The sequence below is a fragment of the Microbacterium sp. oral taxon 186 str. F0373 genome (genome assembly GCF_000411455.1).
In the GTDB taxonomy this organism is placed as follows: domain Bacteria; phylum Actinomycetota; class Actinomycetes; order Actinomycetales; family Microbacteriaceae; genus Microbacterium.
The window spans coordinates 442,093-665,697 of sequence record NZ_KE150458.1; the positions used below are offsets into that span (position 1 = coordinate 442,093).

The 223,605-nt window shown below is 68.6% G+C and carries 218 protein-coding genes, 8 tRNA genes, 1 other RNA gene and 3 pseudogenes (2 of these 230 cut by a window edge); 127 read left to right on the top strand and 103 right to left on the bottom strand.

Features of this window, described 5'->3' with window-relative positions:
• Positions 1–908, top strand: partial view of a signal recognition particle protein gene (gene ffh / locus HMPREF1529_RS12155; RefSeq protein ID WP_005050231.1) — the 3' portion only. It extends 643 nt beyond the left edge of the window; the window shows 908 of its 1,551 coding nt (coding positions 644–1,551); its start codon lies off the left edge, out of view; it ends in the stop codon at positions 906–908.
• A gap of 4 nt (positions 909–912) precedes the next feature.
• Here the strand turns inward: ffh and HMPREF1529_RS12160 are convergent, their stop codons facing one another.
• Complete coding sequence (locus HMPREF1529_RS12160; protein ID WP_016465035.1) at positions 913–1,623, bottom strand: SGNH/GDSL hydrolase family protein; 711 nt, start codon at positions 1,621–1,623, stop codon at positions 913–915.
• A gap of 122 nt (positions 1,624–1,745) precedes the next feature.
• The gene (locus HMPREF1529_RS12165) at positions 1,746–2,909 is read right to left on the bottom strand and encodes a glutamate--cysteine ligase (protein WP_016465036.1); all 1,164 of its coding nucleotides are present in this window, start codon (positions 2,907–2,909) and stop codon (positions 1,746–1,748) included.
• A 183-nt stretch (positions 2,910–3,092) separates the two neighbouring features.
• On the opposite strand from HMPREF1529_RS12165, the gene rpsP reads away from it, so the two are divergent.
• Genes rpsP through trmD form a run of 4 tightly spaced genes read left to right on the top strand, consistent with a single transcriptional unit; the run spans position 3,093 to position 5,085 of the window.
• A complete protein-coding gene (gene rpsP, locus HMPREF1529_RS12170; protein WP_005050234.1) occupies positions 3,093–3,521 on the top strand; it encodes a 30S ribosomal protein S16 in 429 nt (142 codons plus the stop codon).
• A 5-nt stretch (positions 3,522–3,526) separates the two neighbouring features.
• Entirely contained in the window at positions 3,527–3,757 is a 231-nt protein-coding gene (locus HMPREF1529_RS12175; RefSeq protein WP_036283489.1) for an RNA-binding protein, read from the top strand.
• Position 3,758: 1 nt separating this feature from the next.
• Positions 3,759–4,391 (top strand): ribosome maturation factor RimM, encoded by a 633-nt coding sequence (gene rimM / locus HMPREF1529_RS12180; protein ID WP_005050236.1) that lies wholly within the window; start codon positions 3,759–3,761, stop codon positions 4,389–4,391.
• A gap of 1 nt (position 4,392) precedes the next feature.
• Complete coding sequence (gene trmD / locus HMPREF1529_RS12185; protein ID WP_005050237.1) at positions 4,393–5,085, top strand: tRNA (guanosine(37)-N1)-methyltransferase TrmD; 693 nt, start codon at positions 4,393–4,395, stop codon at positions 5,083–5,085.
• A gap of 38 nt (positions 5,086–5,123) precedes the next feature.
• Here trmD and map read toward each other — a convergent pair whose 3' ends face one another.
• Entirely contained in the window at positions 5,124–5,906 is a 783-nt protein-coding gene (map, locus tag HMPREF1529_RS12190) for a type I methionyl aminopeptidase (RefSeq protein ID WP_005050238.1), read from the bottom strand.
• Between the two features lie 52 nt (positions 5,907–5,958).
• Here map and HMPREF1529_RS12195 point away from each other — a divergent pair, with 52 nt between their 5' ends.
• From HMPREF1529_RS12195 to HMPREF1529_RS12235, 9 genes are all read left to right on the top strand, one after another.
• Entirely contained in the window at positions 5,959–6,453 is a 495-nt protein-coding gene (locus tag HMPREF1529_RS12195) for a hypothetical protein (RefSeq protein WP_005050239.1), read from the top strand.
• Between the two features lie 168 nt (positions 6,454–6,621).
• On the top strand, positions 6,622–6,969 hold the full coding sequence (gene rplS / locus HMPREF1529_RS12200; protein WP_005050240.1) for a 50S ribosomal protein L19: 348 nt from the start codon (positions 6,622–6,624) through the stop codon (positions 6,967–6,969).
• 157 nt (positions 6,970–7,126) lie between these two features.
• A complete protein-coding gene (lepB, locus tag HMPREF1529_RS12205; RefSeq protein ID WP_016465037.1) occupies positions 7,127–7,879 on the top strand; it encodes a signal peptidase I in 753 nt (250 codons plus the stop codon).
• Positions 7,876–8,535: a ribonuclease HII gene (locus HMPREF1529_RS12210; protein ID WP_005050242.1), complete on the top strand. Its 660-nt coding sequence runs from the start codon at positions 7,876–7,878 to the stop codon at positions 8,533–8,535. The genes lepB and HMPREF1529_RS12210 overlap by 4 nt, the downstream gene beginning before the upstream one ends.
• Before the next feature lie 53 nt (positions 8,536–8,588).
• Positions 8,589–8,912 (top strand): DUF2469 family protein, encoded by a 324-nt coding sequence (locus HMPREF1529_RS12215; protein ID WP_005050243.1) that lies wholly within the window; start codon positions 8,589–8,591, stop codon positions 8,910–8,912.
• A 112-nt stretch (positions 8,913–9,024) separates the two neighbouring features.
• The gene (locus HMPREF1529_RS12220) at positions 9,025–9,387 is read left to right on the top strand and encodes a YraN family protein (protein ID WP_005050244.1); all 363 of its coding nucleotides are present in this window, start codon (positions 9,025–9,027) and stop codon (positions 9,385–9,387) included.
• On the top strand, positions 9,384–10,916 hold the full coding sequence (locus tag HMPREF1529_RS12225) for a YifB family Mg chelatase-like AAA ATPase (protein ID WP_005050245.1): 1,533 nt from the start codon (positions 9,384–9,386) through the stop codon (positions 10,914–10,916). The genes HMPREF1529_RS12220 and HMPREF1529_RS12225 overlap by 4 nt, the downstream gene beginning before the upstream one ends.
• Positions 10,913–12,124, top strand: coding sequence for a DNA-processing protein DprA (gene dprA / locus HMPREF1529_RS12230; protein WP_005050246.1), 1,212 nt, complete (start codon positions 10,913–10,915; stop codon positions 12,122–12,124). Before HMPREF1529_RS12225 ends, dprA begins: the two co-directional genes overlap by 4 nt.
• Before the next feature lie 87 nt (positions 12,125–12,211).
• On the top strand, positions 12,212–13,108 hold the full coding sequence (locus HMPREF1529_RS12235) for a tyrosine recombinase XerC (RefSeq protein ID WP_016465038.1): 897 nt from the start codon (positions 12,212–12,214) through the stop codon (positions 13,106–13,108).
• A gap of 116 nt (positions 13,109–13,224) precedes the next feature.
• Here the strand turns inward: HMPREF1529_RS12235 and HMPREF1529_RS12240 are convergent, their stop codons facing one another.
• On the bottom strand, positions 13,225–13,809 hold the full coding sequence (locus HMPREF1529_RS12240) for a murein hydrolase activator EnvC family protein (RefSeq protein ID WP_232212128.1): 585 nt from the start codon (positions 13,807–13,809) through the stop codon (positions 13,225–13,227).
• 287 nt (positions 13,810–14,096) lie between these two features.
• Between HMPREF1529_RS12240 and rpsB the strand changes: the two genes are divergently transcribed.
• The 9 genes from rpsB to HMPREF1529_RS12285 all read left to right on the top strand — a co-directional run bounded on the left by rpsB (position 14,097) and on the right by HMPREF1529_RS12285 (position 20,682).
• Complete coding sequence (gene rpsB, locus HMPREF1529_RS12245) at positions 14,097–14,966, top strand: 30S ribosomal protein S2 (RefSeq protein WP_005050249.1); 870 nt, start codon at positions 14,097–14,099, stop codon at positions 14,964–14,966.
• 89 nt (positions 14,967–15,055) lie between these two features.
• Positions 15,056–15,883, top strand: a complete 828-nt coding sequence (gene tsf, locus HMPREF1529_RS12250) for a translation elongation factor Ts (protein ID WP_005050250.1) — start codon at positions 15,056–15,058, stop codon at positions 15,881–15,883.
• A 90-nt stretch (positions 15,884–15,973) separates the two neighbouring features.
• The gene (gene pyrH, locus HMPREF1529_RS12255) at positions 15,974–16,693 is read left to right on the top strand and encodes a UMP kinase (protein WP_016465040.1); all 720 of its coding nucleotides are present in this window, start codon (positions 15,974–15,976) and stop codon (positions 16,691–16,693) included.
• A 57-nt stretch (positions 16,694–16,750) separates the two neighbouring features.
• The gene (frr, locus tag HMPREF1529_RS12260) at positions 16,751–17,305 is read left to right on the top strand and encodes a ribosome recycling factor (protein ID WP_005050254.1); all 555 of its coding nucleotides are present in this window, start codon (positions 16,751–16,753) and stop codon (positions 17,303–17,305) included.
• Between the two features lie 4 nt (positions 17,306–17,309).
• On the top strand, positions 17,310–18,332 hold the full coding sequence (locus HMPREF1529_RS12265; RefSeq protein WP_016465041.1) for a phosphatidate cytidylyltransferase: 1,023 nt from the start codon (positions 17,310–17,312) through the stop codon (positions 18,330–18,332).
• Positions 18,329–18,895 carry a DivIVA domain-containing protein gene (locus tag HMPREF1529_RS12270; protein ID WP_016465042.1) on the top strand — a complete coding sequence of 189 codons (567 nt, stop codon included), beginning with the start codon at positions 18,329–18,331 and terminating at the stop codon, positions 18,893–18,895. The genes HMPREF1529_RS12265 and HMPREF1529_RS12270 overlap by 4 nt, the downstream gene beginning before the upstream one ends.
• Positions 18,896–19,078: 183 nt before the next feature.
• The gene (locus HMPREF1529_RS12275) at positions 19,079–19,681 is read left to right on the top strand and encodes a hypothetical protein (protein WP_016465043.1); all 603 of its coding nucleotides are present in this window, start codon (positions 19,079–19,081) and stop codon (positions 19,679–19,681) included.
• Positions 19,682–19,685: 4 nt separating this feature from the next.
• Positions 19,686–19,967, top strand: coding sequence for a hypothetical protein (locus HMPREF1529_RS16350; protein ID WP_016465044.1), 282 nt, complete (start codon positions 19,686–19,688; stop codon positions 19,965–19,967).
• 1 nt (position 19,968) lies between these two features.
• Positions 19,969–20,682: an alpha/beta hydrolase gene (locus HMPREF1529_RS12285; RefSeq protein ID WP_016465045.1), complete on the top strand. Its 714-nt coding sequence runs from the start codon at positions 19,969–19,971 to the stop codon at positions 20,680–20,682.
• Positions 20,683–20,685: 3 nt separating this feature from the next.
• Here HMPREF1529_RS12285 and HMPREF1529_RS12290 read toward each other — a convergent pair whose 3' ends face one another.
• Positions 20,686–21,765 carry an AI-2E family transporter gene (locus HMPREF1529_RS12290; RefSeq protein WP_036283736.1) on the bottom strand — a complete coding sequence of 360 codons (1,080 nt, stop codon included), beginning with the start codon at positions 21,763–21,765 and terminating at the stop codon, positions 20,686–20,688.
• Between the two features lie 167 nt (positions 21,766–21,932).
• On the opposite strand from HMPREF1529_RS12290, the gene HMPREF1529_RS12295 reads away from it, so the two are divergent.
• A complete protein-coding gene (locus HMPREF1529_RS12295; RefSeq protein ID WP_016465047.1) occupies positions 21,933–23,690 on the top strand; it encodes a hypothetical protein in 1,758 nt (585 codons plus the stop codon).
• Complete coding sequence (locus HMPREF1529_RS12300) at positions 23,691–24,620, top strand: tetratricopeptide repeat protein (RefSeq protein ID WP_016465048.1); 930 nt, start codon at positions 23,691–23,693, stop codon at positions 24,618–24,620.
• 31 nt (positions 24,621–24,651) lie between these two features.
• Here HMPREF1529_RS12300 and glgB read toward each other — a convergent pair whose 3' ends face one another.
• The 3 genes from glgB to glgX all read right to left on the bottom strand — a co-directional run bounded on the left by glgB (position 24,652) and on the right by glgX (position 31,042).
• Entirely contained in the window at positions 24,652–26,790 is a 2,139-nt protein-coding gene (glgB, locus tag HMPREF1529_RS12305; protein ID WP_005050266.1) for a 1,4-alpha-glucan branching protein GlgB, read from the bottom strand.
• Positions 26,787–28,754, bottom strand: a complete 1,968-nt coding sequence (locus tag HMPREF1529_RS12310; RefSeq protein WP_016465049.1) for an alpha-1,4-glucan--maltose-1-phosphate maltosyltransferase — start codon at positions 28,752–28,754, stop codon at positions 26,787–26,789. The genes glgB and HMPREF1529_RS12310 overlap by 4 nt, the downstream gene beginning before the upstream one ends.
• A 188-nt stretch (positions 28,755–28,942) precedes the next feature.
• Positions 28,943–31,042, bottom strand: coding sequence for a glycogen debranching protein GlgX (gene glgX, locus HMPREF1529_RS12315; protein WP_016465050.1), 2,100 nt, complete (start codon positions 31,040–31,042; stop codon positions 28,943–28,945).
• Positions 31,043–31,096: 54 nt separating this feature from the next.
• Here glgX and HMPREF1529_RS12320 point away from each other — a divergent pair, with 54 nt between their 5' ends.
• The 3 genes from HMPREF1529_RS12320 (at position 31,097) to ligA (ending at position 35,836) form a co-directional block, all read left to right on the top strand.
• Positions 31,097–32,305 carry a cysteine desulfurase family protein gene (locus HMPREF1529_RS12320; RefSeq protein WP_005050271.1) on the top strand — a complete coding sequence of 403 codons (1,209 nt, stop codon included), beginning with the start codon at positions 31,097–31,099 and terminating at the stop codon, positions 32,303–32,305.
• Between the two features lie 9 nt (positions 32,306–32,314).
• Positions 32,315–33,412 carry a tRNA 2-thiouridine(34) synthase MnmA gene (gene mnmA / locus HMPREF1529_RS12325; protein ID WP_005050272.1) on the top strand — a complete coding sequence of 366 codons (1,098 nt, stop codon included), beginning with the start codon at positions 32,315–32,317 and terminating at the stop codon, positions 33,410–33,412.
• 96 nt (positions 33,413–33,508) lie between these two features.
• Positions 33,509–35,836: an NAD-dependent DNA ligase LigA gene (gene ligA / locus HMPREF1529_RS12330; protein ID WP_005050273.1), complete on the top strand. Its 2,328-nt coding sequence runs from the start codon at positions 33,509–33,511 to the stop codon at positions 35,834–35,836.
• Positions 35,837–35,842: 6 nt separating this feature from the next.
• Here ligA and HMPREF1529_RS12335 read toward each other — a convergent pair whose 3' ends face one another.
• Positions 35,843–37,561 (bottom strand): long-chain-fatty-acid--CoA ligase, encoded by a 1,719-nt coding sequence (locus HMPREF1529_RS12335; protein ID WP_016465051.1) that lies wholly within the window; start codon positions 37,559–37,561, stop codon positions 35,843–35,845.
• Positions 37,562–37,619: 58 nt separating this feature from the next.
• Here HMPREF1529_RS12335 and gatC point away from each other — a divergent pair, with 58 nt between their 5' ends.
• The 6 genes from gatC (at position 37,620) to HMPREF1529_RS12365 (ending at position 43,164) form a co-directional block, all read left to right on the top strand.
• Positions 37,620–37,919 carry an Asp-tRNA(Asn)/Glu-tRNA(Gln) amidotransferase subunit GatC gene (gene gatC, locus HMPREF1529_RS12340; protein ID WP_005050276.1) on the top strand — a complete coding sequence of 100 codons (300 nt, stop codon included), beginning with the start codon at positions 37,620–37,622 and terminating at the stop codon, positions 37,917–37,919.
• Positions 37,916–39,427, top strand: coding sequence for an Asp-tRNA(Asn)/Glu-tRNA(Gln) amidotransferase subunit GatA (gatA, locus tag HMPREF1529_RS12345; protein WP_016465053.1), 1,512 nt, complete (start codon positions 37,916–37,918; stop codon positions 39,425–39,427). Before gatC ends, gatA begins: the two co-directional genes overlap by 4 nt.
• Entirely contained in the window at positions 39,427–40,941 is a 1,515-nt protein-coding gene (gene gatB, locus HMPREF1529_RS12350; RefSeq protein WP_016465054.1) for an Asp-tRNA(Asn)/Glu-tRNA(Gln) amidotransferase subunit GatB, read from the top strand. Before gatA ends, gatB begins: the two co-directional genes overlap by 1 nt.
• Positions 40,942–41,002: 61 nt before the next feature.
• Positions 41,003–42,262: a DNA polymerase IV gene (gene dinB / locus HMPREF1529_RS12355; RefSeq protein ID WP_005050280.1), complete on the top strand. Its 1,260-nt coding sequence runs from the start codon at positions 41,003–41,005 to the stop codon at positions 42,260–42,262.
• A gap of 22 nt (positions 42,263–42,284) precedes the next feature.
• A complete protein-coding gene (locus HMPREF1529_RS12360) occupies positions 42,285–42,605 on the top strand; it encodes a hypothetical protein (protein ID WP_005050282.1) in 321 nt (106 codons plus the stop codon).
• The gene (locus HMPREF1529_RS12365) at positions 42,589–43,164 is read left to right on the top strand and encodes a hypothetical protein (RefSeq protein WP_016465055.1); all 576 of its coding nucleotides are present in this window, start codon (positions 42,589–42,591) and stop codon (positions 43,162–43,164) included. Before HMPREF1529_RS12360 ends, HMPREF1529_RS12365 begins: the two co-directional genes overlap by 17 nt.
• Before the next feature lie 12 nt (positions 43,165–43,176).
• Here the strand turns inward: HMPREF1529_RS12365 and HMPREF1529_RS12370 are convergent, their stop codons facing one another.
• Genes HMPREF1529_RS12370 through HMPREF1529_RS12380 form a run of 3 tightly spaced genes read right to left on the bottom strand, consistent with a single transcriptional unit; the run spans position 43,177 to position 44,290 of the window.
• Entirely contained in the window at positions 43,177–43,662 is a 486-nt protein-coding gene (locus tag HMPREF1529_RS12370) for a DUF2017 family protein (protein ID WP_016465056.1), read from the bottom strand.
• Complete coding sequence (clpS, locus tag HMPREF1529_RS12375; protein ID WP_005050286.1) at positions 43,659–43,943, bottom strand: ATP-dependent Clp protease adapter ClpS; 285 nt, start codon at positions 43,941–43,943, stop codon at positions 43,659–43,661. Before clpS ends, HMPREF1529_RS12370 begins: the two co-directional genes overlap by 4 nt.
• A complete protein-coding gene (locus tag HMPREF1529_RS12380; RefSeq protein WP_005050288.1) occupies positions 43,940–44,290 on the bottom strand; it encodes a metallopeptidase family protein in 351 nt (116 codons plus the stop codon). The genes clpS and HMPREF1529_RS12380 overlap by 4 nt, the downstream gene beginning before the upstream one ends.
• A 159-nt stretch (positions 44,291–44,449) precedes the next feature.
• Between HMPREF1529_RS12380 and HMPREF1529_RS12385 the strand changes: the two genes are divergently transcribed.
• The 3 genes from HMPREF1529_RS12385 (at position 44,450) to HMPREF1529_RS12400 (ending at position 46,357) form a co-directional block, all read left to right on the top strand.
• Complete coding sequence (locus HMPREF1529_RS12385; RefSeq protein ID WP_232212129.1) at positions 44,450–44,779, top strand: hypothetical protein; 330 nt, start codon at positions 44,450–44,452, stop codon at positions 44,777–44,779.
• A 76-nt stretch (positions 44,780–44,855) separates the two neighbouring features.
• Positions 44,856–45,059: a hypothetical protein gene (locus HMPREF1529_RS12390; RefSeq protein WP_036283747.1), complete on the top strand. Its 204-nt coding sequence runs from the start codon at positions 44,856–44,858 to the stop codon at positions 45,057–45,059.
• A gap of 51 nt (positions 45,060–45,110) precedes the next feature.
• A protein-coding gene (locus HMPREF1529_RS12400) for an IS3 family transposase (protein ID WP_157533942.1) occupies positions 45,111–46,357 on the top strand; the annotation gives its coding sequence in 2 pieces (ribosomal slippage) (positions 45,111–45,423 and positions 45,423–46,357; 1,248 coding nt in all).
• 771 nt (positions 46,358–47,128) lie between these two features.
• Here the strand turns inward: HMPREF1529_RS12400 and HMPREF1529_RS12405 are convergent.
• The 3 genes from HMPREF1529_RS12405 to HMPREF1529_RS12415 all read right to left on the bottom strand — a co-directional run bounded on the left by HMPREF1529_RS12405 (position 47,129) and on the right by HMPREF1529_RS12415 (position 50,576).
• Positions 47,129–48,307, bottom strand: a complete 1,179-nt coding sequence (locus HMPREF1529_RS12405) for a sensor histidine kinase (protein ID WP_051120860.1) — start codon at positions 48,305–48,307, stop codon at positions 47,129–47,131.
• Between the two features lie 245 nt (positions 48,308–48,552).
• Complete coding sequence (locus HMPREF1529_RS12410; protein ID WP_016465061.1) at positions 48,553–49,245, bottom strand: response regulator transcription factor; 693 nt, start codon at positions 49,243–49,245, stop codon at positions 48,553–48,555.
• 78 nt (positions 49,246–49,323) lie between these two features.
• Positions 49,324–50,576 (bottom strand): IS3 family transposase gene (locus HMPREF1529_RS12415; RefSeq protein ID WP_157533856.1). Its coding sequence is split into 2 segments (ribosomal slippage): positions 49,324–50,294 and positions 50,294–50,576, totalling 1,254 coding nucleotides; the frame shifts between segments, so codons are not numbered across the junction.
• A 298-nt stretch (positions 50,577–50,874) separates the two neighbouring features.
• Between HMPREF1529_RS12415 and HMPREF1529_RS12425 the strand changes: the two genes are divergently transcribed.
• The 3 genes from HMPREF1529_RS12425 to HMPREF1529_RS12435 all read left to right on the top strand — a co-directional run bounded on the left by HMPREF1529_RS12425 (position 50,875) and on the right by HMPREF1529_RS12435 (position 55,058).
• Positions 50,875–52,134, top strand: coding sequence for an alpha/beta hydrolase (locus HMPREF1529_RS12425; RefSeq protein ID WP_051120868.1), 1,260 nt, complete (start codon positions 50,875–50,877; stop codon positions 52,132–52,134).
• Positions 52,131–54,644 (top strand): bifunctional lysylphosphatidylglycerol flippase/synthetase MprF, encoded by a 2,514-nt coding sequence (locus HMPREF1529_RS12430; protein WP_016465063.1) that lies wholly within the window; start codon positions 52,131–52,133, stop codon positions 54,642–54,644. The genes HMPREF1529_RS12425 and HMPREF1529_RS12430 overlap by 4 nt, the downstream gene beginning before the upstream one ends.
• 129 nt (positions 54,645–54,773) lie before the next feature.
• Positions 54,774–55,058, top strand: a complete 285-nt coding sequence (locus HMPREF1529_RS12435; RefSeq protein ID WP_016465064.1) for a hypothetical protein — start codon at positions 54,774–54,776, stop codon at positions 55,056–55,058.
• A gap of 111 nt (positions 55,059–55,169) precedes the next feature.
• Here HMPREF1529_RS12435 and HMPREF1529_RS12440 read toward each other — a convergent pair whose 3' ends face one another.
• The 6 genes from HMPREF1529_RS12440 to HMPREF1529_RS12465 form a co-directional block, all read right to left on the bottom strand.
• Entirely contained in the window at positions 55,170–56,120 is a 951-nt protein-coding gene (locus HMPREF1529_RS12440; protein ID WP_016465065.1) for a sensor histidine kinase, read from the bottom strand.
• 1 nt (position 56,121) lies between these two features.
• On the bottom strand, positions 56,122–56,817 hold the full coding sequence (locus HMPREF1529_RS12445; protein ID WP_016465066.1) for a response regulator transcription factor: 696 nt from the start codon (positions 56,815–56,817) through the stop codon (positions 56,122–56,124).
• A 106-nt stretch (positions 56,818–56,923) separates the two neighbouring features.
• The gene (locus HMPREF1529_RS12450; protein ID WP_016465067.1) at positions 56,924–57,508 is read right to left on the bottom strand and encodes a hypothetical protein; all 585 of its coding nucleotides are present in this window, start codon (positions 57,506–57,508) and stop codon (positions 56,924–56,926) included.
• On the bottom strand, positions 57,505–58,476 hold the full coding sequence (locus tag HMPREF1529_RS12455; protein ID WP_016465068.1) for an ABC transporter permease: 972 nt from the start codon (positions 58,474–58,476) through the stop codon (positions 57,505–57,507). Before HMPREF1529_RS12455 ends, HMPREF1529_RS12450 begins: the two co-directional genes overlap by 4 nt.
• Positions 58,469–59,371, bottom strand: coding sequence for an ABC transporter permease (locus tag HMPREF1529_RS12460; RefSeq protein WP_016465069.1), 903 nt, complete (start codon positions 59,369–59,371; stop codon positions 58,469–58,471). The genes HMPREF1529_RS12455 and HMPREF1529_RS12460 overlap by 8 nt, the downstream gene beginning before the upstream one ends.
• Positions 59,368–60,105, bottom strand: coding sequence for an ABC transporter ATP-binding protein (locus HMPREF1529_RS12465; protein WP_016465070.1), 738 nt, complete (start codon positions 60,103–60,105; stop codon positions 59,368–59,370). The genes HMPREF1529_RS12460 and HMPREF1529_RS12465 overlap by 4 nt, the downstream gene beginning before the upstream one ends.
• Before the next feature lie 516 nt (positions 60,106–60,621).
• On the opposite strand from HMPREF1529_RS12465, the pseudogene HMPREF1529_RS15440 reads away from it, so the two are divergent.
• The 3 genes and pseudogenes from HMPREF1529_RS15440 to HMPREF1529_RS12490 form a co-directional block, all read left to right on the top strand.
• Positions 60,622–60,816 (top strand): annotated as a pseudogene (locus tag HMPREF1529_RS15440) (IS3 family transposase); the annotation flags it as partial.
• Between the two features lie 149 nt (positions 60,817–60,965).
• A complete protein-coding gene (locus HMPREF1529_RS16360; protein WP_016465072.1) occupies positions 60,966–62,030 on the top strand; it encodes a hypothetical protein in 1,065 nt (354 codons plus the stop codon).
• A gap of 537 nt (positions 62,031–62,567) precedes the next feature.
• Positions 62,568–63,998, top strand: a complete 1,431-nt coding sequence (locus tag HMPREF1529_RS12490; RefSeq protein ID WP_016465073.1) for a sensor histidine kinase — start codon at positions 62,568–62,570, stop codon at positions 63,996–63,998.
• Positions 63,999–64,038: 40 nt separating this feature from the next.
• Here HMPREF1529_RS12490 and HMPREF1529_RS12495 read toward each other — a convergent pair whose 3' ends face one another.
• The 3 genes from HMPREF1529_RS12495 to HMPREF1529_RS12505 form a co-directional block, all read right to left on the bottom strand.
• A complete protein-coding gene (locus HMPREF1529_RS12495; RefSeq protein WP_033107200.1) occupies positions 64,039–64,713 on the bottom strand; it encodes a response regulator transcription factor in 675 nt (224 codons plus the stop codon).
• Positions 64,714–64,753: 40 nt separating this feature from the next.
• Positions 64,754–65,386, bottom strand: coding sequence for a VTT domain-containing protein (locus HMPREF1529_RS12500; protein WP_016465075.1), 633 nt, complete (start codon positions 65,384–65,386; stop codon positions 64,754–64,756).
• Positions 65,387–65,471: 85 nt separating this feature from the next.
• Entirely contained in the window at positions 65,472–65,990 is a 519-nt protein-coding gene (locus HMPREF1529_RS12505) for a PepSY domain-containing protein (RefSeq protein WP_016465076.1), read from the bottom strand.
• Between the two features lie 197 nt (positions 65,991–66,187).
• On the opposite strand from HMPREF1529_RS12505, the gene HMPREF1529_RS12510 reads away from it, so the two are divergent.
• The gene (locus HMPREF1529_RS12510) at positions 66,188–67,009 is read left to right on the top strand and encodes a phosphatase PAP2 family protein (protein WP_016465077.1); all 822 of its coding nucleotides are present in this window, start codon (positions 66,188–66,190) and stop codon (positions 67,007–67,009) included.
• Positions 67,010–67,403: 394 nt separating this feature from the next.
• Here HMPREF1529_RS12510 and HMPREF1529_RS12515 read toward each other — a convergent pair whose 3' ends face one another.
• From HMPREF1529_RS12515 to HMPREF1529_RS12525, 3 genes are read right to left on the bottom strand one after another with little or no spacing between them, the layout of a single operon-like run.
• Positions 67,404–68,864 (bottom strand): multicopper oxidase family protein, encoded by a 1,461-nt coding sequence (locus tag HMPREF1529_RS12515; RefSeq protein ID WP_016465078.1) that lies wholly within the window; start codon positions 68,862–68,864, stop codon positions 67,404–67,406.
• Complete coding sequence (locus HMPREF1529_RS12520; RefSeq protein WP_232212130.1) at positions 68,864–69,148, bottom strand: SHOCT domain-containing protein; 285 nt, start codon at positions 69,146–69,148, stop codon at positions 68,864–68,866. The genes HMPREF1529_RS12515 and HMPREF1529_RS12520 overlap by 1 nt, the downstream gene beginning before the upstream one ends.
• Before the next feature lie 49 nt (positions 69,149–69,197).
• Positions 69,198–69,599: a DUF302 domain-containing protein gene (locus HMPREF1529_RS12525; protein ID WP_016465080.1), complete on the bottom strand. Its 402-nt coding sequence runs from the start codon at positions 69,597–69,599 to the stop codon at positions 69,198–69,200.
• A gap of 156 nt (positions 69,600–69,755) precedes the next feature.
• On the opposite strand from HMPREF1529_RS12525, the gene HMPREF1529_RS16500 reads away from it, so the two are divergent.
• Together HMPREF1529_RS16500 and HMPREF1529_RS16210 are read left to right on the top strand one after the other, a co-directional pair.
• Complete coding sequence (locus HMPREF1529_RS16500; protein ID WP_359917869.1) at positions 69,756–70,373, top strand: cytochrome c oxidase assembly protein; 618 nt, start codon at positions 69,756–69,758, stop codon at positions 70,371–70,373.
• Between the two features lie 76 nt (positions 70,374–70,449).
• Complete coding sequence (locus HMPREF1529_RS16210) at positions 70,450–70,677, top strand: hypothetical protein (RefSeq protein ID WP_016465081.1); 228 nt, start codon at positions 70,450–70,452, stop codon at positions 70,675–70,677.
• A gap of 194 nt (positions 70,678–70,871) precedes the next feature.
• Here HMPREF1529_RS16210 and HMPREF1529_RS15730 read toward each other — a convergent pair whose 3' ends face one another.
• The 5 genes from HMPREF1529_RS15730 to HMPREF1529_RS12560 all read right to left on the bottom strand — a co-directional run bounded on the left by HMPREF1529_RS15730 (position 70,872) and on the right by HMPREF1529_RS12560 (position 73,399).
• Positions 70,872–71,831, bottom strand: coding sequence for an IS481 family transposase (locus HMPREF1529_RS15730; RefSeq protein WP_084675221.1), 960 nt, complete (start codon positions 71,829–71,831; stop codon positions 70,872–70,874).
• A 101-nt stretch (positions 71,832–71,932) separates the two neighbouring features.
• The gene (locus tag HMPREF1529_RS12545) at positions 71,933–72,214 is read right to left on the bottom strand and encodes a YgaP-like transmembrane domain (RefSeq protein WP_016465082.1); all 282 of its coding nucleotides are present in this window, start codon (positions 72,212–72,214) and stop codon (positions 71,933–71,935) included.
• Positions 72,211–72,588, bottom strand: coding sequence for a thioredoxin family protein (locus tag HMPREF1529_RS12550; RefSeq protein ID WP_016465083.1), 378 nt, complete (start codon positions 72,586–72,588; stop codon positions 72,211–72,213). Before HMPREF1529_RS12550 ends, HMPREF1529_RS12545 begins: the two co-directional genes overlap by 4 nt.
• 45 nt (positions 72,589–72,633) lie before the next feature.
• Entirely contained in the window at positions 72,634–72,999 is a 366-nt protein-coding gene (locus tag HMPREF1529_RS12555) for a rhodanese-like domain-containing protein (RefSeq protein WP_016465084.1), read from the bottom strand.
• A 25-nt stretch (positions 73,000–73,024) separates the two neighbouring features.
• Complete coding sequence (locus HMPREF1529_RS12560; protein ID WP_016465085.1) at positions 73,025–73,399, bottom strand: sulfite exporter TauE/SafE family protein; 375 nt, start codon at positions 73,397–73,399, stop codon at positions 73,025–73,027.
• Positions 73,400–73,564: 165 nt separating this feature from the next.
• Here HMPREF1529_RS12560 and HMPREF1529_RS12565 point away from each other — a divergent pair, with 165 nt between their 5' ends.
• Complete coding sequence (locus tag HMPREF1529_RS12565) at positions 73,565–74,794, top strand: IS110 family transposase (protein ID WP_036282655.1); 1,230 nt, start codon at positions 73,565–73,567, stop codon at positions 74,792–74,794.
• Here HMPREF1529_RS12565 and HMPREF1529_RS12570 read toward each other — a convergent pair.
• From HMPREF1529_RS12570 to HMPREF1529_RS12580, 3 genes are all read right to left on the bottom strand, one after another.
• A complete protein-coding gene (locus tag HMPREF1529_RS12570; RefSeq protein WP_016465086.1) occupies positions 74,769–75,278 on the bottom strand; it encodes a sulfite exporter TauE/SafE family protein in 510 nt (169 codons plus the stop codon). The two genes, HMPREF1529_RS12565 and HMPREF1529_RS12570, sit on opposite strands and share 26 nt — an antisense overlap.
• Positions 75,279–75,300: 22 nt before the next feature.
• A complete protein-coding gene (locus HMPREF1529_RS12575; protein WP_016465087.1) occupies positions 75,301–76,713 on the bottom strand; it encodes an MBL fold metallo-hydrolase in 1,413 nt (470 codons plus the stop codon).
• 175 nt (positions 76,714–76,888) lie between these two features.
• On the bottom strand, positions 76,889–77,074 hold the full coding sequence (locus HMPREF1529_RS12580) for a hypothetical protein (RefSeq protein WP_016465088.1): 186 nt from the start codon (positions 77,072–77,074) through the stop codon (positions 76,889–76,891).
• A gap of 98 nt (positions 77,075–77,172) precedes the next feature.
• Here HMPREF1529_RS12580 and HMPREF1529_RS12585 point away from each other — a divergent pair, with 98 nt between their 5' ends.
• Positions 77,173–77,457, top strand: coding sequence for a metal-sensitive transcriptional regulator (locus tag HMPREF1529_RS12585; RefSeq protein ID WP_016465089.1), 285 nt, complete (start codon positions 77,173–77,175; stop codon positions 77,455–77,457).
• Positions 77,458–77,619: 162 nt separating this feature from the next.
• On the opposite strand, the gene HMPREF1529_RS12590 is transcribed toward HMPREF1529_RS12585, so the two are convergent.
• Both HMPREF1529_RS12590 and orn read right to left on the bottom strand, forming a co-directional pair.
• A tRNA-His gene (locus tag HMPREF1529_RS12590) sits at positions 77,620–77,692 on the bottom strand.
• Positions 77,693–77,726: 34 nt separating this feature from the next.
• Positions 77,727–78,350: an oligoribonuclease gene (gene orn / locus HMPREF1529_RS12595; protein WP_005050289.1), complete on the bottom strand. Its 624-nt coding sequence runs from the start codon at positions 78,348–78,350 to the stop codon at positions 77,727–77,729.
• 86 nt (positions 78,351–78,436) lie between these two features.
• Here orn and HMPREF1529_RS12600 point away from each other — a divergent pair.
• Positions 78,437–78,508 (top strand) — tRNA-Arg (locus tag HMPREF1529_RS12600).
• 17 nt (positions 78,509–78,525) lie between these two features.
• Here the strand turns inward: HMPREF1529_RS12600 and HMPREF1529_RS12605 are convergent.
• Positions 78,526–79,587 carry a methionine synthase gene (locus HMPREF1529_RS12605; protein WP_005050290.1) on the bottom strand — a complete coding sequence of 354 codons (1,062 nt, stop codon included), beginning with the start codon at positions 79,585–79,587 and terminating at the stop codon, positions 78,526–78,528.
• Positions 79,584–80,576 carry a putative oxygenase MesX gene (locus HMPREF1529_RS12610; RefSeq protein WP_005050292.1) on the bottom strand — a complete coding sequence of 331 codons (993 nt, stop codon included), beginning with the start codon at positions 80,574–80,576 and terminating at the stop codon, positions 79,584–79,586. The genes HMPREF1529_RS12605 and HMPREF1529_RS12610 overlap by 4 nt, the downstream gene beginning before the upstream one ends.
• A gap of 120 nt (positions 80,577–80,696) precedes the next feature.
• On the opposite strand from HMPREF1529_RS12610, the gene HMPREF1529_RS12615 reads away from it, so the two are divergent.
• Both HMPREF1529_RS12615 and HMPREF1529_RS12620 read left to right on the top strand, forming a co-directional pair.
• A complete protein-coding gene (locus HMPREF1529_RS12615; protein WP_005050293.1) occupies positions 80,697–81,638 on the top strand; it encodes a LysR family transcriptional regulator in 942 nt (313 codons plus the stop codon).
• A gap of 68 nt (positions 81,639–81,706) precedes the next feature.
• Positions 81,707–81,916, top strand: a complete 210-nt coding sequence (locus HMPREF1529_RS12620) for a hypothetical protein (RefSeq protein WP_005050294.1) — start codon at positions 81,707–81,709, stop codon at positions 81,914–81,916.
• A 38-nt stretch (positions 81,917–81,954) separates the two neighbouring features.
• Here HMPREF1529_RS12620 and yczE read toward each other — a convergent pair whose 3' ends face one another.
• Positions 81,955–82,602 (bottom strand): membrane protein YczE, encoded by a 648-nt coding sequence (gene yczE / locus HMPREF1529_RS12625; RefSeq protein ID WP_005050296.1) that lies wholly within the window; start codon positions 82,600–82,602, stop codon positions 81,955–81,957.
• Positions 82,603–82,664: 62 nt separating this feature from the next.
• On the opposite strand from yczE, the gene yczR reads away from it, so the two are divergent.
• The gene (yczR, locus tag HMPREF1529_RS12630; protein ID WP_005050298.1) at positions 82,665–84,080 is read left to right on the top strand and encodes a MocR-like transcription factor YczR; all 1,416 of its coding nucleotides are present in this window, start codon (positions 82,665–82,667) and stop codon (positions 84,078–84,080) included.
• 17 nt (positions 84,081–84,097) lie between these two features.
• Here the strand turns inward: yczR and HMPREF1529_RS12635 are convergent, their stop codons facing one another.
• Positions 84,098–84,265, bottom strand: coding sequence for a hypothetical protein (locus tag HMPREF1529_RS12635; protein WP_232212131.1), 168 nt, complete (start codon positions 84,263–84,265; stop codon positions 84,098–84,100).
• Positions 84,266–84,595: 330 nt separating this feature from the next.
• On the opposite strand from HMPREF1529_RS12635, the gene HMPREF1529_RS12640 reads away from it, so the two are divergent.
• From HMPREF1529_RS12640 to HMPREF1529_RS12655, 4 genes are all read left to right on the top strand, one after another.
• Complete coding sequence (locus tag HMPREF1529_RS12640) at positions 84,596–85,120, top strand: single-stranded DNA-binding protein (protein ID WP_005050301.1); 525 nt, start codon at positions 84,596–84,598, stop codon at positions 85,118–85,120.
• A 19-nt stretch (positions 85,121–85,139) separates the two neighbouring features.
• The gene (locus HMPREF1529_RS12645) at positions 85,140–85,631 is read left to right on the top strand and encodes a DUF6993 domain-containing protein (protein ID WP_016465090.1); all 492 of its coding nucleotides are present in this window, start codon (positions 85,140–85,142) and stop codon (positions 85,629–85,631) included.
• Positions 85,632–85,723: 92 nt separating this feature from the next.
• Entirely contained in the window at positions 85,724–87,403 is a 1,680-nt protein-coding gene (gene ettA, locus HMPREF1529_RS12650) for an energy-dependent translational throttle protein EttA (RefSeq protein WP_016465091.1), read from the top strand.
• The gene (locus tag HMPREF1529_RS12655; protein ID WP_016465092.1) at positions 87,396–87,869 is read left to right on the top strand and encodes an acyl-CoA thioesterase; all 474 of its coding nucleotides are present in this window, start codon (positions 87,396–87,398) and stop codon (positions 87,867–87,869) included. The genes ettA and HMPREF1529_RS12655 overlap by 8 nt, the downstream gene beginning before the upstream one ends.
• Positions 87,870–87,891: 22 nt before the next feature.
• Here HMPREF1529_RS12655 and HMPREF1529_RS12660 read toward each other — a convergent pair whose 3' ends face one another.
• Positions 87,892–88,758 carry an acyl-CoA thioesterase gene (locus tag HMPREF1529_RS12660; RefSeq protein ID WP_016465093.1) on the bottom strand — a complete coding sequence of 289 codons (867 nt, stop codon included), beginning with the start codon at positions 88,756–88,758 and terminating at the stop codon, positions 87,892–87,894.
• A 56-nt stretch (positions 88,759–88,814) separates the two neighbouring features.
• Between HMPREF1529_RS12660 and HMPREF1529_RS12665 the strand changes: the two genes are divergently transcribed.
• Positions 88,815–89,483: a hypothetical protein gene (locus tag HMPREF1529_RS12665; RefSeq protein ID WP_016465094.1), complete on the top strand. Its 669-nt coding sequence runs from the start codon at positions 88,815–88,817 to the stop codon at positions 89,481–89,483.
• Positions 89,484–89,517: 34 nt separating this feature from the next.
• Here HMPREF1529_RS12665 and HMPREF1529_RS12670 read toward each other — a convergent pair whose 3' ends face one another.
• The 11 genes from HMPREF1529_RS12670 to HMPREF1529_RS12715 form a co-directional block, all read right to left on the bottom strand.
• Complete coding sequence (locus HMPREF1529_RS12670; RefSeq protein WP_016465095.1) at positions 89,518–91,179, bottom strand: FAD-binding dehydrogenase; 1,662 nt, start codon at positions 91,177–91,179, stop codon at positions 89,518–89,520.
• A 41-nt stretch (positions 91,180–91,220) separates the two neighbouring features.
• Entirely contained in the window at positions 91,221–91,679 is a 459-nt protein-coding gene (locus HMPREF1529_RS12675) for a globin (RefSeq protein WP_005050311.1), read from the bottom strand.
• On the bottom strand, positions 91,676–92,821 hold the full coding sequence (locus HMPREF1529_RS12680) for a mechanosensitive ion channel family protein (RefSeq protein ID WP_005050312.1): 1,146 nt from the start codon (positions 92,819–92,821) through the stop codon (positions 91,676–91,678). The genes HMPREF1529_RS12675 and HMPREF1529_RS12680 overlap by 4 nt, the downstream gene beginning before the upstream one ends.
• A gap of 10 nt (positions 92,822–92,831) precedes the next feature.
• Entirely contained in the window at positions 92,832–93,554 is a 723-nt protein-coding gene (locus HMPREF1529_RS12685) for a response regulator (RefSeq protein WP_016465096.1), read from the bottom strand.
• Positions 93,551–93,889 carry a sensor histidine kinase gene (locus HMPREF1529_RS16465; protein WP_332248134.1) on the bottom strand — a complete coding sequence of 113 codons (339 nt, stop codon included), beginning with the start codon at positions 93,887–93,889 and terminating at the stop codon, positions 93,551–93,553. The genes HMPREF1529_RS12685 and HMPREF1529_RS16465 overlap by 4 nt, the downstream gene beginning before the upstream one ends.
• On the bottom strand, positions 93,802–94,728 hold the full coding sequence (locus HMPREF1529_RS12690; protein WP_051120864.1) for a histidine kinase dimerization/phosphoacceptor domain-containing protein: 927 nt from the start codon (positions 94,726–94,728) through the stop codon (positions 93,802–93,804). The genes HMPREF1529_RS16465 and HMPREF1529_RS12690 overlap by 88 nt, the downstream gene beginning before the upstream one ends.
• A gap of 162 nt (positions 94,729–94,890) precedes the next feature.
• Complete coding sequence (locus tag HMPREF1529_RS12695) at positions 94,891–95,592, bottom strand: ABC transporter permease subunit (RefSeq protein ID WP_016465098.1); 702 nt, start codon at positions 95,590–95,592, stop codon at positions 94,891–94,893.
• On the bottom strand, positions 95,589–96,500 hold the full coding sequence (locus HMPREF1529_RS12700; protein WP_016465099.1) for an ABC transporter ATP-binding protein: 912 nt from the start codon (positions 96,498–96,500) through the stop codon (positions 95,589–95,591). Before HMPREF1529_RS12700 ends, HMPREF1529_RS12695 begins: the two co-directional genes overlap by 4 nt.
• A gap of 110 nt (positions 96,501–96,610) precedes the next feature.
• Entirely contained in the window at positions 96,611–99,157 is a 2,547-nt protein-coding gene (gene pepN, locus HMPREF1529_RS12705; protein WP_016465100.1) for an aminopeptidase N, read from the bottom strand.
• A 74-nt stretch (positions 99,158–99,231) separates the two neighbouring features.
• The gene (locus tag HMPREF1529_RS12710; protein ID WP_016465101.1) at positions 99,232–100,878 is read right to left on the bottom strand and encodes a SulP family inorganic anion transporter; all 1,647 of its coding nucleotides are present in this window, start codon (positions 100,876–100,878) and stop codon (positions 99,232–99,234) included.
• Entirely contained in the window at positions 100,875–101,243 is a 369-nt protein-coding gene (locus HMPREF1529_RS12715; protein ID WP_016465102.1) for an ArsR/SmtB family transcription factor, read from the bottom strand. Before HMPREF1529_RS12715 ends, HMPREF1529_RS12710 begins: the two co-directional genes overlap by 4 nt.
• A gap of 68 nt (positions 101,244–101,311) precedes the next feature.
• Between HMPREF1529_RS12715 and HMPREF1529_RS12720 the strand changes: the two genes are divergently transcribed.
• The 4 genes from HMPREF1529_RS12720 to HMPREF1529_RS12735 are packed head-to-tail and all read left to right on the top strand — an operon-like array spanning position 101,312 to position 105,072.
• Positions 101,312–101,854, top strand: a complete 543-nt coding sequence (locus tag HMPREF1529_RS12720) for a ribose-5-phosphate isomerase (protein WP_016465103.1) — start codon at positions 101,312–101,314, stop codon at positions 101,852–101,854.
• Complete coding sequence (locus HMPREF1529_RS12725) at positions 101,854–102,852, top strand: Fpg/Nei family DNA glycosylase (protein WP_016465104.1); 999 nt, start codon at positions 101,854–101,856, stop codon at positions 102,850–102,852. The genes HMPREF1529_RS12720 and HMPREF1529_RS12725 overlap by 1 nt, the downstream gene beginning before the upstream one ends.
• Positions 102,853–102,859: 7 nt before the next feature.
• Positions 102,860–103,570, top strand: a complete 711-nt coding sequence (locus tag HMPREF1529_RS12730; RefSeq protein WP_016465105.1) for an FMN-binding negative transcriptional regulator — start codon at positions 102,860–102,862, stop codon at positions 103,568–103,570.
• Between the two features lie 5 nt (positions 103,571–103,575).
• Positions 103,576–105,072: an amidohydrolase gene (locus tag HMPREF1529_RS12735; RefSeq protein WP_036283771.1), complete on the top strand. Its 1,497-nt coding sequence runs from the start codon at positions 103,576–103,578 to the stop codon at positions 105,070–105,072.
• A 60-nt stretch (positions 105,073–105,132) separates the two neighbouring features.
• Here HMPREF1529_RS12735 and HMPREF1529_RS12740 read toward each other — a convergent pair whose 3' ends face one another.
• Positions 105,133–105,618, bottom strand: a complete 486-nt coding sequence (locus HMPREF1529_RS12740; protein WP_016465107.1) for a Dps family protein — start codon at positions 105,616–105,618, stop codon at positions 105,133–105,135.
• Positions 105,619–105,750: 132 nt separating this feature from the next.
• Between HMPREF1529_RS12740 and HMPREF1529_RS12745 the strand changes: the two genes are divergently transcribed.
• Positions 105,751–106,290: a gamma carbonic anhydrase family protein gene (locus HMPREF1529_RS12745; protein ID WP_036283518.1), complete on the top strand. Its 540-nt coding sequence runs from the start codon at positions 105,751–105,753 to the stop codon at positions 106,288–106,290.
• A 5-nt stretch (positions 106,291–106,295) separates the two neighbouring features.
• Positions 106,296–106,841 carry a uridine kinase gene (locus tag HMPREF1529_RS15980; RefSeq protein ID WP_157533945.1) on the top strand — a complete coding sequence of 182 codons (546 nt, stop codon included), beginning with the start codon at positions 106,296–106,298 and terminating at the stop codon, positions 106,839–106,841.
• Between the two features lie 201 nt (positions 106,842–107,042).
• On the opposite strand, the gene HMPREF1529_RS12755 is transcribed toward HMPREF1529_RS15980, so the two are convergent.
• Positions 107,043–107,116: transfer RNA gene (locus HMPREF1529_RS12755), tRNA-Gly, on the bottom strand.
• Between the two features lie 106 nt (positions 107,117–107,222).
• Here HMPREF1529_RS12755 and HMPREF1529_RS12760 point away from each other — a divergent pair.
• The 6 genes from HMPREF1529_RS12760 to HMPREF1529_RS12785 all read left to right on the top strand — a co-directional run bounded on the left by HMPREF1529_RS12760 (position 107,223) and on the right by HMPREF1529_RS12785 (position 112,289).
• Positions 107,223–107,296: transfer RNA gene (locus HMPREF1529_RS12760), tRNA-Pro, on the top strand.
• A gap of 70 nt (positions 107,297–107,366) precedes the next feature.
• On the top strand, positions 107,367–108,860 hold the full coding sequence (tig, locus tag HMPREF1529_RS12765; protein WP_016465110.1) for a trigger factor: 1,494 nt from the start codon (positions 107,367–107,369) through the stop codon (positions 108,858–108,860).
• A gap of 172 nt (positions 108,861–109,032) precedes the next feature.
• The gene (locus tag HMPREF1529_RS12770; RefSeq protein WP_016465111.1) at positions 109,033–109,617 is read left to right on the top strand and encodes an ATP-dependent Clp protease proteolytic subunit; all 585 of its coding nucleotides are present in this window, start codon (positions 109,033–109,035) and stop codon (positions 109,615–109,617) included.
• An 11-nt stretch (positions 109,618–109,628) separates the two neighbouring features.
• Positions 109,629–110,294 carry an ATP-dependent Clp protease proteolytic subunit gene (locus tag HMPREF1529_RS12775; RefSeq protein WP_016465112.1) on the top strand — a complete coding sequence of 222 codons (666 nt, stop codon included), beginning with the start codon at positions 109,629–109,631 and terminating at the stop codon, positions 110,292–110,294.
• Positions 110,295–110,452: 158 nt separating this feature from the next.
• Positions 110,453–111,721, top strand: coding sequence for an ATP-dependent Clp protease ATP-binding subunit ClpX (clpX, locus tag HMPREF1529_RS12780; protein WP_005050338.1), 1,269 nt, complete (start codon positions 110,453–110,455; stop codon positions 111,719–111,721).
• Between the two features lie 52 nt (positions 111,722–111,773).
• A complete protein-coding gene (locus HMPREF1529_RS12785) occupies positions 111,774–112,289 on the top strand; it encodes a hypothetical protein (protein ID WP_016465113.1) in 516 nt (171 codons plus the stop codon).
• A 48-nt stretch (positions 112,290–112,337) separates the two neighbouring features.
• Here HMPREF1529_RS12785 and HMPREF1529_RS12790 read toward each other — a convergent pair whose 3' ends face one another.
• Positions 112,338–114,395 carry a M3 family metallopeptidase gene (locus HMPREF1529_RS12790; protein ID WP_016465114.1) on the bottom strand — a complete coding sequence of 686 codons (2,058 nt, stop codon included), beginning with the start codon at positions 114,393–114,395 and terminating at the stop codon, positions 112,338–112,340.
• Positions 114,396–114,465: 70 nt separating this feature from the next.
• Here HMPREF1529_RS12790 and HMPREF1529_RS12795 point away from each other — a divergent pair, with 70 nt between their 5' ends.
• The 3 genes from HMPREF1529_RS12795 to HMPREF1529_RS12805 are packed head-to-tail and all read left to right on the top strand — an operon-like array spanning position 114,466 to position 117,001.
• Complete coding sequence (locus tag HMPREF1529_RS12795) at positions 114,466–115,086, top strand: winged helix-turn-helix domain-containing protein (protein WP_016465115.1); 621 nt, start codon at positions 114,466–114,468, stop codon at positions 115,084–115,086.
• Positions 115,083–116,381 (top strand): MFS transporter, encoded by a 1,299-nt coding sequence (locus HMPREF1529_RS12800; RefSeq protein WP_005053459.1) that lies wholly within the window; start codon positions 115,083–115,085, stop codon positions 116,379–116,381. Before HMPREF1529_RS12795 ends, HMPREF1529_RS12800 begins: the two co-directional genes overlap by 4 nt.
• Before the next feature lie 47 nt (positions 116,382–116,428).
• The gene (locus HMPREF1529_RS12805) at positions 116,429–117,001 is read left to right on the top strand and encodes a dihydrofolate reductase family protein (protein ID WP_198013071.1); all 573 of its coding nucleotides are present in this window, start codon (positions 116,429–116,431) and stop codon (positions 116,999–117,001) included.
• Between the two features lie 15 nt (positions 117,002–117,016).
• On the opposite strand, the gene HMPREF1529_RS12810 is transcribed toward HMPREF1529_RS12805, so the two are convergent.
• Positions 117,017–117,265, bottom strand: a complete 249-nt coding sequence (locus HMPREF1529_RS12810; protein WP_016465117.1) for a hypothetical protein — start codon at positions 117,263–117,265, stop codon at positions 117,017–117,019.
• Position 117,266: 1 nt separating this feature from the next.
• On the bottom strand, positions 117,267–119,861 hold the full coding sequence (valS, locus tag HMPREF1529_RS12815) for a valine--tRNA ligase (protein ID WP_016465118.1): 2,595 nt from the start codon (positions 119,859–119,861) through the stop codon (positions 117,267–117,269).
• Between the two features lie 263 nt (positions 119,862–120,124).
• On the opposite strand from valS, the gene HMPREF1529_RS16365 reads away from it, so the two are divergent.
• Positions 120,125–120,952 carry an endonuclease domain-containing protein gene (locus HMPREF1529_RS16365; RefSeq protein ID WP_036283524.1) on the top strand — a complete coding sequence of 276 codons (828 nt, stop codon included), beginning with the start codon at positions 120,125–120,127 and terminating at the stop codon, positions 120,950–120,952.
• Positions 120,953–121,036: 84 nt separating this feature from the next.
• On the opposite strand, the gene HMPREF1529_RS12825 is transcribed toward HMPREF1529_RS16365, so the two are convergent.
• The gene (locus HMPREF1529_RS12825; RefSeq protein WP_016465120.1) at positions 121,037–121,624 is read right to left on the bottom strand and encodes a GNAT family N-acetyltransferase; all 588 of its coding nucleotides are present in this window, start codon (positions 121,622–121,624) and stop codon (positions 121,037–121,039) included.
• Positions 121,621–122,298 (bottom strand): hypothetical protein, encoded by a 678-nt coding sequence (locus tag HMPREF1529_RS12830; protein ID WP_016465121.1) that lies wholly within the window; start codon positions 122,296–122,298, stop codon positions 121,621–121,623. The genes HMPREF1529_RS12825 and HMPREF1529_RS12830 overlap by 4 nt, the downstream gene beginning before the upstream one ends.
• Before the next feature lie 249 nt (positions 122,299–122,547).
• Here HMPREF1529_RS12830 and ileS point away from each other — a divergent pair, with 249 nt between their 5' ends.
• From ileS to ndk, 4 genes are read left to right on the top strand one after another with little or no spacing between them, the layout of a single operon-like run.
• Positions 122,548–125,967 carry an isoleucine--tRNA ligase gene (ileS, locus tag HMPREF1529_RS12835; protein ID WP_016465122.1) on the top strand — a complete coding sequence of 1,140 codons (3,420 nt, stop codon included), beginning with the start codon at positions 122,548–122,550 and terminating at the stop codon, positions 125,965–125,967.
• Complete coding sequence (locus tag HMPREF1529_RS12840) at positions 125,964–127,316, top strand: bifunctional folylpolyglutamate synthase/dihydrofolate synthase (protein ID WP_016465123.1); 1,353 nt, start codon at positions 125,964–125,966, stop codon at positions 127,314–127,316. The genes ileS and HMPREF1529_RS12840 overlap by 4 nt, the downstream gene beginning before the upstream one ends.
• The gene (locus tag HMPREF1529_RS12845; RefSeq protein WP_005053480.1) at positions 127,304–127,711 is read left to right on the top strand and encodes a DUF4233 domain-containing protein; all 408 of its coding nucleotides are present in this window, start codon (positions 127,304–127,306) and stop codon (positions 127,709–127,711) included. The genes HMPREF1529_RS12840 and HMPREF1529_RS12845 overlap by 13 nt, the downstream gene beginning before the upstream one ends.
• 1 nt (position 127,712) lies before the next feature.
• Positions 127,713–128,126: a nucleoside-diphosphate kinase gene (gene ndk / locus HMPREF1529_RS12850; protein WP_005053482.1), complete on the top strand. Its 414-nt coding sequence runs from the start codon at positions 127,713–127,715 to the stop codon at positions 128,124–128,126.
• Positions 128,127–128,224: 98 nt separating this feature from the next.
• Here ndk and HMPREF1529_RS12855 read toward each other — a convergent pair whose 3' ends face one another.
• A complete protein-coding gene (locus HMPREF1529_RS12855; protein WP_016465124.1) occupies positions 128,225–128,839 on the bottom strand; it encodes a vitamin K epoxide reductase family protein in 615 nt (204 codons plus the stop codon).
• 306 nt (positions 128,840–129,145) lie between these two features.
• On the opposite strand from HMPREF1529_RS12855, the gene HMPREF1529_RS12860 reads away from it, so the two are divergent.
• Entirely contained in the window at positions 129,146–131,563 is a 2,418-nt protein-coding gene (locus tag HMPREF1529_RS12860) for an Rne/Rng family ribonuclease (protein WP_016465125.1), read from the top strand.
• 24 nt (positions 131,564–131,587) lie between these two features.
• Here HMPREF1529_RS12860 and HMPREF1529_RS12865 read toward each other — a convergent pair whose 3' ends face one another.
• Positions 131,588–131,860, bottom strand: a complete 273-nt coding sequence (locus HMPREF1529_RS12865) for a DUF4031 domain-containing protein (RefSeq protein WP_016465126.1) — start codon at positions 131,858–131,860, stop codon at positions 131,588–131,590.
• 192 nt (positions 131,861–132,052) lie between these two features.
• Here HMPREF1529_RS12865 and rplU point away from each other — a divergent pair, with 192 nt between their 5' ends.
• From rplU to HMPREF1529_RS12915, 10 genes are all read left to right on the top strand, one after another.
• A complete protein-coding gene (gene rplU / locus HMPREF1529_RS12870; protein ID WP_005053490.1) occupies positions 132,053–132,361 on the top strand; it encodes a 50S ribosomal protein L21 in 309 nt (102 codons plus the stop codon).
• A gap of 18 nt (positions 132,362–132,379) precedes the next feature.
• A complete protein-coding gene (rpmA, locus tag HMPREF1529_RS12875) occupies positions 132,380–132,637 on the top strand; it encodes a 50S ribosomal protein L27 (RefSeq protein ID WP_005053492.1) in 258 nt (85 codons plus the stop codon).
• A 104-nt stretch (positions 132,638–132,741) separates the two neighbouring features.
• Positions 132,742–134,262 carry a GTPase ObgE gene (gene obgE, locus HMPREF1529_RS12880; protein WP_016465127.1) on the top strand — a complete coding sequence of 507 codons (1,521 nt, stop codon included), beginning with the start codon at positions 132,742–132,744 and terminating at the stop codon, positions 134,260–134,262.
• Entirely contained in the window at positions 134,259–135,092 is an 834-nt protein-coding gene (gene proB / locus HMPREF1529_RS12885; RefSeq protein WP_005053499.1) for a glutamate 5-kinase, read from the top strand. The genes obgE and proB overlap by 4 nt, the downstream gene beginning before the upstream one ends.
• Before the next feature lie 53 nt (positions 135,093–135,145).
• Positions 135,146–136,417, top strand: a complete 1,272-nt coding sequence (locus tag HMPREF1529_RS12890) for a glutamate-5-semialdehyde dehydrogenase (RefSeq protein ID WP_016465128.1) — start codon at positions 135,146–135,148, stop codon at positions 136,415–136,417.
• Positions 136,418–136,457: 40 nt separating this feature from the next.
• Positions 136,458–136,685: a hypothetical protein gene (locus HMPREF1529_RS12895; RefSeq protein WP_005053504.1), complete on the top strand. Its 228-nt coding sequence runs from the start codon at positions 136,458–136,460 to the stop codon at positions 136,683–136,685.
• Positions 136,686–136,694: 9 nt separating this feature from the next.
• On the top strand, positions 136,695–137,297 hold the full coding sequence (gene nadD, locus HMPREF1529_RS12900) for a nicotinate-nucleotide adenylyltransferase (protein WP_005053506.1): 603 nt from the start codon (positions 136,695–136,697) through the stop codon (positions 137,295–137,297).
• Positions 137,294–138,274, top strand: a complete 981-nt coding sequence (locus HMPREF1529_RS12905; RefSeq protein ID WP_005053510.1) for a hypothetical protein — start codon at positions 137,294–137,296, stop codon at positions 138,272–138,274. Before nadD ends, HMPREF1529_RS12905 begins: the two co-directional genes overlap by 4 nt.
• Entirely contained in the window at positions 138,271–138,648 is a 378-nt protein-coding gene (gene rsfS / locus HMPREF1529_RS12910) for a ribosome silencing factor (protein ID WP_005053513.1), read from the top strand. The genes HMPREF1529_RS12905 and rsfS overlap by 4 nt, the downstream gene beginning before the upstream one ends.
• A gap of 72 nt (positions 138,649–138,720) precedes the next feature.
• Positions 138,721–138,796, top strand: a tRNA-Ala gene (locus tag HMPREF1529_RS12915).
• Here HMPREF1529_RS12915 and HMPREF1529_RS15740 read toward each other — a convergent pair.
• From HMPREF1529_RS15740 to HMPREF1529_RS12940, 3 genes are all read right to left on the bottom strand, one after another.
• Positions 138,785–140,476: a recombinase family protein gene (locus HMPREF1529_RS15740; protein ID WP_016465129.1), complete on the bottom strand. Its 1,692-nt coding sequence runs from the start codon at positions 140,474–140,476 to the stop codon at positions 138,785–138,787. The genes HMPREF1529_RS12915 and HMPREF1529_RS15740 overlap by 12 nt on opposite strands.
• A gap of 325 nt (positions 140,477–140,801) precedes the next feature.
• The gene (locus HMPREF1529_RS12935) at positions 140,802–141,776 is read right to left on the bottom strand and encodes an aldo/keto reductase (RefSeq protein WP_016465130.1); all 975 of its coding nucleotides are present in this window, start codon (positions 141,774–141,776) and stop codon (positions 140,802–140,804) included.
• Positions 141,773–142,567 (bottom strand): TetR/AcrR family transcriptional regulator, encoded by a 795-nt coding sequence (locus tag HMPREF1529_RS12940; protein WP_016465131.1) that lies wholly within the window; start codon positions 142,565–142,567, stop codon positions 141,773–141,775. Before HMPREF1529_RS12940 ends, HMPREF1529_RS12935 begins: the two co-directional genes overlap by 4 nt.
• A 240-nt stretch (positions 142,568–142,807) precedes the next feature.
• On the opposite strand from HMPREF1529_RS12940, the pseudogene mobF reads away from it, so the two are divergent.
• Both mobF and HMPREF1529_RS16370 read left to right on the top strand, forming a co-directional pair.
• Positions 142,808–145,177: pseudogene (gene mobF, locus HMPREF1529_RS12945) on the top strand (MobF family relaxase); the annotation flags it as partial.
• A 3-nt stretch (positions 145,178–145,180) separates the two neighbouring features.
• A pseudogene (locus HMPREF1529_RS16370) lies at positions 145,181–145,510 on the top strand (PTS sugar transporter subunit IIA); the annotation flags it as partial.
• Positions 145,511–145,569: 59 nt separating this feature from the next.
• Here HMPREF1529_RS16370 and HMPREF1529_RS12950 read toward each other — a convergent pair.
• Genes HMPREF1529_RS12950 through HMPREF1529_RS12960 form a run of 3 tightly spaced genes read right to left on the bottom strand, consistent with a single transcriptional unit; the run spans position 145,570 to position 148,039 of the window.
• On the bottom strand, positions 145,570–146,280 hold the full coding sequence (locus tag HMPREF1529_RS12950; protein WP_016465133.1) for an SOS response-associated peptidase: 711 nt from the start codon (positions 146,278–146,280) through the stop codon (positions 145,570–145,572).
• Positions 146,281–146,289: 9 nt separating this feature from the next.
• Positions 146,290–147,351 carry an App1 family protein gene (locus tag HMPREF1529_RS12955; RefSeq protein WP_005049394.1) on the bottom strand — a complete coding sequence of 354 codons (1,062 nt, stop codon included), beginning with the start codon at positions 147,349–147,351 and terminating at the stop codon, positions 146,290–146,292.
• Between the two features lie 4 nt (positions 147,352–147,355).
• The gene (locus HMPREF1529_RS12960) at positions 147,356–148,039 is read right to left on the bottom strand and encodes a DedA family protein (protein ID WP_016465134.1); all 684 of its coding nucleotides are present in this window, start codon (positions 148,037–148,039) and stop codon (positions 147,356–147,358) included.
• An 82-nt stretch (positions 148,040–148,121) separates the two neighbouring features.
• Here HMPREF1529_RS12960 and HMPREF1529_RS12965 point away from each other — a divergent pair, with 82 nt between their 5' ends.
• The 5 genes from HMPREF1529_RS12965 (at position 148,122) to holA (ending at position 156,261) form a co-directional block, all read left to right on the top strand.
• On the top strand, positions 148,122–149,444 hold the full coding sequence (locus HMPREF1529_RS12965; RefSeq protein WP_016465135.1) for an anthranilate synthase component I family protein: 1,323 nt from the start codon (positions 148,122–148,124) through the stop codon (positions 149,442–149,444).
• 70 nt (positions 149,445–149,514) lie between these two features.
• Positions 149,515–152,097: a leucine--tRNA ligase gene (leuS, locus tag HMPREF1529_RS12970; protein ID WP_005049400.1), complete on the top strand. Its 2,583-nt coding sequence runs from the start codon at positions 149,515–149,517 to the stop codon at positions 152,095–152,097.
• Between the two features lie 84 nt (positions 152,098–152,181).
• Positions 152,182–152,796: a ComEA family DNA-binding protein gene (locus tag HMPREF1529_RS12975; RefSeq protein WP_005049402.1), complete on the top strand. Its 615-nt coding sequence runs from the start codon at positions 152,182–152,184 to the stop codon at positions 152,794–152,796.
• Positions 152,793–155,162, top strand: a complete 2,370-nt coding sequence (locus HMPREF1529_RS12980; RefSeq protein ID WP_016465136.1) for a ComEC/Rec2 family competence protein — start codon at positions 152,793–152,795, stop codon at positions 155,160–155,162. Before HMPREF1529_RS12975 ends, HMPREF1529_RS12980 begins: the two co-directional genes overlap by 4 nt.
• Positions 155,163–155,214: 52 nt before the next feature.
• Positions 155,215–156,261, top strand: a complete 1,047-nt coding sequence (gene holA, locus HMPREF1529_RS12985; protein ID WP_016465137.1) for a DNA polymerase III subunit delta — start codon at positions 155,215–155,217, stop codon at positions 156,259–156,261.
• 192 nt (positions 156,262–156,453) lie between these two features.
• Here the strand turns inward: holA and rpsT are convergent, their stop codons facing one another.
• Positions 156,454–156,714, bottom strand: a complete 261-nt coding sequence (rpsT, locus tag HMPREF1529_RS12990; RefSeq protein WP_036283540.1) for a 30S ribosomal protein S20 — start codon at positions 156,712–156,714, stop codon at positions 156,454–156,456.
• A 217-nt stretch (positions 156,715–156,931) separates the two neighbouring features.
• Between rpsT and HMPREF1529_RS12995 the strand changes: the two genes are divergently transcribed.
• Positions 156,932–158,227, top strand: coding sequence for an MFS transporter (locus tag HMPREF1529_RS12995; RefSeq protein ID WP_016465139.1), 1,296 nt, complete (start codon positions 156,932–156,934; stop codon positions 158,225–158,227).
• On the opposite strand, the gene HMPREF1529_RS13000 is transcribed toward HMPREF1529_RS12995, so the two are convergent.
• Positions 158,157–158,900 (bottom strand): alpha/beta fold hydrolase, encoded by a 744-nt coding sequence (locus tag HMPREF1529_RS13000; protein WP_016465140.1) that lies wholly within the window; start codon positions 158,898–158,900, stop codon positions 158,157–158,159. The genes HMPREF1529_RS12995 and HMPREF1529_RS13000 overlap by 71 nt on opposite strands.
• Positions 158,901–159,008: 108 nt before the next feature.
• On the bottom strand, positions 159,009–163,769 hold the full coding sequence (locus tag HMPREF1529_RS13005; protein WP_157533946.1) for an ExeM/NucH family extracellular endonuclease: 4,761 nt from the start codon (positions 163,767–163,769) through the stop codon (positions 159,009–159,011).
• A gap of 306 nt (positions 163,770–164,075) precedes the next feature.
• Here HMPREF1529_RS13005 and lepA point away from each other — a divergent pair, with 306 nt between their 5' ends.
• From lepA to leuA, 13 genes are all read left to right on the top strand, one after another.
• A complete protein-coding gene (gene lepA / locus HMPREF1529_RS13010) occupies positions 164,076–165,926 on the top strand; it encodes a translation elongation factor 4 (protein WP_005049411.1) in 1,851 nt (616 codons plus the stop codon).
• 28 nt (positions 165,927–165,954) lie between these two features.
• On the top strand, positions 165,955–166,605 hold the full coding sequence (locus tag HMPREF1529_RS13015) for a DUF1990 family protein (RefSeq protein WP_016465142.1): 651 nt from the start codon (positions 165,955–165,957) through the stop codon (positions 166,603–166,605).
• Positions 166,605–167,822, top strand: coding sequence for a radical SAM family heme chaperone HemW (hemW, locus tag HMPREF1529_RS13020; protein ID WP_005049413.1), 1,218 nt, complete (start codon positions 166,605–166,607; stop codon positions 167,820–167,822). Before HMPREF1529_RS13015 ends, hemW begins: the two co-directional genes overlap by 1 nt.
• Before the next feature lie 58 nt (positions 167,823–167,880).
• Positions 167,881–168,918 carry a heat-inducible transcriptional repressor HrcA gene (gene hrcA / locus HMPREF1529_RS13025; protein WP_016465143.1) on the top strand — a complete coding sequence of 346 codons (1,038 nt, stop codon included), beginning with the start codon at positions 167,881–167,883 and terminating at the stop codon, positions 168,916–168,918.
• Between the two features lie 52 nt (positions 168,919–168,970).
• Positions 168,971–170,080 (top strand): molecular chaperone DnaJ, encoded by a 1,110-nt coding sequence (gene dnaJ / locus HMPREF1529_RS13030; protein ID WP_005049415.1) that lies wholly within the window; start codon positions 168,971–168,973, stop codon positions 170,078–170,080.
• A 1-nt stretch (position 170,081) separates the two neighbouring features.
• On the top strand, positions 170,082–170,834 hold the full coding sequence (locus tag HMPREF1529_RS13035; RefSeq protein ID WP_016465144.1) for a 16S rRNA (uracil(1498)-N(3))-methyltransferase: 753 nt from the start codon (positions 170,082–170,084) through the stop codon (positions 170,832–170,834).
• A 23-nt stretch (positions 170,835–170,857) separates the two neighbouring features.
• Positions 170,858–171,205 carry an HIT domain-containing protein gene (locus tag HMPREF1529_RS13040; protein WP_016465145.1) on the top strand — a complete coding sequence of 116 codons (348 nt, stop codon included), beginning with the start codon at positions 170,858–170,860 and terminating at the stop codon, positions 171,203–171,205.
• The gene (locus HMPREF1529_RS13045) at positions 171,198–172,340 is read left to right on the top strand and encodes a PhoH family protein (RefSeq protein WP_016465146.1); all 1,143 of its coding nucleotides are present in this window, start codon (positions 171,198–171,200) and stop codon (positions 172,338–172,340) included. The genes HMPREF1529_RS13040 and HMPREF1529_RS13045 overlap by 8 nt, the downstream gene beginning before the upstream one ends.
• Entirely contained in the window at positions 172,337–172,804 is a 468-nt protein-coding gene (ybeY, locus tag HMPREF1529_RS13050; RefSeq protein ID WP_016465147.1) for an rRNA maturation RNase YbeY, read from the top strand. Before HMPREF1529_RS13045 ends, ybeY begins: the two co-directional genes overlap by 4 nt.
• Positions 172,801–174,120 (top strand): hemolysin family protein, encoded by a 1,320-nt coding sequence (locus tag HMPREF1529_RS13055; protein WP_005049424.1) that lies wholly within the window; start codon positions 172,801–172,803, stop codon positions 174,118–174,120. The genes ybeY and HMPREF1529_RS13055 overlap by 4 nt, the downstream gene beginning before the upstream one ends.
• The gene (era, locus tag HMPREF1529_RS13060; RefSeq protein WP_016465148.1) at positions 174,117–175,019 is read left to right on the top strand and encodes a GTPase Era; all 903 of its coding nucleotides are present in this window, start codon (positions 174,117–174,119) and stop codon (positions 175,017–175,019) included. Before HMPREF1529_RS13055 ends, era begins: the two co-directional genes overlap by 4 nt.
• Position 175,020: 1 nt before the next feature.
• Positions 175,021–175,968 (top strand): NADP-dependent oxidoreductase, encoded by a 948-nt coding sequence (locus HMPREF1529_RS13065; protein ID WP_016465149.1) that lies wholly within the window; start codon positions 175,021–175,023, stop codon positions 175,966–175,968.
• Positions 175,969–176,130: 162 nt separating this feature from the next.
• A complete protein-coding gene (gene leuA / locus HMPREF1529_RS13070; RefSeq protein WP_016465150.1) occupies positions 176,131–177,891 on the top strand; it encodes a 2-isopropylmalate synthase in 1,761 nt (586 codons plus the stop codon).
• 93 nt (positions 177,892–177,984) lie between these two features.
• On the opposite strand, the gene HMPREF1529_RS13075 is transcribed toward leuA, so the two are convergent.
• Positions 177,985–178,671 (bottom strand): trimeric intracellular cation channel family protein, encoded by a 687-nt coding sequence (locus tag HMPREF1529_RS13075; RefSeq protein WP_016465151.1) that lies wholly within the window; start codon positions 178,669–178,671, stop codon positions 177,985–177,987.
• 55 nt (positions 178,672–178,726) lie between these two features.
• On the opposite strand from HMPREF1529_RS13075, the gene recO reads away from it, so the two are divergent.
• From recO to HMPREF1529_RS13090, 3 genes are read left to right on the top strand one after another with little or no spacing between them, the layout of a single operon-like run.
• Positions 178,727–179,455 (top strand): DNA repair protein RecO, encoded by a 729-nt coding sequence (gene recO, locus HMPREF1529_RS13080; protein ID WP_016465152.1) that lies wholly within the window; start codon positions 178,727–178,729, stop codon positions 179,453–179,455.
• Positions 179,452–180,267 carry an isoprenyl transferase gene (locus HMPREF1529_RS13085; protein ID WP_016465153.1) on the top strand — a complete coding sequence of 272 codons (816 nt, stop codon included), beginning with the start codon at positions 179,452–179,454 and terminating at the stop codon, positions 180,265–180,267. Before recO ends, HMPREF1529_RS13085 begins: the two co-directional genes overlap by 4 nt.
• 29 nt (positions 180,268–180,296) lie before the next feature.
• Entirely contained in the window at positions 180,297–180,962 is a 666-nt protein-coding gene (locus HMPREF1529_RS13090) for a DsbA family oxidoreductase (protein ID WP_016465154.1), read from the top strand.
• 61 nt (positions 180,963–181,023) lie between these two features.
• Here the strand turns inward: HMPREF1529_RS13090 and HMPREF1529_RS13095 are convergent, their stop codons facing one another.
• Positions 181,024–181,527, bottom strand: coding sequence for a glutathione peroxidase (locus HMPREF1529_RS13095; RefSeq protein WP_016465155.1), 504 nt, complete (start codon positions 181,525–181,527; stop codon positions 181,024–181,026).
• A 62-nt stretch (positions 181,528–181,589) separates the two neighbouring features.
• Between HMPREF1529_RS13095 and dusB the strand changes: the two genes are divergently transcribed.
• The 5 genes from dusB (at position 181,590) to HMPREF1529_RS13120 (ending at position 187,011) form a co-directional block, all read left to right on the top strand.
• Positions 181,590–182,753 carry a tRNA dihydrouridine synthase DusB gene (gene dusB, locus HMPREF1529_RS13100; protein ID WP_016465156.1) on the top strand — a complete coding sequence of 388 codons (1,164 nt, stop codon included), beginning with the start codon at positions 181,590–181,592 and terminating at the stop codon, positions 182,751–182,753.
• Positions 182,743–184,131, top strand: coding sequence for a deoxyguanosinetriphosphate triphosphohydrolase (locus tag HMPREF1529_RS13105; RefSeq protein WP_016465157.1), 1,389 nt, complete (start codon positions 182,743–182,745; stop codon positions 184,129–184,131). Before dusB ends, HMPREF1529_RS13105 begins: the two co-directional genes overlap by 11 nt.
• Positions 184,131–186,026 (top strand): DNA primase, encoded by a 1,896-nt coding sequence (dnaG, locus tag HMPREF1529_RS13110; RefSeq protein WP_016465158.1) that lies wholly within the window; start codon positions 184,131–184,133, stop codon positions 186,024–186,026. The genes HMPREF1529_RS13105 and dnaG overlap by 1 nt, the downstream gene beginning before the upstream one ends.
• A 68-nt stretch (positions 186,027–186,094) precedes the next feature.
• Positions 186,095–186,865 (top strand): ATP-binding cassette domain-containing protein, encoded by a 771-nt coding sequence (locus HMPREF1529_RS13115; protein WP_016465159.1) that lies wholly within the window; start codon positions 186,095–186,097, stop codon positions 186,863–186,865.
• A 73-nt stretch (positions 186,866–186,938) separates the two neighbouring features.
• Positions 186,939–187,011, top strand: a tRNA-Asn gene (locus tag HMPREF1529_RS13120).
• Positions 187,012–187,099: 88 nt separating this feature from the next.
• On the opposite strand, the gene def is transcribed toward HMPREF1529_RS13120, so the two are convergent.
• A complete protein-coding gene (gene def / locus HMPREF1529_RS13125; RefSeq protein WP_081767948.1) occupies positions 187,100–187,666 on the bottom strand; it encodes a peptide deformylase in 567 nt (188 codons plus the stop codon).
• 42 nt (positions 187,667–187,708) lie between these two features.
• On the opposite strand from def, the gene HMPREF1529_RS13130 reads away from it, so the two are divergent.
• From HMPREF1529_RS13130 to HMPREF1529_RS13140, 3 genes are all read left to right on the top strand, one after another.
• Complete coding sequence (locus tag HMPREF1529_RS13130) at positions 187,709–188,776, top strand: DMT family transporter (RefSeq protein WP_016465161.1); 1,068 nt, start codon at positions 187,709–187,711, stop codon at positions 188,774–188,776.
• Between the two features lie 14 nt (positions 188,777–188,790).
• Positions 188,791–188,867 (top strand) — tRNA-Ile (locus HMPREF1529_RS13135).
• A 119-nt stretch (positions 188,868–188,986) separates the two neighbouring features.
• Positions 188,987–189,499, top strand: a complete 513-nt coding sequence (locus HMPREF1529_RS13140) for a DUF3145 domain-containing protein (RefSeq protein ID WP_016465162.1) — start codon at positions 188,987–188,989, stop codon at positions 189,497–189,499.
• A gap of 147 nt (positions 189,500–189,646) precedes the next feature.
• On the opposite strand, the gene HMPREF1529_RS13145 is transcribed toward HMPREF1529_RS13140, so the two are convergent.
• The 8 genes from HMPREF1529_RS13145 to HMPREF1529_RS13180 form a co-directional block, all read right to left on the bottom strand.
• Positions 189,647–190,885: a beta-ketoacyl-[acyl-carrier-protein] synthase family protein gene (locus HMPREF1529_RS13145; protein ID WP_005049447.1), complete on the bottom strand. Its 1,239-nt coding sequence runs from the start codon at positions 190,883–190,885 to the stop codon at positions 189,647–189,649.
• Positions 190,886–190,952: 67 nt separating this feature from the next.
• Positions 190,953–191,201: an acyl carrier protein gene (locus tag HMPREF1529_RS13150; protein ID WP_005049448.1), complete on the bottom strand. Its 249-nt coding sequence runs from the start codon at positions 191,199–191,201 to the stop codon at positions 190,953–190,955.
• 93 nt (positions 191,202–191,294) lie between these two features.
• Positions 191,295–192,311, bottom strand: a complete 1,017-nt coding sequence (locus tag HMPREF1529_RS13155) for a beta-ketoacyl-ACP synthase III (protein WP_016465163.1) — start codon at positions 192,309–192,311, stop codon at positions 191,295–191,297.
• Positions 192,308–193,228 carry an ACP S-malonyltransferase gene (locus HMPREF1529_RS13160; protein WP_005049451.1) on the bottom strand — a complete coding sequence of 307 codons (921 nt, stop codon included), beginning with the start codon at positions 193,226–193,228 and terminating at the stop codon, positions 192,308–192,310. The genes HMPREF1529_RS13155 and HMPREF1529_RS13160 overlap by 4 nt, the downstream gene beginning before the upstream one ends.
• 93 nt (positions 193,229–193,321) lie before the next feature.
• Positions 193,322–194,545, bottom strand: coding sequence for a PucR family transcriptional regulator (locus HMPREF1529_RS13165; RefSeq protein WP_016465164.1), 1,224 nt, complete (start codon positions 194,543–194,545; stop codon positions 193,322–193,324).
• An 8-nt stretch (positions 194,546–194,553) separates the two neighbouring features.
• Complete coding sequence (aceE, locus tag HMPREF1529_RS13170; RefSeq protein ID WP_016465165.1) at positions 194,554–197,283, bottom strand: pyruvate dehydrogenase (acetyl-transferring), homodimeric type; 2,730 nt, start codon at positions 197,281–197,283, stop codon at positions 194,554–194,556.
• 133 nt (positions 197,284–197,416) lie between these two features.
• A tRNA-Val gene (locus tag HMPREF1529_RS13175) sits at positions 197,417–197,489 on the bottom strand.
• A 30-nt stretch (positions 197,490–197,519) separates the two neighbouring features.
• Positions 197,520–199,022, bottom strand: a complete 1,503-nt coding sequence (locus HMPREF1529_RS13180) for an amino acid permease (protein WP_016465166.1) — start codon at positions 199,020–199,022, stop codon at positions 197,520–197,522.
• A gap of 118 nt (positions 199,023–199,140) precedes the next feature.
• Here HMPREF1529_RS13180 and HMPREF1529_RS13185 point away from each other — a divergent pair, with 118 nt between their 5' ends.
• Together HMPREF1529_RS13185 and HMPREF1529_RS13190 are read left to right on the top strand one after the other, a co-directional pair.
• On the top strand, positions 199,141–199,872 hold the full coding sequence (locus HMPREF1529_RS13185) for a zinc ribbon domain-containing protein (RefSeq protein ID WP_016465167.1): 732 nt from the start codon (positions 199,141–199,143) through the stop codon (positions 199,870–199,872).
• Entirely contained in the window at positions 199,869–201,596 is a 1,728-nt protein-coding gene (locus HMPREF1529_RS13190) for a bifunctional 3'-5' exonuclease/DNA polymerase (RefSeq protein WP_016465168.1), read from the top strand. The genes HMPREF1529_RS13185 and HMPREF1529_RS13190 overlap by 4 nt, the downstream gene beginning before the upstream one ends.
• 32 nt (positions 201,597–201,628) lie before the next feature.
• Here the strand turns inward: HMPREF1529_RS13190 and HMPREF1529_RS13195 are convergent, their stop codons facing one another.
• Both HMPREF1529_RS13195 and HMPREF1529_RS13200 read right to left on the bottom strand, forming a co-directional pair.
• The gene (locus tag HMPREF1529_RS13195) at positions 201,629–203,416 is read right to left on the bottom strand and encodes a DUF4012 domain-containing protein (RefSeq protein ID WP_016465169.1); all 1,788 of its coding nucleotides are present in this window, start codon (positions 203,414–203,416) and stop codon (positions 201,629–201,631) included.
• Entirely contained in the window at positions 203,409–204,077 is a 669-nt protein-coding gene (locus HMPREF1529_RS13200; protein ID WP_005049458.1) for an LPXTG cell wall anchor domain-containing protein, read from the bottom strand. Before HMPREF1529_RS13200 ends, HMPREF1529_RS13195 begins: the two co-directional genes overlap by 8 nt.
• A 107-nt stretch (positions 204,078–204,184) precedes the next feature.
• Here HMPREF1529_RS13200 and rnpB point away from each other — a divergent pair.
• Positions 204,185–204,559, top strand: an RNA gene (rnpB, locus tag HMPREF1529_RS15460) — RNase P RNA component class A.
• Between the two features lie 10 nt (positions 204,560–204,569).
• Here rnpB and ppgK read toward each other — a convergent pair.
• The gene (ppgK, locus tag HMPREF1529_RS13205) at positions 204,570–205,328 is read right to left on the bottom strand and encodes a polyphosphate--glucose phosphotransferase (protein ID WP_005049459.1); all 759 of its coding nucleotides are present in this window, start codon (positions 205,326–205,328) and stop codon (positions 204,570–204,572) included.
• Between the two features lie 101 nt (positions 205,329–205,429).
• Between ppgK and HMPREF1529_RS13210 the strand changes: the two genes are divergently transcribed.
• The 4 genes from HMPREF1529_RS13210 to HMPREF1529_RS13225 all read left to right on the top strand — a co-directional run bounded on the left by HMPREF1529_RS13210 (position 205,430) and on the right by HMPREF1529_RS13225 (position 210,827).
• Positions 205,430–205,615: a hypothetical protein gene (locus tag HMPREF1529_RS13210; protein ID WP_005049460.1), complete on the top strand. Its 186-nt coding sequence runs from the start codon at positions 205,430–205,432 to the stop codon at positions 205,613–205,615.
• A 105-nt stretch (positions 205,616–205,720) separates the two neighbouring features.
• On the top strand, positions 205,721–207,058 hold the full coding sequence (gene glnA, locus HMPREF1529_RS13215; RefSeq protein ID WP_005049461.1) for a type I glutamate--ammonia ligase: 1,338 nt from the start codon (positions 205,721–205,723) through the stop codon (positions 207,056–207,058).
• 3 nt (positions 207,059–207,061) lie between these two features.
• Complete coding sequence (locus tag HMPREF1529_RS13220) at positions 207,062–210,061, top strand: bifunctional [glutamine synthetase] adenylyltransferase/[glutamine synthetase]-adenylyl-L-tyrosine phosphorylase (RefSeq protein WP_016465170.1); 3,000 nt, start codon at positions 207,062–207,064, stop codon at positions 210,059–210,061.
• A gap of 532 nt (positions 210,062–210,593) precedes the next feature.
• A complete protein-coding gene (locus HMPREF1529_RS13225; RefSeq protein ID WP_016465171.1) occupies positions 210,594–210,827 on the top strand; it encodes a hypothetical protein in 234 nt (77 codons plus the stop codon).
• 127 nt (positions 210,828–210,954) lie between these two features.
• On the opposite strand, the gene HMPREF1529_RS15990 is transcribed toward HMPREF1529_RS13225, so the two are convergent.
• The 18 genes from HMPREF1529_RS15990 to HMPREF1529_RS13315 all read right to left on the bottom strand — a co-directional run.
• The gene (locus tag HMPREF1529_RS15990; protein WP_016465172.1) at positions 210,955–211,122 is read right to left on the bottom strand and encodes a hypothetical protein; all 168 of its coding nucleotides are present in this window, start codon (positions 211,120–211,122) and stop codon (positions 210,955–210,957) included.
• A gap of 112 nt (positions 211,123–211,234) precedes the next feature.
• Positions 211,235–211,531, bottom strand: a complete 297-nt coding sequence (locus HMPREF1529_RS13230) for a hypothetical protein (protein ID WP_016465173.1) — start codon at positions 211,529–211,531, stop codon at positions 211,235–211,237.
• 30 nt (positions 211,532–211,561) lie between these two features.
• Positions 211,562–212,506: a sigma-70 family RNA polymerase sigma factor gene (locus HMPREF1529_RS15450; protein WP_016465174.1), complete on the bottom strand. Its 945-nt coding sequence runs from the start codon at positions 212,504–212,506 to the stop codon at positions 211,562–211,564.
• Between the two features lie 14 nt (positions 212,507–212,520).
• Positions 212,521–213,858, bottom strand: coding sequence for a hypothetical protein (locus HMPREF1529_RS13245; protein WP_016465175.1), 1,338 nt, complete (start codon positions 213,856–213,858; stop codon positions 212,521–212,523).
• Positions 213,855–214,223 (bottom strand): hypothetical protein, encoded by a 369-nt coding sequence (locus tag HMPREF1529_RS13250; protein ID WP_016465176.1) that lies wholly within the window; start codon positions 214,221–214,223, stop codon positions 213,855–213,857. The genes HMPREF1529_RS13245 and HMPREF1529_RS13250 overlap by 4 nt, the downstream gene beginning before the upstream one ends.
• Entirely contained in the window at positions 214,220–215,416 is a 1,197-nt protein-coding gene (locus tag HMPREF1529_RS13255) for a hypothetical protein (RefSeq protein WP_016465177.1), read from the bottom strand. The genes HMPREF1529_RS13250 and HMPREF1529_RS13255 overlap by 4 nt, the downstream gene beginning before the upstream one ends.
• Positions 215,416–215,922: a hypothetical protein gene (locus tag HMPREF1529_RS13260; protein WP_016465178.1), complete on the bottom strand. Its 507-nt coding sequence runs from the start codon at positions 215,920–215,922 to the stop codon at positions 215,416–215,418. Before HMPREF1529_RS13260 ends, HMPREF1529_RS13255 begins: the two co-directional genes overlap by 1 nt.
• 2 nt (positions 215,923–215,924) lie before the next feature.
• The gene (locus HMPREF1529_RS13265; RefSeq protein WP_016465179.1) at positions 215,925–216,326 is read right to left on the bottom strand and encodes a hypothetical protein; all 402 of its coding nucleotides are present in this window, start codon (positions 216,324–216,326) and stop codon (positions 215,925–215,927) included.
• Positions 216,327–216,328: 2 nt separating this feature from the next.
• Complete coding sequence (locus tag HMPREF1529_RS13270; protein WP_016465180.1) at positions 216,329–216,712, bottom strand: hypothetical protein; 384 nt, start codon at positions 216,710–216,712, stop codon at positions 216,329–216,331.
• Positions 216,702–217,109, bottom strand: coding sequence for a hypothetical protein (locus tag HMPREF1529_RS13275; protein ID WP_016465181.1), 408 nt, complete (start codon positions 217,107–217,109; stop codon positions 216,702–216,704). Before HMPREF1529_RS13275 ends, HMPREF1529_RS13270 begins: the two co-directional genes overlap by 11 nt.
• A gap of 2 nt (positions 217,110–217,111) precedes the next feature.
• Positions 217,112–218,866, bottom strand: coding sequence for a hypothetical protein (locus tag HMPREF1529_RS13280; RefSeq protein ID WP_016465182.1), 1,755 nt, complete (start codon positions 218,864–218,866; stop codon positions 217,112–217,114).
• On the bottom strand, positions 218,863–219,933 hold the full coding sequence (locus tag HMPREF1529_RS13285) for a hypothetical protein (protein WP_016465183.1): 1,071 nt from the start codon (positions 219,931–219,933) through the stop codon (positions 218,863–218,865). The genes HMPREF1529_RS13280 and HMPREF1529_RS13285 overlap by 4 nt, the downstream gene beginning before the upstream one ends.
• A gap of 52 nt (positions 219,934–219,985) precedes the next feature.
• Entirely contained in the window at positions 219,986–221,572 is a 1,587-nt protein-coding gene (locus HMPREF1529_RS13290; RefSeq protein ID WP_016465184.1) for a hypothetical protein, read from the bottom strand.
• Entirely contained in the window at positions 221,569–221,823 is a 255-nt protein-coding gene (locus HMPREF1529_RS13295) for a hypothetical protein (protein ID WP_157533948.1), read from the bottom strand. The genes HMPREF1529_RS13290 and HMPREF1529_RS13295 overlap by 4 nt, the downstream gene beginning before the upstream one ends.
• Positions 221,820–222,119 (bottom strand): hypothetical protein, encoded by a 300-nt coding sequence (locus tag HMPREF1529_RS13300; protein WP_016465186.1) that lies wholly within the window; start codon positions 222,117–222,119, stop codon positions 221,820–221,822. Before HMPREF1529_RS13300 ends, HMPREF1529_RS13295 begins: the two co-directional genes overlap by 4 nt.
• A complete protein-coding gene (locus HMPREF1529_RS13305; protein ID WP_016465187.1) occupies positions 222,116–222,427 on the bottom strand; it encodes a hypothetical protein in 312 nt (103 codons plus the stop codon). The genes HMPREF1529_RS13300 and HMPREF1529_RS13305 overlap by 4 nt, the downstream gene beginning before the upstream one ends.
• Entirely contained in the window at positions 222,424–222,885 is a 462-nt protein-coding gene (locus tag HMPREF1529_RS13310; protein WP_198013072.1) for a hypothetical protein, read from the bottom strand. The genes HMPREF1529_RS13305 and HMPREF1529_RS13310 overlap by 4 nt, the downstream gene beginning before the upstream one ends.
• 20 nt (positions 222,886–222,905) lie before the next feature.
• Positions 222,906–223,605 (bottom strand): IS3 family transposase gene (locus HMPREF1529_RS13315; protein ID WP_157533859.1) (it continues 493 nt past the right edge of the window). Within the gene, positions 222,906–223,605 belong to an annotated coding region that runs on past the window's edge; the region does not span the whole gene.

Consider the following 223,605-nt stretch of genomic DNA (forward strand, 5'->3'; position numbering starts at 1 on the left):
CGACCGACCCCGACGAGGTGCTCTTCGTCATCGACGCGATGATCGGACAGGATGCCGTCAACACGGCCAAAGCCTTCCAGGACGGCGTCGACTTCACCGGCGTGGTGCTGAGCAAGCTCGACGGCGACGCACGCGGCGGCGCGGCACTCTCGGTGGCATCCGTGACGGGTCGCCCGATCATCTACGCATCGACCGGCGAGAACCTCGAGGACCTGGAAGCGTTCCATCCCGACCGCATGGCCAGCCGCATCCTCGACCTCGGCGACATCCTGACGCTCATCGAGCAGGCGCAGCAGGCCTTCGACGAGGAGGAGGCGCGCAAGGTCGCCGAGAAGCTCGCGACCGAGCAGTTCACCCTCGAGGACTTCCTCGACCAGCTTCAGCAGATGAAGAAGATGGGCTCGATGAAGAAGATGCTCGGCATGCTGCCGGGCATGGGCCAGATGAAGCAGCAGCTGGAGAACTTCGACGACCGCGAGATCGACCGCACCGAGGCGATCATCCGCTCGATGACTCCGGGGGAGCGCCGCAACCCCAAGGTGCTCAACGGCTCCCGTCGCCTGCGTATCGCGCGTGGATCCGGGATGACGGTGACCGATGTCAATCAGCTGGTGCAGCGCTTCGACCAGGCGGCGAAGATGATGAAGACCGTCGCGCGCGGCGGCGTGCCCAACATTCCCGGCATGGGTCCGATGGGCGGCAAGCCCGGCGCGTCTGCGAAACGCGGGAAGCAGAAGTCCCGCGCGGGCTCACGATCGGGAAACCCCGCGAAGCGTGCTGCGGAGAACGCGGGGCTCGCCGCCTCCGCGGGCTCTCCGACAGGCTCGGGTTTCGGTCTCGGTGCCGCCGCGACGCCGCCGAGCGAGGCCGATCTCGCGGAGATTCAGAAGCTGTTCGGCAAGAACTGAGCCCTCACAGGACGATTCCCGCATCGTCCAGGGCTGCCTCCACCGCATCACTGAGGACGATCTGCCCGTCGCTGTTCGGGTGCTCGCCGTCCCACTGCAGCAGCTCCGGCGGACCTCGCAGAGGTTGACCGAGGGAGAGGAACACGCCGTCGTCTTCGGCAACGGCGCGTTGCAGCGCGTCGCTGGACCATCCGATCGCGTCGGGCTCATCCCAATCCAAATGCCACAGCGTCGCGATCCCGACCAGCTGCGCGTCCGGTAGCCCCGCCCGCAACTCGTCGACCGTCGCGCGCGTCGACGCCTCGATGTCATCCTGCGAGGCCCCGCTGTCGTTGTCCGAGGACTGGATGAGCACGACCGCCGGGTGCAGGGCGATCGCCTGCTGAACGAGGCCGGCGTAGTCATCACCGCAGTCGCCGATGATCGTGAACCCCGCGCCGCTGCATCCGAGGTTCACGATGTCGGCGCCCGTGTCGCGGGCGACCAGAGCCGGCCACGACTCGTCGGCGTCGAGACCGAGCCCAGCCATGATCGAATCGCCGATCGTGACCACAAGGCCACCACTGCCGCGCGGGGGCGACGGAGCGGCGTCGACCGCTGCCACCGACAGCGAATCCGTCGGGGACGCGGGCACGGTCCGATCCGGCGCTGAGGCGCTGCATCCCGCCATGGACGCCACCGCGATCCCGGCGACGGCAGCGCGAATCGCGGTCATCGGGGCGATCCTGCGGGCGAGCACCACGTCACTCTACGTCGGGCAGGATGTGAAAGCCCTCTGTCCGAGACCTGCTCTTGTCGGGAACGATGAAGGCATCGCCGCGTGCTCCAACGGGGAGCTCAAGGGAGGCGGGAGGCGAGGTGCTCGTGCAGCGCAGGGCCCGCCCGGAATTCCCCGATCAGGTGGTGGACGACGGCGCGAAGGTCTCCGTCGGCCGCATCGGCGACCAACAGCTGACGCGCCGAGCTTCCGCCCTCGTCGAGAATGGTTCCGACGCCGGCGAGTTCGCGCGCGCAGTGCAGTTCGCCGGCGACGTCGGCCAGGGCATCGATCGTCTCCCGCAGGTGCTCCGACACGGGGCGCTGGGTGCCGTTCCTGTCGACGATGATCCGCGCCTGGGTGCCGTAGCGCGCCGCGCGCCACTTGTTCTCCCGAACGAACCACGGCTGCAGTGTGGGCAGCTCGCGTCCGGCATCCAGCTCGCGCGAGAAGTGCTCGACGAGGACCTGGACCAGCGCGGCCACCGCTGCCAGCTCGGGGAGCGTCGACATGCCGTCGCATGCCCGCACCTCGATCGTGCCCCACTTCGGGGCCGGACGGATGTCCCATCGCACCTCGGTGGCGTCCTCCATCACACCCGTGCGCACCATGTCATCGAGGTACGCCTCGTACTGCGACCACTCCGTCAGCGGCCACGGCAGCCCCGCGGTGGGAAGCTGCTGAAACACGAGTGCGCGGTTCGACGCGTACCCGGTGCGCTCACCCGCCCAGAACGGACTCGACGCCGACAGCGCCTGCATGTGGGGGAGGTACGCAGTGAGCGCGCCGACGATCGGGAAGACCTTGTTGACGTCCTCGACGCCCACATGGACGTGGATACCCCAGATCATCATGTTTCGCCCCCACCATTGGGTGCGTTCGATGAGCTTGTGATACCGGGTCTTGTCGGTCACACCCTGCTCGTACCACTGCGCGAACGGGTGGCTGCCCGCGCAGAGCAGGGCGATGCCGCGCGGGTCGGTCGCGGTCCGGATCTCGGCGATCGCGTCGGCGATGTCGTCGATGACCGCCGCCACGGTGTCGCCGACGCCGCTGGTGACCTCGATCGTGTTGGTCAGCAGCTCGCCCGTGATCGTGTGGCGCTCGAGGGCGGCCCCGCCGCCCACGGCAGCCAGGATTTCCGGCGCACGCGGGACGAGGTCACCGGTGCGCTCGTCGGCGAGCATCAGCTCCCATTCGACGCCGACGGAGGAACGGCGGGATGTCGCGAAGGGCACCGTCATGGGCACAGTCTGACACGCCAACAGCGATGGTTCGCGGCATCCGTCACGATCTGGCAAAATAGGACGCTGGACCGTTCGCTCGACCCTCTATCCGGCGAACACGTCCACCCTAGAGCCTCCGCCGGGTGTGCACCCCACAGCCCGAGCGTCGTTCATCACCTCACAACAGCATTCAGGAGAATTGTGGCTGTCAAGATTCGTCTCAAGCGCCTCGGCAAGATCCGCGCCCCCTACTACCGCATCGTCGTCGCCGACTCGCGCACCAAGCGCGACGGTCGCGTGATCGAGGAGATCGGCAAGTACCACCCGACCGAGGAGCCCTCGTTCATCGAGGTCGACTCCGAGCGTGCGCAGTACTGGCTTTCGGTCGGCGCTCAGCCCACCGAGCAGGTCGCCGCGCTGCTCAAGCTCACCGGCGACTGGGGCCGCTTCAAGGGCGACGCCAACGCCGTGTCCACCGTGAAGACGGCGGCGACCAAGGAAGAGTTCCAGGTCGACGCCGCCAAGAAGTCGGTCATCAAGCCCAAGGCGGAGAAGAAGGCTGAAGAGCCCGCCGCCGAGGCTGCCGAGGTCGAGGCTCCGGCCGAGGCCGAGTCGACCGACGCAGAGTAAGTCCGTTGCTCTCCGCCGCGCTCGAACACCTCGTCAAGGGGATCGTCGATCACCCTGACGATGTCACCATCCGTTCCTCTTCGTCGCCGCGAGGCGACGTGCTCGAGGTGCGCGTGCACCCCGATGATCGAGGTCGGGTGATCGGGCGCGGCGGACGCACGGCCAAGGCACTGCGGACGCTCGTGTCGGCCCTCGCCGACGGCGCACGCGTGCGCGTCGATGTCGCGGACGACTGAGATGGCTGCCGCAGGACCTGCGCGCACCCAACTGCGCGTCGGGCGTCTCGTGAAGGCCCATGGCCTGAAGGGCGCCTTCAAGCTCGAGCTCTACACCGACGATCCCGACGGCCGTTTCGTGCCCGGAGCGGTGTTCACGCTTCAGGTGCCGGAATCGTCGCCGTGGCACGGCAAGACCGTCACCGTGCGCGAGTTCCGATGGATGAACTCTCACCCGGTCGTCTTCTTCGACGACGTCGACGACCGCACCGCAGCGGAGAGCATGGTGCGTGCCATCCTCTGGGTCGATCAGGACGAGAGCTCCTCCGCGGAGGAGGACGCCTGGTACGACCACCAGCTGGTGGGTCTCACCGTCCTGCGCGATGGCCGCGATGTCGGCCGAGTCGTTCGCGTCGATCATCTTCCTGCGCAGGATCTCCTCGTCGTTCGCACGCACGAAGCGGATGCCGAGATCCTCGTCCCCTTCGTCTCGGCCATCGTGCCCGACGTCGATGTCGCCGCGGGAACCGTGACCGTCACCCCGCCCGCCGGACTCTTCGAGGAGCTGCCCGGCGATGGCGACGATCGTGAGCCGTCGACGTCGGACGAGGATGACGACGACGCGGATGCCGCAGCCGTCGACTCCGAGGTCTGACGTGCGGATCGACGTCGTCACGATCTTTCCCGCATTCTTCGACGTCCTGGAGGTCTCCCTTCTGGGTCGCGCCCGCGATGCGGGCATCCTTGACGTGCGTGTCCACGACCTGCGCGACTTCACGCATGACCGCCATCGCACGGTCGACGACACGCCGTACGGTGGGGGCGCGGGCATGGTGATGAAACCCGAGCCCTGGGGGCAGGCGCTGGACGCCATCGCCGCAGACGCGACCGAGCCGCTTCGGTTCGTCTTTCCCTCGCCCGCCGGTGCGGTCTTCACGCAGGCGGCGGCGCGCTCCTGGGCGGCCAGCGGAGAGCATCTCGTCTTCGGATGCGGCCGCTACGAAGGCATCGACGAGCGGGTGTTCTCCTACGCGGCAACTCTGGGCGAGGTCAGTCTGACCAGCATCGGAGACTACGTCCTCAACGGCGGCGAGGTGGCGGCGATGGCGATGATCGAGGCTGTCGGCCGCCTGATTCCCGGCGTCGTCGGCAATCCCGAGAGCCTCATCGAGGAGTCCCACGAAGACGGTCTGCTGGAGTACCCCTCCTTCACGAAGCCCGCGGCGTGGCGCGGCTACGACGTTCCGGACGTGTTGCTCTCGGGCCATCACGGCCGTGTCGCCGACTGGCGCCGAGAGCAGCAGATCGAGCGCACCCGCGCGAGACGGCCGGATCTTCTCCCGGACTGACCGTGTCCCCACCGGCGGCCGCGCCGCCACCGGCGGCCTCAGTCGACGCCGAGGAACGAGCGATCGGTGAGGATGATCGGCCCGTCGGCGGTGATCGCGACGGTGTGCTCGGCGTGCGCGCCGCGTGAGCCGTCGGCACTGCGCAGTGTCCAGCCGTCAGGGTCGGTGACGAGCTCGTCGGTGGTCTGCAGGAACCAGGGTTCGAGGGCCAGCACGAGACCTGGACGCAGAGGGTAGCCGCGACCCGGCTTGCCGTCGTTGGGGACGTGCGGGTCGCCGTGCATCGTGCGTCCGACGCCGTGGCCGCCGAAGTCGGTGTTGATCTGGTACCCGTCGGCGTGCGCGACCTCGGCGATGGCGTGCGAGATGTCACCGATCCGCCCCTCCGTGGTGGCAGCGCCGATCGCGGCATCCAGGGCGCGCTGTGTCGTGTCGATGAGGGCGAGGTCTTCGTCGCGAGGCGTCCCGACGATGAACGAGACGGCCGAGTCGGCGACCCAGCCGTCGACGGCGACGGCGAAGTCCAACGTCACCAGGTCGCCGTCGCGCAGCGCGTAGTCGTGCGGCAGGCCGTGCAGGACGGCATCGTTGACCGACGTGCAGATCACCTTTCCGAAGGGGCTCGCGCCGAACGACGGGTGGTAGTCGAGGTAGCAGGACTCGGCGCCGGCCCGGCGGATCAGATCGTGCGCACGACGATCGATGGCCAGCAGATTGGTGCCGACCTTCGTCTCATCCCGTAGCGTCGCCAGAGTTTCTGCGACGAAACGCCCCGCGGGACGCATCGCCTCGATCTCGGCGGGAGTGCGCAGCTCGATCATCGTGATCCTTTCGTCAGGGTCCATTCTGTCTGACCGGCGTAGCATCGCAGGTATGTGGTTGCGTCAGACGTTCTTCCGGTGGCTGATTCCGGCGGCGTTCGTGCTGCCGTTGTGGCTTGTCGTCGGGTGGATCGTCTTCGGCGCCAGTCCCTGGGCGCTGCTGTGGGTTCTCCTGTCGGCACCGGTCGTGTTCGTCTGGCAGTTGATCCTCGCCCTGCTCGTGCGCGCCCGCGGCACCGTCCGCGCCGAGCGCGCGGTCTCCTGGACGGATGCCGGGATCATCGGCGCCTGGCATCTGCTGCTGGTCGCGCTCGGCGTCTTCGACAGCCGGTGGTGGTGGCCCGCGTTGGCCGTGGCCGTCATCCTCGGTGTCGTGGCCCTGTCCTCGTCGCTGCGCCAGCTGTGGCGTGAGACCGGTCCGCGTGTGTCGATCCTGCGCACGGCGAGTGGCGTCGGTTATGTCGCACCTCCTCGCCCACAGCCGACCGGCGGCTCGAGCCCCGACGAGATCATCGTCATCCGAGAGAACACGCCACCGGGCTCGTGACCTGTCGGTTTTGACGCGCTCGGCATCCATGGCAGAATGGATGTTTGTGCCCTGAACAGGCTCTGCCTCAGGGGAGCACGGCGCCGGCAACGGATGCCTCGGGCACACGCCACCTTTTTCCATCCCCATCTCGCGATCGACCTGTGGCGGTCGCAGGAAGTGACGATCATGCAGATTCTCGACGCCGTCGACGCGGCTTCGCTGCGCAGCGACATCCCCGTCTTCGCCCCCGGCGACACCGTCAAGGTGCACGTCAACATCACCGAGGGCAACCGTTCCCGTATCCAGGTCTTCCAGGGCGTCGTCATCGGCCGCTCGGGAGACGGTGTGCGCGAGACCTTCACGGTCCGCAAGATCAGCTTCCAGGTGGGCGTGGAGCGTACGTTCCCGGTGCACAGCCCGGTGATCGACCACATCGAGGTCGTCACCCGTGGCGACGTGCGCCGCGCGAAGCTGTACTACCTGCGCAACCTCCGCGGCAAGAAGGCCAAGATCAAGGAGAAGCGCGACCGCTGACGCCCTGTCACCTCGGATGCCCCGGACCCCGCGGTCCGGGGCATCCGTCGTCTGCACGCCGCGCGGCATCCGGTGAGGCGCGCACGCTGCACACAGCCCGCATGTGCGACCCTTGAGAGGCGGCACAGACGGGTGCCGGGAGCGAAGAAAGACAGGCATGAGCTCGGACAACACCACGGCCCCGGATACGGTGCTTCCCTCCCGTCAGCGTCGACGCCGCGGCGTCTGGCTGCTTCTGCGCGACGTGTTCGTCATCGTGTTGATCGCGGTCGTCGTGTCGTTCGTGATCAAGACCTTCCTGGTGCGTTCCTTCTACATCCCGTCGGGATCGATGGAACAGACGCTGCTCATCAAGGACCGCATCCTCGTCGATGAGCTCACGCCGCGTTTCGGCGGCTACCAGCGCGGCGATGTCGTCGTGTTCCGTGATCCCGGCGGATGGCTGCCGCCGGCGCCGGCTACCCCCGCGCAGCCGCCCCTGGCTCAGGCCGCCGACTGGCTGCTTTCGCTCGTCGGCATCACCGCCTCGGACAGCGACGAGCACCTCATCAAACGCATCATCGGCGTGGGCGGGGATCACGTCGTGTGCTGCAACGCGATCGGTCAGGTCACGGTCAACGGAACACCGATCGATGAGACCCCCTACCTGAATCTGTCTCCCGGCCAGAGCGCGCCGCAGCCCGTCCCGTTCGATGTCGTCGTGCCCCAGAACTCGCTCTGGGTGATGGGGGACAACCGCGACCACTCCCGCGACTCGCGGTACAACATGGACCAGCCCAACAAGGGATTCGTTCCTGTGGACAACGTCGTCGGGCGCGCCTTCCTCATCACCTGGCCGTTCGACCGCTTCGGCACGATCGACGGGCACCATGCCGTCTTCGCGGGGGTGCCGGCCCCCGGCGCCGGATGAGTGTCGTCACGCCGCGGCTGACCGTCGAGCGGCGCCTGCTGCGCGAACACGAGATCGTCATCGCGTGCGACGAGGTCGGCCGGGGTGCGCTCGCGGGCCCCGTCGCCGTCGGAGCCGCGGCGCTCGGACCGGCGGCGGCCCGACGGCGGATCCCGGAGGGGCTGCGCGACTCGAAGCTCGTGGCCGCGCATCGTCGGCACGATGTCGCCGCACGAGCAGCCGCCTGGGTCGACGCCTCCGCGGTCGGCTGGGCGAGTTCCGCCGAGATCGACGAGGTCGGGATCATGCGGGCGCTGGGCCTGGCGGCCCTGCGTGCACTCGGCGAGCTACGCGCACAGGGCTTCGTCCCCGACGACGCGATCGTCATTCTCGACGGCAATCACGACTACATCACCGCCGCAGGCGGGTCGGGTCTGCGCGTGCAGCCGATCATCAAAGCCGACCGCGACTGCGCATCGGCCGCCGCCGCCTCGGTCATGGCGAAGGTCGCCCGCGACGACCTGATGGTGCGCCTGCACGAGGAGCACCCGGTCTATCTCTGGGAGCGCAACAAGGGCTACGCCAGCACCGAGCACCGCAGCGCGATCCGTTCGCACGGTCTGAGCCCCCATCACCGGGCATCGTGGGCCATCGCCGACGCTCCCACACTGTTCTGAGCGGGTGCCGCGGCATCCGCTCGGCTCCTCCGGCCGCATAGGATGGGACCACCATGGACGACGAGGGCTTTGACGACTACGACCGCGAACTCGAGCTGGCGCTGTACAAGGAGTATCGCGATGTCGTGTCGCAGTTCGCTTACGTGATCGAGACGGAGCGACGCTTCTACCTCGCGAACGACGTGAACGTCGTGCGTCGTGACACCGAGCACGACTTCTACTTCGAGATCTCGATGACCGACGTCTGGGTGTGGGACATCTACCGCGCGGACCGCTTCGTGAAGTCGGTGCGCGTGCTCACGTTCAAGGACGTGAACGTCGAGGAGATGCAGCGCAGGGACTTCCAGCTTCCTGACGAGCTCGCGCTCGACTCCTGACCTCTCCACCTGCACGTCGACTCTTCCTCCCCACCGAGCCGTTGAGCGGGCCTGTCCACCGACGGGCTGACATGCCGCGACGCGCGGTCGAAGCGGGGGCACGCTCTCTTCCATGGCAGCCAAGGACGAGCGTGGACGGTCGGGGGAGCAGAGAGCGGCGCAGTATCTGAGCGAGGCGGGGTACACGATCCTCGCCCGCAACTGGCGTTGCGCGTTCGGAGAGATCGACATCGTCGCCCTGCGCGGCGAGGAGGTCGTCATCGTCGAGGTGAAGTCCCGACGTTCCGACGCGTACGGCCACCCGTTCGAGGCCGTCGATGCGCAAAAGCGCGCCCGTCTGTGGCGTCTGTCCACGACGTGGGCGGCGGCGCACCCGGCCGCCGCCCGCGGTCGCCGCCTCCGCGTCGACGTCATCGGTGTCACGGGTCGCGACACCGCCACGGCGCGCATCGAGCACCTCGAGGATGTGCGATGACGGTCGGCAGGACGTGGGCGGTGGTGCTCACGGGGCTGCACGGCGATCTCATCGAGGTCGAGGCGGACCTGTCGAGTCAGACGCCGGCCTTCGTCATCATCGGGCTCGCCGACAAGGCGATCGGCGAGGCGCATCAACGGGTGCACAACGCTTGCGCCAACAGCGAGCTGCCGCTGCCGCGGCGCAAACTCACCGTGAACCTCTCACCCGCGAATCTTCCCAAACAGGGCTCCGCCCTCGACGTCGCGATCGCGATCGCCGCGCTCGCGACCGAGCACGCCCTCGATCGCGACTCGCTCGCGCAGACGGCGCACATCGGTGAACTCGGACTCGACGGCCGACTGCGGCCCGTCCCCGGCGTGCTGCCGGCGGTGGCGGCCGCGGCCCGGATGGGAATCCGCAAGGCGGTCGTGCCGTTCGCGAACCGGGAGGAGGCCGCCCTCGTCGAAGGAGTCGAGGTCCTTGGGGCCGTCAGCCTCCGCGACGTGGCACGCTGGCACGGCCTCGACGTGGACGAGGTGCCACTCGAACCCGTTCCGCACCCGGCCGCGGGCGGTGGTCGTGTCCACGCCGACGTTCCCGATCTCGTCGACGTCATCGGGCAGGCTGACGCCGTCGACGCGCTCACGGTGGCCGCCGCGGGTGCACACCACCTCTTGATGAGCGGCCCGCCCGGAGCCGGCAAGACGATGCTGGCGCGGCGACTGCCCGGCATCCTTCCCGGCCTCGACGACGAGGATGCCGTGCAGGCCGCGTCGCTGCGGTCGCTGGCCGGCGAACCCGTCGACACACTGTGTCGGACGCCGCCCTTCGAGGCACCCCATCACAGCGCGAGCGCGACGGCGTTGATCGGAGGCGGAAGTCGCGCGGTGCGTCCCGGCGCCATCGCCCGCGCGAGCGGGGGAGTCCTCTTTCTCGACGAGGCCGGCGAGTTCGCTCCGCACGCGCTGGACGCGCTGCGCCAGCCACTGGAGTCCGGCATGATCGAGATCCACCGGGCCGGCTTTCGTGCGGTGTTTCCGGCGCGGTTCCAGCTGGTTCTCGCAACGAACCCCTGCCCATGCGGCAACTACGGCGTGCCGGCCGCTGAGTGCACGTGTCCGTCGCTGGCGATTCGGCGCTACCTCGGCAAGCTCTCAGGGCCGCTCCGCGACCGCATCGACATCGAACTCGGACTGCGGCGCGTGTCGAGCGCGCAGCCGGGGACGGCGGCCGGGGCCACGACGTCGGCGCAGGTCCGGGAACAGGTCGGTGCCGCACGCGAGCGCGCCCGCCATCGCCTCCGTTCCACTCCGTGGGCCACGAACGCCCAGGCGTCCGGTCCCTGGCTGCGCAACGGTCCTCTCGCCCCGGATGCCGACATCCGCCGTCCGCTGGACGCCGCTCTGCAACGCGGATCGCTCACGCTGCGCGGCTACGACCGCGTACTGCGAGTGGCCTGGTCGGTCGCGGATCTCGCCGGTCACGATCGGTTGCGCGCGGCCGACATCGGACGGGCGCTGTATCTCAAGAAGGGGGTGGGCTCATGAGCCTCGTGCCTGACGCCGGTGCCTCCCGCACAGCCCTTCGCGGACTGGTCGGTGACGGGCTCTCCGACGACGAGGCACGCACCGCGTACGCCGCAGCCACTTGGTCGACGCTCGTCGAGCCGGGCGACGGGACGGCCGGTGCGCTCATCGCGCGCTACGGTGCCGCCGAGGCGCTGGAGCGTGTCGTGGGCGAGGGCACAACGGGCCTCGCCGGTGGCGCCGGCGTGACCGAGGAGGATGTCCGTGCTGCGCGCGCCCGATGGCTGCCCCGCCACGGCGACCTCGACCGTGTCCTGGCAGCCGCTCGCCGCGCGGGAGCGCGGCTCCTCGTGCCGGGCGAGGAGGTCTGGCCGCGCGCGCTCGATGACCTGGGCGTGCACGCACCCGTCTGTCTGTGGGCTCGGGGCGACGTCCGCGCGCTGTCGAGTTCTGCCACGCTGGCGCTCGTCGGCGCGCGGGCCGCGACGGCGTACGGCACGCACGTCGTGACGGAGCTCGCCGCGGACTCTGCGGCGAGGGGGGTGGTCGTGGTCTCCGGGGCGGCCTACGGCATCGACGGATCGGCGCACCGCGGCGCGTTGCGCGCCGACGGGACAACGGTCGCCGTGCTGGCCGGCGGAGTGGACCGGCCCTACCCGGCCGGTCACGATGAGCTGATCGCGGCGATCGCGCAGACGGGGCTGGTGCTCGCCGAAGTGCCCTGCGGCACAGCGCCGACCAAGTGGCGCTTCCTGGCGCGTAACAGGGTGATCGCCGCGTTGGCAGGTGCGACGATCGTCGTCGAGGCTGCCCACCGCAGTGGCGCGTTGAACACCGCTCACCATGCCGCCGCGCTCGGACGCGCCCTCGGCGCCGTTCCCGGGCCCGTCACCAGCGCCGCATCCGCCGGCTGCCACCGGCTCCTGCGCGAGGCGGACGCGGTCTGTGTGACCTCCGCCGCCGATGCCTGGGAGCTCTTGGGGATCTCTGGCGACGCAGCCGGCGAGCCTGATGCCGGCGACGGCGGGCGTACCGATGAGCGCACGCGAGTACTGGACGCGCTGAGCGGTCGTCGGGCGCGCGCGACCACGGAGGTCGCGCGCCTGTCGGGACTCTCCGTCGCCGAGGCGAGCGGGATCCTTGCGCTGCTCGAACTGGATGGACGTGTCGAGCGCAGCGGCGACGGATGGCGACGCCGGTCGGAGCCGCGACCCGCGCGGCTGTGGTGACGAGCGGTGCCATGCGAACCGCGGTGCGAGCCACGCACTGCGGTGTGCCGCCCGCCGCGCACCCTCGAGACGAGGGATGCTGGTCTGGTGAGACTCTCCGAAGCAGCCGACGCCTACGCGCGCGAGCTCGCGGACGTACGGCGGCTGTCCGCGGCGACGGTGCGCGCCTACGCGGGGGATCTGCGCGATCTCGTCGCGGTGATCGGAGACCGCGATCTGGCGGATGTCGATCTGGAGCATCTGCGGGAATGGCTGTGGACCGCGACACGACGCGGCGACGCGCGGGCGACACTCGCGCGGCGCACAGCAGCCGTGCGCGGCTTCTTCGCGTGGGCTCAGCAGACGGCGCGCGTCGAGGTCGATCCGGCGCTGCGACTGGTGGCCCCGCGCCGGGGGCGCTCCTTGCCGAAGGTGGCGACCGCGCCCGCCATGACCGCCGTGCTGACGGATGCCGAGACACGCGCGCACGGCGGCGATGCCATCGCGCTGAGAGACGCCGCGCTCGTCGAACTGCTCTATGCGTCCGCTCTTCGCGTGTCCGAACTCTGCGGGACGGATGTCGACGACATCGATCGCGAGCACCGCACGGTCCGCGTCGTGGGTAAGGGCAGCAAGGAGCGTGTCGTGCCGTACGGCGCTCCTGCCGCCCACGCTCTCGACGCCTATCTGGCACGCGGTCGTTCCGTGCTCGTGGGACGCGGCTCCGGAACGGCGGCGCTGTTCGTCGGAGCCCGCGGCGCACGGCTGGGCGCGCGTTCCGCCTACGACGTCGTCTCGCGCGTCGTCTCTCCGGCGGTCGGGCAGAGCGTCGGTCCTCACACGCTGCGCCACTCCGCAGCCACTCATCTGCTCGACGGTGGCGCCGACCTGCGCACGGTGCAGGAGATGCTCGGTCATGCCAGTCTCGGAACGACCCAGATCTACACACATGTCTCGGCGGAGCGACTGGCGGCCGCGTACCGGCGGGCGCATCCTCGCGCGTGAGTGCGTCACGGGCCTGCTCCCGTGAAGACCCGTACTCCCTCCGTCGATGCCGCCGTCATCGCGGTGCCTGCTCTCCCCGTCTGCGCAGATGAGGCCGCCCGGGTCGCCGGCCGCACCTATCCCGGCTGTTGAGCGGGCTCGCAGCACGGCAACAGTACGGCCCGCAGCACCTCACCCAGCAGCCGCAGCGGATTGAGATAGACGTCGTCTCTCCGCGCTCCCAGGTGGATCTCGCCGGGCGCCGTGTGACCGCCCGTCGCCACGGTGGCCACCTGCTGGCCGCGTTGCACACTCGCCCCCACCGGCACGGTCGCGCGGACGGGCTCCATCGTCGAGACCAGTCCACCACCGTGGTCGATCGTGATCAGCGGTCGATCGACGACAATGCCGACGAAGGCGACGACGCCGTCGTCGGGAGCCCGTACGTCCGCATCGACCGCGCTGGCCAGATCGATGCCCCGGTGTCCGGGGCCGTACGCATGGGCGGGCGCTCGGTAGGCGACCGTGATGCGCGGCGGCGCGACCGGCCACGACCACCGCGCAGACCCCGCGTCGGCGGACGCCCTCGCCGGCCGCAGCTCATGCCCGTCCACCCCGGCGGCACCGGATGCACTGAAGGCGACGGCGACGGTCAGCGCCAGCACCGCGCCTGCTGTCCGGATGACGCGTTTCACCATGCGACGGCGTCGATTTGCATTCATCGCTCCACCCTCGCGGCGGGCTCCCACCGACGGCGGCCGCGACCGGCATCTGTGGACGACCGACGTCAGCGAGCGTCGGGGGAGGAGGCGCTGCGGCTGATACACTGGCTGAGCACCCCGCTGGTCGGGGTGACTCCGCGTGCCCACAGCGGCCCCGTCCCCGGACGGATTCCGCGGCATCCACACCTCGAGGTCTCACCGCGACAGCGGAGAGCGGGTGTGCGCCGGGCACCAGGCGCTCGGGCCGATCGGCCCACGCGATCAACCCAAAGAGAAGGAGAACGGCCATGGCCGTCGTCACCATTCGCCAGCTGCTCGACAGCGGCGTCCACTTCGGACACCAGACCCGCCGGTGGAACCCGAAGGTCAAGCGTTTCATCCTGACGGAGCGCTCCGGCATCCACATCATCGACCTGCAGCAGTCGCTGGGGTACATCGACAAGGCGTACGAGTACGTCCGGGAGACGGTCGCGCACGGCGGCACCATCCTGTTCGTCGGCACCAAGAAGCAGGCGCAGGAAGTCATCGCCGAGCAGGCGACGCGCGTCGGCCAGCCGTACGTCAACCAGCGCTGGCTCGGTGGCCTCCTGACCAACTTCTCGACGGTCAGCAAGCGCCTCGCCCGCATGAAGGAGCTCGAGGAGCTCAACTTCGAGAACCCCGCCGACAGCGGCTTCACGAAGAAGGAGCTCCTGCTGAAGAAGCGCGAGCTCGACAAGCTGCACAAGTCGCTCGGCGGTATCCGCAACCTCACCAAGACGCCCTCGGCGATCTGGATCGTCGACGCCAAGCGCGAGCACCTCGCCGTCAGCGAGGCACAGAAGCTCGGCATCCCCGTGATCGGCATCCTCGACACGAACGCCGACCCCGACGAGTTCCAGTTCCCGATCCCGGGCAACGACGACGCGATCCGCTCGGTGGGCCTGCTCACGCGCATCATCGCCGACGCCGCCGCGGAGGGCCTCATCCAGCGTCACCAGCCGACCGACGAGTCCGCCGACGCCGAGCCCCTCGCCGACTGGGAGCGCGAGCTGCTCGAGACGCCCGTCGTCACCGACGTCGCCGAGGTCGAGACCATCGCCACCGAGTCGACCGCCGATGTCGCGGGCGCCGAAGCCAAGGCCGAGGGCGACGCCGCAGCGACCGCTTCCGAGTAAGACCACTTCGTCGGTGCGGAGCCGCGCCTGACGGGCGGCTTCGCACCGGCATCCCACGAGAACTCACGACACGCAAGGAGCCACCACCCATGGCAAACTTCACCATCGCCGACATCAAGGCCCTGCGCGAGCAGCTCGGCACGGGCATGGTCGACACCAAGAAGGCGCTCGAGGAGGCCGACGGCGACCTCGAGAAGGCCGTCGAGATCCTCCGCCTCAAGGGCGCGAAGGGCAACGCGAAGCGTGCCGACCGCTCCACCAGCGAGGGCCTCGTCGCCGCCGCCCTCAACGACGGCAAGGTCACCATCCTCGAGCTGAACACCGAGACCGACTTCGTCGCCAAGAACGAGCGCTTCATCGCTCTCGCCGACCAGGTGCTCGCGGCGGCCGCCGCCGTCAGCGCCGACTCCGTCGAGGCCGCGCTGGCCGCGGATGCCGAGGGCAAGACGGTCGCCGAGCTCATCTCAGACGAGGCCGCGATCATCGGTGAGAAGGTCGAGCTGCGTCGCGTGCGCACGATCGCGGGTGACAAGTTCGAGATCTACCTGCACAAGACGAGCAAGGACCTTCCGCCGCAGGTGGGCGTCGTGCTCGCCTACACCGGTGACGACGCCGAGACCGCGCGCTCGATCGCGCAGCACATCTCGTTCGCCAACCCGACCTACCTCTCGCGCGAGGACGTCCCGGCCGAAGAGGTCGAGAAGGAGCGCGAGATCGTCACGGAGATCTCCCGCAACGAGGGCAAGCCGGAGGCGGCGCTGCCGAAGATCGTCGAAGGCCGCGTGAACGCGTTCTTCAAGCAGGTCGCTCTGCTGGATCAGGACTACGCGAAGGACAACAAGCTGTCCGTCGCCAAGGTCGCCGGCGACGCTGGCATCACGATCACCGACTTCGCCCGCTTCAAGGTCGGCGCGTAAGTCGCGTCAAGGGGTCCGCATTCACCGAATGCGGACCCCTTTTCCATGCCCCGCCTTCGATAGTCTGCATCTCGACGAGAGGAACCCCCCGTGACCGATGAGAACACCGGACGCCGTCGCGTCCTCCTGAAGCTGTCCGGGGAGGCCTTCGGAGGAGGCCAGCTCGGTGTCAACCCCGACGTCGTCGGTCAGATCGCACGCGAGATCGCCGCCGCGGTCGACCGGGTGGAGATCGCCATCGTGGTGGGCGGTGGCAACTTCTTCCGCGGAGCGGAACTGAGCCAGCGCGGCATGGACCGCGGGCGCGCCGACTACATGGGCATGCTCGGCACCGTGATGAACGCGCTCGCGCTGCAGGACTTCCTCGAGCAGGCCGGCGCCGCCACACGTGTGCAGTCGGCCATCTCGATGACCCAGGTCGCCGAGCCCTACATCCCGCGTCGCGCTGAGCGGCACATGGAGAAGGGCCGCGTCGTCATCTTCGGCGCCGGCGCCGGTTTGCCCTACTTCTCGACCGACACGGTCGCCGCGCAGCGCGCTCTCGAGATCGGCGCGGACGAGGTACTGGTCGCCAAGAACGGCGTCGACGGCGTCTACACGGCTGACCCCAAGACGAACCCGGATGCCGTGCGGATCGACACCATCACGTATCGCGACGCCCTCCAGCGGGGCCTGAAGGTCGTGGACTCCACGGCGTTCAGCCTGTGCATGGACAACGGCATCGACATGCGTGTCTTCGGCATGGAACCCGCGGGCAACGTCACGCGCGCGCTGCTCGGCGAATCCATCGGCACGCTCGTCACCGTCTGAGCCGCTGAGCGCTGCGCACTAGACTTTTCCCTGACGTACCGAACGAATGGAGTGACCGTGATCGCCGAGATCCTGGCCGACACGTCCGCCCGCATGGACCGCGCCGTGGAGGCTGCGAAGGATGACTTCGCGACCGTGCGCACGGGTCGTGCAAACCCCCAGCTCTTCCAGAAGATCCTGGTCGACTACTACGGTTCCCCGACCCCGCTCGCCCAGCTGGCATCCCTGAACACGCCGGAAGCGCGCACGCTGGTCGTCACGCCCTATGACAAGTCCGCTCTCAAAGCGATCGAGCAGGCGATCCGCGACATGCCGAACCTGGGCGCGAACCCGTCCAACGACGGCAACATCGTGCGTGTCTCGATGCCGGAACTGACGGCCGAGCGTCGCAAGGAGTACGTCAAGCTCGTTCGCACCAAGGGGGAAGACGCCAAGGTGCACCTCCGCGGCATCCGCCGCAAGGCCAAGGACGAGCTGGACGCGCTGAAGAGCGAGGTCGGCGAAGACGATCTCGTGCGGGCCGAGAAGGAGCTCGACGCCGTCACGCGCAGCCACGTCGACGAGATCGACGAGGCGCTCAAGCGCAAAGAAGCCGAGCTTCTCGAGGTCTGAGGACGTGCCGACCACCGACTCGCCGGGAGATGCCGGGCTCGGAGGCGTTCCGGACCCGGAGGGGGATCGCGCGCGCTCCGCAAGCTCGGCGAGCTTCCAGGCTCACGTGCGCGCCGCGCGCACCGAGATCGAGCACCAGATGGACCGAGCTCGCGCCGACTTCGAGGAAGTCACCGACCGCATCAATGCGCGCACCGGTCGCAATCTCCTGATGGCGATCCTCATCGGGTTGGCGGTCGGAGCCGTGGTGCTGGGCTCGTTGCTGTTCATCAAGTGGCTCTTCCTCGTGTTCGCGGTGCCGGTGTGTCTGCTCGGCGTGTTCGAGTTCAGCCGGGCGCTGCAGACCGCCGGCCGGCGCGTCGATGTGTGGCCGCAGATCGTCGCCGGCGCGGTCATCATGCTCTCCGCTTTCTTCGCGGGTCACCTGACGCATTGGGCGTTGACCTTCGGGGCCGTGACCGCGGTGATCGTATGGCGCCTGCTCGCGCAGATGGTCGCTCGCGACGGGCGTCGATACGGCGAGGTCCTCGGCGATGTGCTGATCGCTGGCTTCCTCCCGCTGTACGTCCCGTTCCTGGCGAGTCTCGCTCTCGTGCTGCTGCGCCAGGACCAGGGTGAGTACTGGGTACTCGGCATGCTGATCGCCGTGGTCGCGACGGACACCGGGGCCTACGCGTCCGGGCTCGCGTTCGGCTCCCACCCGATGGCGCCGCGGATCAGCCCGAAGAAGACATGGGAGGGGTTCGCCGGGGGAGCCCTGGCGACTCTCATCGCCTCCGGGCTGTGGGCACTGTTCGTCCTCGGGATCCCCTGGTGGGCCGGCGTGATCTTCGGGTTGCTCATCTTGGGGTGTGCGACCGTCGGCGACCTCGGCGAGTCGATGATCAAGCGCGATCTGGGCATCAAGGACATGAGTTCATGGCTGCCGGGCCACGGGGGCGTGCTTGATCGGCTGGACTCGATCCTGCCCTCGGCTGCGGCCGCTCTCGCTCTCTATTTCCTCTTCTCTCCCCTGGTGGTCTCATGAACGACGCCCCCGCGACGAGCGCGCCGCCGTTCCCGCTGACGTCCGGCCGCACCCGCGGCTATCGTCCCGATGCCGTCGACGATTTCCTGGCCCGCGCCCGCGCGGCCTTCGAGTCGGGGCAGTCGACAGAGATCGATGCGGCCGCCGTCCGCACGGCCGCGTTTCCGCTCGTGCGGCGCGGATATCAGGTGGTCGCGGTCGATGCGGCTCTCAGCCGCATCGAAGACGCGTTCGCCGCCCGCGAACGCGAGCAGGCACTGTCTCGTCGCGGCGCACGAGCATGGGTGGGACAGTCGCGCAAGCTGGCCCAGGAGGTGCTGGATCGCCTCACCCGCCCCAAGGGCCGTCGCTTCCGCCGCGTCGCAATGCTGCGCTTCGGCTACCGGGTCGACGAGGTCGATCTGGTCGCCGACAAGATCGCACGCTTCCTCGAGAGCGGCGAACCGGTGACCGTCGACCAGGTGCGTTCGGTCGCTTTCCGGATGCAGCGACGGGGCTACAGCGAGGCGCAAGTGGACGCTGTCCTGGACGCCACCGTAGAGGTCATGCTCGCCGTCGTCTGATCAGGACAGCCTGGCGGGCTCGGAGCAGCGCGCTAGAATCGGAGGACTGTGACTGCCGACGCCGAACTGACGCCCTCCCGCGTCGATGTTCCCGAGACGCGCGCCGCACGGAGAAATCAGGTTTCCCCGCGTCGCGTGCGTCCGTCTGCCCCCACGGCGAAGTGGTCGCGACGGCGCGGAGTCATGAGCGGATTCGCCGTGCTCGCCGTTCTCGGATTCGGTGCCGCGTATATCGGACCCATGACGGCGACGAGCCCGCGTGCCCAGGCCGCCGAGGTCGCCCCCATCTCTCTCTACGCGTCGACGATCGCCAACGCACAGGCGTACCTCGCGGCATCCGACCAGACAGCCGGTCTCGGCCGCGACTCAGTCGTGTACAGCGTGTACGTCACGCCCAAGCCCACGCCGACGCCCACGCCGTCGGCAGCGAAGGGATCGTCGACGTCGAGCTCGTCGTGGTCGCCCCCGTTCGTCGCACCCGACCCGGGCACTGCACAGTCCATCGCGTACGGGATGGTTCAGCAGCGCGGCTGGGGCGACGACGAGTTCGCCTGCCTGGTCGCCCTGTGGAACAAGGAGTCCGGATGGCGAGTGGGCGCCTACAACGCGGGAAGCGGCGCCTACGGCATCCCGCAGGCGCTTCCGGGAAGCAAGATGGCGTCGGCGGGCGCAGACTGGGAGACCAATCCTGCAACGCAGATCGCCTGGGGCCTCGGCTACATCGGGGGACGTTACAGCAGCCCGTGCGGGGCGTGGTCGCACTCACAGTCCACGGGGTGGTACTGAGCACATGCCGCGCGCGAACCGACGGCAGCCCTCACCAGCCGACGATTCGTTCGATCGGCTGTTGAGCGGCTGGAAGCGTACCGAGTCCCGGCGCGGCGTCGAGTGGACCGTGCAACCGGTCAGTGCCGTCCAGGCGCAGAAGACCTACGTCTGCCCGGGGTGCGGCCGATCTATAGCGCCGCGCACGGCTCACGTCGTGGTGTGGCGCGCGGACGGCGTCCTGGGCGACGCCGCGGATCTGGCCGCGCGGCGGCACTGGCACACGGCCTGTTGGAAGGTGGCATGAGATGGAGATTCGCGGACCGGTACTTCTGCCCGCGCGGCGCGAGGAGATCGAGCTCGAAACGCTCGACGGGCTGACTCTCGTCGGAGAGCTGGCGCTGCCCGCGCACCGCGACCCGGTCGCCACGCTCGTGACACTGCATCCGCTGCCCACAGCTGGCGGCTTCATGGATTCGCACATCCTGAGGAAAGCCGCCGGACGTCTGCCGGCCCTCGCCGACCTCGCCGTCCTGCGATTCAACACGCGGGGCACGACGTCGCCCCGCGGAACGAGCGAGGGTGGCTTCGACGGCGGACGCGCCGAGGAGTTCGACGTTGCCGCGGCGCTCGCTTTCGTCGAGGCGCGGGCTCTGCCGCATCCCTGGCTCGTGGGATGGTCTTTCGGTACCGAACTGGCTCTGAAGTACGGGCGGGATCACGCGATCGACGGTGTCATCCTGCTCTCCCCGCCGTTGCATCGCGCCACCGCGGCGGACGTCGCCGCGTGGCGGGGAGAGACCAGGCAGGTGGTGGCTCTCATCCCCGAGTTCGACGACTACCTCCGCCCCGCCGAAGCTCACGACCGTTTCGCCCCCATCGACCATGCGCGGGTCATCGCCGTCGACGGCGGCAAGCATCTGTGGGTGGGGGAGACGCAGACGCGCCGCGTTCTCACGGAGATCGTCGCGGCCGTCAACCCTGACGCGCTGCCCCTCGCCACCGAATGGGACGAGCAGTAGGGCTCAGCGCTCGTTCTGACGAGGAATGATCACCTGACGGTAGATGATCAGGATGCTCGCGGCAACGGGAATCGCGATGAGCGCGCCGAGGAGTCCGAGCAGGGCGCCTCCGGCCAGCGCTGCGATCACCACGACGGCGCCGGGCACCGACACCGCGCGGTTCATGATGCGCGGCGAGAGGAGGTAGGCCTCCACCTGCATGTACACCACGTACCAGACGAGCGCCACGATCGCCGTCAGCGGCGAGCTGAGTCCGGGGATGAGGCAGGTGAGCACGATGATCGCCGAACCCGTGAGTGTGCCCACGAGGGGGATCAGCGAGAAGAAGAACGCGATCACCGCCAACACGGCCGGGAACGGGGCCCCGATGATCGAGAGGAAGGCGGCGCTGAGGACACCGTTGATGGCACCGAGCGTGACCTGCCCCATGACGTAGTGACCCACGGATGCGGTGATCTGCTCCGAGAGGTCGACGAAACGTGCCCGCTTCGAGGCGGGCACGAGCTGTGCGACCGACGCCTTCAGCGACGGCGTCGACGCGGTGAAGTAGATCGTGAGGATCAGGATGATGATCGCCCCGGTAATGAGCGAGATGATCGAGGCGCCGATGCCGAGGATCACGTTGCCGGCCGATGTTCCGATCTGCGCGAAGTCCAGGCTGTTGAACCAGTCGGACACGTACTTGAACGCCATGTCGACATCCAGCGCGGGGAAGGTGGCGTGCAGCCACTTCGACAGATCGTCGACGGGGTTCCACGAGCCGTTGACCGCGCTGTCGATGAGTCGCTGCACCTGCGTGATCAGCTGAGCGATCTGCCCCACGAGGACAGGGATGACGATCAGCACGATGCCGGTGAACACCGCCAGCACGGCCGCGAAGGTGATCAGCAGCGCCGCCCACCGCGGCAGGCGACGACGCTCCAGCCAGCTGACGAGAGGATCGAGCCCGAGCGCGAGGAACAGGGCCGTCCCCACGTACAGCAGGATCGTCGACAGCGACTGCACGCTGGTGATGAGCAGGATGCCGACGCCGACGCCGAGCGTGGCGACGAGAGCCGTGCGGAACGGATGCTGCAGCTTCATGGTGATGTCAGAATACGCACCGCGCGGCGCTTTCGCGGGCGACGCGGCCGCGGCGGTCGTCGGGGGTATCACGGTCCTCCCGGGCGACGCACAGCAGGATGTCGCTAGGCTGGAACGTCGATTGCGCGCCGCGATCCCGTCTGCGGTGCGCGCGGGAGGTGTCTTACGTGCGTTTCGTCTGGGCTGTGACGGCCTTCGTGCTGGCTGCGGTCATGATCGGCGCCGGTATCGCCCAGCGCACCGTGCTGCAGGGTCCGCGGACCGAGAGCGAGACGATCTCCGTCACCGGCGACGCGCCGTACATCCTGATCGATGGCAGCGTGCTCAACAGCCACGCCGGCTCACAGACCCTCCGTGTCCAGGAGGCGGGCACGATCTTCGCCTCGTACGGGCGCACGGCCGACCTCGAAGCCTGGCTGACGCCGTCCTCGTACACGCACGTGACCGTCGATGGGGGAGCCACCACGACGACGGCCGTCGCGGCGAAGAACCCGCCGGCCGCCGGCAGCGCGCCGATCACCCCCGTCGGCTCGGATCTCTGGCTGGATGAGTTCCAGCAGGATGACGTCCTCATCACCCCCCTGCAGCTTCCGGCGGACATGAGCCTGCTCGTGGCCACCGACGGTGTGAAGCCGGCGCCGAGCAGCCTCACCGTGACCTGGCCGACGGGAGCGACGACCCCGTGGGCGGGTCCTCTCATCGTCCTGGGCAGCATCTTCTTGCTGATCGGCATCATCGTGTACGTCCTCGGCGTGCGGCATGCACGCCGATCGCGCGGCCCGCGCCGCAAGGGTCTGCCGATGCCGGTGACCGAGCCCATCGACGTCGCGGTCGCGGGGGCCGACAAGGGCGTCATCAGCGCCACGCCCTCGCGTCGTCAGTTGACCCGCGGCAAGCGCTCACTCATCGCGGTTCCGGCCGTCGGCGTCGCCGCGTTGCTGTTCACCGGCTGCACTGCCGATGCCTGGCCGCAGTTCGCCGGCACGCCGACGCCCACGGCATCCGAGAGTGTCGTCGTGCCGCAGGATCAGGGACGGCCCGCCGTCACCCAGCAGCAGGCCGAGCGCATCCTCACGCGCGTCTCCGAGCAGGTGGCGAAGGCCGATGCCGCCAAGGATCCCGCGGCGGCTGCGCTGCGGTTGACGGGCTCTGCTCTGGCGGCCCGAGAGACGGACTACAAGCTCCGCGACGTCGCCGGGCACACGGCACTGAGCGCGTTGCCCGACAAGCCTGTCAAGATCATCCTGCCCGAGGCCTACGACGGGTGGCCGCGCACATTCTTCGCGGTCATCGAGACCGGAGACGTCATCCTCAGCGTGACCCAGGAGGACCCCTGGTCGCCTTACAAGGTCACGCGGGAGGCCGAGCTGGTGTCGCAGGCCAGTCTCAATCTCGCGCCCTCGTACGTCGGCGCGATCTCGATCGACCCCGACTCGCCCTTCTTGGCGCTCGCCCCCAACAAGGTGGCCGCGGCCTATGCCGACATCCTCACCAACGGTGACAGCAGCGCGTTCGCGGCGCAGTTCGATTCGACGAACGACCCCTTCCGAAAGCTCGTTGCCGACAACCGCGCCTCCCGGCTGCAGGCGTTCAACCAGACCGGCGCGCAGACGGGGACGCTGACCTACGCGGCATCGGCGGGGCCGGACGAACCCATCTCTCTGGCCACGCTGGATTCGGGCGCGATCGTTGCGGTGACCGTGCACGAGAGCGACACCGTCAAGCCCACCAACACCGACGCGGTGATCAAGCTCGACAACAACGCGATCGTGCAGACCCTCACCGGCGTGAATCAGTCCTCGACGGGCTTCACGACGACCTTCGTCGACCAGCTCTTCTTCTTCGTCCCCTCCCAGAGCTCCAGCAAGCGCATCCAGCTGCTGGGGTACTCGACCTCCATCCTCGACGCGAAAGTAGCCCCCTAAGTGAGCGATCCCACCTCGGGCGCCGTGCTGCGCGGTGCCGTCGACCTGTCGTCCCTGCGCTCTCGCCCGTCGGCACCCGCCGGCTCCGCAACGGCGCCCTCAGCGGGCCCCGGCCCGTCGTTGATCTTCGATGCGACCGACGAGAGCTTCGGTCAGGTGCTCGAGCTGTCGCGGTCCGTGCCGGTCGTGGTGGATCTGTGGGCCGAGTGGTGCGGTCCCTGCACGCAGCTCAGTCCGATCCTCGAGAAGGTCGTCACCGAGCTCGCCGGACGTCTGGTGCTGGCCAAGGTCGACGTGGATGCGAACCCGCAGATCTCCCAGGGCTTCCGCGCCCAGTCGATCCCCATGGTCGTCGCCCTCGTTGCGGGTCAGCCCGTTCCGCTGTTCACCGGCGCGGTGCCGGAGCAGCAGGTACGCGACGTCTTCGCCCAGCTGCTGCAGCTGGCAGCCCAGAACGGAGTCACGGGCACCGTCCCCGTCGACGGCGCCGAGTCGGCTGAACCCGACGAGCCCGCACTGCCCCCGCGACACCAGGAGGCGTTCGATGCGATCGAGGCGGGCGACTACGCGCGCGCCGTTTCGGCGTATGAGGCGGCGCTCGCGGAGAACCCGCGCGACGAGCAGGCTCAGGCCGGTCTCGGCCAGGTGCGCCTCCTGCAGCGCGTGCAGGGGCTCGACCTGCAGCAGGCGAGGGATGCCGCGGCATCCGCGCCCACCGACATCGAGGCCCAGTTCGCCGTCGCCGATCTCGACATCGCCGGCGGTCACATCGACGACGCGTTCGCGCGGCTGCTCGACCTGTTCGCCGCGCTGCCGTCCGATGAGCGCGGCGCCGTCCGCGACCGCCTCATCGAGCTCTTCGGACTCATCGGGAACAGTGACGCGCGCGTCATCCGTGCCCGCGGCCGGCTGACCTCACTGCTGTTCTGACACCGACTCTTCCGGCATCGGACGCCGGCACCTACGCCGGGCGGCCGAGCCAGAGGACGCCGAGCGGGGGCAGAACGAGTGTCGCGCGTCCGTCGTCATCGGCGTGCACCGTGCCGAAGTTCCCCACTCCCGAGCCGCCGTAAGCCTGCGCATCGGAGTTGAGCAGCTCCCGCCACGCTCCGCCCGCCGGCAGGTCCAGGGCGTAGTCGTGAAGGGGAACACCGGAGAAGTTGCAGACCACGACGACGGTGTTGCCGTGGTCGTCGACGCGCGCGAAGGCGATGACGTTCGGGTTCCAGGTGGGAGCACCCAGGCGCCGGAACGCGGAGCCGTCGCTGTCGCGCGCCCACAGCGGTGGGTTCTCACGGTAGACGCGATTGAGCGCGCCGACGAAGTCGAGAAGCTGCCGGTGCGGAGGCTGATCGAGCATCCACCAGTCCAGTCCGCGGCCCTCCGACCATTCGGACAGCTGCCCGAAGTCCTGCCCCATGAACAGCAGCTGCTTACCGGGATGGCCCCACATGTACGCGAGGAAGGCGCGGGTGTTGGCGAGCTTCTGCCAATGGTCTCCCGGCATCCGCGTGAACAGCGTCCCCTTACCGTGGACGACCTCGTCGTGGCTGATCGGAAGGATGAAGTGCTCGCTGAAGGCGTAGACGAACGAGAACGACAGCTCGCCCTCGTGATGGCCGCGGTACATCGGGTCGCGCTTGATGTACTCGAGCGAGTCGTTCATCCAGCCCATGTTCCACTTGAACCCGAACCCGAGGCCACCGGCGCTGGTGGGCGAGGTGACGCCGGGATAGCTGGTGGACTCCTCCGCAATCATGGCGATGCCGGGGTAGCGCTTGTATGCCGTGGCGTTGACCTCCTGGAGGAACCGGATCGCCTCCAGGTTCTCTCGTCCACCGTAGATGTTCGGCTCCCATTCGCCGGCCTCGCGCGAGTAGTCGAGATAGAGCATCGAGGCCACGGCATCCACCCGCAGACCGTCGACGTGGAACTCCTCCAGCCAGTAGAGGGCGTTGGCCACCAAGAAGTTGCGCACCTCGTTGCGGCCGTAGTCGAAGATGAGCGTGCCCCAGTCCTTGTGCTCGCCGCGGCGGGGATCGGGATGCTCGTACAGGGGGTCGCCGTCGAAACGGGCCAGCGCGAACGCGTCCTTCGGGAAATGGCCCGGAACCCAGTCCATGATGACGCCGAAGCCGGCCTGGTGCAGTCGGTCAATCAGGTGGCGCAGGTCGTCGGGACTGCCGAAACGGCTCGTCGGAGCGTAGTACCCGCTGACCTGATACCCCCACGAGCCACCGAACGGATGCTCGGCCAGGGGCAGGAACTCGACATGGGTGTATCCGGTCTCGGTGAGGTACGCGATCAGCGGCTCCACGACGTCTCGATACCCGAGCCCCGGTCGCCAGGATCCCAGGTGCAACTCGTACGTCGACATCGGCTGCGAAAGCACGTCTCGTCCGGCGCGTGAGGTCATCCACTCCTCATCGCCCCAGCGGTACGCGCTCTCGGTCACGATGGACCCGGTCGCCGGAGGAAGTTCGGCACGCTGTGCCATCGGGTCGGCCTTGAGAATCCACCCGCCGTGGCGTGTGAGGATCTCGTACTTGTAGACCGCGCCGGAAGAGAGCCCGGGCACGAACAACTCCCAGACGCCGCTGGAGCCGAGGCTGCGCAACGCGTGCCCCTGGCCGTCCCACGCGTTGAAGTCGCCGACGACACGCACAGCGCGCGCATTCGGCGCCCAGACAGCGAACGACACGCCGCTGACCGCGTCGTAATGGCGAACGTGGGCACCGAGTGCCTGCCAGAGCTGCTCATGGCGACCCTCGGCGATCAGATGACGATCGACGTCACCCAGGGTCGGAAGATGACGGTACGGATCGTCGACGCGGTAGTCGGCGCCGCCCTCGTAAGTGGCCACCAGTTCGTACGCGCGGGGCTGCGTGGGGCTCTGGCCCTCCCAGATTCCGGCGCGCACGTGCTCGAGCGGGATCTCGGTGCCGTCGTCCGCCACGGCCGTGACCGATGATGCCATCGGCCGGCGTGCGCGGATCACCCACGACCCGTCGGTGCGTCGATGCGGGCCGAGGATGTCGTGCGGGGCGTGGTAGGAGCCGGTCGCGACCGTGTCCAGGACTTGGTCGGAGATGTCGCTCATCGGGTCTCCTTCACGTGCAGGATGTGGACGGGTTCGTCGAACGCGTCCAGACGGACGAAGTTGTCCTGGTTCCAGGTCCACGTCGCGCCCGTCACGAGATCTTCGACGACGTAGTCGGCGCCGCGCGCCACGCCGAACACGGTGGAGTCGATGTGCACCGTGGTCTGGCGAGTCGAATGCGGGTCGACGTTCGCGACGACGATGATCGTGTCGTCGACCCCGTCGACGCTCAGCGCCGCGGGCAGGTGCTTGACGAAGACGAGGATCGCGTCGTCGTCGCTCCAATGGATCGAGATGTCGCGCAGCTGTCGCAGCGCCGGGTGAGCGCGGCGGATCTCGTTGAGGCGCGTCAGGTAGGGAGCGATGGTCAGTCCCTGGGATGCCGCGGCATCCCAGTCGCGCAGCTTGTACTCGTACTTCTCGTTGTCGAGGTTCTCCTCGGACCCGGGCCGGGCCACGTTCTCGATCAGCTCGTAGCCGGCGTACACGCCGTAGGAGGCGCCCGCGGTGGCGGCCAGGGCTGCGCGAATCTTGTAGGCGGGACGGCCGCCGTACTGGAGGTACTCGGTGAGGATGTCGGGCGTGTTGACGAAGAGGTTGGGCCGCATGAAGTCCGCGGTGTCGTGGGAGATCCAGTGGAGGAACTCCTCCAGCTCCGCCTTCGTGTTGCGCCACGTGAAGTACGAGTAACTCTGCTGGAACCCGGCTTGCGCAAGCGCCTGCAGGGGGGCCGGACGGGTGAAGGCTTCGGCCAGGAAGACCACGTCGGGGTGTTCGGCGTTCACCGTGGCGATGAGCCACTCCCAGAACTGCAGCGGCTTGGTGTGCGGGTTGTCCACGCGGAAGATCTTCACGCCCTGCGCGATCCAATGCCGCACGATGCGGAGGACTTCGGCGCGGATACCGGCGGGGTCGTTGTCGAAGTTGATCGGGTAGATGTCCTGATACTTCTTCGGCGGATTCTCCGCGTAGGCGATCGTGCCGTCCGGAAGCGTGGTGAACCACTCCGGATGAGCCGCCACCCACGGATGGTCGGGGGCCGCCTGAAGCGCGAGGTCGAGCGCGACCTCGAGTCCCTCGGCGCGCGCCGCACGCACGAAAGCACGGAAGTCGGCGAGCGTGCCGAGATCGGGGTGCACGGTGTCGTGGCCGCCGGCGGCCGACCCGATGGCCCAGGGGGAGCCGGGGTCGCTCGGACCCGCGGTCAGCGTGTTGTTGGGTCCCTTGCGGTTGACCTCGCCGATCGGGTGGATCGGCGGCAGGTACAGCACGTCGAAGCCCATCGCGGCGACGGCCGGCAGGCGCTTGATCGCCGTGCGGAAGGTGCCGCTCTTGATCGACCCGTCCTTCAGCCGCTTCGCGCCCTCCGACCGGGGGAAGAACTCGTACCAGGCGCCGACGCCCGCGCGCTCCCGCTCCACCCGCAACTCGAGGTCGGGACCTGTCGTGAGGAGCGACTGAACCGGTCGGGCGCGAAAGGCGGCGCGGATCGCAGGATCGCGCATGACCGCCAACGCCTCGTCGTCGCTCGTACTCTGCTCGCGCAGTGCGCGGGCGGCAGCGTTCAGGGCAGTGCGCTCGGCGGTGGGGCGGTCCTTCTCCCGGGCCGCGTCGGTGAACAGTCTGGCGCCCATCTCGCGCATGAGCGGCGCATCGACGCCGGCCGCGATCTTGAGCTGCGCTGCGTGATCCCACGTCGCGACATCGTCGCCGAAGGCCTCGAAGCGAAACCGCCAGATTCCCTCTTCGAGCGGCGCGATGTCGACGCTCCAGCGATCGAAACCGTCACCGAGCGGAGACAGCCGATGCAGAGACTCCTCTCCCGAGGGGGAGAAGAGCCGCACGTGCACGCCGATCCGGTCGTGCCCCTCGCGGAAGGCGGTGACCACGAACGGAACCGCCTCCCCGGAGAATGCGGACGGTAGAAACAGCGCGTCCGGGACGGACGGGTGCGCCAGCGCCATCGGGATCCGTCCCGCCCGCGTGTCGGTCACGCCGCGCCACGCGGTGACCGGGCGTACCGGAATCGGTGCAGCGCTGCGCAGCGTCGTCGCGCGAGGAGGAACGGAAGAAGCGGAGCGCGTCGTCGAAGCCACGACTCGAACCTACCGTCGAACCCCGGACGGGCACACCACCGCGAGTCCGGGTCGCGTCATTGCATCCGGAACAGGTGAAGCGCGGTACCCGGCAAGGTGAGGACATCGCCCGGGGCGAACACCGGCTCGGTCGTGTCGGGAAGATCCGGCACGCTCGACCAGAGCGACACGTAACCGGCCACGCCGTCGATCGTGGGGAGCGTCACGTCCACCGCGCGCTCGGTGCCGTGCACGACCAGCAGGATCCGGTTCGGATCCTCCTCTTCCGGTGTGGATGCCGCGTCGTACTGCAGGGTCCGGTGCGCGGGATCGGTCCATCGCTCGATCGACATCGTCTCGCCGTTCTCGTCGTACCAGTCGATGACCGATGCGCTGGGCACGACGTGCGCGTCACGCGCGAAACGACGCGGCCGCAGGGCGGGGTTGTCGCGGCGCAACTGGATGAGTCGACGCACGTGAGCCAGCAGGTCGTCCTGCCACGGAGCATGCTCCCAGTTGAGCCAGGTCAGAGGCGAGTCGTGGCAGTAGGCGTTGTTGTTTCCTCGCTGCGTCCGCCCGAACTCATCGCCCGCGGTCATCATCGGCACACCGGCCGACAACAGCAGCGTTCCCATGAGGTTGCGCATCGCCTTTCGGCGCGTCGCCAGGATCGCCTCGTCGTCGGTGCGCCCTTCGGCACCGTGGTTGAAAGAACGGTTCGTGTCGGCGCCGTCGCGGTTCTGCTCGCCGTTGCCGAGGTTGTGCTTGACGTCGTAGGAGACGAGGTCACGCAGGGTGAAACCGTCGTGCGCGGTGACGAAGTTGACGCTCGCGAGCGGTCCGCGCTCGGCGCTGAACGTGTTCGACGAGCCGGCGAGCCGGGTGGCGAAACCCCCGATGCCGACGGGCGACGTCGAGGCGCGGCGGGCGTAATCGATGTCGCTCAGCCAGAAGTTGCGAACGCGGTCGCGGTAGCGGTCGTTCCACTCGGCCCAGCCCGTGCCGAAGTTGCCCGTCTGCCAGCCGCCCATACTGACGTCCCAGGGCTCGGCGATCATCTTCAGGCCCGCGAGCGACGGATCCTCGACGATCGCCCGAAGCAGCGGGTGCTCAGGATCGAACGCGTTGTCGCCACCACGCCCCAGGGTCACGGCCAGGTCGAAGCGGAAACCGTCGATCTGCACGTTGTCGGCCCAGTACCTCAGGGAGTCCAGCACGAGACGCGCGGCGGCGCCCGTCGCCGTGTTGACGGCATTGCCGCACCCGGTGACGTCGATGTAGGCGCCGTCGTCCTGCTGCCGGTAGTAGCCGCGGTTGTCGATACCACGGAAGCTGGATCGCGGTCCGCCCAGACCGAGCTCGGACGTGTGGTTGTACACCACGTCGAGGATGACCTCGATGCCCGCGGCGTGGAGATCGCGAACCATCGTCTTGACCTCGCGCAGCACCGCGTCGGGGCCGGCGGCGACGGCGTCGGCGGTCGCGTAGGGGGCATGCGCGCTGAAGAAGTTGAGGGTGTTGTAGCCCCAGTAGTTCGTCAGCCCCTGATTGAGAAGGCGCGGCTCGGTCTCGAACGCGTGGATCGGCAGGAGTTCGACCGCGGTCACACCCAGCCCGCGCAGGTGCGCGATCATCGCCGGATGCCCGAGTCCCGCGTACGTGCCGTGCAGCGCCGGCGGGATGTCGGGGTGCCGTTTGGTGAGCCCCTTCACGTGGGCTTCGTAGATCACCGTCCGGTCCATCGGCGTCTGCGGACGCGCGATCCCGGTCCAGTCGAACTCGTCGTCGACGACGGTCGCGCGCCACTGGCCGATACGCACCGGCACCAGGCCTCGCGCGTAGGGATCCAGGAGCAGGCTCTCGGGGTTGAAGGTCTGCCCGGGGCCGGCCGGACCCGTGACGCGAAGCGCGTAGCACGCGCCGACGCGCAGGTGCGGCGTCGTCACCTCCCAGACGTCGTCGCCCGCGGGGGTCAGCGGGATGCTCGCGGTGATCCAGTCGAGATCGTCCGCGTCGAAGACGACCAGATCGATCCCAGTCGCGTCCTCCGACCACACACGAAGGGTCCCGCCGTCGGGCCCGAGGGTGACGCCGAGCCGGTCATAGGCAGGCCCGAGGAACGGTGCGGGCGGGGCGGGGTGGGCATCGACGATAGGGGACGGCTTCGGGCTGGCCATGCGCTCTAGAGTAGTGACGCGGTGAGTCCGCGTCGTCACGAGTGCGGGAGCGTCATGTCGATCTATCTCGACCATGCGGCGTCGACGCCCCTGCGCGAGAGCGCCCGCGAGGCATGGCTGGCAGCGGCGACGCTGACGGGCAATGCGTCGTCGGTGCACGGTGCCGGGCAGGCGGCACGACGGCTGCTGGAGCACTCGCGCGAGCGTATCGCCGCGGTGCTGGACTGCGACCCGATCGAGGTCGTGCTCACCTCCGGCGGGACCGAGAGTATCAACCTGGCGCTGAAGGGTCTGTGGTGGGGCAAAGCCGGCGACCGTGAGGCCGTGCTGCTGCCCGACGGCGAGCATCATGCGAGCATCGACACCGTCGACTGGCTGCGCGCGCGGGGCGCGCGCGTGCGCGCCGTCGCGCTCGACCCGGTCGGCCGCATTCCCCTCGACGGATTCCGGACGGCGCTGACCGCCCCCGCTCCCGCGGCGCTGGCGACCGCCCTGGTCGCCAATAACGAGGTCGGAACCGTTCAGGATGCCGCTCAGCTGGCGGCGGCCGCCGCCGCCGCCGACGTTCCGCTTCACCTCGACGCCGTTGCGGCCATGGGTCACCTGCCGGTGTCGTTCTCCGCCTGGCGCGGAGGTGCCGCGCCCGGCGTCGGTCTCGTCGCGCTCAGCGTCTCGGGGCACAAAGTCGGAGCGCCCGTCGGCACGGGCGCCGTCGTCGTGTCGCGTCACGCCCGCATCGCGGCGCTCCTACACGGCGGCGGTCAGCAACGCGGGCTGCGCTCCGGCACGCAGGACATCGCCGGCGCCGCGGCGCTGGCTGTCGCCCTCGAGGATGCCGAGGCCGAACGCGTCGGCGAGCAGAAGCGGCTGGGGGCGCTCGGCGATCGGCTCTGGTCCGGCATCCGCGCCGCGATCCCGGCTGCCGAGCTGCTGGGCGATGCTCGAGACCGCCTCGCCGGCAACGTGCACGTCCACCTGCCGGGGGCGGTGGGGGAGACGATGCTGTTCTTGCTCGATCAGGAGGGGATCTCGGTCTCGACCGGGTCAGCGTGCCAAGCCGGTGTCGCGGAGCCCTCGCACGTCGTGCTCGCTCTCGGGCGCGACCAGGACGTGGCACGGTCGGTGCTGCGGCTCACGCTCGGGCGCACCACCGTCCCCAGTGATGTCGATGCGCTGCTCGCGGCCCTCCCACGTGCGTACGCCCGGGCGACGAGTGCCGCCCGGCCGCGTCGGCTCGGCGCCGACGGCGTGCAGCCCTCGTAGACTGGACCGATGCGTATCCTGGCGGCCATGAGCGGCGGCGTCGACTCCGCTGTCGCCGCGGCCCGCGCGGTCGACGCCGGTCACGACGTGGTCGGCGTCCACCTCGCGCTCTCGCGAGCGGGGGGGACGCTGCGCACCGGAAGCCGCGGCTGCTGCACGATCGAAGACGCGATGGATGCGCGCCGTGCGGCAGACCGGCTCGGCATCCCCTTCTACGTCTGGGACTTCTCCGAACGCTTCCGCGACGACGTCATCGACGACTTCATCGCCGAGTACCGCGCGGGCCGTACGCCGAACCCGTGCATGCGCTGCAACGAGAAGATCAAGTTCGCGGCCCTGCTCGAACGGGCGCTCGAGCTCGGCTTCGACGCCGTCTGCACCGGTCACTACGCGATCCTTGTCGACGGGCCGGACGGGCGCGAGCTGCATCGGGCGAGCGACGAGGCGAAAGACCAGTCCTACGTGCTCGGTGTGCTCACCGCGCCCCAGCTCGCGCACACGTACTTCCCGCTCGGATCGACGCCGTCCAAAGCCCTCGTGCGCGCCGAAGCGGCCGAGCGCGGGTTGACGGTCGCCCAGAAGCCGGACAGCCACGACATCTGCTTCATCCCCGACGGCGACACCCGCGGGTGGCTCGCAGAGAAGGTCGGCACGGCGCAGGGCGACATCGTCGACCGCGACGGCGCTGTCGTGGGAAGCCACGGCGGAGCCCACGCGTACACGGTGGGACAGCGGCGCGGTCTGCAGCTGGGTGTTCCCGCATCCGATGGCAAGCCGCGCTTCGTCCTCGAGGTCCGTCCCGTCTCGAACACGGTCGTCGTCGGTCCGAAGGAAGCGCTGGCCACGGCGGAGATCGCCGGCTCACGTCATAGCTGGGCCGGCCGGGCCCCGGCGGATGCCGAGTTCTTCTGCCATGTCCAGATCCGTGCTCACGCCGAACCGGTGCCGGCGTCCGCCGTGGTTCGCGAGGGCACCGTGACGGTGCGTCCCGAGACGCCCTTCGACGGCGTCGCCCCGGGGCAGACAGCGGTGCTGTACGACGGCACGCGGGTGATCGGCCAGTTCACGGTCGACCGCACCGTTTCGGCGGTTCCCGTCGCCGGCTGACGGCGTGCACCAGGCGGCATCTGTCGGCGTGGACGACGCAGCGTCAGGGCGCGCCCGGCGTGTGGCGATGTCGGAAGTGCCACCTACACTGGCCGGGTGACGGATGACGACGCACCCCTTCCGACGAGCCTCGAGGACGCCCGCGACGACGCGGAGCGCCTGATCGACCTCATCCTCGGCGCACGGGAGGCCTACTACGGGCGCGACGCCGAGATCGTCGACGACGCGACCTATGACCGTTGGATGCGGCGGCTCGAAGCGGTAGAGCGCGCCTTCCCCGAGGTGCAAGGCCAGGACTCGCCGACATTGTCGGTGGGCGCCGCCGAGAGCACGATGTTCGCGCCCGTCGAGCACGCCGAGCGCATGCTCAGCCTCGACAACGTCTTCAGCACGGACGAGCTGCGGGACTGGTGCACGAAGACCTCGGCCGCGGCCGGACGGCACGTTCGGTGGCTGCTGGAGCTGAAGATCGACGGCCTGGCCATCAACCTCCGCTACGAGAGCGGTGTGCTCGTTTCCGCCGCCACCCGCGGCGACGGCCGGGTGGGAGAAGACGTCACCGTCAATGCGCTCCAGGTCGCGGGTATCCCGGCACGCCTCGCCGGTGAGGGGCATCCACCGTTGGTCGAAGTGCGCGGTGAGGTCTACATCCCCGTCGCGGCCTTCGACGACCTCAACGCCCTCCAGGCGCGACTGCGCGAGCGTGTGATCGCGGACGGGCGCGAACGCGGCGGCGACGAAGAGAAGCTCACCCGCAGCGCCGCCCGCCGCTTTCCGGCGTTCGCGAACCCGCGCAACGCCGCCAGTGGCGGCCTGCGTCAGCAGCTCGAGAAGAAGAGCGGCATGGAGCTCGAAGCCGGACGCGCACGCCTGGCGTCGCTGCGGCTCCTCGTGCACGGGATCGGGGCCTGGCCGGCGCCGCCCGTGTCCTCGCAGAGCGAGGTCTACGCGTTGCTCGGGGCGTGGGGACTGCCGACCAGTGCGTCCTTCCGCACCGCGGACGACGTCGACGGCGTGACCGCGTTCGTCGCGCATTACGGCGAGCACCGCCACGACGTCGAGCACGAGATCGATGGCGTCGTCGTCAAGGTCGATGAGCTCGCGCTGCACGACGAGCTCGGCGCCACCAGTCGTGCGCCTCGGTGGGCGATCGCCTACAAGTACCCGCCGGAACAGGTCAACACGAAGCTGCTCGACATCGTCGTCTCCGTCGGCCGCACCGGCCGGGCCACGCCCTTCGCGGTGATGGCCCCTGCCCGCGTCGCGGGATCGGTCGTCCGGCAGGCGACGCTGCACAATCAGGACGTCGTCGTGTCCAAGGGGGTTCTCATCGGCGACACGGTGGTGCTTCGCAAGGCCGGGGACGTCATCCCCGAGGTGCTCGGCCCGGTGGTCGAGCTGCGCGACGGCACCGAGCGGGCCTTCGTGATGCCGACCCACTGCCCGGAGTGCGGCGCACCGCTGGCTCCCGCCAAAGAGGGCGACATCGACCTGCGCTGTCCCAATACGCGCACCTGCCCCGCACAGGTGCGGGGACGCGTCGAGCACATCGGATCCCGCGGCGCCCTCGACATCGAAGCCCTCGGCGAGGTCACGGCGGCGGCTCTGACGCAGCCGTCCGCTCCGGCTGTGGCGCCGTTGGTCACCGAAGCCGGCCTGTTCGATCTGACGCTCGAACAGCTCGTGCCGATCGAGGTGATCGTCCGCGACAGCGAGACGGGCGAACCCAAGCTGGACGATGACAGCGGCGAACCGATCACCCGCGCACCCTTCCGTCGGCAGCCCTCATCGGCGGAGAAGAAGGAGGGGCTGACCTTTCCGCAGCCCTCGGCGCAGGCGCTGACTCTCCTGGAGGAGCTCGAGAAGGCCAAGACGAAGGATCTCTGGCGGTTTCTGGTCGCACTGAACATCCGACACGTCGGTCCCGTCGCTGCTCGGGCGCTCGCGCAGTGGTTCGGGTCCCTGAACGCGATCCGTACCGCCGAACGTGACGCTCTTGCGGCCGTCGACGGGGTGGGCGGTATCATCGCGGACTCGCTCATCGAGTGGTTCACCGTCGACTGGCACCAGGAGATCGTGGATCGGTGGGCAGCGGCGGGCGCCGTCCTGGAGATCCCGGGTCATCCCGGCCCGGGCGCCGCGGTCGCGGCAGGCGGTGTGCTCGAAGGCATCACGGTCGTGGCGACCGGAACGCTGGAGGGCTACACGCGAGAGGGTGCCCAGGAGGCGATCATCGCCGCCGGTGGCAAGGCGGCATCCTCTGTTTCCAAGAAGACCGACTTCGTCGCCGCCGGACCTGGGGCCGGCTCGAAACTCGCGAAGGCGGAGGAACTCGGCATCCGCATCATCGATGCCGCGCAGTTCCGCATCCTCGTCGAGCAGGGGCCCGCCGCCCTCGACACGCTCGCTCCCGACGCGGGCTGATCGCGCTCAGTCGCCGCCGGGCTGGGTGAGGTTCAGCAGGGACTCACGCACCTGACGCCGTAGGACCTTTCCGATCAAGGACTTCGGCAGCTCGTCGACGACGAAGATCCGGCGGGGAACCTTGTAGGGCGTGAGGATGCTGCGCGCGTACTCACGGATGGACTCCGTGTCGACCTCGACCCCGGAGCCGTCGAGCACCACGGCGGCGACGACCTCCTCCCCGGAATGCTCGCTCGGCAGGCCCACGACGGCGGCATCCACGACGCGTGGGTGCTGCCGCAGCGCGTTCTCGACCTCGGTAGGGGCGACGTTGAACCCGCCGGTGATGATGAGCTCTTTGATGCGATCCACGATGCGCACGAACCCGTCGTCGTCGATCTGGACGATGTCACCGGTGCGGAACCAGCCGTCGACGAAGACCTGCTCGGTGGCCTCTGGCTTGCCGTAGTACCCCTGGAAGACCTGCGGGCCCCGCACGATCAACTCACCCCGCTCACCGGCGGGAACATCCACGGTCGGCTCGTCGGGGTCGACCACGCGGCATTCGGTGCCGGGAAGGGGGAGGCCGACCGTTCCTGCTTTGCGGTTGTCAGCGACGGGGTTCGCCATGAGCACAGGTGAGCATTCGGACAGGCCATAGCCCTCGACGAGGTACCCGCCCGTCGCCTCCTCGAACGGCACGACGAGATCATGCGGCAACGCCATGGCGCCGGAGATGGCGACCTCCGTGCCGGCCAGGGACACCCCTTCGGCGCGCGCGGCGGCCAGCAGGCGATCGGCGATCGGGGGCACCAGCGGCAGGAACGTCGCCGGATGCTTCCTCGTCACCTGGAGGACCATCGCCGGTTCGAAGCGCGGGAACAGCACCAGGCGAGCACCCATCGACATCGCGAACGTCAGGCACAGCGTCAACCCGTAGGCGTGGAACATGGGCAGAACGGCGTAGACGACGCACCCGTGGCCGCGCTGGATCGACGGCACCCAGGCCTGAGCCTGCCGCGCGTTGGCCAGGAGGTTGCGGTGGGTGAGCACCGCGCCCTTCGGGGTGCCGGTCGTGCCGCTCGTGTACTGGATGATGGCGACATCGTCGGTGGCGGGTCCGGGCACGGATGCCGCTAGCGCTTCGGTGCGCGCCAGGTGCTCCCACGGCACGGCCCCGGACACGCGCGTCGTGAGCGCGGCGCGTGACTCTCGGGCCTTCGCGACCGGAAGACGCAGCGCGAGACGCAGCGACAGGGGCATCGCGGTGGTGATGTCGACGCTGACGAGCGTGGTGACGGCGAGATCGGCGGGGAACTCTTGGACCGTGGCGACGACCTTGCTCCAGACGATCGCCGTACGTGCACCGTGGTCTTCGAACTGCTTGCGAAGCTCTCGCGGCGTGTAGAGGGGATTGTGTTCGACGGCGATGGCGCCGAGACGCAGTATCGCGTAGAACGCGATGATGTGCTGGGGACAGTTGGGCAGCACGATCGCGACGGTGTCGCCTTTGCCCACGCCGCGCTCGCGGAGACCTGCCGCGACTCGATCGATCGCCTCGACGAGGTCGCGATACGAGGTCGTTCGGCCGAAGAACTGCAGGGCAGGCGCGTCCGGATAGTCACGCGCCGACGCCGTGACGATGTCCAGGAGCGATCCGGTGACCGGTTCGAGATCTTCCGGTACCCCGGCGGCGTAGCTTGCGATCCACGGACGGGGCGGGTCGTAGTGGGGAGCGGGACTCACGCCGGCCAGCCTATCGGCCGTGAGAAGCGGGTCGAAGGGGGCCGACTAGAATCGAGGGGTGTCTGAAATCACCCCTGAACTCGTTCGCCATCTCGGCGTCCTGGCCCGGATTCAGCTCGACGAGCACGAGGTGCAGCGCCTGACGGGGCAGCTCTCCGTGATCGTCGACAACATCGCGAAGGTGTCCGAGGTGGCAACGCCCGACGTCCCCGCGACGAGCCATCCCATCCCGCTGGAGAACGTCTTCCGTCCCGATGTCGTCGGACAGATGCTGACGGTGGAGCAGGTGCTGCAGAACGCGCCGGATGCCGCCGACGGACGGTTCCGTGTCACCGCGATTCTGGGGGAGGAGCAGTGAGCGATCTCACACGGCTGAGCGCCGCAGACCTGGCCGCGCGATTGTCTTCCGGCGAGGTGTCCAGTGTCGAAGCGACGCAGGCGCATCTCGACCGGATCGCCGCCGTCGACGGCGATGTGCACGCCTTCCTCCACGTGAGCGACCACGCGCTCGACGTGGCGGCAGACATCGATCGTCGCCGCGCCGCCGGTGAGTCCCTGGGCGAGCTCGCGGGCGTCCCGCTCGCGATCAAGGACGTGCTCGTCACGACCGACATGCCCTCTACCAGCGGATCCAAGATCCTCGAAGGCTTCCTCTCGCCTTACGACGCCACCGTCGTCGCGCGTTCGCGCGCCGCCGGCCTGGTGCCGCTCGGCAAGACGAACATGGACGAGTTCGCGATGGGATCCTCGACGGAGCACTCGGCGTACGGCCCCACCCACAACCCGTGGGATCTCGATCGGATTCCCGGCGGCTCCGGCGGCGGATCGGCGGCCGCCGTCGCCGCGTTCGAGGCGCCGCTGGCTCTCGGCTCCGACACGGGCGGATCGATCCGCCAGCCCGCGCATGTCACGGGAACCGTCGGCATGAAGCCGACGTACGGTGCGGTGAGCCGGTTCGGCGCCATCGCACTGGCCTCCTCCCTCGACCAGGTCGGTCCGGTCTCCCGTACCGTCCTCGACTCGGCGCTTCTGCACGACGTCATCGGCGGTCACGACCCGCACGACGCGACGTCGCTGACCGACAGCTGGCCCTCCTTCGCCACGGCCGCTCGAGAGGGCGCCGCCGGCGCCGGTCTGGCGGGCCTGAAGATCGGCGTCATCCGCGAGCTGCCCGACAGCGGCTTCCAGGCGGGCGTGTCGGCGTCCTTCCGGGCAGCGTTGGCTCTCCTGGAGGCGCAGGGCGCGGAGATCGTCGAGGTCAGCGCCCCGCACTTCGAGTACGGTGTCGCCGCCTACTACCTGATCCTCCCCGCGGAGGCCTCGAGCAACCTCGCCAAGTTCGACTCCGTGCGCTTCGGCATGCGGGTGGAGGTTCCGGGCGGCACCGTCGAAGACGTCATGGCCGCGACGCGCGACGCGGGCTTCGGCGACGAAGTGAAGCGTCGCATCATCCTCGGCACGTACGCGCTGTCGGCCGGCTACTACGACGCCTACTACGGCAGCGCCCAGAAGGTGCGCACCCTCATCCAGCGCGACTTCGACACGGCTTTCGCCGACGTCGACGTCATCGCCACGCCGTCGGCTCCGACCACCGCCTTCAAGCTGGGCGAGAAGATCGACGACCCGCTGCAGATGTACCTCAACGACGTCACCACGATTCCGGTGAACCTGGCCGGCGTCCCCGGCATCTCGATTCCGTCGGGCCTCGCAGAGGAGGACGGGCTGCCCGTCGGCATCCAGTTCATCGCCCCGGCGCGCCAGGATGCCCGGTTGTATCGCGTGGGTGCGGCCGCCGAGGCCCTGCTCGTCGACTCATGGGGTGGTCCCTTGCTGGACCGCGCCCCGCTGCTGGGAGGGAACCGCTGATGGCCAAGGCCGCACTGATGGACTTCGACGACGCGCTGAAGCTGTACGAGCCGGTGCTCGGCTTCGAGGTGCACGTCGAACTCAACACCGAGACGAAGATGTTCTCGCCGGCGGGCAACCCGGCGCACGCCGCGAACCACGATGCTGCTCCCAACACGCTCGTGGCACCCGTCGATATGGGCCTTCCGGGTTCGCTCCCGGTGGTCAACGAGACCGCGGTGCGTTTCTCGATCAGCCTGGGGCTCGCCCTCGGATGCCAGATCGCCCCGTCGAGCCGCTTCGCCCGGAAGAACTACTTCTACCCCGACCTCGGCAAGAACTACCAGATCTCGCAGTACGACGAGCCCATCGCCTTCGAGGGGCAGGTCGAGGTCGAGCTGGCCGACGGGACGATCTTCGAGGTGCCCATCGAGCGGGCGCACATGGAAGAGGATGCCGGCAAGCTCACGCACGTCGGCGGCGCCACCGGCCGTATCCAGGGGGCGGAGTACTCGCTCGTGGACTACAACCGCGCCGGTGTGCCTCTCGTGGAAATCGTCACGAAGCCGATCTTCGGGGCCGAACATCGGGCACCCGAGCTGGCCGCCGCGTACGTGCGCGCGATTCGTGACGTGGTGCTCTCGCTCGGCATCTCGGAGGCGCGCATGGAGCGCGGCAATCTCCGATGCGACGCGAATGTGTCTCTGCGGCCGCGCGGGCAGGAGAAGCTCGGAACGCGCACCGAGACCAAGAACGTCAACTCGATGCGTTCCGTCGAGCGCGCCGTGCGCTACGAGATCCAGCGTCAAGCAGCCATCCTCGCCGCGGGCTGGACGATCACGCAGGAGACGCGGCACTGGCACGAAGACACCGGGACCACGTCGCCGGGTCGACCCAAGTCGGATGCCGACGACTACCGCTACTTCCCGGAGCCCGATCTTCTTCCCGTCGCGCCGCCGACGGAGCTCATCGAATCGCTGCGCGCCGCGCTGCCGGAGCCGCCCGCCGCGCGTCGGCGCCGCCTCAAGGCCGAGTGGGGCTTCGCCGACATCGATTTCCAGGGAATCGTGAACGCGGGTCTGCTCGCCGAGGTGGATGCGACCGTGGCCGCCGGGGCTTCGCCTGCCGCCGCGCGGAAGTGGTGGATGAGCGAGATCTCGCGCCTCGCCAACGCGCAGGGCGTCGACGCCTCATCGCTCGTCACTCCGGCTTCGGTCGCGGCGCTGCAGCAGCTGGTGGATGCCGGCACGCTCACCGACAAGCTGGCCCGTCAGGTGCTCGAAGGCGTCATCGCCGGCGAAGGCACGCCGCAGGAGGTCGTCGACGCGCGGGGCCTCGCCGTCGTCTCCGACGACGGTGCACTGATCGCCGCGATCGACGAGGCCCTCGCCGCGCAGCCCGATGTGTTGGAGAAGATCCGCGACGGCAAGGTGCAGGCCGCCGGTGCGGTCATCGGTGCCGTCATGAAGGCGATGAAGGGTCAAGCCGACGCCGCACGCGTCCGCGAGCTCGTCCTCGAGCGCGCGGCGCAGTAGGCGCGTCCGTCCACGTTCTCGGTGTCGCCGCGATGTCGGCGGCGTCACCGAGAATGGAGACATGGGACGGGGTGACGGGTCGGGACGGGTCGTGTCGCCGCCCGGTGCCGACGACAGCGGTACGCGCATTCTTCATGTCGACATGGACGCGTTCTATGCGTCCGTCGAAGTCCTCCACGATCCCTCGCTGGCCGGCAAGCCGCTGATCGTCGGCGGTATGGAGGGGCGCGGGGTCGTCTCCAGCGCCTCCTACGAGGCTCGGCGCTTCGGCGTGCGATCGGCGATGGGTGTCGCTCAGGCTCTCCGGCTGTGCCCGCACGCGATCGTGGTCACTCCGCACTTCGAGAGGTATGCGAGTCTGTCGCGTCAGGTGATGGCGATCTTCCACGACATCACCCCGCTCGTCGAGCCGCTCTCGATCGATGAAGCGTTCCTCGACGTGTCCGGCGCCCGACGGCTCTGGGGCTCTCCCGGCGAGATCGCCCGGATGCTGCGAACACGCGTGAAGGCGGAGACAGGGCTTGTCTGCAGCGTCGGCGTAGCGGCCACCAAGCATGTCGCGAAGATTGCCTCTACGCGTTCGAAGCCCGACGGCCTCCTCATCGTCAGCGAGCCCGACACCGCCGCCTTCCTCGCCGCACTGCCCGTATCGGCGCTGTGGGGAGTGGGACCGAAGGCCGCGGAGGCGTTGGAGGGCCGCGGCATCCGACTCGTCTCCGACATCCTCGCTTCCCCGCGGGCCGTCCTGGATCGCGCGCTCGGGCCCGCCGGCGGAGAGCGCATCTGGCAGCTCGCGCACGGCATCGACCCGCGGACGGTCGAGACGCAGCGCACGGAGAAGAGCATCGGACATGAGGAGACCTTCCTCACCGACGTCGCCGATGCGGCGGTTCTTCGCAGCGAGCTTCGCCGGTTGTCCGACCGCGTGGCGGCGCGTCTGCGGGGCGGCGGCTGGCGTGCGGGAACCGTCGCGCTGAAGCTGCGCTACGCCGACTTCACCACGCTCTCGCGTTCCCTGTCGCTCGCGGAGCCCTCGGACGTCGGGCAGCGGATCGGCGATGTCGCGATCGGCTTGTTCGAGGCCCTGGAGCTGGCCCAGCCGGTCCGTCTGATCGGCGTGCGCGCAGAGAAGCTGCGCGGCGGCGACGGCGGCGCCGTACCGCTCTGGGACGACGATGCCGAGTGGCGCCGCGTCGATGCCGCCTTGGACGACGCGCGGGAGCGCTTCGGCGGGGGAGCGGTCACCCGGGCCAGCGTCCTCGGTCCGCGCCGTGACGTCAACGCCCTCCCGACGAATCCGCGGCTCCCTCGCACCGAGTGAGGTTCCGGGCTACGGTGGGACCATGCCCAATCTCGCACTCGAACTCGGCAAGCAGTCCGCATCGCTCGGCGTCAACAGCGTCTACGGCGAGCAGCAGGACGTCGACGGCATCCGCCTCATCCCCGTGGCGCTGTCGTGGTCGGGCTTCGGCGCCGGCGAGGACGAGAGCGGCAACAACGGCGGGGGCGGGGGCGGCTTCGCGGTTCCCCTCGGCGCCTACATCCGCAAGGGCGACGATCTGCGCTTCGAACCGAACCTCGTGTCCCTGCTCGCGGTGGCGATCCCGTTCGTGTGGGTCGCGGGACGAACTCTCAGCCGCATCATCCGTGCCCTCAAGCGCTGACGAGGTCGATGCGGCCCTCGCGAGCGCCGTGGCGCGCATCGAGGCCGCCGTGTCGACCTTGGCACCGGAGATCATCCCGATCGTGCTGATCGATGGCCGATCCGGTGCGGGAAAGTCGAGCGTCGCGCGGCGGCTGCGCGAGCGATGGCAGGGCCCCGTCACCGTGATCGGTCTCGACGAGCTGTATCCGGGTTGGGACGGGCTGGCGGCCGGGGCCACGCTGGCTGGGGAGTTCATCCTGACCCCCCTCAGCGAGGGCAGAGCGGCCGCGTGGCATCGGTGGGATTGGGCAGCGGATGCCCCCGGAGCCGAGGTGGTCACGCCGGCCGACGTGCCTCTCATCCTCGAAGGAGCGGGGGCACTCACACCGCGCACCGCGCACCTTGCGCATGTGCGCGTGTGGTTGGAGGCGCCGGAAGACAGCCGGCGCGATCGCGCGCTCACGCGCGACGGCGACACGTATCGCCCGCATTGGAGCCGCTGGGCGGCCCAGGAGGAGCATCACCTCCGCACGCATCATCCGCAGTCGCTTGCGACGATCGTCGTCGACGTGCCGTGAGGGTCGCGACGCTCAGTCGTCGATCGCCTGGAGCAGGCCCTCCAAGCGGAAGCCGAGCCAGTTGTACACACCGAAGCGAGGGTCGTCGTCCTGCTCCTCCTCGGTCGTGATACCGAGGCGGGTCGCCATCACCAGCCGCACGGCCGTGAGCGTTCGCAGCCACGCCGTCACGGCCCCGGCATCCAGTTCGACGATCACCTCGACCTCAGCGTCCGCGCGGTCCAGGTCTTCCGGCCGCAGGGTCCGCCCGTCGCGTTGCAGCGTCGTCAGAACGACAGCAGCATCGTCACGGCGCCGGTCGAGGAGGTCGTCCTGCGTCAGGCGGCGAAACTCCGCGGCGTCATCCGGAGCATCACGGTAGCCATCGGGAACGAGGCGTGCGATCGCCGGATCGTCGGTGCGATCGATGGAGTCGGCGAGCAGATCGGTGAACTGCAGGACGAGGTCGGTGAGGTGTGCGGCTTCCAGAGCGGACACCTCCATTCGCACCGCCGTCATGTGTCCGCCCTCCTCACGGTGGCCCAGAGTCCGTAGTCGTGCATCGCCTGCACGTGGAGTTCCATCTGCTCGCGCGCACCTTCGGCCACGACCGCGTGACCCTCGTGGTGCACCAGGAGCATCAGGCGCTCGGCATGCTCGCGGGTGTACCCGAAATAGGTGCGGAAGACATGCACGACATAGCTCATGAGGTTGACGGGGTCGTTCCAGACCACGGCCTGCCAAGGGCCTGCGATCTCCGTGCGCTCGTCACGGCGAACATCCTCGAGGGGAATCGTCATGCCCAGCCCAACTCGTGCAGACGCGCGTCGTCGATCCCGTAGAAATGCGCGATCTCGTGGACGAGCGTGGTGTGCACCTCATCCCGCAGCTCCGCGATCGACGCGCACGCGTGCAGATGCGGCTCACGGTAGACGATGATCCGATCGGGCAGTTCCCCCGTGCCGTAACGGTCGCGTTCGGTCAGCGCCAGGCCGTCGTAGAGGCCCAGAAGGTCGAGGGAACCGTCCTCGGGCCTGTCCTCGACGACGAAGACGACGTTGTCGAGCCCGACGAGCATGCGCTCGGGCAGCAGATCGAGCTCGTCGGAGACGAGAGCCTCGAACGTGTCGGCATCCATATCGATCATGTCGACATCCCGATCGGGGAGAAAGTGGGGTGCCTGAGTAGTACGTTCGGCAACTCCGCCCCCAAGACAAAGACCCTGGTCAACCGCCTAGACCGTGGGGTCTACGAGGTCTCTCGACGCCCCCAGGATACCGCTCCGAAGGACGATCGTGGCCCCGTTGTGAGGACTGTCGAGACGGCTCAAACTTTCCTCACCGCCGCTGAGGTGGACGCGCTCGTCGGCGACTACCTGGCAGGGATGAGCGTCAAGGCACTCGCCGAGAGGTATGGCATCCATCGCGCCACGGTGTTCGCGCACCTGCGTCGCCGCAACGTGCCTAGCCGCCGCCCGGGGCTGGGGATCGACGAGAAGGCGGAGGCGGTGCGACTCGCCCGAGCGGGCGTCTCGATGCGCGCGATCGGTCGCCGGATGGGCGTGGATCGTAAGGCCGTACGTGCGGCGCTGGTCGAGGCCGGACTCATCGTGGACGAAGCGAGCGATGACTCCTAGCTGCGGTTCCGAGTTGCTGATCCATCGGTAGCGCTCTGCGCACCTCGTCGGTAACGAGCGCCGAGAGGAACCGATGATGGCCAGCTTGAGTGATGTCGCGAGCGATGAGCGCACTGCGAGGATGGTGCTGTCGATGCTCGTCGAGCCCAATGACCCGGTGACAGGACGCATCTTGGCCCGGCTCGGCGCAGTTGAAACGCTTTGGCTCGCTGAACACGACGGTGCAGTAGTCGGGCTGAGCCCTGTGGACGCGCAGGTCTGGCGGGGGCTTGACCCCTGATCTTGGACACGCTGATTCCAGCACGATGCTGGGGAAGCGAGAATCTGAGGGATGGCAAGGAAGAACTACACGGACGAGTTCCGGCAGCGTGCGGTGGATTTGTACGAGTCCACGCCGGGCGCGACGCTGAAAGCGATCGCGGCCGATTTGGGGATCTCCCGTGGTGCGTTGAAGGAATGGGTCGACAAGCTCGGATCCGGGACCGCTGCGGCCGGTTCGGTGTCGCCGCCGGTGTCGGTGCGGTCGGAGTCGCAGGCGGCGAGGATCATCCGGTTGGAAGCCGAGTTAGCGGTCTCGAGAGCGGAGCAGGTCAAGCTCGAGACGGAGCGGGACATCCTCCGTCAGGCGGCGAAGTATTTCGCTGCGGAGACGAACTGATGAACCGCTTCCAGTTCGTCGAGGACCACAAGGACGCCTACGGCGTGAAGCGGTTGTGTGAGGTCATCGAGATCGCCCGGTCCTCGTTCTACGCGTGGCTGGCCGCAGCCCCGGGACGGGCCGCGCGAGCCGCGGACGACGCCCGGTTGGCGGCACGGATCCGGGTGCTGCAGGACCCCGCGCAGGGTGGTGACCGCGCCTACGGGGCACCGAGGATCACTGCCGACCTCAACGACGGCGTCCCCGCCGCCGGGCGGGTGAATCATAAGCGGGTCGCTCGGGTGATGCGGGAACACGCGCTCGCGGGGATCCGACTGCGCCGCCGGGTGAAGACCACGATCCCGGACCAGTCCGGACGGAAGTTCCCCGACCTGATCGGGCGGGACTTCAGCACCGGGGAACCGAACCGCAGGTATGTCGGCGATATCACCTACCTCCCCATCGCGGACGGCAGCAACCTGTATCTGGCGACCTGCATCGACCTCGGGTCGCGCAAGCTCGCCGGCTGGCAGGTCGCCGACCACATGCGCACCGAACTCGTCGAAGGCGCTCTCCGCGGCGCGCACCGCGACCGCGGATCGCTGGCCGGCGCAGTGTTCCACAGCGACCACGGCTCGGTCTACGCGTCGAAAGCCTACGCAGCACTCTGCGAGCAGCTCAAAGTGACCCAGTCCATGGGCGCGGTGGGCAGGAGCGCCGACAACTCGCTGGCCGAGAGCTTCAACGCCGCGCTCAAACGCGAGCTCCTCCAAGGCGCGTCGGCGTTCCCCGATCAAGCCACCGCCTACCGGGCCGTGTTCCGGTGGACGAACCGATACAACACGCGCCGACGCCACTCCGCGATCGGCCAGCTCACCCCGAACAGCTACGAGAACACCTACGCGGCCGCGAGATCAGCTACCCTCACGGAAGCGGCATAACCGAAATGACACCGTGTCCACGATCCGGGGTCAAGGCCCGCGCGACCACCTCAGCGTGCCAGACGCGAAGGAACTCGCCGCGCGTATCGACCAGGTGCAGCAATCGGGAGTTCGAGCACTCGTCCCAGGCGATAGCGACTGGCCTACCGCCGTCGACGATCTTGGTGAAGTTGCGCCCTACCTGCTGTGGACTCGCGGCGCGTCATCCTTCCTCTCCCGTCCGAGGAGCGATTTCTACTGGTAACGTGCGTTGTTCGTGATGGCGCTATTGATGCTCTTGCGACCCGCAAGGTAGTCATCGATCACTGTGTCGCGTCCGCATTGTGATGGCCGCGCTGAGCCCTGCCGGTGAATGCCGTTCCTCAGCTGGGCGGAGCGACGCGCCGACCGCGAGCTCGGTTCGGCGGTCGCCGATTCCAAGCAGACTCTGGTCTGCGCGTGTCTATCTGTGGCCGTCCTGGTTGGGTTGGCCGCCATGCCGCTGTTCGGAAGGGCGTGGGCCGATTCTGTCGCGGCCCTGATTGTCGCGGGCTTCGTCGTGAAACGAGCCTTGATGCCTGGCGAGGCGACGCTTGCACCACCCCGGGGGGATGCTCGCCCTCGAGATCGATTACCACGACCACGACCACGATTTGAGTCTGCTCGTCGCCCGAAGTTTGAATGAAGAAGCGGGCGGCGGTGTAGTCGAGCGCCCCGGAGTCGCCAAGCTGCAGCCAAGAGCTGGTCGGATCGCGTGCGACGCCGAATGCCGCCGCTCTGCTCGTCGTCGCGTTATGGTCGGGCGGGGTGGTGCGGCGCATCCGTCGCATCCCGCTCGCTGAGCGGGATGCGTAACAGGAACTGGGCGCCCGTGCGCCCGTCGGCGCGCTCGTGCGCTGTGAGCGTGCCACCGTGCGCGAGGGCGACTTGGCGTGCAATGGCGAGTCCGAGCCCGAATCCGCCGCCTGTTGTTCGCCGCCGCCGCGACGTGTCTAGTCGCGCGAAACGTTGGAAGACGGTCTCGCGTAGCTCCGCGGCGATGCCCGGTCCGTCGTCGGTGATGGTCAGCTCGGCGATCCCGTCGACGGTGTGCAGGTCCACAGCCACTGCGTTGTGTGCATGCTCGTAGGCATTGTCGGCGAGGTTGCGTAGCAGCCTGCTCAGATCGCGCGCCGATCCCTCGACGCGGGCGGCCTGCGTATGTGCTGACACGTCTCGACCGCCGAGCCGGCGAAGCCTGCGCACCTCGTCGAGTACGAGGTCATCCAGGTCGACTGGTGCGGGGAGTGTCATCGGTGAGCTCTCGGTGCTCTGAGCGAGGAAGAGCAGGTCTTCGGTGAGAGTGGTCATCCGTCCGACTTCGTCGCGGACGGTGGTCAGTGTGTGTTCCAGGTCGGTCTTCTCGGGGTGCTGCAGCGCCACCTCGACTTGTGCTCGCAGGCCTGCGAGGGGACTGCGTAGTTCGTGCGACGCATCCCCGATGAACTGCCTCTGCCTGTCGGAGGCCGTCTCCAGCCGGTCGAGCATCTCGTTCATGGTGGACGTGAGCGCGGCGATCTCATCATGCGTCGGCGGCATCGGAAGTCGTTGGCTGAGGTCGGAGGCCTCGATGGCCGCCGCACGGCGCCGGATCCGCTCGACTGGTCGCAGCGCGGAGGTCACCGCGTACCACACGGTGATGGCAACCACGATCAGGATGAGCGGCAGCCCGAGCCAGAACAGGGTGACGAGACTCGCGGTCGCCGCCTCAACGGTCGTCGTCGACGCGACCGCGTACACCCAGCCGGGCCCGGAGGCCAGTTCCACCGGGTAGGCGACCACACGAAACGATGCGGTCGAATCCAGCGGGGAGTCGTTGAGGGTGGACACTGTGGTCCGTCGTGCCGCCGGCGGGGCAGAAAGCACCGGATCGTCACCCTTGATATTCGCGGTGGAGGCGATCACCGTCCCGTTCGCATCCAGGACCTGCACCAGAGAATCCTGCCGCGGCGTTCCAGGGATGTCAGACGAAGTCGCGGTGCGCGCCTGCGCTGCCACGCTCTCGGCACGGCTGATCAGCGCATCATCAAAACCTGCGACCAGTGACTGTCGTACAAGGGCGGCCAACGCGATGGCGCTGAGCACAAGGGTCAACGCCACGACGAGTGCCGTCAGCGTGGTAACTCGGGCTCGTATGCCCCACCGCATCCGCGGAGCCTTCCCCGGGGCGGGCACCATCACATCCCCTCCGCAATGGTCGGCCGGTCCTGCAGGCGGTAGCCGAGCCCGCGCACGGTCTGGATGTCGTCCCGACCGAACGGGCGGTCAAGCTTGCGACGCAGGTAACCGATGTACACCTCGATGACGTTCGAGTCGACGTCGAGTTCGGCATCCCAGACATGCTCCGCGATGGTGTTCTTGCTCACCAGTTGGCCTTTGCGACGCAACAAGAACTCGGCCAGCGCGAACTCACGGGCGGTCAGTTCGATCTGCACCTCCCCGCGCCAGCACTGGGCGGTCGCCGGGTCCAGTCGTAGATCACCGGTTGCGAGAACCGGATCGCGCGGAGCAGGGGCCCGTCTCAGCAGGGCGCGGATACGAGCCAGCAACACAACATAGGAGAATGGCTTGGAGAGGTAGTCATCGGCGCCGAGGTCGAGCGCATCGGCTTCGTCGTACTCCCCGTCCTTGGCGGTGAGCATCAGGATCGGCACGAGGGAGCCCGATGCGCGCAGTTGCCGGCACACCTCGTAACCGTTCAGACCGGGCAGCATGATGTCGAGCACGACGACGTCAAACTCCTCTTGCTGCGCCAGCCAGAGCCCGTCAACGCCGTTGTCGGCGATACGTGTGGTGAACCCCTCGGCGCCGAGCCCTCGCGTCACTGCGTCGGCGATGACATGTTCATCCTCCACCACCAGGATCTTCATCCTGCTCCCTCCCTCCACCCGACCGGTTCGACGGCCTGTTGACTCGCCCCGGCGTGTCCGGAGAGCGTTTTACTGGTGTCAGCCGGCTTTTCCGACCGGTTCGTTGCGAGCGTAGTCGAGCTGCTCGACCTCAAGGGGTGTGAGGTCGTCGATGGAGCCGTGGGTGCGCTCCGTGTTGAACCACAGCACCCAGGACGCGGTTGCCGCCTCGACCTGGTCGATGTCGCGCCAGGGCCCGTCGTGGTGGATGAGCTCGGACTTGTAGAGCCCGATCTGCGATTCCGCGAGGGAGTTGTCGTAGGCGTCGCCGACGGACCCGACCGAGGGGTCGATGCCTTCGTCGACGAGCCGGTCCGTGAAGGCAATCGAGGTGTAGACGCTGCCGGCGTCGGTGTGGTGCGTGAGCCCGGCGAACCCGGTGACGCCTTCGCGGCGGCGGGTGAACAGAGCCATGTCGAGGCAGTCGAGCACGAGCGGAGTTGTCATCGAGGTCGCCGCTCTCCACCCGATGATGCGGCGGGAGTGCGCGTCGAACACGAACGCGACGTAGACCCATCCGGACCACGTCCAGACGTAGGTGAAGTCGGCGACCCAGAGCTGGTTCGTGCGGAACCGGGCGAAGTGCCGGTCGACGAGGTCGGCGGGCCTGGTCTCCCGCAGATCCGCATCCACGGGACGCTTCCGTTTTCCGCGGACGACACCGGCGATCCCGAGCTCGCGCATGAGGCGTTGGACCGTGCAGCGGGCGATGTCGTGCCCGTCGCGACGCAACCGCAGCCAGAGCTTCCGGGCCCCGAGCACCTTCCGGTGCGTCTGCCACGTGGTCAGGATGATCGGCTTCCACCTCTCGTCCGACACGATCCGCGGTGACGGACCGCGATCTCTCGCGTCGTAGTAGGTCGATGGGGCGATCTTCACGCCGTGCTGGGTGAGCACGGCGCAGATCGACTCGACACCCCATCGGAGCCCTCCGTCGGCGCGGTCCTTGTGCGCGTCGATGAAGCCGACTATCGCTTGTGTGGCCGGTCGAGTTCGGCCGCGAAGAAAGCCGAGGCCGCCTTCAAGATCTCGTTCGCCCGCCGCAGTTCCGCGTTCTCCCGCTTTAGTCGCTTGATCTCCACCGCGGCGTCGGTCGTGACTCCGGGCCGGTCGCCCGCGTCGACCTGCTGCCTGCGGATCCAGGTGCGGATCGTTTCTGGCGACCCGACGCCGAGCATCTGCGCGACAGCGGTCATCGCGGCGTACTCGCTCGGATAGTCGGATCGCACCTCGGCGACCATACGGACAGCGCGCTCACGAAGCTCGCGCGGGTACTTACTGGGACGTCCCATGAGACAGATCCTTCCAAGGAATCCTGTCTCCGGACACGCCGGGGCGAGTCACTCAGCAGCTTGTCGTGCGCTCTTATGCCCGTCTTAGCCCCGCGTGTCATCGTGAGATTCGTTCATCGTCCGACACGTCGCAGGGATACGGCCATGAATCAACCTGTGATCGCCAACCGGTCCGCCCTCGCCTGCGGCTCAACCGGCCACTGAGACAAACGACCGCGCGCCTCCATCTACGTGATGAAGGTGCCCGCGCCTCGGGGGAATCAGGATGCACTGGCTGCTGAACATACGGATCGACAAGATGTCATTCCTTGTGCCGCTGGCGGCGGTCGTCACTGTGGTGACGTTGTATCTCCTCATTCGGGTTCCGTGGCGGCGCGGCACGCTGGTGAACGGTGCCACCGCTGTGGCCGGTGCACTCACGGGCCTTGTTGCGAGCTGGCTCGTCAGCGATGTCTGGAACGTGTTCGGTCTGCCGCTGACCGCCATGACCCGCGTGTGGGTCGCCGCCGCGTTCGCCGGCGTCTTCCTCGCTGCCGTGAATCTGCATCGCACTCGCTGGTGGCGCAAACTCATCGCGACCCTGTTCGTTCCCCTGATCACGGTCGCGGCCGCCGCAGGCATCAACGCCGACTACGGTGCGTACCGCAATCTGAACGATGCCTTCGGTACCGTGCCAGTCGCCGCGCTCACCGCGTCGCGCCCCTCACCGCGCGCTGCTGCGATGGACGCGCAACTGGGTCAGCACTGGGTGGCCCCCGTCGGGATGCCGGCACACGGCACGGTCGGGACCGTCACGATCCCCGGAGCGACATCGCATTTCGCCGCCCGGCAGGCGATCATCTACCTGCCTCCCGCCGCACTGGTGCCCGACCCACCCACCCTGCCGGTGGTGATGCTGTTCGCCGGGCAACCGGGAGCACCCTCGGATGTCTTCACCTCAGGGCAGGTCGCAGCGACGTATGACGCCTACGCGGCCGCGCACAATGGGCTTGCGCCGATAGTGGTGGCCGCCGACCAGCTCGGCGCGCCCCTCCAGAACCCGATGTGCGTCGACTCGCCGATCGGCAACGTCGCCACCTATCTCACCGTCGACGTTCCCGCATGGTTGCACAAGCACTTCAGGGTCGCCGACGGTCCCCGATACTGGGCTGTCGGCGGGTACTCCGAAGGCGGCACCTGCGCCGTCCAATTCGGCAGCGGCCATCCCGAACTCTTCGGCTCGTTCGTCTCGGCTGTGCCCGAGCTCCAACCGACGATCGGACCCGACACGGTAGCCAAGGGCTTCGGCGGCTCGGCGGCCACCTACCGCGCCGCGCAGCCCCTCACGATGATGAGCGCGCACGCCCCGTACCGTGACACGTTCGCCATCATCGGAACCGGAGTCCGGGATGTGGTCTTCACGCAATATGCACGGGAGCTGTCGGCGGCGTCCCGCCGCGCCGGCATCACCACGCAGCTCATGATTGCCCAAGGGTCCGGCCACGACTGGAACACCGTGCGGTTCGTCTATGCCCGCGCACTCCCGCAGCTGGCCGATCGGATGGGCCTGGGCCGATGACGAGCATCGCCAACGTGCCCCGACGACGGGCCCTCACGGCCGCACGAACGGCCGTGTCGATGCTGCGCGCGCAGCCGTTCAGCATCGGCACGGCCACGGCCGTGCTCGTCCTGGGTATGCTGCAGCACTCGCTGTTCGCCACCCCGGTAGATCTGCTGCGGCAGACGGCGACGGGTTTCGAACCCGTCGCCGAGCAGGGCCAGTGGTGGACTCTCCTGACCTGGACGCTGTTCGCTCCTGACACGGCCACGCTTGCCGTCGACGTCGCCGCTATCCTGGTGCTGCTCGGCGCCGCCGAGCGGCTGCTGGGCACATGGCGCACCGCTCTCGCCTACGTTGTCACGGGTGTCGCCGGCGCCGTCGCCGGGATCTCGTTGCAGCTGCTCGGCAGCGGGTCGGGCGAGTTCTGGACACGCAGCACGGTGGAATCCATCGGACTGAATCCCCTGGCACCGATCGCGGGCGCACTGATGGCTGCGAGCGGATCAGCGAGTGCTCTGTGGCGGCGTCGTATCCGGGTACTGACCCTGATGCTCGCTCTCGTGCTGCTGCTGTACTCCGGACAGCCCACGGACCTCTACCTGCTGCTGTCCGCTGTGGGCGGACTGGCGTTGGGGGTAGTGCTGCGCCGCGAGAAGAAGATTCTGCGTTGGGTTCGTGGCTCGCAGCACGAGATCCGGGTGATGATGGCCACTGTCGTGGCCATCACTGCCGCCGGCCCGGTCGTCGCACTGGCCACGGGTTCGCACTTCGGCCCGCTCGCCCCGATCGCGCAGTTGTTGCTGGAGCAGGCCCCGCACATGCCCGAGCTGGCACGCTGCGAGGCGCTGCATGTGACCGACTCGTGCGTGCGCGTGCTGACACTCGAGCGTGCCGCGAACCCGGGCGCTGTCGTGGTATCGGCGGCGCCGCTGATCCTGCTTCTCGTGGCGGCATACGGGATGCTGCGGGGGCGGCGCTTTGCGGTAGGGGTCGCTGCGGTCGTGAATCTGCTGCTGGGCGCGCTCGGCCTGTTCTACTTCGGGATCCTGCCAGTATCGGGACTGCCCTTTGTGATTGCGGCTCCCACCGGCACGCACTGGGAGGTCACGCTCGGGCTGAGCCTCGCGACCCTTATCCCACTGGGGCTCGGGATCGCCCTCATCCTGCTGCGCGGGAACTTCCGCGTGCTGCCCTCCCGACGGCACACGAGAGTCTTCCTTGTCGTGGTGTCGGGGGTGGCCGTCGTCCTCACCGCCGCCTACATCGTCGGCGGGCTGGCACTGCACGATACCGCGTTCACCCGTGCCGTCGGCCTCCGGACGCTCCTCGGCGACGTGCTCGAACGATTCATACCCATCGGGTTCCTGCGTCACGAGAGCGTCGAGTTCCTCCCCACCACGCCGATGGGGGCCTTGCTGTATTTCGGCATCGGTCCTGCGTTCTGGGTGGTCCTGGTCGGCGCGACGGTGTGGGTGCTGGGTGAGCAGCGGAGCCGGAAGCCGCAGGGCACCATGGCGCAGGTGCGACAGCGCTTGAACGAGGGGGGTGGCGATAGCCTCTCGTTCCTCGCGACCTGGCCTGGCAACGCGCACTGGTTCGATCCGTTGAGCCGTGCCGTGATCACCTATCGCGTCGTCGGCCGGGTAGCCCTCACCATCGGCGGTCCCTTCAGCGTGACGGGCTCGAAGGAGCCGGCGCTGAGCCGCTTCGCCCAATTCTGCACCGACAACGGCTGGCTGCCCGTCTTCTACAGCATCGACAGCAAGCATGAGGGCTTCTTCCGATCCATCGGCTGGCACACCATGGTGATCGCGGAGGAAACGGTGCTGCGTCCCGCGACATTCGAGATGGCGGGGAAGAAGTGGCAGGACGTGCGGACCTCCATCAACCGGGCCCAGCGGGCGGGCGTCCGCGCCGTGTGGACCAGTTATGCGGCGCTGCCGCTTGCGCATGCGACGCAGCTGACCGAGATTTCTGAGCAGTGGATGGCCAGCAAGGGACTACCGGAGATGGGATTCACCCTCGGGGGCATCGATGAGCTGCGCGATCCCGCCGTCCGTCTCATGGTGGCGCTGGGCGAGGACGGAGTGGTGCACGGTGTCACCAGCTGGTTGCCGACCTTTCGTGACGCACGGGTGATCGGCTGGACCCTGGACTTCATGCGTCGCAGACCCGACAGCTTCAACGGTGTCATGGAGTTCCTGATCGCCGAGACCGCCCTGCGGATGAGAGATGAGAACGTCGAGTTCCTGAGCCTATCTGGGGCACCGTTGGCGCACACCGCTGCGACCGTGCCGGACGGCGGCATCGAGCGGATCCTCGACTACATCAGTGGCACCCTGGAACCCGCCTACGGATTCCGTTCGCTGCTGAACTTCAAGCGCAAGTTCCAGCCCGAGTTCCACCCACTGGTGATGGCGTATCCCGACCCCGCCGCGCTGCCGGTGATCGGGCTGGCCTTGACCCGAGCGTACCTGCCGCGCCTGTCGCTGAAGAATGCGGCCGCGCTCGCGCGCGGCAAGATCTGAACGGGTTGCGGCGGCTTCCGCCGGGCGGCCTCGTTCACGGCATCTTGTCGAGTGGGCTTATCCCCGCCTTATCGGGCGATGTCATCCTTCGAGAGTTCACCACTCATCCACTGAATGAAGGAGACGGACATGAGCATGAGCCGCAAGAGAAAGATCCTGCTGACCTCGGTGATGGTCCTGGGCCTGTCGGGCCTGGGGATCGGTGCAGCGAACGCCGCCACGACGCCCGCCACGACGCCCCCGAGCCACAGTTCCACCACTGCCACCGAGCCCCCCTCCACCGAGGCCCCCGGGGCCGGCGAGACGCCGGAGAACTCTGCGACGGAGTCGACCGTCAGCGACGGCAACGACGGTGGTCATCAGGATCCGGAAGGCGTCGACGTGCAGAACGAGGGAGGTGCGAACGAGAAGTAACCTCGTCGACTGCGAAGGGGGCGCCCGGGCTGGGCGTCCCCTTCCCGCGCTATTGGGACCTTCCGGCGCGGCGGCGGATGCCCACGACATCGCCCCGAGGAGATCCGACTGTCACCGTTCGGGCGGAGCAGGGAACAGGAGGTCAAAGGTCGAGCCGGCACCGGGGGCCGAGGTGATGCGAATGCTCCCGCCATGCGTGTGCATGATTCGCTCGACCACGGAAAGCCCGAGCCCGTGACCGGTGGAAGAACGTACGTCCTGGCTGCGCCAGAATCGCTCGGTCGCATGCTCGACCTCGTCCGGAGTCATTCCGCGGCCGGTGTCGGTGATCGCGACGACGGTGGTGTGCGCATTGGCGGTGACCGTCACGGTGATCGTTCCCTCGTCAGGGGTGAACTTGATCGCGTTCTCGAGAACGTTCGATATCGCGCGCACGAGAAGCGCGGGGATGCCGTGCACCGTCACGCCCGGAGCCGACCGGACCGTGAGGCTCTGACGCCGCACACTGTGTTCAGTGGAGCGGATCGCATCCCGGATCACCGTGTCGATCGGGACGGCGACGAACCGTGAGCGAAGCTCGGCCGGCGCTTCCTGAGCGAGCAGGAGCAGATCTTCGGTGAGATCGACGAGCACCTGGGTGGCGTCGAGCGTTGATGAGATCGACTGCCGGTACTGGTCCGCGGTGCGCTTTCGCAGGAGAGCGAGTTCGAGCTCGCCTCGGATGACTGTCAAGGGGCTCCTGAGTTCGTGGGATGCGTCGTCGATGAAGCGTTGCTGCCGTTCGACGCTGCGCCGCAGCGGCGCCAATGCGGCGCGGGCCATCCAGTAGCTGGTGAACGGCACGATCACACACAGCGCACAGAACCCGGCGATCAACGCGGTTCGCAGATGCGAGAACCCCAATTCGACGGGGTTTGCTGCCGCGGGCCCGTCCTGAGTCGCCACGTCCAGATCGAAGGTCCAGGTGACGAACCAGTAGATCCCGACCGCTACCGCCCCGAAGAGGACGAGCTGGATGAGAGTGTAGATGACCGTCAGTCGTCGTACGGCAGACGCGAACATCTCACGGCTCCGAGTCATCTGCGGGCATGATGATGTACCCCGATCCGCGACGAGTCTCGATGATGTCGTCCTCGCCGGGAAGGTTGAGCTTCTTCCGCAGGTAACGGACGTAGGTCTGCACGACGTTGCTGAAGCCGATGTAGTTGCTGTCCCAGGCATGGTCGATCAGCTCACTCGAGCTGATGACGGTCCCGGCGTTGCGCATCAGGTAGTCGAGGACGGCGTACTCCTTCGCGGTCAACGGGATGCTGCGTCCGGACCGGTGCGCGGTGCGAGTTGCAGGATCGAGTTGTATCCCTCCGCGTGCGCGGAGCATGGGGGGTGCCACTCGGGGTGAACGACGCAGCAGGGCCCGGACTCTCGCAGCGAGTTCGTCAAGATGAAACGGTTTGGCCAGGTAGTCGTCCGCACCACCGTCGAGGGCGCCGACTTTGGATGCGACGGAGTCGAGGGCGGTGAGCATCAGGATCGGCGTGTGCGGCCTCAGCTGTCGCAGCCGCGCGCATACCTCGATGCCCCCTCGCGGGTGGCCGGGCAGCATGATGTCCAGGATTGCCAGGTCGTAGACCTCGAGCTCGATCGCTTCGATCCCCGACTCCACAGAGTCGGCGTGATCGACGGCGTACCCGTTCTCGGCGAGGGCGCGAACGAGAATGCTGGCGATTCGGATGTCGTCCTCAACGATGAGCAGCTTCATGATCGGGTTGAGCGCATCTTCCTGTCCCCGTCCGGTTGACGTATGACTGTAGTCGATCTGCCTTTCGGCACGTGTGCCCGCTCCGACGGCGTCGTGGGGTTTCTCGTCACCCGCCGACGACTTCTCCGGTCCCTGCGCCCTTGGTTGCGGAGCCTTTCGCGATGGCCGCGTCCTTGGCGCTGACCTGGATCGCGAAGTCGACCTTGTTCGTTGAGCTGCGATAAATGCTGTACCGGTTCTCTGCGTAGTGGTGCGGCCCCTTCTCGTTGTCGAAGTAGATGGTCGTGGTCGCTCCTGCCGGGAGCGTGAGGTCCGTCAAGGGCAGGTAGTAGGACTCGGACGCGTGCGTGGTGGCATCCGTCATCGTGTAGAAGACTTCGAACCCGTTGAGCGTCTTCGTGGACGAGTTCTTCAGAGTGATCTGCAGCCGGTCCCCGATCGCTTGCTTGGTCGACGGGTCCACGTTGTTCTCGGCCAATGCGTTCTCGATCGACAAGCCAGGCAGCGTGCTGGTGTTCTGGATCGGGTTGGTCTGGACGGGCAGTAGTGAGGATGCGGTGCCCGGGGACGCGGTCTGAGTGGGCGACCCGTTCGATGCGGTCGGCACTTGGGCGGCGATGTTGACGCCGACGATCACTGCCGCGATTGCCGCGGCGACGACGATGATGGCGATGAGGGCTTTTCGGTTCATGGGAGCTTCCTTCTCAAAGTGCGCCGGGTGGTGGCGAGCATGGCGAAGACGACGGAGGCGACGCTCGCTGCCGTCAGGGTGATGGCGTAGGGGAACATGTCCGCCCAGATGCTGCCGAGCGGCTGCTGGTTGTATTGCTGCTTGATTCCGGTGAAGGCGAACGACAGGCGTTCGAAGTGCTTCTCGATCGAGGACACCTCGATCCCGTTGCGGATCGTGTCGAACCCGGTGAAGTGCGCCATGACGGTGAGCTCGTCCGCCTTCTTGATCTGGAGAGACGCGAACAATCCGCCAGGCACCTGGTTGTCGGGATCCATGGTGTCCCCGATCTGGGGCATGATCAGCACCACGACGAGCCAGACGACGAGTCCGACGATCAGCCCAGCGCTGAGCTGACGTGACAGCGCCGTGATACCGACCGACAGGGCGCTCCAGAAGACCAGATAGAACCACGCCACGACGGCAACGATGAGGACGCGGACGAGATCGGAACCGGACAGCGCAGCACCGCCGACCGTTGCGACCGCCGCGACCGAGACGAGACTGATCGCGGCGACGACGACCATCCAGACGAACGACAGCGCGATGAGCTTGCCGCCGGCCATCGAGAATCGACGTAGCGGACGCGTGAGAATGAGATCGAGCGTGCCCCGGTACTTCTCTTTGGCGACGGTGCCGTATCCGAGTACGACCGCCAGCAGGGCACCCAAGATCTCGACGTACTCGATGCCCCCACGAAGCAGCTGCAAGGGGAACAGCTGCGGTGCCGCGGGGACGGCGGTGCTGTTCGAGCTCGACAGCTGGCTGACGTACTGGTGATACGCATCGAGTTGTCCGTGGAAGTCCGCGGAGCCGATCAGCACCGAGATGACGATACTGATGGTGAGGAAGCCCAACAGAACGCCCAAGAGCGGATCGCGCCGAAGATCGAGGACTTCCTTGGATGCGACGGCGAACAGGTCAGTCATTGAGTGCGCTCCTCATCCGTTCGCGGGTTGTTGTCGCCACTGCGAGGGCGAGGACGACGACGAAGACCGCGACCGCGATGACCCCCGGCACAGGGTCACCCGTGGTCGTCGCGTCTCGGAGCAGGATGGCGGAAGCATGCTTGAACTGTTCGGTCACCGCGAACGGGCCGGTGACCAGGTTGATGGCGTCGAACACCCCGCCTGTGGGTGCCGGGACGGAGGGCACCGGGTTCAGCAACGCCACCGGACGGGCGGCTGTGCCCAGCTGCGGGAGAACGAACGTGATGAAGCTCCAGATTACGAAGGGGATCAGCAATGCTGTCGTCTCCTTCTTGCTGTAGATCCCCGAGATCATGCCGAGCACGCAGAAGCCGGTCAGCAGTAGCCAGGACAGCGCGGCGAACAAGATGAGACGCACGGTCGAATCCAACTCCAGCGGACCTCCGGAGATCGCGGAGATGCTCACCCAACTGACGACTGTGCTGAGCGCGACCACGGACGCGATCACGACGCTCAATGCCGCGAGCTGGCCCAGGAGACGTGCGACGGGATTCGTCGGGCGGCTCAGGACCAGGTTGTAGGTGGTCGCCTTTCTGTCGCGCAGCGTCGCCTGGACTCCGAGCACGATGGCCATGAGAGCGCCGATGAGGACGACGTAGATCACGGAATTGTGCGCATAGTAGAGCGGTGACGTCCCATCGAAAGGATTCGGCGCGGACGTGAGCCCGGACGCAGTGATCTGCTGGTACACGGCGGTCACGGTGCTGCGGGCGCTCCATCCGATGACCGCTGACAATGACACCATCCCGAGGAACACGAACAGCAGCAGCTGCGGCATCCGGGCTCGCCTCGTGCACAGCAGCTCGTGCTCGAAGGATGCGGCGAAGCCGGTCATCGGATCGGCGGGGACTCGAGGGTGAAGTACAGGGCCTCGAGCGAGTCGTCCCCCGGGTACGCGTCCCGTGTCGCCGCGATCGTGCCGTTGTGCACCAGCGTCCCGTTGCGCAGGATCCCGATGCTGGTGCAGGTCTTGGTCACTTCCGACAAGAGATGCGTGTTCATGAAGATCGTCATCCCGTACTCGCTGTTGAGTTTGGAGATGGTGTCTCGGAGCCCCCGCACGCCTTCGGGATCGAGCCCAGACGTGGGTTCGTCCAGGAACAGCACTGTCGGGGCGTGCAGGATCGCCTGTGCGATACCGATCCGCTGGCGCATCCCTTTGCTGAACCCGCCGACGCGGCGATCCTCCACACCGCCGAAGTCGAGGAAGTCGAGGACCTCGGAAATACGCGGATCCGGTCTCCGCAACCCGGAGAGGCGTCCGAAGAACCGCAAATTCTCCCTGACGGTGAGGTGGTCGTAGAACTGCACGTTCTCGGGAAGGTAGCCGATCGACCGCCGCACCTCACCGGCCTGGGTGGCGACGTCGTGCCCGTTCACCAGCGCGGCCCCCGCGCTGGGCGGTATCAGCGTCGTGAGGACGCTGACGGTGGTCGTCTTTCCGGCGCCGTTGTGTCCGAGGAGCCCGAAGATCTCACCCCGCGGAATCTGCAGTGACAGATCGCGCAGCGCATCCCGGGTCCCGTAGGACACGCTCAGATGCTGCGTCTGAATGGCGAAATCAGTCATGCCTGCGACGTTATGCGGGGCAACGTGAGATGAGAGTGAGAGAGCGAATCCATCCCCGGACTCTTACCCAAGCCAGGCCAGCACCGTAGCTGCCGGTCGACTCGATCGCCCACGCGCGTCGTTCGTCGACCGTGAGCGTCTTGGCCCACCTGAGCGCTTGACCGTACCCTCGTCGCGTCGCGGGAAACGTCGCCGACGCTAGTTCACCCTGCCGTGGTGACGCTGACGACGGCCGCTGTCACCCGGTCGCGATCCGGATCAACGCCGATCACATGGTCGACGAGCTCTGCAAGAGCAGCCATTTCTCTACCTCTTCCTCTTCGATGGGTCCACCGCCGGAGGGATCGAGGCAGGACTGTGACGGGTCACCCGAAGGGACAAGCTCCTAATCAAGCCATCTGAAGTCGGCGGTGCGGCCGGCGGACATATCTCCAAATGAGGACACCCGGAGGGTCGGTCATTCTGCGGGTCACACCAGCCGACACCACCTTGCCGCGCAGCATGCCGCAAGTGTCACAATCGTTCTGGTCACTACTGCAGACGAACGTGCTCAACCAGCAGCGGTGGACGAGCCGGCAGGAGCTGCGGCTGGCCATCGTGGTCTGGATCGAACGGAAGTACCACCGCCAGCGAGCCCAGGACACCCTCGGCGGCTTGACGCCCATCGAGTTCGAAGCCAAGCTAGCCGAGCCGCTCACACTCGCGGCCTAAACCGAACCTGTCACCAGTTCGTTTCTCATGCCCGGCAGTGCGGCTCGCGGCTACTGGTGTGCAACGCCAAGAGCAGTCAGGGCACGATCTACCCGTACTTCGTGTGCGCGAGTCGGCATGGAGGACGAGGCGACTGCACCCGGCAAGCGATGCTGATCGAGCAGGTCGAACGACTCATCGAGCGCTTCTACGCCAAGGTGCAGCTCGACCCGGAAACGATCGAGGCGCTCTCGGCGATGATTCACGCCCGGTTCGACGAGATGATGGCCGAAGGTGCCGCCGAACTCGCCGACCTCGCGTCCCGGAGAACCCAGCTCGAAGGTGAGCAGCAGAAGCTGCTCCAAGCCCACTACGCCGGAGCCATCCCACTCCACCTCCTCAAGAAGGAGCAGGACCGGATCACCGCCTCGTTGGAGACTATCGAACACAGGATCGGCGCGCACCACGGCCACTACGCGGCTGCGCGAGAGAACCTCGACGACCCCCTGAAACTGCTGTCCAACGCCGCCGACATTTACGAGCACGCCGACGACGCGAACCGTCGGCTCATCAATCAGGCGCTGTTCAAGACGATCTACATCGACGAGGACAACGACGTGCGCGTCGGCTACCGCAACCCGTACGACGGGCTGAGCCTTTCCGGCCTCCATGCCGACGCCCTGAGCTGGGCCGCCGAGGCAAAGAAGATGGGCCAGGCGCGAACCGCGACCAAGGGCGGACCCTTGGTCGCAAGTTCACACCTGACCCGTTTGGGGTGCCTGGATAGCACGTTCGGCAACTCCGCCCCCAAGACGAAGACCCTCGTCACCCGCATGAATCGTGGGGTCTACGAGGTCTCGCGGCGTCCCCCGCTCAGCGCTCCGAGGGACGATCGGGGGCCAGTCGTGAGGACTGTCGAGACGGCTCAAACTTTTCTGACCGCTGCTGAGGTCGACGCTCTCATCGGCGACTACCTGGGCGGGATGGGCGTCAAGCAGCTCGCGGAGCGGTACGGAATCCATCGTGCCACGGTGTTCTCCCACCTCCGCCGCCGGAACGTGCCGAGTCGTCGGCCGGGGCTGGGCCTCGACGAGAAGGCGGAGGCCGTGCGGCTTGCGCGAGCGGGAGTCTCGATGCGGGCGATCGGTCGCCGGATGGGTGTCGACCGCAAGGCCGTGCGAGCGGCGCTGGTCGAGGCTGGGCTCATCGTGGACGACGCCAGCGACGGTGCATAGCGCACCTCCGCGCCGCTGATCCACCGGGGTTGCCGGCGCACCTCGTCGGTGACGAACGCCGAGAGGAACCGGCGAGGCCGAGCTTGAGTGAACTGGCGACCGACGAACAAACCGCGCGAATGGTGCTGTCTATGCTCGTCGAACCCAACGATCCGGACGGGCCACATCCTGGCTCCCCCGGAGCTGTCGAGACGCTCTGGCTCGCCGAGTGCGATGGAGCGGTGGTGAGCCTCAGCGCCGTGGATGCGCAGGTCTGGCGCGCCCGTTTCAGCGCACCGGAGGCGAAGGACGTGGCTATGAGCATCGCCCAGGTTCAGCAGTCTGACGTCCGAGCGCCGTCTCGATCGTCGACGCCGATTCGGGACCGGATGAGCTGGACCTAGCCGCAACCGACTACGAGGTGCCCGCGTCCATTGGCTGAGCGGCACGGCGGACCGCTGCCGATCCGGGCCGACCTGGCCACCTGAGAGCGCTCTCAGGCGCGAGCACACCGCTGAATCGGCTGGGATATCGTTCGGCCATGGCAAGGGCGGAGCGATGAATCACGGCACCAGCACGAGCTCGTCTCGCGCGCCGGAGCCGCTGCGCGGCGTCATCGGGGTTCGAGCCCGAGCAGCGCTGGCCGCCACCATCATCGTCGCCGTCGCGCTCGCGCTGGGTTCGGCGGCGCTCGTACTGCTGCTGCGGCGCTCGTTGAGCGCGAGTGTCGAGGCGTCGGTGCAGGACCGCGTCGAGGAGGTCTTCGTCGAGCTCGAGGCGATCCCGGCTGGAACGAGCGCCGACGCGCTGGCGCGGTCGCTAGGGTCGACCGCGCAGAGCGCGTCGCGCCAGGGCACGGTCGTGCAGATCCTCACCGCCGACGGCGACGTGGCGAGCCAGTCGGCCGACCTGGAAGGTGAGCCTGCGCTCGGCCAGCCCCTCGACCCCGCCGACGGGATCGTCTGGGACGATGCGACGCTGCCGGTGGAGGAGGAAGAGGCGTACCGAGTCGCGCGCGCCGCCATCGGGACGCCGACCGGGACGTACACCGTCCTCGTCGCGCAGTCGCTCGAGTCGGTGGACGAGAGCACGGCCGCAGTGCTGCCGCTGCTGGCGATCGGCTACCCCATCCTTGTGCTCGTCGTCGCTGTCTCGACGTACTGGCTCGTTGGTCGCTCGCTGCAGCCGGTGGAGGCCATCCGTGCGAAGGTGGCCGCGATCGGCGGACGGCAGTTGACCGAGCGCGTGCCCGTCCCCGCGGCGCAGGACGAGATCGGCCGGCTGGCCGTGACGATGAATGGGATGCTGGGGCGGCTGGAGGCGGCTCAGCTCTCGCAGCGGCGGTTCGTCGCCGACGCCAGCCACGAGCTGCGCAGCCCGATCGCCACGATCAAGGCGATGGGGGAGACGGTCGTCGCCCATCCCGACGGGGCGCTCTCTGGGACCGCCGCGGAGGCTTTCGTCGAGGAGGCGACACGGATGGAGCGGCTCGTGAACGGGCTGCTGCTGCTCGCCCGAGCTGACGAGCGGGGGCTCGCCCGAGAGCAGCATGACGTCGACCTCGACGATCTGCTCGCGGCCGAGCGCGACCGCATCCGCTCCACCACCGCCTTGACGGTCGAGGCGAGGATCGAGGCGGTGCGCGTCTCTGGGTCGTCGCCTCAGCTGGCCCAGGCCGTCCGGAACCTCGTCGACAATGCCGTGCGGCACGCGCGCGAGGTGGTGGCGCTGAGTGTGCGAGCCGAGGCCGGCATTGCCGTCATCGAAGTGCGCGACGACGGGCCGGGCATCCCCGCCGCCGACCGGGAGCGCGTGTTCGACCGCTTCGTGCGGCTGGACGAGAGCAGGGCCCGCGACGAGGGCGGCACCGGACTCGGCCTCGCGATCGTCAAGGAGATCGTGCTCGCTCACGGCGGCAAGGTCGAGGTCGTCGACAGCGGCACCGGAGCTGCGCTGCGCGTCACGCTGCCGCGGCAGCGCGAGGCGTGACGCCGGGCGTGACGACGCGGACGGACCCGGACTCGAGAGGTCAGTCCCGAGCTATGAGTCGATAGCCGACACCGCGCACCGTCCTGATCGATGTGCGTCCGAACGGCTGGTCAATCTTCTTCCTCAGGTAGCCGATGTAGACCTCCACCACGTTGTGGTCGCCCTCGTAGGCCGCGTCCCAGACCGCCTCCACGATCTGCGTCTTCGTGGCGACCTCGCCGGGGTGCCGCATCAAGAACTCGAGCAGCCCGAACTCCCGCGGCGTGAGCGCGATCTCCGTCCCGCCGCGCTCGACGCGGTGGCGCACCGGATCCAGCGAAAGGTCGCCCACGCTGAGCGCGACCGGCCGCTCCGGCGCGCCGCGGCGCACGAGCGCTCGCAGCCTCGCGACGAGCACGATGAACGAGCACGGCTTGATCAGGTAGTCGTCGGCACCCAGGTCGAAGGCATCCGCCTGGTCGTATTCTCCGTCCTTCGCCGTCAGCATCAGCACGGGCGTCCAGATGCCGGCTGCGCGCATGCCCTCGCACACCTTGTAGCCGTTGAGGCCCGGCAGCATGATGTCCAGCACCACGACGTCGTACTGCTGCTCCTTGGCCTTCCACAGTCCGTCGATGCCGTTGTCGGCCCAGTCGACGCTGAACGCCTCGGCGATCAGCCCGTGTCGGACCGCCTCGGCCAGCCGTCGTTCGTCCTCCACAAGCAGCACCCGCATGCGTTCCATTGTGACTGCCGCGCTCCACTCCCGTGGTCGTTCAGTCCGCGTCGCGCAGGCGTGCCGCTCGGCGAGCGCGCACCACCTCGATCACCAGCGGGACGACAGAGATCGCGACGACCGCAAGGGCGATGGCGTCGACGTTGTGCGCGACCCGCGGCACGCCGCCGAGCCACCGCCCGGCGAGCACGGCGATCGCGACCCACGCGACCGCCCCGAGCACGTTCCAGAGGACGAAGGTGCGGTACGGCAGGCGGGACATTCCCACGACCGGTGGAACGAAGGTGCGCGCGATCGGCACGAAGCGAGCCAGCACGAGCGCTCTCGCGCCGTGCTTGAGGAAGAACGCGTCCGCCTGCTCGAGATATGAGGACTTGAGGATCCTCGCGTCAGGCGAGAACAGCCGCCGACCGTAGCGCCGACCCAGCAGGTAGCCGATCTGATCCCCGGCAATGGCTGCGGCCGCCGCGACGACCAGCACGAGCGGGATGGGAAGGCCGAGCTGCGGGCTCAGCAGTCCGGCGGCGAACAGCAGGCTGTCGCCCGGCAGGAAGGGGAACAGCAGTCCCGTCTCGACGAAGATGATGGCGGCGAGGGCGAGTAGCACCCACGGCCCTGCTCCGGTGAGGAGCGAGACCGGGTCGAGCAGGCCTGCGAGGAAGACGTCGGGCACGTGTGATTCTCCTGATTCATCGGACTGACGCTGAGCGTGCGACAGCGCCGGCGGAGCGCGTTGCTCCGCCGGCGGTGGTCGGGGGTCAGGTGTTGGGGTCTTCGGCGCCGTTCTCGCCCGTCTCGTCCTGCTGCTCGGTGCCGTTCTCGGTGGCCTCGTCGGTGCACTCGGGCTCGTCAGCCTCCTGCGCGAGCACGCTCGCGTCGCCGGCGTCGACCTTGACCTCGATCACGGAGCCGTCGGCCGCGGTCACCTGGACCTCGTAGACGACGTAGCCGTTCTCGTCCTCGAGCGTCGCGTCGCCGGCGGTGCCGGGCACCGCTGCGAGCGCTGCTGCCGTCGCCTCCTCGGGCGTGACCGTGGCGAGGCTCTGCAGGCTCGCGGCCTCGTCGGCCTCGGACAGCTCCGTGTCGGTGCCGTCGGGGGAGGTCGCGTCCTGCGGCGCCTGCACGGTGCCCGTGTACGACGGTTCCTGCTCGTCGGTCGCCGAGGACGACGGCTGCGTGCTGTCGGGGTTCGCCGCCATGGCGAGGCCGGCTCCACCGAAGGCGAGCGTCGTGGCGATGATGCCGGTCACGGCTGCCTTCTTCTTGAGGTTCTTCATGGTGTGCTCCTGTTCGGTTTCCGAACCCTTGCCGGTCCGGGCCGACCCGGTGATCGAGTCGATGTGATGAGACTCCCGGTCCGGCACTGTGGCGACTCTGAGACCACCTGAGAGCGCTCTCAGGTGCGAGCGCCGCAGGCGTGCTCGATCGGGAACGCCGTGCCAGGATCGCTCCAGGCCGGCGGACAGGAGCATCGATGCAGCGGGATCGCGAGGACCCGAAGCAGACGGGTCCCGACGCGGAAGTCGAGGTCGAGCGCCACCTGGGCACGAAGGATCTGACCCGTTGGCCGTCGCGCGCCGGCCGGGTCGGCGCTTTGATGGTCCACCGCCTGAGCGAGCTGCTCGGGCCTCACGCGGCTCTCGTCCTCATCCTGGCGGTCGGCGCGGTGGTCGCAGCGCTCGCGACGCTCGCGGCGGCCTGGGTCTACGACGCGGTGACAGAATCCGACGGCGTCGCAGGCTTGGACCGTCCGGCGTTCGTGACGGTTAGGTCGCCGTGGCTCGATACGGCGGTGACGTGGTACACGAACATCGGCGGCGTGATCGTGATGCCGATCATCGCCGTGCTCGCCATCGTCGTGCTGACGCTGCGTCGCCGCAACTGGGCGCCGGTTCTGATCATCGGGGCCGCGGGCGTGGGATCGCTGCTGATGACGGTCGTCGGCAAGGGACTCGTCGCGCGGGTGCGGCCGGGGTTCAACGACGCCGTGCCACCGTTCGAGCATTCGCCCTCGTTCCCAAGTGGGCACACGCTCAACGCCACAGCGATTGCGGGCGCGATCGCCTACATGCTGCTCCTGCGGCAGTCGAGCCGTGTCGTCCAGGTCGCGACCATCGCCGTGGCCGTGGTGTTCGCCGTCAGCATCGGCATCAGCCGCATCTACCTCGGCCACCACTGGTTCACCGACGTGCTCGTCGCATGGATGTTGGGAGTGGGCTGGCTCGCGGTCGTCATCACCGCGCACCGGCTCTATCTCACCGCGCGGCATCGACAGCAGACAGCCCTTGCGACGTAGCGCTCGCGCACCCGTTCGGCCTGCTCGGGCGTCAGCTTGCAGGGGATGTGTGCTGAAGTGCCCGCGTCCGTCGTCGGGTAACGAAGAAGGCGCGGATTGCGCGCCCGTCGTCATCGTGGCCGAGTTGTGCAGCCAGTTCGGCGGGGGGTCATGGGCATGGCATGCGCTGAGGGTACCCCGCGAAGGGCTGCACGCTCGAGAGCTGGCCTCGGTGCCCTGTAAGCGTGCTGGGCAGGCGCTGATGAGGGAGCCCACGCAAGTGACTGATTGGAGAGTGGGGACGGAAATAGGTCCGTCGCCCACCGGACTTGAACTGGTCGAACGCTCCGGCTATCGATCGACTCGTCGTCTTCGGTGAGGTAGCGAACCTCGGTGTCCAGCAGCTGGCCGCCGCTCATGCAGCCTTGACCGTTCCCATCATCCCTAGGTCCTCGTGATCGAGGATGTGGCAGTGGTAGACCGTGAGGCCCGTGAACCGTGCGAAGTCGATGCGCACCACGACCGAGCCCTGAGCCGGGACGTTCACGACGTCCCGCCACTGGGTGCCGTCGATCGCCGATCCGTTCACCTGGATCAGCTGCATCGGCCAGACGTGCAGGTGGAACGGATGATCCATCGGCGTGGGGTTGCGGATCGTCCACTCCTCCACGGTCTCCGCGCCGACGCGCAGATCGATGCGCCCCGCGTCGAATGCGCGCCCGTCGAAACCCAGGGCCATCATCCCGCCCTGCTGCGGCATGCCCATCCCCATGGTCATGGTGAAGGAGATCTCGCGCAGCGCGTCGGGAGTGCGGGAGCGCAGGTCGGCGTCGGGCGCGCGCGGGGGCACGGCGGGCAGCACCGCGGCGTCGGGCCCGCGAACTTCGACGAAGGCGAGCAGCGCCGGGCCGGAGGAGCTGCCCCCGCCGGCCATCATCCCGCCCATCATGGCGGCGCCCCGGTCGTAGCCGAGTGTGCGCAGCTGGGCACTTCCGGCCTGCATCGTCACCAGGAGATCCGCCCTGTTGCCGGGAGCCAGCAGGACCTCATCGACGGCGCGCGGCCGCGGTTCGTGCCCGGAGTCGATGCCCAGGAGCTCCAGCCGCTGACCAGGCAGCGCGAGTCGGAGGTAGCGCGCCGTGCAGGCATTGACGATCCGCCAGCGCTCCCGCTCCCGCGGCCGCGCGACGATCTCGGGCAGCAGTTGACCGTTGACCATCAGGAAGTCGCCCTCCCGGCCCATCATGCGATCTGCCTCCGAAGCGGCAGCGACGGCTCCGCCGGCGAACGAGATGTCCGAGATCACGAGCACCCGCTCGCGGGCGACCGGGAGCGCGTCGCCTTCGACCACGATGGCACCGAAGAGGCCGCCGAAGATCTGATCGGCGACGTTGCCGTGGTGGTGGGGGTGATACCAGAACACGCCGCTGGGGTGGTCGGGAGGAAGGTCGAAGCGGTAGTCGAACACCTCGCCGGGTGCGAGGCTGATGAGGGGATTGTCTCCGTTCCCTGTCGGGGAGACGTGGAGCCCATGCGTGTGGAGATTGGTCGGCTCGCGAAGACGGTTCTCGAGGCGGACCTCGATGCGGTCGCCCGGGCGCACGCGCCACGTCGAGGCCGGGACGCTGCCGTTGTAGCCGAGCACGAGCGCCCTGCGGCCGGCTATCTCGTTCTCGTGCTCCGCGGCGACCAGCTCGGTGCGGAGCACGCCCCCGCGGCTTCGCAGCGAGCTCGGCTCGGCCAGCGGCCCGGAGGGCGTTGCATCGGGCGAGGTCCAGGGCAGACCCGTGCTGCTGAGCCCGAGCCCACCGACTACCACGCCCGCGGCGCCGCAGGCGCCCAGCAGCAGAGCCTGGCGGCGGGTGATCGGCTCCATCAAGGAGCGTCGCGCAGGCGTGCGACTCGCTCGTCGTACTCAGCGTGGTCGATCTCGCCACGCGCGTAGCGCTCGTCGAGAATGGCGCGCGCCGATCCGCCTCGCGGCTCCGGTGGCCGGTGGCCTCCGCGGTTCAGACCGCCGGTCGCGAGCCGCACCGTCAGGACGACGAGCGCCGCGATGCCCGCGATCATCAAGAGCAGGAACACCCACCCCATTCCGGGGCCCATGCCGCCCCAGTTGCCCATGCCGCTCCAGTTGCCCATGCCGCTCCAGTTGCCCATCAACATGCTTCGACCTCCCCGTTCTCGTGCTTAAGGCGCAGTCGCGCCGTCACTCGTTGCCGCTGCCGACTTCGGCCAGCGCTGCGCCCAGGCGGTCCGCCGCTTCGTCTGCGACCGCTCGCAGCGCCTCGTTCCCGGTGACGCCGACCATGACCTTCGGGTCGAGCGCCTCGACGACCGACGTACCGTCGCCGGCGTCGCGCACCGTGACGTTGCAGGGGAGTAGCAGTCCGATGGACTCCTCCGCCTGGAGCGCGCGGAGCGCGAGCGGAGGATTGCACGCGCCCAGGATCACCTGCGGGGGCATGTCGACATCGAGCTTCGCCTTGAGCGTCGCCGCCATGTCGATCTCGGTCAGCACGCCGAATCCCTGCGTGGCGAGCGCCGCGCGGATCGCGGTGACCGTTTCGTCGAAGGGGAGGGCGACTGTCGTGGTGATGCCGTAGCTCATGACTTGCTCCAAGCGACTCGGGGCGGGCGGGAGTCGGCCGAAGGCTTGTGCCGGCACGATCCGCGGTCCCCGCTGATGCATCCAACTATACCCCCAGGAGTATTCGAGAACAAGAGTGGATGAGCGAGGGCGGCGCCCGCCGACCCGCGTCTGTCCATCCAGGCGAGAGGCGACACGCGAGCCGTCACCGCAGCGTGTCTCAATGCCGGCGGACTGTGGCAGATCTATTCGACACCCCTGGTCGGCTGGATGCAGTCCGGTTCGCTGGTGCACGTGGCGGTCCACGCCCACCTGCTCCTCGCGGGCTACCTCCTGACGACCGCGGCCATCGGCCTCGACTCGACACCGCATCGAGCGCCTCACCTCATCACCGCAGTCGCACCCCTCGCCACGATGGCGTCGCACAGCATCCTCGCCAAGACGCTCTTCGCCACTCCTCCCGACCTGTATGCCGTCGGTGACGTGCAGCCGGCGCGCAGCTCACGTACTACGCGGGCAGCTGATCGAGGCCGCGATCGTGGCGCTCTTCTGCGCGCGCTGGTACCGAGAAGCCGGACGTCATGCGTCCCGCCGGCGGCCCGGCGGCGTGGCGGTAAGCCAAGTGCGCTGAGCTCCCCGGCGGAGGGAGCCGTCACCGGAGCGGCAGGACGCCGCGGCCCGGACCGGCGATCGAGTCGCTTCAAAGAGACCGCGTCGTACCGGCGCATGCCGCGCCATCGCTCTCCGATTCGCGGTGGAGCGTCTTGGACGTGGTGTCGGAGCCGGGAGTGTTAAGGACGTCCGGACGAGCGCAGAATGCCTCGGGCGCCATGGGGATCTGAGCGTCCGCCGATAGCCAGGATCCGTACCCGTGCAACCCTGGGCGCATGTCGATGCCGTCCCCCATTGCATGCCGCGCGCCGCGCGAGCCGAGGCGGGGGAGCTGCTGCCGTATGACGTCGCGTGGAATGCCGCCGGCGGGCTACTGCTCCTCGCCGGCGTCGCCTGGACGATCGCGCTGGTGCGCCGCGGACACCGCGCAGCATCCGCACCGCCAGCCGGAGCGGATGCGGTGACGGCATCGGATCGTGGCCGATGAACTGATCCTGCTCGGCCGCGCTGGCGGGCCGATCTGCACGCGAGCTCGCCGCGGCGTTGGCGCGAGTGCGTCTCGGCGCACTGCGCCGGAGCCCTCGTCATCGGAACCGACGGCCCACGACACGTCCTCGACGACTAGCAATCGGCGAGGCAGCACGAGGGGGCGGCTGAAGCCTGCGCTCTAGCTGTACCCGGTCAGGACGTTGGTGCGGTTCGGCTTATCGGTGGGGTTCCGATGGCTGAGTGGATGCGTCGAGTGTTGTATCGCTCGATGAACGGCGCAAGTGCCGCGGCCCGGGCAGCGTTGGTTTCGAAGGGTTGCCGGTAGGCCCACTCGGTCTGCAGCGTCCGGTTGAAGCGTTCGACTTTGCCGTTCTGCCAGGGGCAGTGCGGACGGATGAACTTCTGCCGGATGCCTCGTTCAGCACAGACCTGCCGCAGTGAGAATCGGTATGCCCAGGCGTTGTCGGTGATCAGCTGCTCGATGCGGGCGATGCCGTGCTCGGCGAAGTACTCGATCGCGCGTTCCAGGAATCCCGCGCAGGTCGGACCCTTCTCGTCCGGGAGGATCTCGGAGTAGGCGAGCCGGGAATGGTCATCGACGAGGGAGTGGACGTAGTCGAACCCGACCGGCGTGTCCCGGTGCCGGTCGGCGACGGCGCGGCCGAGGGAGCGCCAACCGCCGCCGTCGGGGATGCGGCCGAGCTTCTTCACATCCATGTGGACCAGTTCGCCTGGGCGGTCGCGTTCGTATCGGACCGCGGTCGTCTTCGATGCTCGGATCACCTCGCCGGTCATCGGGTCGAGCCGGGACAGGTGCGGCTGACCGCGACGAGCCAGGACCCGTGACGCGGTCCGCGGCGATACTCCGACCGCTGCCGCGAGCTCGTCACGGCCCCAGCGTTGCTCCCGCCGCAACCGGAGCAGTTCAATCTCGACGCGTTCCGGGGTACGTGACGGCGACGACACCGGTCGAGACGACCGGTCGTTCAATCCGGCGACGCCCTCGGATCGATGTCGAGCGATCCAACGCTGCACGCAGCGACGGGAGACACCCATCGCGGCAGCGATATGCGCATGTTTCCAGCCTGCAGCAGCACGCTCAACGATCAGCAACCGACCCCGCGGAGTCAGCCGAGCATTACGGTGGGGCACGAGAACCTCCGGTTTGTGAAGACGTCAGACATCTCCACTCAGCCGGAGGTTCTCCCCATCCACAAGCCCCAACCAGCCACCAACGTCCTGACCCGGTACATCTAGCGGGGGCCTCGCTGGTCGAGCGGCTGGCGGGCTTCGGGGATGCCAAGCGTGTTGTGCTCTGCGGCGGTGGCACTGACTCGCGCGAGCAGCGATGCCGGGCACCAGCCGCGGACTGCGCCGGTGAGGAGGAGCGCAGCGCCGAGCGTGGCGGCGATGGCGAGCGGCGCGTCGTGCAGGTTGCTGAGCGCGAACGCGCCGGTCAGCGCGCCGACAGCGGCCTGCACGACGCGTTCGATGCTTCCCGGAGCGCAGACCGGGGCGCGGCGGCGGGAAGTCACGGCGCCTCGGCGGCTGCGCGCTGCTCGGCGACCTGGCGGCGCACGTCGTCCATGTCGAGCGCGCGGACGCCGGCGATGAGGCTGTCGAGCTGGGCCTGGCCCAGCGCGCCGGGCTGCGAGAAGACGAGGATCCCGTCGCGGAAGGCCATGAGCGTCGGGATGGACGTGATGCGGAACGCCGCGGCCAGCTGCTGCTGGTCCTCGGTGTCGACCTTACCGAACACGATGTCGGTGTTCGACGCGGCAGCTCGGTCGAAGACGGGCGCGAAGCTGCGGCAGGGGCCGCACCATGCCGCCCAGAAGTCGAGGAGCACCATGCCGTCGCCGGCGATGGTCGAGTCGATCGTTTCGATGGTGATGTCACGCGTGGTCATGTTCGGGGTTGCTCCCTGGATCGGTGATGGTCGGATGGGCCGGCGTCAGCGCCCGATTGCGAGGCCGGTCGCCGCTGACGCGCTCTTGAGCGCGCCGAGGTCGGTGACGTCCGCGAAGCCGGCCTCGCGCATGAGCGCGACCGCCTGTGCTGACCGGCTGCCGGACCTGCAGTGGACGAAGTAGGGCGCATCAGGGTCGAGCGAGGGCAGTGCCGCGGCGAGGTCGCCGTTCGACACGTCGAGGAGGACCGCGCCGTCGAGGTGACCGGATGCCAACTCGGGCGCGGTGCGCACGTCGATGACGACGGCGTCCGCTGGAGCTGCGACGCTGCCAGGGGGCGTCGATGCGCAGCCTGTCGTGACGGCGGCGAGCGCGAGGCCGGCGAGGCCGGCGAGCTGGGTTCTGGTCATGGTGTTCTCCGGTGAGCGGTGTCGTTCAGGTGAGCGGGAGGTGGAGCGCGAGCTGCTGCACGAGCAGCGCGACGGCCACGCTGAGCACGAGCACCGCGAATCCGGTGCGCAGTGCCCGTTCGGGGATGCGGCCGGTGAGCGCCGAGCCGAGGAAGGAGCCCGCCACGGCGATTGCGGTGAACGGCAGCACCAGCGCCCAGGGGATGTCGGGGAGTGCTGGTTGGGCCGCGAGCCCGGCGAGCGATTGCATCGCGATGACGAGCAAGGATGTGCCGATCGCGGCCGACGCGGGCAGGCCGGCGAGCAGGATCAGCGCGGGGACGATGAGGAAGCCCCCGTTACTTTCTTTGTGGCCCGGATGGAGGGATCCTGAGGGTTGACGGCCTGCCGGGCTCGGCATGATTGCTGCCCCCTGTCGAAGTCATGATCTGGGGGGTGTTGTCACCGGGCCTGGTTGGCGGTGTGTGATCGCTGATAGGGGCTGGACCCGAGCTGCTGCTCGAGGCCGTTCGTAACGTGGATGCCGAGACGCGCCGCCTGCGGTTGCCGTCGTTTGCGAAACCGGATGGAGGACGAGGTGGTCACAAGCATCGACAGGTACGACGAGGTCGACGTGTTCGTCGGGCTCGACGTCGGCAAAGGCGAACATCACGCGGTCGCTCTGGATCGGGCGGGCCAGCGGCTCTACGACCGGCCGCTCCCGAATGACGAGCGCAGGCTCAAGGCGGTGCTCGACCAGCTCGCCGCGCACGGCACCGTGCTGCTGGTCGTCGACCAGCCCGCGACGGTCGGCGCGCTTCCCGTCGCGCTCGCGCAGGCCAACGGCGTACTCGTGGGCTACCTGCCCGGTCTGGCGATGCGACGCATCGCTGACCTGCATCCGGGCGAGGCGAAAACCGACGCCCGTGACGCGTTCATCATCGCGGAGACCGCGCGGACGATGCCGCACACGCTGCGGTCGATCCAAGTGACCGACGAGCAGGTCGCCGAGCTCTCCATGCTCTGCGGGTTCGATGACGACCTCGCAAGTCAGATCACTCAAGTCTCGAACCGGATCAGAGGCCTGCTGACGCAGATCCACCCCGCTCTGGAACGCGTGCTCGGCCCGCGACTGGACCACCCCGCGATCCTCGACTTGCTGGCGCACTACCCGTCTCCGGCCGCGATGCGCACCGCTGGCGAGAAGCGACTCGGGAACCGGCTGCTCAAGAACGCGCCCCGCAAAGGCCGCGTCTGGGCGGCTGAGATCCTCACGGCTCTCGGCGAGCAGACGGTCGTGGTCACGGGCACCGGTGCTGCCGCGCTCGTGCTCCCCCGCCTGGCAGAGCAGCTCGCGGCGCTGCGTCGGCAGCGTGACGAGATCGCCATCGAGGTTGAGAAGCTCGTCGATCAGCACCCTCTTCAGCCGGTCCTGACGAGCATGCCCGGAGTCGGCGTCAGGACCGCAGCCCGACTCCTCACCGAGGTCACCACGAAGAGCTTCCCAACCGCCGGGCACCTAGCCGCCTACGCCGGCCTCGCACCCGTCACCCGCCGATCCGGATCCTCGATCCGCGGCGAGCACCCCTCCCGGCGCGGAAACAAGATCCTGAAACGAACGATGTTCCTCTCCGCATTCGCCGCGCTCCGCGACCCCGAATCCCGCGCCTACTACGACCGCAAGATCGCACAGGGCAAACGACACAACCAAGCGCTCATCGCCCTCGCAAGGCGCCGCTGCGACGTCCTCTACGCCATGCTCCGCGACGGCACCCTCTACCAGCCGCACGTCACCGAATCCGCCCTTGCCGCTTGACAAACGACATAGGGGCACCCCCCCCCGCGCCGACCAGCCCGGCGAGTGAGCCGACAACCGTTCCGAGCACGAGGACGAGGGCGATGCGCGGCCGAGCGGGCTCCGCCCGGTCGTGACGCGGGCGCCGGCGAAGCATCGGCACCGCGGCGGCGATCATCGTGCCGGCGAGCAGCACCATGAGCACGCCTGGGGGCAGCGTGCGGCCGAGCAGCCCGCCGACGAGCGCGCCGACGACACCGGCCGCTCCGAAGACTACCCCGACACGCCAGCGCACGCGGCCCGCGCGAGCGTGCTGCAGCAGTCCGAGGGCGCTCGTCGTGCCGACGATGAGCAGTGACGACGCGATGGCGGCTCGCGGCTCCACGCCGCCGACGGCGGTCAGGATGGGCACGGCGAGGATCGAGCCGCCGCCGCCCAGCAGGCCGAGGCTGATGCCGACCAGCAGGGCGAGCGCAAGAACGGCGATGGTGGCGGTCGGCGTCATCGGGCGCCTCGATCCTCGGCGGTCAGCTGGTCGCCGGCTCGCGCCCGGTTGTCTGGAGCCACCCGAGGTAGGAGCCGTCGAGCTCGACGACGTCGACGCCGGCCCGGCGCAGTGCGCTGGCGACGACGCTGTTGCGCACGCCGCTCTGGCAGTACGTCACGACGGTGCCGTCCGCGGGCAACTCGTCGAGGTGCCACAGCGCGCGGCCGCCGCTGAGGTGCGCGGAGCCGGGGATGTGCCCGTCGGCGTGCTCGGAGCTGCCGCGCACGTCGACCAGGTTCACGTCGGCGAGGCCGTCGAGCTCCTCCGGCTGCAGCAGTCGGGGCTGCACCAGCTCGAGCCCGTCGAGGGAGCGGATGAAACCGTCGACGGCGTCGATGCCGACCCGCACGAGGTGGTCGCGCATCCGCTCCGCCTCCTCGCGGTCGTCCGCGAGGAGAACGAGCGGCCGGTGCTCCGCCTCCGGATCGTAGACCCACGCCCCGTAGGTCGCGGCCTTCGCTGCGCCCGGGATGTTGAGGGAACCGACCACGGTGCCGTCGTGCACCTGCCGGCGGTCCCGAGTGTCCACCAGGATCGCGAGGTCGCGCTCCAGGAGGTGCTGCACCTCCGCAGTGGACCGCTCGGGGAGCGGTGCGCGGGGGTGGAGCACCGCGGGGCCGGTGCGGTTCTGGGACTTCATTCGGGCGAAGTACGCGTGGGCGTCGGGCTGGCCGGAGAGTAGCTCGTCGACGAAGCCTTGCTCGTCGTCGGCGGCGAGGTAGGGAGCCCACCACGAGAAGGCGCGCTCGTAGCCGACGGTCGTCGCCGCGATCGCGCCGAGCGACTTGCCGCACGCGCTGCCGGCACCGTGCGCTGGCAGCACCTGGACGTAGTCGGGCAGTGTCAGGAAGCGGTCGCGCAGGCTCGCGAAGAGTTGGTGAGCGCCCTCGAAGCGGGTGTCGACGCCGCCGGCCGCCTCGTCGAGCAGGTCCGGTCGGCCGACGTCGCCGACGAACACGAAGTCGCCGGTGAGCATGAAGCCCGGCTCCTGGGCCTGCGCGCCGTCGGTCACGAGGAACGACAGGTGTTCGGGCGTGTGGCCGGGGGTGTGCACCGCTCGCAGCGTCACGTTGCCGACGACGATCTCGTCGCCGTCGTGCATCCGGTCGGCGTCGTCGAAGCCGGTGCCGTAGGTCCAGCCGGGTCCGCCCTCGTCGGAGACGTGCATGCGGGCACCGGTGCGCGCCGCGAACTCGCGGGTGCCTGAGAGGTAGTCGGCGTGGATATGGGTCTCGGTGACGTGCGCGATGCGCAGGCCGTGCTTGTCGGCCAGTCGCATGTACTCGTCGACGTCGCGGCGGGGGTCGATCACGATCGCCTCGCCGGTCGCCTGGCAACCGATGACGTAACTCGCCTGTGCGAGGTCCTCGTCGTAGATGCGCTCCAGCAGCATGATGCTCTCCTTGTTCGTCGTCGTCGTCGTTGTAGTCGTCAGCAGTGGCAGCGGTCGGCCGCCGGGACGCCCCCGAGGGCCTCCTCGACGTGCTGGCCGCATCCGGCCCAGCTCGGCTTGCCGCAGCGGTCGCAGGTGATGCGTGCGCACATGGTGATGTCCTCTCGTCAGTGGATCAGCGGCCGAACAGGCGCGCGAGGAAGCCGGGTCGCGAGGCCTTCGCCTCATCGATGTCGCGCTGCGTGTGCCGGCCGGGGCACCAGTCGGATGCCGGGACCGTGCGGCGCACGTCGTTCACGTGCTGGCCGCAGCCAGCCCAGGTCGTCTTCCCGCAGATGTTGCACTTCGCGGCTCTGCACATCTCGCCCTCCTGGCGGTGTCGATGAAGGTTGAATACCCCGGGGGGTATCCAAACTATACCCTGGGGAGTATGGTGGATGTCAACCCAGGAGGAATCCGATGAGCATCAGCCCAGACATCGTCGCGGCGCACGACCCGGAGGCGAAGCGCAAGATCGTGAATCGGCTGCGGCGCGCGCACGGCCAGCTGGCAGCCGTCATCGCTGCGGTCGAGGACGAGGCCCACTGCCGCGACGTCGTGCAGCAGCTCTCCGCAGTGTCGAAGGCCGTCGACCGGGCTGGCTTCCTGGTGGTCGCCGGTGCCCTGAAGGAGTGCCTAGCCGAGGAGCCGGGCGACGGCGAGCGCATCGACGAGCTGGAGAAGCTCTTCCTCTCGCTCGCTTAGAGATTCCGGCGGGCGTCTCCGTGCCTCGGTAAGCACGCCGAGCAAGTGTGGCCCTCGCCATGCTTTTCCCTGGTGGGCCGCCGAGGCAAAGAAATAGGGCCAGGTGCGAACTTCCTCCAAGGGTGGTCCCTTGGTCGAAAGTTCACACCTGACCCGTCTGTGGGTGGCTAACGGGGCTTGAACCCGCGACCCCCGCGACCACAACGCGGTGCTCTACCAACTGAGCTATAGCCACCATGCGCCTGCTTCCAGGCAACCAGACGATTGTATTACACACCGGAGGCATACGACGACACGACGGCGGCCGCCGCGTCGCGTGCCTGGTCGCTCGAGGGGCCTGGCTCGGGGACGAAGACGGCCTGACGGTAGTACGCCAGCTCGCGAATCGACTCGAGGATGTCGGCCAGAGCGCGGTGGCCGCCGTCCTTCGCCGGCGCGTTGAAGTACGCGCGCGGGTACCAACGACGCGACAGCTCCTTGATGCTCGAGACGTCGACGCTCCGATAGTGCAGCCATCGATCGACACGCGGCATGTACTTCGCCAGGAACATCCGGTCGGTGCCGATGGTGTTTCCGGCCAGCGGCGCCTTGCCCTCGGGAGCGAACCGCTGGATGTACTCGAGGGCCTCGAACTCAGCCTCGGCGAGGCTGATGCCGCCCGGGATCTCCGCAAGCAGTCCCGAGCTCTCGTGCATGCGCGTGACGAAGTCGTTCATGTTCGCCAGCGCCGAGGCATCGGGCTTGATCACCACCTGGAAGCCGGGATCGAGGACGTTGAGCTCGAAGTCGGTGACCACGATCGCGATCTCCACGAGTTCGTCGACCTCCAGATCCAGTCCGGTCATCTCGCAATCGATCCAGACGAGGCGGTCGTTCTCCGCGGCATTCACCATGCGTTCATCCTAATGAGGGGCGGCGACCTCGGCGGCGACGCGTCACGATGAGCGGCAGGCGGAGGACCACAGTACGCTGGGGGAGCGCCTCCGTAGCTCAGTGGAAGAGCGACGGCCTTCTAATCCGTTGGTCGCAGGTTCGAATCCTGCCGGGGGCACCGAAGCGTGCACGCCGTCAGGCCTGAGCCCCTCCCACCTCGTCGCGCACGAGGTGAGCGCCGGCCGACAGCGCACTGAGCTTGGCGAAGGCGACATCGCGGGGCAGCGGAGCCATACCGCAGTTGGAGCTGGGGATCAGCTTGTCGGCATCGACGAACGGGAGCGCCCGCCGCAGGACCTGGGCGACCTCCTCCGGCGTCTCGATGCGCGCGCTGGCGACATCGAGGGCACCGAGCATGACCTTCTTGCCTCGGATCAGTTCGATGAGCTCGATCGGCACGTTCGAGTGCTGACTCTCCAGCGAGACGATGTCGATGCTCGAGCGCTGCAGCAGCGGAAAGGACTCCTCGTACTGACGCCACTCGGATCCCAGCGACGCCTTCCAATCGGTGTTCGCCTTGATGCCGTAGCCGTAGCAGATGTGCACCGCGGTCTCGGCGCGCAGACCTTCCGCGGCGCGTTCGAGCGCAGCGATTCCCCAGTCCTTCAACTCGTCGAAGAAGACGTTGAAGGCGGGCTCGTCGAACTGGATGATGTCGACTCCGGCGGCTTCGAGCTCGCGCGCTTCCTGGTTGAGGATCGTCGCGAACTCCCACGCGAGTTTCTCGCGACTGCCGTAGTGCCGATCCGACAGCGTATCGATCATGGTCATCGGTCCCGGCAGAGCCCACTTGATGGGGCGATCGGTCTGCCCACGCAAGAACGCGGCATCCTCGACGAACACCGACGCCCGGCGGCTGACCGCGCCGACCACCGTCGGCACGCTCGCGTCGTATCGGTTGCGAATGCGCACGGTTTCTCGTCTGTCGAAGTCGACGCCGTCGAGGTGCTCGATGAAGGTCGTGACGAAGTGCTGACGTGTCTGCTCGCCGTCGGTGACGATGTCCACGCCGCGCCGCTCCTGCTCGTGCACGACGGCGCGCAGAGCATCGCGTTTGCCGTCGGCGAGCACGCCTTCCGGTAGCTGCCAGGGCGACCACAGCACTTCGGGCTGGGCGAGCCACGCCGGCTTGGGGAGGCTCCCCACCGAGGTGACCGGCAGCAGCGGCGGGCGAGAAGCGGTGCCGTCGCCGTTCATGCGACGGGCTCCGCGACGTCGGCGATCCACCGCTCCAGCGTCTGCCGGTGCGGCTTCACGAAGTACTCCTCGGCGTAGCGGCCCTGGGACACGGCGAGCTGACTGCGCTCCTCACGGTCGTAGTCGATGTCCGTGCGGACGAAGTCGACCTGGTCGAGAGTGGGGCGATACACCTCTCCGGCGGCGCGGACGGCGTTGTACACCTCGGGACGATAGATCTTCTGGAACGTCTCCATCGTGGCGATCGTCCCGATCAGCTGCAGGTCGGAGAAATCGTTGAGCAGGTCGCCGCGGAAGTAGAACGCCAACGGCGCCACGGCGCCGCGCGGCATGAAGTAGCGCACCTCCAAGCCCATCCGGGCGAAGTATTCGTCGGTCAGCGAGAAGTCGTCCTGCTGGTACTCGGCACCCAGCGCCGGATGCACGAGGCCCGTGCGGCGGTAGGTTCGGCTCGTCGACACACTGATGCAGATCACCGGAGATCCCACGAAGCGCTGCCGATAGGCATCCGATGACACAAAGCGCTGGAAGAGCTGGCCGTGCAGGAGACCGAAGTCCTCCGGAACAGTGAACGTGCCGGCAGCGGCCGTCGCCGCGGGGAGCACGACGCTGAAGTCGTAGTCGCGCAGATACGAGGAGAAGTTGTTGCCGACGATGCCGCGGTGGCGTTCACCCGTGCGACGATCGAGGATGCCGACGTCGAGAACCTCGATGATGGGGAAGCGTTCGCCGCCGGCCGTGTCGTCGAACTGGAGCTGCACGGTGACGATGTCGAGTTCGACGCTGTAGGTCGCCGCACTCGGGTCATCGGGAACGGCGAGTTCGTTGAACCGGCGGTCGATCATCGAGAGCGCGTTGCGAAGGTTCTGTCGCCGTCCGGCGCCACGCGCGAGATTTGCGAAGTTCGTCGTGACACGCGAATGGGCAGCCGGTGCGTAGTCTTCGTCGAAGCGGGTCGTCGTGATGCTGAAAGCGATGTCGTTCGCCATGCGAAGGCCAATCCTGGACAGGGGCCGGGGACGGCCACGAATGATGCTGCTCCGAGCATGCGTGACGACGCGGGTCATCGGGTAATGCATCCAAGCTATGCGGGGACATAGCCTGCTGCTATGTCACGATCATCGATCGGAATCACCCTGCAGCACCTGCAGTACTTCATCGAGGTCGCCGCGGAGGGATCGATCAGCGCCGCGGCCGACCTGCTGTTCGTTTCCCAGCCGACCATGTCCGCCGCGATGCGAGACCTCGAAAGGAAGATCGGCCGCGATCTCCTGCTGCGCTCTGCTCGCGGTGTGACCTTGACCCCCGACGGCATCGAGTTCCTCGGCTACGCCCGGCAGGTGGTCGAGCAGGCGGCCCTGCTCGAACAGCGCTACCTGGGCACGCCGCCCTCCCGACGCCTGCTGGGCGTGTCCACCCAGCACTACTCCTTCGCGGTCGACGCCTTCGTCCGGATGGTCACAGCGACGGACGCGGCCCAGTACGAGTTCTCGCTGCGCGAGACGCGCACCTTCGACATCATCGAGGACGTTCGCACGCTGCGCAGCGAACTCGGCATCCTGTTTCGCAACGAGTTCAACCGCAACGTCATCGGAAAGCTCCTGCGCGACTCGGGACTGGCGTTTCACCCGCTCTTCGTCGCCACGCCACACGTCTTCGTCGCGCGCCGCAATCCGCTCTCACGGCAGCAGAGCGTGAGTCTCGACGACCTCGCGTCGTTGCCGCGGCTCACCTTCGACCAGGGGGCGAACAACTCGTTCTACTTCGCCGAAGAGATCCTGTCGACACTGTCGAGCTCTCGGGAGATCCGCGTGTCCGACCGCGCCACGATCTTCAATCTGATGATCGGCTTGAACGGGTACACGATTTCGACGGGCATCATCAGCGACGACCTCGATCCCGAGATCGTCGCCGTACCCCTCGACGTCGACGAGCACATCGAGATCGGGTGGATCGGGCGTACGGCGGTGCCCCTGACCGACCAAGCTCAGCGTTACCTCACAGAGCTACGCGAGGTCGTGGCCGGCTTCGGCATATCGGTCGTCGGCTGACGGCACGGGCGACCCCTCGAATGTTCTCCCGCAAGCGCGTACCGTCGGCGGTGACGAGAGGAGTCGCCATGACCTCGGCATCATCCACACTGTGGGTCGCATACGGCACGGAGGGCAATGTCGTCGGTACGGTGCGAAAGAGCGAGGACGGCTACACGTCCACCGTCGCCGGCGCCGCTGCGAGCGTCGGCACGTATCCGTCGATGGAGGTCGCGAAGAACGCCCTCCACAGCCACCTTGCTCCCGGCTCCGACTGGCCACAGTTCCGCGAGCACTGAGCAACGGGCACGGGGGGGTCGGGCTGTGAGTGATCGCTTCAGCCCACTGCCCGGGCGTTCGCTGCGGTGATCTCCGTCGTGGCGGGAGTCCGAACGGCGACCTGCGTGTCGCCGCGCCGGGCGTCCAGCAGCCGCAGTGCGATGTGCACCAGCGGGCCGATGCCGGCGGCGAACAGCACCGTGCCGAGCCCCACGGTGCCGCCGAGGAGCCACCCCACCAGCAGAACCGTCGCCTCGATCGTGAGTCGGCAGACCCAGAGGGGCCATCCCAGCCGGGAGTTCATCCCGGTCATGAGGCCGTCGCGAGGGCCCGGTCCCAGACGAGCTCCGATGTACACGCCGGACGCCAGCGCGACCAGGGCCATACCCCCGAGGAATACCGCCACCTGAGCGCCGAGGCCCCCCGCCTCGGGCAGGACCGAGATCGTCAGCTGCATGCTGGTGCCGACGACGAGGATGTTCGCAACGGTGCCGATACCCGGACGTTGCCGGAGCGGGATCCACAGCAGCAGCACCAGCAGACCGACGAGGTTCGTGATCCATCCGATGCCTACACCGGTCTGCACCGACAGCCCCTGCGCGAAGACCGTCCACGGATCCACGCCGATGTGCGCCTGCACCATGATGCCGCAGCCGACACCGTAGAGAACGAGCCCGATGAGCAGGCGAGAAAGACGTGCTGTCATGCGACAATCCAATCTCATAATTGGACACTCTTCAGCAGTCCAATTCGGATAGAGTGGCCGTCATGGACTCGAGGATCGGCGCGCGGGCGTTCGCCGGGATGCTGGGCGGGTGGCGCACGAGGGAGCCGGCGTATGAAGCCCTCGCCGACAGCATCCGCATCCTGTGCCTGGATAACCGCATCGCCGCGCACACCGCCCTGCCCGCCGAGCGAGAACTCGCCGCGGCACTGTCGGTGAGCCGAACAACGGTGGCGGCCGCCTATCGCAGCCTGCGTAACACCGGTCACATCGCGAGCCTGCGCGGGTCGGGAAGCGTGACGACGGCTCGGCCGGGTCGCGATATCGGCGGCGTGGCGGCGACGACCGGCGCAATCGATCTCCAGCAGGCCAGTCCGGCAGCGTGGCCGGGGCTTGCCGGCGTCTTCGCTGATGCCGCGGCGGACGCCGCGCGCATCGTTGCTCGCTCAGGCTATGACGTCCGCGGCGCAATCGAGCTCCGCCAAGCCATTGCTGAGCGTTACAGCGCGCGCGGAGTCCCGACGACCCCCGACCAGATCGTCGTGACGACGGGTGCGCAATCGGCGATCCACCTGCTCTCCACCGTTCTCGTCGTCCGTGGGGACCGCGTCGTCATCGAGACGCCGACCTATCCGCACGCGGCAGAGGCGATCCGGGCCGCCGGCGCGCGACTGGTGGCCGTGCCCGTCACGACACACGGGGGATGGGACCTCGATCGCACGGCTCAGGTCTTCGCACGCACACAGCCGCGCATGGCGTATCTGATGCCGCGTTTTCAGAATCCGACGGGACGCTCGATGACGGCTGCCGAAGAGGCGGCTTTCGCACACGCCGCGCGCGGCTCACGCTCCACCCTCGTCATCGACGAGACGACCGCGGATCTGGCCATCGACGGCCCCGCCGATCCACCGGCATTCCGCCACGACGCGGTCGTGCGCGTGGGCTCTCTCGGCAAGATCGTCTGGGGCGGGCTGCGAGTGGGCTGGATCCGCGCCGACGTCGACCTCGTGCAGCGCATCGTCGCGGCGCGGCCCGCGCGCGAACTCGGCACGCCCGATTTCGAACAGGCCGTGGCCACGCGCCTTTTCGCCCACCTTCCAGAGATTCTCGCGCAACGCTCGCTGCTGCTGAGATCGGGCCGCGATGCCCTCCTCGACGCACTCTCGCGCCGCCTGCCGGAGTGGAAGACTCCGCGGGTTGACGGGGGCGTGGCTCTCTGGGTGGAGCTTGACGCACCGCTGAGCACAGGGCTGGTGCTTGCGGCGCGCGCCCACGGCGTCTACCTGTCTTCGGGGTCGAGGTTCGGGGTCGACGGACCGCACGACCGGCATCTGCGCCTGCCGTTCACCGCGCCTCCGGACGAGCTGCGACGTGCCGTCGACACCCTCGCCGACGCCTGGCCCTCGGTACGAGCCGCCGCGCCCGTGAACGGTGGCGAGATCCTCGACGCCGTGATCTGACGAGTACAGCGCGGTCGTCAGCGCAGATACGCGAGGCACTCGACCGCCTCGTCGAGTCTGCAGAACGAGCCCAACTCGCGCATTCTGGCTCGGGCGAACTCGAAGCGCTCCGCGTGAAAGCGCACGCCCTGCGTCGACTGCTCGCGTCGCACATGCCCGATCACGACGCCGCGTCTGTCGATCACCCGCCACCGCCGATCGGACACCGCGCGTAATGAGCACCCGCGCGCCGAACGAGGCAGGACGCTCGCTGTACTGGTCATCTCGCCACCCCTCACCGTTAATGTGATCGAAGATACGTTCGACATCCGACATTGTCGGCGCGCGGCGCTCCGCGACGAGCGGTCGCCACCTCCTCCCCACCGCTCTTCCTCGGGACCGTCTCCACAATCCGGTCTTCCCGTGCGTCGACGAGCGCCCTCGGGTCGGACGCTGGGGGTGCTGCAGCGCACGCAGGCACGCCAGCGCCGCAGCGTCGCCCGGATCGGCCGGGCATCGAGCGAAGGAGAATCATCATGAGCGATCGCATCACCGTGATCGGCAACGTCGCGTCCCAGCCCGAGCGTCGGGAGTTGCCGGGCGGGATCCCCGCAATCAGCTTCCGACTCGCGAGCAGCGAACGTCGGCTGGAGAACGGCCAGTGGGTCGACAGCCACACCAACTGGTACTGGGTCTCGGCGTACCGGAAACTGGCCGATCATGCCTTGGCGTCACTGCAGAAGGGGCAGCGCGTCATCGTCACCGGTCGCTTCCGCGTGAAGCAGTGGGAGTCGGGCGGCAAGAGCGGGTCGTCGGCCGAGATCGACGCCGAGGGACTCGGCCACGACCTCATGTTCGGGACCACGACATTCCACAAGGGGCCGTCGTCCGCCACGCCTCCTCCTGCCGCGGATGACGCCGGGTGGGCTGTGCCCGGCGATACGCACTCCAGCCCGGCACGGGGGGCGGAGAGCGACGCCGAGTCCGAGCAGCCGGCGGAGGCCGTGCTCGTGGGCGTGGGCGGAGGGGACCGGGATCGCGAGGACACGACCCCGTTCTGACGCCGCTTAGACTCGTGTCGTGCGAAACGTCGGCCAGCGTGCGGTCCCTCTCCCCATCGCTGCATGCGTCGGTGTCGCGCTCCTGCTCAGCGGCTGCACCGGCGCGACTCCCGCGCCCACGCCGACGACGTCGGTGTCCAACACGCCCACAGCGACGCCCACACCGACTCCGACGGGGCCGGCACTGCAGACGAACGGGTCTGCGACGCAGAACCTGCCCTACTTCGCATCGATCGTGAACGCCGTGGCGGCGGGGCCGCAGGCGACGCAGGGACGGGCGTACATCGACGCCCTCACCGCCGGCGGGTTCGACAAGTCCGCCATGGAGGTCACGCAGGATCTGACGACGGTCGGCAATCAGGCCGACTCGATCCAGTTCTCGGTGAAGTGGAAGGGTGAGTGCCTGGTGGGACAGGTCGGCCCGTCGGTGCCCGGCCCGCAGACACGTGTTCTTCCGCTCGTGCCGGAGGGCACGTGTCTCATCGGACAGACCCGCCCCATCGACTGGTGACAGGCCTGCCCGCGCGGCCGACCGCCGCGGGGGAGCGCGAGAGCCGCCCGCACGCCGTGGAGGTCACCACGGCCGCGTAGACTTGGCCCGTTATGGCCGAATACATCTACTCCATGGTCCGTGCCCGCAAAGCGGTGGGCGAGAAGCTCATCCTCGACGACGTCACGATGGCGTTCCTCCCCGGCGCCAAGATCGGCATGGTCGGCCCCAACGGTGCCGGCAAGTCGACGATCCTGAAGATCATGGCCGGTCTGGACGCGCCGTCCAACGGTGAGGCCAAGCTGACGCCGGGCTTCACTGTCGGCATCCTGATGCAGGAGCCCGAGCTCGACGAGACCAAGACGGTCCTGGAGAACATCCAGGAGGGCGTGGCGATCAAGGCCAAGGTCGACCGCTTCAACGAGATCTCGGCGCTGATGGCCGACCCGGACGCCGATTTCGATTCCCTGCTGGCCGAGATGGGCGTGCTGCAGGAGGAGATCGACGCGGCCGACGGATGGGACCTTGACTCACAGCTCGAGCAGGCCATGGATGCGCTGCGCACCCCGCCCGCGGACGAGCCCGTCACCAAGCTCTCCGGTGGCGAGCGTCGTCGTGTCGCGCTCGCCAAGCTGCTGCTGCAGAAGCCCGACCTGCTGCTGCTGGACGAACCCACCAACCACCTGGACGCAGAGAGCGTTCTCTGGCTCGAACAGCACCTCCAGTCGTACAAGGGCGCGGTCATCGCGATCACGCACGATCGGTACTTCCTCGACAATGTCGCGGAGTGGATCGCCGAGGTCGACCGCGGCCGGCTCATCGGTTACGAGGGCAACTATTCGACCTATCTGGAGAAGAAGGCCGAGCGCCTCGACATCCAGGGCAAGAAGGACGCGAAGCTCGCCAAGCGCCTCAAGGACGAGCTCGACTGGGTCCGTTCCTCGGCGAAGGGGCGTCAGACGAAGTCGAAGGCTCGTCTCGCCCGATACGAAGAGATGGCCTCCGAGGCGGAGCGTACGCGCAAGCTCGATTTCGAAGAGATCCAGATCCCGGCAGGTCCGCGCTTGGGCAGCGTCGTCATCGAAGCCAAGAAGCTCCGGAAGGGCTTCGGCGATCGCTCCCTCATCGACGGGCTGAGCTTCAGCCTGCCCCCGAACGGCATTGTCGGTGTCATCGGCCCCAACGGCGTCGGAAAGACGACGCTGTTCAAGACGATCGTGGGCCTCGAGCCGCTCGACGGCGGCGATCTCAAGGTCGGTGAGACGGTGAAGATCAGCTACGTCGACCAGAGCCGCGCCAACATCGACCCGAACAAGACGCTGTGGGAGGTCGTCTCGGACGGTCTCGACATCATCACGGTCGGCAAGACCGAGATCCCCTCGCGTGCCTATGTGTCGAAGTTCGGCTTCAAGGGTCCGGACCAGCAGAAGAAGGCAGGGGTGCTCTCCGGCGGTGAGCGCAACCGTCTCAACCTGGCGCTCACCCTGAAGGAGGGCGGCAACCTGCTCCTGCTCGACGAGCCCACCAACGACCTCGATGTCGAGACGCTGAGCTCGCTCGAGAACGCCCTCCTGGAGTTCCCGGGCTGCGCGGTGGTGATCACCCACGACCGGTGGTTCCTCGACCGCATCGCGACCCACATCCTCGCCTACGAGGGCACCGACGAGCACCCCGACAAGTGGTACTGGTTCGAGGGCAACTTCGAGGCGTACGAGGCCAACAAGATCGAGCGCCTCGGCCCGGACGCGGCCAACCCGCACCGCTCGACCCACCGCAAGCTCACCCGTGACTGAGCGACTGCACGTCCCCATCCACCTGCGATGGGGCGACCTCGACGCCTTCAACCACGTCAACAATGCGACGATGCTGAAGCTGCTCGAAGAAGCGCGTGTGCGGGTGTTCTGGACGCCGGTCTTCGGCGACGAAGCACCCGACACGGCGGTGATCGAGGCGGGTGCGGATGCCGGTGTGCTGACGCTCATCGCTCATCAGGAGATCGAGTATCTCGCGCCGGTGCCGTACCGGCGCGAGCCGCTCGACATCCAGATGTGGTTCGGAAAGCTCGGAGGATCGAGCATCGAGGTCTGCTACGAGGTCTACAGCCCGCGCGGCGACGAGCGTCAGACGCTGTATGCGAAGGCATCCTCATCCGTCGTGCTCGTCGAAGCAGATACCTTCCGACCGGTGCGACTCACCGACACGATGCGTGACGCGTGGGCTCCCTACCTCGGTGACCCGGTGTCGTTCCGGCGGCGCTGACAGCGCAACGACTCACCCGGCATCAGGGCACGCGGATCATGATCTCCTGCCCGACCGAAGCGACGAGTTCGCCCTCGCGCGTGAAGATCCGACCCGACGAGAGCCCGCGGCCTGCGCGCGCGCTGGGCGAGTTCTGCACGTACAGCAGCCACTCGTCGACGCGCACGGGCCGGTGCCACCACATCGCGTGATCGAGGCTGGCGACCTTCAGCCCGGGCTGCGACCAGGCGATCCCATGACCGCGCAGCACCGGCTCCTGGATGGTCAGGTCGCTCATATAGGCCAAGACGGCGCGATGCAGTGCGGGATCGCTCCCGATAGGCCGCTTCGCGCGCATCCAGACGTTCTGGGCGGGAACGTGCTCGCCATGCACCGCGTCGTAGATCGCTCCCTCGGCATGCACGACCTCGATCGGGTTGCGATCCAGAAGGCGCTGCGACAGCGGATGCCGTCGCGTCGTCTCCCATCGCGCGAGCGCCTCTTCGGGACCGAGGACGTCCTCCGGCATGCGGCTCTGGTGGTCCAGGCCGGCATCCTCGTGTTCGAAGGAGGCGATCATGGAGAAGATCGGCACCCCGTCCTGGTACACCTGCGTGCGGCGCGTGGAGAAGGAGCGGCCGTCGTGGATGCGATCGACCGACAGGGTGACTCCCCGCGTCGCGTCGCCGGGGCGCAGGAAGTACCCGTGCATCGAATGGGGCACGCGATCGTCGCCGGTCGTCCTGTCCGCGGCGATGATGGCCTGGGCCAGCACCTGGCCCCCGAAGATGCGGCCCGTCGGCATCGGGTGGGAGATCCCGGTGAAGATGTCCTCGGTCGTCCGGGCGTCACCGGAGGAGATATCCAGGACGTCCAGCATTTCGGCGACCGGATCGGTCTCGCCGCGCATCCCTGCTCCCACACGCTCTCCGTCCGTGATCCGTACCGCTTGATAGTTTAAGTCGGATGTCTGCACAGCTGTTGTTCCCCGACCCTTCGACGACGTCGGACGTCCTCACTTTCGCCGACCGCGCTGCGAGACTCGGTGACGGCGCTGTGCGCCTGCGTGCCGCAGGGGGGACACTCGCGCTGACGTCGGCGCCGCTCGCACCCCAGAGCCTGCTGGAGTCCACCCCGACCGTGCTGGGGATGCGGTTCGTGCGCGTCGACCCCGAACTCGAGTGCGATCTCGTCGTGGATGCCGCGTCACTCACGATCGGCGACGACCCGCGCGCGGTTGTTCTCCCCGACTCCGCCGTCACGGCACCGTGGGCGGGAGTGTCTCCGCCGCGGGGCGGCTGGGTGGAGGAGAGCGCCGTCGAGGCCGCCACACTCGCCTCGCGCGCGCAGTGGGGCATCGCGGCCGTGGCCGAAGCGGTCCCCGAGGCCGCCGGCGAAGACGTGGTCCGGCTCGTGCGCGCCCAGGTCTGGGGGGAGGTCGACGGGGAGCTGGGGCAGCTGCCGCGTGGGGTGGCGTTCGCCGCCTTCGCTCTGGGCTTCATCGCCGGTGGCGAGACGGCTGCGGTTCGGCGCAGCGGCCCGTGGACGCGGATCACTCTGCAACGCGGGCACGTGCTGACACGGACGCGCGTGCACACGGGGCTGACGGAGGTTCGGGCGACGGGCGTCGCCTGAAACGCGATCTTGCCCACCCCGCGGCGATGGCACACTAACCGGCTGCCGCCCGTCCCGCGATGCGACCGGAGAAGAGGCATCCGCCGACGAAGGTGCCCTCCAGAGCCCGGTAGCCGTGCACACCGCCGCCGCCGAAGCCCGCCGCCTCACCGGCGGCGAACAGCCCCGGGATCACGGAGCCCTGTTCGTCCAACACCCGTGCCGACAGGTCTGTCTTGATGCCCCCGAGCGACTTCCGCGTGAGGACGTGGAGCTTGACGGCGATCAGCGGTCCGTTCGCCGGGTCGAGGATCCGGTGAGGTGCGGCGGTGCGGATGAGGCGGTCGCCGCGGAACGCGCGTGCGGATCTGAGCATCGCGATCTGCGCATCCTTCGTGAAGTCGTTGGCGATCTCGCGGTCGCGCGCCTCGATCTCGCGGCGCACGAGCTCCGGGTCGAGCACCTCGCCGCCGGGAAGGGCCCGCATGCCCTCGATCAACTCGTCCAACGACCTGCGGACGACGAAATCGGCTCCCCGGTCCATGAAGGCTTTGACGGGACCTGCGGCTCCCTTGCCGAGTCGCGAACGCAGCAGCAGACGCACGTCTTTCCCGGTGAGGTCGGGATTCTGCTCGCTCCCGGAGAGCGTGAACTCCTTTTCGATGATCTTCTGCGACAGCACGAACCAGGAATGGTCATGTCCCGTGCGCCGCAGGTGCGCCAGTGTGCCGAGCGTGTCGAACCCGGGGTACAACGGCACCGGGAGGCGCGCACCCGTCGCCTCGAGCCACACCGACGACGGGCCCGGGAGAATCCGGATGCCGTGGTTCGGCCAGATCGGACTCCAGTTCTGGATGCCCTCGACGTAGTGCCACATGCGGTCCCCGTTGATCAGGTGCGCCCCGGCCGCCCGCGCGACGGGCTGCATGGACCCGTCGACGTACGCGGGGACGCCCGTGATCATCCGCGTCGGCGGCGTGCCCAATCGCGCCGGCCACTGTGCGCGGACGAGATCGTGGTTGCCGCCGATGCCGCCGGAGGACACGATCGTCGCGGCCGCGAGGATCTCGAACGAGCCGACGACGTCCCGCGACGTCTGCTCTCCTCGCGCGGCCGCTGAGGGGGCGAGCACGTCGCCGTGCGCGCCCGTCACACCCCCCGCGTGGGTCATCAGCGCCGTGACGCGGTGGCGGGGGAGGATCGTGATGCGCCCGGCCGCTTCCGCGGCCTCCACGGACGCCTGGAACGGCGCGACCAGTCCTGGGCCTGTGCCCCAGGTGATGTGGAACCGCGGCACAGAGTTTCCCGGGCCCGTCGCGTTGTATCCACCGCGCTCCGCCCATCCGACGACGGGGAAGAAGCCGACCCCCTTCTCCCTCAACCAGGCCCGCTTCTCTCCGCTCGCGAAGTCGAGGTAGGCCTCGGCCCACTGGCGCGGCCAATGATCATCGTCGCGGTCGAACTGCGCCGTGGCGAACCAGTCCTGACGGGCGAGCTCGAGGGAGTCGGAGATTCCGAGCCGTCGCTGCTCCGGAGAATCGACGAAGAACAGGCCGCCGAACGACCAGAACGCCTGGCCGCCGAGGTTGGCGCGTGGTTCCTGGTCGACGATGATCACGCGTCGCCCGGCGGCGGCCGCTTCCGTCGCGGCCACGAGCCCGGCAAGGCCCCACCCGATCACGAGCACGTCCGCCTCGTGATGCTGTGACTGTGCCATCGTCGACTCCTTCGTCGTGGTCCCGTGCCCGAGGGGGAGCGTCAGGTCGTCGGATCCGAGGGATGAAGCGGTAGCGAGGATGCCGTGGGGGTCCGTTCGGGACCGATCCCACTCGGCTCGAATGTGTTCACCATGGCATGCGCGGCGCGCTGGAGGTAGTCCCAGAGTGTGGCTTCGTGCAGCGGAGACAGCTCAAGCTCGTCGACGGCACGGCGCATGTGCGTCAACCATCGATCCCGCGCGTCCGGATTGACGTGGAAGGGCATGTGCCGCATGCGCAGACGTGGATGCCCGCGTCGTTCGCTGTACGTCGTCGGTCCGCCCCAGTACTGCTCGAGGAAGAGGGTGAGCCGCTCGGCGGCGGGGCCCAGGTCGTCCTCGGGATACATCGGCTTGAGCACGTCATCGGCGGCCACGCCGCGGTAGAAGGCATCCACGAGCCGCACGAAGGTCTCGTGCCCGCCGACCTGCGCATAGAACGTCTCCGCGTCGTCGCTCACGAACTCTCCTCATCCGTCTTCTTCGGTGTCGTCGTCGAGCCGTCCGGGGACGTCGCGGCATCCGCCCCGCCGGAGGCCGTCGGCGCGGGGGCCGCCTTTCCGCCGCGCTTGGGCTTCCAGATGCCCTTGCCGTCCGCCGTCGCGACGGGTGTCGGCCGCGTGCGCGGCGGGTTGGCGCCGCGCACGCGCTGGGCGCCCTCGAGGCCGGCCAGCATGACCGTGTTCATCGACGGAAGGGTGACGCCCATGTCGTCCATCGCCCGCTTCAGACGCATCCTCAGTTCCCGGGCGACATCGTCCTTCGCGTTGGCACGCGTCTTCATGACGAGACGGATGACGAGCGCGTCCCCGGTGATCGACTCCAGGCCCCACACCTCGGGCTGCTCGATCACGCGGGTTCGCCACTTCGGATCCTTCGCGAGGTTCTTCGCCGTGGCGAGCATGGTCTTCTCGACCTGATCGATCTCGACGTCGACCGGCAGAGCGAGGTCGATGATCACACGAGACCATCCCTGGGACATGTTGCCGATGCGGGTGATCTCGCCGTTGCGCACATACCAGAGTGTCCCGTTGACGTCCCGGACGTGCGTGATGCGGACGCTGACGTACTCCACGATGCCGGTGGCCAGACCCAGATCGACGACGTCGCCGATGCCGACCTGATCCTCGGCGACGATGAAGATGCCGTTGAGCACATCCTTGACGATGTTCTGCGCACCGAAGCCGAGGCCGGCGCCGATGGCCGCCGACAGCAGCGCGAAGGAGCCGAGCGCGCTGGGAGCGAGCACGTTGAAGGTCAGCAGGATGGCGATGGTGACGATCGCGACGTTGACGATGTTCTGCAGGATCGACCCGAGCGTGCGGGTGCGCTGCACGAGCCGCATGGCGGCGAGCGGTGAGCGCTCCAACGCCTGCGTGTCATCGACGTTGGCCTTGCTCTTGGCGCCGGAGACGATCCGGTTGACGATCCTCCGGATGACCAGGCGCAGCACCCACGAGACGATGAACGCACCGACGATGATGCCCGCGATCGTGAGGAGGTTCACGCCGGCCTCGCCCAGCCAGGTGAGGATCGCCGTCCACACCCCGGGGTCGATCACGGGGGCCGTCGCTCCGCCGCCGGAGTCAGAGAAGTACCGCATCTCCTCGATCCTAACGAGGCCGGCTCTGCCCGTTCTGGGAACCCGCGGGGGAGTCGTCGACCCACCCACCCCAATGGGCGATGATGACGGCCTGAATGCGATCTCGCGCACCCAGCTTGGCGAGCACGCGACCGACGTGGGTCTTAACTGTCGTCTCGCTGAGAAACAGCTCGCGCGCGATCTCGGCGTTCGTCAGCCCGCGCGCCAGCGCGAAGAACACGTCCTTCTCCCGAGGCGTGAGCTCGCCCACCCGCGCCTCGATGGCCGACCTCTCGGCATCGTCCACGGAGGGCGACGCGGGCGCCCGGACGCCGCGCCGACGCAGCACTTCACGGGTCACCCGCGGCGCCAGCACGGCATCGCCGGCTGCCACGGCGCGGATGGCCATCACCAGCGCGTTGCGCTCGACGTCCTTCAGCAGGAAGCCGCTGGCCCCGGCATCCAGAGCGCCGAAAGCGTACTCGTCGAGGTCGAACGTCGTGAGCACCAGCACCCGCGTCTCCGGCGCCTCGGCGACGACGCGCGCCGTCGCCGCCACACCGTCCAGGCGGGGCATGCGCACGTCCATGAGCACCACGTCCGGCCGGAGGGCGATGCACAGGGCGACGGCGTCGGCGCCGTCGGCGGCTTCGCCCACCACCGTGATGTCGTGCTCCGCGTCGAGCACCAGCCCGAACCCGAGCCGGATGAGCTGCTGGTCGTCGGCGATCACGACACGGATCGGCTCTGTCATGCCGACGTCCTCTCCGGCGGTCTCGGCACGGTCAGCCGGACACGCCACCGGCCGTCGGGCCGGCGGCCCGCCTCCGCGACGCCGCCGACGCGAGCGGCGCGCTCGTGCAGTCCGCGGATGCCGTAGCCTCCGCCGGATGCAGGCCCCTCGACCCCGTCGTTGACGACCTCGACGACCACTTCACTCGCCGTCGACGAGATGGTCACGGTCACCTCCTGCGCCGACGGCGCGTGCCGGATGACGTTGGTCAAACCCTCCTGCACCACGCGCGCGACGGCCAGGCGTACGGGGAGATCTGAAATCTCGCCACCGGTGGTCCGCAGCACGACGGGCACGCCCGCGCTTCGGGCGGCCGCGACGGCGTCACGGACGGTGTCGCCGTCGAGCGGCGCCAGCGGCGCCCGCTGGGCGTCGCCATCTCGCAGCACACCCAGCATGGCGCGCATCTGGTCGAGCGCCCCCCCCGGCCGGTCGTCGCGATCTGCGCCGTCGCTGCGCGCGCACGTGGCGCGTCATCCGTCGCCGTCGCCCCCTCAGCCAGCGCGACCATCACCGTGAGCGAGTGCGACACGACGTCATGCATCTCCCGCGCGATGCGCGCGCGCTCGGTGGCAGCGGCGAGCTGCGCCTGCTGGGCACGCTCCGCCCACAGCCGACGAGAGGTCTCCATCAAGGCGGCGACATAGCGCGCGCGATTTCCGACATTGACGCCGACCAGGCACCCGACGAGAAGTCCCACCGCGAGAGCCGCGCACCCGTTGACCGCCGTGGACCAGGGCAGCACGCCGACCAGGACGGTGACTCCGGCAGCCATCGCCGCCCCACCGACGACGATCCCCGACGCGATCCACGCGGCCGAGGACCCCGCGTACACGGCGACGGCGTAGACGGCGACGGCCGTCGTAGCCGCCCCCACACCCGCACCGGATGACACGGCGAGAACGGCGCCCACCGCCGCGAGTGAAAACGGCACCAGTGGGAGACGGCGACGCCAGAGCATCGCCACGCACGCGAGGGTGAGCACGACGACGACGATGGGACGCACCCCCGTCCACAGCCGCGCGTCGCCGGCGAAATCTTCCCGTCCTGGGGCGGGAAACGTCACCAGCGCGGTGAGAAGAGCGACGATGACGTCGGTCAGGCGAGGATGGCGCGCCCAGAAGCGGCGGATCACGCCGGGTGGACGCGGAAGCCGCAGCTCTCAGCGGTCATCTCCTCCAGCTCAGGCGTCCCGACCGCGCAGGCTCGCCCAGGCTCCGAGAAGCAGCGCGGCAGGCCATGCGGCGAGGGTCGCCACGCCTCGCAGCACGTCCTCACCACCGGCGGTGGTCGCGGACTACGCCCCCGACACCGGCAGATAGGCGCTGGCATCCACGATCCACTTCCAGCCCTCGCCGGCGAAGGAGAACATGCTGAGGACGATCGGCAGCACGAAAAGCACGCCCACGGTCGCCGCGATCGCGCCGGCACCGTTACGCACGATGAAGCCGAAGCCGAGACCGATCAACGCGAACGTCGCCATGGCGAAAACGCCCGCCAGCAGCGGGAACCACGACGTCTTGGGGTCGGACCAGTCGATCGCGGTCTTGAGGATCGGGGCCGTCGCCAGGGCGGCGATCGCGTAGGTGATCGCCGTCGTCACGGCCAGCACCACGGCCACGACGAGAGCCTTGGCGACGAGCACCGCGCCACGGCGCGGCTCCGCGGTCAGGGTGGAGCGGATCATGCCCGTGGAGTACTCGCCGGTGATGGCGATCGCTCCCAGGATGCCGGCGACGAGCATCGTGAACTGCATCGGCATGACGATGACCATCACCGGTGCGAACCCCGCGTCGAAGTCGCGCAATGCGGAGGCCATCAACAGCGAGATGCCGACGGACAGAGCGACGGTGATCGCGAGTGACCACCAGGTCGAGCGCAGCGACAGGAGCTTGAGCCACTCGCTGCGAACGACGCGGGGGAAGGTGAGGTGGTACGGCGAGCGGGGGGCAGGCGTCGGCGAGGCGGTCGATGCCGTGGGGGCGGTCGCGGTGCTCATGCGATCTCCTTCGTCTTGTACTGGACGGCGCCTTCGGTGAGCGCCATGTAGGCCTCTTCGAGCGAACCGGTTCGTGGTGTGAGCTCGTGCAGGGGGATGCCGCGCTCAGCGGCGAGGTCGCCGATCGCGCGAGCGCTGACGCCTGCGACGAGCAGTCCTCCGTCGCCGGCATCGGTCACCGTGACGTCCGGCGAGCCGAGCGCTGCGGCGAGATCGGATGCGCGCGGGGTACGGACGAGCACCTCGTTGCGCGTCCATGCCCGCACCAGCTCGGGAAGGGGCGCGTCGGCGATCACGCGTCCGCGACCGAGGACGATCACGTGGTCGGCGGTCTGCGACATCTCACTCATCAGGTGGCTCGACAGCAGCACGGTGCGGCCTTCTCCCGCCAGATGACGCACGAGCTGACGCACCCACCGCACGCCTTCGGGGTCGAGGCCGTTGACCGGCTCGTCGAGAATCAGCGTCTGCGGGTCGCCGAGAAGCGCCGCCGCGATGCCGAGTCGCTGTCCCATGCCGAGGGAGAACTTCCCTGCGCGCTTGCCCGCGACAGCCTCGAGACCGGTGAGGGCGATGACCTCGTCGACGCGCGTGTTCGCGATGCCGTGGGTCGCCGCCATGGCACGCAGGTGCCCACGCGCCGAACGCCCCGTGTGCACGGCTTTCGCATCGAGCAGCACGCCGACCTCCGTGAGCGGTGAACGACTCTGCGTGTACCGGTGCCCACCGACACTCACGCGGCCCGCCGACGGGGCGTCGAGCCCGACGATCATGCGCATGGTCGTCGACTTTCCGGCGCCATTGGGCCCGAGAAAGCCGGTCACCTGCCCGGGTCGCACCGTGAACGAGACATCGTCAACGGCGGTGGTGCTTCCGTATCTCTTCGTGAGGTTCTCAGCAACAATCATGCTTCGACGCTACGGCGACAGCGGTCGGCACCACATCCTGCGAGAGGATGAGATCAGCCGCGCACCCTCGTCCGGACGAAGGATGCGCGGCTGAGCGTGGCGGGACGCGATCAGCTGTCGGCGTCGCGCTCCTGCACAGCGAGGGCGCGCTCGACGCCCGCGAGGTTCTCGTTCACGAGTCGGCGGAGGGCCGCCGGGGCCTCGGTGTGCGAGGCGAGCCACTGACGGGTCGCGTCGCGCAACGCCAGAGAGGCGAGCGGCGCGGGATACAGCCCCGTGATGAGGTAGTTCGCGATCTGGTAGGTCCGCGACTCCCACACCGGCAGCAGCATGTCGAAGTACGGCTGGACGAACGATTCCAGCGCCGCGATGCCGGCGGGGTGCACGAATCCGAGAGCGGCGGAGCGCACGACGGTGTTCGGAAGGTCGGCGCTGTCGACGAGTGACGCCCAGGCCGCACGCTTGGCCTCGACCGTGGGCAGGGCCGCTTTCGCCTGCGCCGCGAACTCTCCGCCCTTCGCCGTGTTGTCCGCGGCCAGCGCCGCATCGATCTGCTCGGACGAGACGACGCCGCCGGCTGCCAACGACACCAGCAGCGCCCACGAGAGGTCGGCGTCGATCTCGAGTTCAGGCAACGTCAGCTCACCGCCGCGCAGAGCGCGCACCGTCTCCCACTGTGCGGCCGTCGCCGCTGCGGAGGCGAAGGCCGTGACGAACTGGAGCTGACTGTCGCTGCCCGCCTCGGCGCCCTGAGCCAGCGCCCACAGGCCGTCGGCGACGCGCACCCGCGCAGCCTCGCGCTTGTCGGGAGCGACGTACGCGTTCGCCGCGAGCTGCAGCTGCGCGAGGGTGGTGCGCACCGTCGTGGACTCGGTTTCGGCGCCGATGTTGCGCAGGACCAGATCGATGTAATCGGATGCCGACGCCTCGGCATCCCGTGTCTGATCCCAGGCCGCACCCCACACGAGCGAGCGCGCCAGCGGATCGCTGATACCGGCGAGGTGGTCGATCGCGGTGGTCAGCGAGCGCGGGTCGAGACGGATCTTCGCGTAGGCGAGGTCCTCGTCGTTCAGGAGGATGAGGTCGGGCTGACGCTCGCCGACGAGTTCGGGCACCTCCGTGAGGTCGCCATCGACGTCGAGCTCGATGTGGCGTGTGCGCACGAGTGCCCCACCCTCGAGCGCGTAGAAGCCGACGCCGAGGCGATGCGGACGGATCGTCGGGTAATCGGCAGGCGCGGTCTGCACGATGGCGAACCGTGAGATGACGCCGTCATCGCCCACGCGCAGCTCGGGTGCCAGCGTGTTGACGCCTGCGGTCTCGAGCCACTTCTGCGACCAGCCGGACAGGTCGCGGCCGCTCGTGGCCTCCAGCTCGACCAGCAGGTCGGACAGCTCGGTGTTGCCGAACGCGTGCTTCTGGAAGTACTGACCGACGCCGGCGAAGAAGGCGTCGATGCCCACCCACGCCGCCAGCTGCTTCAGCACGGAGCCACCCTTGGCGTAGGTGATGCCGTCGAAGTTGACCTGCACGTCTTCGAGGTCGTTGATCGTGGCGACGACCGGGTGCGTGGAGGGCAGCTGGTCCTGGCGGTACGCCCAGGTCTTCTCCATCGCGTTGAAGGTCGTCCACGCCTCGGTCCACTCGGTCGCCTCCGCGGTGGCGATCGTCGACGCCCACTCGGCGAAGGACTCGTTGAGCCAGAGGTCGTTCCACCACTTCATGGTCACCAGGTCGCCGAACCACATGTGCGCCAGCTCGTGCAGGATCGTGACGACGCGGCGCTCCTTGACGGCGTCGGTCACCTTGCTGCGGAACACGTACGTCTCGGTGAACGTCACGGCCCCGGCGTTCTCCATCGCGCCGGCGTTGAACTCGGGGACGAAGAGCTGGTCATACTTGGCGAAGGGATAGGGGACGCCGAACTTCTCCTCGTAGTACGCGAACCCCTCACGCGTCTTGTCGAAGATGTACTCGGCATCCAGGTGCTTCCAGAGGCTCTTTCGGCCGTAGACGCCGAGCGGGATGACGGCGCCCGAGGCGCTGGTCAGCTCACTGAAGGTCGCTTCGTACGGGCCGGCGACGATGGCGGTGATGTAGGACGAGATCCGCGGGGTGGGCTCGAACGCCCAGATCGCGGCGCCGCCATCGCCGGCCACCGGCTCGGGCGTGGGGGAGTTGGAGATCACCTTCCATGCGGCGGGTGCCGTGACGGTGAAGCGGAACGTCGCCTTCAGATCGGGCTGCTCGAACACGGCGAACACACGACGGGAGTCGGGAACCTCGAACTGCGAGTAGAGGTAGACCTCGCCGTCGACCGGGTCGACGAAGCGGTGCAGGCCCTCGCCGGTGTTGGTGTACAGGCAGTCGGCATCGACGATCAGCTCGTTCTGGGCGCGCAGACCCTCCAGCACGATGCGAGAGTCGCCGAAGGCGGACGTGTCCACGGGGGTGCCGTTGAGCGTGATCTCGCGGACGTCGCGGGCGATCAGGTCGATGAACGTCGACGCACCTTCGGTGGCGCCGAAACGCACGACCGTGCGTGAGCCGAACACCTCCGCCCCACGGGTGAGATCGAGCGCGATGTCATACGACTGCGTGTCGACGATCGCGCGGCGCTCCTGCGCCTCGATGCGGGTGAGGTTCTCTCCAGGCACTGCGGTACTCCCGTGGGTGAGGGGTGGGGTCTGAACCATCCGGCACTGCTGGCGCCGACGGCAACCCATCCAGCCTACGCGGTCGTCGTTTCACGCTGCACGTGGCTGCGGGCGTGTGCGATGGCGGAGGGGAGGTCGGTGAACAGGTGGTTGTGGTGGCGCAGGGCGGCGAGCACGCCCACCGTGCGGAACAGGTCCTCGTGTCGGGGCTGCACGCCCTTGATGAGCACGGTGATGCCGCGGCGCTCCAGCGTCTGCGTGATCTCGCCGAGCATGTGCGCCCCCGTCGCATCGACCAGTTCCAGCTGACTCATCCGCATGATGACGACCGACACGTCGCGAACCGCGTCGACTTCGGCCGACACCCGATCAGCGGAGGTGAACGACAGTGGCCCGTCGAAGCGCAGGATCGCGATCCGTTCGTCGCCCGGTTGCGTCTGTCCGCGCACGTCTTCGCGCCGCACCTGCGACGCCTGCGACATGCCGCGCAGCGCGAAGAAGCCCGCGAAGGCGACGCCGATCACGACCGCGACGATCAGATCGAACGAGACGGTGATGACCGCCGTGCCGACGAAGGCCACGGCATCCGCTCGCGTGGAGCGCAGGATGGCGCGGACGGTGTCGAGATGCACCATCCGGACGGCCGTGACCATGAGCACGCCCGCGAGGGCTGCCAGCGGGATCTGCCCGACGGGGCCGGCGGCCACGAGCACGACCAGCAGCAGAACGACGGCATGCGTCACCGCGGCCAGGCGACTGCGCCCACCCGATCGCACGTTGACGGCGGTCCGTGCGATCGCGCCGGTCGCCGGCATCCCGCCGAACAGGGACGAACCGATCGATGCGAGCCCCTGCCCGATCAGCTCCCGATCCGGGTCATAGGTCCCCGTGTCACCCAAGCTCGCGGCGACGCGCGCCGACAGGAGCGACTCGATGGCCGCGAGCGCCGCGACCGTCGCGGCCGGCGCCGCCAGAGCGCCGAGGCTGGAGAGATCGATCGCCGGCAGCGCGGGAGCGGGCAGTGTGCCGGGGAGTGCACCGATCCGGGCCAACGGGGCGCCGACGACGAGGGCCACGACGGCGACGACGACGATGCCGACCAGAGACCCGGGCACACTGCGGTGCAGCCGGGGCGCACCCCACATGCATGCCGTGACGACGGCCACGGCTCCCAGCGCCCACGCGGCATACGCAGGGTCGAGAGCGGCGAAGGCCTGCACGGCCGCGACGATCGCGTTGGAGCTGTGCTCGCTCGCACCGGCGACGTGGGAAGACACGAGCGCGGGGATCTGCTGGGCGAAGATGATCACCGCGATGCCGAGCGTGAACCCCTCGATGACGGGCCACGGGATGAAGGAGACGGCGCGCCCCAGCCGGAGCACGCCGGCAAGGACCACCAGAATGCCCGCCAGGAGGGTCACCACCACGACGGCGCCCGGCCCGTGGCTGGCCACGATCGGAACCAGGACGACGACCATCGCCCCGGTGGGCCCGGACACCTGCACGTGCGAGCCGCCGAAGACCGCGGCGATCACGCCGGCCACGACGGCCGTCACCAGGCCCGCCTCCGCGCTGAGACCCGAGCTCACACCGAAACCCAGCGCCAGCGGGAGCGCGACGATGCCGACGGTCACCCCAGCGACGAGGTCACCGCGCCACGTGCGCCGCAGCCCCGCGTAGTCCCGACGCGAGGGCAGCAGGTTGCGGATCCGGGCGTTCACGAGCGCGCCGCAGGCAGAGCGGGCAGGGACTGCGCATCGACGAGAAGCTCGCCATCCGCGCTCAGGATGCCGAGAAGCAGCTCACGAGCCGCGGTCAGCAGGTCCGCGACGCGGGGATCGGCCAACCGATAGTAGACGTGGCTGGCGCGACGCTCGGACTCGACGAGCCGGTGACGGCGCAGCACGGAGAGGTGCTGCGACAGATGCGAAGCCTCCAGGCCCGTTTCGGACTGGAGGTCCGCGACGCGGACCTCCTCAGCCCCTGCGAGCAGTTCGAGAAGACGGATGCGGAGGGGATGCGCCAGCCCCTTGAACAGGTTCGCCTTGACCTCGTAGAGGGGGCGCTGGCTCTGAGTGAATGGCATGATAAAGCCATCATATCGTCTCTTCGCGCGCCGCCGCAGGGACCCCGGGGGCTCCCTAGGATGGGGGCATGCGCATCCACATCGCCACCGATCATGCGGGTCTCGAGTTCTCGACGCAGCTGCAGCATCACCTTGCGGAGCAGGGCCACGACGTCGTGGACCACGGGCCGATCGAGTACGACCCGCTCGATGACTATCCCGCCTTCTGCATCCGTGCCGCCCAGGCCGTCGTCCGCGATCAGGCCGCCGGGATCGAGACGCTGGGCGTCGTCTTCGGCGGGTCGGGAAACGGCGAGCAGATCGCGGCGAACAAGGTGCGCGGTGTCCGCGCCGCCCTCGTCTGGAGCATCGCGACCGCGGAGCTGGCGCGTGAGCACAACGACGCCAACGTGATCTCCATCGGAGCCCGTCAGCACACCGTCGACGAGGCCATCGCCTTCATCGACCGTTTCATCGCCACCCCGTTCTCGGGGGAGGAGCGCCACGCGCGCCGCATCGCCCAGCTGGCGGCGTTCGAGCACGACGGCAGTCTCCTTCCCGACCCGCGGGCAGCGGTGCCCGCGCCGGCGGGTGGCGAGTCCGTCGACGCGATGGATCCCGAAGCCGGCTGATGCCCGAGGGACACTCCGTACACCGCATCGCCCGCCAGTTCGATCGAAACATCGTCGGACGCGAGGTCTCGGCATCCAGTCCGCAGGGCCGCTTCGCCGAGGGCGCCGCGGTCATCGACGGCCGCGAAGCGATCGAGGTGCGCGCTGTCGGCAAGCAGATGTTCCTCGCCTTCGACGGAGACGTCTGGCTCCGGGTGCACCTCGGCATGTACGGCGCGTGGGACTTCGCGGGCGAAATCGAGATCGATCCCACGATCGCCTCGGCCAACGGGCGCATGGGACAGACCAATCAGCGCGGGACCGATCTGGACGCCGTCTACGACGCCGCGGGCGAGAACTCCCTGAGCTCGATCGGCGCGCCGCGCAAGACCCGCGTGCATGTGCGGATGAGTGAGCAGACGCGCGGCCTGGAGGGCGCCGACGACGCCGAGTGGCCGCCACCGGTCGTCGGCCAGGTCCGGCTGCGACTGCTCACCGCCGTCACGTCCGCGGATCTGCGCGGCCCCACCGCCTGCGAGCTGCAGACTCCGGACGACGTGCAGGCGACGATCGCGAAGCTCGGACCCGACCCTCTGGTCGATGATCTCGCCGAGGGCGAGGAACGCTTCGTCGCGGCCGTCCGCCGCAAGCCCACGCCGATCGGTCTGCTGCTCATGGACCAATCCGTCGTCAGCGGCATCGGGAACGTCTATCGGGCGGAGTTGCTGTACCGCGCCCTGCTCGACCCGCACACGCCGGGAAAGCTGGTTCCCGAAGAGCTCGTGCGACAGCTCTGGCGCGACTGGTCGCGACTGCTCGTGATCGGGGTCGAGACGGGCCAGATGATGACCATGGACGACCTCGACGCCGAGGCCTACCGGCGCGCCATGGCGAGCCGCGACGATCGACACTGGGTCTACCACCGGGCAGGGCTGCCGTGTCGCATCTGCGGCACCGAGATCGTCCTCGAGGAGATGGCCGCCCGAAAGCTCTACTGGTGCCCGAACTGCCAGAAGTGAAACACCGATGAGACAGAACCCCAGCTTCACCATGACCGACGTCGCCGAGCTGCGGCGCATCCTCGACGAGAACCCCTGGATGACGCTCGTGAGCCAGGGACCCGACGGTCTGGTCGCCTCGCACTACGCCGTGCTGTTGGACGAGGACCGCGACGACCTCACCGTCGTCGGCCACGTCGGCAGGCCCGACGATGCGATCCACGGCCTCGGGCAGCACGAGCTGCTGGTCATCGCGCAAGGGCCCCACGGGTACATCTCTCCGCAGTGGTACCTCCCGGGACCCAACGTCCCGACCTGGAACTACGTTGCCGTGCACCTGTCCGGCATCCCCGAGATCCTCACCCCCGACGAGAACCTCCGGGTGCTGGAGAGACTGGTGGCAAGGTTCGAGAGCGCCCTGCCGCAGCCGCGGCTGATGTGGCAGCCGCCGAACGATGAGGAGTTCGTCCGGCGACTGGAGCGCGGCACCGTGGGCTTCCGGCTGACGCCCACAAAGGTGGCGGCCAAGCGCAAGCTCAGCCAGAACAAGCCCGACGCGACCGTCGACGAGGTCATCGTGCAGTTGGAGGCCGGCAGCCCTTACGCCGATCCGCGGCTGGCGGGGGAGATGCGCCGCGCGCACGACGCTCTCCGGGCCGCGCGTGGTGCACAACTCCGCCTGAACGGGCCGGGAGAGGCCTCACGTGCGCCGTCGACGCGTCCTGAGGAGGAGTTGTGAACGGGATGCCGCCGCGAGGCGCGACCGTCGACGTCATCGCCAATGCCCGCCTCACCGGTGCCGACCGGCTCGACCCGTTCGGTGACGACCCGGTCGACGTCCACCTCGCCCAGGGGCGGATCGTCGACATCGCCCCGGTGCGTGCCCTTCCCCGACGCGGAGAGGTGCTCGACGCGGATGGCGGCTGGGTGATCCCGGGGCTCTGGGATCACCACGTGCACACCGTCCAGTGGGCACTCGTGGCGCAGCGCGTGGCGCTGGGCTCGGTGGGCTCGGCCGCCGAGGCCGCCGCTCTGATGGCCGGTGCGGCGCCGCTCGGCGACGGGAGACGTGTCGGCACCGGCTTTCGCGATGCGCTGTGGCCCGACGAGATGACCCTCGCGGCTCTCGACGCGGCGACCGGCGATGTGCCCACGTACCTGATCAACGCCGACGTGCACAGCGTGTGGCTCAACACCGCGGCGTTGCGACGCGAGGGCTTCACGGCCGATGAGAGCGGTGTGCTGCGGGAAGAACCCGCGTTCGAGATCTCCCGTCGACTGAACGCCGCCGATCCTCTCGTCGGCGACCGGCTGGTGACGGCGGCACTCGACGACGCCGCCGCGCGCGGGATCGTGGGCATCGTCGATCTCGACATGGCGTGGAACGCGGATGCGTGGCGCCGCCGCCTGGATGCCGGGTTCGACGCCGCCCGCGTCCGCTTCGGCATCTATCCGGCGCAGCTCGACCGCGCCCTGGCGGAGGGGCTGGCGTCGGGCGATGCGCTGGATCGGGCGGGGCTCGTCCGCGTCGGCCCGCTGAAGATCATCACCGACGGCTCGCTCGGCACCCGCACGGCAGCATGCTCGCACCCCTATCCCGGCGACCCCCACAACCACGGGCTGCTCACCGTGCCCCCGGAGACGCTCGCGGAGCTGATGACCCGCGCCACCGGGGGAGGGCTGGCGTGCGCCGTGCACGCCATCGGCGACGTCGCGAATTCGCACGCGCTCGACGCGTTCGCGACCACCGGTGCGGCCGGCACCATCGAGCACGCACAGCTGGTCGCCCACGCCGACATCCCCCGCTTCGCGCGCCTCGGAGTCGGTGCCAGCGTGCAGCCGGAGCACGCGATCGATGACCGCGACATGACCGACACGATCTGGGCGACGCAGACCGGCATCCCGTACGCGCTGCGTTCGCTGGCGGCATCCGGCGCCAACCTCTTCTTCGGATCCGATGCGCCCGTCGCCCCGCTGGATCCGTGGGCAGCGATGGCTGCCGCCGTGTTCCGGACCCGCGACGGGCGCCCGGCCTGGCGCCCCGAAGAAGGCGTGGATGCCGCGACCGCCCTCGCCGCCTCCACCGACGGCGGATCGCACACCGGCTCGGCCCTGTTCCCCGGCGACGTGGCCGATCTCGTCGTGGTCGACCGCGACCCGCTGCGCGCCGCCGAGGCGAGCCTGCGCGCGACAGTCGCCCAGGCGACCATGATCGAGGGACGTCTCACGCACGTGTCATGAGCCCCGACGAACAACGAACGCCCCGGGATCTCCTCCCGGGGCGTTCGTGTCGAGCCGTGATTACGCGGCGAGGTGGGCCGAGAGGAACCAGCGGTCCTTCTCGAGGCCGGCCTTGATGGCGATCGCGACATCCTGGCTGGTGAGGTCGGTCTCGTCGAGTCCGTCGATCGCGGCCTGCACGTCGGAGATGACGGCATCCATATCCGAGACGATGGCGACGATCTCGTCCTGCCACTGCGCGAAGCCGGCCGGCACCGAGGTGGCGCCGGTCTTCTCGGCGACCGTGGACACGCGCGCGTCGACAGGCAGACCGAGGGCGACGATGCGCTCCGCTGCGAGGTCGGCGAAGCCCTGAGCGTTGCTGACGATCTGGTCGAGGAGCTCGTGGATCGCGATGAAGTTCGCGCCGCGCACGTTCCAGTGCGCCTGCTTGCCGTTGACGGCCAGGGCCTGCAGTCCGAGCACGACGGGCGTCAGGAACTGGGCGGTGCCGGCGGCCGCCTCGGGGCCGGCAGCGGTCATGGAAATGTTCTGCGTCTTGGTCATGATCTCGTCTCCGTTCGTCGGGGTTCTCCCACGTTGATGACAACGCTACCGAGCGCCCTGCATTCCGCAAGGTAGAGAAGGCTGGGCTTACGGATGGGCCGTGAATATGCCGCAGCGACTATCGTCGGCCACATGACGATCGCCGACGACGCCTCGATTCTGTCCATCCCGGCCGGTCGGCCGGTCGTACACGCGACCGCGTTCGTCGCCTCCGGCGCACGCCTGGTCGGCGACGTCACCCTCGAAGAGGGCGCAAGCGTCTGGTACAACGCTGTCGTCCGCGGCGACAGCGCTTCGATCACGCTGGGAGCCGGAAGCAACCTGCAGGACAACGTCTCGGTGCACGTGGATGCCGAGCACCCCGTGGTCATCGGGCGGGACGTGTCGGTGGGCCACAACGCCGTGGTGCACGGGTGCACGATCGGCGATGGCTCGCTGATCGGCATGGGCAGCGTGGTGCTGTCGGGTGCGGTCATCGGCTCGGGGTGCCTGATCGCCGGAGGAGCGGTCGTGCTCGAAGGGTCCGTCATCCCGGAGGGATCGCTGGTTGCCGGAGTGCCCGCAAAAGTCCGCCGCGAGCTCACCGACGAGGAGAAAGCGGGGATCCTCCGCAACGCCCAGATCTACCGCGCGCACTCGGCAGCCCACGCCACGGCATCCGACGCGCGGTGAGGTCGGTGTCGTCGGCACATCGCCACTTCGTCGAGGAACTGGCTCGACTGCTGCCTTGCCCCGCGGGGCACTCCTGCGTCCTCGTGGGGATCGACGGCGTCGACGGCGCCGGAAAGACGACCCTCGCCGACGACCTCGCCGATGTCCTGCGGCCCATGGCCCCGGTCGTGCGGATCTCCATCGATGGGTTCCATCGGCCGCGCCGCGAGCGCCACGCGCGGGGTGCCCGCTCACCGGAGGGATTCTGGCTCGACTCCTACGATTACGACGCCTTCCACCGTGAGGTCGTCGCCCCCTTCCGGTCAGGGAGAGGCACCTACCTTGCCGCGATCCACGATGTCGACAGTGACGCCGACCTCTCCGCTCCTCGGCATCCCGTCCTCGCCGGGGCGACGGTGATCGTCGACGGCATCTTCCTGCACCGCGCGGAGCTCCGCGATATCTGGGACTGCAGCGTCTTCTTGGACGTGCCCTCCGTGGCGAACTCGATGAGGACGGTCGCGGAGGCGCGAAACCACGAAGGCGCACCAGGGTTGACGACGGGGTCGTAGCAGTTCGCAACGATCGATGTCGGATCGGCGTAGAGCGCATCGGCGCGACGATTGGACGCGCTCACCCATGCGGCATCGCGAGGGGCCAACCGGCGCTCGTCCCGAAGACCGTTCACGAGGGCGAACACGCCGGGGAATCTGCCGTGACGGTTGGGGACGGCGCTCTGGAAGCGCTGGAAGACCGGCGTCGCAGGGATCATGTGGAGGGGATGACGGGAATCGAACCCGCACCATCAGTTTGGAAGACTGAGGCTCTACCATTGAGCTACATCCCCGAGGCCGCCCACGAGCGGCATCCCGAAGAGTCTACAAGGTCTTGTCGGCTAGACTGACCAACGGCCGTTATTCGGCGCATGCGACCTGAAAAGGTGAGTGCGCGCCCGGGGCGTAGCTCAGCTTGGTAGAGCGCCCGCTTTGGGAGCGGGAGGCCGCAGGTTCAAATCCTGTCGCCCCGACAGAACGACCCCCAGACCTAAGAAACCACGGACGCGCACGTGTGCGTCCGGACACGAGGAGAACACAGGCATGGTCACCAGCACCGTCGAGAAGCTCAGCCCCACCCGGGTCAAGCTGCACATCACGGTCACCCCGGACGAGCTCAAGCCGAGCATCTCGCACGCGTACGAGCACATCGCCCAGGACATCCAGATCCCCGGGTTCCGCAAGGGCAAGGTGCCCGCGCCGATCATCGACCAGCGCGTCGGCCGCGGCGCCGTCATCGAGCACGCGGTCAGCGAGGGCCTCGACACCTTCTACCGCGAAGCCGTCACCGCCAACGAGGTCCGCATCGTCGGTCGCCCGTCGGCGGAGGTCATCGAGTGGCCGAGCGACAAGGACTTCTCCGGTGACCTCAAGGTCGAGGTCGAGGTGGACGTGCGTCCCGAGTTCGATCTGCCGGCCCTGGACGGCGTGACCGTCGAGATCGACGCCGTCGACACCGACGACGCCGCGATCGACGCCGAGCTGGACCGCCTGCGTGGTCGCTTCGGCACGCTCGTGACCGTCGACCGTCCCGCGGCCAAGGGCGACTTCGTCGAGCTGAACCTCGTCGCCACCATCGACGGCGCCGAGATCGACCGCGCCGAGGGCGTGTCGTACGAGGTGGGCTCCGGCGAGCTGCTCGAGGGCATCGATGAGGCCGTCGAGTCGCTGACCGCGGGCGAGGACACGACGTTCCGCAGCTCGCTCGTCGGCGGCGACCACGCCGGCCAGGAGGCGGAGGTCTCCGTGACCGTCACCGCCGTCAAGGAGCGCGAGCTTCCCGAGGCCGACGACGACTTCGCGCAGATGGCCAGCGAGTTCGACACGATCGCGGAGCTGCGCGCGAGCCTCGCCGAGCGCGTCTCCGAGCAGTCGGTCTACGTGCAGGGTGCCGCCGCGCGCGACAAGCTCATCGAGGCGCTGCTCGCCAAGGTGGAGATCCCCGTCCCGGCGCAGCTCGTCGAAGACGAGGTGCACACCCACCTCGAGGGCGAGGGGCGCCTGGAGGACGACGAGCACCGCGCCGAGGTCACCGAGGCGAGCGAGAAGCAGTTCCGCACCCAGATGATCCTCGACAAGCTCGCCGAGGCGCACGACGTGCAGGTCTCGCAGGAGGAGCTGACCCAGTACCTGATCCAGTCCGCCGCGCAGTACGGCATGGCACCCCAGGAGTTCGTCGACGCGCTCCAGCAGGGCAACCAGCTTCCGGCGATGGTCGGCGAGGTCGCCCGCAACAAGGCGCTCGCCATCGCCCTCGGCAAGGTGTCGGTCGTCGACACCAACGGCAAGGCGGTCGACCTGACCGGCTTCGTCGTGGAGGACGAGGCCGAAGCCGAGGCCGAGGTTGTCGCCGAGGCGGAGGAGATCGCCGACGAGGCAGCCGACGCCGAGGCGAAGCCGGCCAAGAAGGCACCGGCGCGCAAGCCCGCCGCCAAGAAGGCCGACACGGATGCCGCCGAGGAGCCGGCCGCCACGAAGCCCGCAGCCAAGAAGCCCGCTGCCAAGAAGGCGCCGGCGAAGAAGGCCGACGCGGAGTAAGTCCACGGGGACGCGTCCCCACGAAGGGTCGGATGCTGCGGCATCCGGCCCTTCGTCGTTGCCCGGGCCGATACGCGCGACACGAGGCTCCGCCGACGGCGAACACGGGCGAGGCGGCGTGCCCGCGCAGATAGATTCAATGGCGTACGGAAACCCGGAATCAGGAGTATCCATGGCTGAACCACTTGTCGCTACGAGCGTCTTCGACAGGCTGCTGAGAGACCGCATCATCTGGCTGGGGTCGGAGGTGCGCGACGAGAACGCGAACGAGATCTGCGCCAAGATCCTGCTTCTCGCGGCCGAAGACAGCGAGAAGGACATCTACCTCTACATCAACTCGCCCGGCGGCTCCATCACCGCAGGCATGGCGATCTACGACACGATGCAGTTCGTTCCGAACGACATCGTCACCGTCGGCATCGGCATGGCCGCCTCGATGGGACAGCTCCTGCTGACCGCAGGCACCAAGGGAAAGCGCTACATCACGCCCAACGCGCGCGTGCTGTTGCACCAGCCGCACGGCGGTTTCGGCGGCACGGCGAGCGACATCCAGACGCAGGCGCAGCTGATCCTCGACATGAAGAAGCGCCTGGCGGAGATCACCGCCGCCCAGACCGGCAAGTCCGTGGAGCAGATCAACGCCGACGGCGACCGGGATCGCTGGTTCTCCGCCGAGGAGGCCCTGGCGTACGGCTTCGTCGACCACATCCGCGAGTCGGCCACCGATGTCATCGGCGGCGGCGGCACCAAGAACTGAAGGAACCGAGAATGAACATGCCCACCGCCGGCATCCCGCAGGGCTTTCAGATGCCCTCCAGCCGCTACATCCTGCCGCAGTTCGAAGAGCGCACCGCCTACGGCTACAAGCGCCAGGACCCGTACAACAAGCTGTTCGAGGATCGGATCATCTTCCTCGGCGTCCAGGTCGACGACGCGTCCGCCGACGACGTCATGGCGCAGCTGCTCGTGCTCGAGTCGCAGGATCCCGACCGCGACATCATCATGTACATCAACTCGCCGGGCGGCTCCTTCACCGCGATGACGGCCATCTACGACACGATGCAGTTCGTCTCGCCCGAGATCCAGACGGTCGTGCTCGGCCAGGCGGCTTCCGCCGCATCGGTGTTGCTGGCGGCCGGAGCCCCGGGTAAGCGTCTGGCGTTGCCGAACGCCCGCATCCTGATGCACCAGCCTGCCGTCGGCGAGTCCGGCCACGGTCAGGCGTCGGACATCGAGATCCAGGCCGCCGAGATCATGCGCATGCGCACGTGGCTGGAAGAGACGATGGCGCGCCACACCAACCGCACGCAGGAGCAGGTGCACAAGGACATCGACCGTGACAAGATCCTGTCGGCATCAGAGGCCCTGGAGTACGGCGTCGTCGACCAGGTGCTGACCTCGCGCAAGCGCGTTCCGGCGGCACTGACGTCCTGACCCGACGACACCGCGACCGAGGCCCCGCCGTCACCCCCCGACTGCGGGGCCTCGTCAGGTGTCGAGAGTTTCACAACCGTGTCGCAATCCGACGAGATGTCGGTCGCAGCGGTTAGGCTCGAATCGCATCCCTGAGAGGTTTCTGGAGGAGGAGCACCATGGCTCGCATCGGTGAGAGCGCCGACCTGTTCAAATGCTCCTTCTGTGGCAAGAGCCAGAAGCAGGTGCAGCAGCTGATCGCCGGTCCCGGCGTCTACATCTGCGACGAATGCGTCGAGCTCTGCAACGAGATCATCGAAGAGCGCATGGCCGAGTCGTCGGACGGCGTCGTCAGCGACTTCGATCTGCCCAAGCCGCGCGAGATCTTCTCGTTCCTCGAGGAGTACGTCGTCGGTCAGGAGCCGGCCAAGCGGGCTCTCGCCGTCGCCGTGTACAACCACTACAAGCGCGTGCGCGCCCACGGCACCCTGCAGTCGGCCGAGCAGCGTGCCGATGAGGTGGAGATCGCGAAGAGCAACATCCTCCTGCTCGGCCCCACCGGGTGCGGAAAGACCTACCTCGCCCAAACGCTCGCGAAGCGCCTCAACGTCCCCTTCGCCGTTGCGGATGCCACCGCACTCACCGAGGCCGGCTACGTCGGCGAAGACGTCGAGAACATCCTGTTGAAGCTCCTGCAGGCGGCCGACTTCGATGTGAAGCGCGCCGAGACCGGCATCATCTACATCGATGAGGTCGACAAGATCGCCCGCAAGGCCGAGAACCCGTCGATCACGCGCGACGTATCCGGCGAAGGCGTCCAGCAGGCACTGCTGAAGATCCTGGAGGGGACGGTCGCCTCCGTGCCCCCGCAGGGGGGCCGCAAGCACCCGCACCAGGAGTTCATCCAGATCGACACCACCAACGTGCTCTTCATCGTCGCGGGCGCCTTCGCGGGCCTCGAGGACATCATCTCCGCGCGTGTCGGCAAGCACGGCATCGGTTTTGGTGCACCGCTGCATCGCAAGTCCGAGGACCTCAACCTCTTCGGCGAGGTCCAGCCCGAAGACCTCCACAAGTTCGGCCTGATCCCCGAGTTCATCGGCCGCCTGCCCGTGGTGACGTCCGTCGCGCCGCTCGACCAGGCGGCACTCATCGAGATCCTCACCGGACCGAAGAATGCGTTCGTGAAGCAGTATCAGCGCATGTTCGAACTCGACGGCGCAGAGCTGGAGTTCGAGGACGACGCCCTCCGCGCGATCGCAGACCTCGCCGTCGCCCGCAAGACCGGCGCCCGCGGCCTGCGCGCGATCCTCGAGGACGTGCTCGGTCCCATCATGTTCGAGATCCCCTCCACGGATGACGTCGCCAAGGTCATCGTGACCCGCGCAGCCGTCACCGAGGGAGCTCCACCGACCCTCGTGCTGGAGCACAAGCGCAAGAGCGCCTGAAGCGGTGTCCGCACCGCACACATCCCGGGAACAGCCGCGCAGAGGCGTTCGCGTGCTCCGCATCGCCGTCGCCATCGTGATGGCCACCCTCATCCTCGCCGGAGTCGGTGCCGTCACCTTCATGCACGCCTTCGGCCCCCGCGATGGCGAATCGATCGCGCACGCCCGTGTCGACATGGCAGCGCGCGAACTGGAGCGCAGGGTCAACCAGCCCGGACCGGGCGTGGATGCACAGACGCTTGCCGCCACCCAGTTCACCGGCGCTGTCGCGGGTGCCGACGTGCAGGCATATGCGTGGCGCGGAACGACATCGGATGCTGACGGCGCACGCGTTGACGTTCGCCTTCGCGCGAGTGTCCAGCCGCAGCCGTCGCGCGAACTTTTCCAGCCGGGGGTCGCCGCAGGAAGCGCCACGGAGTGCTTCCGCTTCCACGTGCGACAGGGTCGCTCGTCCTACCGTCCGATCGAGTGCCCGGCGTCGATGCCGTCCGCGACGCCCACGCCCCAGGCTCCCGCAACGGCTCCGCCGTCGCCGACGACCCTCCCTGCCCCCTCCGGGGCGCCCTGAACGGCGAGCGGGAGACGGGGCGTTCGCCCACCGTCTCCCGCTCGCTCGTCAGCTTCCGAGCCCGCGCCGCACCAGGAGAGGCGCGATGTCCGCGTCGCGGCCGCGGAAATCGCGGTAGGCCTCCAACGGATCCTTCGATCCCCCCACTCCGAGCACCCGCTCGCGGAAGCGATCGCCCCCGGCACGCGTCAAGCCGCCGTTCTCTGCGAACCACTCCACCGTGTCGGCATCGAGCACCTCGCTCCAGATGTACGAGTAGTAGCCCGCGCTGTACCCACCCGAGAACACATGGGCGAAGTATGTCGAGGAGTATCGCGTCGGAACGACGGGGTTGTCCAACCCGATGTCGGCGAGGGCCGCGGCTTCGAACGCGGCGACGTCCGCCACGGCATCCGCTGTGTCGATGTCCAGTCCGTGCCAGGCCTGATCGAGCCACGCCGCCGCCAGATACTCGCTCGTCGCGAACCCCTGGTTGAAGGCTTCGGAGGCGTGAAGCCTGTCGACCACATCGGCGGGCAGCGGTTCACCGGTCTCGATGTGCCGCGCGTACGACGAGAGCACCTCCGGCCAGAGGATCCACATCTCGTTCACCTGGCTCGGAAACTCCACGAAGTCGCGGAAGACGGCAGTCCCCGCGAAGTGCGGGAAGGTCACCGTCGCGAACAGGCCGTGCAGCGCGTGCCCGAACTCGTGGAACATCGTCGTGACCTCGTCGAGCGTCAACAGCGTCGGCTGCCCGGCGGCCGGCTTGGGCACATTGAGGTTGTTCACCACGATCGAGCGCGTACCGCGCAGGTGCGACTGGGTCACGATCGAGTTCATCCACGCCCCGCCACGCTTGGTGTCACGCGTATACAGGTCGAAGAGGAACAGACCCAGCTCGGAGCCGTCTGCGTTATGGACCTCGAAGACACGAACGTCGGGGTGGTACGCGGGCAGATCGGGGCGCTCGGTGAACGTGACGCCGTACAGCGCGGTCGCCGCATGGAACACGCCGTCCACGAGCACCCGCTCAGCCTCGAACCAGGGCCGCAGCGCCGTGCGATCCACGGCATACTCGGCGGCGCGGACGCGCTCCGTATAGAACGCCCAGTCGTGTGCCTCGAGCGGGAACGGCTCGGGCCCGGCATCCACCATCGCCTGCAGGGCCGCCTGCTCCGCCCGCGCGTTGGCCGCCGCCGGTGCGGCGAGCTGCCGCAGCAGCGCATGCACGGCCTCGGGAGAGCCGGCCGTCTCGTCGCTGGTCACGTACGCGGCGTGACTGTCGTAGCCGAGAAGGCTCGCGCGCTGCGCACGCAGACGCACGATCTGACGCAGCACGTCGCGATTGTCGTTCGCGTTTCCTCGAGAGCCCCGGGATCGCGAGGCCTCGAGCAGACGCCGGCGGCTCTCGCGGCGCGTGAGACTGGACAGATACGGGTGTCCGGTGAAGAGCGTGAGCGTCACCACGTACCGGTCCGACAGTCCGCGGTCGACGGCGTTCTGCGCAGCGGCAGAAAGTTCGCCCTCCGTCAGCCCGTCGAGCTCGTCGGCGGAGTCGAAGACGACGGCGAGCTCATTCGTGTCGGCCAGCAGGTTCTTCTCGAACGTCGTCGCGAGCACCGACAATCGTTGGTTGAGGGCCGTGAGCTGCTGCTTCTCGGCATCGTCGAGTCCCGCGCCGGCGTGCGTCATCTCGCGGAAGCGACGTTCGACGAGGTAGTACTCCTCTGCGGTCAGTCCGAGCTCGTCGCGGCTCTCATAGACGGCCTGCACGCGCGCGTACAGGGCTCCGTCGAGCTGCACGGCGTCGTGGTGCGCGGCCATCAGCGGCGCAAGCGTCTCTTCGATCTCCTGGATCTCGGGCGTCGCGTCGGCTGAGGAGACCGTGTAGAAGGTGCGCGCGACCTGGCCCAACAGCTCTCCGGCGCGCTCCAGCGCGACGATCGTGTTCTCAAACGTGGGGGAGGAGTCGTCCGCCACGATGGCGTCGATCTCCTCGCGGTGACGCGCGAATCCCACGGTGAAGGCGGGCAGGTAATGCGCCGGCGAGATCGACGGGTAGTCAGGCAGGCCATAGGGCAGGGAGGAAGGAACCAGCAGAGGATTGGCGTCGACATCGGTCATCACTCCAGCGTAGGACGGAAAGTACAAACCTCTGCTTGCAAAGCATTCTTTGCAACGCTATCTTTGCACCATGACGACAGACGATGCCGCTCCCGGAGCCCCGCGCGAGCGGGCGGAGGAGCGCCCCCTCGATCCCGGAGCTCTGCGCGCGCTCGCGCACCCGCTGCGGATCGAGATCTACGACATCCTCAATCAATACGGGCCGCAGACGGCCAGCTCGCTCGCGGCGATGACGGGGGAGTCCTCCGGGGCGACCAGCTATCACCTGCGCGCGCTGGCGAAGCACGACCTCATCCGAGAGGTCAGCGGTCGTGGCACCGGTCGCGAGCGGTGGTGGGAGCGGCCCAGGGGCGGCATCTCGTTCACCAACCCCGAGGCGTTGAAGACACCCGCCGGCAAAGCCGCGACGCAGCTCGTGATGAGCGAGTTCCTCACCCGGCGTCACCAGCAGTTGATGCGGTACGTCAACGAGACCTTGACCTCTCCCGAAGGCCTCGACGAGGCCACCGCGATGGTCGCCACATCGACCCTGCGACTCACGCCGGCACAGACGAAGGCGCTCATCACAGAGATGCACGAGCTCGTGCTCCGCTACGGCGATCTCTACCGCGACCAGACCGGCGCGGATCTCCATCCGATCAGCATCCGCACCGATGTGTTCCCCCTCCCGGAAGAAGGACTCAGCTCGTGACCGCTCCCACCGCCCACCAGGATGCCGAGACACCGGCATCTTCCCCGCGCCCGCCTGTGCACCGTGCCCCCCTCGGGCGCGGCTTTCGCACCCTGTGGTCGGCAGCCGTCTTCAGCAATCTCGCCGACGGGATCGGACGCACCGCGGTTCCGCTCATCGCCATCACCTTGAGCTCCGACCCTCTCGTGATCTCCGCGTTGACGGCCCTCGCGTTCCTTCCGTGGCTGGTCTTCGGGCTACCTGCGGGAATGATTGTCGACCGCATGGATCGTCGCCATGTCATGGCGCTGGCCAACGTGATCCGCGGCACCGTCGCACTATGGCTCGCGATCCTCGGGGCATCGGGAAGCCTCAGCCTCTGGGCGCTGTTCGTCGCGACGCTGGTGTTCGGGTTGGGCGAGACCCTGTTCGACAACGCCACGAATGCGGTCATCCCCGGGGTGGTCGAGCGCGATCAGCTCGACCGGGCGAACGGCTGGATCCAAGCCGCCCAGGTCACCGTCGACAGTTTCATCGCCACACCGATCTCCGGCGTCCTGTTCGCCGTCTCGCTCGCGTTGCCGCTCTGGATCGGCTCAGCGGGCTACCTCGTCCCCGTCGTTCTCGCTCTGTTCCTGCCCCTCTCGGCGGCACGCTCCCTTCGCACCGTCCCTGATCCGGCCGGCGCAACAGAGCCCGCCACGCCGCGTGCGGGCACACGCGAAGCGCTCGCCTACCTGTGGCACCACCGGTATCTGCGCACGATGGTGGTCTTCACCGCCTTCACCGGATGCGCACTCGCCTTCGCGCAGGCCGTGATCGTGCTCTTCTTCGTCGATGCGATGGCAGTCCCGGCGGCCGCGATCGGGTTCGTCACCGCCGGCCTCGGCGTGGGGGCCCTCTGCGGATCGCTCCTCGCGCCCCGCCTCGTCGCCCGATGGGGCCGGGGACCGGTGATGTTCTGGGCCATCTTCAGCGGGGGCGTCGCAATGCTGCTCACCGGCATCGCACCGTCGGTCTGGACGGCCATCATCGCCTTCGCCCTCGCCGCGTGCGCGGTGTCGATCTGGAATGTGCCGTGGGGCAGTCTTCGTCAGCAGATCATCCCGCCCGAGATCTTCGGCAGGGTGCTGGGGGTCACGCGCGCCCTCACCTGGGGGCTGTTCCCGATCGCGACGATCCTCGGCGGCCTCGTTGCGCGTATCGATCTGCGTCTGCCCTTCCTCATCGGTGGCGCGGCGACGGCGATCGTCGCTCTCTTCGGCGTGCGACTGCTGATCGTCGGAACACGGCAGGCGGGCGCGGAGATCGCGTGAGCGCGCTCGAGACGGCGGTGTCGGAGGGGGTCCCTACGGTCGACGACATGGGACGAATCGTCTTCGACACCGCCGTCTCGCTCGACGGGTTCATCGCCGATGCGAAGGGCTCCCTCGCCTGGCTTTTCGCTGCGGCGGGTGGGGCCGACCCCGATCCGGACCTGCTTCCCTCGAACGCCGGCGTGCTCGTGGAGGGAGCGACGACGTACGAGTGGGTGCTCGCCGCGGAGGACGTGCTGGCGCACCCCGAGCGCTGGCGGCAGCTCTACGCAGACACACCCACGTTCGTCTTCACCACGCGCACACTCCCGACTCCTGCCGGCGCCGATGTCACCTTCGTCTCCGGAGCGGTCGCCGAAGCCCTGCCCCGCATCCGCGCCGCAGCCGGCGATCGTGACATCTGGGTCGTCGGCGGCGGCGACCTGGCGGGTCAGTTCTTCGATGCCGGCGCCCTCGACGAGATCGCCGTGTCGATCGCCCCCGCCATGCTCGGCTCGGGGGCGCCTCTCCTGCCTCGGCGCATCGAGTCCGAGCATCTCTCACTGCGATCGGCGGATGTGGCCGGGCCGTTCGCTCGGCTCGTCTACGACGTCGTCACACCGACGCGGGCCGACGGCTAGCGCTGCTGTTCCCGCTCAGCCGAACTCATCCTCGTCGTCGTGACGCACGGTCACCTCGCCGGATGCCGCGACCTCCACGATCACGCCGGTGTCGAGCTCGGCGATCGGTCGCCCCTCCAAGAAGGTGAGCGTCCACCGCGGGCGCGGCTGTCCGAAGTCATCGCCGGCAAGCGCACGATCGACGGCGTGGATCTGCGCCCGCAGAACCGCGGGAACAGCCGTGGGCGGCTCGTCACCGCTCGTCCACCGGGTTCCGAGTTGCATCTCAGGCCTCCGGCGCGAGCTCGACGGCGTCCACGACGAGTCCCTCGCCGCCTCCGACCAGCTCCAGCTGCGCGATGCGCCCGACGGCCTTGAGGTCGCCCTCTGCGAGACGGAGCGCGGCGATGGTCGCATCGTCGCCGCGCAGCACGAGACGCGCGACCGGCGTCTTCTGCGACGCCTTGGCCTCGGTCTTCGCCCGGCGGATGCCGATGAGCGCCGCGCTGGCCGCCGTGAGCACGGCCGGGTCACCGGCGGCGCCATCCCCGGCGCCCGTGCCCAGAGGCTCCGGCCAGGGCGCGGTGTGCACGGAACCGTCCTCGAACCATGACCAGGCCTCCTCGGCCGCGAACGCGAGCACGGGGGCGAGCAGACGCAGCAGCGTCGACAGCGCCGTGCGCAACGCGAGTGCCGCGGAGGCCTGTCCGACGTCGGTCTGGTTGTAGGCGCGCTCCTTGACGAGTTCGAGATAGTCGTCGCAGAACGTCCAGAAGAAGGCCTCGGTGATCTCCAGCGCGCGGGCATGGTCGTACACCTCGAAGGCGGCCGTGGCATCGCGCACGACACGGTCGAGAGTCGCGAGCATTGCGGCATCCAGAGCGTGGGTCACCTCAGCGCCCGCCGGCACGGGGAACGACAGCACGAACTTGGCTGCATTGAGCACCTTGATCGCCAGGCGTCGCCCGATCTTCACCTGCGTCGGGTTCTGGGGATCGAACGCGGCATCGGCGCCGAGCCGGCTCGATGCGGCCCAGTACCGCACCGCATCGGTGCCGTGCTGGTCCAGGATGTCGGCGGGGGTGACCACGTTGCCCTTGGACTTCGACATCTTCTTGCGATCGGGGTCGACGATGAAGCCGCTGATGGCGGCATCCGACCACGGCGCCCGATCGTCTTCCAGGGCCGAGCGGACCATCGTGGAGAACAGCCAAGTGCGGATGATGTCCTGGCCCTGGGGACGCAGGTCGAACGGCGCGACGACGTTCCAGAGCTCTTCGTCGCGCTGCCATCCGCCGGCCAGCTGCGGCGTGAGCGAGGAGGTCGCCCAGGTGTCGAAGATGTCCTTCTCACCCTCGAAGCCGCCGGGAACGCCGCGCTGGGACTCCGTGAACCCGGGCGGCACGTCGGTGGTCGGATCGACCGGCAGGCTCGCGACCTCGGCGGTGATCACACCGCCCTCGACCCGGTCGCCGTTCTCGTCCAGCGGGTACCAGACGGGGATCGGCACGCCGAAGAAGCGCTGGCGGCTGATGAGCCAGTCACCGGTCAGGCCGTTGGTCCAGTTCTCGTAGCGCACGCGCATGAAGTCCGGATGCCACTGCATGCCCTGACCGAGTGCGATGAGCTTCTCGCGGAACGCCTCGTCGCGGGCGCCGTTGCGCAGGTACCACTGGCGCGTGGAGACGATCTCCAGCGCACGGTCACCCTTCTCGTAGAACTTCACCGGGTGGCTGAACGGCTTCGAAACCTGCAGCAGCTCGCCCGAGGCTTCCAGCAGCTCGACCATCTTCTTCTTGGCGCTGAACACGGTGAGCCCGGCCAGCTCCGCGTAGGCGGCCTTTGCGGCATCCGTGGTCACGGCATCGGGGGCGTCGGGAAGGATACGTCCGTCCTGGCCGAGGATCGTCCGGTTGGGCAGGTCGAGCTCACGCCACCAGATGATGTCGGTGACATCTCCGAACGTACACACCATGGCGATGCCCGAACCCTTGTCCTGCTGGGCGAGCGGGTGCGCGAGGACGGGCACCTCCACGTCGAAGATCGGCGTGCGAACCGTCTGGCCGAAATACGGCTGGTACCGCTCGTCGCCGGGGTTGGCGACGAGGGCTACGCAGGCCGCGAGCAGTTCGGGGCGGGTCGTCTCGATGTGGATGTCTCCCGAGCCGTCGCTCTTGTGGAAGGCGAGACGGTGATACGACGCCTGCTGTTCGCGATCCTCGAGCTCGGCCTGGGCGATCGCGGAGCGGAAGTCGATGTCCCACAGCGTCGGCGCGAGCGCCTGATACGCCTCACCGCGCTCGAGGTTGCGCAGGAACGCGAGCTGGCTCGTGCGGATGGTGTCGTCCGAGATCGTGCGGTAGGTCTGCGTCCAGTCCACCGACAGACCGAGCTGGCGGAAGACGTCCTCGAACGCCTTCTCGTCCTCCAGGGTCAGCTCTTCGCAGAGCTCGATGAAGTTGCGGCGGCTGATGGGCACCTGGTCCGCGGGCTTGAGGCTCTTCGCGTCGCCGCGGAACGGGGGAGTGAAAGAGGGGTCGTACGACAGCGAGGTGTCGCAGCGCACGCCGTAGTAGTTCTGCACACGACGCTCGGTGGGAAGCCCGTTGTCATCCCAGCCCATGGGGTAGAACACGGTCTTGCCGCGCATGCGCTCGAAGCGCACCTTCACGTCGGTGTGCGTGTAGCTGAAGACGTGGCCGATGTGGAGCGATCCCGATGCGGTCGGCGGCGGCGTGTCGACGGAGAACACACCGGCGCGACCCTTGGCCTTCGCCGCGTCGCGGTCGAAGAGGTAGGTGCCTGCCGCGCTCCACGCGGCATCCCACTTCTGCTCGAGGCCTTCGAGGCCGGGCTTGTCGGGAATCTGCGCGTCGGACATGGGTCTCCTCGAGCGATATGTGCGGCACTGTGTGAGCGTGCCTGAGTGTGGGATGTGCGCCCCAGTCTACCGGGCGCGCGCCGGTAGGTTCCGAGGAGATAGCGGATGCCGAGGAGCCCCCGACCCGATCCGATCCTCAGTTCGCGGCATCTCCTCGGCATCCGGCGCGCCGTCGCCTTCTCCCCAGCCCGGGGGAGACGTCTGCGGTGTCCACAGGACCGGGATTCCCGGCCACGGGGAACCCGGGGCGAGACGCTGGTCCCGTGTCGATCGAGGACGAGGTGCGCCATGGCGGTGGGGTCGTGCGCGTGCGCCGACTGCGCGAGCGCGGATGGAGCGAACGCAGTGTGCGGACGGCGGTCGACCTGCAGCGGCTGCAGCGACCCCGAAAGGGGTGGGTAGCCGTGCCCGACGCTGATCCGCACCTCGTGGCTGCGGCTCGAGCGGGGGTCGTGGTGTCGTGTGTGACCCAGGCGGAGCGGCTCGGTCTCTGGGTGCTCGATCGGGGACGGCGCCCCCACGTCGCCGCACCGCCGCGCTCGGGCACCGTCCGCGCAGCGCGGGCGCACGTGCACTGGGCAGAGCCGATCGTGCCGCGGCATCCCGACGCCGTCGTCGACGAGATCGAGAATGTGCTCGCGCTGGTCGCTCAGTGTCTCTCGTTCGAAGAGGCGCTCATCGTATGGGAGCCCGCTCTCGACAAGAAGCTCGTCCGCCTGGAAGAGCTGCGCCGACTTCCGTTTCGCGGCTCCGCCCGCCGGCTGCTCGAGTGCGCGAGCCCCTACTCGGGGTCGGGGCTGGAGACGATCTTCGTGTCGCGTCTGGGCTGGCTCGGCGTGCCGATCGTTCCGCAGGCGTGGATCGCAGGGCACCGTGTCGACTTCTTGATCGGAGCGCGACTGGTGATCCAGATCGACGGCGGAACGCACGTCGGCGCCCAGCGCACGAGCGACATCGCGCACCACGCCGAACTGATGCTTCTCGGCTATCACGTCATCCGCGTCGGCTACAGCCAGCTCGTCGACCGCTGGCACGAGGTGCAGGCCCTCATCATGCGCGCCGTCGCGCAGGGGCTGCACCGTGAGAAGTGAGAGGTATCACGGCCGGGAGGCAGACCGCCCGGCGGATGCCGAGGAAATGGCGGATGCCGAGGAGCGCCCGACCCGATCCGATCCTCAGTTCGCGACATCTCCTCGAAAACCGATCGGCCGCGCATCGGAGCGGCGCGCCCACGTGCCCCGGTCGATCGCGAAGGCGAGGTGGGGCATGTCGACGCCGCGATAGTGCGTCGTGAAGGTACGGCGCACCGTCATGCCCAGCCGGATGGCGAGGTTCATGGAGGCGATGTTCGTCGAGCGGATCTTGGCGTACAGCTCGTCGATCGGCAGCGTCGAGAAGGCCCAGTCACGGCACGCCGCGGCCGCCTCGACGCCGTAGCCGTGACCCCAGTGGGCACGCTGGAACAGGTAACCGACCTCGATGACCTGGTCGCCATCGATCTGCTGGCGTGTGATGCCGCACTGTCCGATCATCCGCCCGGTGTCACCGCGCACGACCGCCCACAGCCCGAAGCCGTCGTCGCGGTAGCGCTGGCGCTGGCGCTGCAGCCACGCCATCGACTCCGCGGCGCTGAAGGCGCCGTTGTAAGCCGTCATCGCCTGCGGGTCGTGGAGGATCGCGCGCAGGTCCGGCAGATCGTCGTCGGTCATCTCCCTCAGCTGAAGGCGCGCGGTCTCGATGCGCACGCGGGGATCGGGCGTCACGCGCAGATCCGGATGCCGAGAGCCTGCGCGAACGCGGCGGCGTGCAGTTCCGCCTGACGCGGCTGGAGCCACGCGCCCGTGAGCGCACGGACGTCGGTGAAGGCGAGGGCTTCGAGCCCCCGGAAATCGAGGTCGTCGCATCGCAGCCCTCGGGTGTCGACCTCGTCGGCGCGGCATCCTTCGAAGGCGACCCGCGCCAGCCGGGCCTCCGGGAGATCGACCGTCCCGAAGGTGCAGTCGACGAAGAGCACGTCGGTGAGCTCGGCGGACGGCAGCGAGAGGTAGTCGATGTGCACGTCGCGCACCACCACGCTGTCCCAGCGGGCACGCTGCCCGTCGAGCGTGGCCACCCGCCCTCCACCGACCGTGACGTTGCGCCAGCTGGCGTCCCGCGCGACGAGAGCCATCGCGCGCAGCCCGTCGACAGCGACGTCCACGAAGGTGGCACCCGTGACGTCGACGTGGCCGGCGGCCGGTCCGGATGCCGCGGCCACCCGAGATTCGATGAGCCGACAGTGCGCGGCATCCACCTCTGCGCTCACACCCGTCACGACGACGCCGAGAAGGTCGGCGCGGGAGCGCAGGGCCGGTACCTCATCGAGGTGATCGGGAAGGTCCGGCGCGCTCACACGCGGTGCCCGCGGACGAGAGGAAGCGGGGGGACGGCCGGCCATCCCTCGAGCCTACGCTCCCGGTATGATGTTCTGATCAGCACTGATCCGGCCATCACCGGGGAGCTCGCGGAAGAACGCCCAGGAACCGTCCGGGGCCGCTAGAACCGCGCGGGGCAGGCCCGTCACAGCCGTCGCACGAGTGGCCGCCGCTTCACCGCGTCGGCAAGCGGGGTGGTACCGCGGTCGCACGATCGTCCTCGCAGGAAGACTGCACGATTCCCACGATGCACGAGCACCTGCTGGAGTGACATGAGCTACCCCCGTCCCTCGACGAACCCCGCCGCCGGCGACACGAGCCCCTTCGGGCCCGCCGCCGACGTGTCTCCGAGCCCGCGCTTTCCCGCGATCGAGCGCGACGTGCTCGACTTCTGGGCGCGCGACGACACCTTCCGCGCGTCGATCGCGCAGCGCGACGGTGCCGAGGAGTGGGTGTTCTACGACGGCCCCCCGTTCGCCAACGGACTGCCCCACTACGGGCACCTGCTCACCGGGTACGCGAAGGACCTCTTCCCGCGCTTCCAGACCATGCGGGGCAAGAAGGTGGACCGCGTCTTCGGATGGGACACCCACGGCCTTCCCGCCGAGCTCGAGGCCATGAAGCAGCTCGGGATCACCGAGAAGAGCGAGATCGAGCAGATGGGGATCGCCGCCTTCAACGCGAAGGCCCGCGAGTCGGTGCTCGAGTACACGCAGCAATGGGAGGACTACGTCACCCGCCAGGCGCGCTGGGTCGACTTCGAACGCGGCTACAAGACGCTCGACACGGGCTACATGGAGTCGGTGCTCTGGGCGTTCAAGGAGCTGTGGGACAAGGGCCTCGCCTACGAGGGGCACCGCGTGCTGCCCTACTGCTGGCGCGACGAGACCCCCCTGTCCAACCACGAGCTGCGCATGGACGACGACGTCTACAAGATGCGCCAGGACCCCTCGGTCACCGTCACGTTCCCGCTCGTCGGTGTGAAGGCGGAGAGCCTGGGGCTCACCGGCGTGCGCGCCCTGGCGTGGACGACCACGCCGTGGACGCTGCCGACCAACCTCGCTCTGGCCGTCGGCCCCGACATCGAGTACGTCGTCGTGCCGGGCGGGCCGCACGGCGCGGCGGATGTCCCGGCATCCGGCGACGACGAGGGCGCAGCCGCCCACCGCTACCTGCTCGCCTCCGACCTGCTGGGCGGCTACGCGAAGGACCTCGGCTACGAGACCCCGGCCGACGCGGCCGAGGCCGTCGAGCGAACCGTCCTCGGCAGCGAGCTGGCGGACGTCCACTACGACCGGCTCTTCGACTACTACGCGGATGCCGAGGTCTGGGGCACCGAGAGCGCCTGGCGCATCCTCGTCGACGACTACGTCAGCACGACCGACGGCACGGGCATCGTGCATCAGGCACCCGCCTTCGGTGAGGACGACCAGCGGATCACCGAGGCGGCAGGCATCCCGCTCATCATGAGCCTCGACGACGGCGGACGCTTCCTCCCGCAGGTCGGCGATGTCGCGGGCGAGCTCTGGATGGACGCCAACCGTCCGCTCATCCGCCTGCTGCGCGCCGAGGGTCGCCTGCTGCGCGAAGCCTCCTACGAGCACTCCTACCCGCACTGCTGGCGGTGCCGCAACCCTCTGATCTACAAGGCCGTCTCCAGCTGGTTCGTGCGCGTCACGGCGATCAAGGACCGCCTGATCGAACTCAACGATCAGATCACCTGGGCGCCGGAGAACGTCAAGCACGGGCAGTTCGGCAAGTGGCTCGAAGGCGCCCGCGACTGGTCCATCAGCCGCAACCGCTTCTGGGGCTCGCCGATCCCCGTGTGGCGCAGCGACAACCCGGAGTACCCGCGCGTCGACGTCTACGGGTCGCTCGCCGATCTGGAGCGCGACTTCGGCCGCCTCCCGCGCAATGCCGCGGGCGACGTGGATCTGCACCGTCCCTACATCGACGAGCTGACCCGGCCTAACCCCGACGATCCGACCGGGCAGAGCACGATGCGCCGCATCGAGGACGTCTTCGACGTGTGGTTCGACTCGGGCTCGATGCCCTACGCGCAGGTGCACTATCCGTTCGAGAACCGCGAGTGGTTCGACGAGCACGCACCGGCCGACTTCATCGTCGAGTACATCGGCCAGACGCGCGGCTGGTTCTACGTCATGCACGTGCTCTCCGGCGCCCTGTTCGACCGGCCCGCCTTCACGGGCGTCGCCTGTCACGGCATCGTGCTCGGCAGCGACGGCCAGAAGATGAGCAAGTCGCTGCGCAACTATCCCGACGTCAGCGAGGTGTTCGACCGCGACGGCTCCGATGCGATGCGCTGGTTCCTCATGGCCTCGTCGGTGCTGCGCGGCGGCAACCTCATCGTGACGGAGGAGGGCATCCGCGCGGGCGTGCGCGAGTTCCTGCTGCCGCTGTGGAACACGTGGTACTTCTTCGCGACCTATGCGAACGCCGCGACCACCGACGGATACGAGGCGCGCTGGCGCACCGACTCGACGAACGTTCTGGACCGCTACATCCTCGCCCTCACCGGCGACCTCGTGCGCGGCGTCGCCGCCGACCTCGAACAGCTCGACTCGACGACGGCCGCGGCGAAGCTCCGCGACTTCGCCGAGGCGCTCACCAACTGGTACGTGCGCCGCTCGCGCGACCGGTTCTGGGTCGGGGTGACCGACGACGAGACGTCGACCGAAGCCTTCGACACCCTGTACACGGTGCTCGAGACGCTCACGCGCGTCGCCGCACCGCTGATCCCGCTCATCTCCGAGCGCGTCTGGCAGGGGCTCACCGGCGGCCGCAGCGTGCACCTGGAGGACTGGCCCGACGCCGATGCGTTCCCCGCCGCGGCCGACATCCGCACGGCCATGGACGCCGTTCGCGACGTCTCCAGCGTCGCCAACGCCCTCCGCAAGAAGGAGGGCAAGCGCGTGCGTCTGCCGCTTCCCCGACTGACCGTCGTCGTGGCGGATGCCCGTGCGCTGGCACAGTTCGAGGACATCCTGCGCGACGAACTCAACGTCAAGGCCGTCGAGCTCGTCGAGCTCGAGGCGGACACGGCAGCCGACTACGGCATCACCCACCGCCTCTCGGTCAACGCTCGCGCGGCGGGCCCGCGTCTGGGCAAGCAGGTGCAGCAGGTGATCGCCGCCGCGCGCGCGGGGGAGTGGACGGATGCCGAGGGCACGGTCGTCGTCGGCGGGATCGCCCTGGAGCCCGGCGAGTACGACCTCGTGCTCGAGACGGCCGGCCGCCCCGATGGGGAGGCGCTCGCCGTGCTGGCGGGGTCGGGAGAGCGCCAGGGCGGCTTCGTGCTGCTGGACACGACCACCACGCCGGAGCTCGAAGCCGAGGGACTCGCCCGCGACATCGTCCGCGCCGTGCAGGACACGCGCAAGGCCGCCGGGTTCGACGTGAGCGACCGCATCCGCCTGCAGCTGCTGTTCAGCTCGTCGGAGGATGCCGCGGCCGTTGCGTCCGCCTTCGGCACCGCCGACGTGGCGGGGGAGACACTCGCCCTCGATTACGCGGTCGTCTCACCCGAAGGCACTGCGCTCGTCGGGGAGGGATCGGTGTTGGCTGCGGCCGAAACGATCGACGCCGACCACACGGCGCTCGTCGCGGCCGGCACCTACGCCAACGCCGGCGACGTCACCGTCGCCGTCACCCGGATCGGAGCGTCCTCGTGAACGACCGTCAGCGCGCCGACGCCGTCTACCAGAGCCTGCTGACCCGTCAGGGTGAGCAGTGGGTGCAGCCCCGGGTCGAACGCACCCGTCGCGCGCTGGAACTGCTCGACGATCCGCAGCGGACCTACCGCGTCGTGCACGTGACCGGGACCAACGGCAAGACCTCGACCAGCCGCATCATCGAGTCGATCGTGCGTGCCCACGGGTTGCGCACCGGGCTGTTCACGAGTCCCCATCTCGAACGCTTCACCGAGCGCATCATGATCGACGGTGAGCCGATCGAGGACGCACTCATCGCCGATGCCTGGGACGAGATCGCCCCGATCGTCGACCTGGTCGACGCGGAGCTCGCGGCATCCGGGGACGCCGCTCTCACCTTCTTCGAGCTGCTCACGGTGCTCGCCTTCGTGGCCTTCGCCGACGCGCCGGTGGACGTGGCCGTCGTCGAGGTCGGGATGGGCGGCACGTGGGACTCGACGAACACGGCCGACGGCGACGTCGCGGTGATCGCACCGATCGATCTCGACCACGCCGACAAGCTCGGACACACGATCGCCGAGATCGCCGCCGTCAAAGCGGGGATCATCAAGACCGACGCCGCCGCGGTGTCGGCACAGCAGGATCCCTCGGCCCTGAGCGTCCTGACCGCAGCCGCGGCCGCGCGAGGCGCGTCCCTCGCGGTCGAGGGGACGGCCTTCGGCCTCACGAGCCAAACGCTCGCCGTCGGCGGACAGCAGCTCAGCGTGCGGGGCCTCGCGGCGACATACGACGATCTCTACCTGCCGCTGTACGGCGCGCACCAGGGGCACAACGCGGCCCTGGCCATCGCGGCCGTCGAGTCGCTCATCGGCGCCGGTCGACAGCCGATCGCACCCGATGTGCTCACTGACGGACTCGCACAGGTGACCTCGCCCGGCCGTCTCCAGCTGATCGGGGTCGCGCCCACCGTGCTCATCGACAGCGCGCACAACCCGCACGGCGCACGCGCTCTGGTGGCCGCGTTGGGCGACTCGTTCGACTTCGACGAATGGGGCATCGTGCTCGGCGCGTTCGCCGACAAGGACATCGCGGGGATCGTCGCCACTGTCGCGCCGGCGGCGACCCAGGTGTTCGTGACGGCGCCGGACTCCGAGCGGGCTGCCGACCCCGATGCGCTGGCCGACCTCGTCGAGGCCGCGGGAATCCCCGTCACCGTGCACCGTGACCTCGCTGACGCGGCCGAAGCCGCGCGCGAATGGGCAGCGAGCTCGGACCGACGCGCGGTCGTCATCGCGGGCAGCGTCGTGCTGGCGGGCGAGGCCCTGCAACTCGCCGCGGACGGCGACTGGAAGGCCGGGTGGAGCGCGTGAGCGCACGCGCGCGGCGCGCACGCGGCGCGGAGGAATCGCTCGCACAGGTCGTGCTCGGGTTCGAGTCGATCATCGTTTTCCTCGGCGGCCTGGCGGTCTACGGTCTGAACGTGCTTCCCGCCGGCATCCCGTCCTGGTGGGGGATCGTCGGCGGCTCCGTGCTGGCGGCGCTCCTGATCCTCACGACCGGCCTGACACGTTCACGGGTGGGCATCCTGCTCGGCTGGCTCTGGCAGCTCGTCGTCGTACTGGGCGGACTGCTCGTGCCCGCGCTGGTCATCGTCGGCGTGATTTTCGGCGGCATGTACGCGTATGCGACCATCAAGGGCAGAGCGCTCGACCGTCGCAACGCGGCCCGCGCAGACGCTTCCCCGCACGTCACGAACGGAGAATGAAATGCCCACCGAAGAGACTCTCGTCCTCGTCAAGCCCGATGGCGTGGCGCGCGGCCTGACCGGAGCGATCCTGGCGCGCATCGAGGCCAAGGGTTACGCCCTGGTCGACATCAAACTCGTCGAGCCCGACCGCGACGTGCTCGAGCAGCATTACGCGGAGCACGCGGGCAAGCCCTTCTACGAGCCGCTTCTCGAGTTCATGCTCTCGGGGCCGTCGGTCGCGATCCGTCTCGCGGGAAACCGCGTCATCGAGGGTTTCCGCTCCCTGGCCGGCACGACCGATCCCACGACCGCAGCACCGGGCACGATCCGGGGCGACTTCGGGCGCGACTGGGGCCTGAAGGTCCAGCAGAACCTCGTGCACGGCAGCGACAGCCCCGAGTCGGCCGCGCGCGAACTGGCGATCTGGTTCTGATCGCCCGCCTGCACGCTCCGATGCCCTTCCGCCTCTGAGGCGGGAGGGCATCGCGCATCTGGGCTTCGGGCGCCTCTGAGTGCGAGCGCCTCCGAGGTTCAGAAGATGACGTCGAGCAGCTGCGGGATGGCGTCGAGCCGCAGCTGCGCGAGCAGGAGCACCACCGCGTACGACACGAACGCCATGAGCGGGACCCACGCGACCAGAGAGTCACCGGCGGCACGCACACGCGGGTGGGAAGAGATCACGCCCGAGCGCAGCAGCTGGACCGCCACGGCGTAGAACGTCGGGATCGTGACGAGCCACGTGACCATGCACCAGGGGCACAGCGTTCCGAGGAAGAAGATGCTCTGGGTGATCAGCCAGATCACGAATCCGAAGGCGAACGTGACGCCCGCGAAGAACGTGAGCCAGAACCAGCGGGCGAAACGGGCGCCGGCGAGAACAGCCATCCCCACCACGATCGGCGCCATCCAGCCGGTGAGCCCCAGGATGGGGTTGGGGAAGCCGAAGACGCTGCCCTGAGCGGAGTCGAGGTTCGCACTGCACTGCACGACGACACTGAAGTCGCACGACGCCGGTGCGGTCGATCCGGTGGCCTTGTCGAACTTCTCCAACGTCAGGGCGAACGCCGCGATCCACCCGATGACTCCCGCGATCACCAGCCAGATGGCGAGGATCTTCGGGCGGGTGTCGATGGTCTGCGCGGACATGCTGGCGATTATCGCATCCACACGGACGGTCGCTGCTGGGAGACCGAATGAGCGTCAGAGCACGGTCCGAGCGTCGCTCTGCTCAATCTTCCTCGGATGATGCGATAATGGTGGCCGATGCATCGCGGCCGCGCCGCACCACGCATCACCGAAGACTTCGGGCGATGAACGCCCTTGGCAGCACGAGTCCCGCCGACGAGCGGGTGAGGCTGCAGACCGAGTGAGTATGCGGTTCCCCACTATCGGGTGACGCCGCCAGAGTTCACCCGACGGCACGCGGAGCCGGCGGCGAGGAGTAAGCCAGAGATGGCCGATGAGAACAACGATCAGTCCACAATCCCTGCCGACGAGGTCCTGACCCCGTCGCTTCCCTCCGTCGAGGAGGCTGGTGCGCCCACGGACGTCGACACGATCGACGCGGACGCCGGCACGCGCGACGCCTCTGCAGAGGACGCGCCCGTCATTGACGGCGCGCCGGTCGCGGAGGAGCACAGCGGCGAGGCGGAGGCCGCGGATGCTGAGGGCACCGAGGCCGACGGCACCGCGTCCGACACCACGGCGCCCGACGCCGCCGAGCCCGACGCCACCGAGGCCGAAGCGACGGAACCCGAAGCGACGGAGCCCGTCACGGCCGTGAGTCTCGGGCTCCTGCCCGCCGAGTTCGTCTCCGCCGTCTCCACGCAGCTGGTCTTCTACGCGCCGCAGATCGTGCCGCTTCCCGCACGTCCCGGCATCCGTGTCGATCAGCGAGACGATCGGGACGAGGGGCCCTCCGAGTCGGGCACGAGCGCGCGTCGGCGCAACCGCCGCCGGGGCGCCGGCTCGTCGGCCGCCGAGGATGACGCGCCGCGTGAGCAGAGCCAGCCCCGTCGGCGCGCCGTGGAGCTGATCACCGAGCCGCAGCGGATCAAGGGATCGACGCGTCTCGAGGCCAAGAAGCAGCGTCGCCGCGACGGCCGCGAAGCCGGACGCCGGCGCACCGTCGTCACCGAGGCGGAGTTCCTCGCCCGGCGCGAGGCCGTCGACCGCGACATGATCGTGCGCTCGAAGAACGGGCGTATCCAGATCGCCGTTCTCGAAGACAACGTGCTGGTCGAGCACTACGTCGCGCGCAGCCAGGAGTCCTCACTCATCGGCAACGTGTACCTCGGCCGCGTGCAGAACGTGCTGCCGAGCATGGAGGCCGCCTTCGTCGACATCGGTCGCGGACGCAACGCCGTCCTCTACTCGGGAGAGGTCGACTGGGATGCCGTGGAGACGGGCAACCAGCCGCGTCGCATCGAGCTGGCACTCAAGAGCGGCGACCGCGTCCTCGTCCAGGTCACCAAGGACCCGGTCGGACACAAGGGTGCACGTCTGACGAGCCAGATCTCGCTTCCGGGCCGCTACCTCGTGTACGTGCCGGGCGGTGCGATGAACGGCATCTCCCGCAAGCTCCCCGACACGGAGCGCGCCCGCCTCAAGCGCATCCTCAAGGAGGTGCTGCCGGAGTCCAGCGGTGTCATCGTGCGAACGGCTGCGGAGGGCGCGACGGAGGACCAGCTCACGCGCGATGTGCAGCGGCTCACCGCGCAGTGGGAGCACATCTCGTCTCAGGTCGAGAAGATCGGCGCTCCTGCGCTCCTGCACTCCGAGCCCGACCTGCTCGTGAAGATCGTCCGCGACGTCTTCAACGAGGACTTCTCCAAGATGCTCATCCAGGGCGAGGACGCCTACCAGACGATCACCGCCTATCTCGCCGGCGTCGCCCCGGACCTCCTCGAGCGCGTGGAGAAGTACGAGGACGACCAGGACCCGTTCGACCGGTTCCGCGTGACGGAGCAGATCGAGAAGGCGCTGGACCGCAAGGTCTGGCTGCCGTCCGGCGGCTCGCTGGTGATCGACCGCACCGAGGCCATGACGGTGGTCGACGTCAACACCGGCAAGTTCGTCGGCTCCGGCGGCAACTTGGAGGAGACGGTCACCAAGAACAACCTCGAGGCCGCTGAGGAGATCGTCCGTCAGCTCCGTCTGCGCGACATCGGCGGCATCATCGTCGTCGACTTCATCGACATGGTGCTGGAGTCCAACCGCGACCTCGTGCTGCGCCGTCTCGTCGAATGCCTCAGCCGCGATCGCACGAAGCACCAGGTCGCCGAGGTGACCTCGCTCGGCCTCGTGCAGATGACGCGCAAGAAGCTGGGACTCGGTCTGCTGGAGACCTTCAGCGAGGCCTGCGAGGTCTGCGCCGGTCGCGGCGTGATCGTGCACCACGACCCGGTCGTCAAGCACCGTGGCGCGCAGGCGCCCGCGTCGACCGGCGGCCGTCGGTCGCGACAGAGCTCCTCGCCCGCCGCCGCAGGCGGCAACGGCTCCGTGAGCGGCGGCACGCACGTGATCACCGAGAGTGCGAAGTCCGCGCTCGCGCAGATCGCCGCGTCCACCATCCACACCGCAGCCGAGGATGCACCGGAGGCCGCAGAGGCCCCGGCGGTGACATTGATCGACGCGCAGCCTGAGGCCGCACCCGAGCGCGCCAAGCGTCCCCGCAAGAAGCGCGAGCCGGCTTCTCGCTCCTCGGCCAACGAGCGGAGCGAGAAGGAGATCCTTCTCGATTCGGTGCTGAGCGCTCTTCCGGAGCCGAAGGCTCCTGGCCAGGGTCGGGGACGCCGACGCGTCACCACCGCGGCGCTGACCGGAACCCCGGTGGCGGCGACGCCGACGGCCGAGCCCGCCGCCGAGTGATGCTCGCGCGTCGCGGGGGAGCGGTCAGCCCTCGCGACGCTCGCGTGCCGTGATCCGCAGGCCCGAGGCGATCAGACGCTTGACGAGTTCGTGGCCGCTGACGTGCTCGGCTCCGGCGGCGACGAGACGCGCCAGCGCATCCTCGGGAACGTCGTAGTGGTCGCGATCGAATCCGCGACGCGGGATCCCGTTCGCGGCCGCGAAGGCGTGCAGTTCATCGAGGTCGCTGTCGCTGACCAGGTGCGCCCACAACCTCCCGTGGGCGGGCCAGCGCGGGTCGTCGATGAGGATCGCCATCCTCGCAGTCTAGGTCGACGCGCGACACGCCTTGCGTCGCTTTTGCCGATGGCCTCGGCATCCGGTAAAGTAGACCCTTGGTGCGTCGAGTTTCGCCTCCGCACTGGATATTTGGGTACACCCGCAGGGGACGTACTCGTCCCATGAAGACAGCCGGGGCCGTTGGCTCCGCAGAAGAAAAACAGGTGTGAAGTGGTTTACGCAGTTGTGCGCGCCGGTGGCCGTCAGGAGAAGGTGGAGGTCGGCACGATCGTCGTCCTCGACCGTCAGCAGGCCAAGATCGGCGACAAGCTCGAGCTGCCCGCGGTGCTGCTCGTCGATGGCGACGCCGTGACGACCGACGCCGACAAGCTCGCGAAGGTGACCGTCACCGCCGAGGTCCTCGGCGAGGAGCGCGGCCCGAAGATCGTGATCCAGAAGTTCAAGAACAAGACCGGCTACAAGAAGCGCCAGGGCCACCGTCAGGACCTCACGCGCGTCAAGATCACCGGCATCAAGTAAGCGGAAGAGGCAGACGAGATGGCACACAAGAAGGGCGCAAGCTCTACCCGTAACGGTCGTGACTCCAACGCCCAGCGACTGGGCGTGAAGCGTTTCGGCGGCCAGGCCGTCAGCGCGGGCGAGATCCTCGTTCGCCAGCGCGGTACGCACTTCCACCCGGGCGCCAACGTCGGCCGCGGCGGAGACGACACGCTGTTCGCCCTCGCCGCCGGTGCGGTCGAGTTCGGCACCAAGGGCGGCCGCAAGGTCGTCAACATCGTCGCCGCGGCGGAGTGACCGCGCGTTCGACCACGAACATGAGGTGAGGGGCGGGCTTCGGCTCGCCCCTCCTTCGTTACATCCCCTTTCCTCTTTCCCCACCTTTCCGTCAGGAGACCGACATGGTGACCTTCGTCGATCGAGTGACGCTCCATCTGCGCGCCGGCAAAGGCGGTAACGGCTGTGTGTCCGTGCGCCGCGAGAAGTTCAAGCCGCTCGCCGGCCCCGATGGTGGCAACGGAGGCCACGGAGGCGATATCGTCCTCGTCGCCGACCCGCAGGTGACGACGCTGCTGTCGTACCACCACTCGCCGCACCGGTCCGCCGGAAACGGCGGATTCGGCATGGGCGACAACCGTTCCGGCGCCGCGGGCGAAAGCCTGGAGCTCGCCGTTCCGGTCGGCACCGTGGTGAAGGATGCCGAGGGTGAAACCCTCGCGGACCTCATCGTTCCCGGGACGCGCTTCGTCGTCGCTCCCGGCGGCCAGGGCGGGCTCGGCAATGCCGCGCTCGCGAACCCCAAGCGCAAGGCGCCGGGCTTCGCACTGCTCGGTACGCCCGGGTGGGAGGGTGACGTCTTCCTCGAGCTGAAGACGGTGGCCGACGTCGCTCTCGTCGGCTTCCCCTCCGCGGGCAAGTCGAGCCTGATCGCTGCCGTCTCGGCGGCGCGGCCCAAGATCGCCGACTACCCGTTCACGACGCTGCATCCGAACCTCGGCGTCGTGCAGGCCGGCGACATCCGCTTCACCGTCGCCGACGTTCCCGGACTCATCGAGGGTGCCAGCGAGGGCAAGGGGCTGGGCCTCGAGTTCCTCCGCCACGTCGAGCGCTGCACCGCGTTGGTGCACGTCCTGGACTGCGCGACCCTGGAGCCTGGACGCGACCCGCTGAGCGATCTCGACGTGATCCGCGAAGAGCTGGCGAACTACCCGGTTCCCGAGGGACAGATCCCTCTGCTCGATCGCCCGCAGCTGGTGGCCCTGAACAAGGTCGACGTGCCCGAGGCGAAGGATCTCGCCGATCTCGTGCGTGCCGATCTCGAAGAGCGCGGCTACCGCGTGTTCGAGATCTCGACGGTCAGCCATGAGGGGCTGCGTCAGCTGACGTTCGCGCTGGGCGAGATCATCGCGCAGCATCGCGTGCAGGTGGCGGAGGCCCCCGCAGCAGAGCGCATCGTCATCCGCCCCAAGGGCGCGCAGAAGGAGTTCGAGATCCGCGTCGAAGGCGGCACCTACGGCAACGTCTATCGCATTCTGGGCGACAAGCCGCTGCGCTGGGTACAGCAGACCGACTTCCAGAATGAGGAGGCGGTCGGCTTCCTCGCAGATCGCCTCGAGAAGCTGGGCGTCGAGGACGAGCTGTTCCGCGTGGGAGCCGTCGCGGGCTCAACGGTCGTGATCGGGCCGGGCGACGGCATCGTGTTCGACTGGCATCCGTCGCTGTCTTCCGCGGCCGAGCTGATGACGGCTCCGCGCGGGACCGATCCCCGACTCGACCTCAACCCGCGCCGCACCACGTCACAGCGTCGCGAGCGGTACCACGAGCGGATGGACGCCAAGGCGGAGGCCCGCGCGGAACTCGAGGCTGAGCGCCTCGGGGCGCCGGATTCCTTCCTCGACGGGGAGGACGACGAGCGAGCGTGAGCGTGCACGATCGGTCCGGTATCGCGGGGGCGCGTCGCGTCGTCGTGAAAGTGGGTTCCTCCTCCATCAGCGGCGACAATCATCACCGCATCGAATCGATCGTCGACGCCCTCGCGGCGGCACACGCTCGCGGCACGCAGGTCGTACTGGTCTCCTCCGGTGCCATCGCGACGGCGCTGCCGCTGCTCAATCTCGCGGGTCGTCCGTCCGACCTGGCGACGCAGCAGGCGGCCGCCGCGGTCGGTCAGAACGTCCTCATGTGGCGCTATCAGACCACGCTGGAGCGCTATGGCCTGCTCGCCGGTCAGGTGCTGCTGACGGCAGGAGACCTCGAGAATGCGGCACACCGCGCCAATGCGCGCCGGGCGGTCGACCGCCTGCTGGGCCTCGGTGTGCTGCCCATCGTCAACGAGAACGACACCGTCGCCACCCACGAGATCCGCTTCGGCGACAACGATCGCCTCGCGGCCCTCGTCGCGGAGCTGATCGGCGCGGATGCGCTGATCCTTCTCAGCGACATCGCGTCGCTGTACACGCGTCCGCCGTCCGAGCCCGGTGCCGAAGCGATCCACACGGTGCCTTTCGGCGACGACCTGAGCCGTTTCGAGTTCGGATCCGTCGTCGTCAACAGTGTGGGCACAGGGGGAGCGGCCACCAAGGCGTCGGCGGCGCGCCTCGCCGCGGCATCCGGGATCGGCGTGCTCGTCACCAGCGCCGACCTCGTCGAGCAGGCACTGGCAGGCGAGGACATCGGCACCTGGTTCGCGCCGAATCCCGAGACCCCGCCGCGCACGGGCACCACACCGCTGCCGGCGGTGGGCTCCGTCTGAGCGTCGCCGTCGCGCACAGCGGATGCCGGGACGCCGCTCGGTAGAATGAGCGGATGACCACCGTCTCTGTCGACGCGCTCACCGGCGCACGCCAGCGCATCGCCCGCGCGCACGATGCGGCGCGCGGCGTGGGCCTGCTCACCGATTCGCAGAAGGCCGACGCGCTGCGCGCGATCGCGGGCGCGATCGAGGCCGCGACCGACGACATCGTCGCGGCGAACGCCGTCGACCTCGAGCGCGGGGAACGCGACGGGCTGTCCGACGGTCTGCTCGACCGCCTCCGTCTCGACCCGGCGCGCGTCGCGGCCCTCGCCGCAGCCGTCCGTGACGTCGCCGAGCTGCCCGACCCGGTCGGCCGCGTGCTGGACGAGCGCACGCTGAGCAACGGCGTGCGACTGCAGAAGGTATCGGTGCCGTTCGGCGTCGTCGGTTCGATCTACGAGGCCCGCCCGAACGTCACCGTGGACATCGCGGCGCTGGCGTTGCGGTCCGGGAACGCGGTCGTGCTGCGCGGCGGCACCGCCGCACAGTCGACGAACGCTGCGCTGGTCACCGCCATGCGCGACGCCTTGGAGGGTCAGGGGATCGATCCCGAAGCCATCCAGACCGTCGACGATTTCGGGCGCGACGGTGCCCACGCGCTGATGCAGGCACGCGGGCTCGTGGACGTGCTCGTCCCGCGCGGCAGCGCTCAGCTGATCGAGACCGTCGTCACGCAGTCGGCCGTGCCGGTGATCGAGACGGGTGCCGGCGTGGTCCACATCGTCCTGGACTCATCCGCACCGCTCGAATGGGCCCAGCAGATCGTCGTGAATGCCAAGGCCCAGCGGCCGAGCGTGTGCAACGCGGTGGAGACGGTCCTCGTGCTGCGCGACGCGGCCGAGCGCCTGGTGCCTCCGGTCGCCGCCGCGCTGCAGGAGGCCGGGGTCACCATCCACGGCGACGAGACCGTCCGCGGGCTGGTCGCCGAAGCGGTCGCGGCGACGGATGCCGACTGGGCGACCGAACACATGAGCCTCGACCTCTCTATGCGCGTCGTGGACGATCTCGATGAGGCCCTGGCCCACATCCGCCGCTACTCGACGCATCACACGGAGTCGATCGTGACGGCCGACGAGGCCCGGGCCGAGCGGTTCCTCGCGGAGGTGGACTCCGCGGTGGTGATGGCCAACGCGTCCACTCGTTTCACCGACGGCGGCGAGTTCGGCTTCGGTGCCGAGGTCGGCATCTCCACGCAGAAGCTGCATGCCCGGGGCCCGATGGGCCTTCCCGAGCTCACGAGCACCAAGTGGCTGGCGCGTGGGTCCGGGCAGATCCGCACCTGACCGCCTAAACTGAACAAACCCGACTTTCGAAGGAGTCCGAATGACCCTCGCCACGACCCTCGCCCTCGCTGCGGCGCAGGCGGAGCCTCACGGCAACGTCCAGGCCCAGACGTTCATCTTCGGCCTGATCGCGTTCATCGTGTTCCTGGCGCTGGGACTGGTCACGCTGTCCTACCGGAATGTCGCCAACCGTCACTCGCACAAGGCCGAGGCGTACGCCAAGGCGCACCCCGTCGACCAGGCGCAGGTGGGACACGGCCACCACTAGGACGCCGGCATGACCTCGATACGCGCCCCCCGCATCGGGGTCATGGGTGGAACCTTCGACCCGATCCACCACGGACACCTCGTGGCGGCGAGCGAAGTCGCGCAGTCGTTCGACCTGGACGAGGTGATCTTCGTTCCGACCGGCATGCCGTGGCAGAAGGACAAGGAGAAGGTCACCGCCGGTGAGCATCGGTATCTGATGACCGTCATCGCGACGGCATCCAATCCGCAGTTCACGGTCAGCCGCGTCGACATCGATCGCGCCGGACCCACCTACACGATCGACACCCTGCGCGACCTGAAGAACGCTCGTCCCGACGCCGAGCTCTTCTTCATCACGGGGGCCGACGCCATCGCTCAGATCCTCGGATGGCGCGACCACGACGGCCTCTGGGATCTGGCGCACTTCGTGGCGGTGTCACGGCCGGGGCACGTCCTTTCCACCGAGGGCCTTCCCGAAGACGTCGTGAGCAGACTCGAGATCCCCGCCCTGGCGATCTCCTCCACCGACTGTCGCGAGCGGGTGAACCGAGGCCACCCGGTGTGGTACCTCGTCCCCGACGGCGTCGTCCAATACATTGCGAAGCACCACCTTTACCGGAGCGAGGCATGAGCACACCCGACCAGCCCGATACTCCCCAGCTGACCCGCCGGCAGTTGCGCGAGATGCGCAACACCGCTTCGACGCCGGTGATCACCCCCGAGGATGCCGAGAAGGCAGCACACCCGGCCGAACCGGCCCCTCCCGTCGTTGCTCCGCTGCCGCGGGCCGCCGCGCCCGTCGAGGTCGCCGAGGCACCCCCCGCGGCCGCCGACGTCGATGTCGACGCGCCGTCGTTCACGCGGCGCGCCGCCCGTCGTCAGGAGCGACTGCGGACGGCCTCGGTGCCGGTCGCCGACGAGACGCCCACCCCGGCGGAATCCGCCCCGAACGCTCCCGTGGACGAACAGGAGCAGGCCGACGTTGCCGCGGGGGACACCCACGAGGCCGACGCCGCCGCATCGGTCGATCAGCGCGGCGATGCCCCTCCGGCCGACGTCACGCCGGAAAAGACCCCCGAGCCTGCAGACGATGAAGAGCGGCCCGTCGTCGCACCGACGTTCGGTTCGGGGCTTCTCGCCGGGGAGGGTGTGGAGATCGATCTCCCGGCATCCTTCGATCAGCTTCTGACCCGAGGCAGCACCGCCACCGGTGCGCTGTCGGCGCCCAACGCGCTGATCCTGTCGCAGACACCGGAGACCGGTGCGCTCGTCTCGCCCATCACGGGCACCGGTGAAGTCCTCATCACCGGAACCTTCTCTCTTCCCGAATCGTTCGGATCGACCGGCGCGATGCCCGGCCGCACCGATAACAAGGAGACGGACGCGGTCCTCGTCGACGGCGAGCTTCCCGCCTCCTCCTCACCCACCCCGATCGCGGCCAGCTCCGCGATCAGCACGATCAAGAGTGCCGAAGACATCATCAAACCGCCCGCGCCGGAGAAGGGGAGTCGGCTCATGCTGGCGCTCGTCATCACCGCGGGAGCGCTGGCGCTGGCCTTGACCGGCGTGCTGATCGTGGCCCTTGCGACAGGAGCATTATTCCGATGACCACTGCAGACACCACCCGCACCCTCGTGAACGTCGCCGCCGCGGCGGCCGAGAGCAAGGGCGCCGAGGATCTTCTCGCCTTCGACGTCTCCGAGCCTCTGCCTCTCGTGGATGCCTTCCTCCTCGCCACCGGCTCGAGCGAGCGCAATGTCGCCGCCATCGCCGACGCCGTCGAGGAGGCGATGCTCGAAAACGGTGTGAAGCGTCTTCGCCGCGAAGGCCGCCACGAGTCGCGGTGGGTGCTCCTGGACTTCGGCGACCTCGTCGTCCACGTCTTCCACGAGCAGGAGCGTGTGTTCTACGGGCTCGAGCGGCTCTGGAAGGACTGCCCGATCATCCCGATCGAGCTGCCCGCACCCGCCGTCGCGGACTGAGCCGTGTTCGTCGCACTCCTCGACATGTAGTAAGCTTGAGGGGTTGCCGCGGAGCGGTGACAAACTGAAAATGGGCCTGTGGCGCAGCTGGTAGCGCACCTGCATGGCATGCAGGGGGTCAGGGGTTCGAGTCCCCTCAGGTCCACCATTTGGTCGAAGTTCCAACCCTGCCCCGCTGATCGTGGGGCAGGGTTTCTTCGTTGTGCTCCAGGTTGATGTCGGGGTGGAGTTGGCCGGTGCGTTGCCAGAACTCGGCGTGGAGTCGGTTGGTGGGGTCGAGGATGGTCTCGTAGATGCCGGTGAACTCCGAGGTCACGTCAAGGTTCTCTTTGAGAGTGATCTTGGTGAAGAACGCCTGGTTACACAGGCGTCGGCGGGCGTCGTCGCAGGCGAGGTAGAACGCGTGCGCGTTGGTCGCCAGGTGCAGGTAGGCGCGTAGCCGGAGCTTGGCGTCCTCGCGCCCAGCCCGGTAGGCAGACAGGCGTTGGTCGATGTCGGTGAGCATGCCTTCTATGCGGTGCTGTTCCTTCTTGAGTACGGGCAGGCTGATCGCGTCGGCGTAGTGGGCTTGCAGGAGCCGGAGTTGTTCGTCTTCGAGGCGTTCTTTCTGCCGGGTCAGGTCGCGGCGCTGGGTCTCGGATTCAGCGTCGATGCGGTCGAAGATGTCCTCGATCATGCCGGTGAGGGCGTCGGCGGCTTCGGGTGAGAGCTCGATGGTGCGGTAGTGCTCGGCGACCAGGCGCTCCACGGTGGGGACGAGCACGGCCTGTCGTTCGCAGCCGCTGGTGCCCATGTGCCGGCCGAGGCAGATGAAGTAGGGGTAGGTCTCGCCGTGCCGGTTGCGGGCATGGTTAATCGTCATGCGTTTCCCGCACCCGCAGTACAGGGTGCCTTTGAGGTAGTGCTCGTGGGTCTGCGTGCGGTCGCCGGCGACGTTATGGGCGTCGAGGACGTTCTGCACCTTGGTCCACACGGTCGGATGCACGAGCCGGTCGTGGATGCCGAGGTGGCGCGCGCCCTTGTAGACGATGTCGCCCTTGTAATACGGGTTGCGCAGCATCCGTTGCAGCGTGGAGACCCCGATGGGTTTGGCGGGCCGCTTCGGGGTGGGCAGGCTGGTCAGCCCGCGGGCGGCGAGCTCGTCGGCCAGGTCGGACAGGGATCGGTTGCCGACCGCGTATGCCTCGAACGCCCACGCGACCAGCGGTGCACGTTCGGGGTCGACCGTGACGGTGCGGACCTCGCGGCCTTGCGGGTCGCGTTCTCGGACGTTGAGGTAGCCGAGCGGTGCCTTGGTGACGGTGCCGCCGGACGCCGCCTTCTGTTGGAGTCCTTTGGTGACCTCGCCAGCGAGGTTGCGGGAGTAGAACTCCGCGATGGTGGACATGATGCCGTGCAGCAGCATCCCTGTCGGGGTCTCATCAATGTTCTCGGTGACCGACACCAGTGTCACCCCGGCCTGCCGGAGCGCGAGGTGGATCGCAACGTCGTCGGCGCGGTTGCGGGCGAGCCGATCGAGCTTGTAGACGATGCACAGATCGACCTGGTTGCTCTTGATGTAGGAGAGCATGCGTTGCAGGTCGGGCCGCCGGGCGTTGGTGGCGGTCTCTCCGGCGTCGATGAACTCCTCCACGATCATCGCGCCAGCCTCGGCGGCGGCACGTCGGATCGCGTCGCGTTGGGCGGGGATGGAGAACCCTTCCTCGAACCCGCCGCGCTCGGCCTGTTCCTTGGTGGAGACCCGGATGTAGGCGACGGCGCGCTGCGCGTTGTTCAGCCCCTCCTGATCGGCGGGCACGGCGGTGTGGGCTTCGGTGGCGGCGGGCATGGTGCTCTTTCCTCTCAGGCGGCTGCGTGCCCTTCGCGGTGATTCCGCGAGCGCCAGTTGAGAGAAAGAGCATGACCCGTCGCCTGCGAAGACATGTAATTCAGGGCGCGCGAGGTTCGTCCAGCTTGGACCGACTTTGATTGGCTTTGCTTGCGACTTCGGCGTAGGTGATTTCGGACCTGTAGGTGATGGTGCCGAGCGCGCGAGGAGAACCCCGCGACGTCACCGGCGCGGTCTTTGAGGATGCGGTCACCAGTGGGAAGGTCGGCTGGCGGCAGCACGCGCTACCGGAGACGATCCGTGAGAGCACCAAGGCGGTTCGGGGCTACTCAGTGCTGGCGGCTTGCTTCTGGATGGCCTCGAGTGCCTGAATCGACATGGTATCGAGCGCCGCGTTCGCCTCGTCTTCGACCGCGGTGAGTGCTTTCACCTCGTCGTCGGTGAGCTGTGGGGCGAGTACCGCGGCGCGGAGGTTCTCCTCTAGGTGGCTCGCGGAAGTGGTGCCTGGAATTGGGATGATGACGGAGGAACGTCGCAGCAACCATGCCAGAGCAATGGTGGTCGTGGGGGCGCCGAGTCTGCGGGCGGGCGCGACGAGCGCGTCGAGGTCGGCGAGGGCTCCGGTGGCGAGGGGGAAGTAGGGGACGAAGGCGATCCCGTCACGTTCGCAGGCAGACAGGACGCCGACGCCGCTGCGGTCGAGCAGGTTGAAACGGTTCTGCACGGCGGCAATCGGGGTGAGGCGTTGGGCGCGTTCAAGCATGGCTGGGGAGGCGCCGGAGATGCCGATGTGCCTGATCTTGCCCTCCTCGCGTAGCTCTACGAGGGTGCCGAGAGAGTCCTCCACCGGAACGTCCTCGGCGATGGCGCCGGCGCGATTGGTGCTGTCACCCCAAAGCCGCAAGTAGGTGAGAGGGCTGCTGTCGGTGCGCAGGTCCAGCAGCGCGTCCTCGACCTGCGTACGGATGGTCTCGGGGCGGCTGTCCGTGAGCCATTCGCCCCGAGGGCCGCGCCAAGCACCGACCTTGTTGCCGATCACGATCTCGTCGTCGAAAGGGGCCAGGGCCCGTCCGATCAGCTGGTTGACGGTACGCGGGCCGTAGGCGTTGGCGGTGTCGAAGAACCGTACGCCAAGTTCGACGGCACGTCGGAGGATGGCGATCGCTCCGGTCACGTCTTCAGGCAGGCCGATCACACCGGTGCCGCTCAACCTCATCGTGCCGTAGCCGAGGCGCGGTACGCGGTATTGGCCACCGAGCAGATGGGTGCTGTCAAAACGGGAGGTTGTGGTGCTGGTCATAGTGTGGATCCTTTCCGTGGGTTTCGTAGGCCGGTTGCGAGCTGGGCGGCGCCGGGCTCCGCGGCGAGTACCGTGAGCCACTGGCGCAGCAACGCCGCCTCGGCGGGAGTGAACGACATGCCGGGCGAGGCCAGCCGTACGAGAAGCGCTCGGGCAGCTTGCTCCTGGGTGATTTCGTTGCGGGGCTGTCCTGTGATCTGGGCGATTAGGCTCGCGCGCATGTCCCGAGCCCAGGAAGCGGTCGGGGACGCGTGCAGGCGGTTCAGCATGGTGACGCAGCCGACGGCGGTGGCGGTCGTCGCTGCTGCGGCGTCCTCGACGGGAACCCGCAGGAGCCCTTCCGCGGCGAGACGCTCCAGACCGCGTCGGAGTTCGGCGTCGGCCGTGGCGGCGGCCCTCGACGGGCGCGGACCGTACATGAGGGCATAGAGCACGGGATTGGCGACCCCGAATTCGATGTGCAAGTCCCAGCCAACCGCGAAGTCCGCCAGGAGGTCCCCAGTACGCAGCATCCCGCGTTTCCGCTCCAGGTAGTCGGCGAATGCGTGCTCGACGACCGTGTCGAGCAAGCCTTCCTTGGTGCCGAAGTGGTGATAGAGCGTCGGCGCGGCGACGCCGGCAGCCTGGTACAGCTCGCGCGTGCTCGGTTCGCGCTCGGGGTGCTGCGACAGGAGCGTCGTCGCGGCGCTCAGCAGACGCTCTCGACCAGATTCCATGTGTATCAACGATACACGAAAGGGCCGGTTACATCTATCGCTGATATACGGAGGGCGCTGGTTCGATTCGGGCATGAGGGCTCTCCGACAGATGGGTGATCTCCGGTCGTCGTGGCGGGAGTCCCTGATTGCGCTGCTCACCTGCGGGTGCTCGCGTCGCCTCCTGCGCCCTGCCAGATCCTCATAACAGCACACGGCCTGGAGTTCTCCTGCGTGGCGGCCGTCTTCAGCTGCCACGCCTCTTGCAGATCGAGGACGCCCGCCCCTCGGGCGGCGGATCGCTCACCTCCCCGACGAGCGAAAGGATGTGCGGCGGTGACGGTTTCGATGCGCGTCATGTCGGCGGGCGATGGCTACAAGTACCTGCTGCGCACGGTCGCCGCGGCGGACGGCGACAGGTCGCTCTCGACCCCGTTGACGAGGTACTACAACGCCGAGGGCACCCCGCCCGGCAGGTGGCTCGGAGCCGGTGTCGCCGGCCTCGGCGGCGGTCAGATCGCGGAGGGCGATCAGGTCTCCGAGGCCCAGCTCCAGCTCCTGGTCGGTATGGGCCGCGACCCGATCACCGGCAAGCCGTTGGGTCGGGCCTACCCCGAGTACCAGCCGACCGCCGAGCGAGTCGCTGAGCGCGTCGCGGACCTTGACCCCGCGCTCGGACCGGTCGCTCGCGGCGAGGCGGTTGCCGCGATCGAGGCCGAGGAGGCCGAACGCGGGACGCGCCGGGCGGTTGCGGGCTACGACTTCACGTTCTCGATCCCGAAGTCCGCATCCGTGCTCTGGGCGGTCGCAGACGCCGGCACGCAAGCCCTCATCGGGCAGGCGCACAACGCGGCGGTGGCGGAGGTGGTTGCGTACATGGAACGGGAGGTTGCAGCCACACGCACGGGCGCAACCGGCCGCGACGGCGCGGTTGCGCAGGTCGATGTTCACGGGCTGATCACCACTGCCTACGACCACTACGACAGCAGGGCCGGCGACCCGCACCTGCACACGCACGTCGTCATCAGCAACAAGGTGCAGACCGTCCTCGACGGCAAATGGCGCTCCCTCGACGGACGGCCGATGCACGCCGCGACCGTCGCTCTCTCCGAGTTGCACGAGGCAGTGTTCGCCGACCATCTGACCCGGATGTTCGGCGTGACGTGGGAGGCCCGTCAGATGGGCCGGGACCGTAACCCGGCGTGGGCGATCGCCGGGGTGCCGGAGGCGCTGGTGGCGGAGTTCTCCACGAGGTCGCGGCACATCGATGCCGAGACGGATCGCCTCATCGAGCAGTACGTCACCGAGCACGGACGCAGGCCGTCGCCGGCGACGATCGTGAAGCTCCGAGCTCAGGCCACCCTTTCGACTCGGCCTGAGAAGGAGGTTCGCTCGCTCGCGGACCTCACCGCCGAGTGGCGGTACCGCGCCGGCCGCGTCCTCGGAGCCGACGCGACGTCGTGGGCGCGCGGGGTTGCGGCGAACGAGGAACCGCTGCTGCTGCGCGCGGACGACGTGCCGCTGGACGTGATCGCCTCGCTCGGGCAGAGCGTGGTGGAAGCGGTCGGTGAGAAGCGGTCGACCTGGCGGCGGTGGAACCTCACGGCCGAGGCCGCCCGGCAGACGATGGGCTACCGATTCGCCACCATCGAGGATCGGGAGGCGGTCGTCGGCCTGGTCGTGGACGCGGCCGAGGCCGCGTCGCTGCGGCTGACCCCGCCCGAGCTCGCATCCAGCCCTGCGGTGTTTCAGCGGCCGGACGGAACCAGCGTGTTCCGGCCGAAGCACTCGGCCGCGTTCTCCTCCGAGGTGCTGCTGGCGGCCGAAGACCGCCTCCTCGAGCGCTCCCGCACCACCACCGGGCCGACCGTCCCGCTCGCGGTGGTCGAGCGGATCGCGAGGCGGCCCGACCGGAAGGGGCAGACGCTCGGCGAGGACCAGGCGGGCGCGTTGGCGAAGATCGCGGTCTCCGGCCGCATCGTCGATGTCCTGGTCGGCCCGGCCGGCGCGGGCAAGACCACGGCCATGTCGGCTCTGCGTCGAGCGTGGGAGGCAGAGCACGGCATCGGAAGCGTGGTCGGGCTTGCACCCTCCGCGGTCGCGGCGCAGGTGTTGGCCGATGACCTCGGTATCGCCACGGAGAACACCGCGAAGTGGTGGGAGGTCCACGAGCGCACCGGCGAGACGTTCCGCGCCGGGCAGCTTGTCATCGTGGACGAGGCATCCCTGGCCGGCACCCTCTCCCTCGACCGCATCACGGCGCTCGCGGCCGACGCCGGGGCGAAGGTGCTGCTCGTCGGGGACTACGCCCAGCTCCAGTCCCCAACCGCGAGCGGCGCCTTCTCGCTGCTCGTCCACGACCGAGACGACGCCCCCGAGCTGGTCGACATCCACCGATTCGCGAACCGGTGGGAGAAGGCTGCCTCCCTCGGTCTGCGGCACGGGCGCACCGAGGTCATCGACACCTACATGAAGCACGGCCGCGTGACCGGCGGGGACACGGAGGCGATGATCGACGCCGCCTACACCGCATGGCGGGCCGACTGGCTCGCAGGACGGGCGACGGTGCTGGTCACCGACTCCAACGAGTCCGTCCTTGCGCTGAACCAGCGCGCCCGGACCGACCTGATCCTCGACGGCACCGTGAACGCGCTACGCGAGGTCGAACTACGCGACGGCACCCGCGCCGCGGCCGGGGATTCGGTCGCCCAAGGAACGATGGGCCCGGGCCTCGCGATCGACCCCACCGGAGACACCATCGTCGCGCCGGCCGGCGGCACCGTCGCATCGGTCTTCCCGACGGGACATGCGATCGGCCTCGCCCTCGCGGACGGCACGGAGCTTCTGATCCACGTCGGCATCGACACGGTCGACATGAAGGGCGACGGCTTCGAGACGCTCGTGACAGCGGGGGACACGGTCGAGCCCGGTACGCCGCTCCTTCGCTTCGATCCGGAGAAGATCCGCCGCGCGGGGCACTCCGCGATCACTCCGGTGATCGTGCTCAACAACGAGGATGCGACGATCGAGTTCGCGTAGGGATCGAACGATCCTGCCGTATACGGCGGGGCGGACCTTGGGGTCCGTCCCGCCGTTCGTCACGAGAGCGGCGCGATCAGCTGCGGGCCGTTGTTGCGCACGTTGCCGACGGCACGATCAACTTCTCGCATCAGCATCCCGTCCACCAGGGCCGGGGCAGCGTCGATCGTCGCGTCCAGCAGATCGCCGACGTTCTCCGTGGTGGGGTCGAGCCAGACATCCGCGTAATCCGCGTCGATGAACAGCGGCATGCGGTCGTGAATCGAGCCGAGCTGACCCACGGCATCCCTGGTCATGATCGTGAAGCTCAGTACCCATCGTGAGGGGTCGTCCGCGGCCTTCGCGGGGTCTTTCCACCACTCGTAGAGACCGGCGAAGAACAGCGGCTCGTCGCCAGCCGGGTGGATGTAGTACGGCGTCTTGACGCCGTCTTGCGTCTTCCATTCGTAGTAGCCGGATGCCGGGACGATCGCTCGCCGCGCGATCAGCGCCTGCCGGAACATCGGCTTGTTCTCGACCTCTTCGGCGCGCGCGTTGATCGCCTTCGCGCCGATGCCCACATCCTTTGCCCAGCCGGGGATCAGACCCCAGCGCGCGGATTCCAGACGACGTGTCGGAGGCTCCGTCTTGGCGGAGTCGAGCACGATCGCGACACGGTCAGTGGGCGCGATGTTGAACGAAGGCTGCGGCAGGTCGTCACCGACGACATCCACGCGCAGCACACCGACGAGCTCGGAGCCGGAGCTGCCCACGACGAATCGACCGCACATGCGGCCAGCCTACGCGGGGCCTCCGACGCCGTCGGCCGTGCCGCCCACGACACCGATCTCAGCCAGCCGATCGAGAAGGCCGGCGCCGTCGTCCCCTGTCACCCACGGCACCGTGGCGGCGGTGTGGTCGTCCACGGCCGTGCGTCCTCCGGCGAGCACCGCCTCCGCCGGCGAGAGCCGGCGGATCGCGACGGCCGTGACGTGATCGGGGTGCGCGCCCGTGAAGGCCGTGTACAGGGCATCGTCATGCTGCCCGTCGTCACCGATCAGCACCCATCTCACCTGGGGGAACTCGCGCGCGAGGCGTCGGAGGTTCTCCTCCTTGTGTGCCCGGCCGCTGCGGAACCACCGGTCGTGCGTGGGTCCCCAGTCGGTCAACAGCAGTGCGCCGGGCGGAAAGAGGTGACGACGGAGAAAGCGCTGGAGCGTCGGAGCGACGTTCCACGCGCCGGTGGAGAGGTAGACCATGGGCGCGCCCGGGTGCTCGCGCACGAGACGCTCGAGCAGCACGGCCATGCCGGGCACCGGCTGGCGGGCGTGCTCGTTCACGACGAAGGAGTTCCACGCGGCGATGAGCGGCCGAGGCAGGGCCGTCACCATGACGGTGTCATCGACGTCGGAGACGATGCCGAAGCGGACATCGGAGCCCACGACGAACACGCGCGTCTCGAACGGCTCCGACCCCTCGACGGTCATCGACAGGGGCTGCCATCCCGGCTGCAGTCGGGCCGGCAGCACGGCATCGATGACGCCACCGCGATCGGCGATCACCTCGTGTGTGACGCCGTCCACGCTCACCGTCACGGTCGCATAACCGACGGGAACGGCAGCGAAGCTGCGCCAACCACGGACGCCGCCGTCGTCGCCACGTCGACGACGCGCGCGGACGGGAGGGACGATCAGCACACGCCCGAGGACACGAACCCAGTCCTCCCCGCCGTAACCGGGGTACGCGGACACACTGGCGCGCAGCCCACGGGCGCGGGCCCGACGTTCTCGCCACGCATGGAACCGGTACTCCAGTCGGGCGATCCAGAGCACCTTCACGCGCGGTGCGGGTTCGGCGGCCATCGTTTCAGTCTCCCATGCCGTCCGTGCGCTTCGTGCCGGGAGCCTCGTCGTCCAGTCGCATATGGCGCGCCTCGCGTGCCACGATCACGCGCTTGGCGACGTAGGCGAGAAGGAGGAAGACGATGATCGCACCGACGAAGAAGTACCCCGCGGTGTGCAGACGGTCGGCCAACTCTCGGTAGGTGCCCGCCGCCGCTGCCGCCACGCTCACGTAGGCCACGGCCCACACCGTGCAGGCCGGCGCGGTCCACGCGAGGAAGCGGCGATAGGAGAACCCGCTCATCCCCACCGTCAAGGGCACGAGGGAATGCAGAACCGGCAGAAAGCGGGAGAGAAAGATGGCCGGTCCGCCGCGCCGTCGCAGGTAGAGCTCGGCGCGAGTCCAGTTGTCTTCGCCGATCCGACGTCCGAGACGCGAAAAGCGGATGCGGGGGCCGAGCCACCGACCGAGCCAGAATCCGACGCTCTCTCCGATGAGTGCACCCACGACCACGACCACAATGAGCACGACGGCTTCGGCGACCGATCCGACGGCCGTGGCAGCGACGATGACGACGGTGTCTCCGGGCACGATCAGGCCGACCAGAACGCTCGTCTCCAGCATGATGGCGACGCCCGCGAGCACCGTGCGCAGGACGGGATCCACACTCTGCACGGCATCGAGCAGCCATGAGAGGAACTCGTTCACGGCTCCAGCCTATGGCGGGTGAAGGTGTGTGCACGCTGTGCATTCGCCCTCGGCGACCGAACGTCACGGCTAGCCTGGAGCGATGAGCTCCAGCCTCGTCGCCCGCCGGCACGACTGGGTCGATCCGGCCGTCGTCTTCGCGACGATCCTGTGCGACGACGAGCATGCGTTCTGGCTAGATGCCGGGCCGGCTGCGACGGCAGGATTCAGCTGGATGGGCGTGGGCGCTCCCGACGCAACACCCCGCGACCTTCCTCTCGTGGCGGACGCGCGGCAGCCGGCGGTAGTGCCGGGTCCGCTGCAGGGCGGCTGGGTGGGGTGGTGGGGGTTCGATGCGGCGGCCGCGGCCGTCGGCGCGCCCGCGCGCATCGACGACGCCGACGGACCGCAGGAGCTGTGGCTGCGGATCGAGTGGTTCGTCGTCTTCGACCACGCCGCCCGTGAGGTGTGGATTGCCGCGCCCGCCGACCGCGGCGAGGCCCTCGCCGACGCGGTGGAGGGCGCACGGTCGTCGGCTTCGCGTGTGGCGTCACGCCGCCCCGCTGCCACACGCCAGGCGGTCCCCATCGCATCGGCCCGCCAGACGCCGGAGGAGTATCGGGCGCTCATCGCGCAGTGCCGAGACGCGATCCGGGCCGGCGACGCCTACCAGCTCTGCCTGACGACGCGGTTCACGGTCGCGGCATCCACACCCTTCGATCCCGTCTCCACCTATCTCGCGCTGCGCGACGCGCTGCCCGCACACCACGGTGGGATCATCCGCAGCGGCGACACCGCGTTGCTCAGCGCGAGTCCCGAGCGCTTCCTCGAGGTCACAGGCGGCGTGGTGCGCACGCACCCGATCAAAGGCACCCGGCCGCGCGGCCGCGACGCCGACGATGACGCCGCGCTGCGTCGCGCGCTCGTCGACAGTGTGAAGGAGCGGGCCGAGAACGTCATGATCGTCGACCTGATGCGCAACGACCTGCAGCGGGTGTGCCGGCCGGGGACGGTCCGCGCCGAACGTCTGCTCGAGGTGGAGTCCTATACGGCGGTCCACCAGTTGGTCAGCACCGTCGCGGGCCAGCTTCTGCCCGACGCCACCCTCGGACACCTGCTGGACGCCGCCTTCCCTGCGGGGAGCATGACGGGGGCGCCGAAGCTGTCGGCGATGACGATCCTGTCCGCGCTGGAGGGGGCAGGCCGGGGCATCTACGCGGGGTGCTTCGGCTGGGTCGGCACGGACGGTCGCGCCGACCTGGCGATGACGATCCGATCGATCGTGCTGCGACCGCACGGCGCATACGTCGGTGCCGGCGGCGGCATCACCTGGCTCTCCGACCCCGAAGAGGAGGTCGCCGAGGTCGGGCTCAAAGCCCGGGGCCCCCTCGCCGCGCTGGGTGCGAATCTGCCGCCGGGATGGTAGGACGGGTCCGCTAACCTGGAAGGACGCCTCTCGTGCGTTCCCGAGCTTTCAGATTGGTCTTCCCCTTCCCATGAGCAGCCCCACAGACATCGCCACCGCCGCCGAGAACGGACCGTACGACGTGCACGCCGTGCAGGAGAAGTGGCAGCGCATCTGGGCCGAGAAGGACCCGTTCCGCGCCGGCGGTGAAGACGACACCCGCCCGCGAAAGTACGTGCTCGCGATGTTCCCCTACCCGTCGGGCGACCTGCACATGGGGCACGCGGAGAACTACCTCTACTCCGACATCGTCGCGCGCTTCTGGCGTCACCGCGGGTACAACGTGCTCAACCCGATCGGCTGGGACAGCTTCGGCCTGCCCGCCGAGAACGCCGCCATCAAGCGCGGCGTCGAGCCGCGCGGCTGGACCTACGGCAACATCGCGCAGCAGCGCTCCAGCATGCAGCAGTACGGCGTCTCGTTCGACTGGTCGCGCGTACTGCACACCTCCGACCCGGAGTACTACCGCTGGAACCAGTGGCTCTTCCAGCGGCTCTATGAGAAGGGCCTCGCGTACCGCAAGGATGCGCTCGTCAACTGGGACCCGGTCGACCAGACCGTGCTCGCCAACGAGCAGGTGCTGCCCGACGGGACATCGGAGCGCAGCGGCGCCGTGGTCGTCAAGAAGAAGCTCACCCAGTGGTTCTTCCGCATCACTGAGTACGCCGACCGCCTGCTCGACGACCTGAATCAGCTCGAGGGCTTCTGGCCGCACAAGGTGCTGCAGATGCAGCGCAACTGGATCGGACGCTCCGTCGGCGCCGACATCGACTTCGAGATCGAAGGCCGCGCCGACAAGATCACCGTGTTCTCGACGCGCCCCGACACCCTCTACGGCGCGACGTTCATGGTCGTCGCCCCGGACTCCGACCTCGCCGCGGAGCTCGTGGCCTCGGCATCCCCGGAGGCGCGCATGCGCTTCCAGGACTACCTCGACACCGTGCAGAAGACGAGCGAGATCGACCGGCAGACCGCCGACCGCCCGAAGACCGGCGTGTTCCTGGAGCGGTACGCGGTCAACCCGGTCACGGGGGAGCGGCTGCCCATCTGGGCCGCGGACTACGTTCTCGCCGGCTACGGCCACGGCGCCGTCATGGCGGTTCCCGCCCACGATCAGCGCGACCTCGACTTCGCCCGTGCGTTCGATCTGCCCGTCAAGGTGGTCGTCGACACGACAGCCCCCGTGACCGGCGCGATCCCGGTGATCGAACTGGATGCCGAGGGCGTGCCGATCGATCCGGGTGCTCCGGGCATCGACGAGATCGACCCGGCCAAGACCGGCGTGGCGCTCACGGGCGACGGCCGGATGATGAACTCCGGCCCCCTCGACGGACTGAGCAAGCGCAACGCCATCGCCCGGGCCATCGAGCAGCTCGAGGCCGCCGGAACCGGTCGCGCCGCGAAGACCTATCGCCTCCGCGACTGGCTCATCTCACGCCAGCGCTACTGGGGCACGCCGATCCCGATGGTGCACACCGCCGATGGGCGCATCGTGCCCGTGCCGGACGAGCAGCTGCCCGTCGAGCTGCCGGCCATGGAGGGCCTCGACCTGACGCCGAAGGGCTCTTCTCCGCTGGGCGCCGCGACCGGATGGGTCGAAACCGTCGACCCCGAGACGGGCGCGCCGGCCCTGCGCGACCCCGACACGATGGACACGTTCGTCGACAGCTCCTGGTACTTCCTGCGGTTCCTGTCACCGGGCGACACGACGAAGGCGTTCTCCTCGAAGGACGCCGACCGATGGGGTCCGGTGGACTTCTACATCGGCGGCGTCGAGCACGCCATCCTGCACCTGCTGTACGCGCGCTTCATCACGAAGGCGCTGTTCGACATGGGCCTCGTCGAGTTCACCGAGCCGTTCTCCCACCTCATCAACCAGGGCATGGTCATCCTCGACGGCGCCAAGATGAGCAAGAGCAAGGGCAACCTCGTGCTCTTCCAGGATGAGCTGAACGCCCACGGTGCCGACGCACTGCGGGTCGCGCTCGCCTTCGCCGGTCCGGTGGAGGACGACAAGGACTGGAGCGATGTCTCGACGACGGGAGCCGCGAAGTTCCTGGCGCGCGCCTGGCGCATCGCGCAGGAGGTGACCAGCACCCCGGACGTCGTGTGGGCCGAGGGCGACCAGGCCCTTCGCCGTGTCACCCATCGCCTGTGGGCCGACGCCCCCGGGCTGATCGAACAGACCAAGTTCAACGTCGTCGTCGCCCGCCTGATGGAGCTCGTCAACGCGACGCGCAAGACGATCGACGGCCCCGCCGGGGCGGGCGACCCCGCCGTCCGCGAGGCCGCCGAGGCGATCGCGATGGTCCTCGACCTGTTCGCTCCGCACACCGCGGAGGAGATGTGGGAGCAGCTCGGTTACGAGCCGTTCGTGGGTCTCGCCACCTGGCGTCAGGCCGATCCGACGCTGCTGGTCGAGGAGTCGGTCACCGCGGTCGTGCAGATCGACGGCAAGGTGCGCGGCACGCTGACGGTGCCGGCCCGCATCTCGGCAGACGAACTGGAGGCGCTGGCGCGCGCCGACGAGAAGGTGGTGCGCTCACTCGCCGGACGCGAGATCGCGCGCGTCGTCGTCCGTGCTCCCAAGGTCGTCAGCTTCACCACCGCGTAGTCTCCTCCCCATGAGGGCGGCGCCGGCCGCTCGTCCACGGATGCCGCGCGGACGCTGATCCCGGCGTTACGCCGATGGCACGGTGTGGAGGTGAGTCCGCCCGACATCGACCACGCACCGCGCACCGCCGCCGACGCGCATCGCGCCCGTCGGCGGCGCGTCGGCACCGGTGCGGCCCTGGTGCTGGTGCTGGCGGCCGCGGCGATCGCGGTCGCGGTGGGACTCGTCCGCTCGGTGGCCACCGCCGACACGGGCGTCGCGGTGGCGCCCGTCGAGATCTCGGCCGCAGCGCTCTACGTGCACGTGTCGGGTGCCGTGGAGCGCCCCGGGCTCTACCGCCTGGACGGCGGAGCGCGCGTCGTCGATGTGGTCTCCGCGGCGGGCGGGTTCACGGACACCGCCGATCGCACGGCGGTCAATCTGGCGCGACCTCTCGTAGACGGCGAACAGGTGCAGGTGCCAGAGGTGGGGGAGGCGCCGTCCACCGGCGAGTCCGTCGGCGGTGACGGACGCGTGAACCTCAACACCGCCGACGTCGCCGCCCTCGACACGCTTCCGCGCGTCGGACCCGCGATCGCAGAGCGCATCATCGCGTGGCGCGAGGAGAACGGCCGGTTCACCAGCGTCGACGACCTGCTGTCGGTTCCCGGCATCGGCGAGAAGATGCTCGCCGGACTCCGCGACCTGGTGACGGTGTGACCGGCACCGCAGCGACGACACCTCAGCCGACCCGCGCCGGCCGGGGCGGCCGATCCCTGCGACGCCGGGACGTGCGCCTCGTGCCCGTCGCCGCCGGTGCGTGGGTGACGGCCGGCGTCCTCACCGGCACGGCGGATGCCGCGGCATCCGCAGCCGCGCTGCTCTGGGCGAGCGCACTCGTGGTCGTCCTCGCGCTGGTGCACCGGCGGCCACGCTCCGCTGCGTTCCGGGCGGGACGCAGCGCTCCTGCGCTCGCCCTGGTCGCCATCGTCCTGGCCGTCGCGGCGGGGGTCGCCTCGCACGTCGCCTCCGCGCTGCCTGCTCGCGGAGCCGTTGCGGCGGCGGAGATCGCCGGGGGACGTGCGCTGACGGTCGACGTCGTCGCGGTCGGCAAGATCGAACGCGGCGCGGCCGGCTGGCGATTCGACGCCGTGCTGCAGCGGCTCGCCTACGGAGAGACCACGATCACGACACCGGTGCCGGTGCTCGTACGCACCGGCGACGTCCCGCCGGGACTCGATCTCGGCGCCCGCGTGAGTCTGACCGGAACGGCATGGGCCGCGGGCCCCGGCGAACGGGCCGTCCTCGTCATCGACGCGTCCGCGACGCCGACGCTGATCGCCGCACCGACGGGAGTGTTCGCTCTCGCCTCTCTCCTGCGCCACGGACTGACCGCCGTCACGACCGGGCTCCCCGATCCCGGCGGCGGCCTGATCGCCGGTCTCGCGGTCGGCGACACCTCGGGAGTCTCGGACGGGCTCGATGCGGCGATGAAGTCCTCTTCGCTGTCGCACCTCACTGCCGTGAGCGGGGCCAACTGCGCCCTGGTCGTCGGGATCGCCTTCGCGCTGGCGGCCCTGTGCGGAGCGCGCCGCCCCCTCCGGGTGATCGCAGGCCTCGGCACCCTCGTCGCGTTCGTGATCCTCGTCTCGCCGGAGCCGAGCGTCATCCGCGCGGCGACGATGGCCGCCATCGCCATGCTGGGCCTGCTGCTGGGCCGCACCGGGGCGGGGCTCTCCTTGCTGACGGCATCCATCGTCCTCCTGCTCCTGCTCGACCCGTGGCTGTCGCGCTCGATCGGATTCGCCCTCTCGGTCGCCGCCACCGCCGCGCTTCTCGTCCTCGCCAGGCCCCTCGCAGATGGCCTCTCGCGGTGGATGCCGCGCACACTCGCCCTTTTCGTCGCCGTGCCGCTGTCCGCTCAGCTCGCGTGCGGCCCCATCATCGTGCTGATCTCGCCCCAGGTGTCGATCTACGGTGTGGCGGCGAACATGCTCGCCGCGCCGGCCGCGCCGGTGGGCACCGTTCTGGGGCTCGCCGCCTGCCTGTGCGCCGGCATCCCCCTCCTGGGTGCGGGACTCGCGGCGCTCGCCTGGGTGCCGGCAGCCTGGATCGCCGCCACCGCCACGACACTCAGCACCCTGCCGGGCAGCGCGATCTGGTGGCCCGAGGGCGTCGGGGGCCTGGCCGCCCTGACCCTTGCCAGCGCGGCCGTGGTCGTCCTGCTGCTGCGCACACCGCGATCGGCTCGGGTCGCCGCAGTCGTGGTCCTGGCCGTCACCGCGGTCGTCGTGGCCGCAACCGGTCCCGCCGCGCAGGTCGGTCTTCGCGCCCGCCTTCCCGTCGCCTGGTCGATCGCGGTGTGCGACGTCGGCCAGGGCGATGCGATCGCGATCCGCGCCGCCGGTCGCGTCGCGCTCGTGGATACCGGCCCCGATCCGCAGGCGCTCACGAGCTGCCTGGAGACGCTCGGTGTGGACCGGGTGGACCTTCTGGTCCTCACCCATTTCGACCACGACCACGACGGAGGAACGCGCGCGGTCGCCGGCCGCGTCGACACCGTTCTGCACGGACCGACAGGTGCGCCCGACGACGAACGCACACTGGCCCGGTTGAGCGACGCGGGAGCCCACCTCGTCCGTGCCGACGCGGGGATGACCGGCACCCTCGGCGATGCCCGCTGGCGCGTGCTGTGGCCGCAGCCGCGCACCGCCGCAGGAAACGACGGCAGCGTCGTGATCGACATCGCCGGCCCGACCGTGCCTCCGATGCTGATGCTGGGTGACCTCTCTGCCGAGGGTCAGCGGCGCCTGATGGCGACGGCATCCCTGCGCGCCGCCTACACGATCGTGAAGGTCTCGCACCACGGCAGCGCCGACCAGGAACCGCGGCTGTACGGACGGCTCCGTGCCGCGGTGGCGTTGATCTCGGTCGGAGCGAACACCTACGGGCATCCGCGAAGCGAGACCCTCGCGATGCTCGAGTCCTTGGGTGCGCGGCTGGCCCGCACCGACGTGGAAGGTCTCCTCATGCTGTGGACGGAAGCGTCGAGTGTGCGGCTGTGGCACGAGAAGGGATCTCCGTGAGCTGCGGCCGAGCGCTGCCTCGGTGTCGCAAGCCGTCGGTAGGCTGGTGTTCATGCCTTCCGCGCCGCGTCGTCCCGCCTCTCGTGGAGGCGCGCGCACCGCGTCGGCGATCCCGCAGATCTCCTGGCGGTCGCCGCAGCCTGCCCCCGTTGTTCTGGTGTCGGGACCGGAGGACGTCTGCGCGGAGCGGGCGACCGCCGGCATCCGCGAGTTCCTCCGCGCGGAGGATGCGAGCCTGGAGGTCTCCGACCTGCGGGCCGACGACTACACCTCCGGAAGCCTGCTGACCCTCACGTCGCCGTCGCTGTTCGGCGAGCCGCGGCTCGTGCGCGTCGGAGGCGTCGAGAAGTGCTCCGACGCTTTCCTGACCGAGGCCCTCGCCTACATCGAGGCCCCCCAGGACGGCGCGACGGTGGTGCTCCGCCACACCGGTTCCAGCGTGCGCGGCAAGAAGCTGCTCGATGCGATCCGATCCGGTACCGGTGGCGGCATCGAGATCGCGTGCCCGGCCGTCAAGCGCGACTCCGACCGCTTCGACTTCGCAGCCGGGGAGTTCCAGACGGCGCGCAAGAAGATCGCGCCGGTTGCTCTCCGCGCGCTCGTGGGCGCATTCTCCGACGACCTCACCGAGCTCGCCGCGGCCTGCCAGCAGCTCATCTCCGACGTGCCCGGCGACATCACCGAGCAGATCGTCGAGCGGTATTACGGCGGCCGCGTGGAGACCTCGGCGTTCACGGTCGCCGACACCGCCATCGCCGGCCGCTACGGCGATGCTCTCGTGGCTCTTCGCCACGCCCTCGCCAGCGGCGCCGATCCGGTGCCGCTCGTTGCCGCGATCGCCTCGAAGCTGCGAACGATGGCGCGCGTCGCCGGCATCCGAGAGTCGTCCGCGTCGCTCGCGGCTCGACTCGGCATGAAGGACTGGCAGGTCGATCGCGCGCGCCGTGACCTCACAGGGTGGAACGAGGCGAGCCTCGGTCTCGCCATCCAGGCGGCGGCGCGGGCGGATGCCGAGGTCAAAGGCGCCTCACGCGATCCCGTCTTCGCCGTGGAGCGCCTCATCACGATCATCGCCACCCGCGCCCCCTACGGCGCCTGAGCGCGGGGGATGCCGCATCCGTCACTCGGCGGCGCATCCGACCCCGCGCTCATCCGTCCCGTCTGGTCGCATCCGGCACGGATGAACGACCAGACAGGACAGACGAACACACCCTCGCGCACGCGCACGCACCGACGACGAAGGCCCGCCGCCGCGGATGCGGGGACGGGCCTTCGATGATGTGGACGCGGCTCAGAGAGCGGAGACCTGCTTCGCGATCGACGACTTGCGGTTCGCGGCCTGGTTCTCGTGGATGACGCCCTTGCTCACGGCCTTGTCGAGCTTCTTGGACGCCTTCGCGAGCGCCTTCTCGGCAGCGGCCTTGTCGCCGGCGGCGATCGCCTCGCGGGTGCGACGCACCTCGGTCTTCAGCTCGCTCTTGACGGCCTTGTTGCGCTCGCGCGCCTTCTCGTTGGTCTTGTTGCGCTTGATCTGCGACTTGATGTTCGCCACGTTCGACGGCTCTTTCGTTCGGTTTTCGATGGATGTGCCGGGGTAGCGGTAGAGGGACGCCTCCGGCGGCGTGCGGGGTGGGACCCACACGCAAGCCAATCACCGAGTCTATCAGGTCGCCGCGCGCCGCCCCCGCAATGCGGCCCGCGGCGCCGGGCGTGCGGCATGATCGGCTCGTTCGGCCTCATCGACGAGGCCCACCGACGAAGGAGTCGCCGTGACAACCGCCTCGCCAGACTCGAGCACCCGGAACGCGCCCCGACGCGCCGGTGCCGCATGGTTCACACTGTTCACCCTCGCCTGGCTGGCGATCTGGACGGCCCAGCTGACCCCGCTGCAGCTGCTCATCCCGCTGCAGCTGAACACCCCCGGCGACGCCGACCGGTGGATCTCGGGAGTGGTGTCCTCGGGGACGGTTCTGGCAGCCGGCGGCCTCGCGGGTGTCATCGCCGGCCCGCTCGCCGGCGGCATGAGCGATCGCACCCGCGGCGCCTTCGGCAGGCGTCGTCCGTGGGCTCTCGGGGGAGTGGTACTGGGCGTCTTCTCGCTGATCGGCCTCGCGTTCGCCACGGGCCCGTGGACGGTGGCGATCTCGTGGATCGGCGTCTCCGTCGGTGTCGCCGTCGCATCCGCAGCGTTCACCGCGATGATCGCCGACCAGCTCACCGAGCAGCGCGGCACCGCTTCCGCCTCGATCTCGTCCTCGCAGGCCCTCGGAGTCGTCGTCGGCGTGGGGGTCATCGTCCTTCTCGGCCTGGGCGTGATCGCGGGGTATCTCGTCCTCGGCGGCGTCCTGCTGATCGCGGGCGGCCTCGGCGCCCTGCTGCTGCCCGACCCGCCCGCACCCGCCGCTTCCGCCACCGCACGCACCCGTCTCTCCGCCGCGGAGCGCTTCGCCGCATTCCGGGACCGCGATTTCGCGTGGATGCTGTGGGGGCGTCTCGTCGTCAACATCGGCAACGCGCTCGGTACCGGCCTGCTGCTGTTCTTCCTTCTCTACGGGCTGCACCGCGACCCGGCCGACGCGCAGGACGAACTGCTGCTGCTCATCGTCGTCTACACCGTCTTCGTCGTCGTGGCCTCCGTCGTCGCCGGGGCGATCTCGGACCGCACCGGACGCCGACGCGGCATGACGGTCGCCGCGGCCTTCGTGCAGGGCGCTGCCGCTCTGCTGCTCGCGGTGTTCCCGTCCTTCGAAACCGCCCTCCTCGCGGCCGCGCTGCTGGGCGTCGGGTACGGCGCATACATGGCCGTCGGGCTCGCACTCGGCACCGACCTCCTGCCGTTCGCCGAGGACAGCGCGCGCGACCTGGGCTTCGTCACCGTTGCGGCGAGCCTGGGGCAGCTGCTGGGACCGCTCGTCGGTGCCGGCCTCGTCGCCGCTGTCGGGGGGTTCTGGCTGCTGTTCCTCGGCGGCGCCGTGCTGTCGGTGCTCGGCGGACTCATGACCCTGATGGTGCGGGCTGAGCCCCGGCATCCATCGTCGCCAGCGCCAGGTCCACAACGGCGTTGAAGACCCGCGGACGCATCGCGGTGACCAGGTGCGAGGTACGCGGCACCACGATGAGCTCCGCGGCGGGCACCAGAGACGTGAACAGCCTCTCGTTGATGCGCAACTGATCGAACTGCCCGTTCACGAACCACGTCGGCACCGCGATGCGACGCAGCGCGGCGAGCAGATCGAGCACCGACAGGCTGCGCAGTGCGGTGTCCTGCGCGTCGTACGCGTAGCCACCGGCGCCGAAGTCGGCCCGCGTCTCGACGGGCAGCGTGCGATCGAGCACCCACTCGGCGATCGGTGCGCCGCGGCGGGGAAGCCGATCGAAGCCGCGCGCGAGCGTGCGATAGGTCTGCAGCGCCACGCCGCGCGGGATCGCGGTGCAGGATGCCGCGATGAACGCGTCGACCGGCGGGCGCTCCGCCGCACCGACGTACTCGATGGACACGAGACCGCCCATGGAGTGGCCGACGAGCAGCACACGACCGCGTGTGGCGGCATCGCGCACCGCGCCGTCGATCGTCGCGAATGCGCCGTCGAGCGTGAAGGGCTCGCCCATCCGCGCACCGTGGCCCGGGAGGTCGAGTGCGACCGCGTCGATGCCGCGGCCACGCAGATGCTCGACCTGCGCGCGCCACATCGTCGCCGAGGTACGGATGCCGTGCACCATCACCACCGTCGTCGCCATGGTCTTCAGCCTAAGCAGTCGGTGCGGCGCCGGACCCGACGTGCGCGCAGGCACGCACGAGGCCCCGGACACCCGCCGAAGCGGGGCCGGGGCCTCGGGTACGAGCGATCAGCCCATGAGGCTCCGACGACGACGTGTCATCGCGAGCAGCAGGCCGGCCGCGAGCAGGAACGCTCCGCCGAGCGCGAGACCCCAGGGGAGCTCGGCGCCCGTGGTGGCGAGTGTGCCTTCACCGACCACCTGAAGCGGAAGGTTCAGCACGACCCGTCCGTCGGCACCCAACACGATGAGGTGGTGAGTACCCAGCGGGAGCGTCGACGGCACGGTCACGGTGAACATCACGCGGCCCGCGGCATCAGCGGCCGGGATGCCGGTGATGACGATCGGATCGCTGTTCAGCGTGGCGACCACCTGTTCGCGCGCGCCCAGCCCGGTGAGGGTCACCGTGAACGACGCGCCGCGCTCGATGCGCCCATCGGCCGACAGCCCCGCGCTCGACACACCCGCCGCCGCACCGCCGGTGCTCGGCAGCGTCGTCGACGGCGACGGAGACGGCGCACCGGTCGGGGCGCCCGTCGGGGAGGGCGAACCGGTCGGGGACGCGCTCGAGGTCGGGTCCGGCGTCGGTGCGGTGGTGGTGACCAGCACAGCGCGTCCGACCGGCGAGGGCGCCATCGGCTTGACCGCCGCTGCGTAGGCGAGCGTCGCGTCGAGGTCGACCTGACCGGTGTCGGTGCGGGCGGTTCCCTGCGCGAACGGCGTGAAGCCGTCCCCGCCGTTGGCGAGGAACGAGTTCGTCACCACCGTGAAGGTGTCGGCGTCGCTGATCTTCTTCCCATCCAGCGACATCGACACGATGTGTCCCGACCGCGACGCCGTCTGGCCGGCGAGCGGTGCATCCTCGGTGTACTCGTAGGTGAAGCCCTTCGAGACGCCCAGGTGCAGCTTGGGACGGTCGCCGGTCGCCTGCCACTGGCGCGTCAGGATGTCCTTCAGCTGGGCACCGGTGAGGGTCACCGTGACGAGCGTGTTCGCGAACGGCTGCACGGCGGCGAGTTCCTTGAACGTCACCGTCCCGTCACCGCTCCGCACGAGGTCGGCACGCAGTCCGCCCGGGTTCATCAGCGCGATCTGCGCCTTCGTGCCCGCGTAGGCCGGGTTGGTGCTCGTGGCCCACAGATAGATGTCGGCGACGGTGTTGCCCATCGTCGACTCGACTCCGCGATCCGAGCCGCCCTTCCCGCCGCGCAGGATGTCAGCCGTGATGGCACCGACCGGCTTGGAACCGATCGTGCTGGCCTGCGCGGTGAAGGCGGCGACCATCGAGGCGACCGCCGCATCGGCCGGGTAGGCCTTGGCGAGCGCCTGCGTCGATCCAGTCGCCGACACCAGCTCGTGAGCGTCGGTGTCGTACTGCAGCGAGAGCTGTCCGAGCGCCTTGCCGTACTCCGACGCCTGGATGACCGGTCGCAGCTTCCCGCTGGAGCCCACCTGCACGTTGCACGCGTAGGTCTGGTGCGTGTGCGCGGAGACGATGGCATCGATGTGGCTGGATGCCCCGCGGATGAGGGTGCCGAAGTCCGAGGGGTCGGTGGCGACCGCGTCGCACTGGTTCGACACCGACGAGCCGGAGTGCGTGAGCAGCACGGTGACATCGGCCAGATCACCGTTGGAGATCTTGTCGGCGACGCGGTTGGCCGCCTCGAGCTGGTCGCCGAAGTCGATGTCCTTGATTCCCTGCGGATCGACCATGCGTGCCGTGTCGGTCGTGACGGTGCCGATGAACGCGACGCGCACGCCGTCGATCGTCTTCACGGCGTACTCCGGGAGCGCCGGCGTCTTCGTGCCCTTCTGGTACACGTTGGCGCCGAGCGCGTAGGGCGAGCCCGCCGCGATCTGCTCCGGCGTCACGTTCTTGACGTCGGTGTTACCGCCGAAGCGCGGCAATACCCGGCCCTTGAGATCGTCGAAGCCACGGTCGAACTCGTGGTTGCCCACCGCCGACACCTCCAGCCCTGCGGCCTTCAGCGCGTCGATGGTCGGGCTGTCCTGCTGGATCAGCGAGGTGAAGGTCGACGCCCCGATGTTGTCGCCGGCCGAAACCAGGATCGTGTTCGGGTTCTTCGCCTTCTTGGCGGCGACGGCCCCGGCGAGAACGGCGGCTCCCGCCTCGCCCTGGCTACCGGCCTCGATGCGACCGTGGAAGTCGTTGATCGTCAGGATGTCGATCATCGTCGGTGCGCTCTTGCGCGCGGACAGACCGACCTTCAGCGGATCGTGATCGCTCGAGCGATACGGTCCGTCCTGCCACAACAGCGTGCCGTGGTTGTTGTAGCGGCTGTACTCCAGCGCCACCGACTCGCCCGAGTTGATGTTCCAGACATCCCCTCCGGTGACGCGCTTGCCGGCCGCCGCGTTCAGCAGCACGTGGTCGAGCGAACCCGAGAGACCGTCGAACGAGTAGGTGGAACGCCCCACCTTCAGCGCCGACTCGGCATCCGTGTAGCCCGCGTCGTAGAGGACCTTCAGCGGGTCCTCCTGGGTGTAGGAGTTGAAGTCGCCGACGAGGACGGCGGCCTCGCCGGTCGTGGTGATCGAAGAGACCCAGTCCCGCAGAGCGGTCGCCTGAGCGACGCGCGCCGGGTTCCAGGCACCCTGGCCGTCCTTCTGGTCGGCCTGCGATCCGCTGGCGCCGCTGGAACCCTTCGACTTGAAGTGGTTCACGACGAACAGGAACGGCTCGCCGCCACCCGCGGGCGCGAACTTCTGCGCGATCGGCTCGCGTGCGTTGTCGAAGGCCTGCCCTGAGCCGGACTGCGTCCCCAGCGCGAGCGCATCGCCGACCGGGGCGACCCGCGCCGGCTGATAGATGATCGCGTTGCGGATGACGTCCTGCTGCGACGCATCGGGCAGCTGAGCGGATGCCGGGACGTAGGCCCACTTCTCGCTTCCCGCAGCGGCGTTGAGCGCCGCGACGAGGGTCGAGACGGCCTTGTCCGGCGTCGACGGCGTGGACTTGGCCGAGTTCTCGATCTCCATGAGACCGACCACCGAGGCATCCAGCGTGTTGATGGCCGAGACGATCTTCGACTGCTGACGGGCGAGGTCCGCCGCACCCCACGCACCGCGCAGGTCGCAGCCGCCGCGCACGTTCGTGCCGACGCCGGCGCGGTCGGTGTACGGCTGGCAGGACGCATCGGACGAGCCGAGCGTCGTGAAGTAGTTGAGCACGTTGAACGAACCCACGCTGAGGTCACCGCCGACCGAGGCGGGAGCCGCGGTGCGCGGGTTGGTGAAGCTCGCCTGCCCCTGCGTCTTGCCATCGCCGGCGAGGAAGGACACCGGGTTCAGCTTCCATGCGTTGTTGCGGTAGTCGAGCACGAACGCGCCGCTCAACGATGCCGTGCCGCCGACGACGACCGGCTTGTCGAGCGAGACATAGGCCGGAGTCAGGTCGCCGTTGAGCAGCGCGCCCGCACCCTTGTTCGCCCGCGCGGCGTAGTCGAGCGAACCGCCGTCGTCGAGGATGACGCCGCGGGCCAGGTTGTCGGCCGCGACGGCTTCGGCCTCGGAGGATCCGGGCCGCGCGACGTCGGTGGGCTGACGAAGAACGCCCGCGCCTGCCGCAAGGCCGACCTCGCCGTACCGGTTCGTGTTGTTGGTGTTGGTGACCGTGAAGGTGCTCGAGACGCTGACGAGCATCGACTCGAGGCTCTCGCGCTGAGTGATGGCACTCGGCCAGGTGGTGAGCACGACGGGGGTGGGCTTCGCAGCATCCGCGATCTTCGTCGCCTTGCCGGCGTCGACGGTGAGCTGGGTAAGCCCGTTGAACTCGCCCGCCGTGCCGGTGACGCGCACGGTGTCGCCGAGTGCGACCTCGCTGGCCACGGCCGAAGTCTTCGCATAGACGAAGATGGCGTCGGATGCCGTGTGGGTGCTCAGATCGACCGTTCCGCCCGTTCCGGGCGTCTGGATGACGTAGCCGTTGTAGCCGCCCGTCGCGTAGTGAGCGGTGACGACGCCTTCCGTCGTAACCGTCTGACCGTTCAGCGGCGTCTTGTCGGCGGATCCCTGAATCGCGGCGATCGATGTGATCGTCTCGGTCCCGGGGGTTCCCGTCGACGTCGGCTGCGGCGTCGGGGTGGACGTCGTCGTGGGCTGGGGAGTGGGGGACGCGGTACCGGTCGGCCCGGGCGTCGGCTCCGCGCCGGAGGCGGAGTTCTGCGGAGTGGGGGCGCCCACGGCGAAGTCCGCGCTGTTGACGGCAGTGTTGGTGTGCGACGCGTTACGCGAGATGCTGGTCGCGTTCTCGGTCGCGGAAGCGGGGGAGCCGGCCGCGGGTGTCGCGGAGTCTCCCCAGGCCACGTAGTCGACGACGCCGGCATCGTTAGGCCCGGTGATGGCGGCCGAGCTGGAGACGAGGGCGACCTTGCCGGTCGTCCCGCTCAGCGCGAGCGAGCCGACGGCATCCGGTGTGGGAAGAGGCGTCGTCCCGCCTTGCCCCTTCGCCTCCTGGACGAGGAATGTGCGTCCGGCGGCGATGGTGCCGCTGAGGGGCTGCGCCGAGAACTTGTTGTCGCCGCCTGCTGCGGCGTACTGCAGCGTCCAACCGTCGAGGCTGACCGGCGCCGACGAGACGTTCACGAGTTCCACGAAGTCGTGCGTGTAGGTGGCCTTGCTGTTGCCGCCCCCGCCGTAGACCTCGTTGATGAGCACGGCGGCGTCCGCGGAGACCGCCGCCCGAGCGGGAAGAGCGGCCAGACCCGCGCCGGTGAGGGCGAGGGCTCCGGCGGTGATGGCGGCGACGAACGAGCGTCGCTTCCGCCTCTCGGCGGTGGGACGCATGGCGTCCGGTGTCGGATCTGACACGTGTTCTCCCTGATTTCGCATGCAACAGCGGACAGCCGCATACACGGCGGTCCTCTTCGGTGATTGAGTGCCGATGATGAGGTGGCTGTGAGACGAAAAGGTTTCACCGAAGTGAACGCCGCACGACATCCGGTCCCATCGAACGTGAGATCGAGCTTCTGTGGCGCGGATCGCGGCGGCAAGAGAATGAGCGGTTAACTCTTTCTCATCCTGCGCGGCCCTGGCGCGTCGCGCGACGGGGACGCTAGAGTCCCGCGCGCAGCGGCGCGGGGGCGCCGCCGCAGACGCCGGTAGACTGCTCGGGACATGTCACCGCGCGCCCTGAAGCCTCTCGAGCCGTCTGCGACCCCTCCAGAGCTGATCCGCAACTTCTGCATCATCGCCCACATCGACCACGGCAAGTCCACGCTGGCCGACCGCATGCTGCAGATCACCGGCGTGGTCTCGGACCGCGATATGCGTGCGCAGTACCTCGACCGTATGGACATCGAGCGCGAGCGCGGCATCACGATCAAGTCGCAGGCCGTCCGCATGCCGTGGGCAACGACCGACGGCACCTTCGCACTGAACATGATCGACACGCCCGGCCATGTCGACTTCACGTACGAGGTCTCGCGCTCGCTGGCCGCCTGCGAGGGCGCCATCCTTCTCGTGGATGCCGCGCAGGGCATCGAGGCGCAGACCCTCGCGAACCTCTACCTGGCGCTGGAGAACGACCTCCAGATCATTCCGGTGCTCAACAAGATCGATCTGCCCGCCGCCGATCCGGAGAAGTACGCCGCAGAGCTGGCGAACCTCATCGGCGGCGACCCCGCCGACGTGCTGCGGGTCTCGGGCAAGACGGGCATGGGGGTGGAGGAGCTGCTCGACCGCATCGTCGAGCGCATCCCCGCGCCGGTCGGCGACGCCGACGCCCCGGCGCGCGCCATGATCTTCGACTCCGTCTACGACGCGTACCGCGGCGTCGTGACATACGTCCGCATGGTCGACGGCAAACTCGAACCGCGCGAGCGCATCCAGATGATGTCCACGCGAGCGACCCACGACCTGCTCGAGATCGGTGTCTCCAGCCCCGAGCCGGTTCCCACCCGGGGCCTCGGCGTCGGCGAGGTGGGCTACCTCATCACCGGCGTGAAGGACGTGCGCCAGTCGAAGGTCGGCGACACGATCACCAACCACCGCAAGCCCGCAGGACAAGCGCTGGCCGGCTACACCGACCCCAAGCCGATGGTCTTCAGCGGCATCTACCCGATCGACGGCAGCGACTACGCCGATCTGCGTGAGGCGCTCGACAAGCTGAAGCTGTCGGACGCGTCACTCCAGTACGAGCCGGAGACCTCCGTCGCGCTGGGCTTCGGGTTCCGTTGCGGATTCCTGGGCCTGCTGCACCTCGAGATCATCACGGAGCGGCTGTCGCGCGAGTTCGGCCTCGACCTGATCACCACGGCCCCGTCGGTGACGTACGAGGTCACGACCGACACCGGCGAATCCGTCACGGTCACCAACCCGAGCGAGTACCCGGACGGCCGCGTCGCGAGCGTCTCGGAGCCGGTCGTCAAGGTCGGCATCCTGCTGCCCAAGGACTACGTCGGCACGGTGATGGAGCTCTGCCAACAGCGCCGCGGAACGCTCCTCGGCATGGACTACCTCAGTGAGGACCGGGTCGAGCTGCGCTACAACATGCCGCTCGGCGAGATCGTCTTCGACTTCTTCGACCACCTGAAGTCGAAGACCCAGGGCTACGCGAGCCTCGACTACGAGCCTGCCGGATCCCAGGAGGCCGATCTCGTGAAGGTCGACATCCTGCTGCAAGGTGAGAAGGTCGACGCGTTCAGCTCGATCGTCCACCGGGAGAAGGCGTACGCGTACGGCACCCTCATGACCGAACGCCTGCGCAAACTCATCCCGCGCCAGCAGTTCGAGGTGCCCATCCAGGCCGCCATCGGCGCGCGGATCATCGCGCGCGAGAACATCCGCGCCATCCGCAAGGACGTGCTCGCCAAGTGCTACGGCGGCGACATCACCCGTAAGCGCAAGCTGCTGGAGAAGCAGAAGGAGGGCAAGAAGCGCATGAAGATGGTCGGTCGCGTCGAGGTGCCTCAGGAGGCCTTCATCGCTGCGCTCTCCGGCGATGTCGAAGGCAAGGACAAGAAGTAAGCCGGACGCCCCGGTTAGGCTGGACATCATGCGTCGCGGGAGCTTTCAGGACGACACGGTCGACTATGCCGCCGTCGGCGCCACGCAGGCGCACGACCTGATGAGCTATCCGCCGGAGAACAGCGTCCCAGCGGAGCACTCATGGCTGCTGGGAAGCGGACAGGCTCGCTTCGAGTCGTCGGCCGACGCGCTGCTGTCGTGGACGGCGCTGCGCGGAGCGGGTCTCACGATCTCGGACGTGCGTCCAGCGGCCGGCCCTATGTACACCGGGGTCGGCTACGACGTCGACGGCAATCCGACGGTGGCGAGCCGTCTGGAAGCCGACCAGCGCTTCGACGCCGACGGGACCCCGTACGTCGCTGCGGGAACGACGGTGCGGGTGCGCGGACACGTCAAGGGCATGAACGCGGACGGTGAGCTGCGCGTCATCTACGCGATCGAAGAGCCCCGGCGCGTCGGCTTCGCTCTGGGGACGGTCGGCGACTCCGTCGTGAGCGGCGAGGAGTCGTTCATCGTGACGTGGGCGGACAACGACGAAGTACGGTTCACGGTGCGCGCCTTCGACCGTCCCGTCGCCACGCTCTACCGCATCGTTCCGGCACTGGTGAAGCGACGCCGTCGTGAGCTGTTCCGCGGGTACCTGCAAGCCATCTCTCCGCTGTACACGACGCCGGTCTGATGGGCTCCGCCCTCCCTCTCGGTGACCCCGCGCCGGTCGACGGCGCGCTGCCGTCCGACATCTCGATCGACCCCGCCCGCGACTTCGGCGTCTACCTGCACGTGCCCTTCTGCCGAGTACGCTGCGGCTACTGCGACTTCAATACCTACACCGCCACGGAGCTCCGGGGCGCGCGCCAGGATGCGTACGCCGACGAGGTGCTCCGCGAAATCGCTCTCTCACGGGGCGTGCTGTCGGCGCGGGGGCCCCTCCGCGCGGCATCCACCGTCTTCTTCGGCGGCGGCACCCCCACTCTGCTTCCCGCGGGGGATCTGGCACGGATGCTCGACGGCATCCGCTCCGCCTTCGCGCTGGCCGCCGGTGCCGAGGTCACCGTCGAGGCCAACCCCGACACGGTCACCGTCGCGATGGCTCACGAGCTCGCCGAGGCCGGCGTGACGCGGATGTCGATCGGCATGCAGTCGGCCGTACCGCACGTGCTCGCCGCCCTCGAGCGCACCCACGATCCGGCCGGCGTGCAGACGGCCGTCGACGCGGCACGCTCGGCCGGCCTCGACGTGAGCGTCGATCTGATCTACGGCGCACCGGGGGAGTCGTTGGACGACTGGCGTCGTTCGGTCGAGGCGGCCGTGGCGCTCGCACCCGACCACATCTCCGCGTACGCGCTCATCATCGAAGAGGGCACGAAGCTCGAGCGCCAGATCCGCCGCGGCGACGTCGCCGCGCCGGACGACGACCTCCAGGCGGACATGTACGAGCTGGCCGACGAGGCGTTCGCATCGAGCGGGTTCGGCTGGTACGAGGTGTCGAACTGGGCGACGGCGCCCCGTCACCGCTCCCGCCACAACCTCGCGTACTGGCGCGGAACCGACTGGTGGGGCTATGGCCCCGGGGCGCACAGCCACGTCGACGGACTGCGGTGGTGGAACGTCAAGCACCCTGCGGCGTATGCGCAGCGCCTCGCCGCCGGCACGTCGCCCGCAGCGGCGCGGGAGCGCCCCGATGCCGCTGCGCGGAGACTCGAGGACGTGCTCCTGCGGTCGCGGATCGCCGAGGGCATCGCGGTGTCCGAGCTGACCGGAGAGGGTCGTCACGCGATCGCCGCGCTCATCGCCGACGGGCTCATCGACGGATCGTCCGCCGTGCGCGGCCGCGTCGTCCTCACCCGCCGCGGACGGCTTCTGGCGGATGCCGTGGTGCGCGCCCTCACCGCCTGACCATCCGATCGCGGTAATATTGGCACTCGACGACCCTGAGTGCCAACAAGGAGGAGCGATGGTCTCGGAACGCGGCCTGCAGGTCCTCCGCGCGATCGTGCAGGACTACGTCGACACCCATGAGCCCGTCGGCAGCAAGGCTATCGTCGAACGTCACCAGTTCGGCGTGTCCGCGGCCACCATCCGCAACGACATGGCGCTCCTGGAGGACGAGGAGCTCATCGCCGCGCCGCACACGTCCTCCGGACGCGTGCCCACCGACAAGGGCTACCGCGTGTTCGTCGACCATCTCGCCGACCTGCGGCCACTGTCCACGGCGCAGCGCTCGGCGATCTCGTCGTTCCTCAGCGATCCGGGCGATCTCGACGAGCTCCTGATGCGCACCGTGCGCGCCCTCACGCAGCTCACCGGGCAGGTCGCCATCGTGCAGTACCCATCGTTCGCCCGCGCGAACGTCACGCACGTCGAGTTCGTCCATCTGGGCGGACCGCGCGTGGTGGTCATCGTCGTCACCGACACCGGACGAGTCTCCCAGCGCGTGGCCTTCCTGGCCGAAGAGCTCACCGAGGATGCCGCCCGACAGGTCAAGACCGCGATCGCACGACTGGTCACCGGTAAGCCCGTCGCCGAGGCCGCGGCCGCGATCGTCGATCTCTCGGCATCCGCTGCAGACGGCACCCGCATCGACGCCGCGTTGCGCACCGTCGCGCGCATCGTGGGCGAGGAGCTCGAGGACTTCCGGCAGGACCGGCTCGTGATGGCCGGAAGTGCGACCCTCGCGCGGCGCGAGGGCGACTTCCGCGGCAGCATCTACCCGCTGCTGGAGGCCATCGAGGAGCAGGTCACCCTGCTGCGTCTGATGGGCGAGATGGTCGCCGACGAGCACGGTCTCGCCGCGAGCATCGGTCGGGAGAACGAGCCCTTCGGACTCACCGAGGCCTCCGTCCTCACGAGCGAGTATGACGCAACGGGCACCCGCGCCCGCGTCGGCCTTCTCGGCCCCACCCGCATGGATTACCCCACCAACCTCGCGGCGGCCCGCGCCGTCGCGCACTATCTGAGCCGACTGCTCGACGAGGACGACACGTCCCGCTGAGCGTTGCGCTCCCGAACACCGACCCGCGCCCGTCAGGGCAGGAAAGGCGATTGTGGCCGACCACTACGAAGTCCTGGGCGTGTCCCGCGATGCGAGCCCCGACGAGATCAAGAAGGCGTACCGGCGTCTCGCGCGCGAGCTGCACCCCGACGTCAACCCCGGAGCGGACGCGTCGGAGCGTTTCAAGCTCGTGACCCACGCGTACGACGTCCTCAGCGACCCGGAGCAGCGCCAACGCTATGACATGGGCGGCGACAGCTCGCCCTTCGGCGGAGGCGGCGCAGGCTTCGGTGGGTTCGGCGACATCTTCGAAACGTTCTTCGGCGGCGGGGGAGCACGGGCCGGCCGACCGCGATCGCGACGTGAGCGCGGCCAGGATGCACTGGTGCGGGTGACGCTGGATCTCGGCGACGTCGTCTTCGGCACCCACCGTGACATCGACGTCGACACAGCGGTGCTGTGCGAGACCTGCGAAGGATCGTGCTGCCAGCCGGGCACTCAGCCGGCGACGTGCGACATCTGCCACGGTTCCGGTCAGGTGCAGCGCACCGTGCGCAGCCTTCTCGGCAATGTCGTGACCTCGCAGCCCTGCACCACGTGCCAGGGCTACGGCACGACCATCCCGTACCCCTGCGCGACGTGCCAGGGACAGGGCCGCGTGCGCGCACGGCGGACGGTGTCGGTCGACATCCCCGGCGGCGTGGAGACGGGCCTGCGCCTCCAGCTGCCCGGCTCGGGCGAGGTCGGCCCGGCGGGCGGTCCGAACGGAGACCTCTACCTGGAGGTCACCGTCGCCACCCACGAGGTCTTCAGCCGTGACGGCGACGATCTGCTCGCCACTCTCGAGGTCTCGATGCCCGACGCGATCCTCGGCACCCACACGACGATCTCCTCGCTCGACGGCGAGGTCGACCTCGAGGTGCGATCCGGCGTGCAGTCCGGCGACGTCCTGACCATCAAGGGCCGCGGCATCACGCCCCTCCGCGGCGGCACGCGCGGCGACCTCCGTGTCGGCGTGCAGGTCGTCACCCCGACGAAGCTCGACGCCAAGGAACGCGCTCTCATCGAGGACTTCGCCAAGAAGACCAAGGCCCCAGCTCCCCGCCTGGCGCAGTTCCACCAGGGCATGTTCTCGAAGCTGCGCGACCGGTTCCGCGGCTGAGATGGCACTGCACTTCCTCGTCGACGAACCGCCGACCGACGGGCCCGCCGTCGCCGATGCGGCTCCGGGCGACGAGATCGTCATCACCGGCGCCGAGGCCCACCATGCGGCGGTCGTCCGCCGCGTCCGGGTCGGTGAGGAGGTCACCGTCGGCGACGGTGCGGGCGTCTGGCTCACGGGCGTCGTCGCGGCATCCGCCCCCAAACGCGTCGCGGTGACGGTGACCGGCCGCACCGTCACCGAGGCGCCGACGCCGCGTCTCGTTCTCGCCCAGGCGCTCGCGAAGGGCGACCGCGACGAGCTCGCGGTGCAGGCGGCGACCGAGCTCGGCGTCGACGAGATCGTGCCGTGGCAGGGGGCGCGCAGCGTGTCGCGCTGGAGCGGCGACAAGGCCGTCAAAGGCGTCGCGCGTTGGCAGAGCATCGTCCGCGAGGCCGCGAAGCAGGCGCACCGCTCCTGGGTTCCGCGCGTGTCGACGCCGGTGTCAGTCGCCGGCCTCGCCGCACGTGCCGCACACGCCCGCGTGCTGGTGCTGGAGCCGACGGCATCCGTGCCCCTCAGCGCGCTCTCGATCGCCGACAGCGCGGAGATCGTGCTCGTCGTCGGCCCCGAGGGCGGAATCGCTCCCGACGAACTCGACGCGCTGGCCGCGGCCGGAGCCACCGCCGTCCGCCTCGGCGACACGGTGCTTCGCACCTCGACGGCCGGACCGGCTGCCCTCGCCGTCGTCAACGCCCGCCTCGGCCGCTGGTGACGGGCGCTGACTACACTCGGAGTATGAGCGAACCGTCCATCTTCACGCGCATCCTGGAGGGCGAGATCCCGGCCGAGATCCTCGCCGAGACCGAGAACGTGTTCGCGATCCGCGATATCGCACCCCAAGCGCCCGTGCACCTGCTGATCATCCCGAAGAGTGCCGCCTACCGCGATGTCGTCGAGTTGGCCGCGTCCGACCCCGCCCTCCTGAGCGAGATGATCGCACTCGCGAACACTCTGGCCGCCGAGCACGCCGACGGCGACTTCCGCCTGGTGTTCAACACGGGGCCGGGCGCCGGTCAGACGGTCTTCCACGTCCACGCGCATGTGCTGGCCGGGGGACTGGACGAGGGGAGCCTCGGTGGCTGATTCCGCCGACGACGCGAACGCGACCGAGCACGCGGTCGACCGGATTCTCGCGGACGGAGTGGCGATGGTCCAGTTGCTCGGACCGCAGGACCGGCTGCTGCGCGTCGTGGAGCGCGAACACCCCGACGTGCAGGTGCACGTGCGCGGCAACGAGATCACTCTCACCGGTGCCGCCGCGTCCGTCGCACGCGCCCGCGCACTGGTCGACGAGCTGATCGAGATGGCGCGCGCGGGACAGGGCCTGGAGCCCTCCGACGTGCAGGCCTCGAATCGCATCCTCCGGGCTGACACCGGTGAACGCCCGTCCGACGTACTGGGCGAGGCGATCCTGAGTTCGCGTGGACGCACGATCCGCCCGAAGACCCTCGGTCAGAAGCGGTACGTCGACGCGATCGACGAGAACACGATCGTCTTCGGCATCGGCCCCGCCGGAACCGGCAAGACCTACCTCGCGATGGCGAAAGCCGTCCAGGCGCTGCAGCGCAAGGAGGTCGACCGCATCATCCTGACGCGGCCGGCGGTGGAAGCGGGGGAACGCCTGGGGTTTCTGCCCGGCACCCTGACCGACAAGATCGACCCGTACCTGCGGCCGCTCTACGACGCGCTGAACGAGATGATGGACCCGGAGATCGTCCCCAAGCTCATGGCGTCGGGCACGATCGAGGTCGCCCCGCTGGCGTACATGCGCGGACGCACGCTCAACAACTCGTTCGTCGTGCTCGATGAGGCCCAGAACACGACGCCCGAGCAGATGAAGATGTTCCTCACGCGTCTGGGCTTCGGCACTCGTATGGTCGTGACCGGTGACATCACCCAGGTCGACCTGCCGCAGGGAGCCTCGGGGCTGCGGCTCGTGACGCGCGTGCTGAAGGACATCGACGACATCCACTTCTCGCTGCTGACCAGCGAAGACGTGGTGCGCCACAGCCTCGTCGGCCGGATCGTCGATGCCTACAGCGTGTACGACGAGCAGCGCCTGGCCGCCCGCCGAGAACGAGACGAAGCCGCCGAGTTCGCCAATCGCACCGAGCGTCGCAGCGGTATGCCGCGCTCCGGCGGACCGCGAGACCACCTGCCACCCCGGGACAGCCGGGGACACCACGGCCCCCACGGAACACAGCGAGGACGCTCATGACCATCGAGATCACCAATGAGTCCGGCGTCGACATCGACGAGACCGTGCTGCTGCGCCTGACCGAGAACAACCTCGCGGAGCTGCACGTCAGCCCGGATGCCGACGTCGCGATCCTCCTCGTCGACGAAGGCGCCATGGAGGCTCTTCACGTGCAGTGGATGGACGAGCCGGGCCCCACCGACGTGCTCAGCTTTCCGATGGACGAGTTGCGACCGGGCACGCAGGAACAGCCCACGCCGCCGGGACTGCTCGGCGACATCGTGCTCTGCCCCCAGGTCGCCGAGACGCAGGCTCAGGCAGCCGGCCACACGACCGTCGACGAGCTGATCCTGCTGAACACGCACGGGCTGCTGCACCTGCTGGGCTTCGACCACGCCGAGCCCGAGGAGGAGCGCGAGATGTTCGGTCTGCAGCGCGACCTGATCGCCGCTTTCCACGTCTCGGAGCGTCGACGACGCGCATGACCGAGATCCTCCTGCTCATCGCGGCGGCCCTCCTGGTCGCGCTCGGCGGTCTGATGGCGGCGCTGGACGCGGCGCTGGGCGTCACCTCGCGCGCCGACCTCGCCGAGATGGCGACGTCAGGACGCAGCGCGACCGCTCTCGGGCGGATCGGCGCCGATCCCGAAGCCCACGGCAACGCCGTCGTGTTCATCAGGATCCTCGCCGAGACGACGGCGGCCGTCGTGGTGACGGTCGCCTTCACGATCGCGTTCGACAGCATCTGGTGGGCCATGCTCGCCGCCGCGGTGCTGATGACCGTGGTGTCGTTCGTCCTGGTCGGCGCAAGCCCCCGCGCCGTCGGGCGCCAGCACGCCCGCGGATTGCTGCAGGCGTGCGCCCCGCTCGTCCGCGGCGCGCGCATCGTGCTCGGCCCCCTCGCACACCTGCTCGTGCTCGTCGGCAACCGGGTGACGCCCGGCATCCACCGCGGCGCCTCGTTCGCGAGTGAGGAGCAACTGCTGAGCATGGTCGACGAGGCCGCATCGCAGGACCTCATCGAGGAGGACGACCGCGAGCTCATCCACTCCGTGTTCGAGTTCACCGACACGTACGTGCGCGAGGTGATGGTTCCGCGCACCGACATGGTGACGATGGATGCCGCCGCCACGACGCAGCAGGCGATGCAGCTCTTCCTGGACAAGGGCGTGTCACGGGTTCCGGTCGCCGACGGCGAAGCCGACGACATCACCGGCGTCGTGTACCTCAAAGACCTCGTGCAGTTCGCGTTCCGCGATGAGACCGCATGGCGGGACGCCCCGGTCGCCCAGATCGCGCGGCCGGCGGTGTTCGTGCCCGAATCGATGAAGGCCGAGACGCTGCTGCAGCAGATGAAGCGGGATGCCGTCCATGTGTGTCTCGTCGTCGACGAGTACGGCGGCGTCTCGGGGCTCGTGACGCTCGAAGACCTGATCGAGGAGCTCGTCGGCGAGATCTCCGACGAGTACGATCCCCGCTCCAGTGAGATCGTCGAGCTGGGCGAGGGACGGTACCGCGTGAGCGCGCGCCTGGGCCTCGATGAGGTCGGCGAACTGTTCGGTCTCGAGCTCGAAGACGAGGACGTCGACTCGATCGGCGGCCTGCTCGGGAAGCTGCTCGGCCGTGTGCCCCTGCCCGGTGCGACCGCGGAGTACTCCGGGCTGCGCTTGACGGGAGGCGCCTCCCGCGGGCGCGGTCGGGGCCTCGCCACGGTGTTCGTCGAACCCACCCCCAGCCTGCTTGCCGTCGACGCCGCCTTCGGCGACGACAACCGCACCGACCGGGAGGATGCCCACCGATGAGTTCCAGCCCCCAGACCCGCTCCGGGTTCGTCACCTTCGTCGGCCGTCCCAACGTCGGCAAGTCGACGCTGACGAACGCCCTCGTCGGCGAGAAGGTGGCGATCACCTCCGACAAGCCGCAGACCACCCGGCGCGCGATCCGCGGCATCGTCAACCGCCCGGCCGGCCAGCTCGTGATCGTCGACACCCCCGGCATCCACAAGCCCCGGACGCTCCTCGGCCAGCGCCTGAACGATCTCGTGGAGCAGGTGCTCGGCGACGTGGACGCGATCGGCTTCCTCGTGCCCGCCACGGAGAAGGTGGGTCCCGGCGACCGCCGCATCGCGGCATCCCTGGACGGATACCCGCGCGCGAAGAAGGTGGCCATCGTCACCAAGACCGACATCGCCTCCCGCGACGAGATCACCGAACGGCTGATGGAGGTCGACAGTCTGCGCGAGGACTGGGACGCGGTGATCCCGCTGTCGGCCGTCGCGAACGAACAGCTCGACGTGCTCGCCGACGAGCTGCTGACGCTCATGCCGACCGGTCCCGCGCTCTATGAGGAGGGGGTGGTCACCGACGAGTCGCTCGAGGACCGCATCGCCGAGATCATCCGCGAGGCCGCGCTGGAAGGCGTGCGTGACGAGCTGCCGCACTCGATCGCCGTCACGATCGACGACATCTCGCGCCGCGACGAGGGCGAGCTCACCGACATCTACGCGAACCTGGTCGTCGAGCGCGACAGCCAGAAGGCGATCATCATCGGCCACAAGGGCTCGCGGCTGGCCGCCGTCGGCGCGCGGGCGCGAGCGCAGATCGAGCCGCTCATCGGCACGAAGGTGTTCTTGAAGCTGCACGTGCGGGTCGCCAAGGAATGGCAGCGCGATCCCAAGCAGCTCGGACGGCTGGGGTTCTGACATGACGCAGCGAACGGCGCGGCAGTGGCGGGCAGTACGGGCAGGCGGCCCCGAGGCGTGGGAGCTCGCGGAGGTCGAGGTTCCCGCCCCGGCCCGCGGCGAAGTGACGCTCCGTGTGCGCGCGGCTGGCATGAACCCCGCCGATGCGAAGCATGTCGCCGCCGAGAACGGGCAGTCCTGGCCCGTGCCGATCGGCTACGAGGTGTCGGGCGAGATCACCGCGATCGGACCCGACACCGAGATCGGTTCGGGATCTGCCTCCGTCGGCGACGAGGTGGTGGCCTTCCGGGTGCAGGGCGGCTACGCGACGGAGATGACGGTGGATGCCGCGAAGGTGTTCCGCAAGCCGGAGCCGCTCAGCCACCCCGAAGCGGCGAACCTGCTGCTGACCGGGACCACCGCCGCGGAGATGCTGCACGTCGTCGCGGCGAAGCCGGGGGAGACGATCCTCCTGCACGGCGCGTCGGGGGCGGTGGGTGTGGCCGTGCTGCAGCTGGCGGCGCCGCGCGGCATCCACGTCATCGGGACGGCGGCGGAGAGTTCCTTCGAGCGAGTGCGCCACTTCGGCGGCGACCCCGTCACGTACGGTCCGGGGCTGTTCGAGCGCGTGGTCGCGATCGCCGGTGACGTTCCGATCGTCGCGGCGCTGGATGCCGTGGGCACCGATGAGGCCGTCGACGTGTCGCTTGCGCTGGTGGCCGATCGCGACCGTATCGTGACGATCGTCACGCCGTCGCGGGCGAACGCCGATGGGTTCCGCTGGATCGCCGGCGCCCTTCCGGCAAGCGCCCGCTTCCGCGACGAGGCGCGCGCGGGCCTCATCGCGGCGGCGAACGCCGGGACGCTCGCCGTCCCCGTGGCGCGGACCTTCCCGCTCGAGGACGCCCCCGCCGCGCTCGCGCTGCTGGCCGAGGGACACCCCGGGGGAGCCCTGGCGCTCATCCCGTGAGTTTCGTCGAGCTCGTCGCGCAGGTGTACGCTGTCCCCATGCGCGCGTTCGGCCTCCTTCTTAGCCGCCGCGACGAGACCTCGTTCTAGGGCCCTCCTCGTCGCGGAGCTTGTCATCGTCTGACACTCGGCCCGCACCATCCGACGAAGAGAAGCGAACCCCATGAAGAACATGCAGCAGCCTTCCGGCATGCCGACCCACAAGTACCGCCCGTTCCACGAGCAGATCCGCGTCGACCTGCCTGATCGCACGTGGCCCGACGCCCGCATCACGACCGCACCGCGCTGGTGCGCCGTCGACCTGCGCGATGGCAACCAGGCCCTCATCGACCCGATGAGCCCCGAGCGCAAGCGCATCATGTTCGAGCTGCTCGTGAGCATGGGCTACAAGGAGATCGAGGTCGGCTTCCCCTCGGCCAGCCAGACCGACTTCGACTTCGTGCGCCAGCTGATCGAAGAGAACCTGATCCCCGACGATGTGACCATCCAGGTGCTGACGCAGGCGCGCGAGCACCTGATCGAGCGCACGTACGAGGCGATCGCCGGCGCGAAGCAGGCGATCGTGCACCTCTACAACTCCACGAGCGTGCTGCAGCGCGAGGTCGTCTTCCGCAGCGACAAGCAGGGCATCATCGACATCGCACTGAACGGCGCGCGCCTGTGCCGTGAGTTCGAGAAGCGCATCCCCGAGACCGCGGTGTACTACGAGTACTCACCCGAGTCCTACACGGGCACCGAGCTGGAGTTCGCGGTCGACATCTGCAACCAGGTGATCGAGATCTTCGAGCCGACCCCGGAGCGCAAGGTCATCATCAACCTGCCGGCGACCGTCGAGATGGCCACGCCCAACGTGTATGCCGACTCGATCGAGTGGATGAGCCGCCACCTCGCCCACCGCGAGAACGTCATCATCTCGCTGCACCCCCACAACGACCGCGGCACGGCCATCGCCGCCGCCGAGCTCGGCTACATGGCCGGAGCGGACCGCATCGAGGGCTGCCTGTTCGGAAACGGAGAGCGCACCGGCAACGTCGACCTGGTCGCCCTGGGCATCAACATGCTGACGCAGGGCATCGACCCGCAGATCGACTTCAGCGACATCGACCAGGTCAAGCGCACGGCCGAGTACTGCAATCAGCTGCCCGTGCCCGAACGCAGCCCCTGGGCGGGCGACCTCGTGTTCACCGCGTTCAGCGGGTCGCACCAAGACGCGATCAAGAAGGGCTTCGAGTCGATGGAGGCGCGGGCCGCGGCATCCGGGGTCACCGTCGACGACATCGAGTGGGCCGTGCCCTACCTGCCGATCGACCCGAAGGATCTCGGTCGCTCGTACGAGGCCGTCATCCGCGTCAACTCGCAGTCCGGCAAGGGCGGTGTCGCGTACCTGCTGAAGACGGATCACGCCCTGGACCTGCCCCGCAAGCTCCAGATCGAGTTCTCCGGCGTCGTGCAGGCCAAGACGGATGCCGAGGGCGGCGAGGTCTCCAGCGACCAGATCTGGGACATCTTCACCGACGAGTATCTGCCGGCGCGCGATGCCGACGCGAAGTGGGGCCGTTTCGAGCTGCTGTCCACGCGGACGCAGAGCGACATGTCCGGCGAGGTGTCGCTGGATGTCGCCCTCCGCGACGGCGAGGAGACGATCGCGACCCGCGGCGTCGGCAACGGTCCCGTCTCGGCGTTCCTGGAGATCGTGCGGACGCAGGGTTTCGACGTGACGCTGTACGACTACGTCGAGCACACGCTCAGCGCCGGCGGCGACGCGCAGGCCGCGTCTTACGTCGAGCTGCAGGTCGACGGTGAGCGGCTGTGGGGCGTCGGTATCGACGGCGACATCTCGACAGCGTCGCTGAAGGCCATCGTCTCCTGCATCAACCGCGCGATTCGCACGCGCGAGCGCTCCGGCTCGCTCGCCGCCGTCTGACGCCGCGTTTCGACTCGTCGCTGCGCTGCGCGCTCAACGACCGGGAGGCCTCTCGGCCCCGGTCGTTGAGCGCGCGCGGCGCGTCGAAACGCCTCAGGAGCGGATGATCGGGATCGCGCTGGTCTCGACGGCGACCTTACGCCGATACAGCGCACGCTGCTCGGGCAGCGAGATGTCGAAGATCACCGCGAGCAGCCGGATGACGGTCGTCACCACCACCGAGGCGATCGCGGCGGCCACCAGCGGCGCACCGACGGCGTGAGCGAAGGCGAGCAGCGCGCAGCCGACCGCGGCGGCGACCGCGTACAGGGAGCCGACATGCATGATCGCCACCGGCAGCCCCATGATCACGTCGCGAAGGATGCCGCCGCCCACCGCCGCGCAGACGCCGACGAACGCCGCGGGCACCGGGGGAAGGCCGAGCGCCAACGCTTTGGAGGTGCCGAAGGCGCCGAACAGGCCGATGACCACCGCATCGAGGGCAACGATCACCGCGTTGAGGCGTTCGAAGATGTTGGCCAGCAGCATGCCCACCAACGCCGCCGCGACGGCGGTGATGAGGTACCAGTTGCTCTTGAGCGTCGCGGGCTCGACGTTCAGCAGCAGGTCGCGAATGATGCCGCCGCCCATGCCCATCACCGTGCCGACGATGACGACGCCGAGCAGGTCGAGCCGGCGCTGTCCGACGAAGCCCGACGAGAACAGCGCCCCCTGTACGCCGCCGAGGCCCACGGCGAGGAGGTCGGCCCAGAGGGGGATCACGAACAGCTGCTGCGTCACCTGACCATTGTCTCCAATGCGGCCCGATGTCGGCACCGGCGGGGATAATCGAGGAGTGCCCACCTACCGCGACGAGGTCGTGGTCCTGCGGACCCACAAGCTGGGCGAAGCGGACCGCATCGTGACGATGCTCAGCCGTCGCCACGGCAAGGTGCGTGCTGTCGCGAAGGGCGTGCGCCGCACATCGTCGAAGTTCGGAGCCCGCCTCGAGCCGTTCATGGTCGCCGACGTCCAGCTCTACCAGGGCCGCTCGCTCGACATCGTGCAGCAGGCCGAGTCGCTCGGCTCCTACGGCGCCGCGATCGTGGCCGACTACGACCTCTACACCGCCGCGCATGCCATGGTCGAGACCGCCGACCGGCTGAACGAAGCCGAAGCCACCCCCCAGCAGTACCTGCTTCTGGTGGGAGGGCTGCGCACCCTGGCCCAGGGTGGCCGGGCGTCTCGTTCCGTGCTCGACTCGTACCTCCTGCGGGCGATGTCGCTGTCGGGCTGGGCCCCGGCGCTGTTCGACTGCGCCCGGTGCGGGGCCGCCGGCCCGCACGACTGGTTCGTGGCGCAGCTCGGCGGCGTGGTGTGCGGCGACTGCGCCCCGGCCGGCTCCGCACGGCTGCGACCCGAGACCGGTGCGCTGCTGCGCGCGCTGATCGCGGGAGAATGGGATGTCGTGGATGCCGCGACCCACGCCGCCACCGCCTCGGCATCCGGCCTGGTCGCCGCCTACGCGCAGTGGCACCTCGAGCGCGGCATCCGATCCCTGTCCCACGTGGAGAGCACCCGTTGAGCCCCAAGCCCTACACACACCGCGATGCCGTGCCGTACCGCGCCCTCGATTGGACCGGCATCCATCCGCCGCGCTTCCCGAAGGGTGGGGTCCCGAATCATGTCGCCATCGTCATGGACGGCAACGGCCGGTGGGCGAACCGCCGGGGACTCACACGAATCGAAGGACACCGGGCGGGGGAGGAAGTGCTTCTGGACGTCGTCGCCGGCGCGATCCAGGCGGGCGTGAAACACCTCAGCGTCTACGCCTTCTCGACCGAGAACTGGGCCCGCTCGCCCGAGGAGGTGCGCTTCCTCATGGGCTACAACCGCGACGTACTGCACCGCCGCCGCGACCAGCTCAACGAATGGGACGTCCGCATCCGGTGGGCCGGACGCAAGCCGCGCCTGTGGGGATCGGTCATCAAGGAACTGCAGTACGCCGAGCAGCTCACCGCCGGCAACGACACGCTCACCCTGACGATGTGCATCAACTACGGCGGCCGTCACGAGATCGTCGACGCGATGCGGGCGATGGGCGAGCAGATCGCCGCCGGGCGGTTGAAGCCGTCGGCGATCACGGAGAAGACGCTGCGCAGGCATCTCTACGTTCCGGACATGCCCGACGTCGACCTCTTCCTGCGTTCCAGCGGCGAGCAGCGCACCTCCAACTTCCTGCTGTGGGAGTCCGCCTACGCGGAGATGGTGTTCCTCGACACGCTGTGGCCCGACTTCTCGCGCACCGACCTCTGGGGCGCGATCGAGCTGTACCTCGGGCGCAGCCGTCGCTTCGGAGGAGCCGTCGACGCGCCGACGGCCGATTCCGCGGAATAGACCCGCGCACGAGAGAGGTTGCACCCGACATGACAGACAAGATCACAATCGACGTGTGGAGTGACATCGCCTGCCCGTGGTGCTACATCGGCAAGCGCAACCTCGAGGCCGGCCTCGCACAGACGGCGGCCGACCCCGACGCCCCGCAGGTCGAAGTGACCTTCCACTCCTTCGAGCTTTCGCCGGACACACCGGTCGACTTCGAGGGCGATGAGCTGGACTTCCTCGCCGGGCACAAGGGGATGCCGCGGGAGCGCGTTCGCGAGATGCTCGACCAGGTCACCGGTGTGGCCGCCGGGTCGGGGCTGGAGTACCGCTTCGACCTGCTGCAGCACACCAACACGGTGAAGGCCCACGAACTGCTGCACTTCGCGAAGGCACAGGGCCGTCAGAACGAGATGGCCGAGCGGCTCATGTCGGCCTACTTCACCGAGGGCAAGCACGTCGGGCGCATCGACGATCTCGTCGCCCTCGCCGCCGAGGTCGGCTTCGACGCCGATCAGGTGCGCGATGCCCTCGAGTCGAGCCGGCATCTCGCCGATGTGCGCGCCGACCAGGCGCAGGCGCAGGCCTACGGCATCCAAGGCGTGCCGTTCTTCGTGATCGACGGCAAGTACGGCGTCAGCGGCGCGCAGCCCGCCGATGCGTTCGCGCAGATCACCCGCCAGGTGTGGACGGAGAAGCAGGACGCCTGACGCCGGGTTTCACCCGGCCGTCGAGCGAGCGCAGCGAGTCGAAACGCCCGCACGCGGGGACTCAGGCAGGCAGGCTCGCCTCGATCGCGGCGATGACCTCGGGCGCGTCGGGTTTGGTCTGCGGCCGGAAGCGGTGCACCTCACCGGAGGGGGTCACGAGGAACTTCTCGAAGTTCCACATGACCGGCCCCTTCGCGCCCTCGACGTTCTTGGCCTTCTTGAGCGCCTTGTACAGCGGCGCCGCGTGGGAGCCGTTCACGCGGACCTTGTCCATGATCGGGAAGCTCACGCCCCAGGTCACCGAGCAGTACTCGAGGATCTCCTCCATCGAGCCGGGCTCCTGACCCATGAACTGATTGCAGGGGAACCCGATGACCTGCAGACCCCGCTCGCCGTAGGTGCGCTGCAGTTCCTCGAGCTGCTCATACTGGGGCGTCAGACCGCACTTCGATGCGACGTTGACAATGAGGACGGCGCGATCACCGACCTCGGAAAGGGTGTGCTCAGCGCCCGTCGCGTCGGTGTAGGGGATCTCGCGGACATCCGCAGTCTGTGTCTCGGCCATGTTGTCCACGATACGACCGCCGATCGCCTCACCGGCGGCGCGAGTCTGGGAGAATGGACAGGATGTCCCTCTCCGTCTCCACCGGCCCCGCGCTGCGTATCGGTCCCATCGCGCTCGACGCGCCGGTGGTCCTCGCGCCGATGGCCGGAATCACCAATACGGCGTTCCGCCGGCTCTGCCGCGAGTACGGCGCAGGGCTCTACGTGTCCGAGATGATCACGACGCGCGCTCTCGTCGAACGCAACGCGACGACCATGCGACTCATCACGCACCACGAGTCCGAGACGCCGCGATCGATCCAGCTCTACGGCGTCGACCCGTCTACGACCGAGGCGGCCGTCCGCCTGCTCGTGGAGGAGGACCGCGCCGACCACATCGACCTCAACTTCGGCTGTCCCGTCCCGAAGGTGACCCGCAAGGGTGGGGGAGCGGCACTGCCCTGGAAGCTGGGTCTGTTCCGCGAGATCGTCACCCGCGCCGCACGCGCCGCCGGCGACGTGCCGCTCACGGTGAAGATGCGCAAGGGCATCGATTCCGACCACCTGACCTTCCTCGACGCAGGGCGTATCGCGGAGGATGCCGGTGTGGCTGCCGTGGCGTTGCACGCTCGGACGGCCGCCGAGTTCTACTCCGGCCAGGCCGACTGGGCGGCGATCGCCGAGCTCAAGCGGGCTGTGACCGGCATTCCGGTGCTCGGCAACGGCGACATCTGGTCGGCGGACGACGCCGTGCGGATGATGGCCGAGACCGGGTGCGACGGCGTCGTGGTCGGTCGCGGCTGCCTCGGGCGTCCCTGGCTGTTCGGCGATCTCGCCCGCGGTCTCGGCGGCCCCGCCGCCGCCGCAGCGCCCGTGGACGCGACACTCGGTTTCGTCGCCGCCGCCTTCCGGCGCCACGCGGAGCTGCTCGTCGAGTTCTTCGAGGACGAGGGCCGCGGATGCCGCGACATCCGCAAGCACGTCGCCTGGTACTTCAAAGGCTATCCGGTCGGCGGTGAGACGCGGGCACAGCTGGCGACCGTGTCGACCCTCGCCGAGATCGACGACCTGCTGGCGACGCTGGACCTCGACGCACCGTACCCCGGTGCAGCCGCCGAGGGCCAGCGCGGGCGTGCCGGCACGCCGAAACGGCCGGCGTTGCCCGACGGCTGGCTGCAGAGCCGCGAGATGACCGGCGACGCGGCACGCGCCCTCGCCGACGCGGAGGTCGACACCAGTGGCGGGTGACGCGAGCGGTGTGGGCATCGCCTCGGGCCGCCCCTCCGGATACGACGACCACGACGCCGAACGCTTCATCCCCGAGCGGCACCGCTCACAGCGCGACGGGTTCGCCCGTGACCGGGCCCGCGTGCTGCATTCCGCGGCCCTGCGCCGTCTCGCGGCGAAGACGCAGGTGCTCAGCCCCGCCAGCCCCGCCGACTTCGCCCGTAACCGTCTCACGCACTCGCTGGAGGTCGCGCAGGTCGGTCGGGAGCTGGCGATCGCGCTCGAGCTGTCGCCGGACGTGGTCGACACCGCGTGTCTGAGCCACGACATCGGGCATCCGCCGTTCGGCCACAACGGCGAACGCGCACTGAACGATTGGGCTGAGGACATCGGAGGGTTCGAGGGCAACGCCCAGACCCTCCGGATCCTCTCCCGCCTCGAACCGAAGGTGCTCGACGCCGAGGGTCGTAGCGCAGGGCTCAACCTGACCCGTGCGAGCCTCGACGCGACGTGCAAGTACCCCTGGACCGTCGAGCATGGCGTTCCCGACCCCGGCGGGCGCGAGAAGTTCGGCGTCTATCCCGAGGACGAGGCCGTCTTCCGTTGGATGCGACAGGGGGCGCCGGGTCGCGTCCGCTGCATCGAGGCGGAGGTCATGGACCTCTCCGATGACATCGCCTACTCGGTGCACGACTTCGAGGACGCCGTGCTCAACGGCTACCTGGATCCCGCGCGGCTCGCGGACGTGCGGGAGCACGAGGCGCTGCTGACCGCCATCCAGGCCTGGGTGGGCTTCGGATTCACCCGCGACGAGCTCGCGGACGCGCTGTACCGACTCACGCGGATTCCCGAGTGGCTGCCCGGCTTCGACGGGTCGCGCGCGGCGCTGGCGGGGCTCAAGAACCTGACCTCCGACCTCATCGGTCGCTTCGCACGCGCGGCGACGACGGCGACCCGGGAGCACTACTCGGCCCCCGTCCTCACCCGGTATCACGGACGCGTCATCGTGCCGCGCGTCATCGAGGCCGAGATGGCGGTGCTCAAGGGCATCATCGGAGCGTTCGTCGTGACGATCGACGGCCGGCGCGGCCTGTACAAGGAGCAGCGTCGGGTGCTCAAGCGTCTCGCAACGGCGCTGTGGGAACGCCCCGAGCACCTCGACCGCCTGCACGCGGAGGATTTCGCCGCGGCATCCACCGACACCGCGCGCAAGCGCGTGATCGTCGACCAGGTCGCGAGTTTCACCGACCGCTTCGCGATCGAATGGCACGCCCGTCTGATCGGGCCCGTGGATCTGCGCGAGCTGGGCCTGCGCTCCGGCGACGGCCGCACGATCGCCCCCAGCGGCTTCGCCCTGCCGGAGCCCATCGCAGGGCTCTGGCCCGCCGAGGGGCACTGATGGCGCGTATCCGGCAGTCGGACGTCGACGAGGTCAAGGCCCGCATCAACATCGGCGACATCGTCGGCGAGCGGGTAGCGCTGAAGTCCGCCGGTGTCGGATCGCTCAAGGGGCTCTGCCCCTTCCACGACGAGCGCAGCCCCAGCTTCCACGTGCGACCGCAGGTCGGCTACTACCACTGCTTCGGATGCGGCGAGTCGGGCGACGTCTATTCGTTCCTGCGGGCGATGGACCACCTCTCCTTCACCGAGGCGGTCGAGCGCCTCGCAGCGCGCATCGGATACACGCTGCATTACGAGGACGGCGGAGCGGCCCCTGAGACGAGCGGACGCACACGGTTGTACCAGGCGAATGCGGCCGCCGCCGAGTGGTTCCGCGGCCAGCTCTCGTCACCCGAGGCCGACGCCGGGCGGCGCTTCCTCGGTGAGCGCGGATTCGACGCCGGCGCCGCGGCGCACTTCGGCGTGGGGTACGCGCCGAAGGGCTGGGATCACCTGCGCGACGCGATGCGCGCCCAGGGATTCAGCGATGAGGAGCTGTCGGCCGCGGGACTCGTGTCGCAGGGTCAGCGCGGCGTGTACGACCGCTTCCGGGGACGCGTCGTCTGGCCCATCCGCGACGTCACTGGACAGACCATCGGCTTCGGCGCACGACGCCTGTACGAGGACGACAAGGGCCCGAAGTACCTCAACACCCCCGAGACCACGATCTACAAGAAGGCGCAGGTGCTCTACGGCCTTGACCTCGCGAAGAAGGACGTGTCGCGCTCGCACCGCGTCGTCGTCGTCGAGGGCTACACCGACGTCATGGCGTGTCATCTCGCCGGCGTCACGACGGCGGTGGCCACCTGTGGCACCGCCTTCGGCTCGGATCACATCACCGTGCTGCGCCGCGTCATGGGCGACGACACGGCGGCGGGCGAGGTCGTGTTCACCTTCGACCCGGATGCCGCGGGCCAGAAAGCGGCGCTTCGCGCCTTCGCCGACGCCAAACGGTTCAACGCCCAGACCTACGTCGCCACCGGTCCCCAGGGATTGGACCCGTGCGATCTGCGGTTGGAACGCGGGGACGCGGCGGTGCGTGCCATGCTCGACACCAAGGTGCCGATGTTCGAGTTCGTCATCGATCAGCGTCTTTCGGGGTTCGACCTCGCGAGCGTCGAGGGTCGCGTCGGGGCGTTGCGGGCCGCTGCACCCGTCGTGGGGGAGCTGCGCGACCCGCTGCTGCAGCCGGAGTACACGCGAGTGCTGGCCCGCCGTCTCGGCATGGACACCGAGGACGTCCGCCGTGAGGTCGACCGCGCCGCGCGAGACAGCGCACGCCGCGACGGCGACGCACACCGCCCCACGTCGACCGCGTCCGCGAACTCCTCGAGCTCCGACGGGACCGCGCCCACACCCGTGGTCGACGAACCCGCACTCCGGATGAACCTGCGCACACTCCCACGCACCGCCGACGCAACGCTCGAGCGCGATGCCCTCATGGGTGTGCTGCAGTACGGTCACCTCGTCGACGGCGAGGAGGTGGATGCCGCCCTCGCGCTGCCCATGCAGATTCCCGCCCTCGACGCGGTGCGGCAGTCCCTCCTGGCGCAGGGCGACCGCAGACGCATCGGCTGGGCGTCGACGGCGGTGGAGTCCGTGCGCGAACCGTATCGCTCGCTCGCCGTGGAACTGCTGACCGCGGACTTCCCCGCACTGACCGAGGCGGAGGCAGCGGCCTATACGCGCGGGCTGGCCCGCAAGCTGCGCCTGCGCGCGGTCGACCGGGAAAAGAACGAGTTGCTCGGCACGATCCAGCGACTTCCCCCCGATTCGGAGCAGGGTCGGGCGGTGCGACTGGCGCTGCGCGAGCTGGATGCGCGCCGGCGCGCTCTGACCGAGGCTCCGCTCTGACCGGGTGGCGCGGCCGCACGCGCACGGGCGCGGTGGCGCGCGCGGGCGAGAGCAGGCAGGATGAGCGCATGCCGCGTCGTGCCCCCACCGACAATCCTGCCGCTCTTCGCTGCGACGACCTGTCGATCGCGCGCGCCGGAGTGCGCGTCGTCGAAGGAGTCAGCTTCCGGGTCGACCCGGGCCGCGCGCTGGCGGTGATGGGCACGACCGGATCAGGCAAGTCCACGCTTGCGGCCCTGCTCGCCGGCGCGGACGACGACTCGCTCGCGGTCGTCGGCGGCGACGCCTGGGTCGACGGCACGGCCATCCAGCGCAGGGGACGCGCTGCACGCGTGCGCGCCTACTACACCGGGTATGTCCCGCAGCGCGCAGGAGCCGGGCTTCCGGCACGGCTGACCGTCGGAGACGTCATCGGCGAGCCGATCACGAGCCGAGATCGCCGCGTCAATCAGCGAGCCTTGGCCGTCCGGGTCGCCGGGCTGTTGGACGAGTTCGAGCTTCCCCTCGGGGCGGCCACCCGGTACCCCTACGAGCTGAGCTCAGGGATGCGACAGCGCGTCGCGATCGCGCGCGCACTCGTGCTGCAACCACGGGTCTTCATCGGCGACGACCCGTACGCCAACCTCGACGTCGAGGTAAGACAAGCCGCGCGCGATGCGCTGCTGCGACGGCGCGACGAGGACGGCATGGCGATCCTGATGGTCACCAACGACGCCGAGGCCGTGCGCGAGTTGGACGGCGATGTGCTGGTGCTGCGGGCCGGCCTGCCCGTGGGGTACGGGCACGGCACGACGGATCTGCTGTGGACACCCGACGGCGGCACCCGCATGGTCTCGTGAAAACGTGCCACGTGTCACGAGCACACCTCGACGTTTGCTAATATGGACGGGTTGCCCGCTCGCGGGTGATTGATCCTCGGTAGCTCAATTGGCAGAGCAGCCGGCTGTTAACCGGCAGGTTCTTGGTTCGAGTCCAAGCCGGGGAGCGAACGGCCCCAGACTCCACTCTGGGGCCGTTTTCGTCGCCCGGCGCGAGGCTTCAGACTGGACAGCTCGCGCAGCGCCGACCGAAGATCAGGCGTCGAGATCGTCGATTCCTGGCGTCCAGGACGCCCCAGGACGACCCCAGCCGCGCTTGCGGGCGATCTTCTGGACGGTCTTCCAGTCACCGTCGTCCAGGCGGTCCACATACAGGATGCCGTCGAGGTGGTCGAACTCGTGCTGCATGATGCGCGCGCGCCAGCCATCGACCTGGATGCGGATCGGCTCACCGTCGAGATCGATGCCGGTGACCAGAACCTCATCGGAGCGGCGCAACGCGAAGCGCTCGCCCGGGAACGACAGGCACCCCTCCGACTCGTCGTCCGGGTCGGGTGCCCCGGGCACCGACGGACGCATCCACAGTTCGGGGTTGAGGATGACTCCGCGCCAGGGCTGCCCGTCATCGTCTTGGTAGCTGTACGTGTAGATGCGCAGGCCCACCCCTACCTGGGGGGCCGCGAGACCGACGCCGGGGGCGGCATCCATCGTCTCGAACATGTCTGCGACGAGTGTGCGGATCTCATCGGTGATTTCGGAGACCGGGTCGGCGGGGGAGTGCAGGACGGGATCGCCCATGATGCGAATCGGAAGAACAGCCACGTCCTGAGCCTATCGAGCACACCTGGCGGTTAGTGTCGAGGGGTGCATGCCGCCCTCAACGACCTCGGAGACGTGACCGACAAACTCGTCGGCGTCTTCGCGGACCCCGGCATCCTCATCGGCATTCCGCTCGCGCTGCTCGGCGCGATCTTCATGTCCTTCGGCGCACAGTATCAGCACCGCGGCGTACAGAAGGTCGAGAGACTCACGTCCACCGCCGGCGGCACCGGTCTCACCGGCGGACAGATCTGGAACCTGCTGCGCCGACCGTCATGGGTGGCCGGCACGGTGATGCTGGGACTGGCCATCGTGTGCCAGCTGACGGCACTGTCGTTCGCCCCCCTCATCCTGGTGCAGCCTCTCGGCGCGGTCTCGTTGGTCATCACGACGCTGCTCAACGCCCGAATCAGCGGCCTCAAGCCGACGCGGCGCTCACTGACCGCCATCGGCCTCTGCGTCGCCGGCATCTTCGTGTTCGTCACCATCGCCGCCCTGTATGCGACCGAGACGCCGATCAGCGACGGGCAGCTGATCACCGTTCTTCTGATCCTCGCCGGCGTCGCCATCGTCCTGACGGCGCTGTGGCTGTGGCTGCGCACCCGTATCGGCGCCCTGTTCTACATCGTCGCCGCCGGCATCATGTACGGCTTCGTCGCGACGCTCGCGAAGGTCGTGCTCAGCCGCATCCGCACCGGCGATTTCGAGTGGCTCACGATCGTCTGCATCGCCGCACTGCTGACCGGCACCGCGATCGGCGCCTACTTCGTGCAGACCGCGTACGCGTCCGGCCCGCCCGACCTGGTGATCGCCGGCCTGACCGTCATCGACCCGATCGTCGCCATCGTCATCGGCCTGGCGGTGCTGCGCGAGGCCGACGGTGCCCCCCTCTGGGCGTACGGCGGCTTCGTCGTCGCAGGCGCGCTGGCCGTGAGCGGCGTCTTCCAGCTGGCCCGTCACCACCCTCAGGTCATCAGCGACAGCCAGGAGATTCCGATCACCCGCGGCAGCACCGACGCGGTGTCTCCCGGGTCTCAGCGCCTGACGGATGCCGTCGCGAAGGTGTGGCCGGAGCCTCCCGTGCGCGATCGGGACGACCCGCGCCCCCGCTAGACTTCCGGGGACAGGGGGCGGTGGCCAAGCTGGTCAAGGCAGCGGGCTCATAACCCGACGATCGTGGGTTCAAGTCCCACCCGCCCTACCAATGACACGGTTGTGATTCCGCGTCGTTATCGGCCATAATGGGCCCACAACCACATAGGCGCCACGCATCCGACACTCAGGTCGTAGGGGAAGACGTACCTGAAGAAACGGAGAATCGCGATGGCGACCACGTCGACCCCACAGGCGCGCGGAGTGATCTACATCCACTCCGCGCCACGTGCGCTGTGCCCCCACCTCGAGTGGGCAGTGGGGCGCGCTCTCGGGCGCGCGGTGAGCTTCGAATGGGCAGACCAGCCCGTTCTCGCCGGCAGCCGCCGCGCCGAGTTCTATTGGGAGGGCCCCGCCGGCACCGGCGCCGCCCTCGCGACCGCGATCCGGGGATGGGAGCACCTGCGGTTCGAGGTGAGCGAAGACCCCAGTGCACGCTCGGACGGCGGGCGGTGGATGCACACGCCGGACCTCGGCATCCACTATGCCCAGACCGACGCGGCAGGAAACGTCGTGATCGGAGAGGATCGCATCCGCTACGCGATGGAGATCGCCGCCGGTGACCCCTACGACCTCCAGCGCGAGCTGCAGGTCGCGCTGGGCTCCACGTGGGACGAAGAGCTCGAACCGTTCCGCCACGCCAGCGACGACGCTCGCGTCGTGTGGCTGCACAAGGTGGGCTGAGGCCCACCACCTCGACCTCAGACGGGTCGAGGCGCCAGTACCGGCTTCGGACGGCTTCCCGGAGACCGAGACCGCGCATCCCCGTCTGACACGAAAGACGCCCCCGCCATCCTCACGGATGCGGGGGCGTCTTCACGCGCGCGTTGCTCAGACCGAGGCGAAGGCGGCGACGGCGTTGTGTCCGCCGAAGCCGAACGAGTTGCTGATCGCGAGCTGCGGGCCGTCGCCGAGGGGAGTCGGCGCACCCGAGAGACGGAACGGGACAGCGGGGTCCTGCTCGGTCATGTTGATCGTCGGGGGCGCGACGCGATCGCGGATGGCCAGAATCGTGAAGATGGCCTCCAGAGCGCCGGTGCCGCCGAGGAGATGACCGGTCGAGGCCTTCGTCGCCGAGACCGGGATCTCATCGATGCGGTCGCCGAACACGCTCTTCAACGCGACGTACTCGTTCGGATCTCCGACCGGCGTCGACGTGGCGTGGGCGTTGATGTGGGTCACGTCATCCGGGGACGCATCGGCCATGGCCAGCGCGAGGTTCACCGCACGCGCGGCGCCGGTACCCTCGGGATCGTTCGCCGTGATGTGATACGAGTCGGCCGTGACACCGCCGCCGACGACGACCGCGTAGATCTTCGCGCCGCGCGCCTTGGCGTGCTCCTCGGTCTCGAGGATCAGCACACCGGCGCCCTCGCCCATGACGAACCCGTCGCGGTCGATGCTGCCCGGACGCGATGCCGTCTCGGGGGAGTCATTGCGCTTGGACAACGCCTGCATCGAGGAGAAGGACGCGATGGTGACGGGATGGATCACCGATTCGGTGCCTCCCGCGATCACCACGTCCGCGAGACCGTCACGCAGGTGCTCGATGGCGTTGACGATCGACTCCGTGCTGGAGGCACACGCACTGGCGACCGTGCGCGCATAGGCGCGCGCACCGAAGTGCAGCGACAGGTTGCCCGCCGCAGCGTTGGGCATGAGCATCGGAACCGTCATCGGGAGCACCCGACGCGGGCCCTTCTCGCGAAGGGTGTCCCACGCGTCCAGGAGGGTCCAGAGGCCGCCGATGCCGGTCGCGAAATCGACGCCGAGCCGCTCCGGGTCGACCTCCGGGCTCCCGGCATCCGCCCACGCTTCCATCGCCGCGACGAGTGCGAACTGCGACGACGGGTCGAGGCGCTTGGCGATCGGACGCTCGAGCACGGTGTCGGGACGCACCGCAGCCTGGGCCGCGAACGTGACGGGCAGGTTGTACTGCTCGACCCAGTCGTACTCGAGGGTGCGGGCGCCGGATGCGCCACCCAGCAGCGCGGACCAGCTCTCCGGCGCGGTCCCGCCGATGGGACTGGATGCGCCGATGCCGGTGACGACGATTCGGGGAATGCTCATGGTCTCCTCGGATGCTCCGGTGGGGGCACGACGGCCCCCACCGGGGTGCAGGTGGCGAGGCCTGAGGTCAGGCCTGGTTGGTGGTGATGAAGGTGACGGCGTCGCCGACGGTCTTGAGGTTCTTGACCTCTTCGTCGGGGATGGTCACGCCGAACTTCTCCTCGGCGTTGACAACGATCGTCATCATCGAGATCGAGTCGATGTCGAGGTCGTCCGTGAACGACTTCTCCAGCGCGACCTCGTCCGCCGAGATGCCGGTCTCGTCAGTGATGAGCTCGGCGAGTCCTGCGAGGACCTCGTCGTTGCTGAATGCCATGGGATTCTCCTTGTTTATCGGGGTGTCACGGGCCCTGCGGGGCCGACGTTCAGTCTAGGTGCGGCGACCGCCGCGACCGGGTATCTCGGGCCGTCAGGGAAGGACGACGACCTGTGCGCCGAAGACCAGTCCCGCGCCGAAACCGATCTGCAGTGCGAGGCCGCCCGACAGCTCCGGGTGCTCGGCGAGCAGGCGGTGCGTGGCGAGGGGGATGGATGCCGCTGAGGTGTTGCCGGTGGTCTCGATGTCACGGCCGATCACGACGGTGTCGGGAAGCTTCAGCTGCTTGGCGAACTCGTCGATGATGCGCATGTTGGCCTGGTGGGGCACGAACGCCGCGAGATCCGACGGCTGCACACCGGCTTCCTCGAGAGCTTGACGCGCGACCTTGACCATTTCCCACACGGCCCATCGGAAGACCGTCGGCCCCTCCTGGCGCAGCGTCGGCCAGGGTGCCTTTCCGTCGCGGAACTCCGTGAGCGTGTGGTTCATCCCCACGGCATCCGCCTTCGACCCGTCAGATCCCCAGACCGTGGGTCCGATGCCCGGGAAATCGCTGGGGCCGACGACGACGGCGCCGGCACCGTCACCGAGCAGGAAGGAGATGGAGCGGTCGGTGGGGTCCACGACGTCGCTGAGCTTCTCAGCGCCCACGACGACGGCATAGTGCGCCGCGCCCGCACGGATGAGAGCGTCCGCCTGGGCGACACCGTACGCGAAGCCCGCGCAGGCGGCATTGAGGTCGTACGCGGCCGCGGGGTTGGCGCCGATGCGGTCGGCGACGATCGCCGATACCGAGGGCGTCTGCTTCGGGTTGGAGATCGTGGCGACGATCACGGCATCGACGAGCGACGGGTCGATTCCCGCGCCGGCGATCGCCTCGGCGGCGGCATCGGCGGCCAGGTCGATCGCCGTGGTCGCCGCGTTGGCTCGCACCCGCGTGATGATGCCGGTGCGCTGGCGGATCCACTCGTCGCTGGAGTCGATGGGGCCGACGAGGTCGTCGTTGGGAACCGCGTTCTCGCCGCGGGCCGCGCCGTACGCGTAGATGCGGGTGTGAGCCGGTCCCGTCGACTGGACGAGAGTGGGTCGGGTGGGCGCGTCGGTCACGCGTCGCCTCCTGTCAGCAGGGCGGCGGCTGCCGCGAGGTCGTCGGGTGTCTTCACGGCCACCGTGGGCACACCGCGCAGGGCGCGCTTGGCGAGTCCGGTCAGGGTTCCGGCCGGCGCGAGCTCGATGATGCCGGTGACGCCCGCATCCGCGAAGGATTCCATGCACAGATCCCAGCGGACGGGAGAGGAGACCTGCGCGACGAGCAGGTCGAGCGCCTCGCGACCGGAGGCCACACGGGCACCGTCACGGTTCGTCCAGAGGGCGAGCGCCGGGTCGGATGCCGCGACCTCCGCGGCCGCCGTGCGCAGCGTGGCCACCGCCGGTGCCATGTAAGAGGTGTGGAACGCGCCGGCCACCTGCAGCGGAATCACACGGCTGCCCGCGACGGGGTGAGCGGTGAGCTCTGCGAGAGCGTCCTGGGCGCCTGCGGCGACGATCTGGCCGGCGCCGTTGTGATTGGCGGGGGTGAGCTCCAACTCGTCGAGAAGCGCGAGCACGCCGTCGCGGTCGCCGCCGAGGATCGCACTCATTCCGGTCTGCTCCCGCGCGGCCGCATCGGCCATGGCCCGACCACGCAGCCCGACCAGACGCATGCCGTCGTCCTCACTGACGACGCCAGCGGCGACCAGGGCAGCGACCTCGCCGACCGAATGCCCGGCGACGCCGGCAGGCGCGGCGCCCGCGGCATCCTGGAGAGCAGCGTAGGAGAGCAGGCTCGCCGCCACGATCAAGGGCTGGGCGACCGCCGTGTCACGGATGCGTTCGGCATCCCACTCGGTGCCGGCGGCCACGAGGTCCGCCTGCGCAGCCTCGGCGTAGCGCTCGAGCCGCTCGCGGGCGCCCTCGAGCTCGAGCCAGGGTGTCAGGAACCCCGGGGTCTGCGACCCCTGCCCGGGGAAGACGGTGATGATCACGTGCCTATCCTTCCAAGTTCTTCGCCGCCGCGCTGGCGACGACGTCACAACAAACGCGAAGTGCTTTGTCTGAGATCGACAAGCGTGACGGTGTCAATCGGCGCGCACCGACCGTCGCGCGGCGCTTCCGCGCCGTCGCGTCGCCTCCGTGCCAATCGAGCCGATGATGAGAGCCGTCTGCAGAATGAGGGCCTCTCGCGGGCCTGTCGCATCCCATCCGATGACATCCGAGACCCGCTTGAGCCGGTAACGCACCGTGTTCGGATGGACGAACAGCTCACGGGCAGTCGCCTCGAGGGAGCGACCGTTGTCGAGATAACTCCACAGGGTGGCCACCAGATCGGCCGAGTGCGCCTGCAGAGGTCGGTAGATGCGCTCGACGAGCGTCGCCTTGGCCATCGCGTCGCCGGCAAGGGCGCGTTCGGGCAGAAGGTCGTCGGCTTCGACCGGACGGGGGGCGTGGCGCCAGGCGCCGGCCACCGCGAAGCCCGCCAACGCGGCGCGGGCACTCAGCCCGGCATCCACCAATGCGGGCACGGTCGGCCCGAGCACGAGATGGCCGGGACCGAAGCCCGGCTCCAGGCGCAGGGCGATCTCGGTGAACGGCAGCTCTTCGGCGACGGGCTCACGTCCGGGCAGCACGGCGCGGCCGATCACGAGCACGAGGCGAGACCCCTGCACGCCGATCAGGACATCGACGCCCAGCTTGCGCGCCACGCGACGCAGATGATCGACGTCCAGCTGCGGCGGAGAGGTGCCGACGAGGACGGCGACCTCGCCGTGACCATGCCACCCGAGGGCGGCGATGCGGCTGGGAAGCTCCTCGTCCGCTTCGCCGGTGAGGATGGAGTCGACGACCAGAGCTTCCAGGCGCGCATCCCGGAGCCCGCGAGCCTCCGCTGCACGTGCGTACACGTCGGCCGATGCGAAGGCGACCTCGCGGGAGAAGAGCAGGATGCTCTCGCGGAGGTCCTCCGCCTTTCCGGCGACGCGCTCTTCCGTGACGGCCACGGTCACGCGGATGAGCTGGAGCGTCTGTGTGAGGCTGACGCTGCGCAGCAGCTCACGGGGAGCGGCGGCGAAGATGTCGGCAGCGATCCAGGGCGTCGAACCCGGGTCCTCGTACCACTGGATGAACGACGCGATGCCCGCCTGCGCCACCAGGCCCACCGCCGAGCGGCGGGCCGGCGGCATGTCGGCGTACCAGGGCAGCGACTCTTCGAGCCGCTTGATGGTCGCCGTGGCCAGGTCTCCGGAGATCCGGCGGAGCCACGCGAGTGTCTCCGCCTTCTCCTGAGGGGTGGGGCGGGCGGGCATCGAATCGATCAGCTTTCGCCGCCGGCGTTCCCGCTCGTTCCGGCCGTCACATCGTGCAGGCGGTACTTCTCGATCGCCTGTGCCGACAGTGCTCGGTCGACGAGCCCTTCGTCGGCCAGCGCCTGCAGGGCGCGGACGACGATGGACGGTCCGTCGATCTTGAAGAACCGACGCGCGGCGGCCCGGGTGTCGGAGAAGCCGAAGCCGTCCGCACCGAGCGTGACGTAGCGGCGGGGAACCCACTCGCGAATCTGGTCCTGGACCGCGTGCATGTAGTCGCTCACGCCCAGGACGGGGCCTGCGGTGTCGCGAAGCTTCTCCGTGAGGTACGCCGTGCGCGGCTCGGCGAGCGGGTTCAGGAAGTTGTGCTCGTCGGCGGCGAGTCCGTCGCGGCGCAGCTCCGTCCAGCTCGTGACCGACCACACATCGGCAGCCACTCCCCAGTCCTCGCGCAGCAGCTGCTGCGCCTCGAGCACCCACGGCACACCCACGCCGGACGCGAGCAGCTGCACGCGGTGTCCGTCGCCGGAGGCCTCCGAGATGCGGTGGATGCCGCGGACGATCCCCTCGACGTCGACGCCCTCGGGCTCGGCCGGCTGCACCAGCGGCTCGTTGTAGAGGGTGATGTAGTACATGACGTTCGGGTCGGGGTGGTTGCCGCCGTACATCCGATCCAGGCCGGAGCGGACGATGTGGGCGATCTCGTAGCCGTACGCGGGGTCGTACGACACCGTTGCCGGGTTCGTCGACGCGAGCAGGTGGGAGTGGCCGTCGGCGTGCTGAAGACCCTCACCGGTCAGCGTCGTGCGGCCGGCGGTGGCACCCATGATGAAACCGCGCGCCATCTGGTCGGCGGCGGCCCACTGGGCGTCGCCGGTGCGCTGGAAGCCGAACATCGAGTAGAAGATGTAGACCGGGATCAACGGCTCGCCGTGCGTGGCATACGAGGTGCCCGTGCCGGTGAACGCCGCCACCGCTCCGGCCTCGTTGATGCCGACGTGCATGATCTGGCCCTGCGGGCTCTCCTTGTAGGCAAGCAGCAGCTCCCGGTCGACCGACGTGTAGTTCTGACCGTTCGGGTTGTAGATCTTGGCGGTCGGGAAGAAGGCGTCCAAACCGAACGTGCGCGCCTCGTCGGGGATGATCGGCACGATGCGGTTGCCGAAGTCCTTCGATCGCAGCAGGTCCTTCAGCAGACGCACGAACGCCATGGTCGTGGCGACCTCCTGCGTTCCGGATCCCTTCTTCGGCAGTGCGTACGCGCTGTCGTCCGGGAGGCTGATCGGAACGTGGTGGGTGCGACGCTCGGGCAGGAACCCGCCGAGCGCGCGCCGCTTCTCGACCATGTACTGGATGGTCTCGTCTTCCATACCGGGGTGGAAGTAGGGAGGGGCGTACGGGTTCTCCTCGAGCTGGGCGTCGGAGACGGGGATGCGCATCGAGTCGCGGAAGTGCTTCAGGTCGTCGAGCGTCATCTTCTTCATCTGGTGCGTCGCATTGCGCCCCTCGAAGTGATGACCGAGGCCGTAGCCCTTGATGGTCTTGGCGAGGATGACCGTCGGCTGGCCCTTGTGCTCCGTCGCCGCCTTGTAGGCCGCATAGAGCTTCTGGTAATCGAGTCCGCCACGGCGGAGCTTTCCCCAGATGTCCTCGTCGGACCAGTCGGTGACCATCGCCGCGGTGCGCTCATCACGACCGAAGAAGTGGTCGCGGATGAACTTGCCGTCCTCGGCGCGGTAGGTCTGGAAGTCACCGTCGGGGGTGGTGTTCATGAGGCGAACGAGCGCGCCATCGGTGTCCACCTGCAACAGCTCGTCCCACCCGCGGCCCCAGACGACCTTGATGACGTTCCAGCCCGCGCCGCGGAAGAACGCCTCGAGCTCCTGGATGATCTTGCCGTTTCCGCGCACCGGGCCGTCGAGACGCTGCAGGTTGCAGTTCACGACGAACGTGAGGTTGTCCAGGCCCTCGTTGGCCGCGACCTGGAGCTGTCCGCGGCTCTCGACCTCGTCCATCTCACCGTCGCCGAGGAAGGCCCAGACGCGCGAGCCCGACAGGTCCTTGATGCCGCGGTTGGTCAGGTACTTGTTGGTCATCGCCTGATAGATCGCGTTGATCGGGCCGAGACCCATCGACACGGTCGGGAACTGCCAGTACTCCGGCATGAGGCGAGGGTGCGGGTAGGAGGGGATGCCGTCGGGCGCCTTCGACTTCTCCTGACGGAAGCCGTCGAGCTGATCGGCCGACAGTCGTCCTTCGAGGAACGAACGGGCGTAGATGCCGGGGGAGGCGTGACCCTGGATGAAGATCTGGTCACCGCCGTGGGGATCGTCCAGTCCCCGGAAGAAGTGGTTGAAGCCGACTTCGTACAGCGACGCGGACGACGCGTAGGTCGAGATGTGACCGCCGACGCCGATACCCGGACGCTGCGCGCGGTGCACCGTGAGTGCGGCGTTCCAGCGGATCCACCGGCGATACCGGCGCTCGAGCTCCTCGTCACCGGGGAACTCGGGCTCGTTCTCCGGAGCGATCGTGTTGATGTAGTCGGTCGTGGGCACCTGGGGAACGTTCAGCTGCAACTCGTGCGACTTGTTGAGCAGGCTGAGCATGATTTCGCGGCCACGCCCGGCGCCCTTGCTGTCGACGAGCTGCTGGAGCGATTCCTGCCACTCGTGCGTCTCTTCGGGGTCGCTGTCCTGCGGGCCCTGGGAGTACGGATCCTGATCGTTGACCGTCACGAGACACCTTTCTTCGTCTGGCAGATCATGCCAGGGACGGGGCTTCTGATACGCGTGGCTTTGTGCAGCGTCGACAACGCATCCTGGATCAGCCTAGTCACATCTCGATGGGGTGGATCGCGACCGCGGCGAGTGGGCCCTGCCGGGATCGAACCGACGACATCCACGGTGTAAACGTGGCGCTCTACCAGCTGAGCTAAAGGCCCTGACCTCGACAGTCTACGAGGTCGTGGCGCTCACCCGTCGCGGCCGACCACCTTCGGCTCCGCGGGGTTGAGGTACAGATCGCCGTCTTTTCCGAGCCGCGAGTGGCGGCGCGAGTAGGCGAAGTACACCACGAAGCCGATGACCAGCCAGATGAGGAACCGCAGCCACGTCTCCACGGTCAGGTTGAGCATCAGGTACACGCAGATGAGCGCGGCCAGGACCGGCAGCACCGGGCTCCACGGGACGCGGAAGCCGCGCGTGAGGTCGGGCCGGGTGCGGCGGAGCACGACCACTCCGACCGAGACGAGCACGAACGCCGAGAGCGTGCCGATGTTGACCATCTCCTCCAGCACGCCGACGGGGGTCAGCCCGGCCACGAGTGCGACGATGACGGTGACGATGATCGAAATGAGCCAGGGCGTTCGGCGGGTCGGGTGCGCCTTCGCGAGGCGCTGGGGCAGCAGGCCGTCGCGCGACATCGCGAAGATGATGCGGGTCGCGCCGATGAGCAGCGTGAGCACGACGGTCGTCAGACCGGCCACCGCTCCAGCCGAGATCACCGTCGCCATCCACGTCTGCCCGTGGAAGGCGAAGGCGTTCGCGAGGGCGGCTGCCGGGTCGAGCTCGTCGAAGCGGACCATGCCCGTGACCACCAACGCCACCGCGCAGTACAGCAATGTGCAGATCGCGAGCGAGGCGATGATGCCGATGGGGAGGTCACGCTGCGGGTTCTTCGTCTCCTCCGCCGTGGTGGCGACCACGTCGAACCCGATGTACGCGAAGAAGACGAGAGCGGCGCCGGCGAAGATGCCACCGACACCGAAGGCCATGGGCGCCGAGCCCGAGATGAACTGCAGCAGCGGCTGCATGAGACCCGTCGCCGCTTCGCGGGGCGCGGCATCCGGGACGAACGGCGCATAGTTCGCGGGGTTGATGAACATGATGCCCGCGACGATCACGAACAGGACGATGAAGAGTTTCACCCCGACCAGTACCAGGTTGACGCGCATCGACTCACGGATGCCGAGCGTCATGAGGGCGCCCAGCACGATGACCAGGACGATCGCCATCACGTCGACGGTGCCGCCGTAGCCGATCGCCGCGGGGAGTGGGATGCCGAGCTGCCCGAGGAGAACGCCGAGGTAGGCGCTCCAGCCCTGAGCCACGACACTCGCACCGAGGAACATCTCCAGGATGAGATCCCAGCCGATGATCCAGGCGAACAGCTCGCCGAGCGACGCGTAGGAGAAGGTGTACGCGGAGCCCGAGACCGGCACCGTGGAGGCGAACTCGGCGTAGCACATCGCCGCCAGGGCGCATGCGATCGCCGCGATGACGAAGCTGACGACGACGGCGGGGCCGGCCACCTCATGGGCGGCGCGACCGGTGAGCGTGAAGATGCCGGCGCCGATCACGACGCCGACGCCGAAGACGGTGAGATCGAGAGCCGACAGCGATTTGCGAAGCCGGAACTCGGGCTCCTCGGTGTCGGCGATGGAGCGCTCGATCGACTTCGTGCGCATCAGGCTCATGATGTCTCCTCTGCGAAAACGAACGACGCCCTCGCAGCGCCGCCGTCGGTGTGGTCATGCTAGTGCGGCGCGAGCGCGCACGGGACGGACTGTCCACGTGTCGCGGTAGGTTGGGACCGTGAAGTCCCGACCCGCAGACCAGCAGCTCCTGCTCGAACTCGCGAGCCTCGACGGTGCGATCCGCGCCGCCGAGCACGCCCGTCGCACTCCCGAGCAGGCGGGCCGCGTTCAGGAGCTGCTCGCTCGCCGTCAGAGCCTGTCGGCGGAACTGACGACACTCTTGGGACGACGTGACGACATCACCGCCGAACTCGCCCGCGTGGAGTCGGACGTCGCCGTGGTCGATGCGCGAGCGGCCCGCGACACCGAACGACTCGCGTCGTCGGCGAACGCGAAGGAGGCCCAGGGCCTCGAGCACGAACTGGTCTCGCTCGCCAAGCGCAAGAGCGACCTCGAGGACGCTCAACTCGAACTGATGGAGCGACTCGAGACCGCCCAGAGCGCCGTGTCCGCACAGGAAGAGACGATCGCCGCGGTGAACGAGGAAGGCACTCGCCTCAGCGCAGAGGCCAAGGAAGCCGTCGCGGCGGCCACCGCCCGAGGGGAGGCGGCGTCGCGTGACCGCGCGGCGGTCGCCGCGCGCGTGCCCGCCGACCTACTGGCGATGTACGACCGTCTCGCCGCCCGCGGCGTCGGGGCCGGTCTGCTGCATCGAAAGACCTGCGAGGCGTGCCGCATGGTCCTCTCCGGAACTGACCTGCAGACGATACGACAGGCATCCGACGATGACATCGTGACCTGCCCGGAGTGCGGTGCGATCCTGGTGCGCACCGACGAATCGGGGTTGTGACGATCAGCAGCACGGCTGCGATCGCGCCGCGCTGGCGTCTCGTGGCGCGCGAGGGAGAGGACGTCGTCATCACGACGATCGACGCCGACCTCGACGTCACACACGTGCAACGCCGCCCGCGCGAAGGCTGGTGGGACGCCGATGACGCAGGCACCCGGTGGGTGTGGTCGGAGACGAACCGTTGGTATCCCGGCATCCTGGCGACACCGTCGCTGGTCACGCGCTGTCACGATCTTCGCCTGGCCCACGCGATCCTCCGCCGCAGCGCGCTCGTCGCCGACGCCAATGCACTCCGGGCGGCGACGCAGTGGGATGTCGCCGGCACGGAAGAGGTGCAGCCGGTGACAGCACCGACCCTGTTCGACGTCGAGGGAACATCACCCACCGGCGTCCCGGATGATCCGGAGGAGGTGCTCGCCGAGTTCCGCCGGCAGCAGCTGGCGATACGCGGCTCATCTAACGCCGCACGATTGCGCCTGCTCGTGGCTGCGGAATCCGCCGGCGCCCTCTTGGCCGTCGAGATGCACAGCGCCGGACTGCCGTGGGATCGTCGGACGCACGAGCGCATCCTCGAGGAGACGCTCGGTACGCGACCGCCGCCGGGAGAGCAGCCCGAACGCGTGCGTGAGGCCGCGGCGCGAGTCCGTGCCGCACTCCAAGACCCGACCGCCAACCTCGACTCGCAGCCCAAGCTGCTGCGCAGCCTTCATCGTGTCGGCATCAGCGCAGACTCGACGAGCCGGTGGGAGCTCGCGGAGTACGACCATCCCGCGATCGCGCCGCTGCTCGTCTACAAGAAGCTGACGCGGCTGATGAGCGCGAACGGCTGGGGGTGGCTCGACGAGTGGGCCGCAGACGGTCGGTTCCGTCCCGTGTACGTCCCCGGCGGCGTGATCACCGGGAGGTGGGCATCGTCCGGGGGAGGAGCGCTGCAGATTCCGCGCCAACTGCGTCCCGCCGTCCGCGCGGACCCCGGGTGGACACTCGTCGTCGCGGACGTGGCGCAGCTCGAGCCCCGGGTTCTCGCGGCGATGTCCTCGGACGAAGCCCTGGCCGCCGCGGCGCGCGGACAGGACCTGTACGAGGGCATCGTCAACAGCGGTGTCGTCCACACGCGTCAGGAGGCGAAGATCGCCGTGCTGGGGGCGATGTATGGCGCGACGACGGGCGACAGCGGACGGCTGGTGCCTGCTTTGCGGCGCGCCTACCCCCGCGCCATGGGCCTCGTGGATGCTGCGGCGGCGACGGGGGAGCAGGGCGGTGTGGTATCGACCTGGCTCGGACGTACCAGCCCCCGGGCATCGGCGCACTGGCGCGACATCCAGGCCGCCGCAGCTCTGCCGGAGGCAGCCGAGACAGATCGCACCCGAGCACGTCGCGCCGCGCGCGATCGCGGGCGTTTCACCCGCAACTTCGTCGTGCAGGGCACCGCAGCCGAGTGGGCGCTCGCGTGGCTCGCCGACCTCCGTGGTCGGCTGGCGGCGCTCCCGTCGGTCGACGCGAACGATGCGGCGCGGAACTCTGCCGCCGTGTTCGAGAGGCGCCCGCACCTGGCTTTCTTCCTGCACGACGAGATCATCGTCCACACGCCTGTCGTCTACGCCGACGCCGTTGCAGACGCGGTGCGTCAGGCCGCCGACGGCGCGGCGCGGCTGCTGTTCGGCGGGTTCCCGATCGACTTCCCCCTCGATCTTCGTGTCGCGCAGGATGCGGCCAAGAGCTGACACCACCGCGGTGTCCTGCTCGCCCGAAGCGCTCAGCCGCACCCCGTGCGTGCTGCCTCGGCGACACCGACCTCGTTCATCATCGGGGTGTGAACGAGCGTGGGCCGCAGCTGCGCCCCGTTCTTCGCCACGAACGCGAACGTCAGCGTCTTCTGCTCACCGGGACGCAGTGTCACCCGTGCCAGCGAGGCGGCGGCGTCACTCCCGTCCGCGGCGGTCGCAGCGACGTGCGCACCGTCGAGCGTGACACCCGCGATGAACCACTCGCGGGGGACCATCACCGTCACGTCGGTCGTGATGTCTCCGGGAGCGGCAGGGTTGGCGGCGCCGGTCATCGACGCTGCGAAGGTGCGCGCCTCTGCCGGCGCCGCGCTCGTGAGGGTCACGGCCACCGTCACGTCGGCGGCACCATCCGCCCGGCAGTCCCGCACGGACGGCGCGAGATCGACGTGGAGGAACGTGTCCATCTTTCCGGTCGTCGCATCGTTGAAGTAGACGCCCACGGCATCCGGCCCCGCATCCCGGAATCTCCCCAGCGTGCCCGAGAACGCTCCGTTGGCCACGGCGAGCTGTTCGTCGCTGTGTGTGCTGAAGATCGAGATGCGTCCGTCGGCGATCGGCTTCGCGAATGCTCGCACCCAGCGGAAGGGGTCGATGGGGGAAGACGTGATCTGAGCGAAGAGCTGATCGAAAATGTCGCGCTGGACCGCCGTCTGCTCCGCGGGGGTCTTGTCGAGATACGGCGTGACGAGCACGTCACCGACTACATCCGCCGGATCGACGACCGTGCCGTCGGTGAGGGGGATCGGCCCCGTGATCGTGAGCATCGCGGTGAGCACCACAGGATCGATGGCGATCACGGCATCCGGAGCTGGACGGCCGATCGACTGCCACCAGGTCGACGCCAGTCGGGCGCTCAGAGTGAAGTCGGCAGTCATGGTCGCATTCATGACGAATCGCCCCGGAGCCTGGCCGTAGAGAGCGACGAGATCGGCGGGCAGCTCGGTGATCGGCGTCTCCCGATGCGGAAAGGCACTCGAGTCGACCTGGTCGAGCACTTCGAGCCGATCGCCGTCGGCGCTCAGCAGGATGAACGAGCCCGTGATGCCTCCACCGGTTCGCACTTCGGCAGAGTTCTGCACCATCACCAGAATCGTTCGAGCCCCGTGCGCTCCCAGCATCGCCGGCATGATCTGCGCCACAGAGGCTGCCTCCGCCACCGTCGGCGCGGCCGCGGCGACCGCCGCGCGGATCCGCGCGGTCGCCGTCGCCACGGGCTCGACCAGATCCTCGGTCGACATTCCCGTCAGTGATTCGTCGACACGCGAGAAGACCGCAGCGAACTCGTCCAGCGGCTGCGCGGCCGCCGATACCGCCGACAGGTCGAGCCCGCCCTGCCCGTCGTGCGGCTGCGCCGCCTGGCGCAGCACCGGTTGGGCAGCGGCGGCCATGTCGCGGATGCTCTCCGCGACGATCCGCACCGCGGCGGTGTTGGCGCCGACGACCGGGACGGCCTCGGTGGCTCGCCAGATCGGGTCGGTCGTCAACTCGGCGGCGCGACGCGCGTGCTGTTCGGCGTCGGTCACGACGGCACTGAGCGCACCGGCGTCACCCGCGGCGATCGCTGAGCTCAGCCGCGGCTGCAGCGCCGCGACGTCATCGAGCTCGCCTTTCGCCATCCAACCGCGGATGCCGAGCCATGCGGCCCCGACCACGACGACGCCCACGGAGATCAGGAGGACGACCGCGACGCGCCGCCGGCGGGGACGCCGGCGGGCGTTCTCGCGATGCTCCGGTGAGCCGGTGGTCGCGTCAGTCACGGGCGCGACGGGTGCGGCGCACGTACAGCAGGACGCCTCCACCGACGACCAGGACGACCGCCCCGCCGAGCAGCGGAAGCACCGCGGCGATGTTGCCTCCCGTCGCCGGCAGCGACATGCCGGCCGCTGCGACGGCTCCCGAGGTTCCCACACCGGCCGGGTCTGTCAGGCACGCCGACGTGGACGGCGGGTACGACAGAGCGACGCGCAGCGACGGGTTCACCTCGACCACGGCGGAGATGTCACCGCGAGTCCAGGCGAAGTTGCCCGATGACGCGACCCACTGGCCGTTCTCGAACGCCCATCCGGGCCATCCGTTGCCGACGCCGTTCGCGTCGACGGACGCGCCGGGCCAGAGCACGCGCCCCGATAGCCGCCCGTTCACCAGCTCACCGAGCGGGATGGTCGTGGATTGGTTGCCGTCGCTCAGCACGATAAGGGCCGTGTGACTCGTGACGAGTCCGCCCGGGTCGTTCATGACGATCGAGTAGTTGATCCACGGAACATCGGATTCGCAGGACGGTGCGACCATCGTGCCGACCAACGTCGGCGCCGGCGGTGTGTCGGGCCCGTAGCCGTCGGTATCGGCGGCGGCCGCAGCGGTCGCACCTCCCGACAGCAGCAGGACAGCGAGAACAGCGGACAGTGCGTACTTACGCATGATGATTGCCTCCCCCAGGCGATGCGAGCCCAAACCCCCCAGCCGGGTCTCGTGGCGACACCGTATCACGATCACTCGGCACCGACCAGTAGGATCGAGATCGCGAATGGGTCGGCTGGACGGTCGCGTGGCGGGGTGACCCGCACCGAGGAACGTCCGGGCTCCACAGGGCAGGGCGGTGGGTAACACCCACCCGGAGCAATCCGCGAGACAGTGCCACAGAGAGCAGACCGCCCCGGACTCCGCTCGTCGGAGTTCCGAGGTAAGGGTGAAAGGGTGGTGTAAGAGACCACCGGGATCGTGGTGACACGATCCGCACGGTAAACCTCGCCCGGAGCAAGGCCAGACAGGGGATGCCGACGCGGCTCGCCGAGTCCCCGGGTAGGCCGCTGGAGCGGCACGGCAACGTGTCGCCGAGAGAGATGACCGTCCACGGAGCGTCAGCTCCCGGACAGAACCCGGCGTACAGGCCGGCCCATTCGCCCCCGTCTGTCAGACGGCCAGCGCGGCGGCGCCGATGATGCCGGCGTTGTTGCGATGCGTCGCGGGCACGATCGGTGTCGTGAGCGTCAGCATCGGGAGGAACTCGTCGGCGTGCTTCGAGACGCCGCCACCCACGATGAACAGGTCGGGGCTGAGCAGGAACTCGAGGTAGCTGTAATACCACTGCAGGCGCTTCGCCCACCCCTTCCACGTCAGCGCGTCGCGCTCCATCGCCGAGTACGCGGCCCACGCCTCGGCATCCTTGCCGTGGTTGGCGCGCTGCAGGTGACCGAGCTCCGCGTTCGGGATGAGCACGCCGTTGTAGAGCATCGCGGTGCCGATGCCCGTACCGAGCGTCGTCAAGAGCACCAGCCCGGACACATCGCGCGCGGCGCCGTAACGGGCCTCGGCCACACCGGCGACGTCGGCATCGTTGGCGAAGTGGATCTCGCGCCCCAGCCCGTCCTCGAAGAACTTCTCGGCTTCGAAGCCCACCCACGTCTCCGCGACGTTCGCCGCCGACAGGGTCTTGCCGTTCTTCACGATCGCCGGGAACGCGACGCCCAGCGGAACGTCGGCATCACTGACGCCGAGCGTCTCGAGCACGGTCTTCACCGCAGCCAGCACGTCATCCGGCTCGGCGCCGGCAGGCGTGGGCACCTTGACCCGCTCGCTGAGGAGGTTTCCCCCCTCGAGATCCACGAGGGCACCCTTGATGCCGGTTCCGCCGATGTCCACACCGACCGCGCGGGTCGCCTTCGTCGTCATGGCGTCCAGCCTATCCAGGTCGTCGGTGCCGCTCGTTAGGATCGAGCCAGAGCCCGCAGATGGGCACCGGTGGGCCAACGCCCCGACAGGAAGGACGCGCCATGACGTCAGGCGAAGACAAGTACTGGTACAACTTCACCACCGGCGCCGTGGAGCGCGGGTTCGCGTCACCGGCGATCGACCGCGCCGGCCCGTTCGACACCCCTGAAGAGGCGGCGAACGCTCCGCAGCTGCTCGCCCAGCGCTCCCGCGAATGGGCTGAGGAGGACGAGCGCGAGAACGACTGAAGCGCGCCCGGCGACGCGTCGGACACGAGCGGAGACCGATAGTCTGAGCGTGGGCCCGGCTTCCCTTCGAAGCGGCATCTGAGAAGCGGCATCTGAGAGGACGCGATGGACAAGCAGCGGGACTTCGTACTGCGCACGATCGAAGAGCGGGGCGTGAAGTTCGTCCGTCTTTGGTTCACCGATGTGATCGGCACCTTGAAGTCGGTGGCGATCGCCCCCGCCGAGGTCGAAGGCGCCTTCACCGAAGGCCTCGGATTCGATGGATCGGCCATCGAGGGACTGACGCGCTCGTACGAGTCGGATCTGCTCGCCCACCCCGACCCGACGACCTTTCAGATCCTGCCCTGGCGTGGGGAGATCGATCCCACAGCCCGCATGTTCTGCGACATCACCACCCCGGACGGCCAGCCCGCCGTCGCCGACCCCCGTCACGTGCTCAAGCGCACGCTGGCGAAGGCGGCGGATGCCGGGTTCACTTTTTACACGCATCCCGAGATCGAGTTCTACCTGCTCAAGTCGTCTTCGTTCGGCGCGGAAGGTCCCGAGCCGGTCGACTCGGCCGGGTACTTCGACAATGTTCCCGGCGGCACGGCGCATGATTTCCGCCGCCGCAGCGTGCGCATGCTCGAGGACCTCGGCATCTCCGTCGAATACAGCCATCACGAGGGCGGACCCGGTCAGAACGAGATCGATCTGCGCTACGCGGATGCCCTCGCGACAGCCGACAACATCATGACCTTCCGCACCGTGGTGAAGGAGGTGGCAATCGAGCAGGGCGTCTACGCGACCTTCATGCCGAAGCCGCTCTCCGGCAAGCCCGGCAGCGGCATGCACACGCACATGTCGCTGTTCGAGGGCGACCAGAACGCCTTCTACGAAGAGGGTGCGCAGTACCAGCTCTCCAAGACCGGTCGTCAGTTCATCGCCGGCCTGCTGACGCACGCGAACGAGATCGCCGCCGTCACCAATCAGTTCGTGAACTCGTACAAGCGCCTCTGGGGAGGCGACGAGGCCCCGAGCTTCATCTGCTGGGGACACAACAACCGCTCCGCTCTCGTGCGCGTACCCATGTACAAGCCGAACAAGGGACAGTCCACCCGCGTCGAGTATCGCGCGCTGGACTCCGCCGCCAACCCTTACCTGTCGTTCGCGCTCATGCTCGCCGCAGGGCTCAAGGGCATCGAGGAGGAGTACGAGCTTCCCCCCGAGGCCGAGGACAACGTCTGGTCGCTCACCGACGCGGAGCGGCGTGCCCTCGGGTACGCGCAGCTGCCGGCCAGCCTCGACCATGCCCTCGAATACATGGAGGAGTCGGAGCTGGTCGCAGAGACCCTCGGCGAGCAGGTGTTCAACTACGTCCTGCTCAACAAGCGCCGCGAGTGGCAGGAGTACCGCGCGCAGGTGACACCGTTCGAGCTGAAGAGCAACCTGGAGATGCTCTGAGCCGTGTCCTCGAACGAGCGCACGTCGGTTCTCACGCAGCTGGCGCGCGACGGGTTCGGTGAACTCGGCGACGCCGATGCGCTGCTGACCGAGCTGATGGATGCGCTCGGGATGGACCGGCAGGAGATCCTGCGCGGAGCCGCGGAAGCGGGCGACCCCGACGCCGCCCTGTCCGCGCTGGTGCGTATCGCACGACGTGACGCACCAGCCGTCGGACGCGCCCTGCGTCGCGTCTCCTCGAGCGTCTGGCGGCTGCTCGGCGCCTCGAGCGGCTTCGCGGATTTCTACCTGCGCCATCCCGACGAATTGGCTCACCTCATGGGCGCGGGTGCGCCGCTGCCGACAGCCGACGAGCTTCGTGCAGAGCTCACGAACGCGGTGAGAGCGGATGCCGATGGCTTCGCCGCCACCGGGGATGAGAGCGCGTGGGTGGCGCTTCGCGTGCGCTACCGCCGCATGCTGGCGCGTATCGCGACGTACGACCTCGGCGCCGACGATGCGGTCGACGTGCTCGCGTCCGTGGCCGCAAGCCTTGCGGACGCGGCCGGGGCGGCCCTGGAGGCATCTCTCTGCGTGGCGCGCACACGCGTCGCCGGGGGTGCACCGGGCTCCGGGCTGTTCCCTCGCGAGCAGGTCTCCGCCACCCGGCTCGCGATCATCGGCATGGGCAAGACCGGCGCTCGAGAGCTCAACTACGTCAGTGATGTCGACGTGATCTTCGTCGGCGGCGGCTCGGATGAGCTCGTGGAGCAGGTGGGGGAGAGCCGCGTCATCGACATCGCGACGCGGCTCGCCGTGCAGACGATGCGTGGGATCTCGGGAATGGAGATCGAGCCCCCGCTGTGGGAGGTGGACGCGAATCTGCGCCCCGAGGGCAAACAGGGCGCCCTCGTCCGCACGCTCGACTCGCACCTTTCGTACTACGACAGGTGGGCCAAGAGCTGGGAGTTCCAGGCCCTTCTGAAGGCTCGTCCCCTCGCGGGTGATCGCATGCTCGGAAACGCATATGTCGCCGCGGTCCAGCCGAAGATCTGGACGAGTGCCGCCCGGGAGAACTTCGTCGACAGTGTGCAGCGCATGCGTGAGCGCGTCACCGAGCACATCCCTCCCGCCGACGTCGTTTATCAGCTCAAGCTCGGACCCGGCGGCATCCGCGACATCGAGTTCACGGTGCAGCTGCTGCAGCTCGTACACGGACTCACCGACGACAGCATTCGTCAGCGTGGCACGCTCGACGCGCTGGAGGCCCTCGTCGGTGCGGGCTACATCGGCCGCGAAGACGCCGCGGCCTTCTCCCATGACTACCGGATGCTGCGGGTGCTGGAGCATCGGATGCAGTTGAAGGATCTGCGGCGCACCCACCTGATGCCGCAGCACCCCGAGGGCCTGCGTGTGCTGGCCCGCTCTTCCGGGCTGGCCGAGACCGGGCCCGCCGTATGGGCGCTGTGGGAGGGGATCAAACGCGAGGTCCGCGAGATCCACGTGCGTCTGTTCTACCGTCCGCTGCTGTCGGCCGTGGCGGCGCTCAGTTCGGACGAGCATCAGCTGTCGCCGGATCAGGCGCACGATCGGCTGGCGGCGATCGGATTCCACGATCCGGCCGGGGCCCTCCGACATATCGGCGCTCTGACCGGCGGGCTGAGCCGGAAGGCGACGATCCAGCGTCACCTCATGCCGGTGATGATCCGTTGGTTCGCCGACGGCGTCGACCCCGACTACGGTCTGCTGGCCTTCCGACGCATCAGCGAGCGCCTGGGCGACACACCGTGGTTCCTGCGCATGCTACGGGACTCCTCCGGAGCCGCCGAACGCCTCACGCGTGTGCTGTCGGGTTCGCGGTACATCGGCGAGCTGATGGAGTGGATCCCTGAATCAGTGGCCTGGCTCGACTCAGACGACCAGTTGCGTCCGCGCGGCGGTCACGCGCTGCAGGAAGAGGCGCGGGCGATCCAGACACGCCACGAGACGGTCGGCGATGCCATGCGCGCGGTGCGGGCGCTGCGTCGGCGCGAACTGCTGCGCCTGGCCTTCGGCGCCGTCCTCGGCACCCTCACCATCGACGAGCTCGCGCAGGGGCTCACGACGGTCAGCGAAGTGACCATCCAGGCCACCCTCCGTGCCGTCCGCCGTGAGATCGTCGCTCCGGCGGACGCCGCCCTCGACTTCTCCGTCATCGCGATGGGTCGCTTCGGCGGTGCCGAGCTCGGCTTCGGATCGGATGCCGATGTCCTGTACGTCTACGAAGCCAACGGGATCGATCCGCAGCGCGCCCACGACCTGGCGATCAAACTCGTCAGTGGCCTTCGCTCGTACTCCGAAGACCATCGCGTTCCGTTCGATCTGGACGCCGGTCTGCGGCCCGAGGGTCGCAACGGGCCGCTGGTGCGATCTCTCGATTCGTACACCGAGTACTACCGCCGCTGGTCGCTGTCTTGGGAAGCGCAGGCACTGCTGCGAGCCCGCGGTGTCGCCGGCAGTGTGAAGCTCATCAACCGCTTCATGGCCCTCGCCGACGAGGTGCGCTACCCCGCGCGACCGGCGGAGCAGGATCTTCGGGAGATCAAGCGGATCAAGGCCCGCGTCGAGAACGAACGCCTCCCGCAGGGTGTCGATCGGGCGCGTCACCTGAAGCTGGGGCCCGGCGGGCTGAGCGACGTCGAATGGCTCGTGCAGGTGTTGCAGCACGAACACGCGCACGATGTCCCGCCCCTCCGGACGACGTCCACCCTCGAGGCCCTCGAGGCGGCGCGAGTGGCCGGGCTGGTACCGGATGCCGCTGCTCAGCGCCTGCACGACGCGTGGCGCCTGGCCAGTCGGCTGAGGTCGGCGAACACGCTGCTGTCGGGGCAGACCAGCGATGTGCTGCCGACCGACCGCGGCAAGCTGGACGGCATCGGGCGGCTTCTGGAGTATCCGGCACGCTCGGCGACCCTGGTGGAGGAGGAGTGGCTGCGCACGGCGCGACGGGCGCGCCGCGACTTCGAGAAGCTGTTCTACGGCTGAGCCGACGCCGACGCCGACAGCGATCAGCGCGCCGGCCGCCGCAACCTCCAGCGCAGCGGGAGCGAGGAGGTCGAGCAGCATCGCGACGATCGTCGCCAGCGCCACCGCGACGGCTGTGACGACCAGCCCGATCACCGTGCGCCACGGATGCCGACGCATGATCGCTGCTGCGGTGGATGGCGAGCCCACCGCGATGAGCGGACTCGTCGTGTGCTCGTGGCCGCGTGTGGTGCGCGGGGGAGGGCGGCGCCACGATCCTGCGTATGCCGCGCATCCTTCCGAGGGATTCACCGGGCATGCGGCGTACCGAAGAGCGGCAGGACAGCGAAGAGCCCGCCGGCGCGGTGCCGACGGGCTCTTCGTGCGGGCGTCGCTCAGACGCCGAAGTACAGCTCGTAGTATCCGGGCCGCGGCGACAGGTGGTGGAGTCGGTGTCAGCCGCGTGATTACGCGGGACACACGCCGCGCACGCGATGCACTAGGGGAGATTTATGGGACTTCTGCGGACTTTCTGCGGACTAGGATCACGCCCATGGAGCAGTTCCTCATCGTCTACGTCATCATCACGTTTGCGTCGCTCGCCGTCACCTACTTGCTCATCCGGTTCGGCGTCCAGCACGGCACTCGCGCCGCGCTGCGCGAGCATGAAATGTGGATGCGCGACGGCTCACTGGACCGCGCGATCGACGTGCACGCCGCGCGTATGCTCGACCGGCAGGAGGCCGAGTCGTACGCGCAACGGGTGGCGGAACGCGAGCGCGGCTGACTACGCCGGCGGGATTGTTGCCCCCGTATCGGGGTTCCATCGATGGCCGCAGTCTCGACAGACCCGCATCTTCATCGTGAGACGGTCGTCATGAAGGATGTTCGCGGACCCGCACTGAGGGCACATGTCAGTCCACCATCTCGATGCGGGTCACGAGTTCGGTCGGTATCGCGAGAACGACTTCGCTCCCGTTCATGAACTTGGTGTACTTGCCTTCTTCGACGAAGCTGTCGGCTTCGACCTCTTCGTAGTCACTCTTCTTGAAGGGGTTCTTCTGTACTCGGTACTTCGCCATTCCGCTCTCCATTGTGCAGACCAGGACCGACTCCCGGTGCTACCCCGGAGACTACGCCCCAGGTGCGACACGCGGTTGTAGCCCTAGAATCCGAGAGTCCGCCGCTGAGGGCTCACTTGCCCTCGAAGTCGAATGGGATGGTGACCACGCGCCCCTCATGTACCTCGACGATGCGTCTGTGCACAAAGGGCAGGTCGAGGTCGAGCAACGGGCTGTTGGCGTAGGTGAGGACGAGCGGGATGCCTGGCGCGACGTTCATCGAGACGAGGTCGTAGTCGTGCTCGCCTCCCATCGTCGCGTGCACGGTAAAGGGTCGGTCGCCGAGCTTGTTGCGCAACACGTCGAGATGGAACGCGGTGCGATCGTCTAGGGCGATCTCGATCTTCGAACCGTAGAGGAGCTTTCCCATGGGACCGACCCTATCGGCAGGCGTCGGAAATCAGGCGACGGCTGTCCTCCTACCGCTCGCCACGTACCGGTTGACGTGATGGTAGGCGACGCCGAGGTCACGGGCGATATCAGCCTGGCTCATCCCCGCTGCGATCCACTTATCGACTTGCGCCTCCTGGTACGGAGATAGGGCGCGCGAAGCGGCGTGCGCGGTCGCCCCGTAGTGGTAGTCCTCGCTGAGGATCTCGGTGAGGTAACCGACGTCTTCGCGAAAAGCGATGGTGACGATCCCGAGGTACTCGTCGATATCCATCCTGTGCCGGTCGCGGATGTAAGCGACGAGCGCTTCGGACGGCTCCCAGACGATGCCGTGCGTCCTCTCTTGCGTGAGAAGCTGCTCGTCACGGAACTGGTTGCGGGCGTGGTTGATCCACTCAGCCTTGACCTTCGTGATCGTCTGCCTGGAGGACTGGACACTGATCCCGAGCATCTCAGCGGTGGTGGCGTGCGAGAGTTCGTCGAAGTAGCGAAGTGCGATGTTCATCTTCTCCCGCTTGCGGAGGAACACGAAGTAGTCGACGATGTCCGCTTGCACCATCTTCCAGTGAGGGAGCATGTTCGGAGCGTGGAGCGATGTTCGGTACTCGGCTTCGGTGGTCTCGATCTCGTGGCCTTCGATCGCGGGTCGATCGTCGAAGCTGGTCGCGACAGGGTCGATCTCCCCCTCGGCGGGGTCGCCGGCGTATCGCCGGTATCGGATGATCTTGCGCTTGACGTCTTCCTTGAGCATGACGAAGAAGGCGCCGTCGTTGTTACTCGGGTCCCACCCTCGGTCGGCGGCGATTCTCGGCCACCGGTCGATGTGGCGGAGAAGTGCGATCGACGCGACCTGGATGAGATCGTCGATCGTGACCAGGCAATTCCCGCGCTGTTCAAGCCATCCGTACCTGCGGATGACGTGAGCTCGCAACTGGGGCAGGAACTCGTTGACCATGTTCTCCGGGCTTGTCAAAATCCACCGTCCCAACCTCGTCGGAACTCCCACAGCTTCTGCCGGTTGTTCTCCGCGATCTGCGCTGTCGTGTCCTGAACGGACTTCTCGTACGCCTGAGCCGCGAGCTTCTCTGCCTCACTCATCGCCTTCTCGGCGGATACCCGAGTAGCGTTCTGGCGATCGGTGATGTCGACGCTGATCTGCTGCGCTGATCGCGCGTGAACTGTCATTTCACCCCGCCCTGTCTGCCATTCGACCGACACAACTTCCGCGGCGAGCACACCTGATTTCAGGTGCAGTTCGATCGGTGCGCCCGGTGTCGCTTCCATACGGATTTGCGTATTCACGACGATGTCCCGGCCTCGCCGGAACGTTCGGCTGACGACCGAATCAGCGAGGTTTCCCGATGGCTCTCCTGCCGTGATCTGGATTACGCGACCACGCGACCGTGCGCTTCCCTCGGCGAAGTGCCGCCATGTGCGGGTGCTGTCGAACGCCGGAGACTCACCAACGACGACCACGGTGTCGGCCCAGTCGCCGTCTCTAGAAACGGTGTCGTTGAAGGACAGGATGATGGGCTCGACGCCGGCGGGTAGATCGTCATCGTGGGATGCCCATCGCAGATTGACGGGATCGCTTGGTGCGACCTTGTCGCGGCTGGCAACGAACCAGCCGAGGCCCCAGGCGTCGAACAGGCGCATGCCGAGTGAAGACAGCTCGGTCTCGATGAGCTGCATGAACGACGCTCCGGCTGGCGCGGGGATAGGTATCTCGACGTGCTCAGGGTTTGACAGACGAGTTCCAGGGCCGGCGGATCTTGAAAGCACCGCGGCTGCCGCATCATCGGCAGGATTCGCATGTCCGGCACCGAACGTGAGTCCGAGAAGAGCGTCGACGTAGCCGCCGAGCGTCCTGGGCTGAGCGAGCACGTTCGAGATCTCGTATCTCGACGTCAGACGCCCGGTGTCCTCGATGACGAGACGATCGTCGACCATCGTTTCGCCGCCGCCGAGCATGATCGTGGCCACGTCGAGATCCCGGGTGACGCTTCGCACGTACATCGTCGCCCACTGGTTTGTTGCTTCGCCGACCCGTGGCAAGTATCCGATGACAGCACCTGCTGGGTCGAGCTGCCGCACTCGCCAGCGCACCTGACCACCTTCATGAGGATCGACGAGGCGCGGGTCAAGGAGAGCCCATTGCTGTTCACTGAGCCCACCAGCGGTGATTGTGGCCGCAGCGAAGGGGACCCGGTCCAGATCCGCAGAGGGGACGATGTCGGTGGCGGGCAGAGCGATCCACTGGTTGCCGTCGCGGACCTCAGCCTCGTATTCGTAGTGGACGGAGTTCATGCAATGACCTCCCGCCACGGAAGAGTGAGCGTCCAGGATCCGGTCTCTTGAGTGATGGCGATATCGCCGCCCGTGACCACGAAGCGTGCGGAGAGCTCGGGCGGGTCGACTGGGTACATATCGAACTCAGCCGCGGTCGAGAAGAAGTCCCGCGCTGCGTGTGCGCTGGCGGCGTCGGGAAAGCGGAGCGTCATAGCTCCGGCAGATGGTCGAGGCGGCCGGAGCGTGTATAGCGTCTTTGAAGACTCGAGCAGTTGGTGCTCGATTGTGCGGGACTCGCGGGCGGACGTCCACGGGGCATCGATCGAGGGGACGTCGAGCTGGTCGATGGGGCCGGTGTAGGGGTAGCGGGTGAATGTGATCACTGGATCACCCTTCCGAGAGTCGGGTTGACGACGACTGAGACCCCTTCCGCGGCGCGGCGGTTGATGGCAGCCATCTTTCGGTCGAAGTCGCTGGTGTCGATATCGATCTGCAGCTTGCTGGTGACGAGTTCGGGGATGCCGTCGAGGTCGCCCTTGAACTTCGAGATATCCGTGGTCGCTTGCTCGGTCTTCGCGTCGATCATGATCTGGGTGCCGTCGGGCAGGGTGTAGACCGCGTTTCCGAGATCGTCGACTTCCTTGGTCGCTCCTTGCGCGTCGTTGATCAGCCCCTTCAGTACGGCCTGCTGGTCGTTGAATTTCGTGTTTGCCTGGTCGATGACGCCGGTTAGTTCCCGCTGAGCGCCGATCGCAGCCATGTTCTGCTGAAGGCTCTTCTGCTGTTCCGGGGTGAGCTCCTTGAGGGATTGCTTCTGCGCGTCTGCGATCGCGAGGTTCTCTTCCTTGGCTTTCCCTGCCTGAGCGTCGACAACCTTCATCGCGTTCGCGTCGCCGACGTACGCGCGCACTGCTGTGGCGAGGTCGATGCCGAGTGCGTCGGCGTAGGCCTGAACTTGCTTGCGCTTGTCTTCGTCCGTGATGACGTCGGCGGATGCGGCGGCGATGCTCGTCGCGCTGAGGACGTTGCTGCCGGCGTCGATGAACGCCTGCGCCATCTCTCCTGCCCGCTGGGCGAGTTCCTGGTTCCTCTCGTCGATCTGATCCATCGCGCCGATGATCAGACCGAGGCCCGCCGCGCCTGCGGCTGTGGCAGCAAGACCTCCGATCCCGCCGAGCGCACCCGACCCGGCGAGGCCGCCGAGGGTGTCCTGCGCTATCTGTGGGAGGTCTTCGAGGTCACCGCGGAACGAGGAGAACGTCTCGCCGAGGTTCTGCCGAAGCTCCCCAGATACCTCAGCCCCCTTCTCGCCGAGTCGCTTGAAGCCCCTCTCGCCGGTGTCGCCGACGTCTCGCAGACCCTTCTCGGTGCGTTCGGATTCCTTGCGGGCGTCCTGCAGTGCCTCCTCGAGTCGGGAGACGTCGCGAGCGCCGTCGCGACCGACATCGGAGGCGGCGCGTTCGAGGTCTTTGAACGCGTCCTCGGCTTTCTCGAGCGGCTTGATGATGCCGCTGCGGACGCCTTCGTCGAACCCGCGGGTATCCGCGGCGATGCCGATCTCGTGGACGGAGGCCATCATCGTCCTTTCAGTTCGAGGTGGTCGAGGGCGGTACGGGTGGCGGTCTGGATCATCAGAGACGAGAACCTCACGATCGAGTCGCCGGCGGCGGGGTTGAAGACGTTGCCTCCGCGGCGGGGTGCACCGAACACGGAGCCCATGCGGCGGGGATACTTCTTGCCGCGTCGGGAGCGTTGGATGATTCGTTTGGCGGGGTTGCCGCCGTACTCCGCACCCTTCGCGACGACGGAGACCGGGGTCCCGTCGGAGAGCCTCCCAACGGAGCCGGAGCGGAGGAACAGGTTCCGGGCGGTGACGCCGACGCGAGCGCTGTTGACGAGCGCTCGCTGTTGCAGTCGGGTCGCCGCCCGGTCCCGGACCTCTTCGAACCAGATCGGCTCGGCCGCCTTCTTCGTCTGGACGCCGATCTCCTTGCGGACGTCGGCGGGCAGCTCGCGGGCGGCGAGGAGCATGTCGCGCAGCGGCGAGTCGACCAGGAGGCTGATGCGGCCGCTGCTCGCCATGGTCAGGCTCCGAAGTCGGGCTGCCCGTTGACGCCGAGGTTCAGGGTGGCCTTGTTGATGCCGCCCGCCGCGCCACCGATCTGCGACGGCTGGAACACGACCTCGACGGTCACGACCTCCGCGCCAGTCTGCGGGGTGAACTCGATCGTCTTGGTCTGCCCGGCCCACTCGATGCTCTTCTGCGAGAGGGAGCCTTCGGAGGCCCAGTCTTGCGCGAACGACATCTGACACACCCAGGTCGGGGTTCCGACGACGGACTGGACACCGCCGCCGATGTCGGTGTGCTGCGCGGTCGGGGTGGTGGGCACGAGCGCGAAAGAGTCGACGCCCTTGGTGTAGTTGTCCGCGCCGATCTTGATCGTGCCGGACTTGTTGTACGTTGCGACGTTGGGTGCGTCGGCCATGGTCACTCCTCGATGGTTGAGAGCAGGGTCAGGGGGAACCGCCAGGCGAGCGCCCCGGTGCTGAGGCGTTCTTTCTTCGCGGTGTCCCAATAGATGTCGTCGCACTGCTGCAGAGCGTGTGCGAGGGTGACGAGGTCGGCGTCCGCCCCGTCCTCGTCGCCGGCCCCGGCGGAGGCGACGACGAGGTCGAACTTCGGGGCGACGGTGAACCGGTCCAGCGCCGTCCCGTTGACGGACGAGCTGACCTCGGTGAACTCGAAGTACAGGACCGTGACGACCGTGTCGATCGCTTCAGATAGGTTGTTGATGATCCGCCAGTTCGCCGGCAACAGCGGTTTGAGACGGTCGCGCAGATCGGTGCGGATGGTGGCGGGGTCAGAAAACACTGGCGACTCCGGAGGTCGGGCGGATGACCCGCTGAATGTCCTTCGACAGCGGCCGCGGGGAGAACGTGAACCCCTCGGGACCGTCCTCGCCCTTACCTGCGAGCCAGAGGTTCTTCGCCTGCATGAGCTGCGCGTACACGTACCGGGTCGGCACGCCGGGGGTGCTGGCCTCAAAGTCGAGGAGCGTGATCACCTGAGCGATCTTCGCGTCCTCGACCCCGAGGTTGTGCAGCAGATCCGTGACCTGCACGCCCGGTTCATCGTCCGCCGCGTACTCGAGGACCTGCTCGCGCGCGACGTCCAGGAGCATCCCCGCGAGATCTTCGTTCTCGACGGGGAGCTCGGGTAATGCTCCGTGCGCGCGCTCGAGGTAGTCTGCGGTGAACCAGATGGCCATGGTCAGGGCTTGGTGCCGATGAAGACCGTGGACTCCGGACGGACGATGAACGTCTCCAGGAATCCGACGATGGAGCGGTCGAGGCCGAACTTCGCGACCTCGACGGCGTCGATCTGGATCGGGGTCTCGCCGAGCTCCTTGAACTCGACCGCCGCCTTCGACCCAGCTGCCACCTGGGGGTCGGTCGCTTTCGTGCCGGGGAAGGCGGACTGCGGGGCCTTCTTGACCACGACCTTCCCCTCGACCGACGCCTGGCCAGAGCCGGGCGTGACGGCGAGGGAGATGAACTCGGGCAGCAGATCCTTCGGCGTGTAGATGAGCTGCTTCCACAGCACCGGGTTGACGATGGCCCAGGCCGGGTCATCGTCCGCGTCGCTGATCGCTTCGATCGCCTGGATCAGCTGCACCACACCGGGGTAGTACGCGGAGTTGGCGGGCGTGCCGGCAGGCAGCGACTCGGGAGCCACGAGGGCGGACAGGGCCGCGCCGTCGCGGTTCATGGCCACGCGGATGAGGGTGTCGCGGGCGTCGATGTCGGTGACCTTCGCGTAGCTGTCGGCGACGCCCTGCCAGAACTGCTGCATGACGTCCGCTCCGCCGGAGAGGTAGTTCCACTCCTGCGCGACGTCGGCGGCGTAGCCGTAGCTGTCGCGGGTGGAGCTGCGCTTGTCGCTCGTCGCGGAGCCGGTGGGCAGCTCGGTCTTCTCGCCCGTGGTGCGCTTCTTGACCAGGCCGTCGGTGTCGTTGAGGCGGTAGCCCTCGCGGCCGTTGATGTCGATCGGGCCGTAGACGTGGGTGGCGAGGTCGATGAACTTGCGCACGTACCGCTTGCCCTGCCACAGCCGGCCGACCCAGGCCTTCGGCGCGAGGCCGGCTCCGAGCCCGGACGCTCCGGGATCGGTCGTCTTGATGTCGGCGAGCGCCATGAGCGCGTTCTCGGTGTCGACCGAGCGGGCGGTCTTCATCGCGTGGAAGGCGGAGAAGAACGCGTTCATGTCGACGTCGGCCGGGTCGGCGGCGGGTGCGGGTGCGCCGCTGAACAGGGCCGGTGCGGCGGGGGTCTGGGGCTCCGCGGGAGCGGCAGCTGCGGTCATGGTCTCCTCCTCGGAGCTGGTGGTGTTGTCCTCGGCCGGGGTTTCGGCGTCGGTGATCTTCTCGACGGTGGACTTGCTGGAGTACTCCTCGATGCGGCGCCAGCGGACGCCTTCGGAGTCGGTGAACTCCGACACGGTGCGCGAGCTGTTGTCGCGGTCGGGTGCGGAGTACTCGTCGCTGGCGGGCACGTCGGTGGTGAACTCGACGTTCTGGCCGGGCGCGAGGGAGAACAGGGCGGCGGACTCGAAGGCACCCTCGGCGCAGACGGCCGCGCCGGTGAGGCGGGAGCGGACGGCGTTGATGCCGTTGCGGACGAGGGAGCCGAGTTCGGCGGACAGCTTGCGCTTGCCGGTGCCGTCGCCGTAGGAGGCGAGGAACGCGTCGCCCTCGTCGGTGTTGGCGATCGCGAACCGGCCCACGACGCCGGCATCGGTGACGGTGAACTGCACGCCGCGGCCGAGCGGGTTGAACCGGTCGTGCTCGTCGTTCAGGGTGACGATCGACGGGTCACGGGGGAGCGCGACGGCGGAAGCGCTGAACATGACCGGCTCGGTTCCGGAGAGGTTCGGGCGGGAGAGCTCGCCGAACGGGAGCAGCAGACCCTCGATCTCGCGGGTCCCTGCGACGCGGGAGAACAGGCCCGCTTCGGTTGTGTTGGTCATGCTGTCTCCTGGGAGGCGTCGCCGGCCTCCGGGTCGATGGATGTGGGAGCGGGTACGGAGAAGTGCGACAGGTCGGCGCGGACCTCCGCATCGGGGCCGACGACGTCGTCGCCGGAAAGTGCGGCGGCGATCGCGTAGGCGTACTCGGCGGACCCGTACGTCCACATCTCGGACTGGCGGTCCTGCTCGTTCGAGTAGGAGAGGTCGCTGCCTTCCTTGCCGCCCTCGACGAACGACGCCGGCACGCCGCCGTGCATCGCGAGTTCGAGGCGCAGGGAGTTCTTCGCGTCCTCGAACAGGTCGAGTTGCCCGGACACGCCGCGCTCCTTGACCTCGATGTAGCTCGGCGTGACGGAGACGGAGTGCTTCGCACGGGTCTCGACGTAGGAGGTCGCGAGTGTCTCCTTCTCCTTACGCTTCATCTGGTCGAAGGCGGGGTCGGTGATGTGCAGTTCTGTCGCGGCGGGCGGGGCGTCGAGGCGGGTCTGTCGGGCCTTTTCGAGCTTGCGTGCCTGACGGATCGAGTCGATCCCGTCGGCCATGACACCGTTCGCGCCGAGCGGGACGAGCACGACGCGCATCCGGTACTCGGCCGGGATTGAGTCGTGCAGGGTAACGCGCTGCGTCGACGGGTCCATCGACCACAGATGCCGGGGCACGGGTACCCAATCCCACACCGTGTCATCAGTCGCGAGACGGCACCCAAGGACGGCGAAGCCTTCCCAGAACAGTTCCTCGACGAGCTTCTTGATGGCGATGTGGCGGGACATGCCGGGGTAGTTGCAGGAGCCCACCCAGTACGGCTGGGGGTCGGCCTTGGTGTCGTTCTCGAACTTCTCGAAGCGCAGCGGCGACACGAGCGCCTGGTGCCCCTTCAACGCCCGCTTCAGCTCAGGGACGCGAGCGGCGGTCACGCGGGTGACGAGTTCCTCCGGAAGAGTCCCGAGGATGTCGCCGACGATCGCCTGTTGCAGGCTGTCGCCAGAGCCGGAGGCGGCGAGCGCGGGCGCACCGCTGGCGGAGGTGGGGGAGACGTCCCCCATCAGCCATGCCCAGAATCCCGCCATGTCTCCACGGTGACGGGCCTCTGAGCGTTAACGGTTACCACCCGGGAGTGTGCTAGACGCCTACCAACTCCGGGACACCGCCGGGGCCCTTCTCGTCGTCGAGCGCGTAGAGGGCGCGAGCGACTGCCTCAATCGGTGTGATGTCGTCGTCGGGCCGGGTCTTCTCGTCCGGCCTGCCGAACGCCCACGCCCCGGTCTGGCCGAACGCGCGGCGCACAACGATCTCCGCCGCGGCATCAAGCGGGTCTTGCCCGTGGTAGGTGACGAGGTCGCCGGCGTTGAGGAACCGCATGAACAGCACCGCCGACCGAGGGATCTCCATCCGTGCCAGCGGGCGGGTGCGCATCGGCGGGCGGCCGGCGACGAGCGGCGCGATCTCGACGTTCTCGACCGGGCGGCCCGGATCGAAGATCACCCGACGGTTCAGCTTCCGAGCCCGGAGAAGTACCTTCTTGCCGAACCCGTCGACGCCTTCCTGATGGTGCAGCAACGCCACGTGCCGGCGTCCCTTCGTCCCGTGCCACGCCGCGGCGAGAGACGCCCACTTGCCGTCTGGATGGATAGCGATCGCGAGAGCCACAACCGACGGCATCGACTTCGGGAACGCCTTCTCGGTTCGCGTCTTCGTCCACAGCGGTTGCTTAATCAGCGCCGTCGCCGACCCCTCCTCGCCGGGAAGCGACAGGTACTCACGCTGGAACGCCTTCGACGACATCGCATGGAAGTTGTCAAGCACGTCAGACAGCGGAGTCGTGTAGCCAATGCCCGGATGGTTCAGCTCGATCAGCTCACGCACACGGGCGTGCGGGTGCTCCTCATCCGGCTCCCACGCCTCGAGCTCCGCGGGGTCAGTGTCCTCGGGAATGCCATGCCGGACCACGCCGGCACCGGGCATGGTCAGAAGCTTCCACAGCAGGTTTCCCTGCTGGAAGTCGGGCGCTGTACCCGACGCGATCATCTGCGGCAGGAACCGACCATCGAGCGTCGGAGGTATCGAGGTCATCATGTCCTCCGCCATCTCCGGCGTCGCGTCCTGCGCCTCGTCGACCCAGGCGACGTCGTACGCGCCGGACGTGAACGCCTCGTTCCCCGGCGCGTACGCGTTGAAATACGAGCCGTTCGGCCAGCGGATGTGCTCAGTGCCCTTGCCCGTGTTGATGATGAACGGGCGCGTCTTCGGGTCCGGGTACAGGCGCTCAACGTGCGTGACGATGTCCTTGCGGAACCGCTCGCCGGTCTTCTGACCGCCGTCCTTCTTGGCCAACGTCCAACCCACGAGGTAGTCCTCCCGCAGGCTGCAGCGCCCCAGGATCACGGCCTGGACTGCAGTGGTCTTCGTCGTGCGTCGCGGCTCCATGATGCCGTTGAACTTCTTACCGGCATTCAGCATGTCCGCGATGACCAACTGGATCGGCGACGGCCCCGAAAAGCCATCCCCACCCCGACGTCGCACGTCCATCCGCAGAAGACGAGCACCCTCCAAGAACTCCGCCCTCGTCTGGTCGGTCGTGACGAGTTCCGTCACATGCGCCGCCACCGGGATACGCGAACGCCACTCCAGCCACGTCGCCTCGTCCTGAAGGTCCGCCACCGACGGCACGACGCCCGCGGGCGCAACCAGAACGCCGCCGCTCGTCACGACACCTCCCGAGCCCGATCGACAGGGAGAGGGGCGCGTGTTGAGCCGTAGGCGGGGAGCCGAGCGACTCGCGCCAAAAAGACGCGGGTTCGCCGCCCTTCGTGGTGGATCATCCCGATTCCGAGTGCGGCCATCGTGAACGTGGGTGAGCCGAACGGCAGGCCGGTGATGGTCGCGATGGTGGACGCGATGGCGAGCGCCAGGTAGGCGATCTCGAGGGCGGGGCTTCCCGGCTTCGGTTCCTTCGTCATGCCCATGGTGGTGTGACCAGTCCTGTCGTTCGGGCGCTTCTGCGCTGGTTGGTGATGCGGGCGCCGATCTTGCCGCCGTGGCTGCGGTTGCCGTGTCGGCATTCGGGTGCGGCGTTGTCGATGGTGTTGCCTCCGTGGAGTGAGATGTGGCCGACGTCGAAGGGTGTGCCTTCGGGGATGAGGTCTCCGTGTCGCCAGCATGCGATGTCCTCACCTCGTGCCCATGCTTGGCGGACTTGGGCGCGGATGATGCGGGTGGTGCGTCGCCATTCGGGGTCGCGGTGCTTGGCGGTCATGTGTCGGTCCTGGTGCGGGCGAGGGATTTGGTGACTCCGGCGTTGGAGAGCCCCACGACTTCGGCGATCTGTCTGATGCTGTGCCCAGCGGTGCGGAGTGTTCGGATGCGGTCGTCTCGGTTCTCGTCGGCGGTGGGGCCTCGGTGGGCGCGGATGACGTTGACGGTGGTGTCGCCGTGGCTGCGGGCATGAGTGCGGGCTTCGAGGCGGGCGGTGGTGTGGTCGGAGCACCAGGCGCCGTGTTCGCAGGTGGTGCAGCCCCAGACGGCGGAGCCGTTGTCGTGTGGTTGTTCTGCCCAGACGGTCATGCTGCTCCTTCTAGTCCGCCGGGGAGCGCACCGGCGAGGTACCAGGCTTGTGTGAGGGGTGAGAGCTCGTTCCAGAGGGGTGTGCCTTCGGTCGGTCCGGTCCACATGCCGCCGACGCCGGTGTTCCTCAGATATCCACGGATCTGAATGTGGGCGTCGTGACGAGTGAGCTTCCGCCATCGGGCGGTTTGCATGTCGTTCGGGATCTGGTGGGTGACGATGATCGCGAGGTCTCGGAGGAGCGTGATCTGTTTGTCGGTCGCGAGTGCTGGCTCTTCGAATGTGAACGCGTCGTCGGGCTCGCGCTCTTGCGCGTGCCTTAGAGCTTGTTCATGGATCTTGTTCTTCTGGATCTTGTTAGGGCGACTCGGAGTCTGTGGGGGTGGCGACTCGGAGTCTGTGCCCACAGACTCGGAGTCTGTGCCTCTTGTCGTCTCCTCCGAACGGGACTGCTGCACGGATAGGTGACAGGTTGTAGTCACGCCGCCAGTGCGACGGTCGTGTTCATGATGGTCTCGAACTCGATGGGCGTCAAACGGCCCAGGCGGGCCTGCCGTCGTCGGCGGTGGTAGGTGCGCTCGATCCAGGTCACCATCGCGATGCGCAGCTGCTCGCGGGTGGTCCAGGGGCGGCGGTCGAGGACGTTCTTCTGAAGCAGCGCGAAGAACGATTCCATGGCGGCGTTGTCGCCGCTCGACCCGACTCTTCCCATGCTCCCGACCATGCGGTGTCGGCTGAGGGCGCGGAGCATCTTCCGGCTGCGGAATTGAGATCCCCTGTCCGAATGCACGACGCAGCCGGCGACGTCGCCGCGCATCAGGGCGGCGTTCTCGAGCGCCTGGACGACCAGACGGGACTTCATCCTCGAGTCGATCGAGTACCCCACGATCCGGCCGGAGTAGACGTCCTTGATCGCGCAGAGGTAGAGCTTGCCCTCGGCGGTCTTGTGCTCGGTGATATCCGTCAACCAGAGCTGGTTCGGGGCGTCGGCGGTGAACACGTGCCGGGTTCGGCCGTGCTCGTCGATGACGGCGCAGCGGTCGTCGTGGACGGGCGGGCCGGGCCGGCGGGCCTTGCTCCGCTTGGGCTTGCCGAACGCGCTGAACCAGCCGTTGCTGGAGGCGATCCGCCACGCGGTCCGGTCCGCCATCGCCTCCCCGTTGTCGCGGGCCTCGTCG

What these genes read in the sequence shown, in the direction of transcription:
- HMPREF1529_RS12165 (WP_016465036.1), bottom strand. Translation starts at nt 2,909, where the DNA reads ATGACGGTGCCCTTCGCGACATCCCGCCGTTCCTCCGTCGGCGTCGAA.
- HMPREF1529_RS13035 (WP_016465144.1), top strand. Translation starts at nt 170,082, where the DNA reads ATGGCACTGCACTTCCTCGTCGACGAACCGCCGACCGACGGGCCCGCC.
- glgX (WP_016465050.1), bottom strand. Translation starts at nt 31,042, where the DNA reads ATGGCCAGCCCGAAGCCGTCCCCTATCGTCGATGCCCACCCCGCCCCG.
- HMPREF1529_RS13260 (WP_016465178.1), bottom strand. Translation starts at nt 215,922, where the DNA reads ATGGCGAGCAGCGGCCGCATCAGCCTCCTGGTCGACTCGCCGCTGCGC.
- HMPREF1529_RS12580 (WP_016465088.1), bottom strand. Translation starts at nt 77,074, where the DNA reads ATGTGCAGAGCCGCGAAGTGCAACATCTGCGGGAAGACGACCTGGGCT.
- HMPREF1529_RS12770 (WP_016465111.1), top strand. Translation starts at nt 109,033, where the DNA reads ATGGCTGAACCACTTGTCGCTACGAGCGTCTTCGACAGGCTGCTGAGA.
- HMPREF1529_RS12285 (WP_016465045.1), top strand. Translation starts at nt 19,969, where the DNA reads ATGGAGATTCGCGGACCGGTACTTCTGCCCGCGCGGCGCGAGGAGATC.
- HMPREF1529_RS12865 (WP_016465126.1), bottom strand. Translation starts at nt 131,860, where the DNA reads ATGGCGATCCTCATCGACGACCCGCGCTGGCCCGCCCACGGGAGGTTG.
- leuA (WP_016465150.1), top strand. Translation starts at nt 176,131, where the DNA reads ATGAAGAACATGCAGCAGCCTTCCGGCATGCCGACCCACAAGTACCGC.
- HMPREF1529_RS12855 (WP_016465124.1), bottom strand. Translation starts at nt 128,839, where the DNA reads ATGTCCGCGCAGACCATCGACACCCGCCCGAAGATCCTCGCCATCTGG.
- HMPREF1529_RS12725 (WP_016465104.1), top strand. Translation starts at nt 101,854, where the DNA reads ATGCCCGAGGGACACTCCGTACACCGCATCGCCCGCCAGTTCGATCGA.
- HMPREF1529_RS16360 (WP_016465072.1), top strand. Translation starts at nt 60,966, where the DNA reads ATGCTGATCGAGCAGGTCGAACGACTCATCGAGCGCTTCTACGCCAAG.
- HMPREF1529_RS12490 (WP_016465073.1), top strand. Translation starts at nt 62,568, where the DNA reads ATGAATCACGGCACCAGCACGAGCTCGTCTCGCGCGCCGGAGCCGCTG.
- HMPREF1529_RS12360 (WP_005050282.1), top strand. Translation starts at nt 42,285, where the DNA reads ATGCCCAATCTCGCACTCGAACTCGGCAAGCAGTCCGCATCGCTCGGC.
- ettA (WP_016465091.1), top strand. Translation starts at nt 85,724, where the DNA reads ATGGCCGAATACATCTACTCCATGGTCCGTGCCCGCAAAGCGGTGGGC.
- HMPREF1529_RS12715 (WP_016465102.1), bottom strand. Translation starts at nt 101,243, where the DNA reads ATGCCATTCACTCAGAGCCAGCGCCCCCTCTACGAGGTCAAGGCGAAC.
- HMPREF1529_RS12460 (WP_016465069.1), bottom strand. Translation starts at nt 59,371, where the DNA reads ATGACCGGCTTCGCCGCATCCTTCGAGCACGAGCTGCTGTGCACGAGG.
- tig (WP_016465110.1), top strand. Translation starts at nt 107,367, where the DNA reads ATGGTCACCAGCACCGTCGAGAAGCTCAGCCCCACCCGGGTCAAGCTG.
- HMPREF1529_RS12240 (WP_232212128.1), bottom strand. Translation starts at nt 13,809, where the DNA reads ATGAATGCAAATCGACGCCGTCGCATGGTGAAACGCGTCATCCGGACA.
- HMPREF1529_RS13285 (WP_016465183.1), bottom strand. Translation starts at nt 219,933, where the DNA reads ATGGCGGGATTCTGGGCATGGCTGATGGGGGACGTCTCCCCCACCTCC.
- HMPREF1529_RS16350 (WP_016465044.1), top strand. Translation starts at nt 19,686, where the DNA reads ATGCCGCGCGCGAACCGACGGCAGCCCTCACCAGCCGACGATTCGTTC.
- lepA (WP_005049411.1), top strand. Translation starts at nt 164,076, where the DNA reads ATGTCACCGCGCGCCCTGAAGCCTCTCGAGCCGTCTGCGACCCCTCCA.
- rsfS (WP_005053513.1), top strand. Translation starts at nt 138,271, where the DNA reads ATGACCACTGCAGACACCACCCGCACCCTCGTGAACGTCGCCGCCGCG.
- HMPREF1529_RS12810 (WP_016465117.1), bottom strand. Translation starts at nt 117,265, where the DNA reads ATGCAACTCGGAACCCGGTGGACGAGCGGTGACGAGCCGCCCACGGCT.
- valS (WP_016465118.1), bottom strand. Translation starts at nt 119,861, where the DNA reads ATGTCCGACGCGCAGATTCCCGACAAGCCCGGCCTCGAAGGCCTCGAG.
- map (WP_005050238.1), bottom strand. Translation starts at nt 5,906, where the DNA reads ATGATCGAGCTGCGCACTCCCGCCGAGATCGAGGCGATGCGTCCCGCG.
- era (WP_016465148.1), top strand. Translation starts at nt 174,117, where the DNA reads ATGAGTTCCAGCCCCCAGACCCGCTCCGGGTTCGTCACCTTCGTCGGC.
- HMPREF1529_RS12525 (WP_016465080.1), bottom strand. Translation starts at nt 69,599, where the DNA reads ATGAGCTACGGCATCACCACGACAGTCGCCCTCCCCTTCGACGAAACG.
- HMPREF1529_RS12665 (WP_016465094.1), top strand. Translation starts at nt 88,815, where the DNA reads ATGTCTGCACAGCTGTTGTTCCCCGACCCTTCGACGACGTCGGACGTC.
- HMPREF1529_RS12275 (WP_016465043.1), top strand. Translation starts at nt 19,079, where the DNA reads ATGAGCGGATTCGCCGTGCTCGCCGTTCTCGGATTCGGTGCCGCGTAT.
- HMPREF1529_RS12440 (WP_016465065.1), bottom strand. Translation starts at nt 56,120, where the DNA reads ATGTTCGCGTCTGCCGTACGACGACTGACGGTCATCTACACTCTCATC.
- HMPREF1529_RS13245 (WP_016465175.1), bottom strand. Translation starts at nt 213,858, where the DNA reads ATGAACTCCGTCCACTACGAATACGAGGCTGAGGTCCGCGACGGCAAC.
- HMPREF1529_RS12390 (WP_036283747.1), top strand. Translation starts at nt 44,856, where the DNA reads ATGGCCAGCTTGAGTGATGTCGCGAGCGATGAGCGCACTGCGAGGATG.
- HMPREF1529_RS13180 (WP_016465166.1), bottom strand. Translation starts at nt 199,022, where the DNA reads ATGAGCCTGATGCGCACGAAGTCGATCGAGCGCTCCATCGCCGACACC.
- HMPREF1529_RS12320 (WP_005050271.1), top strand. Translation starts at nt 31,097, where the DNA reads ATGTCGATCTATCTCGACCATGCGGCGTCGACGCCCCTGCGCGAGAGC.
- HMPREF1529_RS12570 (WP_016465086.1), bottom strand. Translation starts at nt 75,278, where the DNA reads ATGACGCCGACCGCCACCATCGCCGTTCTTGCGCTCGCCCTGCTGGTC.
- HMPREF1529_RS12695 (WP_016465098.1), bottom strand. Translation starts at nt 95,592, where the DNA reads ATGAGCACCGCGACCGCCCCCACGGCATCGACCGCCTCGCCGACGCCT.
- HMPREF1529_RS12220 (WP_005050244.1), top strand. Translation starts at nt 9,025, where the DNA reads ATGGCAGCCAAGGACGAGCGTGGACGGTCGGGGGAGCAGAGAGCGGCG.
- HMPREF1529_RS13015 (WP_016465142.1), top strand. Translation starts at nt 165,955, where the DNA reads ATGCGTCGCGGGAGCTTTCAGGACGACACGGTCGACTATGCCGCCGTC.
- HMPREF1529_RS12735 (WP_036283771.1), top strand. Translation starts at nt 103,576, where the DNA reads ATGCCGCCGCGAGGCGCGACCGTCGACGTCATCGCCAATGCCCGCCTC.
- HMPREF1529_RS13265 (WP_016465179.1), bottom strand. Translation starts at nt 216,326, where the DNA reads ATGGCCGACGCACCCAACGTCGCAACGTACAACAAGTCCGGCACGATC.
- rpmA (WP_005053492.1), top strand. Translation starts at nt 132,380, where the DNA reads ATGGCACACAAGAAGGGCGCAAGCTCTACCCGTAACGGTCGTGACTCC.
- HMPREF1529_RS12445 (WP_016465066.1), bottom strand. Translation starts at nt 56,817, where the DNA reads ATGAAGCTGCTCATCGTTGAGGACGACATCCGAATCGCCAGCATTCTC.
- gatB (WP_016465054.1), top strand. Translation starts at nt 39,427, where the DNA reads ATGGCCAAGGCCGCACTGATGGACTTCGACGACGCGCTGAAGCTGTAC.
- rimM (WP_005050236.1), top strand. Translation starts at nt 3,759, where the DNA reads ATGGCTGCCGCAGGACCTGCGCGCACCCAACTGCGCGTCGGGCGTCTC.
- HMPREF1529_RS12195 (WP_005050239.1), top strand. Translation starts at nt 5,959, where the DNA reads ATGTGGTTGCGTCAGACGTTCTTCCGGTGGCTGATTCCGGCGGCGTTC.
- HMPREF1529_RS15990 (WP_016465172.1), bottom strand. Translation starts at nt 211,122, where the DNA reads ATGGCGAAGTACCGAGTACAGAAGAACCCCTTCAAGAAGAGTGACTAC.
- HMPREF1529_RS13165 (WP_016465164.1), bottom strand. Translation starts at nt 194,545, where the DNA reads ATGCCCGCCCGCCCCACCCCTCAGGAGAAGGCGGAGACACTCGCGTGG.
- HMPREF1529_RS12505 (WP_016465076.1), bottom strand. Translation starts at nt 65,990, where the DNA reads ATGAAGAACCTCAAGAAGAAGGCAGCCGTGACCGGCATCATCGCCACG.
- HMPREF1529_RS12775 (WP_016465112.1), top strand. Translation starts at nt 109,629, where the DNA reads ATGAACATGCCCACCGCCGGCATCCCGCAGGGCTTTCAGATGCCCTCC.
- HMPREF1529_RS12270 (WP_016465042.1), top strand. Translation starts at nt 18,329, where the DNA reads ATGAACGACGCCCCCGCGACGAGCGCGCCGCCGTTCCCGCTGACGTCC.
- rplS (WP_005050240.1), top strand. Translation starts at nt 6,622, where the DNA reads ATGCAGATTCTCGACGCCGTCGACGCGGCTTCGCTGCGCAGCGACATC.
- HMPREF1529_RS12585 (WP_016465089.1), top strand. Translation starts at nt 77,173, where the DNA reads ATGAGCATCAGCCCAGACATCGTCGCGGCGCACGACCCGGAGGCGAAG.
- HMPREF1529_RS12510 (WP_016465077.1), top strand. Translation starts at nt 66,188, where the DNA reads ATGCAGCGGGATCGCGAGGACCCGAAGCAGACGGGTCCCGACGCGGAA.
- dnaG (WP_016465158.1), top strand. Translation starts at nt 184,131, where the DNA reads ATGGCGCGTATCCGGCAGTCGGACGTCGACGAGGTCAAGGCCCGCATC.
- HMPREF1529_RS12310 (WP_016465049.1), bottom strand. Translation starts at nt 28,754, where the DNA reads ATGGCGCTGGCGCACCCGTCCGTCCCGGACGCGCTGTTTCTACCGTCC.
- HMPREF1529_RS13280 (WP_016465182.1), bottom strand. Translation starts at nt 218,866, where the DNA reads ATGACCAACACAACCGAAGCGGGCCTGTTCTCCCGCGTCGCAGGGACC.
- HMPREF1529_RS12610 (WP_005050292.1), bottom strand. Translation starts at nt 80,576, where the DNA reads ATGGCGAACGACATCGCTTTCAGCATCACGACGACCCGCTTCGACGAA.
- HMPREF1529_RS12160 (WP_016465035.1), bottom strand. Translation starts at nt 1,623, where the DNA reads ATGACCGCGATTCGCGCTGCCGTCGCCGGGATCGCGGTGGCGTCCATG.
- HMPREF1529_RS12935 (WP_016465130.1), bottom strand. Translation starts at nt 141,776, where the DNA reads ATGACCAGCACCACAACCTCCCGTTTTGACAGCACCCATCTGCTCGGT.
- HMPREF1529_RS13055 (WP_005049424.1), top strand. Translation starts at nt 172,801, where the DNA reads ATGACCGAGATCCTCCTGCTCATCGCGGCGGCCCTCCTGGTCGCGCTC.
- HMPREF1529_RS13095 (WP_016465155.1), bottom strand. Translation starts at nt 181,527, where the DNA reads ATGGCCGAGACACAGACTGCGGATGTCCGCGAGATCCCCTACACCGAC.
- HMPREF1529_RS13200 (WP_005049458.1), bottom strand. Translation starts at nt 204,077, where the DNA reads ATGCGTAAGTACGCACTGTCCGCTGTTCTCGCTGTCCTGCTGCTGTCG.
- HMPREF1529_RS13115 (WP_016465159.1), top strand. Translation starts at nt 186,095, where the DNA reads ATGCCGCGTCGTGCCCCCACCGACAATCCTGCCGCTCTTCGCTGCGAC.
- ybeY (WP_016465147.1), top strand. Translation starts at nt 172,337, where the DNA reads ATGACCATCGAGATCACCAATGAGTCCGGCGTCGACATCGACGAGACC.
- HMPREF1529_RS12670 (WP_016465095.1), bottom strand. Translation starts at nt 91,179, where the DNA reads ATGGCACAGTCACAGCATCACGAGGCGGACGTGCTCGTGATCGGGTGG.
- dusB (WP_016465156.1), top strand. Translation starts at nt 181,590, where the DNA reads ATGTCCCTCTCCGTCTCCACCGGCCCCGCGCTGCGTATCGGTCCCATC.
- HMPREF1529_RS13090 (WP_016465154.1), top strand. Translation starts at nt 180,297, where the DNA reads ATGACAGACAAGATCACAATCGACGTGTGGAGTGACATCGCCTGCCCG.
- HMPREF1529_RS13295 (WP_157533948.1), bottom strand. Translation starts at nt 221,823, where the DNA reads ATGACGAAGGAACCGAAGCCGGGAAGCCCCGCCCTCGAGATCGCCTAC.
- HMPREF1529_RS15740 (WP_016465129.1), bottom strand. Translation starts at nt 140,476, where the DNA reads ATGCCCGCCGCCACCGAAGCCCACACCGCCGTGCCCGCCGATCAGGAG.
- HMPREF1529_RS13305 (WP_016465187.1), bottom strand. Translation starts at nt 222,427, where the DNA reads ATGACCGTCTGGGCAGAACAACCACACGACAACGGCTCCGCCGTCTGG.
- HMPREF1529_RS12965 (WP_016465135.1), top strand. Translation starts at nt 148,122, where the DNA reads ATGAGCTCCAGCCTCGTCGCCCGCCGGCACGACTGGGTCGATCCGGCC.
- HMPREF1529_RS13145 (WP_005049447.1), bottom strand. Translation starts at nt 190,885, where the DNA reads ATGAGCATTCCCCGAATCGTCGTCACCGGCATCGGCGCATCCAGTCCC.
- obgE (WP_016465127.1), top strand. Translation starts at nt 132,742, where the DNA reads ATGGTGACCTTCGTCGATCGAGTGACGCTCCATCTGCGCGCCGGCAAA.
- HMPREF1529_RS12905 (WP_005053510.1), top strand. Translation starts at nt 137,294, where the DNA reads ATGAGCACACCCGACCAGCCCGATACTCCCCAGCTGACCCGCCGGCAG.
- HMPREF1529_RS12550 (WP_016465083.1), bottom strand. Translation starts at nt 72,588, where the DNA reads ATGACCACGCGTGACATCACCATCGAAACGATCGACTCGACCATCGCC.
- HMPREF1529_RS12620 (WP_005050294.1), top strand. Translation starts at nt 81,707, where the DNA reads ATGACCTCGGCATCATCCACACTGTGGGTCGCATACGGCACGGAGGGC.
- yczE (WP_005050296.1), bottom strand. Translation starts at nt 82,602, where the DNA reads ATGACAGCACGTCTTTCTCGCCTGCTCATCGGGCTCGTTCTCTACGGT.
- HMPREF1529_RS12950 (WP_016465133.1), bottom strand. Translation starts at nt 146,280, where the DNA reads ATGTGCGGTCGATTCGTCGTGGGCAGCTCCGGCTCCGAGCTCGTCGGT.
- HMPREF1529_RS12425 (WP_051120868.1), top strand. Translation starts at nt 50,875, where the DNA reads ATGTCATTCCTTGTGCCGCTGGCGGCGGTCGTCACTGTGGTGACGTTG.
- HMPREF1529_RS13225 (WP_016465171.1), top strand. Translation starts at nt 210,594, where the DNA reads ATGGAGCAGTTCCTCATCGTCTACGTCATCATCACGTTTGCGTCGCTC.
- HMPREF1529_RS12795 (WP_016465115.1), top strand. Translation starts at nt 114,466, where the DNA reads ATGACGACAGACGATGCCGCTCCCGGAGCCCCGCGCGAGCGGGCGGAG.
- HMPREF1529_RS12520 (WP_232212130.1), bottom strand. Translation starts at nt 69,148, where the DNA reads ATGGGCAACTGGAGCGGCATGGGCAACTGGAGCGGCATGGGCAACTGG.
- HMPREF1529_RS12790 (WP_016465114.1), bottom strand. Translation starts at nt 114,395, where the DNA reads ATGACCGATGTCGACGCCAATCCTCTGCTGGTTCCTTCCTCCCTGCCC.
- HMPREF1529_RS12680 (WP_005050312.1), bottom strand. Translation starts at nt 92,821, where the DNA reads ATGCGGTACTTCTCTGACTCCGGCGGCGGAGCGACGGCCCCCGTGATC.
- HMPREF1529_RS12700 (WP_016465099.1), bottom strand. Translation starts at nt 96,500, where the DNA reads ATGATTGTTGCTGAGAACCTCACGAAGAGATACGGAAGCACCACCGCC.
- HMPREF1529_RS12730 (WP_016465105.1), top strand. Translation starts at nt 102,860, where the DNA reads ATGAGACAGAACCCCAGCTTCACCATGACCGACGTCGCCGAGCTGCGG.
- holA (WP_016465137.1), top strand. Translation starts at nt 155,215, where the DNA reads ATGCCTTCCGCGCCGCGTCGTCCCGCCTCTCGTGGAGGCGCGCGCACC.
- hrcA (WP_016465143.1), top strand. Translation starts at nt 167,881, where the DNA reads ATGGTCTCGGAACGCGGCCTGCAGGTCCTCCGCGCGATCGTGCAGGAC.
- HMPREF1529_RS12605 (WP_005050290.1), bottom strand. Translation starts at nt 79,587, where the DNA reads ATGAACGGCGACGGCACCGCTTCTCGCCCGCCGCTGCTGCCGGTCACC.
- HMPREF1529_RS12830 (WP_016465121.1), bottom strand. Translation starts at nt 122,298, where the DNA reads ATGGCCGGCCGTCCCCCCGCTTCCTCTCGTCCGCGGGCACCGCGTGTG.
- ileS (WP_016465122.1), top strand. Translation starts at nt 122,548, where the DNA reads ATGAGCTACCCCCGTCCCTCGACGAACCCCGCCGCCGGCGACACGAGC.
- HMPREF1529_RS12410 (WP_016465061.1), bottom strand. Translation starts at nt 49,245, where the DNA reads ATGAAGATCCTGGTGGTGGAGGATGAACATGTCATCGCCGACGCAGTG.
- HMPREF1529_RS12430 (WP_016465063.1), top strand. Translation starts at nt 52,131, where the DNA reads ATGACGAGCATCGCCAACGTGCCCCGACGACGGGCCCTCACGGCCGCA.
- HMPREF1529_RS12940 (WP_016465131.1), bottom strand. Translation starts at nt 142,567, where the DNA reads ATGCCCGAATCGAACCAGCGCCCTCCGTATATCAGCGATAGATGTAAC.
- HMPREF1529_RS12455 (WP_016465068.1), bottom strand. Translation starts at nt 58,476, where the DNA reads ATGACTGACCTGTTCGCCGTCGCATCCAAGGAAGTCCTCGATCTTCGG.
- HMPREF1529_RS12615 (WP_005050293.1), top strand. Translation starts at nt 80,697, where the DNA reads ATGTCACGATCATCGATCGGAATCACCCTGCAGCACCTGCAGTACTTC.
- nadD (WP_005053506.1), top strand. Translation starts at nt 136,695, where the DNA reads ATGACCTCGATACGCGCCCCCCGCATCGGGGTCATGGGTGGAACCTTC.
- yczR (WP_005050298.1), top strand. Translation starts at nt 82,665, where the DNA reads ATGGACTCGAGGATCGGCGCGCGGGCGTTCGCCGGGATGCTGGGCGGG.
- HMPREF1529_RS12495 (WP_033107200.1), bottom strand. Translation starts at nt 64,713, where the DNA reads ATGCGGGTGCTGCTTGTGGAGGACGAACGACGGCTGGCCGAGGCGGTC.
- HMPREF1529_RS13230 (WP_016465173.1), bottom strand. Translation starts at nt 211,531, where the DNA reads ATGGGAAAGCTCCTCTACGGTTCGAAGATCGAGATCGCCCTAGACGAT.
- leuS (WP_005049400.1), top strand. Translation starts at nt 149,515, where the DNA reads ATGAGCAGCCCCACAGACATCGCCACCGCCGCCGAGAACGGACCGTAC.
- HMPREF1529_RS13300 (WP_016465186.1), bottom strand. Translation starts at nt 222,119, where the DNA reads ATGACCGCCAAGCACCGCGACCCCGAATGGCGACGCACCACCCGCATC.
- HMPREF1529_RS12515 (WP_016465078.1), bottom strand. Translation starts at nt 68,864, where the DNA reads ATGGAGCCGATCACCCGCCGCCAGGCTCTGCTGCTGGGCGCCTGCGGC.
- HMPREF1529_RS12215 (WP_005050243.1), top strand. Translation starts at nt 8,589, where the DNA reads ATGGACGACGAGGGCTTTGACGACTACGACCGCGAACTCGAGCTGGCG.
- HMPREF1529_RS12565 (WP_036282655.1), top strand. Translation starts at nt 73,565, where the DNA reads ATGGAGGACGAGGTGGTCACAAGCATCGACAGGTACGACGAGGTCGAC.
- HMPREF1529_RS12575 (WP_016465087.1), bottom strand. Translation starts at nt 76,713, where the DNA reads ATGCTGCTGGAGCGCATCTACGACGAGGACCTCGCACAGGCGAGTTAC.
- HMPREF1529_RS12465 (WP_016465070.1), bottom strand. Translation starts at nt 60,105, where the DNA reads ATGACTGATTTCGCCATTCAGACGCAGCATCTGAGCGTGTCCTACGGG.
- HMPREF1529_RS12560 (WP_016465085.1), bottom strand. Translation starts at nt 73,399, where the DNA reads ATGCCGAGCCCGGCAGGCCGTCAACCCTCAGGATCCCTCCATCCGGGC.
- ndk (WP_005053482.1), top strand. Translation starts at nt 127,713, where the DNA reads ATGCCCACCGAAGAGACTCTCGTCCTCGTCAAGCCCGATGGCGTGGCG.
- mnmA (WP_005050272.1), top strand. Translation starts at nt 32,315, where the DNA reads ATGCGTATCCTGGCGGCCATGAGCGGCGGCGTCGACTCCGCTGTCGCC.
- HMPREF1529_RS13000 (WP_016465140.1), bottom strand. Translation starts at nt 158,900, where the DNA reads ATGGCGACGACGGTGGTGATGGTGCACGGCATCCGTACCTCGGCGACG.
- ppgK (WP_005049459.1), bottom strand. Translation starts at nt 205,328, where the DNA reads ATGACGACGAAGGCGACCCGCGCGGTCGGTGTGGACATCGGCGGAACC.
- HMPREF1529_RS12740 (WP_016465107.1), bottom strand. Translation starts at nt 105,618, where the DNA reads ATGACCAAGACGCAGAACATTTCCATGACCGCTGCCGGCCCCGAGGCG.
- HMPREF1529_RS13150 (WP_005049448.1), bottom strand. Translation starts at nt 191,201, where the DNA reads ATGGCATTCAGCAACGACGAGGTCCTCGCAGGACTCGCCGAGCTCATC.
- hemW (WP_005049413.1), top strand. Translation starts at nt 166,605, where the DNA reads ATGGGCTCCGCCCTCCCTCTCGGTGACCCCGCGCCGGTCGACGGCGCG.
- HMPREF1529_RS13065 (WP_016465149.1), top strand. Translation starts at nt 175,021, where the DNA reads ATGACGCAGCGAACGGCGCGGCAGTGGCGGGCAGTACGGGCAGGCGGC.
- tsf (WP_005050250.1), top strand. Translation starts at nt 15,056, where the DNA reads ATGGCAAACTTCACCATCGCCGACATCAAGGCCCTGCGCGAGCAGCTC.
- HMPREF1529_RS12380 (WP_005050288.1), bottom strand. Translation starts at nt 44,290, where the DNA reads ATGATCGATATGGATGCCGACACGTTCGAGGCTCTCGTCTCCGACGAG.
- HMPREF1529_RS12955 (WP_005049394.1), bottom strand. Translation starts at nt 147,351, where the DNA reads ATGGCCGCCGAACCCGCACCGCGCGTGAAGGTGCTCTGGATCGCCCGA.
- glnA (WP_005049461.1), top strand. Translation starts at nt 205,721, where the DNA reads ATGGACAAGCAGCGGGACTTCGTACTGCGCACGATCGAAGAGCGGGGC.
- clpS (WP_005050286.1), bottom strand. Translation starts at nt 43,943, where the DNA reads ATGACGATTCCCCTCGAGGATGTTCGCCGTGACGAGCGCACGGAGATC.
- HMPREF1529_RS12685 (WP_016465096.1), bottom strand. Translation starts at nt 93,554, where the DNA reads ATGACAGAGCCGATCCGTGTCGTGATCGCCGACGACCAGCAGCTCATC.
- HMPREF1529_RS13255 (WP_016465177.1), bottom strand. Translation starts at nt 215,416, where the DNA reads ATGGCCTCCGTCCACGAGATCGGCATCGCCGCGGATACCCGCGGGTTC.
- HMPREF1529_RS12745 (WP_036283518.1), top strand. Translation starts at nt 105,751, where the DNA reads ATGACGATCGCCGACGACGCCTCGATTCTGTCCATCCCGGCCGGTCGG.
- HMPREF1529_RS12555 (WP_016465084.1), bottom strand. Translation starts at nt 72,999, where the DNA reads ATGACCAGAACCCAGCTCGCCGGCCTCGCCGGCCTCGCGCTCGCCGCC.
- HMPREF1529_RS12860 (WP_016465125.1), top strand. Translation starts at nt 129,146, where the DNA reads ATGGCCGATGAGAACAACGATCAGTCCACAATCCCTGCCGACGAGGTC.
- HMPREF1529_RS12895 (WP_005053504.1), top strand. Translation starts at nt 136,458, where the DNA reads ATGACCCTCGCCACGACCCTCGCCCTCGCTGCGGCGCAGGCGGAGCCT.
- orn (WP_005050289.1), bottom strand. Translation starts at nt 78,350, where the DNA reads ATGGTGAATGCCGCGGAGAACGACCGCCTCGTCTGGATCGATTGCGAG.
- HMPREF1529_RS12720 (WP_016465103.1), top strand. Translation starts at nt 101,312, where the DNA reads ATGCGCATCCACATCGCCACCGATCATGCGGGTCTCGAGTTCTCGACG.
- lepB (WP_016465037.1), top strand. Translation starts at nt 7,127, where the DNA reads ATGAGCTCGGACAACACCACGGCCCCGGATACGGTGCTTCCCTCCCGT.
- HMPREF1529_RS12660 (WP_016465093.1), bottom strand. Translation starts at nt 88,758, where the DNA reads ATGCGCGGCGAGACCGATCCGGTCGCCGAAATGCTGGACGTCCTGGAT.
- dprA (WP_005050246.1), top strand. Translation starts at nt 10,913, where the DNA reads ATGAGCCTCGTGCCTGACGCCGGTGCCTCCCGCACAGCCCTTCGCGGA.
- HMPREF1529_RS13140 (WP_016465162.1), top strand. Translation starts at nt 188,987, where the DNA reads ATGGCGACCACGTCGACCCCACAGGCGCGCGGAGTGATCTACATCCAC.
- HMPREF1529_RS12435 (WP_016465064.1), top strand. Translation starts at nt 54,774, where the DNA reads ATGAGCATGAGCCGCAAGAGAAAGATCCTGCTGACCTCGGTGATGGTC.
- HMPREF1529_RS12450 (WP_016465067.1), bottom strand. Translation starts at nt 57,508, where the DNA reads ATGAACCGAAAAGCCCTCATCGCCATCATCGTCGTCGCCGCGGCAATC.
- HMPREF1529_RS12210 (WP_005050242.1), top strand. Translation starts at nt 7,876, where the DNA reads ATGAGTGTCGTCACGCCGCGGCTGACCGTCGAGCGGCGCCTGCTGCGC.
- HMPREF1529_RS12290 (WP_036283736.1), bottom strand. Translation starts at nt 21,765, where the DNA reads ATGAAGCTGCAGCATCCGTTCCGCACGGCTCTCGTCGCCACGCTCGGC.
- dinB (WP_005050280.1), top strand. Translation starts at nt 41,003, where the DNA reads ATGGGACGGGGTGACGGGTCGGGACGGGTCGTGTCGCCGCCCGGTGCC.
- glgB (WP_005050266.1), bottom strand. Translation starts at nt 26,790, where the DNA reads ATGAGCGACATCTCCGACCAAGTCCTGGACACGGTCGCGACCGGCTCC.
- HMPREF1529_RS12640 (WP_005050301.1), top strand. Translation starts at nt 84,596, where the DNA reads ATGAGCGATCGCATCACCGTGATCGGCAACGTCGCGTCCCAGCCCGAG.
- HMPREF1529_RS13040 (WP_016465145.1), top strand. Translation starts at nt 170,858, where the DNA reads ATGAGCGAACCGTCCATCTTCACGCGCATCCTGGAGGGCGAGATCCCG.
- HMPREF1529_RS13275 (WP_016465181.1), bottom strand. Translation starts at nt 217,109, where the DNA reads ATGGCCATCTGGTTCACCGCAGACTACCTCGAGCGCGCGCACGGAGCA.
- HMPREF1529_RS12370 (WP_016465056.1), bottom strand. Translation starts at nt 43,662, where the DNA reads ATGACGGCGGTGCGAATGGAGGTGTCCGCTCTGGAAGCCGCACACCTC.
- HMPREF1529_RS12225 (WP_005050245.1), top strand. Translation starts at nt 9,384, where the DNA reads ATGACGGTCGGCAGGACGTGGGCGGTGGTGCTCACGGGGCTGCACGGC.
- clpX (WP_005050338.1), top strand. Translation starts at nt 110,453, where the DNA reads ATGGCTCGCATCGGTGAGAGCGCCGACCTGTTCAAATGCTCCTTCTGT.
- rpsB (WP_005050249.1), top strand. Translation starts at nt 14,097, where the DNA reads ATGGCCGTCGTCACCATTCGCCAGCTGCTCGACAGCGGCGTCCACTTC.
- HMPREF1529_RS13210 (WP_005049460.1), top strand. Translation starts at nt 205,430, where the DNA reads ATGACGTCAGGCGAAGACAAGTACTGGTACAACTTCACCACCGGCGCC.
- HMPREF1529_RS12890 (WP_016465128.1), top strand. Translation starts at nt 135,146, where the DNA reads ATGACCACCGTCTCTGTCGACGCGCTCACCGGCGCACGCCAGCGCATC.
- HMPREF1529_RS12805 (WP_198013071.1), top strand. Translation starts at nt 116,429, where the DNA reads ATGGGACGAATCGTCTTCGACACCGCCGTCTCGCTCGACGGGTTCATC.
- HMPREF1529_RS15450 (WP_016465174.1), bottom strand. Translation starts at nt 212,506, where the DNA reads ATGGTCAACGAGTTCCTGCCCCAGTTGCGAGCTCACGTCATCCGCAGG.